The organism is Chryseobacterium scophthalmum (assembly GCF_900143185.1).
GTDB classification, from domain to species: Bacteria; Bacteroidota; Bacteroidia; order Flavobacteriales; family Weeksellaceae; genus Chryseobacterium; species Chryseobacterium scophthalmum.
The window spans coordinates 1,556,332-1,787,017 of the sequence record NZ_FSRQ01000001.1 but is presented as its reverse complement, the minus strand read 5'-3'; the positions used below and the strand labels follow the sequence as shown (position 1 = coordinate 1,787,017).

Below are 230,686 nucleotides of genomic sequence, written 5' to 3'. Positions count from 1 at the left end.
ATTGACAAATTCACTTACGAAAATGAAAGAGGTTTTATCCCTTTTGATACGGAAGTTGTTTTTTATACAATCATTTGGAGCGTGAAGGAAAGTATGTACAAAATTCATCACTCCAAACATTGGTCGCTGAAAAAGCATTATGAAGTAAGACCTTTTGAATTAAAACATCTGCATCACATTAAATGTAGAGTTCATGATGATCAGATTTCAGACGAGCTCAAAGCAAGAGTGGAATTTTTTGACGAATATTGTTTTACGATTGTGGAAGAGTAGAATTTTCTTCGTTTCTGTACTTTTCAATTACTTTTCGCTGTTCCTTAGCAACATCATAAATCAATTCCAAAACATCGTGGATATTTTTCAGTTCAGTTAAATGAGAAATTTTATTAGGATCTCTTGTGTCGAAATGTTCATTTTCGAGAAGTTCAGTTTTTCTTTTGTGAAGCATATTTTCAATAGAAGAATCTTCAGGTTCAAGGCGACTGTCCATTCTTAAGCTTTCGGTGATCTTGTCTCCATTAAGTATCGCCGAAACCTGATTCATTTCAGATTCTATTTTTTTGCTCCAGCTTTCAGAGTCTATTTCGGGATATTCCTGATCACTTTTGGCATATTGAGATAATGAAGCTGTATACGCTGTAATCAAGTGTGAAGTTGCTACAAATTGATGGACTACTTCGAGTTTTTTCTGCTGATTTTTTGGATCAGAAATCATTCTCTGGAAATTATCCGAAAGATTGGCTAAAGAAATGATGGCGTTTTTACGTTTTACTTTATAGTCTTCTACATTAAAACCATCATTCAAAAACTTAGACATTACGCTGTGAAAATAGGTGAGATTAGATTCTGCAGATTTTTTCATTAAATCTAAATTCTGCGTATGTTCCCAAACAGGAAGTACAATATACGAAACCACAAAAGCGATAATTCCGGCGATAAAAGTATCTACAATTCGGTCTTTAAAAATAACATTTACATTTCCCGGATTTAAGAAATTAAAACTCATAAAAACATAAATCGTCATAAACAAAACCGCCCAGAAATATCTTCCTTTTAATAAACTGAAACATAAAATCATGCTCAACAAAAGAATAGCAAAAAGCACAGCATTAATGTGGATAAAGTACAATAAACCATAAGCAATCACCGCTCCTGCAACTGTTCCGTAGAAACGCAGAAGATTTCTCTGTTTGGTAATAGAGTAAGCCGGTTTTAAAATAGCAACAATGGTAATTAAAATCCAATAAGTATGACCAATTTCTACAAACGGAAGCAAAGAAACCAAATATCCCAACAAAAGTGCAACCGTAATTCTTATCGCATGACGAAAATGTGATGAGGTAAGAGAAATATTGCTTTTTAAAACTTTAAAATTAATTTTCTCTTCTTTAGGCATAAATTTCTTTAAATCTAAACCTGTAGAAAGACTTTTTGCAAGTTTTACGTTCTGAGAAAAAACCTTGTAAATCTCACTGATCTCTTTGGTGATTTCATTGATACGCATCATAATCTGGCGTAGAATCATGAAATTTTCCAAATTCTCGGGAGTCATTTCCTTATTTCTCAATTCGAAATAATGTACATTAAGCTCATGAAAGCGTACTTCAAGATTGAAAATTGGTCTTGCTCGTGTGCTGCTTTGTAAAGAGATACCGATGTTGGCAATTTCTTCGGAAAGGATATTTAAATAATCATGGATTTTAACTAAAATTTCGGTGTCTTCAAAACTTTCCTGAAGCTTTTTGTAATCGCTTTCAGAGGTCATCAGTTTCTCGTGAAGGTCCATTGAATTCAGAAACATCAGCATCAATAATCGGCTTATTGTTGTGGATTCATTTACGATGGTTCTTGTTTTAAAAACAGTTTCGCGGGTTTCTTCCTGAAGATTTTTAATGCCGATCTGCTTTGTAATAACTTGCAAACTGAGCTTATCGAAATCAGGATTTTTCTGGTAATAATTTGCTTTAATTTTAAGGAATTCTGCAAGCTGAAGATAATTTTCACCAATCATCTGACTTGCCAGTTTATACGGCTGAATTGTAGTAACAATAAGGAAAATCAACAAAAACCAGATACATCCGGCTGCAAAAATCAGTAAACTTTTCAGAATATTGGCGCCGGTTAAATGACCATCAATAAAGATGGCTAAAACGACTAAGGCTAAAGAACCTACAGCCGCTAATCTCTGTCCGTAAACTCCGATTAATGAGAAAAACATTCCGAAAACAATCACTTCCAGAAGAACAAGCGGAATAATTCCTTTCACCAGACTCGCAATTGACGCAACAACTACAAAGCAGAAAATAGCAAAAGTCAATGAATTTCTACGTCTGATAAATGGCCCCGGCTGATCTGTTAATGCAACAAAGCTGGTTCCCAAAGGAAAAAGAAAATATTCTTTGAGCAAACCGAAGTAGGAGAGAACTAAACACGGAATCACCGTCGCCAATGTAATTCTTATGGAAGAATATACATATTGGCTGGTTACGATTTTTTTGAGCTCCGAAGAATAGTTCATATTACAAAAATAAGAGTTAAATGTGAATTGGCAGGTTTACTTCGTACGTGAATTGTGAATTTTTATTTAAATATTTTATTAAAGCACACATAAAATGACAGCAAAGTACTGAAACAAAAAAAGCCTCATAAAAATGAGGCTTTTCAAAACTTTTTATATTCGTTTTTTAATAATCCACATTTGAAGTTTCATCACCAATGTTCCAAGTTAAACCGAAACGAATAGTGTTATCTAATGCTGTATTGATTTTAGACATATTGATCAAATAAGATACATCAAGACCGAAAGAACGGTATTTTAAACCAATACCTGCAGTTGCAAATTGTCTTGCTCCCTGCTCTTCGCTTTCGTGGAAATAACCTCCTCTTACAGCAAATGCATTGTCATAAGAATATTCTAATGCACCACTATACATAATTGAATTGGTATTTTTGAAAGATTTTCCGATACCTGCCATTACTCCAACGTTAGGAACCTGATAAATTGGCTGTCTTGTATTAGGATCCATACCTACATATTCTGATCCAGGAACCAAGATTTTAGATCCTTCTACAGAAAGACCTACTTTGTTCATGTCATCAAGATACATATCGTAACCTACACCAATCCTAGCCATTGTAGGAAGATAAGATCTAGAAGCCTCATCGCCTGTATAATCTAATTTCGGACCTAAGTTTGTAATCGAGAAACCTCCATTTATTTTACCATCCATATTTCCGAAGCTAGAAAACTTTGGAGATGTATAGTAACCTGAAACGTCTACCGCAAAAGTATTTGCCGGCTTCAGTGTAGTATCTGTGTTGAATCCTCCAGATAAATCTGAACGAATGAATCTACCTGTAACCGCCATAGAGTAAGAATCTGATAATTTCAAAGCATACGCAACGTCGATTGACATTTCGTTTGGTTTTGAAACCCCATTAGATGTTACTGTATTGTCTACACCAAGCTCAGTAAGTTCTACTTCCCCCATATTGAAGTAATAGATACTTGCAGAAATAGTAGATCTTTCTTCCTGACCTAAAAATTTATGGAAAGCACCGTACAATAAAAATACATCATTGGTTAATTTTCCCATATATGGAGTATAGTTCAAACCTACAGAAGAACTAGTTCTGCTAAAAGGATATTTTGCTGCATTCCAGAATTGCGAGAACGCATCAGGTGAAGTTACCACACCCTGATCTCCCATACCTCCTGATCTTGCATCTGGTGCGATTCTAAGGAATGGAGCTCCGGTTAATACAGGTCTTACCTGACTCAAATCTTGCGCGTAGCTTAAAAAACCAGCACTCAAACCAATCCCTAAAAGCAGTTTAGTAGTTAAATTCATATGTTGTCTTTTATATATTATCAGTTTTTTATTGATATTGTTGATTAATTATTTATTTACTTCAAAAGTACCATTTTTTCTACAGCCGTAGCACTTCCTTTGCATTTTTCTTGATTTTGACTTTTTGCAAATATCTTAAAAATATACGTACCTTTTGCAACTGTGTCACCAAAATCGTCTTTTCCGTCCCATTCAATTGCCTGACGTGGCGTTCTAAAGCCCTGTAGGAAAGGTTCTGCGACTACAACATTTGTTAAAGTTCTTACTAATTTTCCTGTAATTGTATAAATTTGAACGTTTACATCTAAAATATCATCACAATTATGTTCAAATTGAACGTATGTTTTATTGGTAAAAGGGTTTGGCCAGTTCAACGGTCTGTTAATGATTAAGTGTTGATCAGCTTCATCTTTAACTTCAAAGTTTAACGTTTCAGTTGTCGAATTATTGTTAATGTCCCAAACTTTAAATGTTAATTGATGTTGACCTAACGCCAAGTTTCTGAAAGGGTAGGTTACATTTCCTTTTTGATAGTCTGCCAAAGCAGGATTAATACACCCGTTTCCTTCACCTGAAGAGAAGAAATCATTTAAAACAATTGTGTTAATAATTTGACCGTCTAAATATACAGTAATATCGTGACCAACACCTGAACCTGTAGAATTTATTCCGGTATCATCATTCAGACATGCTAAAAGCATAGGATTCTGATCTGTGATTCCTCCATTTGCAAAATTAGTGTTGTTCATGTACAGTTTTATTTTTGGAGGTTCATTATCATTAATTCCGTTAGGATTAATATCTCCTACCTGTACAGGCTGGTTATTGAATACATCAATTGATTTATTATCTGCATACCCTAAGATTCTACCTTCTCCCACAGCGTAATTAATATCTTTAGGAACATAAAATTCTACAGTGAAAACTCCGTTTACTGCAGTTCCGGAAGCTTTTACAATAGCACTTCCTTCTTCTTTATAATTTAAAACAGGAGTCATCCCACCATCATTGTTAAGGGTCGTTTTATTTATTTTTTTATCGAAAATATTGATAACCACTCTACCATTGAAACTGGTATCTACAACACCACTTGCATTATTAATATGCCCCTTTACTTTTACAAAATCTAAACCTCTGATTAATCCTGGAACAGGAGTTTCGATCTGGTCGATTGCTAAACGTCTTACTGGTCTGCTCAATTTCATGGCAGGATCTCCGAGTAAATTTACCTTAAGATGATCAGCATGAGGTCCTTTAATATTTTTAGCAATTAAATGTATATCTCCAAGTGTTTTAAAGTCATCATTATTAAGATCAAACATTTCATGGGTTAGAATATCTGTAAATTCGATACCGTAGCCTACTCCTAAAGCTCGGCTAGAGGTAATCATTGTTGCAGGTCCACCTTGTTTTAATTTCATAAACTGTTCTCCTGCAGAGAAAGTTGACGGCTCATCCCAAAGTGTAAATTCACAGGTAATGGTTGATACAAAAGGAAAACGGCTGTAAACATTCGTGAAATTATTAGAATTCTGAATTTCAGTTGTTGTTAAAACTCTTTCCTGAGCCCATCCGTTGATACCACCATGACCGAAATAGAATAAATATAAACTGTTTCCGATATCGTTAGAAATTGCCTGATTTACCTGTGGATATCTTTGTCCTCCTGCAGTACTTTGCGCTTGAAAACCATCTAAGTAGAGTTTTCTTACATTGTATTCTTTTAATAAATTGCTTGCAGGGATTTCAAAGATATCTTTAAGAACGTTATCCACAATATTGTGGAAAGGTTGACCGCCGTCTCTGTCATCATCAACTACGAAATCTAATTTCATTTTCCACTCTCCAAAAGGAGTAGATTGTCCTGATAATGAATTATAGTAAGCCAGTGTTTTATCTATCATGTTAGCTGCTTCGGTGGGATTAGCAGCCGGAATTCTACCTACAGGCAAATCAGGAAGATTATGTGTTATTTCCGGAGCTGTTTGTGGTTTTGTCATTACAATATAATCATCTGTAACGAATGAGCTTATAAAGTCTGAAGATGATTCGCCCTGATAACTTGAAACAACATTCGTGTTACCCGAAATTCTGTTTTTATAATCATATGATGTATCGCCTAACAAAAATACATATTTAAGGCTTCCTAATGGCGTATTAAGTTTAGTTACAAAATCTCTTATCGCAGTAAGATCTCTGCTTCCGCTGCCGAATTCATTGTAAATCTTATCGGTGTCTACAATTTGAACACTAAAATTATTTTTAGTCTGATGATAGTTGGCAATTCTTTGCGCTTGTCCCATCATTTGAGGCGTTGTGATGATTAAATAATCTACATTTTGCAAAGCTGAAAGATTTTGATTGGCAATTCTTCCCACAAATTGAGGTGAAAAGGTTGCATCAGCTCTGAAAGCGACAAATTCATTATTGAAATTGGGGTCAGAAGTGGCGTATCCGAAATTAAAATTTCCACTTCCAATAGCTTTGTTTACTCTTCTGTTGGCATTTGTAATATCAGTTACATCCCAGACCTGTTCCAGATTTCCTGTATTAGAAATACTAAAACCGTAATTCGTATTAGTGCCGCTTGCCAAAGAAAAATCTCTGAAATTCATCTGGGTTCCGTTGAATTTTAAATCTTCTTTGTATTGTACTTCGGCATAATCCAAATAAAAAGCCCCATTTGGATTGGTTGAAATATTGGGTGCATAATTAATTGTAAGTTGGTTTCCTGAAAGATTAGTTATGGTACCACTATAATTAATAGGGAAATAATCATAAACATAATTAGGATCGTTTGGAGGAACGGCTTTAGGTGTAGAGTTTTGAGTGTTGATATTAAAAGTAATAGAGTTTTGCTGAGCTCTCCATCCTACAACCTGAGTTCTGTAACGTATAACGTCAGTTCCCTGAATAGCCGAACCTAAGTTGAAAGTTACTGCTTTATCAGTTGAAAAGCCTTGATCTTCTACCCAAATTCTTCCTACTTTCATTAAATTCTTCTGGTCATTATTTACAACCTGATAATTATCAAATCTAGAAATAAGAGCTGTTACCGGAAGATTTGCATCAACATTTTGTACCCTCTTTCCTGCTCCTTTATCAAAATTAATATAATAATAAGAAAAGTCTTCGTAGATATTTTTTACGTTTTCACTTCTATCATTCAGCCTTGTATCGGTTCTTTTAAAACCATTTCCGTTTGCTTGATTATAAAGATTGTATCCATTTGGTCCCTGAGCGTAAAAAAGTGCATAATCACCATCATTCCAAACATTATCATCTTCACCCACTACCTGAATGGCATTTTCCTGTAAAGCACTGTATTTTACATCCTGGTTGAATTCAGGAAGCATTACACCACCATTTCCGTAGATTCTAAAATTTTTCGGATTGATATTGGCAGGATTCATTCCGTTATCTCTCAAAAACTGAGTGGTTATTTTGAATACTCCCGATTTATCAACTTTAATTTTATAAAAACTACCGCTGGATAAAGGGTTTTGAGTAGACCCTACTTTACCAGCCACTAAAGGGGCAGATGAATTGCTTTCAGAAATATCAAAAGAAGACAATCTTAAGATTCTTCCTTTAACATTTTTAAACAATCCTACCTGTATGCTTGCGTATCGTTCGCCTTTAGAATAATAATAATCGATATTTGAAATGTCAAAATCCTGAATAAGATCTTTATTCAATTCAAACAAATCTGTAGAAGAAATAGATTCCCAAATAAGATTAGAAACACGAAACTGTTTTTCACCTGCTTTTTGCTTATTTATGATGAAAATATTATTTTGGCTGTACGAAAAACCTTCGTTTTTGAAATTTGGAAGATTCTTTTTAGTCTCACCATAATCTTGAATTTTTGCTCCGTCCCAATTAATGGGCACTCTTTGAGCCCAAGAGGTTGATACCAAAGCAAATACAAGTAAAAGAGTGATTTTTAGTCTCATGTTGATGTTTGAAATTTCTAAATTACAAAATAAATGAAAATTTTATAATTAATATGTGATACCATAAAATTAATTTGTTAAGATTTTTCAAAAAAATCAAATCTTTATTTGATTTATTGAATAATTTATTTTTTCTTTGTACTTTGAATAATATTTATATCGACTATGAAAAAACTAAAGTTGTTTTCATTAATAGCATTGAGTTCTACACTTGCATTAACTAGCTGTGGTGGTTCTGGAACTTCCGGAGGCGGGGGTACCAAAAAATTTGTCAGTAAGACAGGTTGGAAACCAAACGAAAAACAGGGTTGGTTTTTTGCAGGAAAGCAACAGAAGCAAAAAGGTTGGCCGGGAATGGTATATGTTGAAGGAGGAACTTTTACAATGGGATTAGTGAAAGATGATGTAATGCACGATTGGAATAACTCGCCTCGCAGAATGCAGGTTAGTTCGTTCTTTATCGGTGAAACTGAGATTACTAACTACGAATACCGCGAATACCTTACATGGTTGAAGTATGTATTCCCTCCAAGTGATCCTAGTTATAAAGAAATATACAACGGTGCTTTACCGGATACTTTGTTATGGGATAATAAATTATCTAGAAATGATCTTAATGAAACTTATTTCAGAGATCAAAACTATGATTATTATCCGGTAGTAGGAGTTTCTTGGACTCAAGCAAACAGATATTGCGAGTGGTTGACAGACAGAGCAAATGAAAAAGCTTTGATGCAAGCAGGTATTATTGCAAAAGATTTGTACATCAACGAATCTAATAACCAAGGTGGAACTGCATTCAATATGGATAAATTCAAATCGAATGATCCGGAAATGCAAGGGTACATCAATCAGCAAAGAATGAATCAAAGAACTGGTATGAAAACTACCAATCAAAGAATTCAGGCTGCAAACGGAGCTCCTAATGCTGCGATGGTTACCAAATTCAGACTTCCTTCAGAAGTTGAATGGGAATTTGCTGCTCTTGGTATGGAAAAAAACAGAGAGTACAACAATTACTTAGAGAAAAAACCTCAGGTAGACCTTCTTAGAGGTACCAAAGGTAAAAATAGAGGAATGATCCTTGAAAACTTCAAGCAAGGAAGAGGAGATTACTCAGGACCTGCTGGATGGAAAAATGATGGTGCTGCTCAAACAGCAGATGTAAGACAATTCCCTTCAAACAACATCGGTATCTATGGTATGTTTGGAAACGTTGCAGAATGGACGGCAGATGTGTACAGACCAATCATTGATGAATCTGGAAGTGACTTCAACTATTACAGAGGAAATATGCCTCAAGCTATCGTAAGAAACGGTGACGGAACTTACAAAATGGTAGAAGAAGGTAACATGAAATATGATACTTTAGCTGACGGAAGATTAGTTTACAAAAACTTGCCTGGTCAGTTTGAAAGAGAAACTATTGCAGATTACAGAAACTACAGAGATGGTGACAAACAGTCTTCATTAGATTACAGAAACGCAAACGATTCTGCTACATCTTTCAATATGTATAATGCTCCTGTTAAGAAGTTTATTGTTGATGCAAATGGTAAAGTAGTATTACAAAAAGATACTAAAGACAGAACATCAGCGGTTTCTAACGACGTTAGAGTTGTAAAAGGTGGTTCTTGGCAAGATTCAGCATATTGGTTGGATCCGGGACAAAGAAGATACAAAAATCAGTCATCTGGTTATGGTTGGATCGGTTTCCGTGTTGCACAAGATGCTAGAGTAAACGACAAATCTAGAACGAGAAGATAATATTTATCAAAATACTTAAAAAAAACCTCCCATATTTTCGGGAGGTTTTTTTATTTTTGAACCATGAAATCGCTTTACCAAAATCGATGCAGATTTAGCGATTACACACAAAAAAAAACATATATTTTCACATGAATACAGAACAGTTTTATCCTATTTTTTTAAGCGCAAAAAAAGTAACTATTGACAGCAGAAAAATAGAAGAGAATGATATTTTCTTTGCGTTTTCGGGAGATAATTTTGATGCGGCAACATTAGCTCAAAAAGCTATTGATTTGGGTGCTTTAGCTGTTATTGTTGAAAATAAAGAATTTGAAAATTCGGAGAAAAATATTTTTTATGTTTCTTCAACCTTAGAATTTTTACAAGAATTGTCTATCCATCATAGAAATCAATTGAATATTCCCATTATTGGTCTTACCGGAAGTAATGGTAAAACTACTACAAAGGAAATTATTCATGCCGTCCTTTCAGAAAAATATAATGTGCAGTACACTTTCGGAAATTTAAATAATCACATTGGTGTTCCGTTGAGTATTCTTTCTATTAAACCGGAACATGAAATGGCTGTAATCGAAATGGGAGCCAATCATCAGAAAGAAATAGGGTTGCTTTGTACTATTGCCCGTCCTAATTACGGATACATAACTAATTTCGGAAAAGCACATCTAGAAGGTTTCGGAGGATTTGAAGGCGTTATAAAAGGGAAGTCTGAATTGTATGATTATCTTAAAAATGCAGATCAAACCGTTTTAATTAATGAAAATGATCCTATTCAGGTTGAGAAAACTCAAAATTATGCACCAAAAATAACCTTTGGAAAATCAGATTCTGATTATTATTTTGAGGCTTTTTCTGAAAATAATTTTGTCGGGTTACAATATCAAGATCAAAAAGCTTTATCAAAACTGACAGGAGAGTACAATTTTACCAATCTTTGTGCTGCTGCAAGTTTAGGTCTGTATTTTGGGATAGGTTTTAATAAAATACAATCTGCTATAGAATCTTACACTCCAACGAATATGCGATCTCAGGTGGTGAAAAAAGATCATAAAACTCTGGTTTTAGATACCTACAATGCAAACCCGAGTTCAATGTCTGCTTCTCTACATAATTTTGTCACTTTTGAAGGCTCAAAAACAATCGTTATCGGCGATATGTTGGAATTAGGAGATGAAAGCGAAAAAGAACATCAGAATATTCTTAATTTAGCTCAGGAGTTAGGTTTCAACGAAATTATCACTGTTGGAAAACAATTTAAAAACGTCAACAAAAATTCTGCGGCTTTTGAAAGTACAGATGAATTAATTCAATATTTAAAAGGCAACAAAATTCAGTCAGAAAATATTCTGCTTAAAGCTTCAAGAGGTATTTCTTTAGAAAAAGCAATCGATTTTATTTAGATTTTGTATCCCAAAATTCATTAATAATCAATTTTATATTTTGAAACGTGTTTGGAAAAACTTCATTCTCAATCTGAGTGGTGTTTTTCCAGGCAACTTCTGTAATTCCTTCTTCTAACTGGGGTTTTGAGGTATCTTCACCGTCAAAAAACATTTCAAACCAATGGGTGTGTTTCAAAACACGGTCGCCGTTTCTTTCAATATAAATATGATAGGTTGTATTGATAAAATCTCTGAGTTCTACATTTTGTAAATTGGTTTCTTCCTCAATTTCTCTTATTGCAGATTCTTCACGAGATTCACCTTTTTCCATTTTGCCTTTCGGAAGATCCCATTTTCCTAATCTTCTGATGAAAAGTGTATCTCCGTTTGGCTTATTTACAATTCCTCCTGCAGCCTCAATAATTCTGAAAAGTTTTCTAAATTCTTTCCAGATCTCATCAATCTGTTCGCCGTACACATTAAGCTCGGAAGTCGATGTGTTCTGCAAAAGATCAAGGGCAATTTCTAAAGTTGTGAAACTTTCGTAATTTAAGACTTTCTCTAAGTTTTCAGGGTTCTTAGATATCAATAATTTTTTTTCGTTCACAAAAACTTTATACATTTGTAGTAATTTAAATACAAAAATAAAAAATGAATTTAGAAGGACGAAAAATTATTGTCAATAAATCATCTAAAGATTTATCTGAGTTGCTGAAATCTCCTGAAAATTATAAAGAATTTATGCCGGATGGTCTTCAAAAGTTTGAAACCAGAGAAGATGGCTTTAAATTCGGACTTCAAGGAATGCCTGAAATTGCACTCAAAATAGATGAAGTTACAGATGAAAAAGCTGTTTTGAAATCGGCTAGCTCAAGCTTAGATTTTGCTCTTACAGCAACTTTGAAACCTTTGAACGAAAATCAGACTGAAGTACAGATGCTTTTTGAAGGAAAATTTAATCCTTTTATCAAAATGATGGTTGAGAAACCGCTTCAGAATTTCATTAATACTTTGACTGATAAAATCGAAGCTTATAAATAAAACGAAAACCTTCAGAAATGAAGGTTTTTTTTATGCGATAATTCCGGAACTGTGGTTATGTGAACTTCCTGTTGCCGAAGCAAGAACGTTGGTTTCATTATTCAATCTGAGAACGCCCATAAAAGCAAAGATTAAAGCTTCTTTAAAATCAATAATCTGTTTTTCGGGAATAATGATTTCTGTATTCGTTTTGCTTTTTATTTTTTCGATCAGAAATTGATTATAAGTTCCGCCTCCTGTAAAAAGTACTTTATTAAACTGATGAATATTGAAGATTTTAGAAATTTGTTCAGCAGCGTGTTCTGTAAAAGTCGCTAAAACATCTAAATTTTCAATCCCTGAAAACAAGGGGAATACATTTGCATTGCACCATTCAATTCCCAAGGATTTTGGATGAGACAGCGCATAAAACTCCAATGAATTTAATTGTTCTAATAATTGAGGATTAATATTTCCTTTTCTCGATAAATCGCCGTTTTCATCGTAATCTTGACCAAACTCCTGAACTAATTTATTTAAAAGAATATTTACCGGAGCAATATCGAAAGCGATTCTTTCTTCATTGATTTTAAATGAAATATTCGAAAATCCACCTAAGTTAAGGCATGCATTGTAATCCGAAAACAATAACTCATCACCAATCGGAACCAAAGGCGCTCCGTTTCCGCCCAGTAAAACATCCTGAGATCGGAAATCGTAAATAACAGGAATTGGAGTTTGTGATTTTATAGCTCTTCCGTCACCAATCTGAAGGGTAAATTTTCTTTGAGGTTGATGAAAAACAGTATGACCATGAGACGCAATCAAATCAATATCTGAAAGCTGGTTTTTCGTAATGAAATCTTTGGTAATTTCACCTAAATAAAATCCGTATTCTGAATGTAAGGCTAATAAATCCTGTGAAGATAAATAAATAGAATTTCTAAGCTGCTCCTCTAAAACTTTAGGGTAAGGAATCGTTTCAGCTTTGATGATTTCAAATTTCCAATAAGAATTCTCTTTCCAAAATTTTGCAAAGCAAATATCTAAACCATCTAAACTGGTTCCCGACATTAATCCTATTGCTTTATAAACAGTCACTGGTTAAGGTCTTGGTTGTGCAATTTTAGCCTTGCTTACATCAAGATCTCCAGAATTGTTGAAAAATTTATATTCTGAGAAATCGTCTTTAGCGGTCATTCCGTTTGCATGCACAAGAGTTGAACCATCTTCCATAGTTGCGTAAACCGTGTCTCTTGTGTAGATTCTGTTTTTTTTCTGATCCCAAAAAACACTTTGTGTAGCAAATCTTTGTCCATCGCTGGTAAGAATTCTTACATCGCCTCTTGCTTCGTAGAATTTTTTGTAATCGTACATTTTTGCATATTTTGCAGTAATGTTGCCAGGTTTTTTAGGATTTTTTTTATCAAAAAACTCTATTTTCATTCCTTTTTTGGCAACAGTATAAGGACTGTCGATCAACTCGTATTTTTCAATAATCGGAGCCGTTGCTTTTAGGGTAATAAAACCAGAATCTCTCTGTATAATTTTTGCATTGTGAATAATCTGCGATGGGAAGTTTTTTTCGTTGCCACCTTTTGGCTTGGTAAGGTCTTCTTCGCAGGATGTGAATATAAAAAATATAGCACAACTAAAAAGGTATGCTATATTTTTAAAATTTATGTTTGAAATAAAATTCATTCTTAGTTGTAAAGCTGTTTTCTAAACCATCTGTCAGCAAAATTGAAACCAACTTTCAGGTTAACAAAATTCTGATTAATCAGATTGTTTTTAAGCGTTCCTCTTTTTCCTAATTCTACACCAATTTCAAGACCACTCATTCTTGTGATACTGCTATTTTTGAATGGTAGCATTACTCCTCCTGATATACCAAATTTATTAATGCTGTTTCCGGCAATTTCAAGACTTCCTTTTTCATAGAAAGCTCCATAACGGTAAACAACTCTTGAGAAGTAACTTCTAAAGTTGTTATAGTTTGGTAAATACCAACCTCCGGCAGAAACTCTGTAAGAATCCTGATAATCAAAAGTATTACCGAAATAGCTGATAGATTCTCCTTTTTTATAATCAATCTGTCCTGAAAGGAACCAATGGTTTTCACTTCCGTATCCTACACCTATTGAAGCCTGAAGTGGAAGTAAATTGTTTGAATTGGTATTTTTTTGATCAATAATTGTTTCTCCCGCTTTTGTATCAACATCACTGTAATAATAAGTACTGTTAATATAATTGGTGTTCATATTACTTGTATTACCAAATGTAGCAGTTGCCCCAATGGTCAGTTTACGATCGGTACTTGTATTTATACTTTGATAACTTGTACCTAATGTAAAGTTGAAATTTTTAATGCTGTTTTTGGTTTCGTAACCATTTATTAATTCAGCATTAGAATTTGAAAATTCGTTTAAATCATAAAGATTACCAAAATAATAATTAGCTCTTGCTCCTACAGCAAATTGAGAATTGATTTTATAAGATAGGGCTAACTGAGCGGTATTTAAAGTTCCGCTACCCTTGAATATATTTCGATTGATTGCTCCATCAATTGTTTCATCATGTACTACCTCATAGCTTTTAGAACTATACGGTTGGTAAAGGAATCCCATTTTTATTTTTGATGAAATAGGAAAAGCGATAGATATATTAGATAAATACGTAGAATGTTTGGTAGACTTCGTATTATTATAATCAGTTTTAAAATAATTGTTTTCGTTAGTAGCTTCAAGCTTAATACTTGTTAACTCAAAATTACTGTTATTAGCAGGGTTTCCGAAGTTAAAATTACTGCTGAAATCACTTATAAAAGCAGTTGAGATCCCTCCCATAGAGGAAGTTTCAATCGTATTATCATATTTTACATCACCAATTCCGTAAGTTGCATAAGGTGAGTTGCTCAAACTTTGCGCGTTAAGGAAGTACCCCACTGAAATGAATGATAGTACAAAAATTTTTTTCATTCTATATTTTTAAAATAATGCGCAAATATCTTAAATATTAATGAATTGTAAAAATTTACTGAGGTTAAAGTTTGTTAAGGGTGAATTTGTAATGAATTGTCAATGAAAAATTAGCTTTACTGTCAATTTTTTAAAGACATTAAAATTAACTATTTACTTGCGAAGCAAAATTAGCACTTGACTCGTTACCCTTTTCAAAAATTCTTATCTTTGAAACATGAATTGGGAAAACATCGCCGGACAAGAAAATCTTAAAAAACTTCTTCAAGACAGCATCACCGAAAACCGAGTAAGCCACGCCCAGCTTTTCATAGGAAAAGAAGGCTACGGAACGATGCCTTTGGTTTTAGCGTATGCAAAAGAAATATTAAAAGGTGAAAATGAGCATGCTGCATCAAAAGTAGAACATCTTAATCACTTAGATTTACACTTCAGCTTTCCTGTTTTTACCGATAACAGAAACTCATTAAGCAAAAATAAATTTGAGGAATTCAGAGAAATGATCTTAGATTTTCCTTACGCGAGTTTTGACGATTGGACTGCCGTTCTGGAATCTGAAAATAAACAATTTTTTATTTCTGCAGATGAAATAGATGAGCAAAATCAAAAATTTTCTTTAAAAAGTTTTGAAGGCGGAACTAAAATTCTCATCGTTTGGCGTGCTGATAAAATGAATACAGCGGCATCCAACAAGTTTCTTAAATTTTTGGAAGAACCGCCAGCAAAAACAATTATTCTTTTAACGGCAGAAAGCAGTGACGATATTTTACCAACGATTTTATCAAGAACGCAGCTGATTGAAGTTCCAAGAATCAATGATGAAGATTTGGAAGTTTATTTAAAAAATAAATTTAATATTTCAGATGAAAAAGGGAAGGAGGTTGTGCATCAGTCACAAGGAAATCTCAATGATGCCGTAAAATTTCTAAGTTCACAAGATAAAAATCCGGAGTTTGAAAAGCTATTTGTACAGTGGGTTCGTGATGCATTTATGGTAAAAAAGAAACCGGAATATCTTAAAAACATCATTATTTGGGCAAAAGAAATTGCAGGCTGGAACAGAGAAAAGCAAAAAAACTTTCTCAACTATGCCTCAGAAATTTTCAGATTGGCTTTATTGCAAAATTATCAGTCTGAAGAATTGGTGTACAAAAAGATTGATGCCAATGGTTTCAACTGGGCTGGTTTTTCAAAATACATCAGTGGTGCAAATATTATTAATATTTTAGAAGAAATAAATACTGCCGATTTACATCTTACAAGAAACGGTAATCCTAAAATTGTATGGACAGATTTGGGAATTAAATTATCAAGATATATTCACAAGAGTTAATAAATTCTGGCTGTCTAGATAAATATTAAAAAAGAATTATCGTTGAAGATTGTTTTTAAACTCTAAATATTCCTTTTCCATAAAATCGGGATTGCTCAGCTGAACACGCATAGATTCTATATTTTTTACTGTAGACTGCAATGCCGTTGTAAACCATGGAAATTCCTGACTTAAAGAAGTGAGTTTGGCAAGCGCACGCAAACCTGTGTTTTCAGATTCAGATAATTTTACTGCATGTTCGTAACGAAAGACAGGGCAATAATAATATTCCTCTGCAACATAATCCCACATCTCAAGATCTGCATCGGCGTTAATAAGATAAGCCATTGCAAATACTGACGAATCGAGATAATTTTCTGAAAAAATAAAACAATCGAATATATTTTGTGATTCATTTTGTTTCATTTTCTTTTCCAAAACATCACCAATAATCTGATGGCTTTTTTCTCTTTTTACGGTGTCTTTAGATAAATGAAGTACACTTGCGTATTCTACTTTTGCCAAATCATTGCCGGGAAACTTTTCGTAGGCTTTTTCTGCGTAAGACAATGCTGAATCATTATCCAGTAAAACTCTGTAAAGTTTAGAGACAGCCACCAATTCTTCTACAGACAACTTATCTTTTCCTTCAACCTTTTTCCTGAAATAATTCAATGATTTTGTAGCATATCTGTCTTTCGTATATCGTTCTATTATTTGCCAGTCTTCCAGTTTTTCAAGTTGAGAATTATCCCAAAATTCATAGAGCACAGACATTCTGTCCCATTTAGACTGAATTTTTGCCCACTCAGAAAATATCTGAGAATAAGCAACGTGTGGCGGAATACTTTTTCCGTTTTGATCTTCGATGCCTAAACTTATATCTGAAGAAGGATCTGAATGATATCTTTTATAAGCTTCTACAATTTCCAGATCGAATTTTGCTCCGGATTCTGAAATTTTAACAGATTGATCTTCTGCGGGAGGATTGATTTTCTCCGTCTGTTTTTTTCTGCCGAAAAGAAAACTGAAAAAGCCCATAAAAATTGATTTTAAGTAAATATAAAATTAATTGGAAATATATAAAGAATTAAAAATAAATTAAAAAATCAATCAATCGTTTGATTTTAACAAAAAAGCGTTGTACATTTGCACCCGAAAATTACTAAAGATGATTTCAAAAGAAGAAAATATATTATTCGCTGCAGAAAAACTATTTGCGGAAAATGGTTTTCAGGGAACTTCTACAAGAGAGATTTCTAAAGCTGCCAATGTAAATATTTCAATGATTTCTTATTATTTCGGTTCTAAAGAAAAGCTTTATGAGAAATTGGTGGAGTACAGGATGAATGAAGGACAGTTTTTTTCTAAAGATATTTTAGAAAGAACAGATATTAATGAATGGGAAAAGATTGAAAGAATTGTTGATCAGTTTGCTGGCAGAGTAAGGCATCACAAATGCTTTTACAGAATTATGCAGAGAGAGCAGCTTCATACAGAAAATCCTCAGATTGTGGAATTTTTAAAGGAAACTAAAATGAGTTTCATTTCCATGTATTCCAAAATTCTGGAAAGCGGAATTCAGAAAGGAATTTTCACCAAAAACCCTCCCATTTATTTATTACATTCTACCGTAAGCGGAACGTTGTTTTACGCATCAAATGCCAAAGGTATGTATAAAGAATTTCTTAATAATACTGAAGATGAGGAAGCTTTTGAGGAAAAATATTATTCAGAACTCAAGAAACATATAAAACATATTTTAAAAGACCTTTTAGGTTATGAAGAGAATAAATAACTCAGCTATTGTACTGTCCCTTTTCGTAGGAATGATGTACACCAATGCTCAGGAGAAAAAACAGTTAAGTCTTGATGAGGCGGTACAGTTGGGAATCCAGAACAGTAAAAGTTTAAAAATAGATGCTGCCAAAATAGAAGAAGCTACAGCCGATCTTTTGGAAGCAAAAAACAGACAGCTTCCGGAATTGAAAGTTTCGGGGAGTTATATGTATCTTCCGATAAAACCGAACATCGATCTGAAACTTCCAGGAGTTTCTGCAGCAGGAGGACCGGAAGTTCATCAGGTTGCCTATGGTTCGGCAAATCTTAGCGTTCCTATTTACAGCGGTGGAAGAATAAAATACGGAATTCAGTCTGCAAAATATTTGGTGGAAGCATCAAAACTGAGCACTGAAAATGATAAAATTGCCATTGCATATAATGTAGCTCAGGCTTATAATAACTTATTTAAAGCCAACCAATCGATTAAAGTTTTAGAAGAAAATCTTACGGCTTCTCAAAAAAGAGACGAAACTTTTCTTAAGCTTGAAAACAACGGAGTGATTGCAAGAAATGACCGTTTGAAAGCAAATCTTCAGACTTCAAATATAGAACTGCAGTTATTAGAAGCTAAAAACAATTACAACATTGCCAATATCAATATGGATTTGCTTCTTGGTCTTCCGGAAACTACGGAGATTGAGGTGGATAAAAACTATGTTGATGAATCTGATGATGTAAAACCTGTTAGTTTTTATCTGAATGAAGCGAGAGAAAACCGTAAAGATCTTCAAGCTTTAGATCAGCAAAGAAAAGCCGCAGAATTGGGAACGAAATCTGCAAAAGCAGAAAATCTTCCTTCTATTGCATTTACAGGAGGTTATGTTGCTGCAGATATTCCGAAATTTTTAACGATTTATAATGCCGTGAATGTTGGAGTAGGAATTTCTTACAATCTATCAAACCTTTGGAAAGAAAATTCAGCTTTGAAGCAGTCTAAAGCTAGAGAAATGCAATTGTCTGCAACCAACGAACTGTTGAACGATAATATTAAATTAGATGTCAACAGAGAATATCAGAATTCAGATTATTCTAAAAAAAGAATTACAGTTTTCGAAAAAGCAGCGGTACAAGCTAACGAAAACTACAGAATTACAAAAAACAAATATGATAACGGTCTTGCAACCATGACAGAATTATTGGATGCAGATGCGGCTCAGATTGCTGCCAATGTTGGCGTTATCAATGCAAAAGCAGATGCTGCATTAGCGTATAGAAAACTATTGCAGACTACAGGAACTTTAACAATCAAATAAAAACAGACAATATCCAAAATGGAAAATAACAATAATCAAGTAACTGAACCGAAAAAGAAAAAAAGTTTAGTTTTTCCGATCATTTTAGCCGTAGTAGTAATCGGGGGCGGAATTTTCGGTTACAGATCTTACACTTACGGTCAGTTTCACGAAGAAACGGATGATGCTCAAATCGCTTCTAATATGAACCCTGTAATTTCTAAAATCTCAGGATATGTAGCAGAAGTAAAAGTAAAAGACAACCAGTTTGTAAAAAAAGGTGATACACTCGTTATTTTAGATAATAAAGATCAGAAAATGGCTTTAGAGCAAGCTCAGGCAGCTTTGTCAACCGCAAAAAGCAATATTTCATCTGCTCAGTCTTCTACCAATGCAACTTCAAAAAATATTAGCAGCTCACAAGCAGCTGTAGCAACAGCAAATGCACAAATTGAAGCGGCAAAAGTAAACGTTTGGAAAACAGCTCAGGATTTAAAAAGATATTCAGTTCTTGTAAAAGATCATTCAATTACAGAACAGCAGTACGAACAGGCTTTAGCAGCAAAGCAGTCTGCAGATAAACAATTGCAGGTTTTAGTAGATACAAGAAACCAGATTGCACAACAAACAGGAATTGCTTCTTCACAAACAGAAGCAAGCTCTCAACAGATTTCAGTTGCCGGTTCGGTAGCGAAACAGAGAGAAGTTGATGTAGAAAGTGCAAAATTAAATCTTTCTTATACGGTTATCGTAGCTCCGGAAGATGGTTTTGTCGGGAAAGTTCCTATTCAGGCAGGTCAGTTTTTACAGGCAGGTGCACAATTATTTAGCTTGGTTAAAAATGATCAGAAATGGGTAATTGCCAATTTTAAAGAAACTCAGGTTGCCAAAATGGTTGAAGGACAAAAAGTGAAAATAGAAATTGATGCTTTTCCTGATACAGAATTTGACGGTGTAGTAAGCTCATTTTCTCCGGCAACAGGATCTACATTCTCTATTTTGCCTCCGGATAATGCAAGCGGAAACTTTGTAAAAGTTGTACAGAGACTTCCTATAAAAATCGATTTTGTAAAACTTGATCCAAACATTGCAAAAAGATTAAGAACAGGGATGAATGTGAAAGCAGAAGTTTCTTTAAAATAATATTGAAAAAGTTAGTTAAGTGAATTGTCAATTTTGCGGAAGCAAATCAATTGTAAATGGAAATGTAGCTGAAGATTGATAACAATGTTGATGGCGTATTGGCAATTCATTTTTTATAAAAAAGTATATAAGTGAATTGTCAGTTTTGCTGAGGCGAGTCAATTGCGAATGTTGAGGAATTAGATGCAGGAAGATTGATAAAGGTTTTGACGATGATTGATGACAGATTTAAAATGAAGTAGTAAAGTTGACCATGAAGTTGATTAACTATTGACAATTCACTTTTTATAATTCTTAAAGATGAGGAATAATGATTTTAAACTTTAGAAATGTTTTATTCTCAAGCTAAATTTTAACCTCAACCTTCTTTAAAACACATAAAAAAATCAATGCAAGATTCATTAGTAGAATATGGAGCCCGAAGAGTAATCATTACGATTACAGCGATTCTTTGTGCTTTGCTAGAAATTGTGGATTCCACGATTGTAAATGTTGCCCTCAACGAAATGAAGGGAAACATGGGTGCCACACTTTCTGAAGTGGGTTGGGTAATCACAGCATATGCTATTGGTAACGTTATTGTTGTACCTATGACGAGCTGGCTTTCGCAGCAGTTCGGAAGAAGAAATTATTTTGCAGCATCCATTATTATATTTACCATATTTTCATTTCTATGTGGAAATGCCGAAAATATTTGGGAGTTGGTGTTCTTCAGATTATGTCAGGGAATTGGCGGTGGAGCGTTGCTCGTAACTTCGCAAACGATTATTACCGAATCTTATCCGGTTGAAAAACGTAGCATGGCGCAGGCAATTTACGGTTTGGGAGTAATTATTGGTCCTACTTTGGGTCCACCATTGGGAGGTTATATCGTTGATAATTACAGTTGGCCATATATTTTTTACATCAATATTCCAATTGGTATTGCAGCAACATTAATGACTTTACAGTTTGTGAAAAGCCCGAAATTTTCTGAGAAAAGAAAAGCTTCAGATGTCGACTGGCTCGGAATTGCTTTACTGGCATTAACCGTAGGATCTTTACAGTTCATTCTGGAAAGAGGTCATGAAGAAGACTGGTTTGAAAGCGGAATGATTGTAACATTTACGACTACTGCAGTTTTAGGATTTGTATTATTCCTCTGGCGAGAGCTCACCTTTAAATATCCGATTGTGGAACTCCGAGTTTTAAAGAACGGAAATCTGAGGATCGGAACCGTGATGTCCTTCGTTTTAGGATTCGGTTTATATGGTTCAACGTTTATTGTTCCTTTATATACGCAGAGTATTTTGGGTTGGACGGCGCTTCAGTCAGGAGCATTAATGATTCCGGCGGCGCTAACAACAGCTTTCATGATGCCGATCATCGGAAGATTGCTTTCAAAAGGTGCAAAACAGCAGATCTTGGTTTCCTTGGGATTATTTATCTTCTTTGTTTACAGTTTCTGGGGGTACAAAATTCTGACACCAGATACGAGTAAAGAAGCCTTTTTCTGGATGCTGATCGTACGAGGAATGGGACTTGGTTTATTGTTTATTCCAATTACATCTTTGTCATTAAGTACATTAAAAGGTCAGGAAATTGGACAGGGAGCGGCTTTTACAGGAATGATGAGACAGCTTGGTGGTTCTTTTGGGATTGCAGCCATCACCACATTTATAGCGAACGCCAGTCAGAAATACAGGTTGAATTTAATATCCCATCTCGACAGTGACAGCTTTGATGTTCAGCAGAGATTGGCAGCTTTAAAAGCTAATTTTATCGCTAAAGGAATGACTCCTGATGCAGCTATGAATGCCGCTTACAAAGTTTTAGATATGACCGTCACCAAACAGGCAACCGTTTTATCTTACATGGATGTTTTCCTTTATCTTGGTGTAGCGTTCTTGATATGTATTCCGTTTATTCTATTTATCAGAGAACGGAAAAGCAAAGAAAAAATAGATTTGAGTGAAGCAATGCACTAAAATATAAACTAAAAACCTCTGAAATTTTCAGAGGTTTTTTTTATTCCAAGATCATATTCTGCTGTACCGCAATATGCACAAGCTCAGCCGAATTTTTAGCACTAAACTTCTGAAGTAAATTTTTACGGTGGGTATCAACAGTTAATGGGCTTAAAAAAAGTTCGTCTGCAATCTCATTGCTTGTTTTTCCTTTTGCTAAAAACTGCAGGATCTGTTTCTCGCGTTTTGTTAAGCGTGGAGTAGTGGTCAATTCCTGCGGCGAAGGTTTACTGATGATGTTTTTGGTTTCGTTACAGAAGACAATATTTCCGGAAAGGGCGCCGTGAAAACATTCCATTAATTCTTCCAAAGAAACATTTTTCAATAAATAACCGCTGGCTCCGTTTTGTATACACTGCATGATAATGCTCCTTTCGGAACGGTTACTGAACATAATGACGGAGGTATTCGGAGATATTTTTTTGATTTCTTCACATAGCTGAATTCCGCTGATGTCGGGTAAAGAAATATCGAGCAGAATAATATCTACTTCATTAGATTTAATAAACTGAATGACTTCACCACCGTTTGTAAACGTTTTTGCAATGTGAAAAAAAGGCTTGTCAGATAACATGATTTTCAACCCTTCAATAACGATAGGATGGTCATCTACAATGACGATGTTGATTTTATGAGATTGCATGGGTGTTGAGTTCTATATTAATTGCCGTTCCTTCATCATCGGAATTGATCTCCATTTTACCTTTTAAATAATCCACGCGGGTTTTGAGATTATGAAGTCCCATACTTTTTGTTGGTGAAGAATCTTGTGAAAAACCTTTGCCATCATCTTCAATTGTAATTAAAAATACTTCCTCAGATTGAGAGCATTGTAGCAATATGTTTTCTGCTTCAGAATGTTTCACGGCATTGGCCAGAATTTCCTGTACGATCCTGAATATATTGATCTGTACCGCCAAAGGAAAATTGGTGTTAATATCAATAGACTGAAAGTCAATATGCAAATCTTTTCTGGTGTAAAATTCAGACAAATCTTTTAAAGCGGTTTCTAAACCAAATTTTAAAAGAGATTCGGGCATCAGATTTCTTGCAATATTTCTAAGCTCGGTCACCGAATGATCCAGTTGATTTAAAATTCCGTTGAAGTTTTGTTTTTTTTCTGGTTCTAAATTTTGTGAAGCCCAAGCTGAAAAATTTATTTTCACTCCGGCAAGCATTCCTCCAAGTCCGTCATGAAGGTCTTTTCCCACTCTTTCTCTTTCTTTTTCTTCACCTTCCAGAATTGCTTTTGTTATTTTTAATTCTTCCTGTTGCGCGATTTCTTTCAGCTTCTGAGAATGGTTGATTTCTTTTTCTTTGGCTAATTTTTTAGTGTAGAAATAAATGGAAATAATTAAAATAAGAAGGAATAGTGATGCAAAAACCAATAGCCATAAATATTGGTTTTTCTTGTTGATCTCCAGTTCTTTTTGTGCTTTTTCAGTGTTGAGATTGGCGATTTCTTTTTGCTTTTCTGCAGTTCTAAATTTTGTTTCCAGTGTATTGAGTTCCAGCTTTACATTTTCAGAATTTAAGCTGTCATTTAATTTTGAATATTTCTTTTCCCAGATCAAAGCTTCTTTCAGATTGCCCATTTGTTCATTAAGGCTTGAAAGCTGGTTGTAAAAAGCTTTTCTGTTGTTGGCATCAATAATGAGTGTCTTTTCGGATAAGATATTTTCTAGAACGTTTTTCGCTTCATTCAGTTTATTCTGCTTCCTTAAAATATCATATTTATTCATATAAAACATCTGAGTTAACAGATTTTGGTTAGATCTTTTAGCATAAACCAAACCTTTTTCAATCATTGGAAGTGCTTCTTCATTTTTCTGTTTAGTAATAAAATAAAGTGTCTTTCCATAATAGAAAGAAGCATTGGAAGAAGATTCCGGATAAGGCTGAATAAGTTTTTCGGCTTTGTCTAAATATTTTTTGGCTTCATCACCTTTTGCCTGGTAACAGAAATTACTTGCTGTGTTGAGGTAAGCAAAAAACAATTCTGGAGAATGTGGCGCATTTTTTTCTAATATTTTAATCGCTTTTGTATTGTATTCAAAGGCTTTTGCAAACTCGGCATTATACGTAAGAATGATGGCAAGCTGAGAATAGAATTGACCTAAAGTTTTATGATGCTTGTATTTTTCAATCTGCGGAATGCTTTTTTCAACCAAAATTTTTACCAAAAAAGGGTAACCTTCTTTGTTTTTCTGGGTAACGCCATAGTTGTACCACGATGAAGCGATGTAGAAATCGGCTTCTTCAGTTTTAATTTTAGAAAATTCCTGTATGGCTTTTTGAAATGAGACTGCTGCTTTTTCTTTGTTGCTTTCTAAAAAATGCCAACCTTCATAATAATGATATTTTGCTGTATTTAAAGGTGTTTTCTCACTTAAAGCTTTCCCTTTTTCTAAATAGCTTTTACTTAAAAGAGAATCTGTATTTCTGTAAAAGTTTGATAATAAGAAATATGAATTCGCTTTGGCGTTGTTGTCAATTTTGCTGTTTACAACAGTTTTCAGACTGTCTGAATAGCTTTTCTCATTCAGCGGAATGAGTTGCTGAGATTGTACATAAGTAGATAAAAATATACAAATGGTGATGAGGTGATTCTTCATTATATCAATTTCATTATTGAAAATAAAACTCCACAATTTAGTGAAAAATTAAGAACTGAAAAATACCTAAAATTAGGTAGAATATTTTCCTTAATTCTAAGGATTGATTGCCTTTTCAGACAGTCATAGCTTTGCAGGTACTAAATCAGAAAGATTACAAATTAAAATTAACAGTAATATTTAACAAGAGAAATTATGAAAAAAATGAAATTGAAAAACGTATTGAAAGGCTCATTTGTAATGGTGATGGCAGCGTTGGTTTTTGGCTTTGTAACATCGTGCAGCAATGATGACGACGACAATATTCCTGGAACCAACAAAACACATAAAGTAGTTTTCAAAGCAGAAGCATCTGCAGGAAGTAATATTGAGATCGCTGTTTACGGAATCGATGGAAATCCTACCACTGCAACCAGCTTAAGCGGAACAACATGGTCAAGCCCGGAAATCACTACTGAAGCCGGGGCAATGAGCGCAAATGTTGCAATAAATGCAGTAGGAGCGAGTACTTCTTCTACTTTGAAGGTTCAGATCTGGGTAGATGGTGAACTTAAAAAAGAAGGAACTTCAAGCGGGCAGTATTTATCTGCTTCAGCAAGTCATACATTCTAATATAAACTAATGATGAAAAAAAAGTCCGGTTCAGTTTTGAGCCGGACTTTTTTTGATGGAACAAATCGTATTCTTTCATAGCCATTAATGAAAATAGTTTTAGAAAAAGCAAAACTGAAAAATATCTAAAATAGGGTAGGATATTTTTTTTAAATTTGAGGATTGACAGTATTTTTAGTCTATCATATCTTTGCGGATGCTTAAATCAAGAGATTCCGAATACTATTAACAAAAATAATTTATGAAAAAAATAAAATTGAATCAGGTATTTAAAGGATTATTTGTCGCTGTAATCACGGTAATGGTTTTGAGTTTTGTTGAATCTTGTCGCAAAGATAATGATGATGCTTCTGAAGATATTAAGACACAAAAAGTAGTCTTCAAGGCAGAAGGTTCATCCGGAGTTAATATCAGTAAAGCTGTTTACGGAATCGACGGCAATCCTATTACTGTTACTGGTTTGAGCGGAACAACATGGACGAGCCCGGAACTCACTGCAGAAGGCGTAGTTTATAATACCAATGTTGTGGTAAATGCAACAGGAGTGGATGCGGCGTCTACTTTGAAAGTTCAGATTTGGGTAGATGGTCAGCTTAAAAAAGAAAGTGTTTCGAGCGGAATGACTTTATCAGCTTCAACAAGTTATACATTTTAAAAAATCATCCACTTTTATAAAAAAAATAATCCGACTCAAAAACTGAGTCGGATTATTTTTTATGTTTTCAAGATTAAATCACTTTTACAATAAAGTAACTTTTCTTTCCTTTTTGTAATAATAAGAATTTACCGTCAATCAAATCAGTTTCGTTTGCGGTATAAACTTCGTTTACCTTTTCTTTGTTTACAGAAATTGAGTTTCCTTTTAATTCTCTTGTTGCTTCACTTTTAGATTTCAGGAAACCTGATTTTTCTGAAAGTAAATCAACAATGTTAATTCCTAAAACATCCGCTTTAGCGACTTCTTTCTGAGGAACTCCGTCAAAAATTTCTAAGAAAATTTCTTCATCAAGACTTACCAGATCTTCTGCAGTAGATTTTCCAAACAGAATTTCTGAAGCTTTCAAAGCTCTTTCGTATTCTTCTCTTCCATGCACCCAAACCGTAACTTCTTCAGCTAATCTCTTTTGAAGTTTTCTTTCATGTGGAGCTGTTTTGTGCTCTTCAACTAAAGCTTCAATTTCTTCTCTTCCTAAAAAGGTATAGAATTTAATGAATCTTTCAGCATCATCATCAGTTGCATTCAACCAAAACTGGTAAAATTTATAAGGTGAAGTTTTCTTTTTGTCTAACCAATAATTTTCTCCGCTTTCAGATTTTCCAAATTTAGAACCGTCAGCTTTTGTAATCAAAGGAACAGTCAATGCAAATGCTTCTCCCTGTGCTTTTCTACGGATTAATTCTGTACCTGTAGTGATATTTCCCCATTGGTCAGAACCTCCCATCTGAAGTTTTACACCATTATTCTGATATAAATGAAGGAAATCATATCCTTGAATCAATTGATAAGTAAACTCTGTAAAACTCATTCCGTCAACACCAGCTTCCCCTGAAAGTCTTTTCTTTACAGAATCTTTTGCCATCATGTAGTTGACCGTGATGTTTTTTCCAACATTTTTAGCAAAATCAAGGAAAGAAATATTTTTCATCCAGTCGTAATTGTTGACCAATTCTGCTTTGTTGGTTTCATTTCCATCAAAATTTAAAAATCTTGAAAGTTGGTTTTGCAAACAGTCAACATAATGTAAAAGGGTTGATTCATCCAAAAGATTTCTCTCTGCAGATTTACCTGAAGGGTCACCAATCATTCCTGTTGCGCCACCTACCAAAGCGATAGGTTTGTGACCATGCTGCTGAAAATGAGCCAGAATTTTAATCTGAATAAGACTTCCGATATGTAAAGAATCTGCGGTAGGATCAAAACCGATATAGGCAGTTGTCATTTCCTTATTCAGTTGTTCATCTGTTCCGGGCATCATATCGGCAAAAAGACCGCGCCATTTCAGTTCTTCAATAAAAGAGTTCATTATTTTTTTCAGTTTAAAATTTAATACGCAAAGATAAGAAAATCACTTGAGTTTCGGGTTTCGAGTTTCGGTTCAATGTTTCGAGTTTCGAGTTTAAAGATTCAAGATTGCTGTTAAAGCTTTTTGAGCTCTGTTTTCAAAGTTGTAAACTTCCAACACCCATCATCCCACTTCCAGCTCATATTGTTTCATTAGCAAAATTCAATTATATTTGTTAATAATGAAAGACGAGCAATTATTTCCTCTCATCCAAAAAGCAAAGGAAAAAGACCAGAAAGCACAAACTAAACTGATCAATGTTTTTTGGTTAGATGTTTTTTCTTTTGTGATGAAGAAAGTGCATGACGAAAATGATGCGGATGAAATTACGGTAAATGTTTTTTCAAAAGTTTTATCGAAACTCGATCTATATGATCCTCATTTTCAGTTTAAAACCTGGATTCTGACGATCGCTCAAAATACAATTATTGATTTCTGGCGTAGAAAAAGCCGTGAAAATCAAGATCCTACCGAAAATCTGGATGAAGTAAAAAATCATTATGCAAAATCTCCGGAAGAACTGATGATTTCTGATGAAGAACAAAAGAAAATCATCAAAACTATCGAATCTTTAGACGTTAATTATCAGGATATTATCAGATTAAGATTCTTTGAAGAAAAAAGCATCAAAGAAATCGCTGAAGAACTGGGGATTTCTGTTGCTAATACGAAAGTTCGTGTAATGAGAGCGAAAAAAGTTTTAGCTGAGCTGTTGAAAAATAATGAGTTTGAGGATAATTAATGAGCCTTGTCAAGGTTCAAAACCTTGACAAGGCTTTTCCGAAAAATGTTTACAAATAAACATCTTCCTTCGTTTTAGGAAGAATAATTTTTCTTTGCTTCTCTTGATTTCTGTTTTGAAGATTAATTTTCATTCCTTTTTTAATGAAAATCTCGCTTTTAGATTTTCCGTATTCTTTAGTATTTACAACTTCTTTATTAAAAATTAGTTTTCCGGTTGAAAGATTAAAATCTACGGTAGTCCAATATTCTTCTGGTTTTCCGCCTTCTGAAGAAAATCCTATTAATTCAAAATGTCCGTTTTGAAATCTGTATTTATCTGTGCCTCCCCATTTCCAGCTGCTTCCTCCATAATGAGTGATGTTTAAAATACCTTTTTCAATGGTTGTGCTCATATAAGGATCACCCATCATTCCACCATCTTTACTTCTTAAAATTGCCTTTTGGGATTTTTCTAATATTGTCCATTTATTATTGATTTTCTTCAAAATCTGAATTTCTCGAATGTCTCCATAATCATTGTTAGTTGCAATATCATAAACAATTACTTTCTCCGGAACTTTATCTCCATCCAAATCTCCGTCAACAGTTTCATTAACGGTTGAGCCTTTTGGTTGAAATTCTTTTTGAGCAAAACAAAATGTACTGAAAATAATGGATAGAAAGCAAACTGTAGTCTTCATAACAAATATTGAATCTTAAAATTACAAAATTATCTGTTTCATCAATGTCTGTCTTTGATTGTTTCGATAAAAAAATCACTAACTTTGAACCTCAATTTGAGAGATAAATGGAGAATTTAGTTCAAGATACTACCGTTCAAAAACCAAAATGGATTCGTGTAAAACTTCCTACCGGAAAGAATTACAGAGAATTGAGAACTTTGGTTGATAAATATAAATTAAATACAATTTGCCAAAGTGGAAGCTGCCCAAATATGGGTGAATGTTGGGGAGAAGGAACGGCAACTTTCATGATTTTAGGAAATATCTGTACAAGAAGTTGTGGATTTTGTGGTGTAAAAACCGGAAAACCAATGGATGTAAACTGGGATGAACCTGAAAAAGTGGCTCGTTCAATTAAATTAATGAAGATCAAACACGCTGTTTTAACTTCTGTTGACCGTGACGATTTGAAAGATATGGGTTCTATTCTTTGGGGTGAAACTGTAAATGCAGTAAGAAGAATTTCTCCTGGAACAACGATGGAGACTTTGATTCCGGATTTCCAGGGCCTTACAAAACACTTAGACAGATTGGTAGATGTTGCTCCTGAAGTAATTTCTCACAATATGGAAACGGTAAAACGTTTGACAAGAGAAGTGAGAATTCAGGCGAAATATGAAAGAAGTCTTGAAGTTTTAAGATATTTAAAAGAAGCAGGACAAAATAGAACAAAAACCGGATTGATGCTTGGTTTAGGTGAAGAAAAAGATGAGGTATTCCAAACCATTGAAGATATTAGAAATGCCAATGTAGATGTTATTACAATGGGACAATATTTACAGCCGACCAAAAAACATCTTCCAGTAAAGAAATTTATCACTCCTGAAGAGTTTGATGAATTCGGGGATTTTGCAAGAAGCTTAGGATTCAGACACGTTGAAAGTTCGCCTTTGGTGAGAAGTTCCTACCACGCAGAAAAACATATTCATTAAAAATATAAATCGCTTCATTTTTTGAGGCGATTTTTTTGATTCAAAGATTGGTTAAGTTGATTTAATTATAGTTCTGATATAAAATTTATATCAACCCTTTCAACATTTTCTTTCCAATTATAGTTACTTTTGTGCTTTTAAAAGAAGCAATGAAAAAATTGCTTTAAATAATTATTGATTAATGATGTTTGATAAAAGAATTTTGCCTTTGGCAATCGGTGGTTTGGCAATCGGAACTACAGAATTTACGATTATGGGATTGCTTCCCGATATTGCAAAAACACTTCAGATTACCATTCCGCAAGCTGGTCATTTAATTGCAGCGTATGCTTTGGGAGTTGTAATTGGAGCACCCATTTTGATTGGGTATTCCGTAAAATTTCCACCCAAAAAAGTATTGCTTGCTTTAATGGTGATTTTCACAATTTTTAATGCCTTATCTGCTATTGCGCCTGATTATAATTCGATGTTGATTATCAGATTTATGTCTGGCTTACCACACGGTGCATTCTTCGGAGTAGGAACTGTGGTTGCATCAAGAATGGCAGGAAAAGGAAAAGAGGCATTGTATATTTCATTAATGTTTACCGGATTAACGGTTGCCAATTTGGCGATGGTTCCTTTGGTAACTTACATCGGACATGAATTTCACTGGCGTTGGTATTTTGCAATTGTTGCTGTGATTGGGATTGCCACTTTATTAGCTTTAAAACTTTGGCTTCCTGCAATGGAAAAAAAGAAGGACAGTCATTTCTTGGAAGAATTAAAATTTTTGAAAGGGAAACAATCGTGGCTGGTTTTAATGATTACGGCAATCGGTTTTGGTGGATTGTTCACTTGGTTTAGCTACATCACACCTTTAATGACGGTGGTTTCAAAAATTGAAAGCGGTTATATGGCTTATGTGATGATTCTTGCAGGTGCAGGAATGGTTGTTGGAAATTTGGCAGGAGGTTTTCTTTCAGACAGATTGGGTCCGGAAAAAACGTGTTCATTGTTATTGTTTTTAATGATGACTTCATTGGCAGGAGTGTTTTTCCTTTCTCAATATCAAAGTATTTCGTTGGTTTTGACCTTTATTTGCGGAGCTTTATCGATGTCGATTGCGGCGCCGATTAATATCATGATGATGAAGGCTGCTCCAAAAAGTGAAATGATGGCCGCTGCTTTTATGCAGGCCGCATTTAATATTGCAAATGCAATGGGTGCTTTCTTAGGTGGAATTCCCTTGGAACACGGTTTATCTTACAATTATCCTTCGCTTGTAGGAGTCGGGATGACGGTGATTGGGTTAATTATTAGTATTGTTTATTTTTATCTGTACCGTTCATCAGATGGAGAAGAAAAAGAAATAGCGGTAGAATGTGCTACCTGTGACCAATAAAAAAAGAGAAGCAATTGCTTCTCTTTTTTGTTAATTATTTATGAACTTCGTTCCCGTTTTGACACCAATACAAAGCGTTGTAGAGATTTTCTTTTGGAAAAGATTTAAATTCTCCCGGCATTAGAACACTAAAAATATCAGTGAAATTCTGCACTCCTTCTTCATCTGTTACAATGGCTGCTCTGTTCCATTTGGTAATATTTTTTATACCTAAAAGTGCATCCTGAAGCCAGGCTCCCATCGTAAAATTGCTTAAATCGGTATCCAGATAAAGGAGGTAATTTAATTCATCAAATTGTTCTACTTTATTTTTCACGTAAGGAATGACAAGATTCTCAAAATCTTCTCTGGTTACTTCACCAGTTGCATTGAAAGCTGCTACATTTTCCGGAGCATCATTAAGTATTGTTATCATAATTTATATTTTAAATGGTTTTGGTGATTTTATTTTATCAATAATTAAACCATAATTAATGAATAGGTACATTTAAGGCTCAATTATTGCTGAGATTTTGAAAATAAAACTATGGACTTGAAATCTAACGAACCTTTCTGGCTTTTAAAAAATGGTTTAATATCTTCTTATCCTTCCCTGAAATCTGATGAAGAATGTGATGTTCTTGTGATTGGTGGCGGAATTACAGGAAGTCTTATTGCCCATCAAATGATAAAAGACGGATATCAAACCATTTTAATTGATAAACGTGAAATCTGCAATGGAAGCACTTCAGCGACAACCTCGATGTTGCAGTATGAAATTGATACTCCGCTTTACGAATTGATTGAAATGATTGGCGAAAAAGGTGCGGTAGAAAGTTACAAAGCTTGTTCAAAATCTATAGATGACCTGGAAAAACTGACAAAAGAAATAAAAGCCCGATCTGGTTTTAAGAGAAAGCAGTCTTTATATTTTGCGTCGAAAAAGAAAGATGCGATTTGGCTGGAAAAGGAATATGAAGCCCGAAGAAAAGCCGGATTTGATGTGACGTGGCTCGGAATTGAAGATATTGAAGAAAAATTCGGATTTCAAAATACGTACGGTGGAATTTTATCTAAACAAGGTGCAAGTATTGATGCGTTTAAATTTGCTCATGAATTGCTGAGGTTTAATGTCAATAAAGGCTTAAAAGTTTTTGATAAAACAGAAATGAAATCGGTGAAATATTTACGAGATCATAATTTAGCATTAACCACTGATGGTTTTAATATTAAAGCTAAAAAAATCATTTATTGTGTAGGTTATGAAAGCTCAACAATGATAAAAGAACATTTCGTAGATCTTAAAAGTACATTTGCCATAGTTTCTGAAATTGACAATGATAAATTTAAAAATATAGAACACACTCTTGTTTGGAATACCGATGATCCTTATATTTATATGCGATCTACAGACGACGAAAGACTACTAATCGGTGGTGGAGACGAAGATTTTTCTAATCCCGAAAAACGCGACTCTTTACTAAATAAAAAAGAAAAAGAAATTCTGAAAAATCTAAAAAGAATAAAACCCGATTACCATTTTTACACCGATTTTGTATGGGCCGGAACTTTTGGTGAAACGAAAGACGGACTTCCATACATCGGCGTTCATGAAGGTTTCAAAAACTCGTATTTCGTTTTAGGATTTGGTGGAAACGGAATTACTTTTTCTGTCACCGGAATGGAAATGGCTTCCGCTTTTATGAAAAATGAAACGCATCAACTTTCTGAATATTTTAAATTTGGAAGATAATTTTGAAGCTAATTTTTCTGAAAAAATTTTGGGGTTCGGCGAAGCCGAACCCCAAAACAAAATAAACAATACTAACATTCACATCACTGTTTCACGGAACTGGTGTTTGAGACCAGTTCTTTTGCTGCTTTTAAAAACCGAATAAAAAACTTAATATTTTTGTTGATAGGATCTTATCCTATCCTTTACTAAGTCGTCCCTTTGGGACTTCCGGACATCAATTAATTTTTCAAAAAAATAAACCTCGAATCTCGTATCCCGGAACCCGAAACCCGAACCCCAAAACTAAAAACTATATCCGTTCTTTTTTGCCAATTCCACAATAGATCTTTCAATCGCTTTTCCTAGATCATCGCCTTCAGAACTTCCTCGTTTTTTGGTTTCAATATCAATGAATTCCTGTCTTTTTCTTGCGAGAACTTCAATTTCTTTTTGAATTTTATCTCGGTCTGCAGATTTTTGAGCAACAATTTTTTTGATTTCATCTTTACTTTTTCCTTTTAATTCAGAAGGTAATTCGTCTTCTTTTATTGATGAAATGTAGCTTTTGTCTTTTTCAACTTTATCCACCAAATCCCAATGATCGTTTTTGTAAGCGTTTTTCTTCGATTTACTTACGGCTCTTTCAACGGCATTCGAAGCAGATTGCATCTCTGCATTTGAATCTTGGGTCGTTTGCTTATTTTTCATTTCAGAACCGCGACTTCCGTAAGAAATATAAGTGTCGTTTAGCTTGGAATTGTATTGTGAAATTTTCACATCATAAGGCGTCTCAATATAAATCACTTTTTGGTCGCTGTCGATATTAAAATATTTTCCGTCTCCTAAGCTCGCTCCATTTTGCCAATGAGATTGAATGCCTTCTTCACGGCTTCCGCAGAAAATCGTATTCGTGTAAATGTTTTTGGTTTTAGCTTTAGAAATAACATCTTTATAACTAATTTTTCCTTGGTCAAAAGGTTCATTTCCGGCAATGTAGATCAGTTTCATGCTTTTCTCGTTTCCGTCCCATTTTAAATTGGCAGATGCATCACGAATGACCGCTCCGCAATATTCATTTCCGCCATTGGTTCTTAAAGCAAAAAGTTTTTCCGAAACTAAATCTAAATCTTGCGTCAACGGAGTTACTTGTCTGATGTAATTTTCATCTTTTAAACCATCATTTCCGTATTCATAAAGAGCAATTTCCACTTGTGGCGCTTGTCCGTTGTATTTTAAAGTCGTCAACGTATTGACGATATTCCAAAGTCTTGACTTTGCCTGATCGATTAATCCATCCATACTGTTGGAAGTATCCAAAAGCAAAGCAACTTGAATTTTATTATCTTTTGAAACCGAAATTTGTGGCTGATTTGAAATGTTACTTTCTACAATTTCTCTCTCGTTGGCTTTGCTGCTGCAACGGTTATCTGAAATTTTTCCTGCACTCAAAAAAGCGAATACGCTTGCTGTTACTGTTAAAACTTTTAATGTGTTCATATTGTATGTTTTTAATGATTTTTTATTTTGTTACGAGTTACGAGATACGGGATGCGAGATGCGAGAAAACAACTTACTTTTTTCGGGTTTCTGGGTTTAATTATTTGAGACATGAACATCGAGTCTCAAATTGTTTAACCCGTACCTAAAACCTCGAATAATAAATCACGTATCTCGTAACTCGAATCTCGAAACTATCTACTGTAATACTGAATCTGCATTTCCTTCGGATATTTTACTTCATAAGAGAAATTGATTTTTTCTGAAGCTCCGCTGTTGATCTTTCTGTTCCAAAGAATGCTTCCTGTTTTAGTATCAAAATCTCCGTCGCCGATGTTTAAAGTTTTCACTGTGATTTTCTGATTTTCACTTAATGGAATTTGGTCTAAAACCTCCAGTTCAATATTTTCTTTCGTGTTGTTTCTAATGGATATTTCGTAAGCTTCTGTTTCGAATTTATTGGAGTTGAAAGATTTTTGAGCGGTTTTATCTTCAAGTTTGATGCGTTTTACCACAATTCTTTCATCAACACCAAGAGAAATCGGGAATTCATCTTTTACATAATTGCTTGTAATATTGGTTTTTCCGATATAATTATCTTCAAAATAAATATTTGCTTCTCCAGAAATAAGATTTAAATTTTGCCAGTTTTTTACAAAAGCCATTAAGAAAACCTGATTGTTCAGTTTCGGAACCGTATGATATTTGTAATTAGCCTCGACATTTTTCTTATCTAAAATCACATATTGTTCTTTTTCCTGACTTACGATGGTTTGATTATAATTCAATTCATACAGAATGTTCATCTGATTATCCGAAACTGTCGCAACAGGAATCTGACTTGGTGCAGCAACTTCCGCTCGCATTTGATAAGAATTCGACATTTCTGCTTTCGCTTTTTGCATATAACCTACTTTTGCATCCTCATTATTGTAAGCCGTATATTCTGCGACGTAAAGTGGTGATAGAATTGGCCTGTTTTGGTTGTAAGAAGGTCTGTAAGTGGACACGAAAAGTTTCACATTGTTCCAGTCTTGTCCGGTTTTCTGGTAGATTTTTCCTTTGTAGACAATTTCTAAAGGTTTTTTCGTAGACAAAGCTCTCAAATCATAAGATGGAACCCAACCTGCATTGGAAACGATATAACTTAGTCCAAGATTCAGATTCATTTCATTTTCGGCAAGAATTTCAAGAATTAATTCTTTTCTGTTTTGTGTCTTATGAGTCTGTTCTTCAGAAAATTGCTTGTTGATTTTGGCAATATTTTCATCAAGCGTAGATTTTTGTTCAGTCAGAAGAAAAGCCTGATTATCGATTTCCAGCATTCTTTTTCTGTAAAATTCAGTCAGTTTTATCAACTGTTCTTGCGGAGTCGATTTATCGTTGGTTGAAACTTTAAGATTGTCATTAATGATATTTTGTTCGCCCGTCAGATTTTTAATTTGAATATTCAATAAATTGACGTGTCTCTGAATTTTTTTTCTTTCATCATCCAGTTTTTTTTCGCCATCGGTCAGTTCGTCATTTTTAAGATAATTGCTTTGCGGAGTGATTGATAAAAGGGTAGTGTTTTTCTCAAGATTGATTTTGTAAGTATTTTCATCTAAATCATTCGGAAGGTTAATAATTTTCACAGTATTTCTTCCTTTTTGAAGAGTAACGTTTGTGCTTCCGAAAACTTTCGCGCCCTGTAAAAATACAGTTGCTTGTTTTACGTCGATTTCTTTTTTAATTTCCTGAGATTTAAAAAACGAAACCATCAAAATGAGTATTAAAATAGAGTGTCGCATTGTTTATTGTTTTAAAGTTCTACAGTAAAATTACTTTGATTAAACACCGAAAATCTGAAGACTTGGTGAATTAAGGTTTTCACTTGGTGGAAGTTTTTAAGCGAAAAAAAGACAGCCATTTCTGACTGCCTCTTAAAAAACTAAAGAATTTCGTATTTTGTTTTAATGCTGTATTTCAGCTTGAAATTTTCGATGTTGTCGAACGAATAATCGATACTTTGGTCGGCTGCTTCCAACTGTACATTCGCCATTTTGCTTCTGTAAGCAACAGGAAGAATAGAATCACTCATATAATCTTCAATTTCTACAATCTCAATTGCATCTCCTGTCTTTTTGTTGATGCTTCCCAAGAGATAATCAGCTTTTTCTTTCGCCGCTTTTAGTGCATTGATTTTAACCGTTTTTCTGAAATCTGCAATTTTTGTGTTTTTAATTTCTGCAATATTCAGATTGCTTACCCATTTCTGGTTTAAATCTTCGAAAAGCTTACTCACATTGGTTTTCGCATTTACTTTAAATTGAAAACTCTTGTTAAACTTCGTTGTTTTCGAATATAAATTCTGGTACATCGATTTGAATTTGATGTCTTCATTTTTTACACCGTTGTTTTTCAGTGTTTCAAATAAAAGTTTTTCGCTGTCTGCTAATTGATTTTTGTTATCGGCTTTTATACCGATGCTAAAGATGATCTCATCCGGTTCTACTTCCATTTCGGCAACTCCCGTTACTTCAATTGCATTTTTCTTTACTTCCTGCGCATTCATCAAACTTCCTGCTGCAAAAATTCCTACTAATAAAAGGTGTTTCAGTTTCATAATGTATGTATTTATTATTTTAAAATTTCTTGTTTTAAATTTCTAAAGTAAAATTACCACGATTTGAAACTGAAATTTTGAAGACTTGGTGAACTGAAGTTTTCACTTGGTGAAAGAAAGGTCAATCAACCAAAAAATGAAATCTATCCTGCAATACATTCATTTTTTTGTATTGAATAGGTTTAGCATGAATCATTTGATGATTAAAAGAAAAAATAATAGAACCGTCTTTATTTTTTACAAATAAATGTTTGGAAATGCAATGTTGTTCATTTTGAAGGATAATTTGATGATCAAAAGAAATATCATAATGAAAAGAAGTCATCTTTTCCGAAGATCTTTCCATGAAAATCAGATATTGGTCTTTATGAAAAAATAAATATTGATAAGGACTTTCGGAAGAAGTTACTTGATAAGCTCCCGTTAAATTGAATGAATTATCTCTATTTTCTGCATCAAAATCATTATTGAAATATGGTATTCCGATTTTTATAAATGCAGTTCCTAAAATAAGAATCTTAAAAAAGGTTTTATACGGAAGAAATAAAGTTTGGTCAAAATAAGTTTTTTTCGGTAGACTAATGATTTTTAGAATAAGTTCCCATCCGCTTTTTCTGACCAAAAACAAGCTCATTAAAAGTAAAATCAGTGAAAATAATTTTACAGAAATATCAAAACTGATATTGATGATTAATATCTGACTAAAACTAATGATTGCCAATAATAATCCCAAAAATCGGGTACGCTTGAATAACAACAAAGCTCCTGTAAAAAGTTCAATTGAACCAATGATGATGTTATAAATTTTAGATGCTCCAATCGTACTCCAGAATAAAATATCTTTGTCTAAATTTCCGAATCTTGTAAACAAAATATTCGGTTCAGGTGCGGGAAATTGAGCTTTAAAAATTTTATCAACCCCGTATTTTATCAATATAACAGAAATGTAAATTACACAAACATATTCTGTTATTAATAAGAAATGTTTCGTCCATTTTTTCTTGATAAGAGAACTGAATATTATTGATGTAAAAAATAAAATGATAATTAACACCAACATCGAATAACTATCTGAGCTGTAATCTATTCTGCTATTCTTTTTATTGAATAAAAATTCTAAAATAAAACCAGTAAGATCACTAAAAATAAAATCCGTAATTTTTAACTGGAAATCGTTTAAAAAACTCAACGGAAAAAATAGAATAAACTGCAGAAAAAAAACACCGCAAAAAACAGGAGCTTGTCTAAAAAATATTGATTTAAATTTCACAGAAATGCTTTTAACGATTTTTTCTATAAATAAAAACAGACGCAAACACAGCGATACTTAATACAAGCAAATACATGATTTCTTCTTTTGACTTGAAAGATTTTATCTCAGCCGTTTTGATAACTTTTTTAGACGTAATTGGTTTGTATTCTTTAGTTTTCTTGTCATATTTTAGAAAAACGGTGCTGTCAATATCATTTTGAAAGTTGTAATCTCTTTTTAATTCTTTTTTTACAGCTTCTATATTTTCTTGGGAAAAAACGGGATGATTGTAAACGGTATCTCTTCCCGGTTTCCACTTTTCTGGATTTGCATTTCCTCTGATTTTACAGTAGTTTGAGGTAACAATAACGCTTTTTTTATCATCAATGATAATCACGCTATCTAATTTTGAATTGGTTACATATCTTTGCGGTGCAACTCCAAGATTAGAATAATTGGTATTGTAACTGTCTTCCACAATACTTTTTTCAAAATATTCTATGTTGCCACTGTGGCTTTTGTAGGATATTAATTTGGTCTGAGAAAAAACCTGGCAACTTGAAAATACCAAAGCAAAATGAACTAAATAGGATAAATTTTTCATGAGAATTAAGTTTAAATTATATCACAAACTTATTGGTCTTTTCAAAGCAGTTTGAAACCAACTTGGTGAACTGAGCTTTTCACTTGGTAAAAATTATCTGTTTTTCTTGAAGTCATACTTTACGTTCAGATTTACCATATATTGAATTCCTATTTCAGGGTTTTCATTATTAATGACTTTATCATAGCCTGAATATTTTATGCCTTCATAATAGAATGTTTTACCTTTTCTTTCCAACTTTTTGATGTAGTAATCATTGTTGTAATTTCCTCTTACGACATCAAAATCAGAGCTTTCATAGGCGGTGTATTGTTGATATTGGGTTTCTGGAAATACATAAGAGAAATTAGAATTGGCAATCGGATTTCCGATGAGCTCGTGCTTGAATTTCCCTAAATAGTCATCTTTCTTTCTGTTGATAATTGCGTAAGCTTCTTTGAGTAAATTTTGATGAATTTGCTCGATATTGGTGTTGATATAATCAATTTTGATGATGTCGTAGATTTGAAAATCAGAAGCCTCATAGATTATTTTTTCAATTTTTGAATGATCATTAGTATTGATGATGATATTTTTCTTGATTTCAAATCCTTTAATTTTTTGACTTACCAGTTTTTGATTAGGTTCAATATCAAAATCATACACTTTGGTTTGCGAAATAAAATCTACATACACCTCTTCTTTTTTTATTCCCAATGAACTCAGCCTTTTTAAGAAATTTGCAATTCGTAAGTTGATATTTTCGATAGCCTTTTTGGGAGATTCTGCTTCTTCGTTTAATCCTAAAGCGATTTTAAATTGATCTGCTTTTTGATTAAGCAAAATACTTGCGGTAACTGTGAGTGTAGAATCAGTTGCATAAAAATGTTTAGATTCAGGATAAAAGGTTGATGTTTTGTTATAAGAATTTACATCTCGTTAAACCTGATTTCCGGACATCTGAGCTTTTACAGAAATAGAAAAAATTAATAATGAAAGTAAGGCTAAAACTGATGCTTTGCTTAAGTTTAAATGGTTTTTCATAATGATTAAGTTTAAATTAGATCACAAACTTAATCGTCTTTTCAAAGCAGTTTAAAACCAACTTGGTGAATGCAGATTTTCACTTGGTAAGCACAAAAAAAAGACAACTCCAAAAGAATTGCCTTTAATTTTTTTATAAAGAAAAAGGATTAGGGTAAAAAATAAACTTTGATAATTTTATCATCTTTAATTTCATAAATCGCTGTAGCTTCTACTTTTTGCCCTTTTCTCATCCCTGAAACACTTTCCTGATCGATTACAAAATTACCGTTTACAATTCTGTTTTTAATTTCACAGTGGAGTTCGGGCAGTCTTTTAAACATTTCGGTGTAGCTTGTTCTCATTGCTTCTTTACCTTTGCTGATAAGTTTGTTTGGAAATGTATATAATTCTGCATCTTCCGAATAAGGCTCCAGGAAAGCATCAATGTTTCTTGCGTTATATCCGTTTACCTGTTTCTGAACCAACATTTCCGGAGTTTCTTTAATGGCTTTTTCAGAATCTATAGCTTCTCCGTTTTTGAAAACAAGATTTACTTCAGTAAGATGCTCAATATTTTCCACCGGATTTGAATTTAATAAAACCAAATCAGCAATTTTACCTGTAGAAACACTTCCTGAAATATTTTCTTTATTGAAAATTTTAGCCGGATTAATTGTTGCTGACTGTAAAACCTGCCAATTGCTCATACCGCTTTTTTTCATGGCATCAAGTTCAGAAATAAAAGAAGTTGCATGTTGAGTTCCGATATTTCCGGCATCTGTTCCCGCTGCAATAGTTATGCCTCCGTCGGATAATTTTTTCAAATTAATACTTCGTATGGAATCTTTTTTTGAAATATAAACATCCATTTGTGGCAGATTAAATCTTGTTTTCAATTTTTTTACAATTGCGGAATCAGAAGAACCCGACAAATGTTTTAAATCTTGAATAGAACCAATTGCTTCAGGATTAGAATTATTAAGCTCGAAAGTATTGTAATTGTTTTTTTGACCGTAAGTTTTGTAATAATTTCCAGCAACGGTTAAAGTAGGATTTAAAATAACTTTTTTTGATTTTAATAATTTCACAAAGCTATCCGGAACGATTTCATCTTCAATATTATGTACAAGAAAATCTGCTCCGTTTTCTACTGCAATCTGTGCTGTAATTCTTTCTGTAGCATGTATTGCGACTTTCAGATTATTTTTATGAGCTTCATCAATGGCGCTTTTTACAACAGCTTCATATTTTCGTGCATTCGCTTCCATATCTTTTTTGTCACCACCTACAATGTACCATATTTTTATAAAATCAGGTTTGTAGGGAAGTTGCTCCTGAACCATTTTCTTGGCATCTTCTGCCGTTAAAACCAACTTGAAAGGTTCGTCTTTGCCACGATTTTTAAAAACTTCAGGTTCATAGGTTGTCAATAAAGGTCCTGTCATATAAACCGTGGGTAAATTTGCTTTTCTAAGTGAATTTTTTTGAGATAAAAAGTTATACGTTGCTCCCACGTCAATTACAGAAGTGATTCCCAATTTTAAATAGCGATTCAGAAAATCTTCCATATTTTGATGAACCCAAGAAATTTCCTTTTCGTACGGCATCTTATTTCTTAAATCTAAAGCATCCGGTCTTGTATATAAACCTCCACTTTGGAAAAAATGCACATGAGAATCTGTCATCCCTGGAATTAGGAATTTACCTTCACCATTAATGGTTTTAGCATTATTAGGAATTTTTATTTTCTTTGAAGGTTTAATTTCTGAGATGATTTCCTTCGTAAGAACAACCGTTTGATTCGGGATGAGTTTTTGGTTGATAACATCTACAACGGTAACGTTATGAATATAAGTTTGCGAATAAAGATTGGTGATTATAAAACATAACAGAAAGATGATAGAAATTTTCTTTTTCATTTATTTCATGATTAATTTAGATTTCAAAGATAAAAAAAGCAATCTTTAGAACAGGATTAAATTTTTTGCTTCAAACTTGGTCAATCTTGCTTTTCACTTGGTGAATAGTTTTTGGTAAACTATATATATGTATATCTTTGTTTTATGAAAATGTTTCGGTTTTTTATACTCTTTTTATTTATGATTTTTGGGAATATCCTGTATTCTCAAAGCACTAATAATGTATGGAAAGAAGTTGAAGCTGAAAGTGAAAAACTGAAAAAAGCCGTTGATACCAAAAACGAATCTGCAGAAGCCGACTCTTATTACAATATCGGCGAAACATTTTTTAATGATAGAAATTTTTCTAAAAGTGAAGAATATTTTCTAAAATCTAAAAATCTCTACGAAAAGCTGAATGACAAGCAAAATCTCGAAAAAGTAATCCGAAAACTGGCGCAGTCTCAGGAAAATCAGAATAAGCTAAAATCTGCGCAAAGCAATTACCAAAAAGCTTCAAAAATTGGATATTCTAAATCAAAAAGAAGTTTGAATGCGAATGATGCTTCAAGACTTTCTTCTCCGGCGCCAGAAAATAAAGCTGAAGCTATTCAGAATAATATTCAGATCAGCGAAAAAGAAAATAATAAACAAGATCTTGCCGCAAGTTACAGCCAAATGGCAGATGTAAATATTGAAAATAAAAATATTCCGAAAGCCGAAGAAAACCTGAATACAGCTTACCAAATTTCGAAAGAACAGGCGCCGCAACAGGCTTTGGCGATCAATCAGAAATTGACCAATTTTTATGTAGATAATAAAGATTTTGATAAAGCGATAGAAGCTAAAAGATCAGTTTTAAAAGAAAATTTCGTTAAAGAAAATTCTCAGAAAAAAGTAGAGCAAATTCAGGAACTCGCAGAAATTTACATCAAAAAAAATGATCCAAAGGAAGCAATTGTTTTACTGAAAAATGCTTATGATATTGCTTTGCAGAAAGGTCACACTCTTGAAGCGCAAAAAAGCGTAAAAAAACTCGACAGTCTTTATAATATTTCAGAAAATACAGATGCTTCGATACAGCTTTACCGTGATTTTCTCGGAAAATTGCCTGATTTGGTTTCCAAAGACAGAAGTTTGGTTGATAATAAAATCCTTGAAGATACTGAACAAAAAATTTCTCAACTTTTGCAGGAAAAGAAACTCAAAGACGAGTTGATTCGTAAGAAAAACATTTTCAATTATAGTTTAATTGGTGTGCTGGTTCTACTGACAGGTTTAATAATTTTCATTTTCAGAACCTTGAAAAAAGTTCAGATCAAAAACAAAAAAATTGCGTTGCAATCGTTGCGTCGTGAGATGAATCCGCATTTTATTTTCAACAGTTTAAATTCTGTCAATCATTTTATTGCAACTAATAATGAACTGGAAGCCAATCAATATTTAACCAAATTTTCAAAATTAATGCGTGGCGTAATGGAAAATTCAAGTGAAGATTTCATACCGTTTCAGCAGGAATTAGATTTGCTCCAGAATTATCTGGCTTTAGAAAAAACACGTTTTTCTGATAAATTCGATTACGAAATTGAAGTTGATGAAAGCTTAAATACCCAAAGTCTGAAAGTTCCCGGAATGTTGATACAGCCATTTTTGGAAAATGCGGTTTGGCACGGCTTAAGATACCGGACTGAAAAGGGCTTTTTAAGTTTAAAATTTGAAAAAAATAACGATTCACTTAATATTTTCATTGAGGATAACGGCATCGGAATTGAAGAAAGTAAAAAACAAAAAACCGAACATCAAAAAAGCAGAAAAGGTCGCGGTATGAAAAATACTTTGGAAAGAATTGCTTTATTAAATGATTTGTATAAACAAAATATTGAGTGTAAAATCACCGATAAAAAAGAAGAGCCAGGTGTTTTTGTTGAAATTTCATTCAAATTAATAAACAGCTAACTTCAACTTAATCTTAACCTAAAAAGATGAAAATAAAATCTGTAATCGTTGACGACGAAAAAATTGCAAGAGAAGTTCTGAGAAATTATCTCACAAAATACTGCCCGCAAATTGAGATCTTAGGAGAGGCTGAAAATATCAAAGAAGCTGTTCCTTTGATTTCAGAAATGCAACCGCAACTCGTTTTTTTGGATGTTGAAATGCCTTTCGGAAATGCTTTTGATGTTTTGGAAGCCACCAAAGAATTCTCTTACGAAACCATTTTTATCACGGCTTTTTCGCAATATTCTCTGCAGGCTTTAAACAAATCTGCGAGTTATTATATTTTAAAACCCATCGATATTCAGGAATTGATCTTGGCAGTGAATAAAGTCGCAGAAAGTATTGAAAAGAAAGACGAATTAAACCGAAACAAAATCCTCCTGGAAAATTTAAAATTAAAACCAGAAAAACAACAACTGATCCTCCCGACATTACAAGGTTTCGATGTCGTAAAAACGGAAGATATTGTAAGACTTCAGGCTGATGGAAATTTTACGCAGGTCTATCTTACAGATGGTTCAAAGAAGATGGTTTGCAGATTTTTGAAGCATTTTGATGACTTGCTTGAAAATCCTTTCGTAAGAGTTCACCGATCGCATATTATCAATACCCATTTTGTAAAATCTTACCATAAAAGCGGAACGGCAACTTTATCAGACAATTCCGAAATTGAAGTTTCTGGTAGCTTTAAAGACCAGTTTTTAAAAGTTTTCTCTTAAAATTTTTAAAATCGAAATTTGTTTAAACCATTAAGAAGATTTTAGGAGTTAAGTTTTATTAAGAAAAAATCAGATAGATTTTTAATAAGGATCACTTCTCAAAGTAAAGCTCAACTTAAATATTCTCAACTTCTTAGTAAATCTAAATGGTTAAAAGAGAATTATTCAAGGATGAATTTTTTTTAAAATTAAATGTTATCATCCAAATGTTTAAATCTAATTAAGGCATCATTTTTGAATTTTTACAGCAATAAAATATTTCAACATGAAAACCTTACACAAAATAGCCATTCCCGTTTCTTTAGGTATCATCGGTTTTTTAATATTCAATTCCTGTTCGGTCGGTATTCCCAAAGGCGCAACAGCCATCAAAAACTTTAATTCAGAAAAATATCTTGGTAGATGGTACGAAATTGCCCGTTTCGACTATAAATTCGAGAAAAATATGGATAATGTAACAGCTAATTATTCACTCAATCCTGACGGAACAATCAAAGTACAAAACAGAGGCTACGATTACATAAAAAAAGAATGGAAAGAATCAATTGGAGAGGCAAGATTCGTGAATGATCAATCTGAAGCGAGACTGAAAGTTTCCTTTTTTAAACCGATTTGGGCGGGTTATAACGTGATTGATATTGATGATGATTATCAAAATGCTCTCGTCGTAGGAAACAGCACAAAATACATCTGGATTTTATCCCGAAACAAAGAAATTCCAAACAGTATCAAAGAAAGATTCTTAGTAAAAGCCCAGAAATTAGGTTATAATACTGATAATTTAATTTGGGTAAAACACAATTAGTCATTGCGAGAAACGAAGCGACGAAGCAATCTCAAAATAATTTAACATTCAGTTTGTCACTCTGACGAAGAAAGAATCTCTACATAAAAAAAGATTCTTCACTCCATTTCATTGCGTTCAGAACGACAAACTGAATTATTTAGTTTAAGCTTTTATACTCTTTCCATTCCTGAAAACGATGATCGATAATCTGCTTCATCATGTCATAATTTTCGTAGGTATCTTCAATATGATAAAAAGTTTCGTATTCAAAATCATTTTCTTCGGCTACAGTATCAAAAATATTGATATAATCTGTAGCAAATGAACTGAATTTATCGGCAAAATCGGTTTCGTCAGCATAATAATCTTTGGCAAAACTATTTCCTAAATCATTCAAATCATATTCAGAAAATTTTCCATCCATAGATTCGATGACAAAGTCTGCTCCTGTGATTTCTCTTCTTTTTAATTTTTCGATTTCTTCTCCAACATCTTCTTTAAATTCTTCCGAAACCAAATCATTATTAATACACCAGTTCAAGAACATTCCGGTGTGTGTAGCGCTGTTTTTTTCAGGAATTCCTTCCGGAAAATCTCCTCCATAATGCCACGAAGCATCATCATATTTAGTCATAATCTTTATTATAGTTTCAGACAGTTTAAACCAAAGATATAAAAAATCATTTTCTTTTGTTCACTACAGAGATTTTCACGTCATTTGTATGGAATTTATTCAAAATTAAACACATGCAAAACGCAGTTCTTATCACCATTGGTGACGAAATTCTTTCAGGAAATACAGTTGATACCAATTCAAATTTTATTGCTACCGAACTTAAAAATATAGGCATAAAGGTTTCTCAGATCATTACCATTTCAGACGAAATAGAAACCATAAAAAGTACATTGAAGTCGGCTTTTGAAATGGGAGATTTGGTGATTACTACAGGAGGTTTGGGACCAACAAGAGATGATAAAACCAAAAAAGCTTTGGCCGAATTTTTTGATGATGAAATTGCTTTGGATGAAGCTACTTTTGAACATCTTAAAGCTTATATGGAAAGACGTGGTCGCATAGAAATTTTAGAAAGAAATCGTGAACAGGCTTTTGTGCCTACAAAATCTACGGTTTTTCAAAATCATTTCGGAACAGCACCTTGTATGATGATGCAACAAAACGGAAAACTTTCTTTCAGTTTACCAGGCGTTCCGTACGAAGTAAAACCTTTGATAAAAGACCAGATCATTCCTTATTTAAAAGAAAAATTTAATCTTAATTATATTTCTACAAGAATCGTTTCTGTAGTCGGAATTCCCGAAAGTATTTTGGCAGACCAAATTGAAGAATGGGAACTTGCTTTACCGAAAAATCTTGCTTTATCTTATCTTCCTGTCGGAACGAGGGTGAAACTGAGATTAACTGCTACAGGAACTGATGAAAATGTGTTGCAAGTTCAGCTTGAAGACGAAATTCAAAAATTATTTCCGATTATCGGAGAAAATATCATCGCAACTTCTGAAGATAAAATTGAGAAAATTTTAGGTGAAATTTTAAGCGAAAAAAAATTAACCATTTCGACTGCTGAAAGTTGTACGGGCGGAGAATTGGCTCTTTTGATCACTTCAAATCCGGGAAGCTCTAAATATTTTATTGGTGGAGTCGTAGCCTACGCAACGCAGAAAAAAACAGATATTCTTGGCGTTTCAGAAGGGATTATTGAACGTTTTACGGTTGTAAGCGAAGAAGTTGCACGCGAAATGGCAGAAGGGTGCCAAAATTTATTTAAAACTGATATTTCTCTTTCTACAACGGGTGTTGCAGGACCCGGAAAAGGTGAAGATGGAAAAGAGGTAGGATTGGTTTATTACACGATAAAAGTGAAAAATGAATCTCAAACTTTTAAATTGTATATGCCTCATTTAGACAGACAAGATTTTATTTATTTTGTCTCTCAGAAAATTATTCAGGATTTGGTGGGGATTTTAATTGCTCAATAAAATCCAATTCACAAAATAAATTAACTTTACCGTAACAAAATTTAAATTAAATATACATATTGTGTAAATTATTATTACAATGAAAAAATTAACACTTTCTTTGTTTTTATTAGCTGGAGTTTGTTCACAAAATACATTGAACGCTCAGACTAAATCTACCAAAACAATTACTACTGATAAAGGTTTAGACATCAGTTTGATGGATAAATCTGTTCGTCCGCAAGATGATTTTTACAATTACGTGAGCGGAACTTGGATGAAAACTGCAAAAATTCCTTCTGATAAACCAACATGGGGAAGTTTCAACAAATTGGCAGATGATACCGACAACAATTCAATGACCATCTTAAATTCTCTTCTTAAAGATAAATTTGCAGAGGGAAGTGAAGGTAAAAAAATCCAGGATTTGTACGCAACGTACATGAATATGAATAAGAGAAATGCAGACGGAATCAAGCCTATTCAGGAAAACATCGACAAAATTGATGCGATCAAGAATCTTGCTGATCTTCAGAATTATTTAATTTCAGTTACAAAAGACGGAGAAAATAATTTCTACGGATGGGGTGTTTATTCAGACTTGAAAGATTCTAATATGAATGCAGTTTACCTTGGTGATGCTTCATTAGGAATGGGTAGAGATTACTATCAAAAAGTAGATGCTAAAAACACAGAAGCTCTTGCGGAATATCAGAAGTATGTAGCTTCAATGCTGAAAGAATTAGGTTACAAAAATGCTGATGCTGCTGCAAAAGGAATTGTGGACTACGAAAAAAGCATTGCAAAACATTTGTTAACGAATGAGCAAAGCCGTGATAATACGCTTCAGTATAACCCTAAAACAATGGCTGAACTGAAGGCTTTGGTTAAAAATGTAGATATTCCTGCTTATCTTAAAAAAGTTGGAGTAAATACAGACAGAGTAATCATCGGTGAATTAGGATATTACAAAAACTTTGATCAACTGGTAAATGCTAAAACGCTTCCTGTGATCAAAGATTATTTGAAATTCCACATGATCAGCGGAAGTGCTTCTTATTTAAGTGAAAAATTAGGAGATGCAAAATTTGCTTTCTATGGTAAATATTTAAGAGGTCAGCAAGAGCAGAGAGCTTTAAACAAAAGAGGTTATGAGTTAATCAACGGTTCTTTGGGTGAAGCTTTCGGTAAATTATATGTTGAAAAATATTTCCCGGCTGAAGCAAAAGCTCAGATGGTTGAGTTGATCGATTACTTAAAGAAAAGTTTTGCAGTTCACATCAATGGTTTAACGTGGATGTCTGCTACAACTAAGGAAAAAGCAATGACTAAATTGAACAAATTTACAGTGAAAGTTGCTTATCCTGATACATGGAAAGATTATTCTAAATTGAATATCGTTCCTGAATCTAAAGGTGGAAATCTATACGCAAACCTTCAGAATATTTCTGAATGGCAGTACAATAAAGATTTAGCAAAAATCGGAAAACCAGTTGATAAAACAGAATGGGGAATGACTCCACAAACTGTAAATGCATATTACAATCCGGTATATAACGAAATCGTTTTCCCTGCTGCGATTCTTCAGCCACCATTCTTCAATCCTCAAGCGGATGCTGCGGTAAATTTTGGTGGAATCGGTGCGGTTATCGGTCATGAAATGAGCCACGGATTTGATGATTCAGGTGCACAGTTTGATGCAGAAGGTAATTTAGTTGACTGGTGGACTCCGGAAGACAAAGCAAACTTCGAAAAAGCAACTAAAGCTTTAGCTTCTCAATATGACAAATACGAGCCTGTAAAAGGAACTTTTGTAAACGGTACGTTCACGAACGGTGAAAACATTGCAGATTTAGGTGGTGTAAACATTGCTTACGATGCATTGCAAATGTATTTAAAAGATAAAGGAAACCCTGGATCAATCAGTGGTTATACTCAAGATCAAAGATTCTTCTTAAGCTGGGCAACCGTTTGGAGAACTTTATCAAGTGAGAAATATATGGTAAACCAAGTAAAAACAGATCCGCACTCTCCTGGATATTTCAGAAGTTTCGGTCCGTTAACAAACGTTGATGCTTTCTACAAAGCATTTGATGTAAAACCTGGTGATAAATTATACAAAAAACCAGAAGACAGAATTAAAATCTGGTAATCAGTATTTAAAATATTCAAAACCGTTCAGAAATGAGCGGTTTTTTTATTCAATAGGAACGGGCTTTAGCCCGTTTTCTAAATGGAATTTTCAAATGGCTTTAGCCAAAACCTTATATTTTCCAGTTGAATTTCAGGAATATATAAGAAACTCACAAAATTTATTTAACATATATTCCTATATTTGATCAAACTGTTTTACACATCAAAATTATTTTAATGAAAAAGCTAAATATTGCAGTACTTGCGTTTTCCGGTATTGTATTCTTAAACTCTTGTGGAACTACCAAAAATACCACTGCGACCGCAGAAAAAACTCCCACAAATATTGTTGTTGAGAATTCTTCACTCACCATTTATCCTGAAAATGGAATTAATTTATCTTATATGGATAAAACGGTTCGTCCGCAGGATGATTTCTTCAGTTATGTAAACGGAAATTGGGTGAAAGAAACTCAGATTCCTTCTGATAAAGCAAGTTGGGGATCTTTCAATGCGTTGAGAGAAAATGTAGATGATGCTTCTTTAGGTATTTTAAATAAAATTTTAACCGAGAAATATGCAGAAGGTTCTGAAGGACAAAAAATCCAGAATCTGTATGCATCTTTTATGGATGTTGAAAAAAGAAATGCCGCAGGAATTGCTCCCATCAAATCTGATTTAGCTAAAATTGATGCGATTAAAAATTTAAATGATCTTCAGAAATATCTTTTAGAGGCAACCAAATTGGGAGATAACTCTTTCTATGGTTGGAGAGTAAGCGCAGATATGAAAAATTCTAAAATGAATGCAGTTTATCTTGGCGGTCCGGATCTTGGTTTAGGAAGAGATTATTATCAAAAAGTAAATGAAGCCAACACAAAAACTTTAGCTGAATATCAAAATTATGTAGCTAAATTGTTTGTTGTTTTAGGATATAAAAACTCTGATGCTGCTGCAAAAAATGTAGTTGATTTTGAAAAGCAACTGGCTAATTATTTATTGACTTTAGAGCAAAACAGAGATGCCAATTTAAGATACAATCCTAAAAATGTTACTGAGCTTTCCGGTTTGGTAAAAAATGTAAATCTTGCTCAATATCTGAAAGATGCAGGAGTAAATACGGATAAAGTGATCGTTGGTGAACTGAAATATTACCAAAATATGGATCAGTTTATTAATCAGAAAAACCTTCCGTTGTTGAAAGATTATCTGAAATATCATGTCATCAATGGCAATGCAAGTAATTTGGGAGATAATTTAGATAACATCCGTTTCGATTTTTACTCTAAATATCTTCAGGGACAAAAAGAGCAAAGAGCGATGGACAAAAGAGGTTTGGCGCTTGTAAACGGAGTTTTGGGTGAAGCTTTTGGTAAACTGTATGTTGACAAATATTTTACTCCGGAATCTAAACAGCAGATGGAAATGTACATCGATTACATTTTAAAATCATTCAAAAAACATATCAATGATATGGATTGGATGTCGCCGGAAACTAAAGTAAAAGCTCAGGAAAAGCTGTCAAAATTCACAGTAAAAATCGCTTATCCGGATCAGTGGAAAGATTATTCTAAATTAAAAGTAGAATCTCTGGCTCAAGGCGCAACTTTATATTCAAACTTACAGAATGTTTCGGCTTGGCAATACCAAAAAAGCTTAGAAAAAGTAGGGAAACCTGTTGATAAAACGGAATGGGGAATGTCTCCACAAACCGTAAATGCATATTACAGCGGTTCAAATAACGAAATTGTTTTCCCAGCTGCAATTCTACAGCCACCTTTCTACAATCCAAAAGCTGATGCTGCGGTAAATTTCGGTGGGATTGGAGCGGTAATCGGTCATGAAATTTCTCATGGTTTCGATGACAGTGGTTCAAGATTCGATGGCGACGGAAACTTAAATAACTGGTGGACTGATCAGGATCGTAAGAATTTCGATGCAAAAGTGGGACAATTAGCGGCTCAATACAACGCTTACGAACCTGTAAAAGGAAGTTTTGTAAACGGAAAATTTACAAGCGGTGAAAATATTGGTGATTTAGGCGGAGTAGCAGTTGCGTATGATGCACTTCAAATGTATTTAAAAGATAAAGGAAATGTTGGTTTGATTAGCGGATTTAATCAGGATCAGAGATTTTTCATGAGCTGGGCTACAGTTTGGAGAACGAAATCTACCGATCAGTATATGATGAATCAGGTGAAAACAGATCCGCATTCACCGGGATATTTCAGAGCTTTCGGACCGTTGGTAAATCAGGATTCTTTCATGAAAGCATTCGATATTAAACCAGGGGATAAATTATATAAAGCTCCTGCTGAAAGAATTAAAATCTGGTAATTTTACGACAATAATATACTGTTAAAACGCATCATTTTGGTGCGTTTTTTTATTTGTTTTTCCTAGATTAGTGACACCAAAACATATTAATAATCATTCAATTATCATCGGTAATTTGATTTATTTTAATAAAAATCTTCACAAAATTTTGTATGTTACAGTTTTTTTATAAATTTAAGCAATGGATTGGTCAAAAGTTTGCTAATCCAAAACCAAAATCAACAATCTCAAAATAATAATAATATGGCAATGTTTAATTATGGTGTTGGCGGAAACGAAGTCAAGGTCGACGCTAATGAAGCTATTCAGGAAATTCAGGAGAACAAATCTCTTATCGTAAGCCAGCTTACAACCGACGAATCTTATGTTCCCGAAATTGTTACAGGATTAAAAACCGTAGATGATGTTTTCAGACACTTTCAACCTTCTGTCGCCGTACAACACGAAACAGAGGAAGGAAGCGTAGTAGAAGAAGAATTCCGTTTTCAGAATCTTGCAGACTTTACTCCCAAAAATCTTGTTCAGAAATCAGATTATCTTCAGCAGCTCAGCATGGAGCAGGAGCAGTACAATAAAATCGTACGTCAGCTGAAAACCAATAAGATTCTTCGCAATATGTTGGAAAATGAGCAGACCAGAGCTGCTTTTATTGAAGCATTGAAAGATGTCGCACAAGAACTTGAAAAATAATTTAAAGTACCTACACAAATATTATGGATAGTAAATTACAGGCTGCAGAAGGCCAACAGCATAGTCAACAGCAGCAGGCTGGAAGACCGAAAGGAAATCCGCTTGAAGAATTAAATAAAATCGGAGGTTTTGGCTTTATAGAATCTGTCGTAGACGGGATTGCCAATATGAACCCGACCAGAAAAGCAAGAAAAGAAATTTTCCTGAATGATGGTAATAAAAATGATGAAAGAAAAGAACTTCTACAGAAAATCAATCTGTGGGTAGAGCTTTTAAACAGCAACGATTCTGCTGAAAAAATGGCAGATATCTGCAAAAATAAAGCACAAGCAGCAGATCAGAATTTAAAATTAAATCTTAAAAATTCTCTCGATGCTGTTCGTCAGCTGGAAACTTCTTACAGAACAGTTGCTCAGTTTTATAAAAATACAGAATTAGACAAAGTAGATAATGTAAGCATTGTAAATGCAACGCTAGAGCAGGTTTCAGATTTAGATAACCCGTTATTTATTGATGCTATTTCTGAAGAATTTAAAAACTATTATGATCGTTTAGATTTAAGAGATAACTATTCTATTTTGGCAATTCCGGGGTATTTAGGATCTAATAAAGTAATTGAAAAATGGGCGAAAATCTGTAACGAAAACAAAGTAATGATGGTTACCGATTTTGCCAACCTTGATAAACCGGATGATGTGGTAGATTTATTCCACTCTGCAAACCTTACAGGTGGCGAATTGCACAGAAGTAATGTTATTATGACTTGTAACTGGTTAGTTGGTCGTGGTAGAGCAGAAGAAGTGGGTGAAGAAGAAAACGTGGAACTTCCACCTTCAACTTCATTGGCTGGAAAAATTCACAAAACATTAATGTCACAAGTTGCTGCCGGTAAAAAACACGGTAATATCAACGAAGTAGACGCTGTAAAATTTGAATTAAAGAAAAGTGAAATTTCTCAGCTAGAAAAAATGGGGCTTGTTCCTATGGTAAACGAGTACGGAAAAATCATGGCATTCTCTGCAAAAACATTGTTTACAGGAGATAATATTGGTCTTCAGACGTATTCTGTAGTTCGTGTATTCGATTATGTAACTAAAGTTTTACTGGATTTCTTAAACAGAAGAGCCTTCGAAAACTGGAATGCAAAAAACGAAGACGATTTGAGAAAGCAGATTGTAAGTTTCTTAGACGGTATCAAGGGAGCTGATAAATTAATCGAAAAGTTCAAAATTGTTCGTTTCGAGCAGGATAAAGTGAATAAAGACAGAGTTTGGCTAGATATCAGACTGACTCCTTATTTCCCGACAAAAAGTTTTGTGATCAAACTTGACGGTCACAAAGGTGATGACGGTAACGAGTGGGATGCAGAATATATCCAGGATTAATCTTCCTAATATTTAATATAAAAACCGGTGCGTCAAAAACATCGGTTTTTTATTTCTAATTATTTTAAAAACGGTTTAATGAAAAATTTCACGTTTTACATTTTGTTCGCTTTTCTGTTGTTTTCTGTTTTAAGCTGTGAAAAAGAATATCAGCGGCCTCGAAAATATGAGATTGATCTTTTTAAAAACGAAAAAAAAGACAGCAATCAGGCTTATGTAATGTCTGAAGACGAAGCTTACGGAATCAGCGATATGGTCGTGGCAAGTTCAGATATTTCTGTTACCGACAGTTCTTCAGGTCGAGGTAAGGCAATTTATATTTACAGCATCAATTCGGGAGATTTATTATTCAGCAAAAGAGATTCTGTAATTTCGTATCCGTATCGGTTTCTTTCAAATCAGAGATTAAATCTTAAAAAAGAAAAAAATGATTCGGTGTATGTTTTTTTAGAAAAGCTTAAAGGGTATAAATCTATTGCAGAGATGAAACAAATCAAATATCAATGGTTAAAAGGAGCACCTGTTTATCTTCTTGATAACGCAAAAAAATAATTTTATCTTTGCCTCATTAAATGAATTGGTTTTTTGGAAAAGAATAAAAAGAACTCAGACTTTCTTCACATCGGGAACAAGCTGTTGAAGTGGTATGATAAAAATGCGAGAGATTTGCCGTTCAGAAAAACCAAAGATCCTTATAAAATCTGGATTTGTGAGATTGTTTTTCAGCAAACCAGAATTGCTCAGGGTTTAAATCATTACAATAATTTCATCGAAAGATTTCCCGACGTGAAAACTTTGGCAGAATCTCCTGAAGATGAGGTTTTATTATATTGGAAAGGTTTGGGATATTATTCCCGTGCCATCAATATTCATAAAGCGTCGCAACAAATTATTCACGATTACAATGGAATTTTTCCTTCCGATTATGAAGAAATTTTAAAACTAAAAGGAATTGGAAAATATACTGCTGCAGCCGTTTCCAGTATTTGTTTCGGTGGAAAAATACCTGCAGTTGACGGAAATTTCTACCGAGTTTTAAGTAGAATTTTTGCCGATGATTTTGATATTTCCAATTCGAGAGCTTTCAATTATTTTTCAGAATTATCAGCTTTGATTATGCCTGCAAATGTGGGTGATTTTAATCAGGCAATGATGGATTTAGGTTCGGAAATCTGCAAACCAAAAAATCCTTTATGTGGAGAATGTCCTGTCAATAATGATTGCTTGGCTTTTTCATTAAATAAAATCTCAGAATTTCCTGTTAAAACTAAGAAAGTAAAAGCACAGGATTTACAATTACAATATTATTTTGTTCACCGAAACGGACAGTTTTTAATTCAGCAAAGAAAAGACGATTTTATCTGGAAAAAACTATTTGAATTTCCACCAACAATTTCTGATGATTTAAATCCATTTATTAAAAGTGTAAAAACCATCAATCATAAGCTTACCCACAAAAATTTAAGCATAGAAATTTTTAATGTTGAAGTTGATTCTGAAACAGCTTGGGAAAGTTTTATTGCTCAAAACAATTACATTGTAACCGATGTTGAAGCTTCTCACGAAAGATCATTTCCAAAACCTTTGGAAAATTATATTCAACATTACGATGTAGCGTATAAAATTCTATAATTAAAGTTTAGTTTGTCATTATCTATTAATTTAAAAAAGAGATTCTTCACTATGCTTTGCTTCTTTCAGAATGACAAAAATACCTACTTTATTAACTTTGCTAAGTGAAACGCTTTTGTGAACGAAAAATATGCAGTAAATGATGAAAAAAAAATCTTTGCGGACTTTGCGTTAAAAAAATCTTCTCCAACAAATTTCAAAACTCATTGAAATGCTGAAATTTGTCTCCCAAAATCTAAATCTAATTTGTATTTTTGCAAAATGATTAAAAAAGTCATTTTTATTTTTGTTTCGATGCTGATTATATCGTGCGGAAAAGAGAGTACTCCCAAACCTTACGGCGAGTTGAGATTAGAATATCCTGCACCAAAATATCATAAATTTGAGCCTAATTGTCTGTATTCTTTTGAAGCTTCAGATTATGCCAAAATTTATGATGCAAAGAAACCTTGTTGGTATTATCTGAACTATCCTAAAATGAAGGCGAAGATTTTCCTGACGTATTACCCAATCAACAACGATTTTGCTCAACAGATTATGGAAACCGAAAAAATGGTTTACAAACATACTGTGAAAGCAAGTTCTATCGATACAAAATCTTTTGAATATCCTGAGAAAAAAGTCTACGGAAATTTTTATGAGTTGAAAGGTCAGGCTGCATCTAATCTGCAGTTTTATGCAACCGACAGTACAAAACATTTCGTGACGGGATATTTATACTTCAATTCTAGACCAAAACCAGATTCTTTAGCTCCTGCAATTGATTATATCAAAAAAGATATGATGCATTTGCTGGATACTTTTGAATGGAAAAAATAAATTTTAAAATATAAAAAATACATATGACATCGGTAGATTGCATATGACAATTAAAAATAAAATAAAAAATACATATGAAACTTTTAGTCGTAGGAAGCGTGGCATTTGATGCAATTGAGACGCCGTTTGGGAAAACAGATAAAATTTTAGGTGGAGCAGCTACTTATATCGGGATTACATCTTCTATTTTAGGAGTGAAATCTGGAATTGTATCTGTAGTTGGAGGAGATTTCCCACAAGAATACCTTGATAAATTTACCAATAGAGACGTAAATATTGAAGGAATTGAAATTGTAAAAGAAGGGAAAACGTTTTTCTGGGCAGGAAAATATCATAATGATTTAAATACAAGAGACACTTTAGCGACTGAAGTAAATGTTTTGGAAAACTTTGATCCAAAAATTCCAGATTCTATGCAGGATGCAGAAATTTTGTTATTAGGAAATCTTCACCCTGGAGTTCAGCTTTCAGTACTTGAAAAAATGAATCAGCGTCCTAAATTGGTTATTTTAGATACAATGAATTTCTGGATGGATTCTGCAATGGATATTCTGAAAGATATGATTGCTAAAACTGACGTAATCAGTATTAACGATGAAGAAGCAAGACAGCTTTCAGGAGAATACTCTTTAGTAAAAGCAGCTAAAAAGATCCATACAATGGGACCTGAGTATGTAATTATCAAAAAAGGAGAGCACGGTGCTTTGCTTTTCCACGATAATAAAGTATTCGCAATTCCTGCGCTTCCATTGGAAGAAGTTTTCGATCCGACTGGAGCGGGTGATACTTTCGCAGGTGGTTTTGCAGCGTATCTTGCTAAAAAAAGTAAATTCGATTTCGAAACAATGAAGTCTGCATTAATTGTAGGTTCTGCAATGGCATCTTTCACGGTAGAAAAATTCGGAACTGAAAGAATTGAGGAGGTAAACGAAGCTGATATTTCTAAGAGATTGGAGCAATTTAAAGAATTGACAACTTTTAATGTCGAATTGCAATAAATCATCTCTTTTTAAGAAATATTTATAATAAAAAATTGAGTGCAATTCATTAAGAATTCTAAATTTGCAACTTGTTTAAAATAGTATAATGATAAATAAACTAAAAATCACTTTCCTTTTGGGAGTTTTCACGATGTTGTTCTCTGGAAACATCAACGCTCAGCTAAAGAAAGGACAGTTGGTAGACGGTATTGCGGCAGTAATTGGTGATGAGATCGTTTTGGAATCTGATGTTGAAGAGCAGATGAATTACGGAAAACAACAGGGTGCCTCAACAACCGACAGATGTGAGTTTTTGGAAAACTTAATCAATAATAAACTTCTGGTTTACGAAGCAAAAAGAGATACCTTGATTGATAACCGTTCTGCGGCAATTAAAGAAGGAGCAAATGCAAAGTACAACCAATTGCTTTCTCAATTTCCAGACGAAAAGTCTATGTTGGCTGCTTATAAGTTCAGAAACCAATTTGAGATGAAAAATGCCATCGAAAAAATTGATACCGATCAATATTACGGGCAGGCAAAATATGGAAGAATTACAGAAAAAGCCGATGTTACTCCAAATGAAGTAACCGATTTTTTCAATTTGTATAAATCTCAGCTTCCCGAAATAAAAGATGAGGTTTCTCTTTCTCAGATTATGATGTATCCTAAATTGACGGAAGCTCATAAAGAGGAATTGATTAATAAACTTAAAAAAATCAAAGCTGATATTGTAGGTGGAGAAAGTTTTGAGAGTCAGGCAAGAATTTATTCTGAAGATCAGGGAACAGCTCCAAATGGAGGTTTGATGAAAAATATCTTTAAAGGACAAATGGTAAAGCCTTTCGAAGCTGCAGCATTAAACCTACAGGAAGGTGAAATTTCAGATCCTATTGAATCTGAATTCGGATACCATGTTATTCAGTTGGTGAAAAAGTCTGGTAAAGCTTATGACGCAAGACATATTCTTTTAATGGCAACTCCTACAGAGGCTGAAATTACTACAGCAAAACAAAAACTTGACAGTATTAGAGGTTTAATCTTGGCTGAGAAAATAAGCTTTAAAGATGCTACATTTAAATTTTCAGATGATAAAAGAACGAAATTCAATGCTGGAGTTATTACCGGAGGAGATGGTTCTAGTAAAATCGAAAGAGAAAGTGTTCCGGGAGTGATTAGCTATGAACTTGCCGGTCTTAACAAAAGTGATATTACCACTGCTTTTGATGATGAAGACGAAAGAAAAAGAAAAGTGGTAAAGATTATTAAAGTGGAAGATGTTATTCCTTCACACCAGATCACTCTTGAAACAGATTACGACAGAATCAAACAGATGGCTCTTAACAAGAAAAAAAGTGAAATGATCGAGAAGTTTGTTAATTCAAAACTTCCAACCACATTTATTTCTATAGACGGGCGATATGATAATTGTGATTTTAAAGGGAACTGGAAAAAAGAATCTCTTAAAAAATAATAAAAAAACCTTCAGAACTTTCTGGAGGTTTTTTTATGAAAATATATCTTAGATGTATCATAGAATCTATGTTTTTAGTATTTTTACCTTATGAGTAATTTTATAGATTTCAATTCCGCTAAAAAGCTTCATGAAATGAACGAAAATAAAAACAGAGTCACAGAACTTTTCAATATTCAATATCCCATAATTCAGGCCGGTATGATTTGGCATTCAGGTTGGAGGCTGGCTTCGGCGGTTTCAAACTGTGGCGGACTGGGCTTAATTGGTTCAGCAAGTATGTATCCCGATATTTTACGCGAAAATATTCAGAAATGCAAGAAAGCTACCGATAAACCTTTTGGCGTAAATGTCGCTTTGCTTTACCCCAATTTAGAAGAAATCATCAATATTATTTTGGAAGAAGGCGTGAAAATAGTTTTCACTTCTGCTGGAAGCCCTAAAACGTACACCGAAACTCTTCAAAAGGAAGGTTTAAAAGTAGCTCACGTAGTTTCTTCAACCAAGTTTGCGGTTAAGTGTGAAGAAGCTGGAGTTGATGCCATTGTCGCAGAAGGCTTTGAAGCAGGAGGTCACAACGGAAGAGATGAAACAACGACTTTTTGTTTAATCCCAAATGTGAAAAAACATATTTCTAAACCATTAATTGCAGCAGGTGGAATTGCTTTGGGTTCTCAAATGAAAGCTGCCATGATTTTAGGAGCAGACGGAGTTCAGATCGGAAGCCGTTTTGCAGCAACACGAGAAGCAAGTGCTCATGAAAACTGGAAAAAGAAAATTACGGAACTGAATGAAGGTGATACGCTTCTTACGTTAAAAGAATTGGCACCTGTAAGAATGGTTAAAAACAAATTCTTTAATGAGCTGGAAGAAATATACAATGTAGGACGAAATGCAGAAGCTTTGGTCGCTTCTTTAGGCAGAGCAAGGGCTAAAAAAGGAATGTTTGAAGGTGATATGGAAGAAGGCGAATTGGAAATTGGTCAGGTTTCAGCTTTAATTGATGAAGTTCTTCCTGTGGAAACGGTTTTTGCCAACCTTTTAAAAGAATTTAATGAAACAAAAAATCCTAGTTTATAAATAATGATTGAAGAGGTAATTGATGTAAAGGGGAAAAACTTATTTATAAAATTTAATAATTCATTCGAAAATAAACCCACCATCATTTTTTTACATGACTCTTTAGGTTCAGTTCAGCTTTGGAGGGATTTTCCTGAAAAATTAGCAGAAGCGACCCAATGTAATGTTTTAGTATATGATCGTTTAGGATATGGAAAATCTTTTCCGATGACTACCCATGAAAGGGAAAATAATTACATGGAACAGGAAGCAGATGTATTGAATGATTTGCTTTCTGAATTGAATATTAATGATTCCATTCTTTTCGGGCACAGCGATGGTGGAACAATTGCTCTAATTGCCGCATCAAAATATCCTGAAAAAGTAAAAGCTGTAATCTGTGAAGCCGGACATATATTTGTTGAAGATATAACGGTAAAAGGAGTGGAAGAAGCATTAAATGCTTACAACACCACAAACCTACCTCAACGTCTGGAAAAATATCATGGTGACAAAGTAGAAATGATTGTGAAAGCATGGACTGAAATTTGGCTTAACGACAAGTTCAGAAGCTGGAATATTGAGTATTTATTGAAAAATATAATAAGTCCGCTATTATTTATTCAGGGAGAAAATGATGAATATGGAACTCTAAACCAAGTTGAAAAAACAGTTTCGCAGGTTAAAGGAACTGCCGATAAATTTATTATTCCTAATGTTGGACATACGCCACACAAAGAATCTCCGGAAATAGTTTTAAATAAATCAATTGAATTTATAAATTCTGTAATGAATTAATTCGCTAAAAAAATTCCCCTCCTTTGGAGGGGTGGCGAAAATTCAAAGAATTTTTGACGGGGTGGTTAAAAAACGTCACCAAAATATATATATATATTATCAATAGTGTCAATATGAGCGGGCTTTAGCCCGCTTAATTTTTAAACAAAAGTTTTTAAACAAAATCTATAAACCTTTCAATTCAAATTCTAAATTTTCTCTCGCCTGAGTTTCATATTTATTCCTAAAAAATTCAGTTTTAAAAATACTTTCCAGCTCTAAAAAATGTTGCAAAACCTTTTTTCTTCCCGGCTTATAAAGAAAATCCGGATAAATAGAATATTCTTTTCTAATCTGTTTTGTATATTCTGAATAAGCTTCACTGCTTTTTCCAAGAACTGATAAATCGGCATCTAAAAGAAAATTGGTGTCTTCATTTTCAGATTTTTGATGAGATTTTGTAGCTAAAATATGCTCGTAAACTTGTTGTAAATCCTCATTATTCAGACCTAAGATTTCAAGTCTTTCTTTTGCAATATCTGCACTTTTTTCTTCGTTCAATTTCGAAGTCGCATCATAAATTACATCATGATAAAAAATCGAAAATGAAATAGTATTGAAATTTTTGATTTTATCTTTTACATACTCAATTTCTTCAAACAGAGTTTCTAAATGTTGAAGATTATGATAATGCCTGCTTTTTCCTGAATATTTTTTCTCTATTTCAAACCAAAATTTTTCAATTAGAATTTTATCTTTAGTAAAATTCAGACAAAGCGATTCAAATCTATCTTTTAAAATCATATGATCAGGTTTAATTAAATAAAAAAAGGAACTTAAAAAGTTCCTTCTGTTTGTTATAAACTTGCTTTCAAATCAGCCCAGCCTCCGCCGTTGTAGCCGTCTTTTAAACCTTGAGAATTAAGATATTCTAAAGCTTTTCCGCTTCTGTTTCCACTTCTGCAGAACAAAACAACAGGCTTTTCGATAGATAAGATTTCTTCTTTTCTGTCTTCAACTTCTCCTAAAGGAATATTGGTTGCTCCTTCTATATTTCCGTCCATTTCAAGCTCCATTGGCTCACGAACGTCGATTAATGCATAATTTCCTGATTGTAATACATCTGCTAATGACATAATGTTTAAAATTTTTGAGTTAAAATTACAATTTAGATGAATGAAGATTTTCAACTATCCAAACTCCAACAAATTTATAAAATAATCTTAGTTTTGCAATGCGAAATCTATGAATTCAACTGCTGAAAAATATTCTCAATTAATAAAATCTAAAGCTAAAAGTTTTGGGTTTCAGAATTGTGGAATTTCCAAAGCTGATTTCCTGGAAGAAGATGCACGTCATTTGGAAAAATGGCTTAAAAATAACTTCCATGGCGAAATGAAATACATGGAAAATCATTTCGATAAAAGATTAGATCCAAGATTGTTAGTAGAAGGTTCCAAATCGGTGATTTCGCTTTCTTACAACTATTTTCCTGAAGAGAAAATTTCTGCATTAGAGAATTTTAAAATTTCAAAATATGCGTATGCTGAAGATTATCACGAAGTGGTAAAAGAAATTCTGCGCGATATGATTTCTGAATTGCGGGAAGAAATCGGAGATTTTGGTTTCCGTGTTTTCGTAGATTCAGCTCCGGTTTTGGAAAGAAGTTGGGCAAAAAAATCAGGAATTGGCTGGGTTGGGAAAAATGCCAACTTAATAACCAAACAAAGTGGATCGTTTTATTTTTTAGCTGAAATTATTTGTGATTTAGATTTGATTCCGGATCATGAAACAACAGATCATTGTGGAAGCTGCAGAAAATGTATTGATGCTTGTCCGACAGATGCGATTGTTTCGGAGAAAATTGTTGATGGAAGTAAGTGTATTTCATATGCAACTATCGAATTAAAAACTGAAATTCCAGATTACTTTAAAGATAAAATGGAAGACTGGATGTTTGGTTGCGACATTTGTCAGGATGTTTGTCCGTGGAATCGTTTTTCGGCGCCGAATCTTCAGGCTAAATTTAAACCTAATGATGCTTTAAAAAATTTCAAAAAAGGAGAATGGAAAGAATTAACTCAGGAAATATTCTCCGAAATATTCAGGAGATCACCTGTGAAGCGTACAAAATTTGCCGGTTTAAAAAGAAATATTGAGTTTTTGAATCAGTCTTCAAAAGAATTATAGTAAAATATAAAGGTGAAAAAACCTGTTCGGAAATTGTACTCTCCAAAAATAATGAGGTTATTGTATCATTCCTTAAAACTTCAGTTTTAAAGAAATAAAAGATTTTGATTCATAAAAGTTTAAAAAGTCCTTTCTACAAAAGAAAAATTGACTTTCAAAAAGAGAATGTCTTTAAGAAAATCAACGTTTTTTCTGGGTTCTTTTAGGAGCTGTTTTTACTCTTACTTTAAATCTTTTTTGGGATTTCGTGTTTTTAAGCATATTTGTGAATGTTTGTTAGTTAAATTTAATTAATTTTTGAATTAAAATAAATACTTTTAGAAAAAATTTAGATTAAATTTTATTAAACTCCAATATCTATAAACATGAATGTGAAAATTATACTGATCTATTTCCTGAAAACTCTCGGTTTCATCCTCGGAATCGTGGTTCTGTACGCAATTCTTGGTTATTTGCTTCCTTTTATCGAGGTTTCGGCAAAAGATGATGGCGAGCAAAAAGAAATTCCAATTTACATTTATACCAACGGTGTTCATACCGATATTGTAATGCCTGTGAAAAATGAAATGCATGATTGGAGCGCAAAAATCCCGTTTGCAAATACAACCTCGAAAAAATCGGATTACAATTATGTAGGAATCGGGTGGGGCGACAAAGGTTTTTATCTGGATACACCAACCTGGGCAGACCTGAAATTTTCTACAGCCGTGAAAGCTGCATTTTGGATGAGCGAATCTGCAATGCACACTTCGTTCTACCATACGATGACCGAAGCTTCTGATTGTAAAAAAATAATGATCAGTAAAAAACAGTACACAGAATTAGTGAAATTTATCGATGCCAAATTTGACAGAGATGCAAACGGAAATTATATATTAATTCCTACGAAAGCTGTTTACAGTGATAATGATGCGTTTTATGATGCGAAAGGAAGTTATAGCTTTCTAAATACATGCAATACTTGGGCAAATGATGCATTAAAAGCTGCAGGACAAAAGGCAGCGTGGTGGACTCCAACAGATTATGGTATTTTCTTACATTATAAATAGATCTTGTGAAAATTTTTTATTTAATTTTCTTAGGTATCATTTTTTCGTCTTGTCAAAATGAATCTAAAAAGGTTGCCGACAATACTGTTTCTGAAAATGAAAAAACCAGTGAAATTATAAAACCTGAATTAGATTTAATCAAAACAAACAAGAAAGCGGAAGAAGCTCTCGCATTTTGCAAAAGCAAAAAAATGAATACTAATTTCTGTATTTTGATTGATATGAGTCTGCATTCCGGATTGAACCGTTTTATAATCTGGGATTTTAAGGGACAAAAAATTTTAAATAAATATTTGGTAGGTCATGGCTGTGGAAACAATAATTGGAGCAGCGATGAATCAAAAGAAAATCCCGAATTCAGTAACGAAGACGGAAGTCATCTTTCGGCTTTGGGGAAATATAAATTAGGAGAAAGAGGAAGAAGTGACTGGGGAATTCATGTAAAATATTTGATGCACGGTTTAGAAGAAACAAATAACAATGCGCTGAAAAGATTCATTGTTTTTCATTCCTGGGAATTGATGAGCGATGAAGAAATTTATCCAAAAGGTTCTCCGGAAGGATGGGGTTGTCCTACGATTTCCAATAATGCGATGAAAGAATTAGACCCGATTATTCAAAACTCTGAAAAACCTTTGCTGATGTGGATTTATAATGAATGATTTATAGTTTCTTTAAATCTAATTTATAAATGAACGACGGAAGATTGAAAGGTTCTGAAACCGTATCTTTTACAAAAACGAATTTTTGATCTTTAAAATACTGAATTTCTGAATCGTTTTCTCTAATATTAATCCAAATACTGTCAGCAAATTGAATTGCAGATCTTACCTTTTTCCAAAGAGAAAGTCTCACTTCTGGCAAATCATATTCCTGAAGAATAGAAAATTCTTTAATAGCCGTCATTTTTTGATTTTCACTAGCTTCTGGGTAAGAAAATCCGGTTTGAAAAAAGCAATATCCTACAGGTTGTTGATCGGCAAAAACCATAATTAATTGATTGGAAAAATCATTTAAAACATTGATCGTTTTTCTATGATCAAAATCTTCTTTAATATAATTTTCTATAATTTCTGATGCAACAATTTCTTGATATGAGTTTCTAATAAAAGCTTTTTTAACATCGAAAAATTCATCAACTCCCTGGTCTGAACCTACGACAAATTTTGAAACGATCTCCATTCTTATTTTTTTTCAAAGCTAAGCTATTTGAGAATGATAATATCGGTACAGTTTTAAGCTAATAAAACGGTACAGTTTGAGATTTTGTAAATTTGTTCGGAACAGATTGATTATTAAATATGCAGAATTTTAAATACCAGAAATTTACTTCGGTCATCGAGGAACAGATTAAAAGTGGAGCTCTTACTTTGGGCGATCGGTTACCTTCTGTAAGGGAAATTAAAGAAAAATATCAACTGAGCATTACTTCCGTGCAAAATGGTTATGATTATCTTGTTATGAAAGGTTGGGTTGAAAATCGACCTCGCTCAGGATTTTTTGTTACGATAAAAGCAAATGAAAATATTCCTGAAGATTTACCAAAACTTTCACCGACTATACGAAATTCGGAGTTTGATGAAAAGGTAAAACTCACTTCAAAGTCAGGTAAGTCTTTTGAAAAAATTTCATTTAATACTGCTGCACCGACAGATTTACTTGTTCCTCAAAAATTGATCTTAAGAAAAATGCAGGAAGTAATTCGGAAAAAAGGAGCATTAATTCTCAGATATTATCCTGTAAACGGTTCAGAAATTTTAAGAAATCAAATTGCTTCACGAGCGACAAAATTTGGCTGTAAAATAAATTCAGAACAGCTAATTATTACAGATGGTGCATTGCAGGCGCTTTATATTGCGTTGGCTTCAGTAACTCAACCTGCTGATGTGGTTGCTGTAGAAAGTCCGTGTGTTTTCTCTGTTTTGGAGGTAATTTCAAATTTAAAACTGAAGATAATTGAAATTCCAGTTCATTATAAAAACGGTTTTGATATAGATTATCTAAAAGATGCTGTAACTGAAAATAATATTCGTGCTGTTGTTGTAACCCCAAATTTTCATAATCCCACAGGAATTTTAATATCAGACGAAACAAAGAAAGAACTTGTTTCGATTGCGGAAAATAATGAGATTCCGATTATTGAAAATGATATTTATGGTGACATTTATTTTGATGGAGAAAGACCTTCAACAATTGGTAATTTTGATAAAGAGGGTTGGGTAATGACCTATTCATCATTTTCAAAAACTTTAGCACCAGGAATTCGTCTGGGATGGCTGAATACGGGTCGGTTTTTTGAGCAGGCTGAAAGAATAAAGTTTTCTTTGGGAAGGTCTGTAGCGCCTATTTTTCAGGAATTAATGATACAATTGTTAAACGAAAATTCTTATGACCGACATCTTCGTTTTTTTCGAAAACAATTAGAAATTCAATGCGTAGAACTTCTTAATGCATTACGATTATACTTTCCAAAAGAATGTTATTTTCACAGACCTCAAGGCGGTTACAGCATTTGGGGAAGACTTCCTAAAGACATAAATATGCCAGATTTCTATAAATTTTGTGAAAATCAAAAAATCGCTTTTACACCCGGAGATACATTTTCGTACACTGATGCATACAGCCATCATTTCAGAATTATATTCGCCGATAGAATCACTCCTGAAAGTATTCTGAGACTGAAAATAATTGGAGAAAAAGTACAAAGTATTTTAGATAAATAATTAAATGAAAATCTGTAAAATCATAAATTAGTTTTATAAAATAGTCTTCCTTTTTTTTACTGTTTGTCTTTACAATAGTCGAAAACGTACTGTTTTGCGAGCGCAAATCGTAAACATTATTTAATTTATGCGTAAAATTCCTGTAATCTAATCAGGTTACTTTTGCGATTAAAACTGTGAGATATTATCTTTTACTGCTTATTCCATGTGCTTTCATTTTTTCTGTGATGTCTTTTAACTCTGTTGATCAGGGCATAAAAAATGACAATAAATTTATAAACAGAGGTTTACGTGATTTTAAAATTGAGTTAGAATACTTAAAAAATGATGTAGATCTTTATTCACAAGAAAAAATTTCTTTAGAAAAACTTCAACAGACCTTAAAGAAGACAAGAAATTCCTTTAAAGAAGTAGAATTTTTCGTTGCTTATTATTATCCTGAATTTACCAAAACCCATCTTAATGCAGCACCGCTTTTTCATATAGAAGCTGCCGGAACTTCCGCTTACACTTTGCCTCCGGAAGGTTTACAGGTTTTAGACGAACTTATTTTTTCTGACGAGGCCAATGAGCAAAAAGAAGAAATAAGTACAATTACCAATTTTCTGTACAACAGTTACGCAAACTTTTATTTAAGTGCTTTGAATAATGGGTTGAGCTCAGGAAATAATAAAACATTGCCTTTGCGAATAGAACTTATTAGAATTTACAGTTTGGGGGTGACAGGTTTTGATACTCCGGGTTCGCTTAATATTTCAGAGGAAGCGGCTCATGCCTTAAAGGGAATGAGTGAATACATCAATGATGAGGCTTATTTTAGAAATTTTAAAACAGAAAAAGCCAATTTACTTATTCAAAAAGCGATTGTTTATCTTAGAAAGAATACCGATTTTGAGTCGTTCGACAGAATACAATTTTACAAAGAATTTGTTCAGCCTTTATATGCAGAATTGGGCAGTTGGGATGGAAATCCTGATGATTTGAAGAATTTTTCGGGCTGGAATGTTTCAAATAAAGATTTTTTTAAGGCAGATTTTTTTGATCCATATTTTTATACAATTTTAAAACCTTCTGAAGATTCTGAAGATTTGAAAAAATTGGGTGAAAAGATCTTCTATGACCAAAGTTTCAGTGCGAATGAAGTGATGAGTTGCGCAAGTTGTCACCTGCCAGAAAATGCGTACACCGATTTAAAACAGAAATCGGCAAGTAATGTAGAAGGAAAAACGGTTTTAAGAAATTCTCCTTCTTTGTATAATGCAGTTTTTGCGAAAAGGTTTTTTTATGATATGAGAGCTTTTTATCTTGAGCAACAGGCGGAACATGTAATTTATAATCAGGATGAATTTAATACTGATTATCAAAAAATTGTACAAAAACTGAATGGCAATAAAGAGTATAAAAAAGAATTCAAAAAAGTTTTTAAAGACGGAAAGATCAATAAACAGAATTTTTCGAAAGCGCTAAGTTCTTTTGTGGCATCTTTATATTCGTTTGAAAGTGATTTTGACCGTTTTATGAGAAATGAAAAAGAAATTTCTGGAGATGCTAAAAAGGGATATAATCTATTCATGGGGAAAGCCAATTGTGCGACTTGTCATTTTGCGCCGCATTTTTCAGGTCTCGTACCACCTTTCTTTAATGAAAATGAATCTGAAGTTTTAGGAGTGACCAAACTGCCAATTTCCAATTTGCCTATAGAACTCGATGGAGACAGAGGAAGAATAAATTCTAATGTGAAAAAAGAAAATTCGTGGATCTATGAAAATTCATTCAAAACCATGACCGTGAGAAACATAGCCTTAACAAAACCTTACTTTCACAACGGAGCTTTTAATACACTTGAAGAAGTGATCGAATTTTATAATGAAGGAGGTGGCGAAGGTTTAGGATTGCCAATGAAAAATCAAACGCTTTCTGCAGATAAACTTGATCTGACGGAAATTGAAAAAAAGCAAATCATCAGTTTTCTAAATACTTTAACAGATATCAGCAAGGCTAAGAAATTAGTGAAATAAAGCTTCTGTTTCACATGAATTTTAAATTTAATAATAAGTTAAAATTCGTAACATTTACTTTCAGTTATCTTAATATTCATCGGGGTTTAATTAAAGATAGCGTAACGCAATGCCGAAGCAAAAAAAATAGTTTTGCATGGTAAATGAAATTTTAATAAAAGTGAAAAGAAAACTACTTAGTATCGCAGCTTTGGCATTGATGACGACATCGATGATCCAGGCACAGACTACGATTTTTGCATTGCAAAGTGCATGGAAGTACAACGACGCAGATGTTGCATTGCCTGCAACCTGGAAAAGTTCCAATTATGATGTTTCAAACTGGGCGGTAGGAAACGGACCATTAGGTTACGGTGATCCTGTTACTACTTCTTTTATTTCCGGCGTAGATACCGCTTATCTTATTAAAGATTTCACGGTAAATTTGGCTGATCTTACCAACACGATGGAGTTTGGCGTGAGAAGAGATGACGGAATCATTGTTTACTTGAACGGTGAAGAAGTAATAAGAGATAATATGCCTGCTGGAGCTATTTCTCATGGTACTTTCTCGAGTACAACGATTGACGGAGCTGCAGAAACAGCGATTAATTTATTTTCTATTCCGAAAAATAAATTTGTACAGGGAACCAACAGAATTTCAATTGAATTGCACAATAGAAGCGCTTCAAGTTCAGATTTAACAATAGATGCATATCTTAAAACAACTGCAACTGTCACTCCACCGATTTCTAACTGTACAGGAACACACATCAGCTGTTTTACTTCAATTGTTCCGACTACGCAGACTGCAAAATTAATTATCCCTGCTGAACACAAATATCAGTTAATCTTAAAAGAAGGGGATAATTATACAGAAGGTGGCGGATTGGTTGGTGGTCTTAATGACTTTACCGCTTATGTTGCTAAAAATAATAGCAGTACCGACGGATATCTTTCTGTAAACCATGAAACTAACCCAGGAGGTGTTACCATGGCAGAAGTTAATTATAATACATCAACTAAACTTTGGCAGTTGACAAAATCAAGAGCGGTGAGCTTTTCAGCACCGAGCCTTGTGCAAACTATCAGAAACTGTTCGGGAGGTGTTACGCCTTGGGGAACAGTGGTGACAGCTGAAGAATCTGTTACTTCAAATGATCTTAATGCTGATGGATACAAAGATTATGGCTGGTTGGTAGAAATTGATCCTGCAACAGCACAAGTAATGTCTCATAACCAAGCGGGAACTAAAGACAAGCTTTGGCAGATGGGAATTATGAATCATGAGAATGTGGTTGTAAACAATGCGGGAACTACTGCTTATTATGGTGAAGACGGCGGAACTCATATGGTTTACAAATATGTGATGGATACTCCAAACAATTTGGCTTCAGGAAATTTGTATGTTTTGAAACTTGATCAGGGATTAAGCGGCGGAAATCCGGTTGCTACTACAGGACAGTGGATTCAGATTCCAAATAAACTTCAGGCAGATCAAAATAATACAGCTGCTTTGGCTTTGTCATTGGGTGGTACTTCGTTTAATGGAGTAGAAGATGTTGAGATAAGTCCACTTGACGGTAAAATTTACTTTACGGCAAAAGGATTAGACAAAGTGTACAGAATGACAGACAACGGAATGACGCTTTCAAACGTAGAAACTTTCGTTGGAGGTGCATCAACTACTTATTCATTCAACACTGCTCAAGGAGTAAAAACTGAAGCTTGGGGAGACGGAAACGATAACCTTACTTTTGATGAACTTGGAAACCTTTGGGTACTTCAGGATGGTGGTAAAAACTACATTTGGGTGATTGGTCCAGATCACACACAGGCAAATCCTAATGTGAGATTATTTGCATCAATGCCTGCAGGATCAGAACCTACTGGTCTTACTTTCACACCGGACAAGAAATTTGGATTCTTCTCAATTCAGCATCCGAATTCTACGATTTCTACTGATGTAGATGCTACAGGAAATACGATAGATTACAGAGGAAAATCAGCTACGATTGTAGTTGCCTTACAACAGTTTTTAGGAACTACGGGAAGTTTGGGTACTGTAGAAGTTGTTAATGAAAATGATGTGACGGTTGCTCCGAATCCTACTTCAGGAATTGTAAAAATCAATTCTCCAAAAGCACTGAAAAATCTTGAAATTACTGCGTACAGCATTGACGGAAAAGTTGTGTATAAAAAGAAAATGACTGGTTCTACAACAAGTTTAGATTTAGATTTCACAAGTGAGCTTCAGGCATCAAGAGTTTTAATATTAAATATTGAAGCAGACGGATTCCAGAAAACAACTAAGATTCTTAAAAAATAGTTTTAATACTTTATAACGGTCGTCGGAGTTTTTTTCGGCGACCTTTTTTTTGTTTATGAAAAAATATATTTGCCTTTTGTCGTTTTTGTGTATCGCTAATATCAATGCACAGATCGATCCTGTGAAATATCCTACCTACACAGATATTGAAGCTGCTTTGAAGTCTGATAAAACTGTTTACAGCTTAAGTTTCAGAGATAAAGGTTTGTTTAATCTACCGCCCGATATCAGGAAAATGAATTCTGTTTTTTTTCTGAATATGATGGGAAACAATTTTGAGAAATTAGACGAAGCACTTTTTTCACTTTCACAACTTCAGATTCTTAATATTAATGAAAACAGCATCAAATATATTCCGGATGAAATCAGCAAGCTTAAAAAACTGACTACATTTTCTATGAATCTTAACCAGTTGACGGAGCTTAATCCTGAGTTTGCCAAGCTTCAAAACCTTAAAGTGGTACATCTCGATGCCAATAACCTCAGCGTTTTTCCAAAGGCTCTGACGGAAATTTCCGGACTTGAAGAAATCAACTTACATAGCAACCAGATCAGTATGGTTTCTGATGTTGATAAAATAAAAAAACTTAAGTTTCTGAATCTTTCGTCGAATCAGATTAACGATCTTAATGAAACCGAATTTCCCAAAAAGCTCAAATATCTTGAGTTACAAAAAAATATGTTGCTTACAGTCTCAAAAAACATTCTGACTTTAAAAAATCTTGAATTTTTGAATGTAGGAGAGAATAAAATATCTGAGATTTCGCCTCAAATAAAACATTTAAAGAATATTGTCAGTCTTAATTTGGCGAATAATCAGCTAAAATCATTACCGAAAGAAATCACTGATTTAAAAAACTTAAAAACACTTATTCTTACGGGCAATCCTATGAGTACAACTCAAGTTGAAGATTTGAGGAAACAAATGCCGAATACTCAGATTTATTTTTAATTGTGTTCAAAAACATTTTTTCTAATAATTTAGATTGAATAATAATTAATTCCATCGTTTTAATAGTCTAAATATTTTGAATTTATGCATTTTTGCTAAAAAAGTCAGTTTTGTAAGTCTAAAAAATGTATAAATTGTAAAAAATAATAATTATGAAAATTAAACTTTTGGGAATCCTTTTTTTAACAGTTACAGTATTTTCGATGTTATCCTCTTGTCGAAAGGTGGAAGAGGATGTCGTAGACTGTCTTAGTGAATCTATATTGACATCATTGCACGCTCATGTTTCCGGAAGCAATCCAAAACAAGTTGAGTTTAACGTAAGTCATTCAGGTGAAAATCAAATAACATCCATCGTTTGGACTTTTGGAGATGGTACTACAACAACCACATCAAATACAACTGTTACGCATCTCTATAATGCAGCAGGTAGCTACGAAGTTAAAGCAGAAGTAAGTATTAACAACGGGAAATGTACTGTTTCACCTAAAAAATCTGTGGATATTCAGTAATTTTTTAATGAATATTTTTGAAGAATTTTAAATCTTTTGGATTCTTCAATTTTTAATTACCCTAAAAAAATAAAAACCTCTGAAAAATATTTCAGAGGTTTTTTGTACCCAGGACCGGGATCGAACCGGTACTCCTAAGAACTGGTGTTTGAGACCAGCGCGTCTACCAATTCCGCCACCTGGGCTTGATGTTTACTTCAAACGATATTGTTTGTTTCAAATTGGTGTGCAAATATAGGAACTTTTTTCAATGTTCAAAAGCTTTTTAAAGAAAAATTTTAAAAATTTATTTCCAAACCATCGTAGGTAAGGTGTATTCCGTCGGGAAGTAGCTTATCTTCAATATTATGCAATCCAAAATGGTGACTGATGTGGGTTAAAAATAATTTTTTAGGTTTTAGCTCATTATATAAATTAATAACATCTGCTAATACAAAATGGGCAGGATGAGGATCAAATTTTCGGATACAGTTTAAAATAAGTACATCTAAATCTTGTAGTTTTTCCTTTTCTGAATCAGAAATAAAGTTAGCATCAGTAATATAGGCGAGTTTTTTAAACTTATATCCTAAAATAGAAATTTTATAATGCGTTACTTCGATAGGAGTAATTTCTGTATCTAAAACAGTAAACTTTTCGTGAGTGATTTCGTGTAAATCAAAAGCGGGCGCTCCGGGATAGCGAATGTCTGCAAAAGCATAAGGAAATCGGTTTTTAACTTCCTGTCCAACTCTTGAGAGACAATAAATGGGCATATTTTTACCGCTTTTAAAAATCAAAGGACGCATATCATCCAAACCAATCACGTGATCATTATGCTCATGGGTAAGAAGCGTAATGTCGATGTGATTTTCTTTGTTGATAAGCATTTGCTGCCGAAAATCGGGTCCGCAATCGATCAATATTTTCCTGTTTTCATCGGTGGTAATCATCGCTGAAGCCCGGAAACGGGTGTCTTTTGGATTTTGAGAAGTACATACCTCACAAGTGCAGCCTATAACGGGGACACCTTGGGAAGTTCCGGTTCCTAAAAATTTCAACTTCATTTTCTTTTGAGGTTGTTTTAATTTTGGTAAATTTACGAAAAATTTAATGTCCTAATGTATCAGAAATTAACTCCTAAACAAAAAGCATTAACAATTAATCTAGATCCTACTATTTATGGTACTTTCGCAGAAATTGGAGCAGGGCAGGAAACTGTACGACACTTTTTTAGAGCAGGGGGGGCTTCCGGTACAATTGCTAAGGCAATGTCGGCTTACGACAAAGATTTTAGTGATGCCATCTACGGAAAAGAAGTAAAAAACAGGTATGTTACTCAAAACAGACTTAGGAAAATGCTTCGCTATGAAGTTTCGCTAATTGAAGAAAGAATTTCCAGGGATACTAATCCCGGAAGAAAATATTTTTCTTATGCCAATACAGTAACGACTATCAATTTCGATAAAACCGTAAAAGGTCACGGTTGGGTTGGAATTCGTTTTCAGGTGAAAGAAAATGAAGATTACAACGAGATTGTAATTCACGTAAAATTCAAAGAAAATGATGCTACTTTGCAGCAGGAAACACTTGGTAATCTTGGGGTAAATCTTATTTACGGAGCATATAATTATTACGACAATCCAAGAAGGTTGATAGAATCTCTTTATGATGAGGTTTCTACAGACAATCTTGAGATTGATATGATCGATTTCAGTGGTCCGGCTTTTGCTTATGTTGACAACAGACTGATGTCTTTGCAGCTGGTAAAAAATAATATGACCGATGCGGTAATCTTCAATTCTGAAGGAAATAATATGCTTCCTGCAGATATTTTGTACAAGAAAAACATTTTTGCGGTAAGAGGAAGTTTCAGACCGGTGACAAAAGTAAATATAGATATGCTTCGAAACGGAATGGATATGTTCCTGAAAGATGCAATCTGTACACAGGAAGAAACAGAAATTCTTATTGAAATTACCATTTCAAACCTTCGTGCAGACGGAGATATTGATGAAAGAGATTTTCTTGATCGTGTAGATGTTTTGGGTAAATTGGGATATACCGTTATTATTTCAAACTTCTCAGAATATTACAGACTGATCGATTATTTCTCACATTATACCAATGGTGATATTGGCGTAACGATGGGGGTAAATAATATGTTGATGGTTTTTGACGAGAAATATTATAAAGATCTTTCAGGAGGTATTTTGGAAGCTTTTGGTAAATTTTTCAGAAACGGAATGAGAGTTTATCTGTATCCGTACAAAGATCCTGAAACTCACGAATTATTGGATTCTTCAAACCTAAAAGTAGAAGAAAATCTAAAAGAATTGTACAAATATTTCAAACACAACAACCGTATTGTAGATATTACCAACTATAATCCTGAGTTTTTGGAAATATATTCAAGAGAAATTCTAAGAAAAATCGCATGCAATATCAGCGGTTGGGAAAACCAGCTTCCGGATGGCGTTGCAGAAATGATAAAAGAAAGAGGAATGTTTGGATTTAAAAACGAGCTTTCTCTGAAACAATTTTCATAAAAAATATTACAATGTCTGAATTAAAAAAAAGACTTTCGTCTATTCTTGAAAGTCCAAAGCATAATACTGATGAGAAGCTTCAAAAAGTTTGTCATTTATTAGACCAGGAAATATCTTATTTCAACTGGACTGGTTTTTACTTTAAAAACGGGGATAAAGATGAACTGAAATTAGGCCCTTATGTAGGAGCTGAAACCGATCATACGATTATTCCTTACGGAAAAGGTATTTGCGGACAGGTGGCTGTTTCCAACGAAACATTTATTGTTCCCGATGTACATTTGCAGGATAATTATCTGAGCTGTTCGATTGATACAAAAGCTGAAATAGTAGTTCCTATTTTTAAAAATGGGGAAAATATTGGTCAGATTGATATCGATTCTCATACGATTGATCCTTTTACAAAAGAAGATTTAGAGCTGTTAGAATGGCTTTGTAATGAAGTTTCAAAGATTTTATAATCTTATATCTCAATATAAAATATAAGCTCCGATTTTTGTCGGAGTTTTTTTGTGGATAAAAAATATCAATAGAAACGAGCTCTTGCCAAAAATATAAAATACAATCTTATGTGTTTGAGTTATCAATAGGAACGGGCTTTAGCCCGTTTAATAATAAAAAAAATCATTTGGCTTTAGCCAAAACTTAAATAACAACTGAGCTCGGAATATAAGCAATTGAGTAAAATCTTTTAAAACGCAAAGATTTTATTTTTAAGCTTATTATTTTAAGTAGCAAAGAATAGCGACAAAGTCACTGATGAAGCTTGAATAAAGTGCGTGCTTCATAAAAATCAATTTATTGATTCTCATCTTTGCTCCTTAAAATAAGATCTGCAAAATCAAGCTTTGCGTTAAATAGCATTTTATGTTTAATTTGAATTCACATTAGATATTAAATTCAGCAATCAATTCTTTAAAATAATTCTCGCACTTCGCAATATGTGTTCCGTACCACGAAAAAGCTTCACCATCCACAATCATAATTTTTTTATCAGGATAAACCTTTTTTAGTTCGGCAATATGTTTTTCTTTAAAAGGAAAAGGCTCGGAAGACAACATGATAAAATCTGCTTCGGCTAAATCTTCTGTCTTTATTTCTGGATAACGGGTTTGATTTTTAAATATATTTTCAAAACCAATTTCACTTAAAATATGATGAATAAAAGTATCTGAACCTACCGTCATATAAGGATTATTCCAAATAAGATAAGCAACTTTTATTGTTGAATTTATTTTGGTTTGATTGAGAATTTCGTAGATTTTTAGATTAAAAGCTTGTGCTCTTTCTTCTTTATTAAATAGTAATCCTAAATTTTTCAGCAAGTAATAATTATCTTCAACCGTTTCTGTATTGTAAACAATTACTTTGAAATCCTTCATTAAAATTTCAACCTGTTCTTTAACGTTTTCTTCTTTATTGGCTAAAATTAAATCAGGTTTAAGACTTTTAATTTTCTCTATATTAAGGTTTTTTGTCCCGCCGATAATTTCTACATTTTTTACTTTTTCTGAGGGATGAATGCAGAATTTTGTTCTTCCGACAATTTCATTTTCTGTTAAACCTAAATCAAATAAAGCTTCTGTAATAGAAGGAACTAAAGATACAACTCTCATAAAATTTCAGACTTTGCCTAAAATTACAAAAGTTTTCCGGTTAAGAAAAGCCCGGCAACCGAGAAGTAAATAATTAATCCGGTAACATCTACCAAAGTAGCAACAAACGGAGCAGAAGAAGTTGCTGGATCGAGTTTTAGTTTTTTAAGAATAAAAGGAACCATAGAACCCGAAAGTGTTCCCCACAAAACGATCATTACTAAAGAAACTCCAACGCTCAAGCCTACAAAAGCCCAATGAATTCCGTAATCGAAAAAACCGACTTTATGCCAAATCATTATTCTAAGAAAACCTATGATACCTAAGATTCCTCCCAATAAAAGTCCGGTGAAAATTTCTTTTTTCATTACATACCACCAGTCTTTTAAACCGATTTCTTGTAACGCCATTGCACGAATAATCAGAGTTGCAGCCTGAGAACCAGAATTTCCTCCACTGGAAATAATTAACGGAACAAATAATGCCAAAACAACGGCTTTCTGAATTTCATCTTCAAAGAAACCCATCGCAGAAGCGGTCAGCATTTCAGAGAAAAATAAAATAACCAACCACATTCCTCTTTTTTTGATCATTTCGATCAGAGAAGTTTGGGTATAAGGTAAATCTAACGCTTCAAGTCCCCCGAATTTTTGAATATCTTCGGTGTTTTGTGATTCAATTTGATCCAAAATATCGTCAATCGTTACAATTCCAACCAAAACTCCGGCTTCGGTAATAATGGGAAGTGCAGTTCTGTCATATTTTTCAAAATATGTAACGGCGTCTTCTTTGGATGTTGTTGTTTTAATGGCAACAAATTGATTATCTGTAAGTTCTGAGACTAAGGTGTCTTCTTCCACCAACAATAAACTTCCTAAAGCTAAATCGTCAATAAGGTGATTTCTTTCATCAACTACATACAGATGATTGATGGTTTCTACCCGTTTACCAACTTTTTTTATTTGCTGAAGACATCTTTTTACCGTCCATTCTTTTCGGATCTGAATGTAATAAGGAGTCATCAGACGCGCAATAGAATCAGAATTGTAACCAAGAAGTTTCAGGGCAATTCTTCTTTCCTGTGGATTAAGATGATTGATAGAATATTTGATCAGTTCATCCGGAAAATCCTCAAAAAGAGCCGTTCTGTCATCGGGAGTCATCGCATTCAGAATTTCTGAAACATCATCACTTCCAATGCTTCGAATGGTTTCCTCCTGAAAATCAGGGTCTAAGTGCGAAAAAACATCGGCTTTGTACTGCTTCGGAACCTTCAAAAAAGCGAGTAGCCTTTCATCAGCGGGAAGTTCGCTGAGTCTTTCGGCAATATCGGCTGGATTAAATTTAAGTTCGTGTGTAGAATTCAAAACCTGAAATTTTTGATATGCAAAAATAACTCAAATTTTTAGAATGAGAGAATGATGTATAAAATTTAAGGTTTATTTAAAGTTTAGAAACCGGCTTCTGCAGAAGGTTTTATCTTTCTTAATTCCTTAAGAATGTTTTTCATGGCGCCATTGGTTCCTATTTTTATGGAATTTTCAGTAGAGCCTAAAAGACGCATGTTTTTTCGGTAAGTATCGTATTCTGAAGAGGTAATTAGATTTCCTTCTGCATCAAAAAGCTTCATGCTTACGACAACTTGGTTAGAGAAAACGTATTTTCCTAATCCTACTTTGAAATATTTTACTTTAGGAACAATCACAAAATCGGCATCGTTGTTTTTGCTGTATTCGGTGATGGTTTTAGAATCGATGCTGTCAAAAGAAACCTGAACTTCAGATCTTAGCATTTTGTTTTTACGGAAAGCGCTGATGTTATCCGAAACTGCACTGAAGAATGCGAGATTGGTAGGTTCTTTTATTTCTTCAATATCGGGTTCTACTTCAGGATTGAAGTATAAAACTTTCTTTGTTTTATCATAATCCGAGGTTTTCTGCGCTTTTACAGAAGAAACACTGAGGATAAACACAGAAGAAATAAGCGTATAAAATAAAAAATTCTTCATCTTTTTGTCGGCTGTAAAATTACTGTCTTTTAATGGGATGGCATAATTTTTTTAAGAATTTGTTAACATATTTTTCTATCAATTTTAATATATGGAATCAATAATGTCTCCAAAGTCTGATGGTTTCCTTAAATATTTATTAAAAAGTACTGATAATGTATTATTTATAAATAATATGGAGATTTTTAATGAGCGTTTTGTTTCTAATTTTAATTAGTGTTTTGGTGATTAAAAAAATAGTCGTAATTTTGCACCCGTTACATAATAATCATTAAACAATATTGGAATGTACTTAACAACAGAAAAAAAAGCAGAAATTTTCGCAAAGCACGGTAAATCTGCACAAGACACAGGAACAGCTGAAGGACAAGTAGCTCTTTTCACGTTCAGAATTAACCACTTATCTCAGCACTTGAAGGCAAATCGTCACGATTTCAATACTGAAAGATCTTTGGTAAAATTAGTAGGTAAGAGAAAAAGCTTATTGGATTATCTTAAGAAAAAAGATATTACAAGATACAGAGCGATTATCGCTGAACTAGGATTAAGAAAATAATCTATCCGGTTTCCAAAATAAAGAAGCAACTTCGAAAGAGGTTGCTTCTTTTATTTAATATGAAAATCTAAAGTTTTTTTAAAAATAAATTTTAGTTTACAATGAAAGAATTATTTTTTTACGATCAATTTAAGTGATTCATTATATTCAATTCCATTTACTTTTACAATACAGACTCCATTTGAGATAGATTTTGTGGAAACAGATTTGGTGCTATTGGTATTTACACCAGATTCATTATATACTAATCTTCCTGTCATATCATATATTTCTATATTCACTTTCTCTGTGGTTTGTTTAGGAAAACGAATGAAAAACTCGTTACCCGCAGGATTAGGAAATATTGCTAATTTTTCTTTAGCGGAAACTTCATTAGTTGCTAAACTATTGCACTCGGCAGGGATGTCGAAATTTTCTGTCTGGTCATTGATATTATTGTATAAACCAGAAGTAGCATTGATACCTAATCCTCTTTTGGCAAATGTTTTCCAGATCATACATTTATCGGCTCCTCCTGTAGTAGCCATATCGGCAGCCAAAATAGCATTCCTTGCATCAACAAATGAAGGATTACATTGTTGCAATTTCAAACCATCCATGACGATTTGTAAAACTTTTGCACTTCCGCTGTTTGGGTTGGTCGTAACATCAGAAGCATATCCATATTTAGCAACATATTCCCAGTTTAAATCCCAAAGCATCGTTCCCCAGACAAATCCAATGTCGTGAACCAAAGTTACTTTACCAAGTAGACCGTCTCTTTCCATTCCATTGGTGTCACCATAGGTGTAATCATTGATAGCGAAGTCAGGAGAATATTTTACTAATCTAATTCCTTTTCCTGTTGTTGATTCATCTAAGACATATGATCCCATTCCTCTTGGTACAGAAGCATTATTTCCTGGCTTGTTGGTAAGCATCAATGCAAAAAAATCAGACCAACCTTCTCCCATTTGTTCTTTCGATACAGAAGTTATTAGGCAATCATCACTCCCATCAGTTCCTGTAAGTCTTGTGCTTACTCCGTGTCCAAATTCGTGAGTGATAACTCCATTGTCCAAAGTACTGTCAAGAGTTATGTCTCCTCTTTTCATTGTGATATTTACAGTAGCATTGGTTGCCAATTGAGACTTTATAAATTCTCCTTCTGCATTGGTAATCAAAATTGCAGGTATATCGATTTGTGCAGCATACTCTCTCATAAGTTCCAAGTTGTCACCATTTGCAGGATCGTTGTATATTACTGCTGCAATTGCTCCGGCATCTTTAGCATTTCTGAGTGGTGTTGCATATTGGCAATTGCTTCTCTCAATTAACGCAATTTTTCCATTAAGTGACCCTGCAGCCATTGGAGTACAGCCATTCAATATTGGAGAAATCATAATGTCACTGGTTACACCTATTTCTGTGAGTGATCTTCCAAACCCTGCTGTTCTTCCTGCTGATGGTTTTCTGTTGACAGCATTGGTCGGACTATTGTATTTTACCATCTTGTTGTTTTGCCACAGATGAGTCTTTATTACCGGGCTAAACCCGTCATAAAAAGGCATATAGGTAGCATTATTAATTCCGGTATCACTTTGAATATATATCCTTATAGCATCATCTATTCCATCTGGTGCACCGGTTATAAAATGAGCTTGCTGGAAATTTTTGGAAGTTTCTGTGAAACCAAAAAGATAAAATGTATCATGCAGCTTATTGGCAAGATAAAATACATTGGTAAGAGCTGGAAGTACATTTTGTTTTGGTAATAATGTAGGATCAAACGGAAAATCAAAATTTCTGGAAGCACCTCCATCTGCATAAACATCCACACCGTCTGAATTAAAGAAAAAAGGATAAACTACATCTGCATTGTTCCCTTTGGTAATGGTATGACGATCTACTCCATCATAATGCCATCCTTCCGGAGAAACAGATAAAATCCAGGGATTTGTTTCTATTGTTCTCTGTCCAAAACTTGGCGCCTCAAGAGGGAGGGCAAATACTTTATAAGATGCATTATCTGGAGCCAATAAAGGAGCGGTTTGTTTACTTTTCTGATTATTGTGAATCAATGCATTGGGAGCTGTAACTTCTGTTACAACAGAACTTTTTTCATGATGCATTGACTCATCATGAGTATCGATTTCAGTATCGAAGTTACATGAGAGTGTACTGTTTCGTATGTCGATGATTTCTCCTGTATCTGCATTTACAAGTGCATTCCACGAGTTTGATTTCTTTATCTCCGGAACCAAAAAATTATAAGCAAGCTTCAAATTTCCGTCATCATTCACATAACATAATTGATATATGGCGTTGTTATCAATGTCAGCTTTTTGAGAAGAAATACTCGAACGATCTACAATTTTCCTTTTTTTGATTTCTGGATTTTCCAATTCATCTGCAATTTTCCCCAGTGCTGATTCTGCTGTAATCGAAGGAGAGCTTTTGGAAGTATAATTGTAGTTTTTAACAAAGTTTTCAGTTAAATATACAATCTTGCCGTTCTTTACTAAGACTGATCCGGAAAAAGCATATATAGGAATTCCTTTATAAGTTTGTTGGAATTTCACCACAGTTCCTTTTAGTGACTTCGAATCGTCAACCATATTAATACGGAAATCTGTGAGGTCTCGTTTTTTAAATTCTTTAGTATTACTCTTAGAAAAATAATCTTTTATAAGGCGCACATTATCTTGTGCAGCAGTTGGTATAATAAAACCGACTAACATTATTGAAATTATAATTTTTCTCATTTTCTCATTTTTTTTGTTTTTATTCAAGTAAAGCTAAAAACAATTACTGCAATAAAAAGGTGACCAATGTCACAGAGGCAGTTTATTTTTAGGTGTGTAAATCTTAAATGGATTTAAAATTCTAATTTTTTCAGAATACAAAAAGTATTTTAAGATTAACTTAAAATTGATTTTGGAAAATAAAAAAGCGGAAATTTTTGCGAAGAACAGTAAATTCTGTACAAAACACAGAAATAATTGAAGGACAAGTAGCTCTTTTGATGTTCAGAATTAACCACCTATTTTATACTCTAATTTTTAAAATCCTAAAAATTGAGCACTAAAATTTATAAATCTTTAAAGAAATCGTTTAAATTTGCTGTTTTTAAAATTTAAACTACAGATTTGAAACATTTTTATCTCTATTTCTTTCTTTTAATATCGGCTTTTTACAATTCTCAGAAATTAGATACCATTTCCAGATCAAATTTGCAGGGTTCTGTAAGTATGCAGTTCGGGAAATTTCTGGGAACCAATGATTATCTCAAAGAACTTAAACATAGAGAATTTATCGGGGTTTCTGCAGAGCTTACCACACAAACAGATGGAAGCCAGGAATGGCACAGAAGATTTGGGAAACCTTATTACGGTGGAGGGATTATAGCTTTTGATTACCTTAAAAACAGTGAAATGGGAAAACCTTTTGCTGTTTACGGAACTTTTGGAGGAGTTATTAAAGAAACACCTACTCATTCCTGGAATTACGAGACAAGCGGTGGCTTCGCTTTCAACTGGACACCTTTTAATCAAGAAAAAGGGTACCTTAATCAGACTTTTGGTTCATCGGTGAGTATTTATATTAATTTAGGAGCTAACTATAAATATTATTTGGGAAAACATTTTGACTTAGGTTTAGGCTTAAATTTTAATCATTTTTCAAACGGAGCTTTGAAACTTCCGAATAAAGGAATGAATACTTTTTCTCCAAAACTTTCCCTTACTTATCATTTTGATGAAAGACAATTTGCTCCACATGATTCTTTGTCGGCATTTGATAAATATTCTACATTAGATGTAAATGTTTTTGGAGGCGTAAGGCATTCTATTTTTTATGGAGTAGATCCCGGTTTTCAGGAATCTGATGTTGATTTGATAGATAAATTTAGAGGTAAATATTACCAGAACTGGGGAATAGAAACGGTTTATCACAGACAGGTTACTTATAAATCTTCTCTCGGATTAGGAATTGGTGTAATGTATGACGAAGATTATAATCATAAATTTTATCAGGATGAAAATGGGGTCATTCAAAGCACAAAAAGATTTCAACGTGATCAGGTTTTGTTGAATATTTTCCCTTCTTACCGACTTTCAATTTCAAAATTTGCCATTCAGATCCAACCCGGATTTTATATATTTAAAAAAGAAATTGACCGACGTTATGATAAAACTATTTTTTATCAAAGAGTTGGGTTCCAATACACAGTCGGAAAGAATTTGTTGATAGGAATAGGTTTGAGATCATTTAAATTTCATAAAGCAGATTACATTGAATGGAGGCTGGGTTACAGAATTTTTAATAAAAAAAATCCGCAATTATTTTAAATGGAACGTTTGAAATTTAGCCCTGATAAGTTTCGCCATTCTATTTAAAACAAAAACACTAAATTTGCATCACATTTAGACGAAAATATCAATAATTAAAGTGCTCAATACGGAGCGCAACACAAAACAATTTATGAGTATACCTCAAGCAATTACAGAGTTGATTACTCTTGCAGACGGCAGAGAAATCACATTAGAAACAGGGAAACTGGCAAAACAAGCTGACGGATCTGTAGTAGTAAAAATGGGCGGAACAATGCTTTTAGCAACCGTAGTAGCAAGCAAAGAAGCTAAAGACGGTGTAGATTTCCTACCATTAACAGTTGATTACAGAGAAAAATTCTACGCTGGTGGAAAAATCCCTGGAAACTTTTTCAGAAGAGAAGCTAGACCTTCAGATCAGGAAATCCTGAAGATGCGTTTGGTAGACAGAGTTCTTAGACCATTATTCCCGGAAGATTTCCACGCAGAAGTTCAGGTAATGATTTCATTGATTTCTTATGACGGAGAATCTATTCCTGATGATTTAGCAGGTCTTGCAGCTTCTGCAGCGATCGCTATTACAGATATTCCTTTCAACGGGCCAATGTCTGAAGTAAGAGTAGTAAGGATCAACGGAGAACTTTCTATCAACCCTAAATTCGAAGATCTTAAATTGGCTGACCTTGATATCATGGTTGGAGCAACTAAAGATTCTATCGTAATGGTAGAAGGTGAGATGAAAGAAATTTCTGAAGCAGAAATGCTTGAAGCAATTAACTTCGCTCATGTTGAAATTAAAAAACAAGTTGAAGCTCAGGAAAGATTAGCTGAAAAAGTAGGTAGATCATTCCCTAAAAGAGAATACAGCCACGAAAATCACGATGAAGCAATTCGTGAAAAAGTGTGGAAAGAAACTTATGATAAAGTATACGAAGTAGCAAAAACTCCTTCTAGCAAAGAAGAAAGAGGTGAGAAATTCAAAGCTGTTTTAGCTGAATTCTTAGCTCAGTATGTAGAAGACGCTGAAGAATTAGAAAGAGTAACTCCTTTCGCAAAAGTATACTACCACGATGTAGAAAAAGAGGCGATGCGTCAGATGATTATCAATGACAAAATCCGTCTTGATGGTCGTGATCCTGAAACAATCCGTCCAATCTGGTCTGAAATCGATTATTTACCTGGAGCACACGGTTCTGCAATTTTCACAAGAGGTGAAACTCAATCTTTAACAGCTGTAACTTTAGGTTCGGTAAAAGATGCGAACATGGTAGACAGCGTAATGGTAAATTATGACGAAAGATTCTTCTTACATTATAACTTCCCTCCATTCTCAACTGGTGAGGCTCGTCCTTTAAGAGGAACTTCAAGAAGAGAAGTTGGTCACGGAAACTTAGCTCAAAGAGCTTTGGCAAATATGATCCCTGAAGAAAACCCTTACACTATCCGTATCGTTTCTGATATTTTAGAATCAAACGGTTCGTCTTCTATGGCAACTGTTTGTGCAGGAACCTTGGCTTTGATGGATGCAGGTATTCAAATTACAAAACCAGTTTCTGGTATTGCAATGGGATTGGTAACTGACGTAAAAACTGGAAAATTCACTGTACTTTCTGATATCTTAGGAGACGAAGATCACTTAGGTGATATGGACTTTAAAGTAACAGGAACTGCAGACGGAATCACTGCTTGTCAGATGGATATCAAAATTCAGGGACTTTCTATGGATATTATGGAGAAAGCGCTTCTACAGGCTAGAAACGGAAGACTTCATATCCTTGATAAATTAAATGAAACTATTTCTGCACCAAGAGAAGACGTGAAACCTCACGCTCCTAAAATGGTAATGATGGAAATCTCTAAAGATTTCATCGGTGCTGTAATCGGACCTGGTGGAAAAATCATTCAGCAAATGCAGAAAGATACCGACACTGTTATTGCAATTGAAGAAGTTGGCGAGATCGGAAGAATCGAAATTTCTGGTGTTAGCAGAGAGAAAATCAACGAGGCAATTGCAAGAATCAACGAAATTACTTTTGTACCTGTTGTAGGTGAAGTTTATCAAGGTAAAGTAGTGAAAGTAATGGATTTTGGAGCTTTCGTAGCGATTGCTAAAGGAACTGAAGGATTACTTCACATCTCTGAAATCGAATGGGCTCGTCTTGATAAAGTTCCTTACAAAGAAGGTGATGAAGTTGAGGTGAAATTTATGGGTTACGATGACCGTAAGAAAATGAAACTTTCTAGAAAAGTTTTGTTGCCAAGACCACCAAGACCTGAACAAAAACCAAGAGAAGAAGGACAGGGAAGACCAGAAGGACACAACAGACCTGAAAGACCTGCAAGACCGGAAGGAAAAGTAAACCCAGAAGGAAGAGACCAACCGGGAGAGCACAAGCCTTTGAACGAAGCTTAAGATTATTATAATCGATTATATTAAAACCACCGAATTTTTCGGTGGTTTTGTTTTATGTCATTGGGAGGAACGAAGTGACGAAGCAATCTAAACTTGATAATGTAATCTTATATATGATTGCATTGTTGCTATCAATAACTGATCTAGCTTGGGCGAGCGTTAAGCACTTGCAAGTAATAATAATATTTATGGAATTGAGATAGAACTCCTACGGAGTTCTGCTACTTCGTGATTTATTTTTCTACACAGATATTGCTCCTCCGGAGCATTAAGGCATGTCGGATAAATTTTTTTAGAGGCAAGAATGGTATTTTATATTATATCAATAGTATTTCATAAAGCAAGAATATAGTTTGCAGACGTAAAAATATAACTCGCAGACGGAAGAATATAAATTACAGACGAAAGAATATAACTTGATGATGCAAAAATATAAACCAATATCACTAAAATATAAAGTCAAATCGTGCCAATATAAAATGATATTGCAAAAAAATAAAGTTACATCGTAAGAATGTAACTTTAGATGGAAAGAATATTGAAATGGATCTCCGTTTTTAATCCTAGCGCTGAATCCAGCAGTCGTGTTGTCATTCTGTAAGAATCTCAATACACTAAAAACAGGGTAGTTTAAATCCCTATGAAATGGTAAACAAGCTGTTACCTATTGACTTCTTAACAATTACGGATATTCTTATCCTTATTGTTGATGATCTTATTCTTATATCGCTTTAGAAGAAGTAAATATTATTTTTGCTTCTTAAATGTAATGGGGGAAATCGTTGCATATTCGGGTGAAGTGGCTCCGTAAAGGCTTTTGACGTATTTTTTTACGTTTTGAGCGATGGAGTAGAGCCCTGTTTCTTCTGCGTATAAGATCTGGTCTCTTTCGATGAGCTTGATGTTGAGCTCGGCTTCGGTTTGGTCTACGAATTGGGTAGCGTTGATCAATGAATCTTTGTAACTGCTGAGAGTGGTTAATTTCAATTCGTCTTCATCCGGATCGTAATTGGGAATGGTTGCCAATAGCTGCAAAAGGATCCCGAAATTTTCTGCTTGCTGGGTGAATGACTGTCGGGAGTTAGAAATTGAGTTGTGGGTTGATGGTTGTTCGTCGTCAGTTTTTGCAGAAACTGATCTTTTCTTACGACTACTTTGAATAGAGCGGTTTAAGGATTTTGCCTGATCTAATGTTCCAGTCATTAATCCCAAAATTTCTAAGCGATTGATAATTCTGGTGAGGATAGGCTTTAGGTTTTCGAAAGCGGTCTGGCGCAGTGCGATAGCGTTTTTGTTGGCATTTCGTTTGTCTTCTACCTCGACCAATTTTGCATTAGCTGTAGCGTACAATCCCTGAAGATCAGCAACCGTAAGATTGGGTACCGGTGGATTGTAAAGCGTATAAACGGAAACTTGCTGTGAAAGTTTTTGTAGGTTAGCCACATTGCGGGCGTGCCCTACTTCAGATGTTGAAGGCATAATCATTTGTGTTTAAATTGTTTATTCAAATTTAAAAATTATTTTGAATTGAAGTGAGTTTTTTGGATGAAATATTTTGAGGATGAGGGGATTATGTTAAGTCTGAGGATAGAAAACCCTAGCGAGAGGTTAGGGTTTTTGGGGATTGTTGGGGGTAGTTTGGGGTAGTGTCGAGTTTGGAGTGTAAATCTGTGCTTTCGGTTTTTACTTACTTCTTAAAAGTTCGTCTATAATATCTTTTTTAAATTTAGAAAAAGGTCTTTTATGATAATCTTCTTCATTGATTTCTATACCAAATACCATTCTGTATGCTTCCTCTTTGGACATAGAGAATTCATTAAAAGTTTTATTTAACAAAATATTTAAGTAGTTTTTTGAATACTTATATCGTAAATCAAGTAAGTCTTTTAATTCTCTACCCGATTGAGTTCTATAAATCTCGTCAGTTTTGTTAAATTTAATTGTATTTTTAGTTTTGGTACATTCAGTTTTTGTAATTGCTATATAAGTATTTAATGTTTCATAAAAATAACTAAAAATAAATGCACTTTCCTTATCTCCTAAATAAGGATGCTGAATATTGTCTAAAGCCTTTTGCCATCCTCCATCAGGTGAGTTATTGTGCTTTAAGTGATTACAAGAATGACAACTAGGTATCAAATTGTAGAAGCTCAATGCTAAAATGTAAAATTCGAACTTTGGAAACCAATGATCTAATTCTGCTCTTGCTCGTTCTTTCGTTATTTGTGTGGTATAGTTTCTGTTGCAGTAAATGCAAGTATCAATTCCTAATTTTTCAAGAAATTCTTTATTGTTAAAATTTAAATAACCTGTTTGTATAAAAAAACTTTTAATATTACTCTTTTCTGATTTTGATAAGTATAATTTTGAAAACTCGTTATGGATCTGAAGTAATACTTTAGGTTTACCAGATATGATTTCTTCACTATAGTGGCTTAGAAATTTAAGAAAACAATTAGGTAAATATACTTTGTTATTATCTCGTGTAATAAATTTTTGATCAATAATTTCATTAAATCTTTTGCTTACATAATTAAAATGAAAACTAATTGCTTCTTCTGAGGGATTAATTTTAAGCATTATAAATTAAATTTAATTTTTAAATAATCTATTTCTTTTTGAGCTAATTCTTTTTGAAAATCTTTGTTATCTTTTAATTCATCAATCATTTCGGCTAATTTCATTCTTAAAACAGGTTCGTCTATTATTTCGATAATTTGTTTATGATAGGAAAAATCTCTATTATTTAAATTATAAGGATTTTGAGATTTATTATCTTTCTTAAGTCTTTCAAGATTTATCCACTTTATAGTTGCTTCAATTTTACTCTTGGCATAATCGCCCATTAAACCATCATTAATGAAAAAACTATCAGCTAACAAATCTGTAATATTTGCGCCAAAAGAGTTCTTATTTTCAAAAGGTTGTGGAACTGATAATTGAGTTTTTTTACCATTTCTTTCTTTTACTTCTGTTTTCAAAAACAAAATATTTTGTTTTGGGATATCAGATAAAATAAAGGGAGAATGGGTTACGAAAAGAATATTTATTGCTTCAATATTTGGAATATGTAATTTATTGATTCCATTCAAAAGATTATTAATGTATTGGCGTTGCATTTCTGGATGTGCGTATAATTCTATCTCATCAAGAATTAAGTTTATATATGGGTATTTGTATTCAAACTTATTATTAAAAGTAGAATTTAGATTGATTAAATGATATAGAATTGAATTTGTTCCAAATATTTGTTGCTTTTCTCCTGAACTTAACATTGAAAATTTATTACCTACATCATCATTAAATATAAAATCAATTTCAAAAATTGATGGTGGAAGTAAACTAATAACATCTATTGAATATTTATCTGCTCTATTGTTGATTATTTTAGAATAATCAGAAAATATAAAGCTCTTTTGATCTTCTTTAAGATTATCTTTATTAAAATAATTATATATCATATCACTACCTTCTATTTTATTGATAACAATAAAATTTATTGCTTGTCTTATTTTATATGTGATATGACTATTATCAGTAGAAAGCTTGTTTAAAAGAGTGGTTATAATGTCAATATTTTCACCACGTATTTTAAATTCATTTTCAATAATTCCATAATCTGAATAAATAATATAGTTGCGGATAATTTTTCTTAGTTTTCTAAAAATATAATTGATACAAGCACTATCTAGTTCATTTATTGAAAATGTAGATTTTTTTATTTTTTTTTGATCTACTAAATTCTCATTTGCATTGAAGAAATCAATTAGTGAGTCTATGAACTTAGTTTCAACTTCAATATCTGAGAAAAGCTTATTATCTATTTCCTGTTCATTGATTGAAATCATTAAATCGGTAATATATGCGTTTGGGGTAAGTTGCCGTAAACTTTCATTAATTAAAGTATTTGCCATTAATCTATCTCTTACCAAATTATTTTCACTATTTATATCTATTTTTCCATGTTCACGATAAGGATTTATAACGATAGGAGTTTGATAACCGTCATTTTTATGAAAAAGTCGTTCTATCCAATCCCCAACTTCTTCCGAATTTAAACCATAAAGGGAATAGTTTACAATAAGATTATAAAAGAGTTTTGAAATAGTTTTTATTTCTCCATTTAGATATTCCTGGTCCTCATTATGTTTTAGATCTTTAAAAAGAACATTATTAAATTTATTTTCTTTAAATTCAAAGAAATCAAACTTGAAGTCTTCGCTCTTGTCTTTCTTTTTAATTAAGAAATAAACATCATTAATTTCAAAATAGATTTCTAAATACAGATTCTCTATATAATATAAAATATTAGTATCAAAAACATATTTCCATTTTGCCAAAGATTTAATTAATTCTTGATCATTATCTTCTACAGCCTTATTATGTATTTTATCAAAGTAATTTATTTTTTCTTTTTTGTAAAAATTGTAATCACTTTCATTTTTAAAAGGAGTTTTGTAATCTTTTAAATTGAAGTATTGATCCTCTAAATCTATAGCTACATCAGAAAAATCTATGATTTTAATAATTCCTTCGGAAACTGCAAGATTATAAAAAGAAGCATAAAGTAGATCTACAATACTGCTCTTTCCACTACCATTTTTACCAACTATTGCTGAAATATTAATTTCTGTTTTTCCTTGATTATAAAGATTTTCAGGAACAGTTTGTTTTAACTTTTCAATATTGATAACATCTTTAGTCTGATCATTATCCTCATAATGAAAAATGTAATCATTGTAAAATTGATAAGTTTGATTTGGAATTAGGTTTTTTAAAAAAATTGTATTGCAGCTATCGAGGGGTCTTATAGCAAGTAATTTGAAACTCATGGTTTTTGTTTTTTCCAAATATATGATTTCTACATAAAAAAAAGATTACGGAAAACCGTAACCTTATAATTAAACAATTTTGATTCCTGCGTAATAACAAAGAGAAGGTTTGAAAATTAGAGATTGCTTCGTCACTTCGTTCCTCGCAATGACAGTTATTATTTTCTCACAATAATTTACCCATTCCCAATTCTCTGCTTCAAATCATCTGCACCACCGGTTTTTCTTGGCTGTCCGTTTTTGGATGAACCAAAATTGTAGGTATAAGAAAGTGTTGCAACACGGGTTTCTCGGCGAACCACAAAATTTTCGATGTAATTGGAGTAGACATTTCTTGCTTCAGGATTGCTGGTGAAGAAAATATCGTTAAATGAAAACTTCAGAGTACTGTTGTTTTTAAATTTCTTCTGAGCACCGATATTAAGATACCAGTTCGGTTTCAGATCCATATAAGCATAAACTTCTCTTGCTCTGTAATTTCCTGTAAGCTCGGCTGTAAAGCCGTTTCCAAGCTTAAAAGAGTTGATGCTGTTGACATTGAAAGTAAAATTTCCCTGATTTTTAATATAGGTTTCAGCAATATTTCCGGTGTAGCTTCCGTAATAGAAATTGGCGCTGTTGTTCATATCCCACCATTTTGTCACTTTTATAGGTGCAATAAGGTACAATCCTAAATAAGATGCCGAACTTAAATTATCATTGGTCTGCACCACCACAATATTGCCGTTTTCTACAGTTGGTTTCAGAACATCGGTGATATTATCAGACGTTTTGCTATAACTAAATGTTGCAAAATATTTGTTTTGTAAGCTGTACGTCAATTCATAATTCATTGTTGTTTGTGGGTTCAGATCAGGATTTCCGGCTTTGTAAGTTGTTGGATCGAGATAAAATTTAAAAGGATTCAACTGATTGTAGCTTGGTCTTGTAATTCTTCGGCTGAAATTCAGTTCAATGTTATTTTTTTCACTCAAATCATAAGAAAAAACAGCACTAGGAAATAATTGGGTATAATTCTTTTTGTTAACCTGATTGGTTGTTATCTGATTTCCGGTAACGTTGGTATTTTCTGCTCTTAAGCCAAATATTGCACTGAATTTATCCCATTTTTTAGAAACATTTCCATATAAAGCATTGATGTTTTCTTCGTAAATAAAATGATTGGTCTTGTTCTGATCAATAATTGAAACTCCCGAAGTAGCATCAAAAAACTGCATATCGTTATCTGCTTTTACAAAGCTGGTTTTAATTCCGGTTTCTATTTTCCAGTTGTTTTTTAAGCTTTTAGATAGATCAGATTTTAAAGAATAAATATTCAGAGCTCCGTTGATGTCACCTTTTAAAATATCAAAACTATTAAGATTTCCGTTGATGGCGTAGTTTCTCGTATCAAAATTCTGGAGCGAAGTATTTGAATAATTGATATAATCGAAATCGGTGGTCAGTTCAGAACCCAAAGAATCAATCTTATATTTATGATTAAGGTTAAAAGAAATATTTTTCCAGTGATCTTTTGATCTGTTTTGTGAGGTGAAAGTACTTTCTGGAAGTTGATTACTGCCTAAAACCAAACTCGAATTATCACCTCTCGGATCAAACCTGTTGCTTACAAAACCAGCCGAAAAACCAATGATGTTTTTATCATTCAGATAATAATCCATTCCGGCTTTTGCGATATGATTTCTGAAATTAAATTTCAAATAATTATCCTGCAGATAAGCTTTTTCAAAGTTTCCGCTGTCATTGTAAAAGTTTCTGTCTAAAACCAGATGATTGTAAAATTCTCTATAGGCAAAACCATAATTCGCAAAAATATTCACTTTTTTATTGCGGTGATTGATGCTGAAATTATTATTGTTTTTAATATATTTTCCGGTTCCCAAAGAAGTGGAAAGACTTCCGTTCGTACCTTTTCGCTGATCTTTTTTAAGCTTAATATTGATGATTGAAGTTCCCGCAGCGTCGTATTTTGCTGATGGATTGGTAATAAATTCTACTTTTTCTACGCTCGAAGAGGGAATTCCTCGAAGATAATTGGCAAGATCAGTTCCGGTCATCGGAGTATTTTTACCGTCGATCTGAATGAGAAGATTTCCTTTTCCACGCAGACTGATGTTGTCGCTTCCGTCAATATTTACGCCTGGAGCTTTTTCCAGCACTTCAAAAGCGGAAGTTCCTGTTGCTGCGATGCTGTTTTCTACGTTCAGGATCATTTTCCCGTCTTGTCGCTCGATATAAGGTTTTGCTTTGGTAATCGTAACGGCTTCAATCGTTTTTTCGTTTAAATGAATAATGGGAAGGTTGGTGTTTTCTTTTACCGAAATTAGGTCAGATTTATACGCTTCAGAACCGCTTTTGTTGATCTGTACAATATAGTTTCCATCGATAAGATCATTGAAAGTAAATTTTCCGTTTTGATCTGCAATTTCTGTTTTTACCAGTTTGTTCTCAGAATTGAATAAATTAATTTCAACCTGATTTACTTTGCCTGAATCGATACTTCCTGAGAGAGAATGACTTTGAGAAGCAATAGTTTGTGCCGAGATTTTAAGGCTGAAAAGAGACATCAGCCAAACAAAAATAAATAGAATTATTCGTAGCATGGTGTTTTATTTTTTGGTGTTAATTGTGTTTTGTGAAATTTTTAATAATGCATTGTTCATGATTTGCAGTTCTTCTTTGGAAACTCCTTCCAAAGCTATTTTTCTGTTTTGCTCTACTATTTTCTGAACTTCTTTAATGATTTTCAGACCTGTGTCTGTTACTTCAAGGTTGGTTTTCCTTCGGTCTTTGCTGTGAACTGTTCGGATTATATATTCCGATTTTACCAATAAATCGATTATTCTTGTTACCGATGCATTGTCTTTAAAAACCAGATCTCCAAGTTCATTCTGAGTGATTCCGGGGTTTTCGAGAATTGCTTTTATGATTAGCCATTGGTCGACTGTTATGGTAAATCCATGAAGTTTAAGCTGTCTTTGAGCATAATTTCTGTATGCTCTGATTGCTTTATCGATATTGTAAAATATAATTGAATCTAATTTTTCCATAATGAATTGTTTTAATAATGACTTATCAATTATTGACATATCAATTAATTTGTTGCTGGATTTATTTATTTGTTACAACCTGAAAGAAATATTTTATGAATATCCTTTTTAATAATTATACTTCGTTGAACAGAAAGTCATGCAACGGATTTTAAAATCTGATTGTTTTCAAGTTATACAAAGGCATTTTACATATTTTTGAAAGACAATATTCAAAATGTATAACGAGTTTAATTATTATTTTCTTAGCAAAAATATTTTACCGCAAAAGGTGCAAAAGAAATAATTAAAAGATAGAAGTTCAAAAGTTTACAAAATGTAAAAGAAACTGAGTTATCAATTTTCTTTATAAACTTTTGAATTATTTAAGGATTGTAAAATCTACTTGAATCTTTTATTGGCGAAAAAAATGTCATGTACGAAGCAGTATTTTAATGAAGAAAAAAGGACTTTATAAATTATTGAATATGAAAAAGTTAGATTTAGCATAAATCCCAATAATATTTATCGTATATTTGCAAAAGCAATTAATAGAAAGGTTTTCAAGCTTTTGTTTCAGGCAAAGTTTAAAACATTTATTTTTCTCTCAGTTTTCACATTTCAGATGCCTCAATTTATTCCTCAGAAAATACTTGTGTCGGCAATCTTTTATTATTACTGAAAAACTATAATACCTTTCTGATTTAATCGGGAAAAGTATTTGGTTATAATAAGATAGATTTCAAAAAGAAGTTTTATCTTTAACAATCAGCACGTAACAAATAAATTTTATACAATATATGGCGGATTCTTTCTCAAAAAAAGAAAATTTCAAGAAAAAAGTTCAGAAAGCAAAAGAAAAAGCTCAGAAAAGAGAAGAGCGTAAAACAGTCAACAACAAAGGTAAAGGTCTTGATGACATGATCATGTATGTTGATGCAAATGGTCAGTTGACTTCTACACCACCTGACAACAGCAATGTTGAAGAGTTTGATATCAACAACATCCAATTGGGTGCAGCTCCTATTGAAGCTGAAGAATTGGTAAAAACAGGAATTGTAACATTTTTCAGTGAAAAAGGTTATGGTTTTATTACAGAAGACGGTTCTAAAGAAAATGTTTTCTTCCACAGTAATAACTGTATGGAACCTATCAAAAAAGGAAATAAAGTATCTTTCGAAAAAGAGAAATCTCCGAAAGGTTTTGTTGCCGTAGAAATCAGAATGGTTAAATAATCATTCGTTTTTGGTATTGAAACCCGATAGATCATATCATATAAAAGGCTCCGATTTGGAGCCTTTTTTGTTTTTAATTACAGTATAAGGAATTTCTTATCTCCACTAAAATTTTGGTTGTTTTTTCCAGATCCGGTGTGTCCGGAAGATTAGACTTTGAATGATGATGTTCGATTGATTTAATCAGTACTTCAGCTTTATTCATTACATTTTCATACGACCAGTTTCCGGCTTTGATGTCTAACAATTCGTCTCGGTTTTCCACTTTAATTTGTAAAGAACCGGTTTTGAAAATCTGTTCACAAGACTGCAATAACCGAATGGTGTGCATCATATTTTTGCTGTCGTAGTTTTGTCCATGATTTTGATTGACATTATAACGGTCTTCGTTCCTTTCTGAAACCCACTTCCAATAGTCGCGGTAATCTTTGCAATAGGTAGAGTAGGCGTCGAGATTACAAAACATAAACGCCAAAGATTCTTCACCTTTCGGAATTGATGAAACGGAAACCTGATTGGCTTCTTCATTCTGAATAATTCCTTTGTAGTTTAAATCTCCCGATTCATCATAGAAAAGCGCAAACATTCCTTTGGTATTGTCGATGTTGACTAATCCACATTTTTCTTGAATTAAACCACTTTTTTGCAACCATTTTTTCAACGGTAGAGAGCTGTTATTTTCTAAAATATAACAGAAATCAAGAATCGATTTTCTTTCTTTATCAATCGGATTAAGGATTTTTTTATTGAGACCTTTTGCTTTTTTGATTTGTGAGATCGCATATCCAGCAAAAGTATCTTTGCATAATTTGGAAAGAAAATCTTCAGGTTTCAGTAAATTCATCAACGGGTTTTTATGTTGAATACAATCTTCCGGACTTGCCAAGATTTCCAGAATATTCGGATTGTTTTTTTGCAATAATTCTACAAATCTTCCAATCTCATAATAGGTAATATCATTCGTCTCATTAGAAATCTGCGGAATATAATTTAAGCCAAAAAAATCATCTTTCGGTAAATAATACACTCCCCGAATATCTGTATCTGAGTTTTCCGTTGCGAGTCCGAAAGAGCGGCTTCCGGAGATGGATTGGAAGAGGATGAGGTTGCGGGATTTTAAGTCTTGGATGGTCATTTAGAATCCATATTTTTCTTCACGTTTTTTGAATGCTTCTTTACCTCCTTCGACTATTTCGGCGATATGTTCTCTAATTCCCATACTTTTTAATAGGTCTTTACAATCTTTATCATTAAATGAATCTTCTAAAGCACCATTTATATAATCAAACTTATATGGACTATCGCTATCACTATCATTCTGACCATTTTGGTTGGCAACAATAATATTTTCGGCATCTGCATTTACTACAATATTTGGATTATGAGTTACTAAAATAATTTGTCTCTCTCTTTTTCTTAACTTTAAATATTCAACTAATTCTTTGGAAACAGAACGATTATCTAAATTGTCTTCTGGTTGATCTATTAGTATGGGGCCATTATCTTTGCTAAGTTTGATTATTAATTTTAATAGTACAAAGCTAGCTTTACCTGTTGACATTTTATGGATATCATCATTGTCTGATTTTACATCCCAATGATCAAAAAAATAATCTGTCAATACTTTTTTACAAGCATCTCTTTCTGTATTATTACCCTTTAATATACCTGGATTATCTTCAATTTTCTCAAATAGATTTTTTAAATCATTTTTTATATAATTAAAATCAATTTCTGAAAGAGCAGATTTTACATTATTATCCCTTTCATATTGATATAAATACTTACAATTTTCATTATTAAATTTCTTTTGATTAATAATAGATTCAACCATTTCTCTGAATTTAGGGAAATTATATTTAATAGAGCCTATAATATCAATCTTATCATCCTCATTTTCGATAGAAGATATTCTTGGTTCTAATTCTTCTAAAACCTTTATATAAAGTTTAAAATTTTTCTCCAACTCATCAAAAATTTTCTGTTTTTGTACTTTAAGGTTAGCGATGTTATCATCAATTTCTTTTCTGAATTGGTGGATTTCACTTAGTTTTTTCTGATCTTCAGAAATACTCTTTTGAATAGATTCAATTTGCTTTTGATTAGCAAATTTTTCAGTAAAAGGTTTTAATTTATTCTCTATATCAATCTGTTCTTGTTTAATTTTCAACAAATTTATTTTAAATATATTTTCTTGAATAAATTTTCCTTCTTCATTTTTATTTATTTCATTTTCTATATTATTAACATTGTTGAGAGCATCTTCTATAAAATTGTATTTAGGCAAGAAAGTAGTTTTAATAGTATCAACTTCTAATGAATCATTTAAAATACGTTTACGATTTACAAATTCGTTAAGAAATCTTTTTACTTCATCATTGAAATTTTTAATTTTATCAGAATCAGAATTTATTTTGCTCTCTTCAATTTTTAGTAAATTTATTCTTTCATTTAATTTATTATATTCTTGAGATTCATCAGGCGTAAAACTAGCACTTAATTGCTTTAGTTTATCTTTATTAGAAGCTACTCCTTCTTCAAGAGCTTTAGTAGCTCCTCTCGTTAATAATTCTTCTTCTTTCTTTTTAATAGCTTCTTTTAACGAAAAATAATAGTCTACGTCTTGCTCTCTTTGTCGATCATTTCTCATCGCATTCTCAACAAAATCATTATACTTTTTTCTAAAGTCAGGTTCTTCTAATATTAAATCTCTTATTAACTTTTTTAGAGTATTCCCACTCTTTCTACTTTTATCCACCAGATTAGATAGATGATTTTGAGGGATATATTTTATACTAGGTAAAATACTGGATTGATTAGATCTATCTACAATTAATTGTTCACTACCAGAGAATAATTTTACTTTGAAATTAAAGCCATTATCCCCCTCAGAAAGATCATACAAATCCTTAAATTTATTATCGTCTGAGTCTTTATATTTTAGGATATTATTTTTCAATAAATCTTCATCAGCATTATTCAATAAGACTTCTGCATTTAAGGTTCTGGCAATTTTATATAGCAGTATTGATTTCCCCGATGATTTTCCTCCGATAATGACATTTAAATTTTTATTAAATTTTATAATTTCTGGTGTAAATTTATTATCTGATGATTGGAAACTTACTTCTCCAATCATTAGGTTATCTAATTTTTCAGATTCAGGTTCAGCTATTTGAATTTTTATTCTTTCACTAGGTTCGTATATGATTTGTTTTAAACCTTCAAATGTTGGTTCAGCTTTTATCCAAGTAAATTTTTTACCTATACTATCAAGACTGTGGGCGTCGCTATTTTGTAAAAGTGGTCTTTTATAAGCCATCCAAAACTTCGCATCTTCATCAATGTTCTTTGGATTATCAGTAGAATGGATAAGAATATCAGCATGTTTCGTTAATTTTTCATAATTTGTACTAGTTCGGGCATTACCCTTTCCCCTAGATAAAAAACCAATTAAGTATTTTCCTCGTAAACCAATGGATTCTTCTTCTAAGCATTCTTTCAACTTATCAAAATTAATTACAGCATTTTCGAAATCTGATTTTTCATTTAAATCTATACATTTTTTATCATTTCCACTAATATTTACATTCATATTATGTAGAAACTTCTCTATGTTTTCTTTTTCGACACTGTTAGAAAATATAATATGCAAATCGAGACAGTCGTCTTCTTTATTTTGATAATCTAATCTAATTTCAAGATTCAAAAATGTTGTTATTCCTTCTTTTTCAAGCTTATCCTTTAGTTCAAACTCTCTGTTGTCAAATTTAAAGTAATTTGTTATTCCAATGCAGGAGATATTTTCATTCTTTATTTTTTCAATAAATTCGCTTTCTTCACATTTATATCTATTTAAAAATGTGTAAGGTGTGTGAACATGTAAATCCCATTTTCTCCACTCTGAACCTCTGTTAACTGCCATAGTTTTTAGTTTTTTCTAATATATTAATATTTAGTATAATTCTCCAACAAACAAATATATTCCTAATCCATAAAAAAAGATTACGGCTTCCCGTAACCTTTATCTACGTCAATATCTCCCTAAAAACCTTCTCCATTTCCACCTTATCCGTATTTCCACCTTTCAAACTTTTGGCTCTTTCCTCATTATCTAATATCACTTTTTCCAAAAACTCAAACAATTCCCAATCATTCGGATGGTAATAAGATTCTCCTTTGGTAGCTTTTAAGGCAACAAGATTTTCTATTTTGGTTCTTGTAAAATCATCCACTAAAACTAACAATTCACTGAATAAAACAGGAGGAACAGTTCCTTTTTCTAATATCCATTTTCCGGTCAAAGCAGTTCGAAGACAGTAGAAATAAGATTTCAGTTTTATTTCATCGGCTCTGCAGGCTTCCAGATATTTCTTGCTCATGCTCAGATAATGGTAAGAAACCGCTATTGGTGAAAAAGCAGAATCTGCTAAAGGTTTAAATAAGTCGTGAAATTTTTCATTTTTCACATAAACGATAGGAGAGTAGAACCAACTCAATAAAGCTGCATTCGATTTTAATAAGAGATGAAAGGTCTTTCTCAAATCCCATCCGGAACCATCCAAATCATCTTCGGTCATAAATTCTATCGTTTCATCTTTATCCCACGGTGAAAGATACCAATCTTTTTCGTGGCGGTATATAAAGCGTATATCATAATCGCTGTCTGGAGAAGCAAAACCCCAGGCTCGGCTTCCAGATTCTACTGCAAGAAGTATTTCTATGTTTCTTTTTACCTCTATTTCTTTTAATTTATCTAGTATTTTTGGTGTCATTGTTTTAATTTATATTGCAAAGTAAAAAGGGAGGTGCGCAATGTTTTTGCGTTGTGGTTTTGGGTTTAGTGTCGGAGGGTTTGAGATTTTTTATATTCAAAATATAATTGAGGTTGTTGGTAAATCGCAAAGACGCAAAATTATTTCGAAGCTTTATGTTTCAAGGCGCAAAAATTTTATCTGTGATAAAATTGAGTTGCGAAAACCTTAAAACGAAACATAATTTGCTAGAAATCTTTGATTTTCTTGCGTCTTAAAAGCAATAGTATAATTTAAAGTCTTTGCGCCTTTGCGATTTTCCAACTTTACTATTTTGTTTCAAGACAAAAGAAAATTAAATATCTGTTTAACAAATAGATTTTAGTAATTTGCAAAAACATACAATACATCAATGTTAGCAGACGAATTACAACACAAAATTGATTTCAAAACAAAACCTTTAGGAGCATTAGGATTTTTAGAAAATCTGGCTCATAAAATCGGTATGGTTCAGCAAACCACTTCACCAAAACTAATAAAACCTCACATGGTTGTTTTCGCAGCCGATCATGGAATTGCAACTGCAGGAGTGAGCGCTTACCCGCAGGAAGTTACTTATCAAATGGTAATGAACTTTTTAGGTGGCGGTGCAGCAATTAATGTATTTTGTAAGCAAAATAATATTGACATAAAAATTGTAGATGCGGGAGTGAATTTTGATTTTCCTGAAGGATTAAATTTAATTCATAAAAAGGTTAGAAAGTCAAGCAGAAATATATTGGATGAACCTGCTATGACGAGTGAAGAATACCAACAGGCTTTGGAAAACGGAAAATCTGTGGTTAAAGAAATTGCAGAAACGGGTTCTAATGTCATCGGTTTTGGTGAAATGGGAATTGGAAATACGTCGGCTTCTTCATTGATGATGAGTCAGTTATTTGATATTCCGATTGAAAATTGCGTTGGAAGAGGAACGGGTTTAAATGATAGTCAGCTACAGAATAAAATTGATATTCTTTCAAAAGCAATAGAAAAATATCCTCATTTAAAAACTGCAGATGAAATTGCTCAAACTTTCGGAGGACTCGAAATTGCCGAAATGATTGGAGCGATGCAGGAAGCGTACCACCAAAATATGTTGATTTTAATTGACGGATTTATCGCAACGGTTGCCATTTCTGTTTTGTTTAAAAAGAATTCTGAGATTTTAAATAACTGTATTTTCTGCCATGTGAGCGACGAATTTGCGCATATCAAATTATTGGAATTATTAAATCAAAAAGCTTTGTTGAATCTCAATTTGCGAGTAGGCGAGGGAACAGGTTGCGCATTGGCTTATCCTATTATTCAAAGTGCCGTTAATTTTCTAAATGAAATGTCGAGTTTTGAAGATGCTAATGTTTCAAATAAAGAATAAATGAAAGCTGTAAAGAATGAACTGATTTATTTTGCAACGGCGCTGATGTTTTTTACAAGAATTCCGGTTCCTTTTAAAATTCCGTATTCCAATGAAATTATGAACCAGTCTCAAAAGTATTTTGCCTGGGTTGGATTGTTGGTTGGGTTGATTAACGCGGTTGTTTTATATGGCTCTTTTCAGCTTTTCAATTTAGAAATTGCCATTGTTTTAATGATGAGCGTAAGTGTTTTGTTGACCGGGGCTTTCCATGAAGACGGGTTTACCGATGTGTGTGACAGTTTTGGTGGTGGTTATGGCAAGGAAAAAATCATGACCATTATGAAAGACAGTCGTGTCGGAGCTTATGGTGCGATTGGAATTATTTTGTTGTTTGCTCTAAAATTTCTCAGCATTAAAGAATTGGAAAGTTTAGATGTAATGAAAACTTTAACCATCATTATTTTTGCCCATACTTCAAGCCGGTTTATCGCCGGAACAATGATTTATACGCATCAATATGTGACAGATATTGATGTGAGCAAATCAAAACCTTTGGCGAATAAAGCATTAGACGGAAAGTCTTTAGCCATTAGTTTTATGGCTGTTTTATTGGCTTTTTCTTTAATTCCCGATTGGCGATTGATTTTTGCTTTGCTTTTTGCGTATACCGGAAAAATATATTTGGGTTGGTATTTCAAAAAACACATTGGAGGATATACAGGTGATTGTTTGGGAACGGTGCAGCAGGTTTGTGAAGTTTTATTTTACTTAGGAACAATTATCGTATGGAAATTCATCTGATTCGTCATACTGCCGTGGAAAATCCGGATAATCTGTGTTATGGATTTGCCGAAATATCTTTGTGTAAAAATTATGTTGAAGATTTTAAATCGATTCAAATTGATTCCGATTTTGATTTGATTATTTCGAGTCCGTCTCAACGTTGTCAATCATTGGCAAAACATTTTCAGTTTCATTATCAAACTGATGAAAGAATTAAAGAAATGAATTTCGGAGACTGGGAAATGAAAAAATGGACAGAAATTCCGAAAGAAGAAATTAATCTTTGGTATGACGATTTTATCAATGTAAAAGCAACAAACGGTGAAAATTTATTAGAAATGCAAACCCGTGTTTCTGAGTTTTGGAATGAATTGATTTTAAAAGAAAGTAATAACAAAATTTTGCTCATCACTCATGCCGGAGTCATTCGATTAATAATTCAGTCTATTCTCAAATTCCCTTTGGATAATATGTTTAATCTTCAGATTGATTATGGAAAAAGAACTGTAATTGATGTGAAAAGTGGTTTGATTTCAATTAAGAATATTAATATATAATTCTCTTACAGATTAGTTTGATTTCGCAAATAATTACATTTATAAAATCTGCTTAATTTTCTAAATCTGCGAGAAAATAAAAATTAAATTCTAAGGTTCGGTTCTTTGGTGAAACGCAAAGACGCAAAGTTTTTTAATTCATTCTGTTTTTAAGGCGCAAAGATTTTATCGAAGATAAAATTCTCTTTGTATAAATAACTTTGAATTCTTAACGTAACGATTTTGTTTCTTCTGTATTAAGACAAAAGGAAAATAATGATTTAAAAAAAGCAATCATTTCAAGATTTTTCACTCAAAATGACAGCTAAAATATTATTTGAAAATTTTGGTAAAACTATCTTTTTCCAAGGTTTCTAAAGAGAAATCAAAGTCTGCTTCTTCTTTTTCTGAAGTGATGATTGCGCCCAGTTTTTCTATTAAATGATTAAAAGAAATTGATTCATACCATTGCTGATACAACGCATTCGTCGCCATTGCAGAAACTTCAGAAGTTCCTGAAACATGAGAGTTTCCTGCTCCGAAATTTAATAAGACGAAACATTGTTTTCCATCTTTTGGAAGTAGCATACCTAAAATCGTTTGTTTCTGAACCGAGTTACACTTAGCTTCCGCAAAGAGATTGTTAGGATTCATCATATAATCATAGGAAATATCATCTCCTTTTCCTATAACGATTTTATAACCACAATTAGAATCTCCGGAGAAAACACTATTCATTACAAGCGTTGGAGTATTTAAATATTTGTTGGCATAAAGATATTCTACAGCACCATTTGGAGCAGAAGTCATATCTCCGGAATACATCAATTGTCCGTTATCTTGATTATAGGCTGCATTCCACCCGATTTTTCCGGCGATATTCAATCCGGAAAGGTCAAGGTCATTGGCTCCCCAAGCATCTTCCCAGTAAATTCCGACAGCCAGTCTTTCTCCATAAAATCTCGTTCCGGTCGGAATATTTCCAACAACCATTTTCTCAGAGGTAGGTAAACCAAATGCTACATCTTTAGGGAAATAGAATTTCTTTTCAGAAAGATTATATTTTGATTTTAAGTAATTTAAGATAAAATCATAGTTTAATTCATTCACAGAAGTAGCAGTTCCTTTTTTTGTCCAAGATTTTCCGTTTCTGATTCTGTAGACAAAAATATTCTGGCCATACATTCTAGAATAACAAGCCGATAAAGCTTTAAACAAAGCAAAAGGTGTGGCATTTTCTAACCAATTTAAATCGCTGTTTTCCAACAGAATATTAGTAGCATTGTTTAATGGATTTGAAATTAACGGTTGATGGTAAACTTTTGACAGTTTTGAAATTTTATTAATCGTTTTCGGCGCTCTGTTTTTATAAGCTAAAAACAAAGGCTTGAATCGGTTAAAGATCTCCGCCATTTTTTCCAATCCGAAGTTTTCAAACAGATAAGTTGGATTAAATTTACTTTTCTTGATATCATCTATTAAGTCATTGCTTTTAATTAAAAGCGTTGTTCTGGTTGTTTTATAAATTACATAACGGAAAAATTCAACGGAATTTTCGGGATAAATATCGTATCGGTCGGCAATTTTTATCACCGCTTCTTTGTTTCGGATATTTTCTTTTCCTGTGAAATCATACTCCAGTTCGGTATGCAAAATATAAAGCAGGTCATCAATTGTTTCCTCTTTCAAAGCAATACCTGATCTCAAAAGAGAAAGACATTTTTCCTGCATTTCTTCTTGAGTATAGGCTTTAATTACTTTAAAAGTTAGCTTCAAATCAGGAACATTCAACACTTCTTTAGGGATATAAATTTCATTTTGAAAATCACTTCCATATGTTGAAATATAATGATTGATTTGTTCGATCAATAATTCAATTCTAGAGCTTTCTTTAATTTTCTGCCACGATTTATGAAAGGTTTTGTTTAAATCATTTCCATTTAGTTTTTCTTTTGAATAATAAGAAATAATTTCTTTTTTAGCCCAAAATGCATCAGACTCAATGATAAAACCGGTATCTGAAATAAATGGTTTTTCATTAGATTTTTTTGCCAATACGGCGTTGAATAATTTTAATGTTTTCATTGTTTTTAATTTTAAAAAAATAAGTGAGGAGTATGTTCTTTTAAGTGAAATATATAGGAACTCCTTTTACCTATAGTTTTATAAAAGGCGGGGAGTAATTATCCAAATATAGGAACTCCCTTTGCCTCGTAATTTGTAAAAAGGCGGAAAGTAAATGTGGGAAATCAATAGGAACTTTCTTTGCCTTAAATTTTGTGAAAAATGAAAATGATTAATTGTTGAATATAAACATTTTCAATATTTTGAGGAACAGGCAGGGCTCGAACCTGCGACCAACAACCTTAATTCATAGGAACTTTATTTGCCGTAAGCGAAAAGTAATCCTGTTGCTCTACCATCTGAGCTACTGTTCCCACCATTATGAAATTTTAAAAAAATTAAGCTTTTCTAAACTTTTTTTTCTTTTTCCAAGGCGCATTTTTCTGTACATCTCCCGCCATAATACATCCGTAAGGCATCACTTCATCCAATACTTCACACAATCCGTATTCTTCAATCTGAGCTCTCACGTTTTTTGCACTTTTATAAGCACTCGGTAATTCAGAAATATCAATATCATTGGTGAAAAATCTGATATCCAAACCTTTTGTTTCTTCTTCAAAAATTTCTTCAATCGTTTTATGGGCCAGAGATTTTTTATGCTGCGTTCTGCTGAAATTTCTTCCTGCTCCGTGTGGTGCAAATCCAAGATTTCTGTCGTTCGTTTTTCCCTGAACAATCAAAACCGGTTCCGACATGTTCAGCGGAATCAATCTCGGACCTGTAATATCCGGCAAAAATTTATCATCCAGTGGAGTGGCTCCTTTTGCGTGGTAAAATAAATCTCCGTCTCTGAACACAAAATTATGTTCGTTCCAATATCTGTTTTGTCTTTCAATATTTAGCTTTTCTAAAGTCGCGTTATGAATCGATTCGTGGTTTTCTTTCGTCCAGTTTCTTATCAATTGCAAAGCTTCCCAATATTGCTTCCCTTCTTCGGTTTCATACGGAATCCATGCATTTTCTCTCAAAGTTTCTGGCGAAATTTCCTGTCTGAATCTATTCGCGACTTTCATTCCTTTATCATACAACATTGCTCCAGGAGCTCTCGACCCGTGATGAGTCACTAACATTGTATTTCCTGTGTTTTTAGAAGCTCCAACAAATAAAAAATGGTTTCCATCGCCTTGAGTTCCCATATGAGAACGGGCAATGCTGATTAATTTTTCATCATTCAAAAACTCATTTTCTCTGAAAGCATCCATCAATTCCTGAGACATTTCCATTTGCTCACCTCTCGGTCTTCCTCCATATCCGAAATGGGTGATAGAATGAGCAGCATCTAAAACTTCTTTAGGACTTGCTTTTCCAAAATCGGTTAACATAACGGAACAGCAAATATCTGCGCTATGAAATCCGGGATGAATCGCATTTTTTGCAACAACAACTCCGCCAACCGGAATATGTCCTTCCGATCCTGTCGGACAAGCATCGGGCATAATGGCGCCTTCAATCAACGTTGGCGTTTTCATCAAAACTTTCATCGTGTTGATTACTTTTTCTACGTTATCATTTTCACTTTCATGTTCCGCTTTGATGTTGATGATGAAATCTTTCGGTTCCGCATGCAACGGAATAGGTTCCGGAGATTTGAATTGCTGCAAATATTCAGAGATTTGATTTTCATCCAATTTATTTTCGTTGATATATTCTAATGCTTCTGCAAACCATTTTCCTGGTCTGTATCCTAAAGCGATCAATTCATTTCCTGTAATCGTATTCATATTTTTGTTTTTTATTTGACTTTGTCTAACCACTTTGTTAGGTTTGGGCAGCTTTTTCCGCCTTCCACTCCCGCTTTTTTACTTCACTTCGTTTCGTAAAAAGAGCTCCGTTCAAGTCGGGCTGCGAAAGATTAGACTTTTTATTACTACTTTGTCATTTTGTTGATGCAAAATAAAAACATAAGTGTGCAATCTTTTTGCGTAGATCAATTTATTTTAATTATTTTTGAAAAAATTAATTGTAAATCTGGAGTCAGAAATAATTTGTTTCTAAGAAAAGCCACAAGGTGGCAAACTGATATAGAAAAATAAAGATAATGATGTATTAAGCTTTGTAGGAGCGGTCTGTAAAAATCTATCGACAGAAAAAGATAGCATTCCTACGGAATGCCCAATGGTGTCCTTTTAAATTTCTACACAGATATTGCTCCGATGGAGCAGATTTTATGATTAAAAATTAACTTATTCAGAAATATTAAAAATAAAAATATGTTATTCGAACAATTAGAAAAATCAGCGGAGGAAATTCAATTTAAAGATGTTATTGCATTTATTGATGAACATTACGACTTTACTCCAACTAAATTTACCAACGGAAATACTGTAAATGAAGCCAATCAAAACAACGGTTCGTGCAAAGTTTTCAGTTTTGCGAAACTAAATGACCTCTCAAAAGAAGAAACATTAAATCTCTTCGGAGAATTTTACAGAAAAGATGTTTTGCAGAACCCTGAAGGAACAGATCATCAAAACATCAGAAATTTTATGGAATTCGGTTGGGACGGGATTTCTTTTGAAGGAAAAGCTTTGGTGAGAAAATAGATTTGTTTATTCATATAGTTTGTCATTCCGTAGGAATCTCTGCAAAATTTTTATAAGTAGTTGCTTAGATTCCTACGGAATGACAAATTGGATGTTCATTTTAAACCACCCCGTCAAAAATTCTACGAATTTTCGCCACCCCTCCAAAGGAGGGGAATTCATCCTGCTTTAGTCTTAATCTAAACCTCAACCTATTTTATGTCATCTAACAAAAACGCTTTAATTCGCTACAAAACTTTAGATAAATGTTTGAAGAATAAGTACAAAAAATACACTTTGGAAGATTTGATCGACGAATGCTCCGAAGCGCTTTTTGAATTTGAAGGCAAAGAATCTTTCGTCAGCAAACGTACGGTACAACTCGATTTGCAGAATATGCGAAGCGAAAAGTTTGGTTATGAAGCGCCAATTGAAGTTTTTGAAAAAAAATATTACCGTTACAGCGACCCAGATTACAGTATTCATCAGATTTCAGTGAACGAAAATGACCTAAAAGCGATGAATAATGCGATACAGATCTTAAAGCAGTTCAAAGATTTTTCGATGTTCAAGGAAATGAATGGTGTGATTCAGAAGTTGGAAGATTCTATCCATTCTACCAGCCAAAAATCGATTATTCATTTAGATAAAAATGAACAGTTGAAAGGTTTGGAGCATATTGATGTTTTGTATGAAAATATTTTAAATAAAAAGGTTTTAAAGATTTGTTATAAAAGTTTTAAGGCAAGAGAAGAGAATATTCTGACGGTTCATCCCCAATTACTGAAAGAATATAACAATCGTTGGTTTTTGATTTGTTGGCACAAAAAAGCAATCTACAATTTGGCTTTAGACCGAATGATAACCATTGAAACAGACCATGAAACGGAATATATCGATAAAGATTTTGATGCAGACCGCTATTTCGGGGAAGTGATTGGAGCAACCGTTTCAGAAACCCAGCGACCTCAAAATGTTGTGTTTTTTGTTAATTCAGAACACGCGCCTTACGTAAAAACCAAGCCATTTCATCATTCTCAGGAAATTATTAAAGAAGATGAAAGCGGAACGACTTTTAAAATTTGCGTACAGCTGAACTTTGAACTGGAGCGAATGATTTTGGGAATGGGAGAGTTTTTAACGGTTTTAGGTCCGAGAAAACTGAAACAGAGAATTGCTAAAAGTATTAGAATTGCTCACTCAAATTATAATGCTCAAAATACAACAAATGAAGAGTCATAATTCTATTTAATTAAAAACTTGGCTTGAAAGTTGTAATTTAATTTCGAAAATAAAATTATTATGAAATCCAGAATATTAAAAGCTGTCGTAGCGCTTGTTGTGCCAATTGTTATAGACTTTATCATTAAAAAAGTTACCGAGAAACTCGATAAAAACAAAGAAGCAAAAGATGTGAAATCAATTCCTTCGCCTCACTAGAAAATATAGACCTTCCTAATTTGGGAAGGTTTTTATTTTTCAATCCATTCTCTGAAATCAGCTGTCTGACTTTGGCTTGTGATAAGTGGATTTTCCAAACCTTTCATTTCTAAAGCTAAAGCGTTTTTCGAATAGCGCTCCATTTTTATAATATTTTTTTTATTGACAAGTTCGCTACGGTTGATCTTGAAAAATTCGTTAGGATTTAGGTGTGATTCTATTTCTTTAAGCACGGTTTGATTGAGTAAATGTTTTTTACCGGAATCATCAAACGCAAAAATAACTCCTTCTTCAGCTTTAAAAAATGTGATATGTTCAGTTTCTAAAAAATAAATTCCTTTATTGCTGATTACACTGAATCGTTCTTTGAAACTTTTAGGTTGAATCTCTTTTTGAATCTGGCTGATTTTCAATAAAATTTCATCAGAAGCATGAGATTTATTTAAGACTGAAAACTTATTCCATGCTTTTTGAAAACGCTCTAAAGTAAAAGGTTTCAGAAGATATTCAATTCCATTTGTTTCAAAAGCATTCATCCAAAATTGGTCATAAGCGGTCGTGAAAATAATCGGACAGGAAATTTTCACCTGATCATAAATTTCAAACGCATTTCCGTCTAGCAATTCAATATCTGAAATAATAAGATCAACAGATTTTTCTGTTTTTAAAAAATCTATAGCCTGTTCAACATTATCAATTTCTGCAATGATTTCTGTAGTTTCTTTTAATTCATCAATAAATCTGATGAGTTTTTTTCTTGCGGGAATTTCATCTTCAATAATGACTATTCTTATCATATTTTTTTAATTATAGGTAAGGTTACGGAAAATTGATCGTTTGTATTTTGAATTTTTATCTGATTTTCGGTCAGTAAAAAATACTGTTCGTTGAGGTTTTTCAATGCTTTTCCTGATGGAGATTTTGTGTTTCTCTTTTGAATTATATTATTTGAAACATTAAGATCTTCATCAATGCTGATGGTGATAAAAATAGGTTTTGTTTCTGTTCCCAAATTATGTTGAATGGCATTTTCTAATAATAACTGAAGACTTAACGGAACTATAAAACCTTGCGATTGATTATTTTTTATTTCCAATTGATAAGATTTTCCGTATTTGTGCTGAATCAGTTTGAAATATTTTTTAACAAAAGCTAATTCTTCATCAATTTCTACCAATCTTTTATCCGAAACCTGCAAAACATAGCGGTAAATATCTGCAAATTCATTGAGGAAATCTGAAGCTTGTGTTTTATCTTCTTCAATAAGCTGGTCGAGAATATTCAGATTGTTAAATAAAAAATGGGGATTGAGTTGGTTTTTAAGCTGATTGATCTTGGTCTCGGAAAGCATTTCATTAAAAGCTACAATCTGTTTCTGATTTTTCTGATTTTTTTGGTAATAATAAAAAGCAAGAAAAAAACTTCCGTAAATAAAAGCATTCAAAAAATCTGAAATAGCATTGTTGAGAAATGTTTGTGCATTAAAATTCCTTTCAAAAGTATTAAAAATAAAAGCGATAATAAGTTTGAAAATAGTAAGTATCACTAAATACAGAAGAAGGGAAGTTCCAAAAATTTTAAAAATTTCTTTAAAATTGAAATTGTCTGATTTTTGCCAATACATCATCAGAAAACGCATAATCAGAAAGAGAATACCGGCGTTTACAAAATACAAAACGGGAGCTTCCGGTGTGAAAGTGTACCAGTTGATCTCTCTTTCTGTCTGAAAACGGATTTCTATGGTTTGCACATAAGAAAATAGAAAAATAAAGAGTAAAAAGTATTTGTTCTGCTGTATTTCGGTTAAAATTTTCTTCATGATTTTGTTACAACAAAATAGTTCTATAAAAATACAGAACTATTTATAAAGTTTATAATTGAAAATGTGTTTACGGTTTATTTTGGTGAATCTTCGGGAAATGAAGCAGTAATATTTCCTTTATCATCATAAAAATCGAGCTTTGCTTTGTTTTCTTTGTCTACATAAAACATGGCTTTAGGCAATCCTTTTGCATCAAAAAGAAAAAGGCCATCTCTTTGTCCGCGAGATTTTCCAAGCATAATTCTTGGTGTTCCTTGTCCGAAATTTTTAGTTCTTTGAGATTCATTTTTAGAACGATCGTTGAATGTAAGACTGCTTCCTACAAACCTTTCATTGCCTTTCTGGTAATCTTCAGATAACAATTGCATGATTTGATCACCGTCATATTGATCATGCGTAAATGAAAGTCCTGAAGAGTGACCATCTGCGTTTTTCTTACCGTCATAGATAAATCCACCACATTCCAGACCTTCTTCGTTGAAGAACAACATTCCGGAACGTTTTTTACGCTTTTCGTTGGTGTAAACACCGTTGATTTTTATTTTTCCGTTTGGAAAACGATCTACATTGGTAATTACCATTTTTACAGTACCATCTTTTTCTACGATATTAATTCTTTCCACATCGATTTCTGAAAACTTTTGGTTTCCATTACTTTTAAAAGCCGAATTAACTAAAAAGAAAATTACAATGGTCATCGAAAAGGCGAAAGTTCTTAAAAATATAAGCTCTCTGTTGATACGTTTTTCTGTCATAATTATTGATTTTATGGCGTAAAAGTATCATGATTACTTGATTTAAATCAAAAACTATTTTTTGAACTAAGGAAATAAAGCGATGAACTAAGAATAATATAAGATGAGTGAATTTTTAGCTTAATTAAATAAAATCATAAATGCCGTTCTTCCAACCCAACACTTTTGACGAATCTGCATTCAGCCAATTTTTAAGAACTGTAGCGTAAACTTTCCGGAAATCTTCGGTGTAAATTAAGTCTCCTTCATTAAGATTTTGTAAATCGGGAAGGGCATTCAGAATTCCTTTCTTTTTTAATCCGCCGCTGATAAAAAACATTTGGTTTGCCGTGCCGTGATCGGTTCCTTTGCTTGCATTTTGGGCAACACGTCTTCCGAATTCTGAAAAAGTCATGAGTAAAATGTCATTAAACAATCCGTTCGATTTCATATCGGCAACAAACGATTTTACGGCATCATTGATCTCTCTAAACAGTTTTTGCTGTCTTTCGTTTTGATTGACGTGCGTATCAAAACTTCCGATAGAAAGATAATAAACTTGCGTGTTGATATCAGATTTAATCAATGAAGCCACCGTTTTAAAGTCTTTTCCCAATTTAGAATTCGGATATTCCTGAGTCGATTTTTTTGCTTTGCTTTTTTCAAAAATATAATCAGCGTTATTGATCGTAGAGCCTAAAGTTTTGTATAAATAAGAAACGGTTTCGTCATCGTGATGATGGTCATTATTGTACAATGATTTAAAATATTTTTCCTGACTGGTTTGATAAAGTTTTTTGGGATCTTTAAACGCAAAAGCTTTGTTGTTTTCTCCTTTTAAAGCCAGACTCAGCATGTCATCAACTTCCAAAGCCTGCGTTGGATGTTCGCATTTATAACATTCTTCATCCAGAAATCTTCCGAGCCATCCTGTTTCCAGAAACTCATCGCTTTTACTTGCAGAATGCCAAATATCCATGCTTCTGAAATGCGATTTATCAGGATTCGGATAACCTACATTATTCATTAGGGAAAGTTCGCCGCTGTCAAACAGTTCTTTAAAATAAGATAGCGAAGGATTGATTCCCGTTTCATCATTTAAAGCTAATGAATCTGTAATCGCAATCGTATTTCTTTCTTTAAAATAAATATCATTTTTGGTCGGAATAATCGTGTTTAAACCATCATTACCACCTGTAAATTGTAAAACGATCAATATCTTCTGACTTGGATTCAATGCATTATCTAAAGTCATCGACTGCAAAAAATTCGGAACCAATAAGGAAGCCGTTGCCAATGAACTTATCTTTAAAAATTCTCTTCTCTTTATAATCATAAATTTAGGTTTTAGGTTAAAGATATTAGGTTACAGAGGACAAATTTTAGTTAAAATCTGCAGCCTGCGACCTTAAAACTACATTAACTGATATTCCGGTGTAGACATCAGATTGATCACATTCATTTTAATACTTTTATCTGAAAACTGATTCACAATATCCATATCCAACGATTCTGAATTGACGATCAGATAATCTTCTGCTTTTTTCTGCGTTAAAGCCTGGTCTACTTTCGTCCAGTCGATAATTATATTAGGGTTTTTGAAACTTTTATTTAAAGCTTCCCGTGATTTCATTCCCATTTCCATATCATCATCTTCTTTTGCTGAATATTCCATAGGGCGCAAACCCGACCAGATTTGCGGAATCTGAAGTCTTAACATTAAAGTAGAACTGTCAATCCAGGATTTTCCATTCGGCCAACCTGCAACATTGGGTGGATAAAGTAGCATTTGACCTAAAAGCTTTTGATAAACTGTAATGTTTTCTGGATTTTGGATATTCATCGGAAGGATTCTCATCATTCCGGCAAATAATTCTGTGGGAGATTTTATGCGGTTGCCAATGTTTTTTTTGTCATAAAACCATGAGCTTGAAAAAATTTCAGACATCAGTTTTTTGATGTCATATCCGGATTGGTAAAAGTCTTCGCTTAGATTTTTAATCCTGTTGGAATCGGGCTTTTCGTTGACAAAAAAGGTATAGATTTTTGTTGTAATAAACTCTGCAGTAGATTTTTGCTCTAAAATGATATTTAAAATATCGTCTCCGGTAAAGTTTCCGGTTTTTCCAAGAAAAGTTTTTGTGTCGGTGTCGTGAAGTTTTTTTCTTTCATTAAAATTTCCTTCTTTATCATAACCCCATCCTGTAAAAGCTCTTGCAGCTTCCCGAATATCTTTTTCGGTATAATTTCCACGACCCATTGTAAATAACTCCATCACTTCACGGGCGAAATTTTCGTTGGGATGATCTTTTTTATTCTGTTGATTATTTAAAAAACTAAGCATTGCAGGAGAGCGGCTCACTTCAAACAGTAAATCTTTAAAATTCCCCATAGATTTTTCCCGAATTGTATTCAAAAGCTGTTGATTGAATTTCGGATTATTGATTCTCGTGGCAAAATGTCCGTGCCAGAAAAAAGCCATTTTTTCCCGTAATTGTTCTTTGCTATCGGTCATTTTTTTTAGAAAGTTAAGGTTCAGTTCGTTGTTTTGCTTCTGATTTATTTTTTGAATTTCTCTTTTCTGTTCGGCTGTCGCTTTTGGGTCTGTGTATTCAATGGGTTCAATGTCGGGAGTTTCATAAACAATAGGAGAGAAGGTTTCTTCATTAAACACTTCTTTCAAAATCGTTTTGATGTTTTTAGTTTTCAAATCATTTACCTGCTCAATTTCAGGTCCGAAACCAGCACGCCAAAGAAGATGTTTGTTATTGATAAATGAAGTAGCCATAATCCTGATTTTGTTTTTTGATGATGAAATAAAGATGAGGTTAAACAGTATAAACAAATATTAATGTTGATTTATTGTTTGCCTTCATGTAAAGTTAAACAACTATTTAAATATTTGTAATTTTAAATAGTTGATTTTCATTATTTTATGAAATGTTTAGGCTTTCGTGTTAAGAAGTGTGAATTATTTTGGCATGATTTTTACATCTGCCCTTGTAGTAAAATTTAAAAAAATCAGAGTTATGAAAATGTTTAAACAAACCATTTTAGCAGCTGGAATTTTAACAGCCGGTTTAGTAAGTGCGCAAAGTGCTCAGATGAATAATATGATCAAAGTAGGAGCAACTGCAGGTATTGCTGTTCCTTCAGATAACGTTTCTGCTGCAGTAGGTGTAGATGTAGCGTATCAAAATCTTATCACTCCAGGTTTTGGTTTAGGTATCGCAACGGGTTATACTCATTATTTTGGAAAAGATAACAACGGATATAATAATAACGATGTTGGGGTAATTCCTGTAGCAGCTCTTTTCAGAGTGTATCCTAAACAGACAGGATTTTATTTCGGAGCCGATTTAGGATATGGATTTTTAGTAGGTGATGAGAAAGTTGCAACCAATTCTACAGTAAACAGACCAGATGGTGGTTTTTATCTTAAACCGGAAATCGGATATCACAACAGAGACTGGAATTTCTATGTACAATACCAAAAAGTTTTTGCAGGAAGCAACGGAGATATCGCATCACCAGCTTCTCAGGACTATAATGTGGGAAGCATCGGAGCCGGATTTTCGTACAATATTCCTTTAGGAAAATAAATACAAAAATATAATCAGTTATCAACCAAACCTTTTCGAGTTTTTGAAAAGGTTTTTTGTTCCCATACAAAAAATACCAAAACAATTATTATATTTGATAAAATTTGCGATTATGAATTTAAATCCAAAATTTCCTCTCTATTTACCGGGAGTTAAAAATACCAATAATGATAATATTTCTATTATCGGAGCTAATTTGAGAGAAGACGTAACTACGATTGCGTACTATATTTCAGGAAATTCCGGGATAGAACTTAAATTTAAAAATAATTATCCTACCAAAGAATATGCATCTTTTTCAGATGTTCTTTCGAAGTTTATTCAGGATTCTCAGCTTGAAAATGTTCAGCGACTTGGGATTTCGGTTCCGGGACCTGTAATAGATGGTAAAAGTCATCCTGCACGTTTGAAAAACTGGAGTTTAGATGTAGAAGAATATCGCAGCAAATTTGGTTTTGAGAAAGTAGATATGCTGAATGACCAGGAAGCTTCTGCTTATGGAATTGGTCTTTTGGATGATTCTGATTTGGATGCAATCTACACAAGCGGTCATCTTGAAAAAGGAAATGTTGCTATTCTTGCACCCGGAAACGGTTTGGGAGAAGCAGGATATTTTTTTGACGGAAAATATTTAAGACCTTTTGCAACGGAAGGAGGGCATTCAGAGTTTTCACCAAGAACCAATGTTGAGGTAGAATTTTATCAGTTTTTAAATAATATCTACGGAATTGTAAGCTGGGAAAATGTACTTTCAAAAACAGGTTTATTTAATATCTACCGATTTTTGAGAGATGTAAAAAGGCATCCTGAACCGGAATGGCTTTCTGAGCGTTTGGCAAATGGAAACTTTACAGAAGAAATCTACAAAGCAGCAATGCATGAAGATGCGTTGATTTGTAGAATTGCTTTAGACACGTTCCTGGAGTTTTTGGCAAGAGAAGCCAACAACCTTACTTTAAAGTTGAAAGCTACAGGTGGATTGCTGATTGCAGGAGATATTCCGCAGATCATAAGAGAATATATCGACAAAGATAAATTCTATGAGAAATTCAAGATCAGTGATAAGATGGAAGATATGTTGAAGAACATTCCTATTTATGTAGTTAATACAGAAAGTACAAGTATTAATGGTGCGGCACTTTACACCGCCTATTTTACAGAATAAATATAAGCTCCGAAGAAATTCGGAGTTTTTTTATGCCTGATTTTATTCATGTCAAAAAAGATTTTTATTGATGTACATCAAGATGGATTATTAAATAAGATAATTAAATTTGCAGCGTTAATAAACATTTAAAAATTTACAATGAAAAAAATATTCTTATTAGCAGTTTTAGCTAGTGGATTAGCTTTCGGGCAGGCAAAAAAAGTAGTAAGCTCTGATGTTCACTGGTGGGGATATAAAGTTGCTAAATCTCAGGCAAGTTCTCACGACGGTACCATTACTGTAAAATCTGGAAATATCGTAATGAAAGGAAACGAAATCACAGGGGGTTCTTTTGTTTTAGATATGAATTCTATCAACGCAACGGATGTTTCAGGAGAAATGCAAGGGAAATTAAACGGTCACCTTAAAAACGGAGATTTCTTTGAAATTGAAAAATTCCCCACTGCGGCTTTCAAAATTACTTCAGTAAAGAAAAACAACGATAAAATGTACAACCGTACAGTTACAGGTGATCTTACAGTAAAAGGTAAAACAAACCCGGTTTCTTTCCCTGCAAACGTTACAGTGAAAGACGGAATAGTTACTTTAACTTCAAATAAATTCTCTTTCGACAGACAAAAATTTGATGTAGCTTACAAATCTTCAATGAAAGATGTTTTTGTGAAAGATGAGATAGAAATGACCGTTAAGGTGAGCGCGAAATAATTTATTCAAAAAAATATTATTAAAAGTGTAGAAGTTCTACACTTTTTTTTATTTTTGTTGAATTGTAAATAAAATATAATGAAAAGATTACTATTGTTTGTTATGATGTGTGCAAGCATATCATTAGTTTTTGCTCAGAAAAAAGGAGATAAGGTTTCGAAAGTGATAACATCCGAGATCAAATGGTGGGGACATAAAGTGGTAAAAACTAAAGCTTCGTCTCACTACGGAAGTCTAAAACTGAAAAGTGGTAAGTTTAATTTCGATAAAACGGTTTTGGTAGACGGTGAGTTTGTAATCGATATGAGAAGTCTTGTTGTTGCAGATGTTTCTGGTGACGATCAGGTGAAATTGACCAACGAATTGAAAGGAACCAATTTCTTTGAAGTTAAAAAATTCCCTACAGCGAAGTTTCACTTAAAGAAAATCATCCCTCTTGCAAACAGCGAGTACAATTCTACGATTGTAGGTGATATTACGATCAAGAATATCAGAAAAACAATTTCTTTCCCTGCAAACGCACACATTACGCAGTTTACAGTAGAAATTGAGTCTTCAAAATTCTCTTTAAACAGAAAAGATTTCAAAATTGTTTACCAGAATTCTTTGAAAGATTATTTCATCAAAGACGAAATGGATATTCAGTTTAAGCTTTCTACTCAAAAAGTTGATAACGAAAGACCTTTATAAGGTTAAATTTATAATAAAATACAAAGGACTGCTTTTAGATAAGCGGTCCTTTTTTTATTTTAGCTAATCAATTACTCAATAATTGTTTAAATTAAAAAGAATCAGGTGAAAATATATGTAATAAGTGGTCTTGGCGCCGATTTTAAAGTTTTGGAACGTTTGCAGTTTCCAAAAGAGCATGAAGTGGTTTTTATCGATTGGCTGATTCCTGAAAATGATGAATCTTTTAGTTCTTATGTTGCAAGAATGGGTGATAAGATCGATACTTCCGAACCTTTTTATCTTTTGGGATATTCTTTTGGCGGAATCATGGTTCAGGAAATTAATATTTTAAAAGCTGCAGAAAAAGTGGTGATCTTAGGAAGTATTAAATCTGATAAGGAAAAATCGAGGTTGATAAAAATGGGGGAGCTTACGAAAATCCCTAAATATCTTCCTGTGAATCTTTTCAATCCCAAGACTTTAGAAACTTATTCTGTTTTCAGAAAGTTCTTTGATCCTAAAAATCCTAAGGTTAATCAGTATTTTAGAGTTACCGATCCGTATTATCTGAAATGGTCTATTCAACGTATTTCAGAATGGAAATTTGAGCAGAAAAATAATGTCATTCAAATTATGGGCGATCGTGATATTGTTTTTCCACTAAAAAACTCAAAACCAGATTATGTTATTAAAGGGGGAACTCATCTTTTTCCGGCAACGAAATACAAAGAAGTTTCATTGCTTTTGAATAAAATTTTCATTTAATTTTAAAAATGCTATTAATTTATAGGGGTTATTGTTTTATATATGTGTTTTTATAAAATTTATTTTTAATTTTGACGGGGGTTAAAAATTGAAATATATAAAATTACTATTTGGTAATTTGAAAAGCACTAAAAAAATAAAAAGCTCTTATGAAAGTTGGTTTAAAATGGAAAGTTTCATTTGTTGTTATTTGCATTGTTGCAATCGGTGGTTTATTCTTCAGACCAGATGTAGATATTCCCAACACTGGAAATTTTCTGAGTGAAAAAGAAATTGTAGGTTCAGATGTAGCCTGGATTCTTGCTGCAGCAGGTTTGGTTTTGCTGATGACTCCCGGTTTATCATTTTTCTATGGCGGAATGGTCGGTAAGAAAAATGTAATTTCTACGATGTTGCAAAGCTTTATTGCTTTGGGAGTAATTTCTATTTTATGGACCGTCGTGGGTTTTTCCCTTTCTTTTGGCGAATCTATCGGTTTTGAAATCGACGGTGTTCATTACGGAATTATAGGAAATCCTTTTACCTATCCGTTTTTCAATCATGTAAGTATTTATCCTCACAAAACGATGGCTTCAACCATTCCGTTTATTTTGTTTGCGCTTTTTCAGATGAAATTTGCGGTAATTACTCCAGCTTTAATTACAGGATCGTTTGCTGAAAGGGTTCGATTTATTTCGTATTTGGTTTTTATGGTTTTGTTCAGTCTTTTTATTTATACACCACTTTGCCACATGGTTTGGCATCCGGAAGGTCTTTTAAATAAATTTTTCGGAGTTAAAGATTTCGCAGGCGGAACGGTAGTTCACATGAGTGCCGGTTTTGCGGCTTTGGCGGGAGCGATTGTTTTAGGAAGAAGAAAAAATCCTCATCAAGAACCGTCAAATATTCCTTATGTTATTCTAGGGACAGGAATGTTGTGGTTTGGATGGTTTGGTTTTAATGCGGGTTCTGCTTTAAGCGCCAATGCAACAGCGGCAATCGCTTTTGGAACTACAACCATAGCCTCGGCTTCAGCAATGATAACCTGGATTTTTTTCGACAGAATTAATGGGCGAAAAGTTTCTGCTTTGGGAGCTTGCATTGGTGCGGTTGTCGGTTTAGTGGCAATTACTCCGGGTTGTGGTTTTGTTTCGATTCAGGAAAGTATTTTTATCGGTTTTATTTCTGCAATTGTTTCTAATTTAATGGTCAATTGGAAAGCTTTAAAAAAGATTGACGATACGCTCGATGTTTTTGCCTGTCATGGAGTAGGAGGAATTATGGGAATGATTCTTACGGCTATTTTTGCTCACGGTGAAAACGCTAGTCTTCTTCACGGAGGATTCGGGATTTTTGCACATCACATGATGGCGCTTATTTTGGTTTCTCTTTTTGCATTTTTCGGGTCGATGCTTTTGTATAAAATTACTGATAGAATCATTACGTTAAGAGTAAAGGAAGATTCGGAAGAGCAAGGACTTGATATTTCTCAACATAGCGAAAGTTTAAAATGGTAGAAGTGATTTTATTTTTCTCTCGCAGATTTGGCAGATAACGCAGATTTTTTTGATATTTAATCTACTAAACCCGTTTGATTAGTGAGAGTTAGATGACTGATAAAATAAGATTGAAAATTGATTTTCTGATAAATTTTAATCAAATATATGTAAAGTGGCACTTTGTAGGAGTGTCACTTTTATTCAGAACTATTCTTTACAAAGATACCGCTCCTACGGAGCGGCGCCCTGACTTAACATAATGCTCAATATTGTTTTCATTCTAAGGTATTTTCAATGTATATTTGCTTTTCATGAAATTGGAATTTAATTTATGGAATCAATATCGGTTTTTGAAATTATTAAAGTAGGAATAGGTCCATCAAGTTCGCATACAATGGGACCGTGGAATGCAGCTTCGGCATTTATCAGAATCATAAAAAGAGAAAGATCAATTGCTGAGGTAAAAGAAGTTTTTCTTGAATTTTTTGGCTCATTAGCGAAAACGGGAATCGGTCACGGAACCGATACTGCTGGAATGTTGGGTTTGAATGGTGAAGATTTTAAAACCATCGATACTACAAAGATTGATAAGATTGTAGATACCATTAAAGAAACTCAAATCATTAATTTGGGTGGAGAAAAAGAAATTCCATTTGTTTACGGACATCATTTGGTTTTAAATATGTCTCAGACTCTTGATTATCATCCCAACGGAATGATTTTTAAAGCCATTTTTGAAGATGGAACCGAGCTTGTACAGGATTTTTATTCTGTAGGTGGAGGTTTTATTATGAGTCAGGAGAAAAACTCAATCGAGAAACAATGTGTTCGTACCATCTATCCTTGTCATCACGGTTCTGATATCATAAAATATTGTGAAAAATTAGGTTTCAACAAAATTTCAGATTTAATTTTAATTAATGAAGAAAGCTGGAGAACGCAGGAAGAAACAAGAAAAGAAGCACTTTATATTTGGGAACAGATCAAAGAATGTATCTATAAAGGCGTTAATAAAGAAGGTATTTTGCCGGGCGGACTGAATGTTACCCGTCGTGCTGCCGGAATCAACAGAAAACTTTTAGGCGATAAAATTTATAAAAATAAAGATGAGTGGTTTCAGCAGGTTGTAGATGCTGAAGAAAATTTCACCAATATCAATAAATGGATTGCGTGTTTTGCTTTAGCGGTAAATGAAGAGAATGCAAGCTTTGGAAGAATTATCACAGCGCCAACGAATGGAGCGAGTGGGGTAATTCCGGCAGTTTTAATGTATGCTCAGGCTTTTACAGATGCGGTAAGTGAAGATGATATTGCAAGATTTATTTTGGTTGCAGGGGAAATCGGAACTTTATTCAAGAAAAATGCGACCATTTCTGCAGCAATGGGCGGTTGTCAGGCAGAAATCGGAGTTTCTTCGGCAATGGCTGCAGCAGGTTTAACGGAAATTCTCGGGGGAACTGTCGGTCAGGTTTTAATGGCCGCAGAGATTGCAATGGAACATCATTTAGGTTTAACTTGTGACCCGATTAAAGGTTTGGTTCAGATTCCGTGTATCGAAAGAAATACGATGGGCGCAATCAAGGCGATTACTGCAGCAAATATTGCTTTAGAAAGTGATCCTACAAAAGCCAAAGTAACTTTGGATGAGGTTATTCAGACGATGTGGGAAACTGCTTTATCAATGAATGATCGATTTAAAGAAACATCAGAAGGAGGTTTGGCGATTGCGGTAAATGTTCCGGAGTGTTAAAATAAAAAATAAGCAGCTTATTATAAAAACGTGCGCACCTTTTAATCAAAAGATGCGCACGTTTTCGTTAAAAGATACGGAGGTTTTCAATGAAACGTCCGTATCTTTTTTATAATAAATTTTTTAGTACATGATGAAAAATATTTTACCACAAAAGAATCAAAAGAAATGATTGAAAAAAATAGAAATTCAAAAGTTTACAAAATGTAAAAATCTGATTTGTCAATGGTTTTGTAAGCTTTTGATTAATTAAAAGCTAGTAAAATCTTTTGATTCTTTTGCGGTTAAAAAGAAAATGTCATATACTAAGAATAAATTTACTTCTTATCAAAAACAAGGTTATTACCGTTTTGAATAAGATTTAATTGTTTCTTTTCCGGAGCAAAAGCGATTTCTACACCGATATTATCATTTTTAAATTTGTCTCCTTCGGAGTATTCTAACGGAAATGAAGGCTGATCTGCTAACTGAGCAAAAAGATTCTCATCTTTTATGAAGATTTTAAAATCTACTTTAAGATCTTTAGAATAATAAGTTCCTTCATATTTTTGTAGTTCTTTTTCAGAGACTTTTTTTAGTTCTGTAAACTTTGGATATTCATATTCCTGGTCGTAAACAAGATTGATGATTCCTAAAAATATTTTTCCGTGCGCTAATTTTTCACCGTTAATAATGGTTGATATTGAATACTTTTCGGTCGGGCTGTAAGAAATAAGTGAATGAGTTCCTGCTGTGTCACCACCATGTCCGAAAGAAACTTTATTATAAAAAGGAACCGCCATTACACCTAACCCAAATGGTTTTCCTGATTTAGGAAGCATCTTATCCAATGTTTCTTTTTTTACAAATTTGTGATCAAATAAAGCATTAATGAATAAATTCATATCGTAGGTTGTAGATGTAATATCACCCAAACCGATGCAGTTACGGAAATCAAAATCCTCTACTTCTGTCCATTTCCCGGTTGTGTTTTCATACGATTTGAAGATGTTTTTTTGATTGTCTAAAACCGAAAACGTATTCTTCATATTGGCTTTACTCGTAATATTTTCTTTCAGTAAAACATGGTATGGTTTCTTAGCAACTTTCTCTAAAATTCTGCTTAAAAGATAGTATCCTGAATTTGAATATCTCTCTTTTTCTCCGGGCTGAAATTCTACACCATGTTTTTTGATAGTGTCTAAAATAGCTTTGTCACCTACTGTTTTTCCGAACAACCACGGTCCTGCATAATCACCCAAACCACTTGTATGGTTCATTAGGTTTTCTAAAGTTATTTTATTGGCATTAGGAATTTCTGGATAATATTTTGAAAGCTTTTCATCTAATTTTAGTTTTCCTTTTTCTTCCAGTTGCATCAGCATAACAGCAGTAACTAATTTACTGATAGAACCAATCTGATAACCTGTATTCTTGTCCCATTTTACATTAGATAATAGGTCTTGACCGAAACTTTTTTGGTAAATCTCTTTTCCATTTTGGAAAATAGTAATGCTTCCGATTCCCTGTTTATTTTGGCTGATGTAATTTAAAAAATCATCAATTTTCGCTGTGTTGATTCCATTTTTACTGATTCCTTTTATTTTTTCATCTTTCGGGTTGGGCTTTTCTTTTCCATCATTTTTATAAAGACTAAGAGGGAAAGATCTTGAATTTTGGGTAAAAGTTCCTTCAAAATGATCTGTTTTATATTGCCCTTTGTAGGATGCATTCAAAGCTTTCATTTCAAAAACTAATTCGCTGTTTAAGAATTCGGTTTTATCAACATTGATAATTTGATCGCCTTGTTTGGGGCTTTTTGCGGTAGAAACGTAGATATTGTTTTCTTTTTTTACATCAAGAACTAATGGAAGTATCATTCCTCCAAGATCAAGCTCTCCTTTCCAAGAACCTGTTATTTCTTGGGCGTAAAAAGTCTGTGCTAATAAAATCAGCACTAATAGTAGTTTGGTTTTCATGTTTTTAAATTTTTAGATTAAAATATAACCTGGCTTACAATTGTGATTACGAGTGATACAAATGCAAATAGCACAATGTGTTGCCATTTTTTGATATTGGTTGCGGTTTTAAAGCCATTGTAGTAAAGTACAATACTGTAAACAAGAAGAATTAAACTGACAAATCCCCAAACTGTCACCATCGCCATATCTCCAACCGGGATGCTTTGTGGAGTGTTGATGTTTTCAGAAAGATTGTCTACTGCTTTTTTATAAAATGGTAATCCGTTCACGGGAATCATTACCATTAACGGTATTTGAGAAATGAATACGGTGTTTAAAATATCAATAAATCTTGTTTTACCATTTAGGATCTTAGCTAAAATAAAAAGAATAACAACTGCTAAAATATAACTTAAACTGTTGATTTTTAATATGTCCCAAATTCCTTGGCCTTCATCTAGGTTTGAATAATGAAAAATACTGTCGTTGGCAAAATCTACATAATAACAAATAAAAATATTGAGCCCAAAAACGAGTATTCCGGCAATCAAAAGTTTCTTTTCGTCAAACTTCAAAAAAGGATTAAAAATAGTTTTCCAGTTCATAGATAGATTATTTTTTTAGTTGATCAATTTTTTGAATAAGATCGTCCATTTTATTTCTCATGGTTGGGTAAGAAAGTTCTGCCTGTTTCGCCATTTCTTTAATGCTTCCGCTGGAAAGAAAAAAGTTTAAGATAAAATCCTGTTCGTCTCTGTTGAGTTTTAAAAAAACGGGAAGTTCATAATCGCCGTTTACATTGGTTCCACAATCGGGGCATTTCATCTGGCTTACATTGAGTGTATGATCACAACTCGGACAAATTATAGGAAGTTTCATTGACTTTTGTTTTTACAAATGTAATATTATTTTTAATAAAGTTAAAAAATATTTTAATAAAGTTAAAATTTGATTTTGGTTTAAAACTAAAAAAACTTCCTGATTAGAAAGTTTATATTGCTTGAAAGTCTTTATTTATCGAGAATTCCGCGGATTTTATTCGCGTTACTGATTAATTCTTCCAAATATTCAAAATTATCTTTTTCTAAAGCAGATTTGAATTTTCTGAGCTGAGAGATATGTTCATTCAAAACATCGAGCACATTTTCTTTGTTTTGTTTAAAAATCGGAACCCACATTTCAGGATGAGATTTTGCCAGACGAACAGTGCTCGAGAAACCTGAACTTGCCAACTGAAAAATAGTGTCTTCTTCTTTTTCTTTCTCTAAAACCGTGTTAGCTAAAGCATAAGAAGTAATATGTGAAATATGCGAAATATACGCAGTATGAATGTCATGATCTTCCGCATTCATGTAAATTAAATGCATGTCAAGACTTTTCACGATGTTTTCTACCAATTCTAAAGCGTCTTCTGCAGATTCTTCACGATTACAGATTACTCCTGCTTTTCCTGAAAAACTTTCAGCAATTGCCGATTTCGGACCGTGGTTTTCGGTTCCCCACATTGGGTGAAAGGCTACAAATCTTGATCTTTTTGGATGGTTTTTTACAGCATTTACAATTCCTGATTTTGTAGAACCCACATCCATCACCGTTTGCTGATCCGAAATTAGGTCTAAAACCTCAGGAAGAATTTTCCTCGCTGAATCTACAGGAATGGCAATAATAACCAAATCTGAGTTTTGAATTCCAGTTTTTAAATCTGCTTTTTCATTAATGATATTCAAAGTTAAAGCTTCATCAAGATTTTCAGTATTGTTGTCGATCCCATAAATGAAATCTGCTGTTTTTTTCTGTTTTAATTTTAGGGCAATCGATCCGCCGATCAATCCTACACCAATGATACTTATTTTCATTTGTTTAAATTTTAAAAATAAAAAACCTCGCCAAAGGACGAGGTTTTAGTTATATATACAAGAAATCCTTATCCCAGATCTGAGTTAATAATTCCGTAATAATATGTCTTGTTTGTATTCACATGGCAAATTTAATAATTTTTTTCGAAAGCATGTTTGCTAAAAAAGTATTTTCTTATGACTTAGGAAGCTGTAGCGTTAAGAAAAATAAAATTTATTCCGTTAAAAAATTCCCACTGTTTGAGTACGACCCAAGTATTGAGCTGAAGAATAATCTTGAATTCGTATGAGTTTTGAGAATTTTAGGAATGAATTTTATTTTTTAGCGGAAGATTCCAGTCTTGAACTTTTGGTACTTTTACTTCAAGGTAAAAGTAAATTATCAAAAAAATATTAATTGAAAAAAATGAACTTGACTACTCTTGATTAGTCTTTATTTTTGACCGCTCATCCCGATTTCATATATTTGTTCATTATTCAAAATATGGAGGCAACACAAGATAAAAGGCTTTTTCTCATCGATGCGTATGCGATGATTTTCAGAGGATATTATGCATTGATCAGAAGTCCGAGAATTACAAGTACAGGAATTGATACATCTGCAATTTTTGGTTTTACGAATTCTTTGATCGAATTAATTAGAAGAGAAAAACCGACTCATTTAGCGGTTGTTTTTGATGTCGGTCAGGCAAGTGTAAGAACCGATGATTTTGCAGAATACAAAGCCAACCGAAGTGAAACTCCAGAAGCGATAAAAATTGCAGTTCCTTATATTCACAGAATTTTAGAGGCGATGCACATTCCTTATTTGGGAGTAGAAGGGTATGAAGCTGATGATGTTATCGGAACGATTGCATGCAAAGCAGAAAAAGAAGGGTATACTACATTTATGGTAACTCCTGATAAAGATTTTGCCCAATTGGTGACCGATAAAATTAAAATGTATAAACCATCATCAAAAGGTGGCGAAATAGAAATTTTAGGTGTCGAAGAAGTCAATGCAAAATACGGAATCAAAGATCCTAAACAGGTAATCGATTACTTGGCAATGATGGGGGATGCGGTAGATAATATTCCCGGATTAGATGGTGTTGGTGAAAAAACAGCTATGAAATTCTTACAAGAATTTGGGAGCATTGAAAATCTTTTAGCCAATACAGATCAACTGAAAGGTAAAATTAAAGAAAAGATTGAAGCTTCTGCAGAGCGAGGTATTTTATCTAAAAAATTAGCAACCATTATTTGCGATGCACCTGTAGAATTCCATCAGGAACAATACGATCTCGAAACTCCGGATTTTGAAAAAGTAAAAATTGTTTTTGATGAAATAGAATTTACAAGATTATATGAAAACCTGTATCGTGCTTTTGCTCCTGCACAAACTGGTTTGGTAACCGGTGATGTTCAGAAAAACGAAAGCAAAGAATCTCAGGCAGAAACGCCACAACAAAAAGTAGCTAAAAATGTTGGGCAACTCGATCTTTTTGCAACCTATGAAGAGCTCGATCAGGCAACTTCCACAAAATCTACGATTACAGACAACGACCATTTGTACCAGTTTGTAGACAATCCGAAAGCGCAGAAAATTTTAGTTCAAAACTTATTACAACAAAAAGCAGTTTGTTTCGATACAGAAACGACTTCTTTAAATGAGCTAGAAGCTGAATTGGTTGGAATGAGCTTTTCTTACAAAAAAGGTTTGGCGTATTACATTCCGCTTTCTGAAGATCAGGGCGAAGTTTTGCAAACGTTAGAAATTTTCAGACCTTTCTTTGAAAAGGAAGATTTGGTAAAGATTGCTCATAATCTGAAATACGATTATAAAGTTCTTCAACAATATAATGTTACGGTGAAAGGTGCAATGTTCGACACAATGATCGCCCATTACCTTTTAAATCCGGACGGAAGACATGGGATGGATTATCTTTCTGAAGTTTATTTGAATTATAAACCCGTTTCTATTGAAACTATTATTGGTAAAAAAGGTAAAAATCAGGGGAGCTTCAGAGACGCAGATTTGCGTACGCAGACCGATTACGCCGCTGAAGATGCAGATATTACTTTTCAGTTATATGAATTGTTTGCGCCACAATTAAAGAAAGAAAATTTAGAAGAACTTTTCTTCAATATCGAAATGCCTTTAATGGAAGTTTTAGCTAAAATGGAATTGGCTGGAATTTCTTTAGATGAAAAATGGCTGGCTCAGGAAAGTATTGATCTTGAAAATGATTTAAGACAACTAGAAGCTAAAATATTTGAAATTTCGGGTGAAGAATTTAATATGAATTCACCGAGACAATTGGGAGAAGTTTTATTTGAAAAAATGCAGCTCGACCCGAAAGCTAAAAAAACAAAAACCGGACAATACGCAACTTCGGAAGATATTTTGCAAAAACTGGCTTCAAAACACGAAATTATTCAGCATATTTTAGAATACAGAACCTATCAGAAATTAAAATCAACTTATGTAGATGCTTTGCCGTCGCAAATTGATAAAGACGATAATCGTGTTCATACCAATTTCTCACAAACTACGGCTGCAACTGGTCGTTTGGCAAGTGTAAATCCGAATTTACAGAATATTCCGATCCGTACGTTGAGAGGTCAGCAAATTCGTGGAGCGTTTGTTTCGGGAGAAGGAAAGAAAATTATTTCTGCCGATTATTCTCAGATCGAATTGCGTCTGATTGCCGAAATTTCCGGTGAAGATAATATGATAAAAGCATTCCAGGATGGTGAAGATATTCACGCTTCTACGGCAGCTAAATTATTTAAAATTCCATTGGAAGAAGTTTCAAAAACGCAGAGAAGTCAGGCAAAAACCGTCAATTTTGGAATTTTATACGGTCAGGGAGCTTTTGCTTTAGCTGAACAAACTGGATTATCGAGATCAGAAGCCAAGCAAATGATAGAGGCGTATTACGAAACCTACCCGAAATTGAAAGAATACATGGCGGAGCAAGTGAAAAGAGCTCGTGATATTGGTTATGTAGAAACGATTTTGGGAAGAAAACGTCATTTAAAAGATATCAATTCAGGGAATTTTGTAGTAAGAGGTCATGCTGAAAGAAACGCTGTGAATGCTCCGGTTCAGGGAAGCGCAGCCGATGTTGTAAAAATGGCGATGATCAAAATTGATAAAGAATTGGTAGCTCAAAATCTTCAGACCAAAATGCTTCTTCAGGTACATGACGAATTGTTGTTTGAGGCACCAATCGAAGAAGTTGAAGCTGCTACAAAACTGATCAAAAAAGAAATGGAAAGCGCTATTGAAACGCAGGTGCCTTTATTGGTGGAGGTTGGAGTAGGGAAGAACTGGTTGGAAGCGCATTAACATGGGAATTAATATGACCAAGCATTTTATACAACTATTTTGTGTACTTTCTTTCTGTTTTGCTACTGCGCAGGAAAATATATATTTTGATGAAAATTGGAAAGAAACCAGTAAGGAAAATGCTAGTTTTTACAGAACCGTAAAAAGTAATAAGGGTTTATTTGAAATAAACGATTACTATATTAATGGCAATATTCAGTTTAAAGGATTTGCTTCCAATAATGTTGAACCGTTTATCTACAACGGATTGTTAACATGGTACTATATAAACGGAGGAATTGAAAGTAAGGTTAACTTTAAAGACGGAATTCAAAATGGGCTTTATGAAAAGTTTTATACTAATGGTAAATTAGATAATACGGTGATGTATCTCAATGGTAAAAGAGATGGATTGTATAGAGAATATTATGATTCTGGCGAACTTCAGGGAAAAATGACTTATGTTAATGGTAAAAAAGAAGGTAGATCTATAGAATATTATAAAGACGGAAAGGAAAAATTTGTTCGTAATTTTAAGAATGACTCTTTAGATGGGAAATTCTCGGCTTATTGGGAAAATGGAAATCTTAAAGCTGATGGATTTTATGTGAATGGTGTTTTTCAAAATAAGTATACAGAATATTTTGAAGATGGAAAAGTAGCCGCAACAAGTAATATTATTAACGGAAAAATGGATGGAGAATATCTGATCTATTTTGATGATGGTAAACTTAAAACTCTCATTACCAATAAGAATGGAGTTATGAATGGTAAATATGAAGTTTATAACAGAAGTGGAAATCTTTTTAATAAAGGAAATGCCATGAACGGTTATCAGGAAGGTGAATGCTTCGATTATTACTACGAAGGTGAGCTGAGAAAAAAATATTTCATAAAGAATAAAAATGTTGACGGCAAATATTATGAATATTTCCGTGATAAAAAGATCTCAACTGAAGGAGAATTTAAAGATGGCAAAGCATTAAAATACAATTCAATTTCTTTGAGAAAAGAAAACGGAAAAACAGTTTCAGCAGAAATGACCCTCAAAGATGGTGTGGAAAACTGGAAATTTTATAATGATAAAATTTTAGTGGTAGAAGCATTTTATAAGGATGGATTTAAATCGGGTCTGTGGAAAATTTATTCAAAAAAAACAGGTAAACTTCTACAGACGAGAGATCATAAAAACAATCAAAAGGATGGTGAGCAGTATCTTCAAACCACAAGGATTGAAAATTTTGATCCTTTTCTGTTTCTGTCAGATAGGTTTATGCTGAAGCAATCTATTTTAGATATTAATTCAAACGACGTCCTGATTAATACTATAAATGATGAAGATGTAAATGTTTTGATATCCTCATTGTAGAATTAATTTGAAAATGAAAATGATAGTATCATGTGATACTATCATTTTTAATATTCAAACTCAATTCCTCCAACATAAGTTAAAGAAAAATCATCATTTTCCATAGATTTTGGTGTTGGAATTTGTCCTTGGCTTACAAAAACCAATGAGTTGATATCAAATTTAAGATTCATCTCATTCAATCTGTTGTATAGAACGGGAAGCCACTGGTCAGCAAAAGAATATTCAGAAAAATGCTGAATACTTTGCTCAAAACCGTATTCCATTAAATCCTGATCAAACCAGATGGTGTCTTGTGATTCTGCAAATTTTGAAATATAAGTGTCATCAGATTCTTCTTCGATGTAGTAATTCTCATCTTCCTCTACAAACTGGAAAAAATCTTCTTCCGTTCTGAAATTTCCTACCCAAAAATCTAAAACCTGTGTATTCATAGTATTTATTCAAAGCTCAAAGGTAAGAATATAGTTTTTGTATTCAAAAATAATTTGATTTGTGTTATCTCAAATTTCACTTTCAATAGAAGATAAGTAAAGTTCTAAATCAGATATTTGTTCAGCAATCTCATCAGAATATTCGATTAACCAGAGGATAATTTCCCTATCATCCGAATCTCTTGCTGCATTAATTATTATATCGTCTTGGGTAGTAAGATTGAAATAAATTTGTTTAATACTATTAGTTTGATGAAGTTCATATTTGATTTTTTCTAAATCAGGGCAAGCTTTAAATTGTGTAACTTCATTAAAAAAAATAATGAGAGAATCTAAATGATTATCGAAAATCCAAAAATTAAATTTATTCATGAAAAATAATTTTTAAACCCTCAAAACACCTCTAAAAGCTCTCGCTGCATAATAAGACTCGGCTCCGTTGTGATAGACAAAAACCGTATTGTAGCGACGGTCACAAAATAAAGCGCCTCCTAATTCTCTGATGTCTTTAGGAGTTTTGATCCAGCTTGAAGTTTTCAGATCAAATTTTCCTAACGTTTGTAAATAACGGTAGTGCTCTTCAGAAAGTAGTTCTACACCCATTTCTTTGGCAGCTGTGATGACATCATTTTGTGGCTTATGTTCTTTTCTGCCATCCAAAGCTTCACGGTCGTAGCAAAAGCTTCTTCTGCCTTTTGGACTTTCAGCTGAACAGTCGAAGAAAATATATTCATCAGTTTTTTCATCATAATCTACAATATCGGGTTCTCCACCTGAGTTTTCCATCTGATAAAGTGACCACAATTTTGATGGATTTGAATTTAATTTCGCCTCAATTTTTGTCCACTCCAGATTTTCATGACGGCTTTTGTTTTTCTCAAAACGTTGTTGCAGAATATCAAGAAGTTCTATGGTTTCTTTTTCGGATAATTGTTTTTTTTGTGGCATTTTCTTAAGTTTTTTTAGGTTTAAAGCTAGGGAAACTCGATCAGTTTGTCATTTGGTAAATCATATTCATAGATTATATCAGTTTCAGGATCAATATAAAGCCATTGAAAAGGGCTTACTTTATGCTCAAATTCTACATAAATTCCCAAGACATAATAATCTTTCTCATTCTTCTTTTGCTTTTCAACAGAATATCCGAGTTGCTCTTTATTTTTGAGAGAAATTTTTATCAAATCTTTCTTTGAATTGGCAATGTAATATTCTGCAAGTTTATATAAATGATCTAGATAAGTACTGGAAATTTCATTTTCTTTTGAGTAATGATACTTGATGGGTTGATTATATTCTTTTCTGAATTTTGAAACTTTTCCGTCTTTGATTTTTTTTGCTGAAACAATCCATTCTGCATTTTGAGGAGTTCCTCCGTCTCCGGCGATGTAGATCGAATCATTTTTATATTCAATGGCAATTAAGTCACCTCTCAGAAAACTGCGGTCGTTATTTTGATCATTGATATAGCTGATTTCTTCCTTTCCTTTTTTACCGTTGAGCTGCGAATAATCAAAATCGTCATTATAGGAAATAAATTCGATGGTGTCTCGTTGTAAAGAATCTTTTTCTACGGCAATTTGCTGAATTTCTTTTTTTCGTACCGCCTTTTTATCTTTATTTTTTTCCGGACCGGGACTGCACGAAATACAATAGATTAAGAGTGAAAACGCAACAATTTTCTTCATATTATTTTGACTTGGATCTCAAAAATAATAAAATTTTTTATGTACATGACATTTTTTTTAACCGCAAAAGAATCAAAAGAAATGATTAAAAACAGGAATTCAAAAGTTTACAAAATGTAAAAATCTTAGTTATTAATGGTTTTGTAAGCTTTTGATACACTTAAGTCTAGTAAAATCTTTTGACTCTTTTGCGGTAAAATATTTTTTATCATGTACTCAATAACATTTAACTTAATCTGATTTGACAATTTCAAGATATCCTTTTTCCATTTTCACTTTCTGAAATAGTTTTTTCTAATCGTGAAATCTGCGTTTTCTCTTGTTTGGCACTCATAATCCAGTGAATCATTACCTTTTTGTAAGAAGGAGCTTGTTTTTCAAAAAAATCCCACGCTTTTTTATTGGCTTTAAACTGTTTTTCGTATTCTGATGTAAGTTTTGCAGGTTCTTTTTCGTGAGAATAAATCCCGGATTTTTCTTCTTTTCTAAGCTTGAATGCTGCCAAACCAGCTTCCTTCATCAACCCTGCTTTGGTAAGCTCTTCTATTTTTTTAATATTCACAACGCTCCAAATACTTGTCGGTTTTCTTGGTGTAAAACGGATGCTGTAACTTTCTTCATCAATCGATCTTCTTACGCCGTCAATCCAGCCAAAACACAAAGCCTGATCTACAGATTCAGACCATGTTATTGATGGCTTTTTGGTTCCGACTTTATAGAAACCGACCAGTAATTCTTGTTCGATTTTATGGTTTTTATCGAGCCAGTTTCTGAAATCTTGGGGTGTTGGAAAGAAGGTTGCAGACATTTATTGAATTTAAAATTTAGATAAAATTTTTCTACAGGTTATAATCTTTAATTTTTTCTCCCAATCGATTTTCGAGGTACTCATTTCCTCCACTAAGTTCGTTGAGAATAGTTAAAGCTTCTTCTTTATATTTTTTGATTTTTTCTACTGACCAAAAATGTGGAGGACGCTGTAAATTGGTAATTCTGTCTGCCAATTTTACAGCCCATACTTCTTTAGATTGTTGTTTGATTCTTTGTAGGCTGTCCATCATTTTGTCTTCTTTTGGAAGATTGTTTTTTTTAGTTAAAGCTAGAACACCTATTGCAACTGTTTTCCCAAATTCATTTTCAAGTTCATCAAAAGTAACTTCGGTATCTTCCAAAATATCATGTAATAAAGAAACTTGAATTGCGAGCTCAATATTGAAGTTTTTTGTTTTCTCAGCCGCAATAAAAATCTCCATTGCGACATTACTGAGATGAACAATATATGGAAGATTGGTTCCTGGAATTGTCTGATTAGAGTCAGTGTGTTTTTGAGCTGCGAATTTTATCGTTCTTTGATAGATATCCTGAATATTCATAATTTTTTTCTTGTTTTAATTACTTGGAATCATCTGAATTCATTTCATGGTAATAAAGAGATGAAAAATAGATTATTTTTTTCTAAAAACGTAATTATTTCAAAGGATATTTTATCGCTTTATTAAGCTCAATAGGATTATTATTTTGGCGGATATATTCCTGCTCTTCTCGGATTAAAGGTACTAATTCTTCAGGTTTACTATAACGTTTTCCTCCGTCTTCATAGCTTTTTATTGTTCCGTTTTTCATTTCTGCTCTTATTTCCTGCAAAGGATCATTATAATATTCAAGAGATTTTTTCAGATATATTTTCTCGCTTATCGGAAGTGGTTTGTTTCCATAGCGAACTTCCAAAAAGTTTGATGTATCGTATGTCTTTTCTAATTTTTTACTTTTAATAAGACTAAAACTATATTGGTTGTGATCGTCTTCCAACAAAACGATGAGACCCGGTAATCCTGTGAATTTATAAGGACCTTCTGAAAGCGGGATATCTTTTGTAAACCAAGCCGTCCATTTTCTGCCACCAAAATTTGTAGTTGCTTGCTGAAGATTAAAGTGCAAATATTTTTTAGTTTTATCAGACAATTTCCATTGTATCAAATCTTCGGTAGGATAAGAATAAAGCTGATCGTCTATAAAAGTGTAATTGATGTTTTTATTTGAATTTTTCTTTCTGGTTATAGGAATTTGACTTGTCCAGTTCGTAAGCTGGGAATGATTTGCTTTATTGATGGAATCTTTTTCCAAAAAAGTATTATCATAATATTTTGTTTCATTAGGATTAACATCCAAAACCATAAAAACTTTCTGATGTTCAGTTTGGGTAGAGTCTTCTTTAAACTTTACCTCGTAGAAAAAGCGGTTGGTTTGTGCAGTACTCAGACTGAAAAATAATACAAGTAGAAATAAGCAACTTTTCATATCAATTTACAATTAAGTTTCTAAGATAATAATTTTCCCCATAATAGGATTTAAATTTGTTTTTTATGTTTAAATATTGGTTTGTATACCTGTATTAAGAATTAAAAAATAATAATTTTTAAATTGAAATTATCGTTATTAAATTAAATGATTTCTCAGCAGATTAGATTTTTAAAGTTTATACAAATCATAATCATAGATTTAATATAATCAATTGTGGTAGCTCTTATTTTTTGATTGCGTAAATTTGTAAGATGTTCTAAAATTTTAGAGCTTGTAAAATGAAAATATGACTGACAAAAAGTACGCAGAAACTCATCATACCGACAAAAATAACTACGATTATATTACCATTACCAACGACGAAAATAAAGTAAGAATTTATACACTCAAAAATGGTTTAAAAGTTTTTCTTGCCCAAAATTTCGATGCACCGAGAATACAGACTTTTATTCCGGTGAGAACGGGAAGTAACAATGATCCTTCTGATAATACCGGTTTGGCGCATTATTTAGAGCATATGATGTTTAAAGGAACATCAAAAATTGGAACTCATAACTGGGAAAAAGAAAAGGTTTTAATTGAAAAGATCTCAGATCTATACGAAGAACATAAAGCTGAACAAAATCCTGAGCTGAAAAAAGAAATTTATAAAAAGATCGACGAAATTTCTCAGGAAGCAAGTCAATATGCGATTGCCAATGAATATGATAAGGCGATTTCTTCTTTAGGAGCAAGCGGAACCAATGCACATACCTGGTTTGACGAAACAGTTTACAAAAATAATATTCCCAATAATGAGCTTGAAAAATGGCTTAAAGTGGAGAAAGAACGTTTTTCGGAAATTGTTTTGAGACTTTTCCACACCGAACTGGAATCTGTTTATGAAGAATTCAACCGCGCACAGGATAACGATTCCCGATTGGTGAATTATGAATTGATGGATGCGCTTTTCCCGACTCATCAAAACGGACAACAAACCACTTTAGGAAATCCGGAACATCTGAAAAATCCTTCTATGAAGGCGATTCATAAATATTTTGATGAATATTATGTTCCCAATAATTATGCAATCGTTTTGGTTGGAGATTTAGATTTCGAAAAAACTGTTGTGTTAGTTGACGAATATTTTGGTCAAATTCCGTACAAAGAATTGCCAAAGAAAGATTTAATTATAGAAAAACCACTGACTGGAATTGTTGAAAGAACGGTAAAAAGCCCGACAACACCAAGGCTTCAGTTAGCCTGGAGAACCGACAGTTACGGAACCAAAGAAGCGATGCTTGCCGATATTACAGCTAATATTTTGAGCAACAGGGGAGAAGCAGGTTTGCTGGATCTGAATATCAATCAGACTCAAAAAATGCTTTGGGCTCAAGCGTATTCTTTAGGTTTAAAACAGTACGGATATTTTTCTTTGGTTGCGGTTCCTAAAGAAAATCAGACTTTATCTGAAGCTAAAGAAATGATGTTGGAGCAGATCGAGTTATTGAAAAAAGGAGATTTTCCAGATTGGATGCTTCCTGCCATCATCAATGATTTTAAACTGCAAAGATTAAAAGGTCTTGAAACTGCAGAAGGTCTTGCTACAAACCTTTATGACACGTACATTAAAGGTAGAACCTGGGAAGAAGAACTGAGCGAGATGGATGAATATGCTTCTTTTACAAAACAGGATATTATCGATTTTGCGAATGCATTTTTCAAAGATAATTATGTGATCATCAACAAAGAAAAAGGGATTAATGACCAGCTTTTAAGAGTTGATAATCCGGGAATTACACCGATTAAAATCAATCGTGAAGCACAGTCAGAGTTTTTGAAAGAAATTTTAGCCGATAAAACGGAAGATATTCAGCCTGAATTTATTAATTATCAGGAAGAAATTAAAACCGATTCAGTTCAGGGTAAAAAAATAAGTTTCGTTAAAAACAAATACAACGAAATTGCTCAGGTGCATTTTATTTTTCCTTTCGGAAGTGATCATTATAGAGATTTGGCTATTTCTACGCAGGTTTTACAGTATTTGGGAACAGAAAAATTTTCACCAGAAGATTTAAAGAAAGAATTCTTCAAAATCGGAATCAGCAATGATTTTAAAACACATTCAGATCAGCTTACCATTTCTTTAAGCGGATTAGAATCTAATCTCGAAAAAGGGATTTCATTATTGCAGCACTGGATGTATAACGCAAAACCTGATCAGGAAATTTACAATCAGTTTGTAGAAACCATTCTTGAGAACCGTGAAGCAATAAAAAAAGATAAGAACCGCATCATGACGGCGTTGACAACTTATACAAAACTTGGAGAAAATTCAAGATTTTTAGATGTCATTTCAAAAGATGAGCTTGAAGGGGCAAAAGTGGAAGAGTTTACCGACCGCATGAAAAATCTGTTTAGTTTCCCGTACCAGATTTTCTTTTATGGAAAAGATTTTGAAGGCTTTAAAAATTATATTCCAAATTATATTTCGAGTGAAGATTTTACGGTTTCCGAACCAAGAAAATATCCCGAACAGGAAACTTCAGGAAAAGTGTATTTCACCAATTACGATATGGTTCAGATGGAAATGAGTAAGATTGGGAAAAGCAACAACGTAAATCCTGAAAATTTTGGAAAGATCAACGTTTTCAATGAATATTTCGGTCGTGGTTTATCATCAATTGTATTCCAGGAAATTCGCGAAAGCAAGAGTTTAGCTTATTCTGCGTATGTTTCTTATTCGCCAAATTCAGAGCTGAATCATCCTGATTATATTACGACATACATCGGAACTCAGCCTGATAAATTACAGATCGCTGTTGATACAATGATGGATTTGATGGATAAGTTGCCCGAAGTTCCGGTTCAGTTTGAGAATGCTAAAAATTCTGCTTTAAAACAGATCGCATCAACCAGAATTACAAGAACGAATATTTTCTTTAATACGTTGAGGTTGAAAAAACTGGGGATTGACTATGATTTCAGAAAAGATATTTACAATCAAATTGAAAGTTTAAATTTTGAAGAAATTAAGCAGTTTTATCAGACTGAAATAAAACCGATCCAGTTCAATACAGCGATTATCGGGAAAAAAGAAAACCTGAATTTGGAAGCGGTAGAGCAAATGGGAACTTTTGAAGAAGTTGGTTTAAAAGAAATTTTTGGATATTAAAAAATATTCTAAAAAGATAAAACTAAAACAGGCTGTTTCAATAATATGAAACAGCTTGTTTTTTGTTGTGAAAAATTTTCAGATTACATAGAAATTTCCACATAGTTTCCCTCGGGATCCAGAACAACGCTTTCGTAATAACCATCACCGGTGGTTCGAGGTTCGCTTTCGATGGTATAATTATCTGCACGCAATCTTTCTGTTAAATCATTTACAGCTTCTTTACTCCCGACGGAAATAGCGAAATGAGCAATTCCTTTCATAAATCCTCTTTTATCAGGCTCTTGAACGATATCTTGTCTATTCATTAATTCAATTCGTGTTTTATCTTCGCCAAAGTCTAAAAAATAAGACGTAAAACCTTTCTTGGAATTAGTATATTTTTCGTTTGACGTTACATTAAAATAGTTCAGATAGAACTCACGCATTTTCTCTAGATCGTCTACCCAAATAGCTAAATGGTCAATTTTCATACGTTTATATTTTAAAATTTAATTGATTTATATTGATAAGAAAGTATAATAATTAAGATTCCGAAAGAGGATGCGGCTAATAATGCAATTCTAAGATCTGTTATTTCTGAAAGCAAACCAATTAACGGTGGCCCGATCATAAAACCCAGAAAACTGATGGAAGAAACTGCTGTAATAGCGATGCTTGCAGACATTGTCTTTAATCTTCCTGCTGCACTGTAACAGATGGGAACGATAGAAGAAACACCTAATCCTATCAACAGAAAGCCGAAAGTTGAGATAATTAATCCCGGTGCAATCGTAGCTAATAATAATCCTGATGTGATTAATATTCCGCAAAACCTTAAGACAACGGAAGCCTGATAACGGTTTACAAATCGATCGGCAACAAAACGTCCAAATGTCATTGCACCCATACTTGCGATGTATCCCATTCTTACGAAAGTTTCGTCAGGTTTTATAATTGTGGAGAAATAAACACTGCTCCAATCGAACATTGTTCCTTCGCAGAACATACTTCCAAATCCTATCAATCCTAAAATAATAATTGCTGAATCTAGTTTGAATGCTTTTTTAGACGTTTTAGCATCTGAATTTTCTTTAATATCCTGAGCTAATAAACCACGACTGAATATAATGATTCCAATAACTCCGAGGATCAAAATAATAATTAAATGAGTGAAAATAGAAAATTTTGTTTCTGCAAAAACAGCACCTAATATTCCGCCTGTTAATCCACCAAGACTCCATAATCCGTGAAAAGAAGACATGATGTTTCGCTTGTACAGCGCTTCTAAACTGACAGCTTGTGTGTTTACAGCAATATTGGCCATATTCGAAGTGATACCGAAGAGAAATAATACTAAAAACAATTGAATAAAACTATTTGCTTGAGGAATAAATGTGAGTGCAATCGCATATAAAGTCATTGCAATTATCAGAATAATTCTGCTTCCGAATTTGTTGACCAAATAACCGGAAACTACCATCATCATAAGTTGTCCTAAAGGCATCGCAAATAATACCTGACCCAATTGACCGTCGTTTAAATTAAGGGAAGATTTGATATCTGGAATTCTGCTTGCCCAACTGGCAAATATCAATCCCATGATAAAATAAAAATAAAAAATACTGAGACGTATTTGCGGTAATTTCTGTTGAGCCATGTTTGTTTTTAAAATTATGCTGCAAAGCTAGTGACAGATTAACGAAAGCAAAATGACGAACGTCATTTTCGTGTTGATTCGATTAAAATTAATAATTTTAAACCCTGATTTTTTTATAATGAATGTAATTAAAGCCCTCCTCGAAAAATATAATGTGCCACTTTCTGAGGAATTAATGTTGAAGTTTGAATCGATATTGATACGAAAGGAGTATCAAAAGGATGAAATAATTTTAGAAGAAGGTACAATCAGCCGTTATCTCTATATTGTAGAAAAAGGGTTGGTTCGTCAGTTTTATTATAAAGATGGGCGAGATATTACAGAACATTTTTCCTGTGAAGGCAATATTGCAACCTGCCTCGAAAGTGTATTTTTACAACAACCTACCCGTTTGTTGATTGAAGCTTTGGAGCCGTCTACATTATTTCTTCTGGATTACGATAAATGGAAAAAACTTTGTGATGAATTTCCTGAAATGAATCAGTTATACAGAGCTGCAATAGAATACATGCTTATTGTTTCTCAACAAAAAGCAGATTCCTGGCGTTTTGAAAACTCAAGAGAACGGTATGACAGGTTTTGTAAAGAACTTCCTTCTGTTTCCAGACGTGCTTCTGTAGCGCACATTGCTTCTTATCTGTTGATGTCACCCGAAACTTTAAGCCGTGTAAGAGCGGGAGTTTTGTAATGTAAAATTGTTTAAATTTTTATTTAACCGCAAAAGTGGCAAAAGATTTAAATCTTTCTGTTTAAAGTTGAGAAAAGCACACAAAACCTTTAAAAATCTTTGATTTTTTATTCTTTTGAGCTTGATTATCTAATAATAACTTTATAATTGTCTTTGTATCTTTTGTGGTTAAATTTAAAATTAGTTTAAAGAGACTTAATATAAAACGAAAACCCTTGAAATTGCTTCAAGGGTTTTATATTGAATTTTATCTTTTAGATTTAGATAAAACAAGTATTATTTTACAACTTTCATCTCGTCAATCAGCCATTTTGAATCGGCAAATTTATCGATAATGAAAAGAATATATTTTGTGTCAACCATGATGTTTCTGCTGAAACGTGGGTCGTAATTGATGTCACTCATTGTTCCTTCCCACTGTCTGTCGAAATTCAATCCAACAAGATTTCCGTGTGCATCCAAAGCCGGACTTCCGGAATTTCCACCTGTTGTATGGTTGGTTGCTGTAAATCCTACAGGAACATCACCACTTTTATCTTTGTAGTTTCCGTAATCTTTTTTGTTGTAAAGATCGATCAGCTTTTGAGGAACATCAAATTCATAATCTCCAGGAATGTATTTTTCCATAACTCCTGCCAAATGCGTTTGGTAATCATAAGTTACCGCATCTTTTGGAGTAGATCCTTTTACTTTTCCGTAAGTTACACGAAGCGTAGAATTGGCATCAGGGAAGAATTTTCTATCTTTATCTGTAGCCATTTGCTGTGCCATATATTTTTTCTGCAACGCATCAATCTTAGTTTGTAAACTTGTAAATTGCGGATCTGCAGTTTTCATATAAGTATCTTTAATACTCATAAATAACTGATAAACGGCATCTTTTTTAATCGTTTTAATCAACTTATCCTGATTAGAAAATGCTTTTTCAATATCTCCGTTAAGAGCAGCACCATTCACCTGGCTTCTTCCCGTGATGACAGAGTTTTTTGATAATTCTTCAAAACCTGTGATGTTTTGAGCTTCATTTTTATATTTATCAAAACCAGCCGGTAAAAACTGTGCATCGGTTTTGTTAGCGTACAATGCCAAAAGTTTAGCAGTAACTTTAGAATCAAGTTCAGCGCTGTAATCTTTGTAGAAAGAAGTCAGTTTGTTTTTAAAAGCAGCTGTTCCTTTTTCATCCATTCTTCCCGCTTCCACAGAAGTAATGTAGTTTGAATACATATTTGCCAAAGCAAACGTTTCTGCATTTCTTACAACTTCACTGTAGTAAGCATTGTTTAAAGCATAAGGAGCCTGGTCGTTATACAATTTATTCAATTGGTCTAAAGTCGCTTTTACTTCATGATTTTTAGCAACCAAAGAACCTTCGTACATTACTTTCTTCTGTACTGCATTAGATTTTTTCAAACCTTCCACTTCACCGATCCATTTTTTCCAGTAGTTGGCTACAGAGGCAAATTTAGAAGCATATTTAATTCTTGTAGCATCATCACTACGCATTTTTTCGTCTAAAGTTTTCAGAGCAACGTCACGCACGGCAATTCTTGCAGGATCAATCTCTTTCATGATTTTTTCTACTGCAATCGCAGGAAGATATTCTGTAGTTCTTCCCGGAAATCCGAATACAAATGTGAAATCATTCTCTGCCTTATCTTTTATAGAAACCGGAAGATAATGTTTCGGAACGTAAGGAACGTTGTCTTTAGAATATTCTGCAGGCTTGTTGTTTTTATCAGCATAAATTCTGAACATTGAGAAATCTCCCGTATGTCTCGGCCAAACCCAGTTGTCTGTATCGCTTCCGAATTTTCCGATGCTTTGAGGAGGTGCACCAACCAGACGTACGTCTTTGTAAGTTTCGATCACGTAAGCGTAAAATTTATTGCCGTAATACATTGGTTTCACAGAAATAGACTGATAGTTTTCTATTTTCTGAGAATTTTTGTAAATCTCAATATTTTTAGCTATTTGTTTTGCAAGTTCCGGCTCCTGAAGATTATCGGTGTCTTCTAAAATCTGAGCAGAAACATCTTTAATATCAACAATAAAATCAACTGTCACTCCCGGATTTGGAAGTTCTGTACTCATATTTTTTGCCCAAAAACCGTTAGAAAGCAGGTCGTTTTGAACAGTAGAATGAGCCTGAATTTGCCCGTAACCACAGTGATGATTGGTAAGTAATAATCCTTTTGGTGAAATGATTTCGGCTGTACAACCGCCATTGAACTGCACTACAGCATCTTTGATACTTGGTTTTTGTGTATTAAAAATATCTTTTGCAGAAATTTTCATCCCAAGATCTTTCATTTCCTTTTCATTGAGTTCCGTAGGAATCCACATTCCGCCGTATTGCTGAGCAATTCCCCAAGAGAAACTGAAGAACGCAGAAGCAATAAGAATATTACGTTTTATCATTATTTAAAAATTTTGTCTAAAATACGCATTTTAATTTTTTTAAGAAAAGAAAAACCCTTCCTAAAAATAAAATTTAGGAAGGGTCTTTCGGATTATTTTTTTTAGTTAAATATTTTTTCGAATCATATTCGGAAAAAACTTTTCAATATATATAGTCTTCATGTTTTTCGAGTTTTGAAAACAAAAAAAACATCGTTTGTGTTTTGCTTTCGTTTGCAAAATAAATCAAAAAATATTGAATAAAAAATGAACATAGGTTCATAAAAGTTGTTTTCTGATACGGCTTAAAGCTTGTGGAGTTATTCCGATGTAAGATGCAATATGTTTCAAAGGAATTTCTCTTATAAAATGCGGATATGCCTTTAACAAATTATTGTAACGTTCTTCTGCACTGTGCATGAGTAATGAAATTTCACGCTGAGTTTTTCGTACATATAGATTTTCGGCAGAAATTCTTCCCAAATAATTTCCGACTTTACTTCTTTCGTAAAGCTCCTGAAGATCATCAAAATGAATTCTGTACATCACGGTTTCCTGTACCGTTTCTACGTTATAAGCACAAGGATTTCTAGTAATAAAAGAATCGTAAGCGCTACAGAACATATTTTCTGAAATCAAAGAAAATGTAATTTCTTTTGACGGCTCGGTAGGATGTACTTTATTCACAAAAAAACGGATAATTCCCTTATCAATAAAATACAGATAATCTTCTACAGTTCCTTCCCTTAAAATCATTGTTTTTTTTGGTAAAACAATCTTCTCAAATTTGTTGACGTGATACAAAGCTTCTTCGTGAGAAAGGCCTTCTATACTATTGTAAATATTCAGCAGTTTTTCCATGAAATCCTTATGGATATTAGTTTTTCGTATTGTAAAAGTAATATTTAATTTTCGTTAAACCTTAGTTTTACCCGAAGTTAAATAGTGATACTTTATAGCTTTGAATTTTGAAAAACGCTGTAAAAATAAATTGAATTAAAAATATAAATCAGGATTAGAATTTACATGAAAAAATCAGGCAGAAGATCTCTTTGTTTGTTTAAATTTTTAGGGTGTGAATTATTCAATAAAATTTGATTTTTTAATTGAAATTTTGGGATTTAAGAATAGCTTTAAAACTGAAAAGAATCAATTTTCTCATCATTCATCATCATCTGAATCAAATTTTCATGATGATTGTTTTTTCCGGTAAGAAGCCATGTTGTATTGGATGACCCTTTTGAAAACTGCTGTTTTACGACGACAAATTTTAAATGATTCGTTTTAAAAAGTTCTTCACAATAATCAAGATTTTCTCTGTTGGAAACTGCAATTTTATATTCCCGGATTTTGTGGGTATGATCAATATACGTTTGAAAATAAGTGAGTGAACTCAAAATTAACAAAACCAAAACAGTTCCTAAAAGTGATAAATAAACATATCCTGCACCGACTGCCATTCCGATGGATGCAGTTGCCCAAATTGTTGTAGCAGTAGTAATTCCGTCGATTTTATTGTCGCCTTTAAAAATAACTCCCGCTCCCAAAAAACCGATCCCGGTAATAATGTTTGCAGCCAATCGATCGGGATTTGATACCCCGATTTTAATAGAAAGAATGGTGAAAAGGCAAGACCCGAAACAAACCAATATAAAAGTTCTTAGTCCTGCAGATTTGTTTCTGTATTCTCTTTCTGCGCCGATGCAAAGACCGAGAAATACGGAAATGAAAATCAAAAGCAATTCGTTTTGAATGGAGTGGTCTCTTAGAAAGTCCATTTTTTATAGTTTAATGAAATAAAATTACAATAAAATATCAAACAAAAAGACTGCCTAAAAGACAGTCTTTAATGAGTATTTTTTTAAAATTAATTCTTAATAAATTTATGTACTGTCGTCTTATCTTTTGAGAATAATTTAATAATGTAGTTACCTTTTGAAAGTTCAGAAACATGTATAGAATTACCTTTTAAAGAAGTAGAGATCAAAATTCTTCCGTTTACATCGTAGATCTCAGCTTTTACAATTTGATTTTTCGATTGGATGTTTAAAACATCTTTCACCGGATTCGGATAAATACTAAGTTCAGTTTTATCATTGCTGATTTCTGAAGTACTTAATACGTTCTGAACCGTAGTGGTATAAGTGTTTGTAATAATCGGATGATTGTAATCAAAGTAAATTTTTGCCAAATTGCTGAAACTGTCGCCTAATGCTAAATTGGATTTTGTTTTGATTTTAAATGAAATATACCCGTCATTTGTAGCATTATCAAAAGGAAGTTGAATGTTTTCAAAAATAAATTCTACAACATTTCCTGTAATTCTCGTTACGAAATTGTGACTTGCATTAAGTGCAACCAAACTAGATACATCGTATTTTGAAATATCAATTTCATCTTTTACAACAATGTTTTGAGCATTTGCTGTTCCGGTATTTTCAAAACGAATTAAATAATGTACGTAATCTCCAACTTTTGCTTGAGTAATTGCAGTTCCCTCCAAACATGTTTTGTCGTTTGGATCAAAAGAATTTACAACGGTTTGATTTAATGTAAATGTGTTATCCGTAGGAGTTTCATCAGTCGTTCCGTTAATTTGTGCAGTATAATGAACAACATCCCCGCCGTTTAATGCAGGAGTTTGTGTAGGAGTATTTAAATTAAAAGTTAATGTAATTTCTTTAGTCTCAAATGGAAGAAGATTGGTGAAATTCCAGTTTAAAACTCCGGTAGTTTGTGAATTTGGAGAAAGTGTAGCGTTCACAAAATTCATCAGATTATCATTATAGTTAAATACTAAAGTTCCAGATTGCGTTGTTGTTCCTATATTCTTATAGACAATTTTGTACTTAGCATCAAAACCTGGTGAAGCTGGAGTTATTGGTAGGATTACAACTTCAAGATCATTGTGATTTCCGTTTGCTGTTAGGCAGAAATTTTGGGTTAAAGGACTTGTTTGTGCAGGGAAATTTGCGATAAAACTCGTTGGAGAGATATTAAAGTAAGATGGATTTTCCAGAATAGGAGTGATGGTATGAGAACCCGTATTTACCGGAATTGAATAATTTCCTGAAAGATTTGCAATAACACTTCCAAAATTGCTTCCATTGGTAATGTTGAATTTTTGGTAAGATTTATTCAAGTCGTTTGCATCACAACCATTATTGTTGCTGTCAAATTTAGTGTTTCCTTGTACTGTATAAAAAGTTCCCCCAGGAGTAAATGTGCAATATGAAGTAATTTGATAATTTGAATAAAGAGTAGCACTGCTATTAACTAAATTTTGAAATATTGCCAGCTCATCAGTATCACAGCAAACCACTAAACTCGGATTGTTGTAAATAGAACTTATATTAGTTTGCTGTATTTTACCATTTTTTATATTAAGAAAGCTCATTCCATTTCCATTTGAACTTAGATTTTCAAATAATGGATTTTGTGAAAGATCCAATGTGCTGATATTATTATCGGAACAGTTTAATCTGTATAAGAGCGGATAATTTGAAAGATTCAAACTTGTTAATAAGTTATTGTCACAAATAAGTGTTGTCAGCTGTGGGCATCCTGTCGCTGTTAAATTTGTCACATCATTAAGACCAAAATCTAAAACACGAAGATTAGACTGGTTTTGAATATTGATATTTGATAAATTGTTGTTTCTAATCTGTATAATTTCCATATTAGAATTTGTAAAATCAATATTTGAAAGTAACGAATTATTTTGCACCGAAAAGTTAAAAACATTTTGTAGGTTAGAAGCATTTAATGTTACAAGTTGACTGTTATCAATACCTAATTCATAAATCATTGGACAATTGGTAATATTTAAACTTGTCAGAGGAATACCTCCTAAAGATAAAAATTTTAAATATGGTCTGTTTTGTAAATCTAATGATGTAATCCCTATTGAATATAAACGAACATCTTTTAAAAGATTGCAATTAGTAATATTAAGAGAATTTAATTGATTATTTCCACCAATTTTTAATTCACTCAAATTCAAATTAGAATTTAGATTTATAGATGTCATATTATTACCAGATATATCTAGACTTTCTAAATTTGAAAAAGATTCTATACCAGTAAGATTTGATAATCCTCCTCCATATAACCTTAATTTGCCAACTTGTTGAGCTTCAGACACCTCTATTTCGCCATTATTATTTGTGTCAATCTTAATATTAAAATTTCCTGAACTTGTACTGGCAATACTGTTTGTTACATCTGCTGCAAGGAGTGTCGCCTTAAAATTCGCATCAGGGATATTTACAATCTGCGCATTAAATAAAGAAAATATAAAAAGGAGGAAGAAAAAGTATTTTTTTTTCATGAAATTTGGTTTTTAAATGTCAAATATAATAAAAACTATGTGGATTTTGAAAATCTGGGTTAATAATTACTGAAAGAAAAAGCTTTGGTGAAAGTGAGAGAAGTCTTAAACTTCTAAGAAAAAAAAGACTGCCTAAAAAAACAGTCTTTATTTAATTTTTAAATGAATTAGATTATTTCTCAATCAGATCCAAAAACTGCTGTTCATCAAGAATTGTGATCGTACCAATGTCTTGGGCTTTCTTCAGTTTGCTTCCTGCTTTTTCACCAACAACCAAATAATTCAGGTTTTTAGAAACTGCAGAAATGTTTTTTCCGTTGTGCTTTTCTACCATTTCTTCAGCTGATTCTCTGGTGAAAAGTGAGAGTTTTCCTGTAAATAAGAAAGTTTTTCCTTCCAAAGCATTCGATAAAACTTCGTTCGTATTTTCACCTTTTTCCAACTGTACGCCGTAAGATTTTAATCTTTCAAGCATTAAAACGTTTTCAGAATTATTAAAGAAATCAACAATACTTACAGCGATTTTCATCCCGATATCTTCTACCTGACACAATTCTTCTGCAGTTGCATTTTTTAAATCGTCAATCGTGTTGAAGTTTTTGACTAATTTTTTAGCAACAGTTTCTCCGATATGCTTAATTCCGATTCCGTATAAAACTTTTTCAAAAGCAATCTCTTTTGATCTTTCAATTCCGGTGATGATATTTTGCGCCGATTTTTCAGCCATTCTTTCCAATGGAAGAAGCTGTTCTTTTGTTAAAGCATAAAAATCTGCAGGATTTTCAACCAGTTTTTCTTTGTAAAGCTGTTCGATGGTCTCACTTCCCAAATTATCGATATTCAAAGCCTTTCTAGAAACATAATGAATCATTCTTCCCACGACTTGAGGCGGACAATGTAAATCGTTCGGACAAAAATGAATGGCCTGATCTTCTACTTTTACAAGCTCAGTTCCACATTCTGGGCAATTTTTGATATATTCAATTTCTTTGCTTTCAGATGTTCTTTTTTCTGTATTTACACCAACAATTTTAGGAATAATTTCGCCACCTTTTTCTACAAAAACAAAATCTTTTTCGTGAAGATCCAATTTTTTGATGATGTCTTCATTATGAAGAGAAGCTCTTTTTACAATAGTTCCGGCCAATAAAACAGGTTTTAAGTTGGCAACAGGAGTAATGGCTCCGGTTCTTCCGACTTGATAAGAAACACTTTGTAATTCGGTTTCTACTTTCTCGGCTTTAAATTTATAAGCCATTGCCCAACGTGGAGATTTTGCGGTGTAACCAAGCTGTCTTTGTTGTTTTATTGAGTTGACTTTTAGAACAATTCCGTCAATTTCAAAAGGAAGATTATGTCTTTCTGTGTCCCAGAAATTAATAAACTCTTTAATTTCATCTAAATTTTTGCAGAGTTTTGCCTGATCTGATATTTTAAATCCCCAGTTTTTTGCCTGATGAAGCAATTCCCAATGCGTTTCGGCAGGAATTTCGTCCGAAACAAATTGGTAAAGAACCGATGAAAGTCTGCGTTTTCTCACTTCACCGCTATCCTGCATTTTCAAGCTTCCACTGGCTGTGTTTCTTGGGTTCATAAACGGGTCTAAACCTTCTTCTTCACGCAGTTTGTTTATTTTGTCGAAATTTTTTCGGGTTAAATAAATTTCGCCACGCATAAAAAACCTTTCAGGAAAATCTCCGTTTAGCTTCAACGGAATATCTGAAATTGTTCGCACATTGGCTGTGATTTCGTCTCCCTGAAAACCGTCACCACGAGTTACCGCTTGTGATAATTTTCCGTTTTCATAAAGAATAGAAATTGAAGCACCGTCATATTTGAGCTCGGCAACAAATTCTACAGGTTCATCAATGGTTTTAATGATTCGTTTTTCCCAGTCTTCCAAATCATCAAAGTCGTAAGAATTATCCAAAGAATACATTCTAAACTGATGTTGAATGGTTGGGAATATTTTTGTGACACCACCTCCAACACGAATTGTAGGAGAGTTGTCATCATGGAATTCCGGATATTGCGCTTCCAGATCCTGAAGTTCTTTTAATAATAAATCAAACTCAAAATCTGAAATACTGGGTTCATCCAACAGATAATAATTTTCATTATGCTGATGAAGTTCTTTACGGAGTTGCTCTATTTTATGCTGAATGTTTTCGGACATGGGTTTTCTATCTTTTCAACAAAAATAATGTAAATAATAGTTTAAAAAAATACCACTATTAATTATTCTGAGAAAATTAAAACTTTGTAATCTATTCTAACGAAGTGATAGTCTATCGAATAATGTTATCGTTTACACTTATTTAACATAATATTTCAATTTAATTAAAAAAATGTTAAAACACCCTTAAACAGCTGGCTTACAAAGTCACTATACCTTTGTCCCCAATTAATCTATTATATGAAAAAAGCAAAGATTTTATTGGGACTTCTGTTTTTGGGAGTAGGAACTATTGCCTATGCACAAACAACACAAGCTTCTATTGTGGGGAAAATTACAGGTAAGAAGGTTCAGGAAAAGGTGAAAGTTACCATCGTGAATGAGTCTACCGGTTTTCGTACAGTAACAGAAACTAATTCTAAAGGGGAGTATATTTTTAAAGAAATACCTTTAGGAGGACCTTATACGGTAATCGTAAATGAGGAGAAAAAGGAAGGCTACAATGTGAATTTTGGTGATCAGGTGACTGTGAATCTTGATTTGGATGAAGGTGAAAAAACGATTGAAGAAGTAGTGATCAATGGAAATCTTAAAAATAAAATAGGAAACTTAGGAGCAGCAACTGCCATTTCAGCGAAGAATATAGGAATTTTACCCGTAAACGGAAGAAATTTCACCAGTCTTACAGATTTGTCTCCTTTAAGCGGTAAAAACGGAAACTTATCTGGTCAGTTAGGTTCTTCTACCAACTTTACTATTGATGGAATGACGGCGAAAAACCCAACTTCTGCAGGATCTACAACCAGCCGAAGCGGTGCGCCTTTTTCTATATCGATTGAAGCGTTAAGAGAATTTAAAATCACAACCAACCAGTACGATGTTACCTTGGGTAGAAGTGGAGGTGGAACGGTGAGTGCGGTTACAAAATCAGGTACCAATAAATTTTCAGGAAGTGCTTGGGAATATTTGAGAACCAACTGGCTTTCGAGTCCGTATGATATTCGTGGAAACAAGAGAGATGTTGATTTTTCTACTTCTCAGTTCGGGTTTTCATTGGGTGGACCGATTATTAAAAATAAGCTACATTTTTTCGCAGCTTGGGATCATCAGTTAGATTCTAGACCTTTGCAGATTGCAGATATCAAATCGCGTGAAGATGAGTTGAGATTAAATACTACAACAGCGACACTTAATAAATTCCTTGATATTGCAAGAGCAAAATACGGTGTTGGAAATTCTCCACAATTTGGAAGTTTTGATAAAGTAAGGAATTCTGATGCCGCATTTTTACGTTTAGACTGGCAGATTAATGATAAAAACTTATTGACATTAAGAAACAATTTTACTTACGATCTCAATAAAAACGGATTAGGAGACAATACAGCGATTAATGCATTTGAGTCTTATGGAACCGATAAAAACATGGATAACAGTTTGTTGTTAACTTTAAGATCAAACTTAAAGCCTAATATAACGAACGAATTGAAAGTGCAGCATTTATATACTTTCCAGGACAGTTATCAAAGTGACCAGTTGGGACATGCTGTTCCGAGAGCGATCGTAGAAAATATAATCACTAATATTGACGGAAACAAGGCGACAAATATTCAGATCGGAGGTCACCGTTTTGCGCAGGAAAGCTTCAAAAATAATGTGATCCAGATTGTAGATAACTTGTACTACAATACCGATAAGATTAAATATACTTTTGGGGTAGATTTCATGTACACAAAAGCAAGATCTGTGTACGGAAGCGAGGTCAACGGAAGATTCCATTTCAGAGAAAATCCTACGGTAAACGGTGGCGATAACCTATTTAATTTTAATAATCTTATTTCTAACAGATTTTACAGAGAAGTTCCTTTGGTAGAAGATCCTTCTGTGAAGTCGAGTATTTGGAATGCAGGTATTTACGGTCAGATTCAGACGAAAGTTGCAAAAGGATTAGATTTTATGGCTGGTTTAAGGCTTGATTACGGTGGTTATCCGAAAGCTCAGTTTAATCAGAAATTATTTGACGAAATGGGAATCCGAACTGATAATCAGATTAAATCATTTGTTATTCAGCCAAGATTTCAGTTTGAGTGGAATGTGAATGAAGGAAATAAAGATTTCTTAAAATTCGGAGCTGGAATTTTCTCTTCAGACATCAACAATTATATGGTAATCAATAATTTGGTGTTTGATGGTAATCATTTAGCAACGGTTGATGTTAACCCTTCACAAATTGGTCTTACTCCGGATTTCAACAGCTACAGAAACGATTACAATACCGTTCCTACATTATCTCAATATCAGCTTCCGACCATTAATTATACAGGGGAAGATGCGAAAATTCCGATTGTTTACAAAGCAAATATCTCGTATACGCATTTCTTCAATGAAAGATTCAGAGCCGGAGTTGCGGGTTATATGGCTTTAGGTAGAAACAATTATTTCTATTATGACAGAAATATGAGAAAAGACCCTTTTTTCACATTAGATGCCGAAGGTGGAAGAGGTGTTTTTGTCCCAGTTGGTACAATAGCCGCAAATGGTGTAATGGATTGGAAAAACAGTAGAATTAACAATAACTTCGGAAGAGTTCTTGAATTGGTAAGTGATGGTAAAGTGAATCAATTCTCTTTTGTAGTTGATACAAGTTACCGTTACTGGAAAGACGGAGAAATTACCGCAAGTTACACTTGGTCAGATATTAAAGATAATACTTCTTACAACGGAAACGTAGCGAATTCTGCAACATTGTCAACATTGGTAGAAAGTGATCCCAGAAATCTGAGAATGACTTATTCTGACAACCAGTTCAGAAACAAAGTAGTTTTATATGGAAACTCACCTACAATTGCAGGATTTACTTTAGGAATCAGATATTCAGGAATTGGAGGAACACGTTTCTCTGTAACTTCGGGAGGGAATATTAATGGAGACTTTGTTGATACTAATGATTTAGCATACATTTTCCCTCAATTGACGCAATCTTTGATTGATGATCCTGAAGTTGGGAAAGCTTTAAAAAATTACATCACAGATTACAATAACCAAATTGCAGAAAGAAACGGCGGAAAGAACGGATTCTACGGAGTTTGGGATGTACGTGTAGCGAAAAAAATTAAGTTTGAAAAAATTGGAGCTTTTGAACTTTCTGTTGATATTTTCAACTTGGCCAATTTACTTAACAGAGAATGGGGGGTAAACAAATCTTATGGAAATATGTCTTTGTATAGAATAAACAAATTCGACCCGGTTACAAAACAGTTTGAATATGCTAAAAATACCAGCGGTTTAGCACCTTTATCAGGGAACCCTTATCAGATCCAGATCGGAGCAAAATATTCATTCTAAAAAATAAGTACTAATTTTATCTAAAAGTCTGAAAAGGCTTTTAGATTTTTTAATGATCAATCGATATTATGAAAAAGTTTATCTTAGGGTTTGCAGTTTTAACGACAGTTTTTATGAATGCACAAACCCAAATTATTGCGCACAGAGGTTATTTTCAGACGCAGCCTCCAACAACGGAAAATTCTATTACAGCATTACAAAATGCTCAAAAATTAAAGATTTACGGATCTGAGTTTGATGTAAGGATGTCTAAAGACGGCGTTTTGGTCATTAACCACGACGAACATCACGGTAAAATGGAAATTTCTGAAACCGATTTCAAAGAACTGGCAAAACTGAAACTTTCAAACGGTGAAAAATATCCGACTCTAAAAGATTATTTGAAATCGGGTAAAAAAGACAAGGCTTTAAAGCTTATTGTAGAAATAAAACCAGCAAAAACTGAAGCTTTAGAAAACGAAATGGTTGAAAAAACCGTTAAGATGATTAAAGAAATGAAGCTTGAATCTCAATGTGAATATATTTCATTTAGCTTAAATATCTGCAAGCAGATCAAAAAAATAGCTCTCGATTTTAAAGTTCAGTATTTGAGAGGTGAACTTTCTCCACAACAGATCAAAGACGAAGGTTTAGACGGATTAGATTATCACTATTCAGTATTTCAGAAAAACCCGACATGGATTTCTGAAGCCAATGCTTTAGGATTAATCACCAATTCCTGGACGGTAAATGACATTGAAATTTATAATGAATTGAAAAAACAAGGAGTAAAATTTGTTACTACCAATATTCCGGATCAGTTGAAGAATAAATAAGGTTCTAGAAACCTCTTCTAAAATATAAAATCTGTCTCTTTCGGGGCAGATTTTTTTTGTTTAAATGAGTTCACTTTTTGCTCCGTAAGAGCAAAACCTTTGTAGTAAAATTGCGTCAACAATCTTAAGCTCCGGAGGAGCGACACCCTAATTTTTAAATTTCAATTCATAAAATTGAATATAAACATACAGCTATTGAATTTAAACCTACCTACTGTCAACTAAATCCTATCAACATTTTTTTATTTACTCAGGAAAAGACAATAAAGTTATGCTAAAATAACTCACTTTTTGTATTAAAAATGATTCATTCTTTTAATGCGCTGTGAGCTAGAAGATTATACATTATCGTTAATCATAAATTAATATGACGTTTAGAAATTGTTTAAAATATGTTAAAACCGTATTAAAGCTATGCTCGTCATAGCTTTCTAATTTTGCGCAAACAAAAAAGTGTATGCGTAAAGAGACTCAAAAATTACTTCTTTTATCTGTGTTAGGATTAGTGAGCGTCAATATGGCAGCTCAGCAGCAGGTGAAGAAAGACACAATCAAAAATATCGATGAAGTTGTAGTAACCGCTCTGGGTATCAAAAGACAAGATAAATCCTTAGGTTATGTAGCCGAGAAAGTAGATGCTGAGGTTTTTGAAAACATTCAGAACAACAACTGGGCTCAAGGTCTTGAAGGCCGTGTTGCCGGTTTGAAAATTCAGACTGCAGGAGCGGGACCTCTTGGTTCTGCGAGAATTACACTTAGAGGAGAAAAAACATTTGGTTTGGGTGGAAATTATGCATTGATTGTTGTAGATGGTGTTCCTTTGAGTAATTCCACAACCGGTACCGGAACTGCAGCGTATGGTGCAGGAACGGGCGGGGATTTACCAGTAGATTTAGGTGATGGTCTTAATAGTATTAATCCAGATGATATTGAGTCGGTAACGGTTTTGAAAGGTGCTTCTGCGGCAGCATTGTATGGATCGAGAGCAGCTAATGGAGCCTTGATGATTACTACAAAGTCAGGGAAAAGTAAAAACGGTAAACTTACTGTTTCTTTTAATTCTACTTTAAGCTATGATTCTGTTTTAAAATGGCCGGATTATCAGTACCAGTATGGACAGGGAACTTTAGCTAAAAACACAGCAGGAGAATTTTTCTATTCTTACGGTGCATCTGCAGACGGTGTAAGTACAGGTGGAACGAGTAGTGCTTTCGGGCCAAAGTTCAACGGACAGTCTTACTTTCAATATGATCCTAATCTTTTAGGGCAAAGTGCAGAAAGACAATTATGGAGACCATATGAAGATAATATTAAGGGTTTTTGGGAGACAGGTGTAACTTCTTCTAATAATGTTTCTGTAGAAAGCAGCACAGATAAAACAAATTTTAGAGCCTCGTTAACTTACTTGGATAACAAATGGATGATGCCGAATACAGGTTTTAACCGTTTTAATGGTGCAATTTCATTAGATCATAAAGTAACAGATAAATTCAGAATTTCAACAAAATTCAACTACGCCAATACAAAAAGTGATAATCTTCCTGCAACGGGATACAACAATCAGTCGATTTCTTATTTCATGATTTTCCAGAATCCGAATGTTGATTTGGCTTGGTATAAACCAATCTGGAAACCGGGGCAAGAAGAAGTAGATCAGATTCATCCATTCAGTTCTTTTATTGATAATCCTTATTTAATAGCTTACAAAATGTTGAATGGGGTAGAAAAGAAATTAATTACCGGAAATATTTCTGCTACTTATGATTTCAACAAAAATTTCAGTTTGATGTTAAGGTCAGGAATCGAAATGCTTGATGAAGAAAGAACAACGAAGAGACCTTACAGTTCTGCCAATTACCTGAAAGGTTTCTACAGAGAGCAGTATATTAAGAATAATGAGTTTAATAATGATTTATTATTTACATTCAAAAAAGATTATGGCAAATTTAATGTTAGCGCAAATGCAGGAGGAAGTATTCGTTACAACCAATATGTAATGACCGATTTCCGTGCCGAAGGCTTAAAAGTTGTAGGAGACTATAGTCTTAATAACGCTATAGCACTTATTACAAAAGTTCCTAAACCCAACGATCAGCAAATGAACAGTGTGTATGGTTTAGTAAGTGCTAATTATGATAATTTAATATTCTTAGATGTTACAGCAAGAAATGACTGGAGCAGTACATTAAATAAAGATAATAGATCATTTTTTTATCCTTCAGTAAGTTCAAGTTTTATTCTTTCAGATATATTTAAATTATCAAGTTCGAATTTTAATTACTGGAAATTAAGAGCTTCTTGGGCACAGGTTGGTCTTGGAGGTTCACCTTATCAAATCGATAAATATTATACTCCAAGTGACTTTGTAGGGTCAGTGTTAACTCCAAGTACATATGTAACACCAAACATAAGACCTCAGGAAAACACCAATATCGAAGCTGGGATGGATCTTTCCGCTTTAAAAAATAGATTAAGCTACAATTTCACATTGTATCAAAATACAACAGTTGATGAAATATTAGGAGTTTCTACACCTGTAGAATCGGGATATACAACTCGTATCATTAATGCAGGAGAAATCAGAAACAGAGGTATTGAAATGAGTTTAAATGCAATTCCGGTAAAATCTAAAAACTTTAGCTGGAATGTTTCTGCAAACTGGTCTATGAATAGAAATAAAGTAATATCACTTCCTGAAGAATATACAGGTGATAATTATTACACAATTTCTACAGTAGCCGGAGTTTTATATTACAACGCAGTTGTTGGCGGTTCTTTGGGAGATCTTTATGGATTTAAATTAGTAAGAAACGTTGATGGACAAGTAGTTTATGATGCAACTACAGGACTTCCTTCAAGACCTGATCGAGTAGAAAAAGTAGGAAATGCTTTCCCGAAATGGAGAGCTGGTTTTCAAAATGATTTTAAAATTAAAAACTGGCAGATCAGTTTCTCATTTGATGGTCAGTATGGCGGAATGGCATATTCTCAAACTCATCACAAAATGTCTGAGCAAGGTAAGCTTGAGAATACTTTGATGGGAAGAGATAATCCTAGCGGAACGATTGTAGGACAAGGTGTTGTTTTAAATCCTGATGGAACTTACAGTCCGAATACAAAAGCAGTTGGTTTAGCCGCATATTACGGTGATTACTACAGAAGAGCCAATATTGAAACCAATACTTTCGACACTTCTTTCATCAAATTGAGAGATGCAAGAATTGCTTATTCATTTTCAAAAGATGTAATCGCTCCTTTAAAACTTACTGAACTTACTTTAGCAGTTTTTGGTAAAAACCTTTGGATGTGGACAAAGTTCCCAATGTTTGATCCTGAAGTTGCTGCTCTTAATGACTCTACAATTACTCCGGGTGCTGAAATTGGTCAGCTTCCAACGGCAAGAACTGTCGGTTTTCAAGTTAATTTAAAATTCTAAGATCAACCCATGAAAAAAATATTTTTATCTACCGCAATTGCTCTTTCAGTTTTTAGTATGAATTCTTGCGAAAGAAGCTTTGAAGAGATCAATACAGATACAAGCAAAATAAAACAGCCTTCTGTAGGAAGTTTTCTGGTTCCGATTCAGTACGAAATGGGATCTTACGGATACAACAGAGCCGATGATTTTACATTCGATATCATGCAGGTTGCTCTGGATTTTCCTAATGAAGGAAATACAGTAAGTCGTTATTATTTAACCGAAAGTACCGGAAACGGATATTGGAATACAAGCTACAAATGGCTGAAACAGGTAAAAGAGCTGAATGAAGCTGCAAAAAAAGAAAACAATAATAATTATTTGGCAATTTCTAAAGTTCTGAATGCATGGATTATGGCGAATCTTACCGATGCATTTGGCGATGTTCCGATGACGGAAGCTTTAAGGCTTGAAGAAAATATCATGAGACCAAAATATGATAAGCAGAAAGACATCTACTTATTTCTTTTGGATGATCTGAAAGCAGCAAATACACTTTTTGATACCACAAAAACTTTAAGCGAAGGCGATCTTTTCTTTCAGGCAAATGCAAGTACAGCCGGAATCATAAAATGGAAAAAATTCTGTAATTCTCTTTCGTTAAGACTATTAACAAGAATTTTAAATAAGAATGGCGAAGTAAATGTACATGCAAGAATCAACGAGATTGTAAATAATCCTACAGTTTATCCGATCTTTCAAAGTAATGCAGATGGAGCTACTTTAGATATTTCAGGAGTTGCACCACTAATGCCGCCAATTGCAAGACCGCAGGATTTTACTGCATATAGAGCTTCAGGAGGATTTTTCACTCAGACTTTGGTAGACAATAATGACCCAAGATTAAGTCTGTTTTTTACTCAGGCTAAAAGTCTTCCGCCTGCAAATGCAAATATTGGCTACAAAGGAGTTCCTTCTGGATACGCATTGGGATCTACATTCGATTATCAACCTTCAAATTTAAATCAGAATTTAGCAAAAGCTCCGTTGAAAATTTTAGTAATGCCTTATGCGGAACTTCAGTTTATTCTTTCTGAATTGGCTTTAAAAGGAATTATTCCGGGAAGTGCACAAACGTTCTACGAAAGTGGTGTGAAAGCAACTCTTGAACAATGGGGAGCAACAATGCCTGCAAACTATTTTGCCAATCCTAAAGTAGCTTACAACGGAACTTTAGAAAGAATTATGCTTCAGAAATATGTGGGATTATTCTTTGTAGATCATCAACAGTGGTACGAGCAGAGAAGAACTGGGTTTCCTGTATTACCAAACAACGGAGGCTTGATGAATAACGCAAAAATGCCTCAGAGAATGCCTTATCCAACGGTTACAAAAGTTCAGAATTATGAAAATTATGTAACGGCTTCTCAAAATATGGGTGGTGACAATATCAATACAAAAATGTGGTGGAATCAGTAATCTTTTAAAAATATTAAAAATGAAATTTAAATTAATTATACCGTCTTTAGTTATTTCAGCGATGGCATTTTCTCAGGCATCGGTTTCAGGATATGTTTTTGAAGACATCAATAAAAACCAGAAGAAAGAAAAACGTGAAAAAGGAATTGAAAATGTTGCAGTTTCAAACGGAGCACAGGTTGTTTTAACCGATAAAAACGGAAGATACAGCTTGCCGATTACAGAAGGTCAGACGGTTTTTGTCATTAAACCATCGGGTTATATGGTAGCTTTAAATCAAAATAATTTACCGCAATATTATTATCAATATAAGCCTAAAGGTTCACCTGCGGATTTTAAGTATAAAGGAACTGCACCTACAGGAGAACTTCCTAAAGAATTAAATTTTGCTTTACATAAACAAAACGAAAGCAAAAACTTTGATATTTTGGTTTTCGGAGATCCTCAACCTTACACAGAAAAGCAGCTGGATTATTTCAAAAGAGCAATCGTTAACGAAGTAAAATCAACCAAGAAAAATGCAGTTTTCGGGATCAGTCTTGGAGATTTGGTAGGCGATGATCTGAGTCTTCAGAAACCTTATGCCGATGTGATGAAAGAAGTCGGTTTGCCTTGGTACAACGTGATGGGAAATCATGATATGAATTATGATGCGAAAGAAGATCAGCTTTCAGATGAAACTTTTGAGGCTAATTTTGGTCCTGCAAATTACTCTTTCAACTACGGAAATGTACATTTTATCGTACTTGACGATATTCTTTACCCTGATCCGAGAGATGGAAAAGGATATTGGGGTGGTTTCAGAGAAGATCAGATTCAGTTTATCGAAAATGATTTAAAACTGGTCGATAAAAACAAACTGATCGTCGTTTCTTTTCACATTCCTTTAGATCATAATAATGAAGATAATTTTAGAAATGCAGATCGTCAGAAATTGTTTGATGCGCTTTCTCCATTTGCAAATGCATTGATGTTGTCAGCTCATACGCATATTCAGCAACAGATTTTTTACGGAAAAGCTCAAGGTTGGGAAGGAACAAAAGATCTTCACGAATATAATGTAGGAACTACTTGCGGAGATTGGTGGTCTGGAACTTCAGATGAAATCGGTTTGCCGACTTCTACCATGAGAGATGGTACTGCAAAAGGATATTCTTTCATCAGTTTTAATGATAATCAGTACAAAGTAAAGTACAAAACGGCAGGAAAACCTGAAGATTATCAAATTCAATTGTATGTTCCGAAAGTGATTCCTCATCCATCGAAAACTTCGGCTAAAATTTTGGCAAACTTCTTTATGGGAAGCAAAAAAGATAAAGTGCAGTACAGAATTGACGGCGGAAAATGGGAAGAAATGGAATACAACGAAACCATCGATCCCAACTTTGCAAACTCGGTTTTTAAATGGGATGCTACAGATAAAATATTTCCAGGAAGAAGACCTTCAAATCCGGAACAGTCAAAACATATCTGGACTGGAGGATTTGGAAATAAATTAACTCTTGGAAAACACAAAGTTGAGGTGAAAGCGCTCGATATGTACGGAAATGAATTTTTGGCATCAGAAGAATTTGAGGTTCAAAATTCAATTCTTATTCCTTAGAATCAGTTTTTACTTTTTATATATTACTTTCAGAAACCAGCTTATTCGTAAGTTGGTTTTGTTTTGATATAGAATTTCCTGATGATTAATTTTTATTAAATCAAAAATATAAACACTTGTTTGAAAAAATGGTTTCGTAAATTTGCACCAATAAAATTTAAATAATGAATCTAAAGGGAAAAAACGCCATCATTACCGGTGGTGGAAGAGGTCTCGGAAAAGCAATCGCTTTAATTCTTGCGAATGAAGGAGTGAATATAGGAATCACAGGAAGAAACGAAGAAAACCTTAAAATGACTGTGGACGAAATCCAGAGATTGGGTGTAAATACAGCGTATGCAGTTTTTAGTATCGATAATGAAATTCATGTGAAAGCAGGAATAGAATCTATTGTTGAGCAATTAGGCGGAGTAGATATTTTAATCAACAATGCTGGAATCGGAGATTTCGGTTCTATTGAAGAGATGCCTTCAGAAACTTGGGAGCAGGTAATCAAAACCAATCTTTTCGGAGTGTATTATGCAGCAAAAGCTGTTTATCCATATTTAAAAGAAAAAGGTGAAGGTGATATTGTGAATGTAGCTTCTACAGCAGGTTTGAAAGGCGGACCAAATATGTCGGCTTATGCAGCTTCAAAAGCAGCCGTCGTTTCTTTATCTCAATCAATGATGGCAGAATGGAGAAAGCAAAACATTCGTGTAATTACTTTAACGCCAAGTACAATTGCTTCAGATATGTCTATCCAAGGTGGTTTAACAGACGGAAATCCTGATAAAGTTCTTCAGCCTGAAGATTTTGCAGAATGGGTAAGAGATATTTTGAAAATGAACAGACGTGCTTTGATCGCGAATGGCTCTATTTTCTCTACAAATCCTTAATTTAGAAGTTAGAAACTAGATAGTAGAAGTTAGTATTAGAAATGCTAAAATTCCCCTTCCTTGAAGAGGTAGATTTTTGTGAAAACAAAAAGACTGGTAGCTATAAATAATAACAACTTCTACATTAAGATAATAAAATCAATAGGAGCGGGCTTTAGCCCGCTTTTGCTTTGACAGGATACATGGCTTTAGCCAAAATATATTTTCTTTCAATTATAATCTTCATGGGTAAATCTCATCATCTTTAAACTTTTAAATACTTATTTTTGCAACAAATTACTCACATGCAAAATTATTTAGAATTCGATTTCAAGATCTCTCCACTTCAGCCTTGGAACGAAATATTAATGGCCGAGCTTATCGAAATAGGTTTCGACAGTTTCACAGAAGAAATTCATGGTATTTTAGGATATATTCAGAAAGAGCTTTTCAAAGAAGAAGAGCTGAAAGCATTGCCACTTTTTCAAAATGAAGAAGTGAAAATAGAATATACTTTCACCGAAATGCCAAATATTAACTGGAATGAAGAGTGGGAAAAGAATTTTGAACCGATTAATATCGATGATAAAGTATTGATCAGAGCAGAATTTCATGAATCTGTAGAAGGAATGCACGAAATTATCATTCAGCCTAAAATGTCTTTCGGAACAGGTCATCACCCAACAACGCATTTGATGATCCAGCAAATGATGGATATCGATTTTAAAGACAAGAAAGTTTTGGATATGGGTTGCGGAACTTCAGTTTTGGCGATTTACGCAAAACAAATCGGAGCCGGAGATACAAAAGCCATTGATATTGATGAATGGTCAGTTGAAAATTCAAAAGAAAATGCTGTAAGAAACGGTGTGGAATTGGATATAGAATTGGGAACTGCAGATAATTTAGGAAAAGAAAATTACGATATTATTTTAGCGAATATCAACAGAAATATTTTGATCTCAGATATTCCAACTTACGTTTCTGTATTAAATGAAGGTGGGAAATTATTACTTTCAGGTTTGTGTTTCTTCGATGTTGATGATATTTTGGAAGTTTGTAAAGAAAATAATTTAGAACTGAAAAAGAAATTACAGCGTGAAGAATGGGTAAGCTTATTGCTTGAAAAGTAAAATCTGTTATTATAATATTTTAATTTCAAGCTTAACCTCAACTTCAATCTAATTAATATGAAATCATTCATCACCGTTTTATTTTTATGCATTATTCAGTTTTTCTCAGCACAGGAAGAAGATTACGAATATGCAAACGGAGTTTTCCATTTTGAAGAAAATAAAACGCAGAAAATTTTTACCGATTTTACGAGAATCAGGCAGTCACCAAATGTGAATGCCCAAATTTTGGATTCCTTACAAACGAATCAGCAGATTTTGATCCTTAAACAAGATGAAACGATTTTGAAATTAGGCGAAAGAAGAGCCAATTGGTACAAAATATCTTACCAGAAAGGTGATAAAACATCAGAAGGCTACGTTTGGGGCGGAAATCTTTGTGTAGGTTACAGAACTAAAAACGGATATGATTTTCTTTTTGGTTTAACGAAAACCATTAATAAAAAAGACAAGGAATATCCTGAGATTGTGATCAAGCAAAATATTGCTGCCATTAAAATGGTTGAAGGAAATACATTGATTGATGAGGTTTCTTTCGATACCGGTTCAGCCGAAAGTCTGAGTTACGGAACGTTCAATATTGAGAGCAATCATAAGCTGAAAAATGTAGAATTTACTTTAAAAGCCATGGTTTCTGGTGAAGCTTGTGGAATTGCAAGTTATGACCAATATGTTTTGGTGAAAGATAAAAAAATGATTGCGCTTCCTCAATTGATGAACGTAGGTGATGCAGATGTTTATTACCACAGCGAACAATTTGTTTTTCCTAATGATAAAGGCGGAATTCCTGATGCTTTTATTTTTAAAATGGAAGAGATGGAAAAAGATGAGAAAGAGCGTGAAAAGAAGAAAAACGCCTCAAAAACCTATCTCTGGAATGGTGATTCTTATCGATTGAAATAATCTTAATTATAAATTTGAAAACCACTGTATTTTGCAGTGGTTTTTATTTTATCTAAACTGAATATTTGAGTACATGACAAAAAATAATATTTAATTTTAACCGCAAAAGCTACAAAAGAAATGATTGAAAAAGGAAAATTTCAAAAGAATGCAAAAGGTACAGTATCAATTTAGTATTAATTTTGCTAACTTTTGAATCACTTTTACCATCAAAAAATCTTTTGTTTCTTTTGCGGTTAAAAAATAGCATGTACTAAAATTGAAAATATAAAAAAGGTCCCAAGTCTGCTTTTCTTTTCTGAAAAGCCACTGAGACCAATATTTCTAAAAATGTTCAAGACCATTGGCTCCTAAAGCCATGTAAAGATTAATTCTCTCGATGCGTTGTTGCAGGTCGAGGTCGATGATGTTCATCTCTTTTTTTATAAGGTCTCTCTGCTTTTGGAGTAATATAAAACTATTATTGCTGCCGATTTTTATTTGTTTTTTCGTTAAATCAACATTCCTTTCCAGTGAAGAAATTGCCTGTTTCTGAAAAACATTTTGCTTTTCAATAGAACTGAGATTAGCTAATGCAGATTCTACTTCATTATAGGCCAAAAGCACTGATTTTGCATATTCTTCTATCACTTGTTTTTGCTTTGAAGTTTTTACTTCAACATTCTTTTTCAGTTTTCCTCCGTTGAAAATTGGGGTTGTCAATCCGCCGCCAACTTTTATCAAAGGATTGGAAAAAAGATTGCTGATAGCCCCTACATTGGTTTCTGCCGCACCAAAAGCTGCACTGATGTTGATGGAAGGCAATCTTGCCGCTTTTGCTTCCTGAACTTCATAAAAACTGGCTTCTATCTGAAATTGTTGCGCCATAATATCAGACCTTTTTTCTAAAAGACTTAAAGGGAAATTGATTGGAATTTCTTGTTTTAAAGCTGAAAACTCTGCATTAACTTTCAATAAACCTTCCGGATATCTTCCGCAAAGCATTTCTAAACTTCTTCGAGATTGTGAATTGGCATTTTTTACTTTTTCAAGATAAGAATTCAGCAAAATAATTTCACTTTCGATGTTGGATAGATCAATTTCATTGGCAGTTCCGACCTTATTTTGAACCAGATAAATCTTTTTCAAATCTTCGGTCATACCAATATACTGACTGATTTTTTGCTCTTGATATTGCCCTGCAATATTTAGATAGTAAGCTTTGGCTATCATTGCAGCAACCGATTGTTTCAACATTTTTTGTTGAAATGCCGCCGAATAAAATTGACTTACGCTCACCATTTCAGCCGATTTATTTTTTCCCCAAAGGTCGAGTTCCCAATTGGCTTTTAATTGTAAATTTCCAATGTGAGTTCCGCTTACAAGATTGTTGCTGGTATTTGCCAACGCATTTACACTTGGGTAAAGGTTACTTCCTGCAATATCCATCGACAATTCTATTTGATTCAGCTTTTCTTTAGAGATAATGATATCTGCGTTGTGGGCAAGTCCTTCCTTTACCAAAACTTCAAGCTCGGTTGTAATAAGCTCATTCATCCATTGATAAGAAAAATCGGGGTTGTCTGTTTCTTTATCTTGAATCCATTTATCAGGGATTTCGATGTTTGCCTTTATTTCACTGGTGTTTTTTAAAGCTTCTATTTTTTCAGGTGTTGCATTTTTATAGCCAATACAAGAGGTTAAAGTTAGTAACAGAACGCTTACAATACTTATTTTCTTTACCATTTTAATGAAGTTTTAGAATTAAGTAATTGACTTTACTGTTCACTCTCACCATCACTTTTCTGATTAAATGTAAAGGTTTAATGTTGTCAGAATAAATAACTGCTGTACCTCGCGCACCGACTGTTAATGGTTTTTCTTTTTCATCTAAAACAAATTTTGCAATCAATTTTCCGTCTGTTTCGGGCAATTGTCTTGCGGTATCCGGAATTCCTGCTGTTGTTCCGTTGCCACCAAACATTCCTCCTGCATTATTCATAATACCCTGGCTTGTTGCATCGATTACATATTCCAGTTTTGCTTTTACCACTTTTCCGGGTGAGGTTTTTAAAGCAAGTTCTACTTCATCGCCATTTTTTACGGCTTCCAATTCATTTTGAGAAAAGAATGCAATGATAGACTGCTGTTTTTGAATTAAAACAAAAGCAGATTTAAACGGTGCGATGATTGCTCCTTCGTTCAGCTGTACGTTGGGTATAAAGCCGTCTGTTGGCGCTAAAACAACAGTTTGAGAAAGATTCCATTTTGCTTGTTCTAATTTGGCTTTGATTTCCGAAAGTGAAGCGTTTTCTCCCTTGTAATTAGAGTTGTATTTGGTTTCTAAAGATGATTTCTGAGCCTGTGCTGCACTGATTCTTGATTGCAGATCCTGTGAAGTTGACATTGCCTGTTCCAAATCAAATTTATTGGCTGCACCTGCATTTACCAATTCCTGATATTGCTTTATTCTCTTGTTGCTTAAATCCAATTGAGATTGTAAACTCAAAATATTTTTACGAGAAGCATCAATATCTGAATTGTAAGATGAAACGGTAGATTTCATATTGCTCAATTGCGCTTCCAAAGATTTTATTTCTTGCTGATAAGGCAAAGGGTCAATAGTGAATAACGTATCTCCTTTTTTAACTTCCTGATTGGTTTTTACATATACCTTTTTTACTCTCCCTAAAGTTTGAGTCGTAATATCTACGCTTCGGTTACCTACTTTTACATCCGATGTAATAGGGCAGAAGTAATTCAGACTCAAAATAAGAGCAATAGACCCGAAAATTGGTAAGGAATAGACAACAACCTGCGTATTGAAATTCCAAGGAATTAATTTTAATTTTTTAATGAGAAGCCAGCAAATTCCGGCATATATTCCGATGAGTAATTCTAACATAATTTTTATTCTTAATGATTTTGTGTTTCTTTTGAAAGCGATTGGTTTTCTTCAATTAAAATTTCTTCTTTTCCGTTTGAAGAATCTAAATTTTCTGAATCTGAAGAAGGTGTTTTTTCTTTTTTGTAATCGTAGTTTGCCCATATTAAAGCAACCGGCCAAAGAAGACCGCCAAATACCAGTGAAAGCAAGCACATGCTTTTGATGGCGTTTAATTGTGGATGGTTTTTCTTTTCCGCCACTTTTTCAGGATAAATATGAACTTTCCAAAAAAGAAATATTCCGGCAAATGGTAAAATAAGCATGATAAGCCAAGATGCTGTATCTGCGATAGTATCTTCTAAAGTTCCTGTGGAAGCATACGATAGGCCGCAACACAGGAATACACACAGTATTGTAAGTAATTTTTGCATAGTAAAATAATTTGGGATAAAAATCCCGGCATATCAGTTAAGATAATACCGAGAATCATAAAGCATGATAAAAAACTAATTTTTAGTTCCGTATTCTTCGCGAAGTACACTGCGTAAGAAATCGGCATTTTCATGATAAGTGGTGATTTGCTGTGGACTTAAAATCTGGTCAAAAGCTTTATCGGCTTTCTTCAATGCTTTGTGTAGTTTGCGTTGAGCAGTGTTTTTACCTTTATTGTTATTTGCAGAAAAGTAGATATCTAGATCTTTTCTTACGTTTTCAACCACTTTCTGATTAATGTTGAAAATTGGTGTCAACTGGTCGTTGCTTAAATCTAGCATACGTGCCATAACCATTGTTCTGAAAGTAGCGGCTCTGGCGATTTTATTTTCCTGAAAAAGCTGGAACTGTGCAGGCGAAAGAATTTCCTGTAAGGCAAGGTTTCTTTCTTTTAAAATTTTTGCAAAACTTTCGAAATTTTCTTTCTGTGAAGAATTTTGAGCAAAACTTTTTTGGTCTAAATTTTCTACCGCAGCAGCAGCTTGTACATTGATTTGATAAATCTGTTGTGCCTGTAACGGGGTCATATTAAGAAATGACATTTCCTTAGTAATGTAAGTGCCAATTTTTTCTACTGGTTGAGTTTGGGCATTTACGGAGTTACTTGCTAACAGCATGAATAAGCTTACTGTAGCTATTCTTAGAATTTTTTTGTTCATTGTTTTTTTTGTTTTAAATCATACTTTTTGTACAATCGACTGTAATACAGGTTTTTGTACAGTGCAAAATTAAAACGAAGAAACTCTGAAAAACTATTCTTAAGTTATTTTTTCGGTGGCGGTTTTTTTTGTATGCGGGCTGTTAATCTGGATAAAGAATTGGGTGTAATTCCTAAAAAATTGGCAATATACTTACGGTTTGCATTCCTTGTAATGTAAGGACGATTTTTTAAGAAAACTTCATAGCGAGCGCTCGGAGAATCGCTGCACAATTGCTCTGTACGATTGCGTAAAGTACCGATGATCACTTTTAGAGATTTAATGTAAAATTGAAAAATGCCTTTATGCTGAAAAGCCAGTTCCTCGAACTGATCTTTTGGGAACAACAATAATTGAGTATCCACAAGCGCTTCAATCGTGTATTTTGTCTGCTTTTGGTCGTCATAATATTCCGGAATTCCGGCTATAATAGCGTGTTCTTTTTCTGAGGTAAAAAAAACATTATTTTCGGTACCATCATCCGAATCAAAATACCAACGCAATAAGCCAGTTGTAAGTACAAAAACATGGTCAAATAAATCGCCTGACTCAACCAATTTTGTTTTTTTTGAAAGAAATAGTGGTTTGCCAATTTTAGATAGGGCGTCACGCTCTTCATCGTTAAGCGGATGAAGGTAGTCTAAATTTTTTAATAGTTCCGACGGTGTTGCCATCTTTTTAAAGGTCTTAAATCAGAATATTAAAAATAAAGAAAAAAATTGATAAAGAAAAAAATGCTATTGCTATTTAGTTGAATATTTGTTGAAAGATTTTCGAAGAAACGATGTGGTAAAATATAGAGAGGTCATTAAAACAAAAAAACTCACAATGAAAATTGTGAGTTTTAAGTGAGCGCGTCAGGATTCGAACCTGAGACCGTCCCGATTAAGTCGGGATGCTTTATCCATTTGAATTTTTAATTAATTCAGAAATTTTAATTTTACTTTTCCACGATTTAATTTGTAACTCTCTTTTGTATGCAGAGCTTTTATCAGGGAATTCTTCAAAATAGACAATAATCCAGTCTTTGACTTTTGAAGTATGTCCTTTATGATTTGAAAGGTGTTTCCTCAATCTTTCCTGTAAGTCTTCACAAGAACTTGAACTTCCGACATAATACTTGTCAAGAGATTTAGAATAAAGTATGTAACAAAAACACATGGAACTAAAGTAAACAAAAAAACTCACAATAGAAATTGTGAGTTTTAAGTGAGCGCGAAAGGATTCGAACCTTTGACTGTCCCGATTAAATCGGGATGCTCTATCCAGCTGAATTTTTAATTAATTCAGAAATTTTAATTTTACTTTTCCACGATTTGATTTGTAACTCTCTTTTGTATGCAGAGCTTTTATCAGGGAATTCTTATAATCCAGTCTTTGATTTTTGAAGTATATCCTTTATGGTTTGAAAGATGCTTTCTTAGTCTTTCCTGTAAGTCTTCACATGAACTTCCAATATAATATTTGTCTAAAGATTTAGAGTAAAGTATGTAACAAAAACACATGAAACTAATTTACACAAAAAAACTCACAATTTTCATTGTGAGTTTTGTGTGAGCGCGTCAGGATTCGAACCTGAGACCGTCTGCTTAGAAGGCAGATGCTCTATCCAGCTGAGCTACGCACCCATTTGCAATTTTTAAGAAATTACTGAAAACTTTAAGTGAGTGTTTTCATCTTTGACCGTTCCGAAAATCGGAATGCTCTAAACTACGCTACACACTTATTAAATAGTTTTGAGAAAACTATTAAAACAGTCGGGGCGGCAGGATTCGAACCTGCGACCTCCTGGTCCCAAACCAGGCGCGATGACCGGACTACGCTACGCCCCGATTAAAGGTCATCTTTTAACAAGAATTACCTTGTTTTTTCTGGGTGCAAAGATAGGACATTTTTTCACAATTCAAAATTAAATATGTAATAATTTTTTGTGAATATTAAGTTTTTATTTTTTAATTACTCTTACGATGTTAATAATCATTGACTTATCTGGAAATAAAAAATTGAAAATAATTTTACAATTTCTCTTTAATAATAGGAGAGTTGCTCATTGTAAATTAGAAATTGAGAAAATAGAATTATGTTTTTTAGAACAAAATTAAGTTTGGTAATCTCACTAATGTTTAAAGTTCATGCAGTAGTCATGTCGTTTCAGATTAATATTATGGCAAATTTATATAAAATAACCAAGCTAATTTTGTAATATCAATTTTATAAAGCATTATGAGAAATAAAATAAGAAGGGATTTTTCTTACATCCTGTTGATAATAAATGTATTGGTTTTGGTTTTAGTATCCAGTAATTTGCGTTCTCCTATTACTTCTGTAGGTCCGGTTCTGAATCAAATTAGCAATTCGCTTCATTTAAATAATTTACAAAGCAGTATGCTTACCTCAATTCCGCTTCTGATGTTTGCAAGCTGTTCTGTTTTGGTGAGCAAGTTTTCACACCGTTTCAGCATCAACAGATTTTTATTATACGCATTGATTATTTTAAGTTTCGGGCTTTTTATGCGGGTATTTGGCTCAGTTTGGACTTTATTTACAGGGTCGATATTTATTGGCTTGGGAGTTTGTATCGGAAATGTCATTACACCTGGTTATATTAAAAATAATTTTCCGAAACAGATAGGCTTGATGACAGGTGTTTTTGCTGTTTCTATGAATCTTACCGCAGCTTTGGCTTCAGGATGCAGTGTAAGTCTTGGTGAATGGACAGGTTACGGATGGCGAGGTTCTTTAGGGATTTGGCTCGTAATTGCATTATTGGCATTATTTGTTGTGGTCTTAGAATTATTATTGAATAAATCCAAATCAAAACAAATAGGAAATTCGCTTGTTAAATCTGATTTTAATATGTTTAAATCTAAACAGGCTTGGAATATCAGTATTTTTATGGGACTTCAATCTTTAGTGTATTATTCATTAATCTCGTGGTTACCGGCAGTTCTTGGCGATTATGGAATGCAGGGAAACGAACCAGGCTGGATTTTATTTATCATACAGATTTCGATGATTCCAATCACTTTTGTAGGGCCAATTATTGCAAATAAAATGAAAGATCAAAAAGCGATGATTGTTTTTATTTTCATATTAATGTTAGCAAGTGTTTTGATGTTTGCGTGGCTGAAATCAGAATGGATTTATGTAACCGCAGTATTATTGGGTTTATCAAATGGTCTTTCATTTAGTTTATCGATTTTATTTTTCTCTTTACGAACAAAATCCAGTGCTAATGCGATTAAAATTTCAGGAATGGCACAATCTGTAGGGTATTTGATAGCAGCTTTCGGACCAGCTGTTTTTGGTAAATTACACGATTTTGATTCCTCCTGGAAGTTGTCGTTTTACTTTTTAGGACTTTCGATTACAACAATGTTTTATTTTGGAATGAAAGCTGCAAGAAGAAAATTTGTAGAAGATTAAATGATAAATTTTACAGCTGAAAAAAATGGGGAATTTTTCCAATATTTTTGCTAAATAATATTTGGTGAATTATTTTAGAAAAAATGATTTAGAAAAATATAAAAAGTTCATTAAAACACAAAACTCACAATTTCTATTGTGAGTTTTGTGTGAGCGCGAAAGGATTCAAACCTGAGACCGTCCCGATTAAATCGGGATGCTTCATCCATTTGAATATTTGTCGAAAGATTTTAGAAGAAACTATGTGGTAAAATATAATAAGGTCATTAAAACAAAAAAACTCACAATAAAAATTGTGAGTTTTAAGTGAGCGCGTCAGGATTCGAACCTGAGACCGTCTGCTTAGAAGGCAGATGCTCTATCCAGCTGAGCTACGCACCCATTGAATAGTTTTGAGAAAACTATTAAAACAGTCGTCCTGTCGGGACAATTTTCGAACCATTTTTTAAATGATTTGAAAAAATTAGCTCTTTCTCAAGATCTATAAAAATATCACGACAATTATATTTTAAAGGCTTTCTTTTATACAGAGAGCCTTGTCTCTATTCTTTTTTTGTGGTGCAAATGTAGTATTATTTAATAATAGCATGCAAACTTATTCTTATTTTTTTAATTTAAAAAAAGCAGTAAAGCCCAAAGCGGCTAATAAAGAATAGTTTACAAGAGTGAGAACTCTACCGGTAACGATTTAGTAATGGTGCTTACTGCACTCGCTTTCATTTGATTACCTTGTAAATCATTAATGCAAATCTACTAAATAATTGGGTAAGGTATATTATTACTTTACCCTTTTTTGCTCCCTATCCTTAAATAAAAATTCCCCCATAGGGGGTAATCTGTGATATTGGTTTCATTATTATTTCCAAATTTTGGCATGTTAACAATAGTTCCAGCTCTGAATAAATAGTGAGAACCTCTAAAAGACTATGCTATGGAAATCGTATTGAATAAAATATTAACGCAAATTCAGTATCAAGAAGATAAACTTTCTTCTCAAATGATGCAGATGCCGGAAGAGGCTTACCAAATGACTTTATTTCTAAAGGAGATGCTATGTGAAATAAAATTTCAAATCTTACGGGATGGGTTTGCAAATGAGCAACAAGAGATTGATTTTTTCAAGAACATTAAACCAAACATCTTAGGGAAGCTTATTTACTATAACAAAGTCTTCCGCATCGAAACAACCTGCCCCGTGAGCAATGGCAAAATACATCAAAGCTATTATGAAAATCTATTAAAAACTCTCAAATCAGAATATAAAGAAAGTATTTGCAATGAAGATTTTTACAGGTATTATCGTGCTGGCAGAACAGACCGTGACCACATTTATTTCAGGCTCGGACAAATCAACTATCATGATGGTTTAAAGAGTGCTGTATTTGAAATTGATCTCAGCTTTTCAACATATTTTGATAACAAGATAGCCCATATTGTGGCGAATGAGCTACTTTATACCTATGTGCTTACTAAAATCAATCCCGAAGAAAATCCCGATACAGTTTTGCAGAATTTGGATGCTAACAAGGATATTTCGTGGACAAATTCTCAAAATGCACTTATCGAACTGATATACGCCCTATATGCTTCAAATTCTATTGCCCACGGAAAAGTTGGCATCCGAAAATTAGCTTTGATTTTTCAGGTGTTATTCCGAACTCCCTTAAACGATATACATCACTCTTTCCACCGAATGAAAACCCGAAGTGGCTCCCGAACGGCATTTTTAGACCAGCTTAAAGCTTCATTAGAGGAATACATGGATAAAGACCTTTAACTACATCAACAGAGCAGTTTACAAGCAGTACACAAAATGTACTGCTATTTCTTTGCCCATATCTGCCAATTGGCAAACAGTACCAAAACGCTAATCCAGAATATCTCAAATGCTTCAAAACTCTTATTAGACAAGTGTTTTCTGAGATTGTGAAAATTTTCAAAAAATCGTCAAACCAATGGGTAAAGGTTGGCAGACAAACACTACCACCTTTCACAATTTTGCATAGTGAACTTTAAATACTGTGCAATGAAAATAATAACTATTGAAGAGGAAGCATGGCAACAGCTCAACAGCCGTATCAGCGCCATTGCAGACTATCTAAAAAGACAGGAAGACAAAAGTTATGATGACCTGTGGCTTAATAACCACGAGATATGCCAATACCTGCACATCAGCGAGAAAACCTTATGGCGAATGCGAACCAGAGGTGAGATAGCTTATTCAAAAATGTATGGTCAGTATTTCTACACCATTGGAGCAATTAAGGATTTGCTTAATACCAATGCCATACAGAGTAGTGAGGAGTATGTGCAAGAGCTTATGGTAAAAGGTAAAAGTTATATCGAAAAAGGCAGAAAGCTAAAGGCAGATAAAAAACAGGTATGAACCCTTAAAAGTATTGTCCTATGAATATTGACAGAATGGAATTTTTGGCTTGGATGGATCGGCTGATGGGTCGCCTCGATATGTTGGGTGACAATATAGACGAGTTGCAAAAGAAACGCAATAGTATAGACGGTGAAGAGCTGCTCGATAATCAGGATTTACTTCAAATGCTGAAAATTAGCAATCGTTCCCTGCAACGGTATCGCTCCATTGGGAAACTTCCTTATTACACAATAAGCGGAAAACTGTATTATAAGTTGTCCGATGTGCATCAGTTTATCCGGGAAAGTTTTAATCCTCCTACAACTAAACTGAACGCCAGTAAGTGACAAACACTGCCTTTGAATGCCAATTAGTGCAATGCAGTGAACACTTACTTTACTTTCAACATCGAATTTTAAAATTTTTCAGATTATGAGCGAAGAAACCACAAACAAACAGGATATGCCCGAACAGCTTTCGGACATATTGCTGGTGCTGGATAAAGAAAAAATGAAAATCCAAGCCGTAAAAAGCATCGACGAAAACGGGAAAATGGAAACCGTTGATCCTACAAAGAAAAACCAAAACCAATTTATGCGTATAGATAAAAGTGGTGATTTCTTTTCCAACTTCTTTTCCAATTTTTTCAGCCAGTTAAAGAACCCTACAAACTTCACTTTCTTCAAAGTGCCAGCACCTGTTGCTGTTGAAAAAGCACAAGAAATGCAAAAACAAGTGGATAAGCCAACTCCAGAAGGTGAAAAAGTGATGGAAGAACACGAAGTAAAAGCACAACCATCACAGGATAAAAAACAAGAAAATAAAAATGATATGGCAACAACACAAACAACAACATCGGAAACCAGCGAATACCGCTACAAACCAGAACAGATTGATTGGGACACTATGACCAATCTTGGATTAAGCAAAGAATACCTTGAAAAAAGAAACCTACTTGACCCTTTATTGAAAGGTTATAAAACCAATGAGCTCGTACCGATTGGTGTTAACCTCGGTGGTACTATCCTCCGAACGGATGCCCGCTTGTCTTTACAGCAAGCAGAAGACGGGAAAGTTGTCGTGGCAATACACGGGATAAAAAAAGAACCTAATCTGCATTTTGAATTTTTCGGACATAAGTTTACGGATGAGGACAAGAAAAACCTGCTCGAAACGGGCAATATGGGGCGTGTGGTTAATCTGGTTAATTCAAAAACAGGCGACCTAATGCCGTCCATTATCAGTATAGATAGGTTGACAAACGATGTAATTGCATTACGAACGGATTTCATAAAAATTCCCGATGAAATTAAGGGCGTAAAACTGAATGATGTACAAAAACAGACTTTAATGGAGGGTAATCCGCTAAAGTTAGAGGGTATGATTTCCACGAAAGGAACAGAATTTTCAGCAACGGTACAGTTCAATGCAGACAAACGTTATGTGGAGTTTCTTTTTGACCGTAATAATTCCAATAGACAAACGCAAAGCAATGGACAGAACAGTCAACGAACCAACCAGCAAAGTCAGCCGCAGGAAGCTCCAAAAACATTCAGAGGTAAAGAATTGACTGATGAGCAACATAAGGATTTTAAAGCTGGTCAAACCGTTTACATTGACGGATTGAAAGATAAAAAAGGGCAACCGTATCAAGGTTATATCACTTTCAATGCAGAAACTGGAAAAACGAACTTCCAATTTCCAAGCCAGGTTAAGGCACAGGTAAAACCTACCGAAGCTCATAAAACGCAAACTGCCGTTAATTCGGAAGGCAAGACCAACGAAGCAACCAAAAACATCAACGAGCCTTTGAAGTCGGGGCAACAAAACCCAAAAAACAAACAGCAGCAGGAACAACAGGAAAAGCCCAAAGCTCCTACAAAGTCCAAAGGCGTAAAAAGGTAATCAATTATGAAAACAATTATTGCAGAAAAACCAAGTGTAGCAAGAGAAATAGCTGGACTTGTGGGTGCATCTGATAAAAAGGACGGCTACCTTACAGGTAACGGCTATTTTGTTACGTGGGCATTCGGACATCTTATAGGATTGGGAATGCCCGAAGATTATGGGATCTCGGGATTTGATAAAGCATCCCTACCCATATTACCCAACCCGTTTTTATTAACCGTTCGCAAGGTTAAAAAAGATAAAGGCTATACCGCTGATACAGGAGCATTAAAGCAACTGAAAGTTATCGAACAGCTTTTTAATCGTAGTCACAGCATTATTGTCGCTACCGATGCAGGACGTGAGGGCGAACTGATATTTCGCTATATCTACGAATACCTCAAATGCAACAAACCTTTTGAACGTCTTTGGATAAGCTCACTTACCGAAAAGGCAATAAAGCAAGGTTTTGATAACCTGAAAGACGGGACAGCATTTGACGGCTTGTATCAGGCGGCACAAGGCAGAAGTCGTGCCGATTGGCTCGTAGGTATCAATGCTACACAGGCACTTTCCATAGCCGTCGACAATGGCATCTATTCGCTTGGAAGAGTACAGACACCAACACTGGCCTTGATATGCAAACGCTATTTGGAAAACAAAAATTTCTCGATAATGAAATATTGGCAGATACAGCTATTACATAATAAGGATCTAATAGACTTTAAAAGTCTTTCCAAATCTAAATGGGAAGACCAAAAACTCGCCGATGATACGCTGAAAACCATTCAGCGAAGCGAAACTGCAACAGTTATATCGGTCGAAACCAAAAGCGTTACAGAACAACCGCCTTTATTGTTCGACCTGACTGGCTTGCAAAAGGAAGCCAACAAAAAGCTGAACCTTTCTGCCGAAGAAACTCTCAATATTGCTCAAAGTCTTTACGAAAAGAAGTTTATCACTTATCCACGTACTGGAAGCAAATACATTCCTGAAGATATGTGGGCAGAAATTCCCAAACTAGTGAGGGCTTTACAGGACAGGGAAACCTGTAAACAAGGCGTGTCAAAAATGAAATGGGGGCGTTTCAGTAAACGTATTGTGAACGATTTACGTGTTACCGATCACCACGGATTATTAATTACAGACAAAATCCCGTCAGCACTGAACGCAAAGGAAAATGCTGTTTACGATATGATTGCGTTTCGATTGCTGGAAGCCCTTTCACAAGCTTGTATCAAAGAGATAACTGATGTGGCTTTACAAGTATTGCATTATGATTTTATCGTAAAAGGTAGTAAAGTTACGGAAGCTGGTTGGCGTTCGATTAAGGGAAGTTTTACGGACGATGATACCGAACCTATACAAGATTTGCCTGAACTGAAAAAGGGTAATAAACTCAAAATAAAAGAAGCCTCTGTTTTGGAAAAGAAAACCAAACCACCTGTGCTTTATACCGAAGCAGGGCTTTTGTCGGCTATGGAAAGCGCAGGAAAGGAAATCGAAAATGAAGACGAACGGAAAGCCCTGCAAAATATAGGTATCGGTACTCCGGCTACCAGAGCTGCAATAATCGAAACATTGTTTACTCGTAACTATATCCAACGAGAAAAGAAATCTTTAATCCCCACCGAAAAGGGATTACAGGTATATGAGTTGGTCAAAGACCGAAAAATTGCGGACGTTGCAATGACTGCCGAATGGGAACTCACATTGCAGAAAATCGAAGATAACGAAGCCGATGCAGGAACATTTCAAAGCGAAATGGAAGCTTTCGCTTCATCTATTACCAATGAATTGCTGCAAACTTCCATTGCCCAAAACAACCTGCCTAAATTGGTTTGTCCAAAATGCAAAAGCCAGCAACTCATTATCCGTGATAAAATCGTGAAATGTCCCGATGAAGTTTGTGGCTGGGTACAGTTTCGCAATGTGTGCGGCGTACAAATAGGCATAGTAGATATTGAAAGCCTAGTCAGTAAAGGAAAAACTTCACTCATCAAAGGAATGAAAAGCAAAGCAGGAAAAAAATTCGATGCTTATATCGTGTTGAATGAGGATTGCAAAACCTCTTTTGAATTTGAAAAAACAAAAGTTACAAGAAGTAATGGAAAATAGACCTGCCATTAGCCTAATGGAAATTAAGAACCTGATTTATACCATACGTGGCAAGCAAGTGATGTTGGATAGCGACCTTGCTTCATTATACCAAGTGGAAACAAAAAACCTCAACAAAGCTGTAAAGAGAAACATTGAGCGATTTCCTGTCTCTTTTTGCTTTCAACTGACCGAAGAGGAAGTTGAAAACTTGAGGTTCCAAATTGGAACCTCAAGTTTAAATTACGGCGGAAGGCGTTATTTGCCTCATGTTTTTACTGAACAAGGGGTCGCAATGGCTTCCGCTATACTCCGTTCAGATATAGCAGTTAAAGTCAGTGTTGAAATTATGGAAGCCTTTGTGGAAATGCGTAGAATGCTTATCAGCAATGCCGCTTTGTTTCATCGTTTGGATAGTATTGAATTGAAGCAACTGGAAGCCGACCAAAAATTTGAAGAAATTTTTAAGGCTATGGAAAGCGACAAGCTCCACAGCGAAAAAGGCATTTTCTACAATGGGCAGATTTTTGATGCCTATACCTTTGTTTCTGATATTATTCGCAATGCCAAAAGTTCTATTATCCTGCTTGATAATTATGTGGATGATACGGTACTAACCATATTAGGCAAGCGAAACAGCAGTGTAACCGCTACTATCTACACCAAAAGCATCAGCAGTCAATTACGGTTAGACTTACAACGCTACAATAGCCAATATCCTCCAGTAGATATTAAGCTTTTTTCCGATGCCCACGACCGTTTTTTGATTATTGATAATTCAGAACTCTACCACATCGGGGCGTCACTCAAAGATCTAGGCAAGAAATGGTTTGCTTTTTCGAGGATGGATATTGAAGTCGGTAGGATGCTTAGGTTACTTGAAAACATTTAATAGTATTAAATCAATTAATGCATCTCAAAAGCTACATTAGTACCTAATCTTTCAGCCCATTGTTGTAGTAATTTATATGCTATATTTTGTACTATTGGAAGTTTGCTAATTACGTTTTCTACATATTGTACATCTACTGTTACCCCACCGTGTGCAATCTTATTTCTAATATCGTTATTGTCATTAACCCATCTATCATCTCCATTTATATATTCCCAGTCTGCACATTCACCCCAAAGCGTAATAAAGCAATCCCATATTTTGTTTATTATTCCTTGCCTAGTTCTCTCATTGTCATTGCAATAACCGTCTGCAACAACACTTATTGCATTCCAAAATGCTAAAAACTTGTCAAAAGGGTCATCAGTGTATAAGCCCTTTCGATACCAACTGAATGCTCTTAATAACTTATTTTGGTTGAGATTTAAGTCACGGGCAACTCTAAAACAGAGCATAAACTCTTCACGATTTATTACAGCCCTAACATTGTTGCCATTTTCAATTTGCCGATATTCATTTAAACTAACATTGAGTGGTGAATTTGTTCTAAGTGATAAAATATCCAGCATTTTTCCTATAAAAAGTAATGCTACTTTGTAGGCTCTGTCTTGGTCTGCTGTATATACAGTAGAAGAAATCAAAAAACCTTGTTTATGGGGTCTTATAGAAATATCACTACGAAAAACATTACCTAAGTCAAGTTCCTTTTCGGTACTAAAATCTATCGCTCTTTTTACAGCAACTTGCCCATAAACTAATAATTCAACGTTATATATTCTCATTACTCTTTGTTAGTTGATGTTGTTCTTGTAAAATGATTGTATCCAAAAATGGTAGTATCTTACTAAAGGGTTTTACAAATACTGATTTAGTACCCTCATTTATTGAGCATAATACACCTACACATTTGCCATCTTGATTTATAACTGGAGAGCCACTTAATCCTGCCCAATTTTCATAATCAGAAATCTCTTTATCAGTATTTAATAAGAGATAGTCCCCATAAGAATTTATGTACTTAAGGTTATTTTTAAATGTAATATCACGATGAAGAAATAGTCCTTTAAAGTTAGGTTTAATCTTTCCATATATAAAATATGTATCTTTTCCAGACGGTTCAACAATATGTTCTTCGAGAAATTCAAACTTTTGTTGATTTTGAGAAACAATAAGATTTTCATCTTGGTCTGGTATATTTTCATCTGTAAAAAATGGAGCTTCAAACTTCTCTCTGTCTACCATACTTATTGCTACATCAACTAATTGAATATTTAAATTATTTTTAGAAATATCGAAACTCTCCATATAATAAAACCCACCTACTGGGGTAATTATCGTTGAAAAGTTATTTCTGTCACTTATATTGTTGAATATCCCAACATAATTATCAACACCAGTTCTCTCATTAATTTGATGGTCTTCAATATGAATATTATGGTCTGCTGTAATGAAAAATAATTTGTCTTTGAAATTCATAAAGAACCCTGAACCAAATGCTAAAGGATTACTTTGAAATGTGGGTTCTTTTGAAATAACTATTTGATAGGTTGTTTTAACCAATATCTCTGTAAGCGAAAATTCCCGTTCTATTAAATTATTTATTTAGTAAAAATAGAAAATTATTCTAATCTAACCTCTATACACTAGCCAAATCCCACCTCTCAAAGCCAAACCCTGCCACTTCTACAAACGTCTTTCTTTCCTTCTCTAATTTTAGGGTTTTAAGTAAAATCATAAACAAAAATAGTATGGATACACAGCAAAAAGATCTATCGTATTTCAGGTTACGACTGCAAGAATTATTAAACACGAGCTTCCCCGAAAAAGCAAACGACCAAAAATTTATTGAGCAACGTTCATCGTGGGCTGCCAATGCCTATGAAGGTGCTTTTCAGGCAGGAAACACTATTGAGCAATGTGAGCAATATGCAAACTACATTCTTTTTGAAAATCTGCACTTCTCCAAATTCGACACCATTTTTCAGGTGATATGCAATGAATTCGATACCATAATGGCAGACGAGGAACTGCGACCGTTTGCCTTGAAAATGTTCTCAGTTTGTGAGCCTGTTTTTTCCAGCTATGAACTAACTGATGATTTTGCATACGGTTATGAGTTTGATCTACTCTATACCGAAATAACCGGAACCATCGCAATATGGATTGAGGAGAATGGGCTTCAGTAAAAAGCAACATCTCCAACAGAACATTGATGCCCTGCGAATTGCTTTTAAACTAGAAAAGGAGAACCGAAAAGCCACCGTAGGTGAAAGACTGCTAATGATGCAATACAGCGGATTTGGCGGTCTTAAGTTCGTGCTGAACCCCGTAGAAAACGAAATAGACATCAATCATTGGAGAAAAACAGAACACGACCTTTTTTCATTCACACAGAAACTCCACCAACTACTCAAAGAAAATTCCGAAGACGAAAAGCAATACCGCAGGTATGTGGATAGTATGAAAAGTTCCGTACTGACGGCTTTTTATACACCTCCAAAGATCATAGATGCCATTTCATCCGCTTTGCGAGATAATGGTCTGCACATTGATAAATTCCTCGAACCATCGGCAGGTATTGGCTCATTTATACAGTCTTTTTCTGAAAATCAAAATGCCAGTATTACGGCTTTTGAAAAAGATTTGCTGACAGGCAAGATTTTAAAACAGCTTTATCCCGAAAGCAATATTCGTGTAAGTGGTTTTGAGGAAATTGCCGAAAAGGAACAAAATAGCTATGATGTGATCGCCAGCAATATACCGTTTGGCGATACTTCGGTATTTGACCTTTCCTATTCCCGAAGCAAGGACAGTTCAAAAGTGCAGGCTTCCCGAAGTATTCATAACTATTTTTTTTTGAAAGGAAATGATATGCTCCGTGAGGGCGGTTTACAGGTTTTTATCACCTCGCAAGGCGTTTTAAACAGCCCAAAGAATGAACCGATACGCAGGGCATTAATGGAGAACAACAATTTAGTATCGGTTGTCCGATTGCCCAACAATCTGTTTACGGAATATGCAGGTACAGAGGTCGGAAGCGACTTGATTATCCTACAAAAGAATACGGCTAAACAAAGCCTGACCGAAGTTGAGATACTATTTTGTCAAAGCAAGCAAACGGAATACAATACACCTGGCAATGCTTTCTTTCAGGACAGCACAAGAATTGTGCATACCGACTGGAAATTAGATACAGATCCTTATGGACAACCAGCCCTAATCTATACACATAAAGGCGGCGTTGAGGGAATTGCCAATGATCTCAAACAAGTGCTTTTCAAAGATTTTGACGAGCACTTGAATTTGAATTTATACAGAGGCAAACAAAACAATGAGCCTGTTATACCAACACCAAACGTTACACCTCCGATTATCGAACCTGTAACCATTCAACAAAAATCACAACCAATACCCACATCTGTAATTCATCGGGAAAGCCCAAAGGAATTAAAGCAATTAAGCATTTTTGACCTGTTTGAAAGTGTTGACGAACCTGTAATGGTTGCTGCTCCACCAAAAAGAACGACACAGTCCCAAAGGCAAAGCATTAAAACAAACCGCCGTACAATGGGTTGTCAGCCTGACCTGTTCAGTAGTAGTGCAATACAGCAACCCTATACGCCTCCTATTACCAATAGAGCTATCAATGGAAATACATCAGTCAATGGCAAAAAACAGGAAGCTATCGGCGACCTGTTTTCGGGTATCAACGGAAACGGACAAGCTGAAAAGCGAAGCATAACTAACATTGTTCCCGAACCCGCTCTGTATAGTGGCAAACTGCAACCGTTTCACCGCAACGATTGTCTTGTGGTGGATAAAGGTTGGGTTGGTCATCTGCAAAATGTAGATACGGCAGACAGTAAGGCAGTTTTCCATCCCCTACAATTATCATCCTTACAAAAAGCAAGAGCCGAAGCTTATATCGGGGTGCGTGATGTTTATCAAGAACTTTACACTAAAGAAGCAAAGTTTCAAACTGAATACAAAGAAGAAAGGGGAAAACTTAACCGCCTTTACGATGCCTTTGTCAAAAGGTATGGAAGCCTCAACAGTGCAGATAATATCAAACTCATCAAAACAGACAGTTCCGGTAAGGAAATCCCTTATTTGGAGCGTGTTGTTGGTGGTGTGGTACACAAAGCGGATATATTCAGTCGACCTGTTAGTTTTTCTACGGTAAGCATTGCAACGGACAATCCCGAAGAAGCGTTAGCAGCTTCATTAAACAAATACGGCAACGTGGATTTGAGCTATATGTCTGAAATCAGCGGTATGAGCAATGATGTGCTAAAAGAAGCCTTATATGGTCGTATTTACTATAATCCTCTGCAAAAGGAATATGAAATATCCGAACGCTGGATTGCAGGAAACGTAGTTGAGAAAGCCCAAGACATAAGAACCTACATTGGAAATAATCCCGATGATACCGATGCCAAAGCAAGCCTTACCATTTTGGAAGAAGCTCGTCCAAGACGTATCGAATTTGAGGAACTGGATTTTAACCTCGGCGAACGTTGGATACCCACAGGCATTTATGCCCGATTTGCTTCGCACTTATTCGATGCAGATGTACTCATTCATTATTCTGAAAGCTCTGATGACTTCTCGGTAAAATGTCATCAAGGTAATATGCACATTTGGGAAAAATATGCCGTCAAAACCGAAAACAGGACATTTGACGGTATTGCCCTGCTTAAACATGCCCTTGTCAATACCACGCCTGACATTACCAAAAAAGTAAAAATAGGCGACCAAGAAGTAAAAGTACGGGATATGGAAGCCATACAAATGGCAAATACTAAGATTGACGAAATCCGTACCGCATTTACAGAATGGTTACACGCACAAAGCGATGAGTTCAAAACAAGGCTGACCGATCAATATAATGATACGTTTAACTGTTTCGTTCGACCGAACTATAACGGAACGCATCAGGACTTTCCGGGCTTAGATCGTAAGGCACTCTGTATTGAAGATTTGTATTCAAGCCAAAAGGACACCGTTTGGATGATAAAGCTGAACAATGGTGCTATCTGTGACCACGAAGTAGGTGCAGGAAAAACACTCGTAATGTGTACAGCGGCACAAGAAATGAAGCGTTTAGGATTAGTCCATAAGCCGATGATTATTGGGCTGAAAAGTAATGTTCACGAAATTGCCGAAGCATACCGCACTGCCTATCCACACGCAAAAATATTGTTTCCAGGTAAGGAAGATTTTACGCCTCAAAAGCGTTTGCGGATTTTCGGCGATATTAAAAACAACGAATGGGATTGCGTAATCCTCACACACGACCAATTCGGAATGATACCACAATCGTCCGAAATTCAAAAAGATATACTAGAAATAGAATTGGACAGCGTAGAACGTAACCTCGATGCCCTGCAATCACAAGGCAAAGAAGTTACCAGAGGAATGCTTGCTGGAGTAATCAAACGCAAAGAAAATCTCGTAGTGAAGCTCAAAACCCTGCAACATGATATTGAGAACCGCAAAGATGATGTGGTGGATTTCAAGATGATGGGCATTGACCATTTGTTTGTTGACGAAAGCCACCAATTCAAAAACCTAATGTTTAACACAAGACATACAAGGGTTGCCGGATTGGGTAATGTAGACGGAAGTCAAAAGGCATTAAACTTACTCTTTGCTATCCGTACCATTCAGGAGCGCACTAATGCGGATATGGGAGCAACCTTTCTTTCGGGTACGACTATCAGCAATTCATTAACGGAACTGTACCTGCTGTTTAAATACCTGCGACCACGAGCAATGGAAAAACAAGGTATTCATTCTTTTGATGCGTGGGCAGCTATCTACGCAAGGAAAACAACCGACTATGAATTCTCAGTTGCCAATAATATTGTAGCGAAAGAACGGTTCCGTTACTTTATCAAAGTACCAGAACTGGCACAGTTCTACTCAGAAATTACAGATTACCGAACGGCAAAAGATATAGGTATTGACCGTCCAAATAAGAACGAGGTTCTATATAATATACCACCTACGCCAGACCAATCAGTATTTATCCAAAAATTGATGGATTTTGCCAAAACTGGAAATGCAGAACTGTTGGGCAGACCTCCGTTAAGTCAAAGTGAGGAAAAAGCAAAAATGCTCATCGCTACAGATTATGCTCGTAAGATGTCGCTGGATATGCGTATGGTTAGCGGTAAGTATGATGACCATCCCGATAGCAAAGCTTCACACTGTGCAGCAAACATTGCCAAGTATTACAACCAATACAATGCACAAAAAGGAACACAGTTTGTTTTCTCCGATTTGGGAACCTACAAGCCAGGCGAATGGAATGTGTACTCCGAAATTAAACGCAAGCTTGTGGAAGACCACGGCATACCCACACACGAAGTCCGTTTTATACAGGAAGCGAAAAATGATAAGCAACGCAGGGAGCTTATCAAGGGTATGAACGAGGGGAAAATCCGTGTGCTATTCGGTTCAACAAGTATGTTGGGTACAGGCGTAAATGCACAAAAAAGAGCTGTTGCCGTTCATCATCTTGATACTCCATGGCGACCAAGCGACCTTGCCCAACGTGACGGCAGGGCTGTCCGAAAAGGCAATGAAATTGCCAAGTTCTTTGCTGATAACAAAGTAGATGTAGTCATCTATGCTGTAGAAAAATCACTGGACAGCTATAAGTTTAACTTGCTGTATAACAAGCAACTTTTTATAGACCAATTAAAAAACAACAACCTCGGCAAACGAACCATTGATGAGGGCAGTATGGACGAAAAATCGGGAATGAATTTTTCAGAATATGTGGCAATCTTATCAGGAAATACAGATCTGTTAGATAAAGCCAAGTTAGAAAAACAGATTGCAGGGTTGGAAAGTGAAAAACAAGCGTTCAACCGTTCTAAATCCAGTGCCAAATACAAACTGCAAGATTTTACGGAATTGCTGGATAGTACACAATCACGTTTAAACCGAATGAGCCTTGATTGGGAAAACTTACAGCAACGCATACAAAAACGTTCGGATGGCGCAATCATAAATCTTGTGCTATTGGACGGCTTACCTCCCAATGCAGATGTAAAACAAATTGGTGCAAAGCTCAACCTGCTTGCGGACAAAGCTCGTACCGGAGGACAGTATGAAGAAATAGGCAGCTTGTATGGTTTTACACTCTTGGTTAAAACGGAAATAACCGAAAAAGAGGGGGTGGATATTCGGGCAAACCGTTTCTTGGTTCAGGGCGATGGCAATATAAAATACACCTACAATAACGGATTAATGGCAAAAGATCCCGAAACGGCATCAATGAATTTTTTGAGGGCTTTGGAAAAACTGCCGAGCTTTGTAAAACAGGAACAAGAGAAAATTGCTGAAATTCAAAAAGACCTGCCTATACTTCAAGAAGTGGTTAACAGTACTTGGTCTAAGGAAAGTCGATTAAGCGAACTTAAAACGGATTTGGCAGCCGTAGAACGAAAGATACAGCTTTCAATAGAGCCTGTAAAACAAAGCGAAGAACCTGCTGAGCAGGTAGAAAAACGGAAAGAAGCCCCAGACTTTTCAGAAAGTAATGTACGAACTAAAAGCATTTATGTACCTCGTGGCGTACTGTAATGATGTTGTTTATTGTTCTTCCATTTTCTTTATCAGTGCTTCACACAGGCTATCAAGAAATTTTGTTCGATTTATCTTGCGGGCTTTCAATTCCATAAACGTGTGGTAAAAATCGCCTAACTCAATATTAAAAGTATCTTCAAAAATTTTGGCAATCAATTTTATATCTGTATTCCCATTGTTAAATACACCATGGGAATACAGTGCATAAATAAGCTCTGTGAGTGCTGTTTTGCTTCCTGTCCAATTGAGTGAAGAAGTGTCGGGTATCTTAGTAAGATTACTATTTAACTGACCTTCAAGATAAACTTGTATGAGGTCATTAGCAATTATTTTAGCAACTTTATAATCGTGTGAAGTAGAAAAACGATGGTCAGCTTCAAAATAAAAAGTGTCCAACCACAGCCTTATGTCGTGTTTTCCCCGCACAAAAAATTTCTCATCAATGAAAGAATTATTGCTGCGATAATACTTGTAAAAATCAAGGTTGTTATCAAAGAATTTTTTGAGCTTGTTTATTTCTTTGTTCAGAAATTTTTTAACCTGTTTTTCTCCATAAGGTTTTTTTGTTTCGATTTTATAAACAGCATTATAGTAAATGAGCTTTGAAACAATAACAGGTTTCTGATATTTGAAAAAATAGATTTCTGCCTCCATATCTTTAAAGTCGTTTTTTAGTACAAACTCCTTTAAATCTGAAAGGCTTTTAATGATAAGCTGTATAATCGCTTCAATCCTTTTTATAGGGTTGTCAATCTCAATCTCCTGTTCCTGAATTGCAGTTTCCAATTTACGATATGTCTCATTGTAAAATTTATCCATACGCTTCATTTTGAAATTCATGATAGTACCTTGCACCGTCACCGCAAGAATATACATTCGGGTTGGATATACTCTGCATATACTCATTCACGGCTATTCCATTATTTTTAAAAGAAACATTCACCTTTTCTAAACCCATATCATCTATATCTGCGGTTCTTCCAGCAGCATGTACCACAAGAGAAGTAGCGAAGTTTAATTCATTTCCTCCCTGCACAGCATGAACTACAAAGTGATTATTTTCTTTGACTATGCTTATTGCCTCAGTGTTTAATTTAATCTGAATGACTAGTTTAACCATGTCAGCATCAAATTTTCCCAAGGGCATCTCCCCCCTGTGAAGAATAACTACTTTCACCCCAAAACGCGAAACAATATGTGCAAATTCAAAAGTTATATAACCACCCCCGATAAACAAAATGTCTTCTAGTAATTCTTTCAGTTCTAAAAAAGCGGTGCTATCGATGAGGAAATTTTCTCTAGGTATATTGATACTCCGTGGTTTGGCTCCGTTTGCAATAACAAACTTTTTTGCTTGTAAAATATTTTCGTTTATTTGAATGGTATTTTTAGAAACGAATTTTGCTTTGCCGTGATACATTCCAACGTCTGCTCTTTTTAATCCGACTTCAGTTTCAGATATTTTTGGTTCTGTAAAACTCTTTTTAAACCGCATCAAATCTTTCAATGAAGATGTGGTAGAAGTTGTGATGCCTTTTCCCTCCAATTGTTTATTGAGCGTCAATACATGCACTAGGCCGACCAAAACTTTTTCAGGGTCACACCCTCTCAAAGCGCAAGTGCCTCCATAGGGTTGGTAATCAATGATAGCAGTTTTTTTATCTGCTGCTGCACAACGCTTGGCTACGTTACTTCCCGAACCTGTGCCTATCACTATTACATCAAATTTTTCCATTTCAAATACTTCAATTTTTTAAAATATTTTCGCAAAATAATAACAAAGATCCTTTTTGGCTTTATCAAGTGGCACAACAGCTCAGTTTTGCCACATCTTTCCCAAAAGTAATTGCAGCCAATTTGATGCCTTCCCCTAAAGTCAAATAAGGATAAAAGCTTTCTGCTAATTCTTTTACGGTTATTCCATATTTGATTGCCATACTCAATTGTTGAATAAGTTCTCCGCCTTCGGGTGCTACTATTCTTGCTCCGATTAGTTTGTCGGTCTCGGTGTTGCGAATAAGCTTTATAAAACCTCTTGTGTCATTTGCTGCAATGGCTCTCGGCACGTCTTTCAATTCTATTTTAGAAACTTCAAACGGAATATTTTGCAGTTCAGCTTGTGCTTCGTCCAAGCCTGCACCTGCTACTTGCGGGTCAGTAAATACTACCCAAGGTAAAGAAGAGTAATCTGCTTTATTTTCACTTCCTGAAAAAGCATTTTCTACGGCAATTTTTCCTTCAAAAGCGGCTGTGTAAACAAAAGCGGGTGTGTTGGTAACATCGCCCACAGCATAAATATTAGGTAAATTTGTTTCCATTTTTTCGTTTACCAAAATGTGTCCTGTTTTATCAAGTTCCAAACCAATATTTTGCAATCCTAATTTTTGTATATTGGGTGTTGTGCCAGATGCCACTACAATTTTTCCTTTTTCTATAATTTGTGTAAAAGAACCGTCAGGGCATTTACAATGGATAATAGTTTCATTTCCTTTTTTATCAAATTTTACTGCTCTAAAATTTGGCAGGATTTCTATACCTTCGTTACGCATTTGTGTTTCCAAGGCTTCGCTGATGTCAGGAGTTTGTGTTCTTAAAACTCTATCTGTAAATTCGATAATACGCACTTTTACACCCAAACGATTATATGCCATAGCTAATTCCAAACCGATGTACCCTGCTCCCATAATAGTGATGCTTTCGGGTTTTTCTTCTAAATCAAAAAGCGAGACATTGGTCAGGTAGCCAATTTCATTCAATCCTTCAATGTTTGGGATATTGGTAGTCGCACCAGTGGCAATGATGAATTTCAAAGCTGTATATTCTGTTTTACTATCCACAACAATTGTTTTGTTGTCTTTAAACTCTGCCCAACCTGTTACCATTTTCAGGTTTTCAAAATCGCTTACCACATCCATATATTTTTTTTCTTGAAGTGTGGCAACCAATTTTTTCTTGTCTTTGATAACCTGTGCAAAATCAATATCAACTCCTTTTGGTTTAATACCTGTAAAGTTGGAATGTGTGGAGTGATAAGCAGTTTCTCCAGCACGGATTAAATTTTTAGATGGTACACAACCTACATTTACGCAAGTTCCTCCGAAATCTAATCCGCCGTTTACCATCAAGGTTGATAGTCCTAAACTTTCGGCTTTGATAGCTGCTGAAAATGCAGCCGAACCACCACCAATAATGATTAAATCAAAATGGCTGCTATTTTGTAAAGAACTATCTTTTTGTGTAGCGCAACAATCCTCTTTTTTGATTTCGCTTTTTACTTTGTAGTTTTTTGTTTCGTTGATTGTATTTACAATTTCTTCTTTACTTGTTTTTGAAGGATCAAACGAACATTCGCAACTGCCACTTTGATAACTTACTTTGGCTTCTGTTACACCTTCATTTTTTAAAAGCATTTTTTCAATGCCTGTTGCACAATGGTCGCAGGTCATGCCCGAAATTTCAAGTAATAGTTTTTCTTCAGTAACAGCTTTGCCATTTTTATGTTCGGCTCCGTTACCTATTATATTTTTTATGAAATTCATTTTTAATTAAATTTTACTTAGATTATTTTTTTGAACAGCATCCTTTCTTTTCACAGTTTTTATCGGATGAATTTCCCTTTTAACAACAGCTTTTCGACTTGCTTTTATCTTTTTCTGTTGGTCTTAAACCCATGCCAATCGCTTCTTTCAATGCCGTCATTTCTGATTCGTTCAGGTATTTTTGCCCTATGGAAAGCAAATCTCCCTCTATCTGCTTTTCAATATCATTTTCCACTTTCTGCTCGTTATTGTTAATGGCTGAACCATAATTTTTGGTGAAACGATTTTTAAATGCCTGGATAAATTCCGTTTTAAGGTTTTCAGCTTTTTCTTTGCTTAACGGGGTTTTGGCATTTACACGGCTAATCAGGCGATCTGCAATAATGCCGGCTTCTTCCATACTGAGTTTGTCAACATCGGTATTTCGATACCAGTTTTGTTTATTGGCAAAATCAGCCATCAATGTTTTTTCTTCCTCACCGGAAACGGCAGTTACATTTAATTTATTTTCCGTGAAAACCGCATTTGCAACAGATGTGCGCAAGTCTGGTGTCGTATTTTCTTTCCATACTAATGCAATCACTGTACCTGTTCGGTTCAGCCAGGCTTCAGTCACTACGTCGCTTTTATTTTCCAAACTAAGCAGCACAGGTTTGGCTTTGCTGCCACAACCAATTTGAGGTGCTGCGGCACATACCAAAGGAGCTTTATAAAAGCTGATGTTACTTTTAGTATTCGGGGCTTCTTTTGCTGAGAGAAGGGCACCTGCTACAATTAACTTTTTCATTTTTTATTAGTTTTATTATTTTTATTATTTTTAGAAAATGGTTTTAACATTATCAACGCTACCAACAGCGCACCACAACAAATAAGATGAAGCCACATAAGTTTTTACAGGATTGACTATTTGATTTTACGCCTTTGTATTGGGCTTAATAACTTCAATGGCTTTAATCAGTTCTTCGGGTTTGGTTTTGGCGGCATCATACTTTACTATGGCAACTCTTTTCACAGTTTTTATCGGATGAATTTTCCTTTTAACAACAGCTTTTCGACTTGCTTTTATCTTTTTCTGTTGGTCTTAAACCCATGCCAATCGCTTCTTTCAATGCCGTCATTTCTGATTCGTTCAGGTATTTTTGCCCTATGGAAAGCAAATCTCCCTCTATCTGCTTTTCAATATCATTTTCCACTTTCTGCTCGTTATTGTTAATGGCTGAACCATAATTTTTGGTGAAACGATTTTTAAATGCCTGGATAAATTCCGTTTTAAGGTTTTCAGCTTTTTCTTTGCTTAACGGGGTTTTGGCATTTACACGGCTAATCAGGCGATCTGCAATAATGCCGGCTTCTTCCATACTGAGTTTGTCAACATCGGTATTTCGATACCAGTTTTGTTTATTGGCAAAATCAGCCATCAATGTTTTTTCTTCCTCACCGGAAACGGCAGTTACATTCAATTTATTTTCCGTGAAAACCGCATTTGCAACAGATGTGCGCAAGTCTGGTGTCGTATTTTCTTTCCATACTACTGCAATCACTGTACCTGTTCGGTTCAGCCAGGCTTCAGTCACTACGTCGCTTTTATTTTCCAAACTAAGCAGCACAGGTTTGGCTTTGCTGCCACAACCAATTTGAGGTGCTGCGGGACATACCAAAGGAGTTTTATAAAAGCTGATGTTACTTTCAGTATTCGGGGCTTCTTTATTGCCAGAAACGAAAGAGTAAATGACGATTGCTACTAAGAGAAGGGCACCTGCTACAATTAATTTTTTCATTTTTTTTTATTTTTATTATTTTTTTATTTTTATTATTTTTAGAAAATGGTTTTAACATTATCAACGCTACCAACAGCACACACCACAACAAATAAGATGAAGCCACATAAGTTTTTCCAGACTTTATTGACTATTTGAGTTTACACCTTTGTATTGTGCTTAATAACTTCAGCTTGGTATCCTGCTTCCTCAATGGCTTTAATCAGTTCTTCGGGTTTGGTTTTGGCGACATCATACTTTATTATGGCGACATCACCCGGATACTCAACTGATTGTTCTATAACACCATTTACATTTTTCAGAGCTTTTGATACATGGTTTGCGCATCCGGCACAGGTCATTCCTGTAATTTTTAACTTAACAGTTTTACTATTTCTCTGATTATTGTTTTCAGTAATTGCTTTTTTGTTTGATGAAGCAGCACAACATTGTGCATTTGTTTGAAAGGATAGTAGTATAAATCCAATGATTGAGATTAAAAAATATTTTTTCATTATGCTTTTTTTATAAATGATTAAAAAAAATTGCACCCATTTGGGTCGCAAATGTATCCTGCTATCCGTGTGCTTAATTTTCTAAAGTTGCTGCTTCGCCAGAAACTTTGTAACCTGTAGCATCAATAGACTTGATAATTGCTTCCTTGTTAGTTTTACTGTTATCAAATTTTACATCAGCAGTTCCATTAGTACTGTTAGCAGAAACACTTACAATTCCTGGTAATTCATTCACTGCGTGTTTTACATGTTCTTCGCAACTTGCGCAAGTCATTCCACTTACATTAAATTTTACTTCTTGTATGTTATCAGAAGAAATTACAACTATTTCTTTGTCTGCTTTCGGATAGAAAATATGTCCATAATAAGGGAAAGCCATCATCAGAAATGCAAATACTGTTACAATTCCTAAAAACTTTTTAGTTTGCATAAAAGGCGGTTTCTCATCTTCTTCACAAGCACATTCTATTTCTTCGGCAGTGCGTGGTTTGAGTTTTTGATACCAAGCAAAACCCAATACTAAAACGGTAATACCAAGTAAATACGGTCTTACAGGTTCTAACCACGAAAAGGATGACACAATTCCTCCTGCACCTGATATCAGGGCTAAAACTGGTGTAATGCAACAAAGTGATGCTGCAATGGCTGATAAGATACTTGCTCCCGCAAGTTTTCCTGATTTTGATTTTTTATTCATGCAAGTTCTTTTTTTGATTTATTGTTAATAATGATTTTGAAAAAAGGATGTAGTAGTCTTAGATGTTCTGCTTTAAGAGAATAAAAAATTGTTTGTCCTGAACGTCTGGCTTCTATTACATCGCCATCTTTCATTTTTCTTAAATGTTGAGAAATTGCTGGCACGCTCATACCCATAATATCAGCAAGGTCGCAAGGGCAAAGTTCGTCTTCTTCTTCAAGTAGGAACATGATTTTAAGTCTTACTTCATTGCCAGCCAATGCTAACAAACTACTTAATTGGTTAAAAGCTTGAGCATTGGACTGCAGTTTTTCTCTGCATTGTTCTATTTGAGTTTGGTCAGCAAATATTCTAATACACGATTTTGTTTTTCCCATATCTTTTTAATTATTGATTGAATAACGCAGCAAATATACAAATAGTTTTCTTATTTAAGCAAATGCTTAAAAGAAATATGATTAATTTACCCTCTTTAGCATTTAATTATAATACTGTTACCAGGAAGCTATTCTTATGAGTGTGTTATTCTGTCCATTTGGTTATTTTTTAACATTATTTTGAATAACACCCAAGTTTACGGGCAAACTAAATCTTTGGAAGTTTATTGTCCGACGCCAAAGTAGTTTCTATTCTTTATTGATAAAATAGGCTGTCATATAACCATTTACGTTTACTAAAATCATCCGGCTAAGGCTTACAGCCTAAAAAGCTTTCTGTTTCGGCATTATACAGTTCAAAAAGCAAAGGTCAGCTAAGAAGGAGGCAATCAAATTTTACTTATTTGTACTATTATGTGTGTTCGTAACATCCATAATAGTACAATCTTCTCACTAGAGTATTAGTATCTTCATTATTACATCAGATGCTGCAAATCAGGGTCATTCTTAATGCGCTCTATTTCACTTTCTATAATATGAAGAATATCTAATTTTATATGCTTGTAATTACTTTCAATTTTCTGCTTCATCTTATCCTCGCCGTGTTCATTTACAAAAGACAAGATTTGCGGTATTTGCTGATAAGCTTTTGTTTCGGCAGCTACCTTTTCATTATCCACTACTATTTCAGCGTGAAATATCTTTTGCTCGATACGTTCATCAAAATTATCCGATACTGAGCCTACAAACATTCCCTGTGTTAAGGTTGAAATCTTTGAAGCCGGAATAAGGCTATCTAATTGGGTGGAAACAGAAGTTGAAGTATCATTTCTGTTGATCGATATGCTCTGACGTTTCTGCAGTACTTTCCCGAAACGTTCCGAAAGGCTTTTTGCTGTTTCTCCAACCACCTGACCACTGAAAATATTACCAACAGTATTCTGAATAACTTTGGCTTCTTTGTCCCCGTAATCCCTTATCAATTGAGAGAAATCCTGAAAACCCAAACAAACTGCAACTTTATTACTTCTTGCTGTTGCAATCAGGTTATCCAGCCCTCTGAAATAAATTGTAGGTAACTCATCTATAATAACGGAACTTTTTAATTGCCCTTTCTTATTTATCAATTTTACAATCCTCGAATTGTACAAGCCCAAAGCTGCGGAATAAATATTTTGCCTGTCAGGATTATTGCCTACGCACAAAATTTTCGGTTCTTTCGGGTTATTGATGTCGAGCGTAAAATCATCGCCTGTCATTACCCAGTATAATTGCGGACTAATCATTCTTGATAGCGGAATTTTTGCTGATGCTATTTGTCCTTGTAATTGGTCTTGTGCACCGCTTTGCCACGCATCCATAAAGGGCGATAGATAGTTTTCTAAATCGGGGTATGAGGTTAAAATAGTGAACACGTCCGAATACTTTTTATTCAGTAATTCAATGGCGTGTGGGAATGTACAATACTTGCCATTTTCGTAGATTTTCAGATACCAAATAATAGCAGCCAAAAGAATGATTGGGCTTTCTACGAAAAAATCCCCTTGCTTTTGTATCCACGACCTGTTGAGGTTTAGCATTATGGTATATGCTGCTTCGTAAGCATCTGAAATGTCCGTCATAAAGTCGGGATTGAGTGGATTACAACGGTGGCTCTTGCGTGGATCGTCAAAGTTAATGACGTAAAATTTCGGCTGAACTTTGTACTTATCCCGATGCTTTAGTAAATGATTGTAGGCAATGGTTGAAAGATCGTCAAACTTGAAATCGTAGATGTACATACTAAAGCCTTTTTCTATCTGTTGCTTGATGTAATTGTTTACGATCGCATATGATTTTCCAGAACCCGGAGTACCCAATACGATTGATGCCCTGAAAGGATTTACAATGTTTATCCAACCGTTGTTCCATTTTCCTTTGTAGTAAAACTTAGTGGGTAAGTTAACAGAATATTCATTTTCCATCAGCTTTGTTTCTTGCTGAAAGCTCTCGTTCTCATTATTAAAAACATCATCCATCAAGTTAGTACGGAGCAATCGGCTCATCCATACACCTGCCATAAGAAAGGCGATATATCCTAATGAGATAGTAAGAATATACAGAAATGTGCCTACTGCTGGAGATAGCTTTAACAACAGTGTATTTAAAAAGAACAGAACAAAACCAATACTCAAAGCCACGTAAATTTTAGGCCAGGTTATCCTTTCATTCTTTACGCCTTTTGTTCCTAAACAACTCAAAGCCAACAAAACCAAAGCGAATACTTTGGTATATAAGCTATGTGAAAACAAACCCGCTGTTCTGTCGAAATTGCCTAATATCTTATTGATTACTTCCAATGTCCAGCCACGTTCTAAAAAGAAACCGTAACAGAACCAATAAAGGTGCATCAACACCAAAAGAATACTGACTGCCCGCATAAAAGCCATTATTTTGGCAAGTCCTCTTAAATCGTCTTCTCCCTGCATTATCTTAAGTTTTAATGTTCGGGCGTGAATTTAAAGGCGATATAGTATGGCTTTAAGAATGTGGCAGTCAATGGCGTTCTGTGGCAGTGTTTGGCTAAATATTACTTCTGACCTCTTTGTCGTTTTCTTTTCTTCTTCATCTTATTAGCAAAGTTCTGCTCTTCATGATCTTCGCCCTGGGCTTCGGGCAGTAAACCGCCCAATGCTTCAATTAAACCGTCTTCGTGTTTGCCCGTGGTTAAGAAGTCGAACAAATGATGTGGTTCTTCCATAGGAAGATCTGTATCATTTGATGTGGATATTTTTGGTTGTGATATGATAGGCTCTTTAATATCTGGTTTGATGTTATTGTTCCAATAATCATTAAAAATATTGGCAGAAAGCTCTTTTCCTAAGCGTGAACCGTTCCAAACCACTTTGGAATTGTGGTCTATAAAAGTTATCCCATATATACGTCCGGTATCATTCCGGCGTACTACTACGTTAATGCCCTGTTTCCTTAACTGCTTTTTAAAAGCCTGCTCATCACTTGTAGTGTGCAAAGCAATCGTAATGGCAGATTTTAGTGTCTGTTTTGTTGGGGTATCTTTCAAAGCGATTTTACATTTTACAAAATGCAATTCCAAAGCTGGAAGTCCTGCGCTCTTTCCGAATAACGAAGCCTTGAATGGATGTCCAACTCTTTCGCCTTTTTCATTTAGTGGAATATATAATAGGCCTTGTTGCATTTTTCCTTGCAATTCGCCCTCAATTTTTTCGGTTGTAATATTGAACAGGGAAAGCAAGGCATTGTATTCGCCTAATGTTTGATATTGGTAGTAATTTGGCAGGTGACGAATAACCGAAGCAATTTGACTTTTTACATCTCCAGCTTGGTAATTCACTGGATGGAAAACCTTATCATTCTGATTACGCTTTTTTTCTGTAGCAGGTATCAAGTTGTATTTTTTTTCTAGCTCACGGCATACATTCATAGACCGAATTTTCTCGAATTTGTCCGAAATCTTTTTACCCTGCTCATCCACGCAAACCGATACAATGTGTATGTGGCTGCGGTCAATATCAGTATGTTTGAACACTATAAAAGGCTGTTCACCATATCCCATTTCCTTCATATATAGTTCTGCCATTTCCCTAAACTTATCATCGCTTACTTTGTCATTCGGGTCGGGATTGAGTGAAATATGCAATGTGTGTTTCTCGGTATTGCGGTTCGCTATCAGGTAAGGAGCAAAAGACTGGGCTAATTGGGCAACGGAATAATGACCGCTTGCGGTTTCAATCATCTTATTAGCAAACAAAATTCGCCCATTTTCATTCTCCACTTTAAGCTGATTGTATGCCAATGCGCCGTATAAATTTGCGCTTCTTCCGATTTTTGCTATCATTTCTACCGCTATTTTTTCAGGTGTTTGGCTTCAAATTCCTCGGTTAGCTGAATAATTTTTTGACATAACATCGCCATTTCAGCCGTTTGTTTTTCCAGTTTATAAAGAAACGCTGCGGCTTTTTTCTCGGAAAAATTCTTGTACAATAGCTTCACAACCTGATTGTAGTTTACTCCGATGGAACGGAACTGACTGTGAAAAGAGGTCAGCCGCATATAAAAATCAACCGTTCCTTTGTCAATCTGAATGGTCTTTATCATTTTATTGAAGATGCAAGACGTTATAAAATGTGCTTTTACTTGCATACCTGATTTATCAAAAAGGGCAAGAAAGCGAGCGTGTTCCTGCTCGTTAAAGGAAATCGTGTACCGAATGGTCGCCGGGTCTTCTTTGGGGCGGCGTCCAGTCTTTTTCAATTGCTTTTTGTTGTTTTCATTCATCACTAATCCATTTTAAAATCCATACAAAACCCTGACTTCGGAAGGTGTTTTCTGTCCCCTGCTAAGGGCAAGTTGTTTTGAGCATCGGAAATCATTCCGAGATGCTCAAAACACAACTTGCCGTGTTCAGTTGAACACAAAAATCCGCCCTTCGGGACGGATTAAATGTAACAGGGAAAAACGGCTCGATGCCGTTCTGCTTAGTGTCCATTTTGTCAAGATGCTTTTGCATAAATCCGTTAATAAAAATCATTTTACAAAGTAAAGCCCTGCCCGTAAGAGTATTGCAATGCAATACCCGGACAAACTCTGCCCTTGAGTGCCAAACACTGCCACACTTCCAAACTCGAATAAATCAATCGCTTTATTTGCCTTATAGTTTTAAGGCAGGTAGTAAAAAATGTAGTTAGACAAAGAAGAAAATAAGATTTACATAAATGCTGTTGGCAATAAAAGCATAAGGTTTTAAAAGCATAAAAGCGGTAAAGCATTTTGTTTTCTGCACGGTTTACAACCAGCCAAAACATACACCTGACAAGGCTGTAAGGAAAGCAAAAAACGATACAGGAATATTCCAAAAAAGCAATACAGGAATATGGAAAAAAGGGAATATACCAATACACCAATATTCAGATCTATAAAACAGGCAAAGTGCATAACAATAAATTTTTAAATAATGGAAACAAAGAAGAAAACCTTAAAAATCAGCTTCTCCACCCAAAAAGGCGGTGTGGGAAAATCTACGATGACCACCTTATTGGCGAGTGTGCTTCACTACCGCTTAGGTTTTAATGTGCTTGTATTTGATTGTGACTTTCCACAACACAGTCTGACCAATATGCGTGAACGGGATAAAAAGACCATAATGCAGAATGACTACCATAAAAAAGTGGCAATGAAGCAATTCCAAACTATTAACAAAAAGGCATACCCGATTATCAAAAGCAAAGCTGAAAATGCTTTGGAAATGGCATCGGAATACGTAAGCCAATCGGCAGTTGCGCCTGATATTATTTTCTTTGACCTGCCGGGAACCGCAAATACCAAAGGGGTATTGACAACCTTGAAAATGATGGATTTTATCTTTTCGCCCATTACCGCCGACCGCTTGGTAGTGGAAAGCACATTGGGCTTCACAAAAGCCTTTCTTGAACTTCCGAAAAACATTGAGGGTAACGATCAACAAGAACTGTGGTTGTTTTGGAACCAGGTGGACGGCAGGGAAAAGACAAGTTTATACGAGGCATATCAAAGTGTCATTAAAACACTCAACCTACCCATAATGGAAACCAGGATAATGGACAGCAAGCGTTTCCGAAAGGAAACGGATGATACAGAAAGTTATGTGTTCAGGTCAAGCCTGCTACCTGCCGAACCTCAGTTGATGAAAGCAACGAAAATGGATTTGTTCGTTGAGGAATTTTTAAAAATTACTCATCTATAAAAGCGATAAACCATGGGTACAGATAAAAATGATTTTAAAAAGCCTGATGTTGATGAGGATTATCTGATGAACATTATCAGTGGCGATGAGCCTGTTACTCCACACCAGAAAAACCAGCAACAGGAAGAACCAAAGGAAATCAAGCCTAAAGCCAAAGAAAAAGCCCGAAGCAGTTCGTCTAAAAAAGCGGATTACGAGGAAACGTTTCTGGTCAACCGGTTTCCGTCTGGTCGTAGTGGTAAGGTAGTTTACATACGTCCCGAATACCACGAGAGATTGCTCCGCATTGTGCAATTAACGAGAGAAGAAAAAACAACACTCTACTCGTACATCGATAATATTCTTGAACATCACTTCAGAGAGTTTGGGGATGATATTACCGATTATTTCAATGAACGTTTTAAACCCATTTTATAATGAAGAAAAATAATAAAAAAAGGAATGTTGTTGCAGACAATGGTATTCCCGAAGTAATGAGAAATCAAGCTCAAAACAGCTATGAACAGGCATTTCTGCAAATGGATATTGAGCAGAAAAGAGGCAGTAAAAGCATATACCTAAGTCCTGAATATCACGAACGACTAACACGAATAGTTCAAATCATTGGCAACGATAAGATACCCTTGTTTGCCTATCTCAATAACATCCTCGAACATCATTTTAACGTGTATGAGGATGCCATTACAAAGGAGTTCAAAGAAAAATACAAAGGACTGTTTTAAAAATTAGAGGTTATGGAAATAATTATTGTGATATGCCTGCTGATAGTCATCGCCCTGCTTTTACAGGACAAGATTGTCATTAAAAAAAGGTCGGAACAAAAACGAAAACAGGAAAAAGTCAATCCGAACCTGCCCGATATTATGGGACAGCCGAAGCCAGTAAGAAGCCACTCCCTGCCAAACACTGCCAATGAAAGCCAAATTGAGGAACAGGAGATAAACCCTGATAATTTAGACATAGAATACGACGAGAATGAAAACGTCGGAATTCAAATTCCGCAGGAAGAGCTGGACGAAGTTTTCAGAAATATACCTAATTTGGAGGAAGATGAAGAAGAATGGAACAGGTACGGAATATCCGGTGGCGATAACAGTCTTGCCCAAGGGGTTACCTTTGAAGAACTAAGCTCCGTAGGTGCATTGCTCCAAAAAGAGAATTTGGAACAATCACAAAAGAAAGCAGCGGTAGATATAGTTCAAAGATTACAGGGAACTGAATTATTCAGCCTGTTGGAAAATTCCATTGAGGGTGCATCCCGAAAAATTGCCGAGCTTTTGGATAGCACACTTTCAACTGAAACGGAAGCCGGTTCTTCCACTTTGCGGAAAAGTGATTTGAGTGATTTTGACATAAGGGAGTTTGTATGAACAAACTCCCTTTTTCATTTTTGATGTGAGCATTATACAAATTACTATTGCTTCTGATGCTAAATATAACTCCAACGTCTATCAAGCAAATTTATGCTGTGTTCTTTTAACCTTCCAATCTTCAACTATTATTTCAGATTCAAATTCTGAGAAAACATTTTTTGGCTCACTGTGATACCAATGGTTGATAGACTTTGTCACTCCATAAATACCCATTTTTTTAAAAATGGCATCTTGGACTAATTGATTAAATGTTTTCATGTCAACAATTGGAATATTATTTTTGATTGGAATAGGAACGGGCAATGGTTTATGCGTAATGATTAATCCCGATACAGTAAAATCTTGAATACTAATTAACTCAACTTTTGAGAGTTGATTGAGATTATCTATATACTTTTGAACTTGGTTAATAGCTTTTTCTAGTTCCTTTATCTTATATTCAACTTCTGATCCTGAGATAGGACCAATAAAATGCTTATAATCTGCAACCAATAAGAATTTCCTAGTTGGGTCAATTAAAATAATATCTGGACAAATTCGCTGACCATTATTTTTTAGAGTTTTTTCCAAATAGCAAACAATATTTGGTAGTTGCTTTACTTTTCTGCCAATTAGATCAAGGTTAGTCTTTTCAATGGAATTTATTAATTTGTCGTAAACTCTCTTTTTTTCTCCTTTATTCAAAGCACCAAGCATCATTCGAGATGGTTCAACCTGAACAAATAAATTGGGTAAAATGTAGTATTCGCCCTGGGAATAAATAAATGGTTGTATCGTGACACTGGTATGAAAACTTGATGGATTAAAAGTGAGGTCTTTGATTATTGAACTAACTAGCTCAACATTCAGTCCTGTTATCTGGCACATAAGTTTTTTAAATTTGTCCGCACTCATTGAAAGAGGGTTAGAGCCGTATGACAAATTATTTTCTCCCATTCCTGAATCTAAATATCCTTCAATCCATCGTATGAAATAAAAACTCAGAAAACTTAATGCAAAGAATTGTCGCAACTGTTGAAGATTGTATCCTTCAAAATCCGTAGTTTCTTCCAGTTCAGGAAATAGCACTTCTTTCATTTTTGAATACAATAGAGGATATGACATAGATAATCTTCCTTTCTTCCAATCTATATGATTGGCTATAGGAGGTTTTTTAAAATCTATACTTTTAATCCATTCTGAAAACTCTTGCTCCATGACACTATGTGGATAACTCTCATAAATTAAAGCCATCCTAGATGCGTACAAAACTTGCAAGTCGAATATTTTACTGTAATCGAAAAATTCTGGATTAATAAAAGTAATTTCTCGATTTACTACATCAACAGTTGCTTTTTTTATTTTGCGTGACCAAGTGACAAACTCCTGAGCTATCATATGATATCCTGCACCCCAACCAAGAAAATCGGCTGCCATCTCGTGAAGCTGTTGATAAGTTTCAGTGGTAATATTTTTTAAATTTGAGCCATCTCTATTGACTATCCATCTTATACAATGCCCCATTCCATGCAACATATTGTTTAGAAAAATAGAGAAGTTGATATCGTTGTGTCCCTGACGAATTAAATTATCTCTATGTCGCTCAGTATCTCCGTATACTTGCAGGATATAAGGAATTACAATATTGTCAGAATATTGGAAAAAGGGATATTTCTCATGGGATTTATCTAGGACTTCCTTTTCAAAGTTCCTTATTATTTGATTATCATCCATTAAATAGTCTAGTACGAATTGTTTTAAAATTCTTCGTTCTGCTTGATTGCTTCTAAAATCTTTTTTAAGAAATCTTTCTTTCCTATTTTTTTTTCTAATGACCCATCAGATCCTTTGATGCTATATTCTTTATTTCTAGTACGAGAAGCACTTATCCATTCGGTTTCAGAATGGATATCATTTAGTATGGTTTTTAATTCCTCAAAACTTAAAGTCACTACACCATCTTTACCACATACCAAGAGAACAAAGATATTACGTAACTGCTCCTGCATTTGAAGTATTTCATCTTGATGTTTTTTTTGAAAACTAAAGCGCCAAGGACTCATCCTTTTAGTAGAATACTTAATATAAATTCCTATATTGTCATTTATAACATAGGAGGCATTACTTGGACTTGGGTATAATTTAACGGAAATGCCATCAGATATACTATGAATCAATTTAGAAAATACTACACCATGATAAAATTCAAATTCTTTTATCATTTCTTAGTAGTTTTTAAAAAACGAATATTACCTTCATATTTATAAAAAATACGGGCTTTACCATCTTCATTATATAATATATTAATATGATGTATAGCATCAGGATATTTTGACAATTCAAGCTCCCTATTACCTATAAAGCCTCTAGAACGCATGATAGTAGCCTTATCTACTTCACCTTCTTTATCAGTATATCCTGCAATGCTTTTGGGTTCGTGAATTGCAATTGATTTGTTTCCTGAAGGCAAGAAGGTTTCTATATAACTTATAAGATATGTTGGCAAACTATCATTTCCTAATAGTCCCGATATCATTTTGAGCTTTGCAATAGGGGCTTCTTTTTTATCAAGTATGACTTGTAATTTATCCTCATCAAAGTCAAATAGACCAAAGCTCATTTCACCTCTATCAACTACTACATTTGCTTTATCTATACTTGCACTAGCTACCGCAATCACTCTTTCCCCATCTAACCAGACAGGAGTTGTTTTATTTTGTTTTCTTGATTCGAGAGACAGACGATGAAATATGAAGCACTTCTGCCAATCAAGATATAGTGACTTAGGTATTATTAATTCAAAATATTTAAGATAATTCTCTCTTGACCCAAACATTCTGGCTCTTTGAATATACGTGTCTTGTTGTAATTTATGCTTTACATCTCTGGTAAAAAACATAGAAAGCAAATTGTTAAATGTTACTCCTCTTGAAACTATGTTTCCTCCAATTACGATTGTAAAAGGAGCTGTCGGATCGGTTGCAGTCCTATTGTCAGCAGCATTAACCTCCTTATCGCTATTCATCACAACTATATTATTACGATCACAAGCTTCTAAAACATATTGCGTAATATTATCTTCATAACCTGAATAGCGGGATTTGGCAATTTCCCAGATTCTTTTATAATATACCTCGTGGTTTGAATTTTTTTCGTCTTTTAATGCTTCAAATATTTTTACTATTTGCTTATAATCTACCGAATGGTCTGCCTTTTTTCCACTAGTATGTACTAAAAAACTGTAATTGAGTTCAGGTGTGTTAATTTCACTATTTAAATAACCAACATTGACCATAAAACAAAATAAAGCCTCTCGTAAAAATTTAGGATCATCTCCTGTATCAGGAAGGAATGTCAAACGGTAGGGTAGATTATCTGTTGAAACAGGAAAAAAAATATCTTGCCCCGTATAATTTGAATGAGAAGGAAAATCAATCCAGTGTTCGTTTTGATTTTGGTGTGTGCGATTCAAGTCCAGTCTAGCTGGAGTTGCTGTTACGCCGATATAAATGCCTTTGTCTCCTATTAACTTACCAGTCAATTCATTTATTTTGCTGGCTTCATTCTTGTTAATTTTTGAATTGGGAGTAGCATAATCTGCCTCATCATCAATTACAACACAATTGTCAACACCATTAAGTTTCTGTATAAGTTTCTGTAAATCACTGGAATTTTTCTTGCAAAAAATAACCCATTGCTGTTCTCCAATTTTTACTTCAGGTGACAAAATCTCACTGAATTTTTTAGGTGATGGTGATAAGCCAGAACGTTGAAACCGTTCTAAATTTTGACCTAACAGTTGCACGCTATCATTTAGAAGAGCGACAATAATTTTGAATCCTTCATCCAGTAATTTTGCAGTTAGTGCAATCATCATTTCTGTTTTACCACTTTGAGGTTCCCCATAGATAATGAATGACTTCTGATCAGCTTTGATATTAGTTATTGCATTTTCAATAACAGATTTGATTCTTGACGTTTCTTGACCATTCGCCGTAAGTTTCGCTAACCTGCGATCATAACGATTATTGTGAGTGGTTTGCTTTTTAAGATTCTTTAGATTAAACATAAGTATAGCGTTTATATGGTTTAAATATTTGCTGAAAACTATTTTAAGTTATACAGCCTTAAACTTTGTGGAATCGCGGGTACACCAACTCTTCCAACATATGATAAGTACCTTTGTCTCAATTGCTGGATATAAGGAGAATTTATTTTTATTTTTCGATTTTGAACGTTTTCATGAAGATATTTTGCTTTCACTAACTTTAACGAAAATCTAAAATCTATGAGTGCAGTTGAACGAGTATCATCATCAAAAGGAAAAATGGGTAACAAATGAACGGCAGATATTTCTTGATTATATGCTCTCTTAATTTCATCTTCTGTTTTACAGAATGAATTAATGGTGTCAAAACTTTTTGAGGTAAAACAAAGTAATTCAATAAATTCATTTTTGCTTATAAGCTTCATCATGTCACATTCTGGGGAAATAATTACTCCAAAACAATCTTCCGCCAGCTTATAAATGTCGCCGGTCATAACTGAATCTGTATCTAAAGTTTGAGTATAATACAATTTGGAATAAAGACCTGTGATCGAACTAGTCGTTGGTGTTTCTTTGAAATTTTCCACAGAATAAGTTTTTATAGCTTCTCTTAAAATTTTGTCTTGAATTAATCTTTCTGATAAAATGTTTTGGAATAGATTAATAACTTCGATCGATGGCTCAAATTCTACAGAAGTAGGAACTCCAGTTTGTTTATCAAATTTTCTAACTGAGCTATAATACAGTTCTTTTATCCAAAATTTATCTGAAGATTCTAATTCTGAAAAAATCTTTTGAGCAGATTTATTTATTGATTGACTCCAAACAAATGGTACATTTAAGTGTCTATTGTCGTTTTCAAAATCTTGAATGCCTTTTAAAATCTTAGCATATTCCTTATCGGATTCACCTATATCTCCTTTTTTGTTAAAAAATATTTTGTTTGGATATAATTGTTGTAACTCAGCTTGTATTTCCTGTCCAATATCTTCTTGTGAGTATACATACACTAAAGAATATAGTCTTTGACTTCTTAAAAATTCATGAGGATCATCATCAGGTATCTGTAATCCTTCAATATCATCCTCATCTGTAGTCCGTTTAAAATTCCAATCAAGAATCAAAGCTTTATAAGTAGAGATAGAAACTACAGTTTTTTCAAGTGTTATTAGATTGTTGATTGGCAATACAGAATAACTACTTTCATTATTAAATTTCTGAAATAAAGCATTTTCAATCCTTCCTGCTTCGAAAATATGATCGTCTGCAAATAGTATAACTCCTTCCATACTAAAATTCCTGATTAAATTTGATGATAAAATTGGCTCCTGATAAGAGTTTGTCTTTCTCTTGTTCAAGCACAAATATTTCCCCATTAATCCGGAGAAGAATCTCTTTAACGATGTATAATCCCAAACCACGCCCATCTGATTTTAAAGAGAAAAATTCATCAAAAACAAAAGGAGCTGCATCTTCTCTAATTCCAGAGCCACTATCTGATATAATCAATGCGTTTTCTCTGGTGTTTAACTTTAATATTATTTCTTTCTCTTAGTTTCATTTCTATTGACCCAGTAAATGGCATTATCTAATAGGTTTATAAGAATTTGAAGTACAAGACCTGTGTTTGTCTTTACTTTAATGTCATTATCCTTAATAATCTTTACATCAATTTTTCCATTTAGATCTCTTCTAAAATATTTTAAAACTTTTTCTATACTTTCATAAATACTAATATCTTGAATGGCTTTACGTTGATTTTTAAACAGAGGCTGAATAACCTGCATTTCATCATATACGAAATTCAGGTTTTCATCTAATTCAATTAGTAATTCAATTAGTTCTTCATTACGGTAATTAGACTTTTGAGCCTTTACTTTGAAATCCCTGATATTTCCACGCATCTTAGACAATATTGTCAGAGCATCATGAGAGGCTTTTTCTACAGCCATCCCTAACCCTGCCAAGTCTTCCACGGTAAGCATCCGTTCTTTGATAAGGTTATTATGATTCTCTACAGTCTTAAGAAAGCTATTTGCCTTTTCTAAAACTTCCCTATCATTTATTTTTTCGAGGCTATTTTTTAGACTATTAAAAGATTTTGATACCACATCATTAGATTCCCTGTATGTTCTCTTCTTGATCTCTAATTTTTGCTTATCAATTTTACTTTCAATATTTAATATTTCTGTAACAGCAGTAACTAGATTTTGAAAGTCGTCCAAAGCACCATCTACATTCATAATCCCCTGACGATTAGAAGCGTCTTTTAGTTTTGGATTGTCTTTTTGACTTATATATACAAATCCAGTAAGGTCATTATAACTAATAAACTGACCTGCTCTTACAGTTGATCGTAATTTATCCAAATTTAACCAGTCTATACCTTTTTCACCATAAGGATATACTCTAACACCATCTCTCAAAACAAAAACAAAATTGTCCTTTACAAAAGATTTAATAGCGGGAGTAATAAGTAATTTATCAGGCTTATTTAAATCAAATGCATAAAATGAAAACTTAAATTCACCACAAGAAAGCCCTTTGCTATTCTTAAATCCTTTTTTAATTGCATACAAATCATACCCATTCCTATCAAGCTCCTCTATATCAAATAAATTTATAGTTTTTTGAATAGCCCTTTGAGGGGCTTTTGATTCATATTCAAAAGATAAAATACCTTTCTCTGAAACCGTCCCAATCATTTTATATTGAGCTCTTTCAATAACATCTTTAAATGTTGTAGCATCTTCGGAACTATATATATCATCATCTTTATAAATCTCAATATCAAAATCCTGCTTAAAATCAATACCTAACTTTTTAGCATTTTCGTCTACAGGAGGAATTAATCTTTGTATCGATTTATACAATTCTTCAAAATCAGATTCTTTCCAATGTTCTCTTAAATGAGATATTCTGATTAAAGTTCCTTTCTCTTTTTTAATTACTTCAGGAGTGTGGTTTTCATACCAAGTATTATCAACCTGCTCTAATAGCTTGAAATCTATATTTGTTGGCTGATTAAATAAATCTACTTTTTCGGGATTAAACTCGGTAAAATCCATTTCAAGCTTAACCTCATTATGATCTTTCGATTTGGTAAACAGCTCAATTTTTTCCCCAAGTTTGTGAATAGCAAATCTCCCAATACCTTTTTCTCCCTGTATAATTCTTCCTTTTTTTGTTTCGTTTTGTTTACGAACCTTTTTCTCATATTTGCTCGGAGTTGCAGGTCTGAGCCAGACTTTTTCAATAATTTCCAACGTCATTCCATCTCCATCATCCTCTATCTCAATATATGGTTGTTCATTTTCAGGTAAATAACCTAATCCATAATTTTTCAAATTAAAGAAACGAACCTGAACATTTTCGGCATCAGCATCATAACTATTTTTTACAACCTCAATAACAGCTACTTTCTTATCGGTAATCAGTTGATCACCAATAATATTCATAAGCCTTGCATAAGGCTTAAATGGTTGGCTATATTTTTTTCTTTCTGACATAGTTTATTGTGAAAAGGCATTAATATAAATATCTCTAAACTCACTGGGAACGTCAGTAGCAAAAGTTTGATTTAATGCGTTTAATATTTTTTCAGGAGGCACTTGTAAACTCACTATATTGTCATGCGATAAACTAATGTAATTGGGCACAAGTCGTTCAAGACTTTGAACTAAAGACTTCAAGTCATCTATCGAATGCTTTTTTAATTCAGCATTGCTCATTCTTAAGGCACTTAAAAATGCAGGTTCTGTATCGGATTTAATAAGGGTAAATGCTTCTTCTAATAATTCTTTAATCGGCCCTCGACTTACTTCTCTATTCTTAATTTCATCAATCCATGCCTTGGTTTCAATAACTGTATGACAATTTTCAAAAAAATCTCGAAGTTGTTTTAATCCAATTTGTTTTGGGCTAGATACCAATACAAGTACCATAAGGTCTTGAGCTCTTATTAGATTTATTTTATGTTTTTTAGCTTCTGTATTTACTGCTGACCTCGGATCATCTGCACCTTCATAATCAATCGCAACAACACAGGCGTAATTTGAATTATAATTATCTCTGTGCCTGTCAACACCTGAGATATGAGCCGTAGTTGCTTTTATCTTGTTTTTGAGAGTGCTTTTAGCATCAAATGTTACCGAATAATTATCGGCAGAATTCAAAGGGCCTAAATAAGCAACTGCTTTTCCATCTGGTTTCCCAGGTCCTCCAATAGAAGTAGATTCGTATCCAAGTGTATTAAAAGCTTGTGTTACTGATTTTTCTAATCCACTAGAATCTCCTAAAGAAGCTTGCAATAATGAAGCTACAAAAGGAGCATTTGGCTTGTCACTAAATGTCAGCTCCCTTAATATTGCATCTCTTTTAAACATTATTTCCCTAACTTCATCTTGTTTAATAGCACTATCAAGTAAAAAACATTCTGTTAGAATTTCAGTTAATGCAATCAATTGAAACGGTAGAGGGGATTTTACCTCATCTAAGAAATTAGCGAAAAAAGGATGCATCAGATTAATTTTTGCAAAACCTGTTATTAGTTCAAGTTTTGCAATTGGATCTTCTGGATTTAATGCTACCCATTCTACTTGTTGGATTATCCCTCTGTCAGTGGTTAAGTCGGATTCTAACTTTAGGATTAATTCGTTTTTTTCTTCTTCGGTTAAATTATTAGGTATTTCAGTTAGTACCAAATCGCTTAATTCTCCATCAAGAAATTTTTTGGCAGCAACAATTAGTGGTCTTCTTGATAAACTTGCAGATGCATAGGCAATTTTATGAGAAGCCCTATTCTTTTTTTCTTCATCCTCAACTGTGGAAAAATACCATTCCCTGACAGCATTGAATTTTCTTTTTATATATTCTCGCAAATCTTCTAATGCAGCTGATGATTTAATAGATTCTCTTGTGGATGTAATATAATCGTCCAGTTCATCAGCATTTACCATGATTCTTACACGGTTAAAAACACCATGAGAAAGTGCTTCCATTCCAATTAAAGGGTCATCTATATTCACCAAGCGTCCTCGAACTGTAAGAAAGATTCCGTTGCTTCTGCCTAAATCAGCAGATTTCCCAGTTAGCAAAGAATCACGATACAAATCAATTTGTCCAGTAATATTTTTTAGGTTCGGCAAATGAACACAAGGTTTTTCTTTATATGTTCCTGTTTCATATTTGAATTTAGTAGCAACTTCATCATCCTTTCCAAAAATCCATGTTTTCCAAGGTTCAATATTATCTTTGCTAGATTGTAATTCTGTACCATTGAAGAATAAATTAAAATTAGGGTTTAAAGGTAACGCACTACTTAAAACCCATTTTAATCTACCATCTTTTATTTCAGCGGACTTGGGCTTAAGGTCTGATAATATTGCAAATGTCCAAGTATCTTCACATCCATCTCCCCATAATTTGAACGTAATCAAGTCCTGATTTCCTTTTTTAATCAAAGGAGACAATATGGTTTTAACTTCGTCTAATGTCAATTCTTTTTCATCAAGAGATATTGTTTCTGTTGAATCTTTATTGATGGTTGAGTAATTCATCATCACTGCATAATACCTTCCATCAGTAGCTTTGCAAATCAGCGTTAGTTTACTTGTTAAAATATATGTAGCCAATTTGCCAATGCCAAATTTCCCTATTGGTAAGCGTTCTTGATTTTCATTTTCTCTTTTAGTCGAAGAGCCTATTTTCCAAAATTGCTTTAACCCTTCTTTATCCATTGACATACCATTGTCTGCTACCCATAGGATTGAATCAGACAGGGTTTTGTCAAGAGGAACATATACAGACACTTTTGTAGCTCCAGCATCATAAGAATTGCTGACAAGTTCTTCAAAAGCCTTGTTTGGGCTTGAATAAAGTCCCGCTGAAAACAGCTCAATAATTTTATAACTTATTTCAACAGGTATTTGATCGATTATAGTTCCAACATTTTCGATATTCATTCTGCACCTTTTTTTGCAATTATTATGTATTCTTCAGGATAAACCTCTTTACTATTTTTATTTGATAGCGTAGTGAACTTTCCCGAAACATTATCTCTAATTGTCGGTATCAATTTGTGCGGAATAGATCTTTTGATCACTTCATCTATTTCAAAACCACTACTCTCAAGCATTTCTACAAAAATTTCTGCTGAATTAATCTTCACGTTCTTATACGTTGTATTACCAATAACAATAAATGCTTTGCCTCCCACTTTTAGTATTCTGAACATTTCATTTGACACTGCTGCCATATCCGAAAAATAATTCGACATTTCTTTCGCCGTTCTTAAATGCTTTTCTGAAATTTTATTGACGGTTTGATTAGCTAAGTCCGAGACAGTCTCTACAACTTCACCGTATGAGTAGAATGTTCCTATAAACTGTTTTCTGAATTCCAAAAGGCTTTCTACATATTCAAACCAATAGCCCGTTAGCTGGTGTAAATCCGCATATTCATATGATGTTACGTAAGGCGGTGAAGTAATCACTGCATTTACAGACTCTGAATCTATACCCGTTGCTCTTGCATCCTCTAAATAAATATTACACTCAGTATCTAGAAAATTCAAACTGGCTAGTTCTTTATAAAATTCAGCATTTTTCCTAAGCATGGATTTTATCTGTCTTTTAAAAGCTGTAAAGGGGTCTGCTGGAATTTTATTAGGATCAATTTGGGGTTTTGTGCTTGACTGTAACCATTTTGAACAGTTCTTAAGTATATTAGATAAAGCCACCAAGAAAAAATCTTTAATTCTTTGATCCTCCTGAAGATTCAAAATCACCCCATAAAGAAAAGCAATTTTACCTTTATTCTCAGGAAAGAACCAATAATCAATTCGTTCATGTGTAGCAACATTAATATAGTCTTCCAAATTAAAATCATCAAACTTTTCTAGAATCAAGCTGTATGTTTCATTAAGTTTTGCAGGACCTATTGGATTTGTCTTAACGCTGGTAATCAGTTGTGCAACTGGATTTATATCAACTCCAACCGATTTTCTACCATGGATTTTTGCTTCTACTAACGTGGTTCCACATCCTGCAAAGACATCCGCAACTGTGTCACCAACCTCTGTATGTTCTTCAATAATTTTCTTTACAATATTTGGAAGGAATTTCGCGGGATACCTATGATATCCGTGAGTCCAATTTTCGACAGAGCGTACATTTTTAAATGTCCATTCTGGACTAACTGGAATATTATCAAAACTGATATTTTGCACCTTAGAGTTCATAATTAATTTTTAGTAGAGTTGATTAACTCTTTAACATCAATGTTTAAAAGTTGCGCGATTTCAACGAATGTATCCATTGAAGGCTGTATTTCATTAGTACACCATCTTGATATTGTGCTTTCGCTTCTTCCAAGTTGATTAGCCAACCATTTGTTTGTTTTGGATTTTTCAGCCAAAACAGCTTTTAACCTATTGATTTTCATTTGATGCTAATTAGTCCGCATTATATGCAAATTTAAAGTAAATATTTTTTATATCAAAACAGAATAAGAAGCTGATATTCAATTATTTCACATCCTTCCATAAATCCCATATAATTGTTTATTGTTGCTAGGCTTTCAAGAATAATAATATTAGTTCAGTGCCACTCACCGCCAAACAATTCCTCTGACTGCCACTTTGTTATCACGCCTTAATTTCTGAAACACCTTTGTCCCGAAAGCTCGCAAAGTGCGGGCAAACGGTAACAAATTAATGTGTTTCAATTATGAAAAAACAGAGAAAAAAAGTTTTGCTGGCAGCCGTGGCAATGCTCTCAGGTTATGGTGCATTCGCACAAGGAAATGGTACAGCAGGTATCAACGAAGCTACCCAAATGGTAACAAGCTATTTCGATCCCGCCACACAGCTCATCTACGCCATTGGTGCAGTCGTAGGACTAATCGGAGGTGTGAAAGTGTACAACAAATTCAGTAGTGGAGATCCCGATACGAGCAAAACTGCGGCTTCGTGGTTTGGTGCGTGTATTTTCTTAATCGTTGCAGCTACTATCCTGCGTTCATTCTTCCTTTAATCCTCTGCCTTATGAATTACAATATCAACAAAGGCATTGGAAGAACGGTGGAATTTAAAGGGTTGAAGGCGCAATACCTGTTCATCTTCGCTGGCGGACTTCTCGGTACGCTTATCCTGGTGATGATACTGTATATGGCAGGTGTAAACTCTTACATCTGCCTGTTCCTCGGAGCAGGCGGTGCTTCACTTATCGTATGGCAGACCTTTTCACTGAACAGGAAATACGGCGAACACGGATTGATGAAAATAGCAGCCAATAAAAGGCATCCCCGCTATATCATCTGCCGCAAGCCTGTACACCGCTATTTAAAATTCACTCCTAAACAGAATGCCGTATGAGAAATGTATCGAAGACCACCACACTGGAAAGCAAGTTTCCTTTATTGGCAGTAGAAAACAACTGCATCCTTTCCAAAGATGCAGACATTACCGCCTGTTTTGAAGTGCGTTTGCCGGAACTGTTCACAGTAGCCTCAGCGGAATATGAAGCGATACATTCTGCTTGGCACAAGGCTATCAAGACGTTGCCAGATTTTACGGTAATCCACAAACAAGATTGGTATATCAAGGAAAGCTATGCTCCCGATTTGACTAAGGACGACCAGAGTTTTTTGGCTAAATCGTATCAACGCCATTTCAACGAACGTCCATTTCTAAATCACTACTGTTACCTGTTCCTCACCAAGACGACTAAAGAGCGTATGCGTATGCAGAGCAACTTTAGCTCACTCTGCAAAGGTTCGCTTATCCCCAAAGAAATAAGGGATAAGGAAGCGATACACCGCTTTATGGAGGCCGTGGCTCAGTTTGAGCGTATCGTTAATGATAGCGGTTTTGTAAGCCTGCGACGTCTGACTGAGGAAGACATTATCGGTACGGACGAAAAACAGGGATTGTTGGAACAGTACCTTACGCTATCGAGAGATGCCGGAACACCGATGCAGGATATCGCACTCGGAGCGGAAGAAGTACGTATCGGGAATAAAAGATTGTCTTTGCACACCTTGTCTGATACAGACGACTTGCCAGGAACGGTGTCGGCAGATACCCGTTTTGAAAAACTGTCTACCGACCGTAGCGACTGCCGTTTGTCTTTTGCTGCACCTGTTGGGTTATTGCTGAGCTGTAACCACATTTACAACCAATACTTGTTTTTGGATAATAGCGAAGCCAATCTCCAGAAGTTTGAAAAATCAGCAAGAAATATGCACTCGCTAGCTCGATATAGTCGTGCCAACCAGATCAACAAAGAGTGGATAGAAAAGTACCTGAACGAAGCCCATAGCTTCGGGCTGTCCTCAATTCGTGCACACTTCAACATCATGGCCTGGTCTGAAGATCCTGCGGAACTGAAACAGTTAAAGAATGATTGCGGTAGTGCCTTGGCATTAATGGAATGCAAGCCTCGCCATAACACCACGGATGTGGCTACTTTGTATTGGGCAGGAATGCCTGGCAATGCGGGCGATTTTCCGAGTGAGGAAAGTTTTTACACCTTCATTGAGCCTGGCTTGTGCTTCTTTACCGAAGAAACCAATTACCACAATTCGCCTTCGCCGTTCGGTATCAAGATGGCTGACAGGCTTACAGGAAAACCAATTCATCTGGATATTTCCGATCTACCGATGAAACGTGGTATCATCACGAACCGGAACAAGTTTATACTTGGTCCGTCGGGTTCGGGCAAATCGTTCTTCACCAATCATATGGTAAGGCAGTACTATGAGCAAAGCGCACATGTCCTGCTCGTTGATACAGGTAATTCGTATCAGGGACTATGCGAACTCATTAAAGGAAAAACCAAAGGCGAAGACGGTGTTTACTTCACATATACCGAAGACAACCCGATTGCTTTTAACCCTTTCTATACCGATGATGGCGTGTTCGACATTGAAAAACGGGAAAGTGTCAAGACTTTGATACTGACACTTTGGAAACGTGATGATGAACCGCCAACCCGCTCTGAAGAGGTTGCCCTTTCAAATGCTGTTTCAGGATATATTGAACGGATAAAATCAGATGATGTTTACCCATCTTTCAACGGTTTTTATGAGTATGTGCAGGGAGATTACCGCAAGGTACTCGAAGAAAAACAGGTCAGGGAAAAAGACTTTGATATTGCCAATTTCCTTAACGTACTCGAACCCTATTACAAAGGTGGTGAGTATGATTATCTGCTCAACTCCAACAAGCAGTTAGACCTTCTTTCCAAACGCTTCATTGTGTTTGAAATCGATGCCATAAAAGACCACAAAATTCTTTTTCCCATAGTCACGATCATCATTATGGAGGTGTTTATCAACAAGATGCGGAGACTAAAAGGTATCCGAAAACTCATACTAATTGAAGAGGCTTGGAAAGCCATTGCGAAGGAAGGTATGGCGGAATACATCAAGTATTTATTCAAGACTGTGCGTAAGTTTTTCGGGGAAGCCATTGTGGTAACACAAGAGGTTGACGACATCATCCAATCGCCCATTGTGAAAGAAAGTATCATCAACAATAGCGATTGCAAAATCCTCTTAGACCAACGCAAGTATATGAACAAGTTCGATGATATACAGGCGATGTTGGGACTAACCGACAAAGAGAAAGGACAGGTACTTTCCATCAATATGAATAACGATCCCTCACGGCTTTACAAGGAAGTTTGGATTGGTTTGGGTGGTACACACTCGGCAGTCTATGCCACCGAAGTTAGTCTGGAGGAATATCTCGCATACACCACAGAAGAAACCGAAAAGATGGAAGTGATGCAGCTTGCTTCCGAACTCGACGGTAACGTAGAACTCGCCATCAAGCATATCGCTATGGAAAGGCGTGATAAAACAAATCAATAGTCATTAACAATTTAAAATTCAAGAAAAATGAAAAAAGTCCTTTTTATGGTGTGTATGGCACTAATGCTTGCCGTAGCACCGTCCGCAAAAGCCCAATTTGTGGTTACCGATCCCACAAATCTGGCATCTGGTATTCTCAACAGTGCGAATGAAATCGTACAGACCTCATCCACAGTATCCAATGTTATTAAAAATTTTAAGGAGGTGGAAAAGGTCTATAAGCAGGGAAAAGAATATTACGATAAGCTACAAGCTGTAAATAATCTCGTAAAGGATGCCCGTAAGGTGCAGCAAACAGTACTGCTTGTTGGTGACGTGTCTGAAATGTATGTACAGAATTTCGGTAAGATGATGAACGACCCAAATTTTTCCGCACAGGAATTGGCAGCTATTGCCAACGGATATTCGGCATTGCTGAACGAAAGTACCGAACTGCTGAAAGAACTCAAACAGATTGTGACCTCATCAAGCCTTTCGCTGAATGACAAAGAGCGTATGGATATTATTGACCGTGTGTACAAAGAGGTAAAGGAATACCACAGTCTTGTACGCTATTACACTAATAAGAACATTTCTGTAAGTTTTTTAAGAGCAAAAAAACAAAACAATACCAAAAGAGTGCTTGACCTCTACGGAACTCCAAATCAAAAATACTGGTAGTTATGGAATTTAATAATCTTCATGAAGTCCTACGCTCATTATATGATGAGATGATGCCTCTGTCCGCTGATATGGCGGCAGTGGCTAAAGGCGTAGCAGGCTTGGGGGCTTTGTTTTATGTTGCCATAAAAGTATGGCAGGCATTGAGCAGAGCGGAGCCTATTGATATGTACCCTTTGCTTCGTCCGTTTGCCTTGGGACTTTGTATTATGTTTTTCCCAACTATCGTATTGGGAACAATCAATGCCGTATTAAGTCCTGTAGTACAGGGCACTCACGCCATTCTCGAAGACCAGGTGCTTGACCTTAATGATTTGCAGGCAAAAAAAGATTTGCTGGAAAGAGAAGCGATGTTGCGAAATCCTGAAACTGCTTACCTCGTAAGCGATGAGGAGTTTGACAAAAAACTCGAAGAATTGGGTTGGTCGCCATCTGATTTGGTAACCATGTCGGGTATGTATATGGAGCGTGGTATGTACAGTATGGAACAGTCTGTAAAGAACTGGTTTCGTAATCTGTTGGAGGTACTTTTTCAGGCATCAGCTTTAGTTATTGATACTATACGGACATTTTTTCTAATAGTACTGTCCATACTTGGGCCAATAGCTTTTGCCATAAGCGTTTGGGATGGTTTTCAGTCCACGCTCACGCAATGGCTGACCCGATACGTCAGCGTTTACCTGTGGCTTCCTATAGCTGACCTGTTCAGTTCTATGCTTGCCAAAATACAATCCCTCATTATAGAAAAGATATAGCAATGCTTGCTGACCCCACCTACATACCTGATACGGGCAATACTGTATACATCATTTTTATGATAATAGGTATTGTGGGCTACTTCACAATTCCAACGGTAGCAGGTTGGGTAATACAGGCAGGTGGTGTAGGAAACTTTACCCGAAATGTGAACCAAGCGGCAATGAAAACCGGAAACATTGCAGGAGCCGGAGCTGGCTCAACAGTTGGAAACATCGGTGGCAAGCTAATGAATAAATAAACAATTAATCATTTAGAAAAATGGAATTTAAAACGCTAAGAAATATAGAAAACAGCTTTAGGCAGCTCCGTTTGTATGCCATTGTGTTTGCCGTTCTCTGCATTGGCGTCGTAGGATATGCCGTATGGCAATCCTACCGCTTTGCAGAAGAACAACGTCAGAAAGTCTATGTATTGGACAACGGCAAATCCCTGATGCTTGCCTTATCGCAGGATGCAAGTATCAACCGTCCCGTGGAAGCAAGGGAACACGTCAGACGTTTTCATGAACTGTTCTTTACCCTTGCACCCGACAAGAACGCTATCGAAAGCAATATGAGCAGGGCATTCAATCTTGCCGATAAAAGTGCCTTTGATTATTACAAAGACTTATCGGAAAAGGGTTATTACAGCCGTATCATTTCAGGGAACGTACAGCAACGTGTAGAGGTGGACAGTGTTGTGTGCAACTTCGACACTTATCCTTATGCGGTGCGAACCTATGCAAAACAATTCATCATCCGTTCGAGCAATGTGACCAGGCGTAACCTGATCACTTCCTGCTATCTCGTAAACTCCGTTCGCTCTGACAACAATCCGCAAGGATTTAACATCGAAAAATTTGCGGTGTTGGAAAATAAGGATATCGAAGTTATCGAACGCTAAAAACAATCTTATGGAAGCATTATCAGATTTAAACACGTTCGCAAAAATCCTTACAGAAAAAGGTATAACGGCTACTTCCATACGCAGGTGCGTATGCCGGAAAGCTAAAGGACAGCATCAGCGACTATCTCGAAAACTGTCAAAAAGGTGCAGACAGTTTGCCTAAACAGGACTTGTTGCTGACGGGGTATCTACAATGGTCGGAGAAGACAAACCACGTGTTGAATGAACCATGTGGGTAAAATACCTGAACGGCAAATTCTCTCTCGATAAAATGGAGGTGGCCAGAAAAGACGGCTTCGGGCAATTGCTCAAAAAATCGGAGCTGACGGGTCTGTCCATAATATCTGCACCCAAAGCGTTGGAGGCAGTTGCAATGGTCAATGAAGAGCAGAAGCAAAATGCAGGGAAAAGCCCTAAACGTTTCAAGCTGTAACAACACAAATAGTAAGGCTATGAAAAAATTAAGAGCAAATATGGACAGGTACTTTGACAAACTGGATGAACGCTGGCGTGGATTGCCTTTACGTAAGCAACACCAATATACGCTGTATTTCTTTTTGGGTTATCTGCTGCTCACCGCAGGGGTCATTTGCAAAGTGTGGTATGATACGGCAAAGTCGGGTAACGATATGGTCATCGAGCATATCGAAAACCCTGTCCTCAAAAAGAGTGAAAGTCCTGCAAGGTTGCAGGACACAATATCAACAATTCTAAAAAATCAGATTTATGAAAGAAAATGAGAACAAAAAATCGGTTGTTCGGGTAACGGAAGGTAGCCCGAAAGAAACCGCTGATGTGCTCCAGGAAAGCACACAGAATAAAGTCGAAAAGCTCAAAAAACCGCTCATATTCGCATTGATGGGCGTTGTATTCTTAGGCTGTATGTACTTGATATTTAAACCGTCTCCCGACAAAAAGGAAATCGAAAATATCGGGCTGAACGATGCCGTTCCACAGGCTACCGGAGCGGGAATGCCTGAAGACAAGGGCAAAGCGTATGAGCAGGAAATGCTGGAACGCAAGGACCAGGAAAAACGCAATGCCCTGACAACACTTTCGGATTATTGGAATACAGACGACAAAGAGGGTTCAACAGATGAGATACCCGAAGATGACGAAAGTAACAATTATGGCACTGGCAGAAATTCAGGGAGAAACGGTAATCAGGCATTAAACAGTTACCGCAATGCACAAAGTACATTGGGTTCATTTTATCAGGACGATAATTCGGAAACAACGGAACTCCGCAAGCAACTGAACGAATTAAAAGAACAGTTAGCGGATAAAGATGTACCTAAATCTACAACCGTTGATGACCAGCTTACCCTAATGGAGAAATCCTACCAGATGGCGGCAAAGTATCTGCCAACGGGTACAGCTTCAACAGAAGCTACACCTGCTAAGGAGGCAGGTACGGCTATGTCGGCTTCCAACCAAAAAGAGCATTTTGTAGCGTTTACAGCTGCGAGGAAAAACACTGTATCTGCCTTGTACCGTGAGCCTACCGACAGTGCATTTTTAGCCGATTGGAGCCAAACAAAAAACCGTGGCTTTTACACAGCCGGTTCCATTGAACAAGTTGTACAACCGAAAAACAGTATCAAAGCCTGTGTTCACGAAACGCAGACGGTTATAGGAGAAACTGGCGTACGCTTGCGATTGTTAGAGCCTGCCCAGACGCCTCAGCGTACCATTCCCAAGGGAACGATTGTAACCGCTAATGCTAAATTTCAGAACGGACGCTTACAGCTAAAAATTACTTCCATAGAATTGGAGGGCAATATCATTCCTGTAGATATAACCATTTACGATCTGGACGGACAACAAGGCTTGTACGTGCCATATTCACCCGAAATGAATGCCCTTACGGAAATGGCAGGCAATATGAGCCAGCAATCGGGAACAAGTCTGATGCTCACGCAGAGTGCCGGACAACAGGTTGCTGCTGATTTAAGCCGTGGCGTTGTACAGGGCATTTCTGGCTATTTCGCTAAAAAAGTAAGAACACCGAAAGTTACCCTGAAAGCAGGGCATCAGGTATTTCTCTTAGCTAAAAAATAATGTTGAATTCAAATAAATAGAACAATGAAAAATCATTTAAAAACCTTTTGGGCATTTGCCCTGATACTCGGCTTTGCCGTACAGTCTTTTGCACAGGATACGATAAGAACTAAACTCGAATTAGGTAAAATAGAACCTTATAAAATGGAGGTTACCTATGATAAGACTTCGCACCTGATTTTCCCGACCGCCATCCGCTACGTGGATTTGGGTAGCGAATACCTGATTGCGGGAAAAGCGGAAGATGCTGAAAACGTGTTGCGCGTAAAAGCATCAGTAAGGGATTTCCAGGCTGAAACCAATTTTTCTGTTATCACGAATGATGGAAGTTTTTACAGTTTTAATGTGTATTACAGTTCGTACCCAGAGGCAATGAGCTATGATCTGCTCTCGATGCAAAAGGCAGTTGATAAAGCCAATGGTAACGATGTGCTTTTTGAAGAATTGGGCAATAATTCTCCATCATTGGCAGGCTTGCTTTTGGAAACCATTTACAAGAAAGACAAACGCATTGTAAAGCATATTGGGGCGAAGAGTTTCGGTATTCAGTTTATCCTGAAAGGCATTTATATCCACAACGGTAAATACTATTTCCATACGGAATTGAGAAACCGTACCAATGTACCTTTCCAGATTGATTTTGTGAATTTCAAGGTGGTAGATAAGAAAGTGGCAAAACGTACCGTCGTACAAGAACGCCCGATGATACCGCTTCGTACTTACAAACCATTGGACGGTATTAACGGAAAATCAACCGAACAAAACGTGTTCCTGTTAGACCAATTTACCATTGCCGATGACAAGGTACTGCTGATTGAGATTTTCGAGAAGAACGGTGGCAGGCATCAAACGCTCCAAATAGAAAATTCCGATTTAATCAAGGCTCGTTTGATTAACGATATGCACCTTAAATTTTAATAACCCTTTAAAGTAATTAGCATGAAAAAGTATATCTATACCGTAATGCTCGTTTTAGTAGGCATCACGGTTGCACAGGCACAACGGATGTTGCCTAAGCAAAAAGGATTGGAAGTAAATGTTGGTGTACTATCCGATGATAAAATCGGTAATGATTATTACATCAATATCGGAATGACCGTGAACGGCAAAAACGGCAATTACCAACTTTGGGCATTGGAATACACCCACCAATACCAAGACTACAAAGACCTACGCATACCACAGGAAACCTATACAGCCGAAGGTGGTTACAGTTTCTTCCTGCTGGGCGATGCCCGTAAGAACATCACACTGAATGCTGGGATAACAGGCGTATTGGGGTATGAAACCATTAACCGTGGCGAAGCGATGTTGTATGACGGAGCAAAGATTTTGAATGAAGACAACTTCATCTATGGAGCTGGCGGAAGGCTCACGTTTGAAATGTACTTATCCGACCGTTTTGTATTAGTCCTGCATGGGCGTACAAAAGTTCTTTGGGGAACTGATATGAAACAGTTCCGACCTTCCGCAGGTGTGGGATTAAGGTTTAACTTTTAAAACGTAAAACGATGATAGCAATATTTAATAAATTTAGAATAGGATTACTGCCGATTTATGTACTCTTGGCAATCCTCACAGCTTCGGTTTCTTTGGTATCTTGTAGCAAAGATGATGACCTCGAAATACAGAACGATTTTCCTTTTGAGGTAAACGTGATGCCGGTACCCAAAGATGTTGCCAATGGACAGACAGTAGAAATAAGGATAACGATACAGCGAACAGGGAATTACAGCAACACGCAGTACCATCTACGCTATTTCCAATTTGACGGAACGGGAACGCTACGGTATTATGATGAACCACCGTATCTGCCAAACGATTTGTACTCGTTACCAACGGAACAATTCAGGCTATATTACACTTCAACATCTGCCGTATCACAATCTTTTGAGGTTTGGATTTCGGACAGCTTCGGGAACGAAAAGCAATTGAGCTTTCAGTTTAACAGTAGTGATTAAGTGCAACTTAAACGAAGATAAAAACCGACCTGTAAAGTCGGTTTTTTGCTTTTCGGCTTTCGACGTAGGATGATTTTGTTTAATTTTACTTGATTTATAATTTCAATGGGTATGGATGCGGTTACTTCTCAATTGGTACTGGGTATTATTCCTCTTGTTATAGGAATAGGGCTTATCTATTGGATAAGACGTAGAAAATTTTACAGGCGAAATGCCGTGGGTGCGGAAGGTTTTTCGAGTTTTGAAGCCTCTGTATTTATCCGTTTTATAGAACGTGTTGGCAAGTGGATTGCCTATGCCTTAATTATTATCGGTATTCTTTTCATTTGGTCGTATTCGCAAATGAAAAAAGATAGAGAGAAAAAACAGCAGGAAGTAAAAACGGAACAGCCTGCCCCACGCTGATACATATTCTTACAATAATATTTAAAACAAAATCGGATAGCCCAAAAGGTTATCCGATTTTTCGTATGTGGCAAAAGTAAACTGCCAAATACTGCCTCTCAAAGCCAATCAATACCACATTTCCCAACCCTGTAATAAGCCTTAGTAAATTCGACTTCCACAGAAAAATCAAGCAAACAATGGAAGTTATCGCAATACAAAAGTCTGCATTGGACGGGATGAAGAATGAGCTAAGGGAACTTTTGGAAATGACCGAAAAAGCCACGAGAAAATACATGCCTATTTTCAAAGAGGAGAAATGGCTTGATAACCAGGAAGTATGTTTAATGATGAACACTACCAAACGGACTTTGCAGACTTATAAGAACAAAGGCTTATTGCCTTATTCCAAACTGAACCGCAAGAATTATTATAAACACTCGGATGTGCAGGCTTTGCTCGAAGCAGGTCAGCCGTACAATACCAATACCAATGGATTTATTCACGAATGACAATGAAGAAATCATTATTCATCAAGATATGATTTCTCAGTTAAGAAGCCATATCGAAGAAATCTTGAAAAACTACCGTCCTGTAATGAACGGAGAGATTTACCTGTCGGGCGAAGATTTGTGCAGACTACTACACATTAGCAAAAGGACTTTACAGCAATATAGAGATGATAAAATTCTTCCGTATGTACAAGTGGGTGGCAAGATAATTTATAAGGAAAGTGATATAATGACTGTATTGGAAAAAAATTACTGTAGTAATAACACGGATACACAATAACCAAAGTCAGTCCAGATTATGTTTTCTTATAAGAACGAGTTTAGTATCTTTGCTATTGAAAATATAGAAAATCTTAAAGTGTTTTTGCTTTAAGTCCCACATTGAAAACTGGTAATTTTTAGACAACGGGACGATAAGGAAGAACGCTCATGCCATAGGCGTGGGCGCTCGCTTATTCGTTGTCGGGTATACCAGTACCTCAATGTGCGTTAAGTGTAGTTGCCTGCGCTTCTTTTTTTGTGCAGGACTACATCAACTTAAAAAAGTATGATGATATGGAAACTGGTACCGCACAACAAAAAAAATCACTCGCCTTTATTAATGATAGAAGTCCGATTTTGGATTTAATCTGCAACGAGTTCACTGCTTCAGGCATTGAAGTAATATTTCGGTCTGAAACGATAGAAGATGGATTACATCAATTGTCAATATTAAATACACTACCTAACATTTGTATAATCGACCTTGATTTCTACGAAAAAAAGATAATAGCAAAACTTCAAAAATTGAGAACGGAATATTCCTCTGTAAAGCTAATTGCTCATAGTGATATTGATGACGAGAAAGTCTGTAAAGCTCTCTTGGAAATTGGTTTTTCGAGCTGTCTACTTATTGGTAGCGTTACGGATGATTTTAAAAAAACCATTGACAATGCTGTCAATGGCTGAAATATTTTTTTACATTGATAGTAGCAAATTGCTGTGAGTAAAAAGTCAAGATATACAACGTGATAGTTCTGTAAGTATTCTCTCTAATCTGTTATTCCCTTAAAAATAAGTTTGATAAAACCTTCTATATTAGTTTCTTCCGAAACCCATATTTCTGAATTGACATTAAACCTTATATTCTGATCTTCAATATTGACCGAAATCCCATCTTTTCCACTATTGAGATCACTTTTCCTTATTTCGACTTCATTATAATCAGGATAAATATTATTTATCCTGTAACCTATATTACTTATTACCTTGGCGTGTTGCCTTAGGTATTCAACATCGGGGTCAGCACCATTAAGAGGAACTACTACCAATGCGTAATTATCTTTTTCTTCTGTTGCTTTTTGTGCTTGTAAAGGAGTCATAGCCGCATATTCTCTTCCTGTAGCTTTCAGTTCTATCAACCAGTCATTGATTTTGAAACCTTCACGTTCACCGTTTGCATTGACAAGATCAGATGATTCCTCAGTGAGTATATAATCACTACCGAAAGGTCTTCTATCTATATTTAGGGAAGCTCCTTTTGACCGCAGATCATCTATGTACTCCTTGAAAAGTATTTCGATCAATTTGCCTATAGACTGGTTTCTGCCAATTAATTTCCTCTCATTTAGCCTTCTTTCATATTCTTTCTTTATTCCTGGATCATTAAAAATCTCCTGAACCAATTCAGGATCTGCATCACTTGTAATCATATTTGTAATGGCTTTATCCCAGCTTAAACGGAGTTCATCGGAAGGAAGCGTGTTGCGTATTAGATCAGATACACCCACGCCCAATTTATTCAGAAAGCTCTGCTGTCTGGCACCACGTATGGTCTTTATCAATCCATCATCATTTTTTAGGAGTTCGGAGAGATTCTTTGAGGAAGGAGTTTCACTTACAAACTTTGCTTCGCTTCCTTCACTTTGTGTCTTTACATTAATCCAGTTTAGACCGCGTGCTCGGTATACCCAAAGGCTTTGCCTTAAATAGATAGGGTTTTCTAATCCTTCCAGCGTAATTTTTTGTTTATCTTCATCAAACAGTCCATCTTTATCTACTGCTTCTGTCAGCATAAATTTAAGTCGTTCTAGACTTGACTTCTGCGTCGTGTTACGACCATAGATATGCCCATCAGAGGTAGTTAGATATGCGAAATCTGAAAAAGACACTTCAAATTTGTATTTAAGCTGTCCGTCCGCATCTCGCAATAAATTCAGATCATTTTCATGTACTAGAAGATGCTCTAACAACTTAACCGTTGCATTCTCAGTTTTTATGACTATTGGAGTCAAATGTACAAACCCATTGTTGTTTAGATAAGCATAATCTTCTGTTTCTAAAAAAATATTATATACCTCATTTAGACAATCTTTATCCCTGACGAGATTAGCGTACAATGGAAATTCGGCTTCAAAGTAAACTTTGGGAGTCAACAAAAGATGATCTGTCTTTGGGAAATGGTCATATCCAAAACTTTCCTCATTCTTCTTATTTGCTCCTGTCAGTACTTTAAGGTCTTTAATAATATCTTTATGTCCTTTTACGATAAGCCATTTCAGTAATCTTGCACTTGCTTCTTGGTTTTTTATATTTACTAATGCTGTTTCGGTTAAATCATTTAATTCTGATTTCAGCTCAGATATCGCATTCTGAATCGAGAACCGTTCCACACTACTAATGCTGAATTCAATAATGTGTCTCGAAAATAATCGTTCCCCAAAATTAAGTTCAATTAGATCCGAAATAGCAACAAGTTCGTCATCTTTGGATATATCCCAACTAATACCTTCGGCTTTTCTGAAATTATCTTTTTGGTTTAATGATATCCTGTTACCTAGTGGAAACTGTCCCTTTATTTTAACGACCAAAGAATAAAATCGGTTCAACCATACGTGACCTTGGATATTCAAGGAATCATCAAGTTCAGAAAGAGATTCTTTTTCTTCAATTGTCTCAATAAGTTCATTAATACCCCAGACAAAATCCAGATCATAGGTACTCTCTACATTCTGCTTGATGATTGCAATTTTTTCAGCTACCTTAATCCAGTTAAAAAGTTCTATGTGTAATGGAATTCGAAGATATTTAATTTCTGAAAGAAGGTTCCATAGCTCTGAAGTATATTCTTTTTTATCAGTGAACGATATTGTCAGATCACTCAGTCTGCTGTATTTTTCATCTGCACCATTATAATGAATAAACTCTTCAGACGCCAAAAGCTCTATAGCCTTTTCCTTAACATCCGTGAACCATTTGTGATCTATCCACTTAAGGTCTTTTGAAAGATCAAAGCTGAATAACTCATACAGACCTTTTATGTTTTTGCTTTTGAACAGATTAGCAAAGGAGAGCATACTTTTGGTTAATGCTTTGTTTATGATTTCTTTATTGGAAGACTCACTTCCTTCCTCAGATACCTTTTTAAGGTAAATACCATCTCTTTCAACACGTGGGTCAAAATTTGTCGAATTGATAATAATAGGTATTCCTATTTCCTCAGTTCCAATCAGTGGGAATGTGTAATACAATCGGGGGTAATTGGGTGTCAGCGGAAAAATAAATTCTTTATCTTCCTGTAACTGTGTAATGATACAGGCTTCAAAGTTGTTATCTTTTTGAATGTATGCTTTTAAACTAACACATTCTATATTATCCACAACAGTATTGATTTGCCATTCTGCAATTCCCACTTCCTCATGTGTATCGAGTAGAATTTTTGAAAAAGTTTTGGTAGTTCCGTTCTCAGTTACTGTAACAGATTCTATCTGTTCATTAAAAAGTTGTGTTATTGGAATAAGCTCGTCAAGGCAGAGAAGACCTATCTTTGCTGTTTCCTTTCCTTTTGAATCTAACTCATAAGTGAATAATGTTTGAAATTCTCCCTTGTCGAGATAACTTTCTTCTCGGATTGAATTGTCGAACTCTTCATTTGAATCTAATTGTAACCGATAAAAATGATCGTTATCTGTAGCATCACGATTTAACAGAAAACTAAAACAACCCTGATTTTCAGTAAGCTTTCCAATGATATGTACCCTTTTTGAAAGTAGATACGTAGTCATAAAACCTGTACCAAATCTTCCAGTTTTACCTTCTTTATTGTTTTTTGATGATCCTTGTATAATTAGACTCAGAATATCGTCAAGTTCAAATGGATTTCCAGTATGCGAAAAGGAAATCTGTTTGTCGGTTATCTCTATCTTGACTCTAATACTTTGATTTTCCTCAATAGAATCTTTTGCATTTTGAAGTAGTTCCCAAAACCAGCGTTTTTCATATTCTTCTCTTTCTTCTTCTCTTGCTTGGATATCTCTATATACACTATCCGCATGTCTGATTTCTGCAATTTCTTTGCGCCTTTGTTGTACAAATTCTTTTTCAATCATTTATAATCTATACTAAGTTTGACTATTAATTTATTTAAGAATAGTCAATAGCTCTTTAGATGAATTCGAGCTCATTAACTATTATCAAATTTAATAAAAATAAAGCCTTGACTTACAAAAAGCCATCACTAACCAAGCGAGATTCTTTTGCTTCTTTTCTTTGGTCGCTGTGTGGAAAGAAATGAAGTCAGCTAAAATAACGAAAGGGATACCAAATATCCCAGCAAAGATTTCGCAATCTGTTTGATAAAATGTAAAGAGTGGAATTTGTGAAACGGTACATTTTAGCAAAGTGATTGTACCTTTTGAACGCAAAAATGCGTTTCCGACCGCAGGAAGGAATTGCATTTTTGCCGCCCGATTTTGGCTGTCAGGCGACTTTTAAGGGTTGGGTCTGGAAGTTCTTCAAATTAAGAAAAAAGCCCCTGTTTTCGGTCATTCCATAGCGGAACATAGACCATAATAAGGAACAACCCATTTGAGCCAATGTAGCATTGATATACAAGTCCTGTTTTTCCAATGCTTCGGCTAAACTGCAACTTGGCGTGTCGTCTGTTTGTTCGGACTGTTTCAGCAGTTCGCCAAATTCATCCGTAACCATTGGCAGGCTTGCCACCGTTTCGTATTTCTCAGAGTTGGGTTGTTTAATCTCTCCGATTGTAGATAGTATCACTTGTCCTGTTTGTTGGCTGTTGCCAAAGTCTAACCAATACTTTGGTTCGTCACGGTTGGCTCTGCGTTTGCTCATCGCTTTGAGCATTTCGGCAATATCAAATCGTGCCTGTACGTTATCCACGCAAGTAATGTAAATCGTTGCCTTTGCATTTTCGGGCAGACCACCGAAATTATTACGTTCAAATTTTTGGGTTTCTGCTTTCCAATTCGTACCCATAAAACGATTGACACGGTTTATCAAGGCTACGGATTTGTACAATCCTGTTTCACTCAGTGCAAATCGCTGTCTTCCTAAATTTGCTTCGGTTATAACATCATCATCCCACAAACGCACCTGCAACCCTGGGTGTTCCAATTCTGTTAGGCTGTGGCTCATTTCCATTAAAGCAGTTAAGACCTTTGAACCTGTGCCACCCGCACCAATCAAATTGACGTCAATCGGGTTGGTCGGACTTATCAGATAGTTGTCCGTAAAATGAACGGCTGTTTTTACTGTTTCCATTACAATAGATTTTTAAGGGTTTTATTATTCGGTTTCAATACTTCTTTTGGAAAGGGTTTGTCTGTGTTTACAAGGTCTTTCCATACGGTAACACAATTGCCTTTTATGGGATTATGTTTACCTAACAAGTGGCTGAAATAGGAATTGAAAAAATAGTATTCCCAAGCCTGTATAAATTCTTCCACCGAAGCGGATTTTTTAATTTCAATGCTCACCGTTCCCATACAGACTTTGCCGTCTTCGTAAATATTGAAATATGGTGTATGATACAGTTTTGTCTTTTCTGTGGGTCTTCTGTCGCTTGTTAGGGCAAACACGCTTAATCCATTTTTACTGGCTTTCCAAAGCATTGGCGGTACTTGTGCTATTCCGTTGGGGATTTGCAGACTATCGACAAAATACAACTGCCTTTGCTGTGCTTTTGTGTACCAAATTACCGCACCTTTATCCGCATTCGGATTGATGTGCAGAATGTTGGTCGGCAAAATTCCGTTCGACTTCAAAAAGGCTTTGTTCTTCTCCTGTTCGGTGTTCAATGCCTTTGCCAATACATTGGCTTCCTTTACGGTCAATGGGTGGGCGTTGATAGGGTTACCGTTTTTGTCCATATCAAAATGCTCAACATAAACATCGGTATTGCTTCCTTTGGTTTCATAGAATACCAAAGCCGATTTAGGGTTGTACAATGTGCCAAAGTCTTTTGTTATGTCGTTTGTAGCTTCCATAGTTCCAATTTTAAAAGGTGTGTAAAATGTCCCTTAATCTGTGCAGTAGTTCAAATAATCGGTTTTCAAAACAAAGGTTGTTGGCGGTTATATCCCTACCGTCAAACTGTTTTTGGATAATAGGTTCTTCGATTTGTCCGTATTCCTGTATTTCATTGTTTACCGATTCTATGAGCGTTTCATTGAGCCAGCCTTTGTGGTCTGCGTAAAAGGATATGTATTTTTCCATTCCTATAATGTTCTCCATATCTTCTTCCAATGCTTCTCCGTTAGGTTTAGCGTTGCGGAATACGTTTTCATTCGGATAGGTCTGATAAAGGGCAAAGGCTTCTTTTGCTACGTTCAAACATTCTTTATCAATATCGTCTTTGGCTTTAAAGCTGTTGACACGCTGTTCAAATACGGTCAGATTGATGCGGTTATAAATCCGCTGTTCCATATAATCCCCGATGTATTCGGCTTGCTTTATCTCTGCAAGATAAACGGCTGTTTCATCTGTATAATCGTCCTGTTCAACCCAGTCATTCATCATTTCATACATCCAATACAGATAGCTTGCTTCTTGTCTGTAGTACGGAATGTCAGCTATGTGGTACAGATAAGCACAAACGGACAATAGCAAATGGGCGTTTCTTTTCCGCTTACGGTTGTGCAACATTCGGTATAAGGAAGCAATGGGAATATAAAACAATGTTGAGCCTGTATTATAGCGTTCCTCACTTACGAAATAGGTTTTCTTAATGTCCTGTACCAAACGGATTTCTTCCCAATCCAAAACCTTTTGGTTTAGTTTTTCTTGTATATCCGAGATAGCCAATGCCATATTGTAGGGATAAGGAAACTGTTGTGTTTGCTTCGGTTCAATTTGGTAATGCTCTCCCAATTTGGAAAGGGACTGAAAAAAATCCCTTTCCATCTTCGATTTCCTGCAAGCCTGTACAGTTTTGGTTTCTTTCAGTTTAGGCAGAAACGTACTCTTTAGAAAACCATCGGCAACATTGCTGTCGGTACAGACTTGCGTTTGTCTTTCCGCATTTCGTTTGCATCCTTTGGCTTTTGCATCCAATTGGCGAACTCGTTCAGCTGTCGGTGCAATTGCCGTTGTCGTTGCTGTTCGGGTATTGTGATAGTTCCCGATAGGATATGTTTGTGCATAATTCATTGCTTTAAATATTTGGTTAACCTTTCGTTCCCATTACGCTCTCAAATTTGTACTCTACTGCATCGTCTTTGATTTGCGGTGCAGATACTTTTGCCGTTGTGAGTATCGGGTACATATTGGCGTAAAAATTCATTACGGCTTCCACGCTCCAACGTGGTTCGGGGTCGGTCAGTCTGATGTCCTGTCCTTTATCTTTGAGTATAAAAACTCGTTCTAATTGTGTTGCTAATAACATAACTTTTCGATTTTGGGATTAACGCTTTATTCTTCTTCGTCCGTTTCATCAATGGGATAATCTTCGCTAACCTCTTCCACTTTTGTCGGTTCGGTTTGCGGTTCTTCCATCGCTCCGAAAAGGCTCGGTGTGGCGAACTTGTTTGACAATTCCGTTTTGCATTTTCGGATTTCGTCCGCTTTTTCGGGAAACTCGGTTATGTCGGGAACTTTCATCCACGCTTCACGGAATTTGCCCTCTTTCTCCAATTCGTCAGCCTTTGCCATTCCGTCTTTAAACTTCTTGTCTTTGGCTTCTTTTTCCTTTTTGGCTTTCTCGGTCTTTTCTTTTTCCATTGCCGATTGCTGTTTGACAATTTCCATTTGTTTTAGGAATTTTTCCATATCCACCATTACACCCGAAACGGTTTCTATAGGCTTAGTTATTTGTTCAAAAAATCCCTCGTCAAACTCTTGGGGCGTGGCGTTAAATGTCAATGGTGGTATAAGGTTTTTGGCATTATCTCCGCATTGCTCGTTGTTGACCAAGACCGATACGATAAGGTTATTTTCTGCTCCTTTGGAAATGTTCAGTTGCAATACTCCCGTAAAATCCAACTGTGCTATTTGATTGAAAAAGTTAGTGTTCATCGTTTTGAAATTTTAATAGGCTACCACCGATTAAGACGGTAGCCTGTTGTTATCTAATTAAGTTTTAGGATTTCTGAACCATCTAAGGCAAAACCGCTACACAGTTCAAATGCTTTCTGTGATTTGAGTTGGGCAGTTCCACCCAATACAATGCTCTGCAATTTGGCTTCATCGTTCTTGTAATTTCTTACGTTTTGATAGTAGCCTGTAACGGCGTTGTACGCTCCGAACAATGTGCCTTTCGTGGTTTCCATCTGTTGTGTATCGCTTATCATAGCGTAGGCAAAGGCATCTTCTACGGTATTTTTAAACACGGTGGAAATTTCATCTTCCGCACCTTTTTTGATAAGGTCAAGCGTTTCCTTGTTCGGACAAAGTGCCAATTGGATTAGCTTTCGTATCTCTTGGTCTGATACTTTTACCTTTGTCCATTCGTTGAAAATACCCTCTAATTGGTTGCTCAAAGTATTGGCAAGTCCCATAATCTTATGGGCGTTCTCAATACGCTGTTTTGCTCCCGAAGTATGTTTGATACGCACTACATTGGTCATATTGCGTAGCGAAGCATTCAGCGTATTTTGGCATACAATCCTCACAGGGGTAAATGCAGCTGTGATGCTTCCGCTACCATCGTGCGAAGTGGTCAGGAAAATATATTTTTCCGTTACATCATCGCCATTGCCTACACGGATATAGTCAGGCAGTTTGGCTGTGATAAAAATACGTTCTCCGTTGCCCAATGCTCCTGCAGTTTCGTATAGAATACCCTCGCCACTGCTTACAATCGCATCAAAGAAATTAAAGGCTTCGCGGTTTTGTACGATATGGTAATCCTTCCCGACTACACCCAATACAGCATTGTTATCGGTGCGTATGTTGGCGAAATAGTTGGGCACTGCCAATTCGTTACTGCCTATCTCTATACCGTTTGCGGTTTCGATTATGCCCGAACCTTTGGTAAATAAAGGGGATTTTACTACTTCGTAATCTAACCCTGCGTGTTTGATAGCTTCCTCGCTCGTTGGGTATTGCTCCACAATTTGCCCCAAACCGTGCCACGCTTTTTGCTGTACGCTAAAAAATGAATAACGTCCTGTTCTCTCGTTGAAATTGATATTATGTGCCATTTTGATAAGATTTTGATGTTAAAAAATGATTGAATACTCGTTGTTAAAATGGTAGGTCGTCCTCTGTGCCTTTTCCTGCTGTGTTGTTAGTTCCTGTTTGTGCAATAGCCTGTACGGTTTCTGATTTTTTGCCACCGCCGTGCAATTTGATGTTTGAGGTATGGAAATTCAGCCCTGCGTGTGCTTCTCCGTCATTTCCTGTCCACGCCCTTGCACTTACCCTGCCTGTGAGTTCCACCAAAGTACCCTTGGTGAGTATCTTGGCCACGTTCGGACTTATCCAGTATGAGCAGTCGAAATAGGTTGTCTGCTCTATGCGTTCGCCCTGCTTGTTACGGTAGCTGTCATTAGTCGCTACTGAAAAGTTTACTACTTGTTTTTCCTGTGACGTTGTGCGTACTTCCGCATCCCTTGTCAATCTTCCTGTAATGTTCATGATTTCTACTTTTTTGCGTTATGAAATTTGTTCTTATTTGATTTTTTTAGATTTATTCGGCAATGAGAGGAGGTGCTGAAGTTTCGTTTCACTTTTTCCATTTCCAATGCTATATTTTTCCATTACTG

Annotated in this window: 196 protein-coding genes, 5 tRNA genes and 2 pseudogenes (1 of these 203 cut by a window edge); 98 read left to right on the top strand and 105 right to left on the bottom strand. The window is 34.4% G+C overall.

The features are described 5' to 3' along the window. On the top strand, positions 1–273 hold the final stretch of the coding sequence (locus BUR17_RS08000) for a 4'-phosphopantetheinyl transferase family protein (protein ID WP_074229777.1). Its footprint begins 342 nt before the window's first position; 273 of the gene's 615 nt are visible here — the last part of the coding sequence; the start codon falls outside the window, past its left edge; it ends in the stop codon at positions 271–273. Here the strand turns inward: BUR17_RS08000 and BUR17_RS07995 are convergent. The 3 genes from BUR17_RS07995 to porU all read right to left on the bottom strand — a co-directional run bounded on the left by BUR17_RS07995 (position 254) and on the right by porU (position 7,807). After that, positions 254–2,518, bottom strand: a complete 2,265-nt coding sequence (locus tag BUR17_RS07995; RefSeq protein ID WP_074229776.1) for an FUSC family protein — start codon at positions 2,516–2,518, stop codon at positions 254–256. The two genes, BUR17_RS08000 and BUR17_RS07995, sit on opposite strands and share 20 nt — an antisense overlap. A 166-nt stretch (positions 2,519–2,684) precedes the next feature. Continuing rightward, positions 2,685–3,851 (bottom strand): type IX secretion system outer membrane channel protein PorV, encoded by a 1,167-nt coding sequence (porV, locus tag BUR17_RS07990; protein ID WP_074229775.1) that lies wholly within the window; start codon positions 3,849–3,851, stop codon positions 2,685–2,687. Between the two features lie 56 nt (positions 3,852–3,907). Then, complete coding sequence (gene porU / locus BUR17_RS07985; RefSeq protein ID WP_074229774.1) at positions 3,908–7,807, bottom strand: type IX secretion system sortase PorU; 3,900 nt, start codon at positions 7,805–7,807, stop codon at positions 3,908–3,910. Between the two features lie 165 nt (positions 7,808–7,972). Between porU and gldJ the strand changes: the two genes are divergently transcribed. Together gldJ and BUR17_RS07975 are read left to right on the top strand one after the other, a co-directional pair. Further along, entirely contained in the window at positions 7,973–9,574 is a 1,602-nt protein-coding gene (gene gldJ, locus BUR17_RS07980; protein WP_074229773.1) for a gliding motility lipoprotein GldJ, read from the top strand. 131 nt (positions 9,575–9,705) lie between these two features. Then, a complete protein-coding gene (locus BUR17_RS07975) occupies positions 9,706–10,977 on the top strand; it encodes a UDP-N-acetylmuramoyl-tripeptide--D-alanyl-D-alanine ligase (RefSeq protein ID WP_074229772.1) in 1,272 nt (423 codons plus the stop codon). Here the strand turns inward: BUR17_RS07975 and BUR17_RS07970 are convergent. Next, positions 10,970–11,581 (bottom strand): NUDIX hydrolase, encoded by a 612-nt coding sequence (locus BUR17_RS07970; protein WP_074229771.1) that lies wholly within the window; start codon positions 11,579–11,581, stop codon positions 10,970–10,972. The genes BUR17_RS07975 and BUR17_RS07970 overlap by 8 nt on opposite strands. 29 nt (positions 11,582–11,610) lie before the next feature. On the opposite strand from BUR17_RS07970, the gene BUR17_RS07965 reads away from it, so the two are divergent. Then, entirely contained in the window at positions 11,611–12,000 is a 390-nt protein-coding gene (locus BUR17_RS07965; RefSeq protein ID WP_034674362.1) for a hypothetical protein, read from the top strand. A gap of 30 nt (positions 12,001–12,030) precedes the next feature. Here the strand turns inward: BUR17_RS07965 and BUR17_RS07960 are convergent, their stop codons facing one another. The 3 genes from BUR17_RS07960 to BUR17_RS07950 are packed head-to-tail and all read right to left on the bottom strand — an operon-like array spanning position 12,031 to position 14,957. Next, entirely contained in the window at positions 12,031–13,080 is a 1,050-nt protein-coding gene (locus BUR17_RS07960; RefSeq protein WP_074229770.1) for an anhydro-N-acetylmuramic acid kinase, read from the bottom strand. Between the two features lie 3 nt (positions 13,081–13,083). Further along, positions 13,084–13,680: an LPS export ABC transporter periplasmic protein LptC gene (lptC, locus tag BUR17_RS07955; RefSeq protein ID WP_074229769.1), complete on the bottom strand. Its 597-nt coding sequence runs from the start codon at positions 13,678–13,680 to the stop codon at positions 13,084–13,086. A gap of 2 nt (positions 13,681–13,682) precedes the next feature. Then, positions 13,683–14,957 carry a hypothetical protein gene (locus tag BUR17_RS07950; RefSeq protein ID WP_074229768.1) on the bottom strand — a complete coding sequence of 425 codons (1,275 nt, stop codon included), beginning with the start codon at positions 14,955–14,957 and terminating at the stop codon, positions 13,683–13,685. Positions 14,958–15,174: 217 nt separating this feature from the next. Here BUR17_RS07950 and BUR17_RS07945 point away from each other — a divergent pair, with 217 nt between their 5' ends. After that, complete coding sequence (locus BUR17_RS07945; protein WP_074229767.1) at positions 15,175–16,290, top strand: DNA polymerase III subunit; 1,116 nt, start codon at positions 15,175–15,177, stop codon at positions 16,288–16,290. Positions 16,291–16,326: 36 nt separating this feature from the next. Here BUR17_RS07945 and BUR17_RS07940 read toward each other — a convergent pair whose 3' ends face one another. Continuing rightward, positions 16,327–17,310, bottom strand: a complete 984-nt coding sequence (locus BUR17_RS07940) for a hypothetical protein (protein ID WP_074229766.1) — start codon at positions 17,308–17,310, stop codon at positions 16,327–16,329. A gap of 130 nt (positions 17,311–17,440) precedes the next feature. Between BUR17_RS07940 and BUR17_RS07935 the strand changes: the two genes are divergently transcribed. From BUR17_RS07935 to BUR17_RS07920, 4 genes are all read left to right on the top strand, one after another. Beyond that, complete coding sequence (locus BUR17_RS07935) at positions 17,441–18,067, top strand: TetR/AcrR family transcriptional regulator (protein ID WP_074229765.1); 627 nt, start codon at positions 17,441–17,443, stop codon at positions 18,065–18,067. Further along, positions 18,051–19,364, top strand: coding sequence for a TolC family protein (locus tag BUR17_RS07930; protein ID WP_074229764.1), 1,314 nt, complete (start codon positions 18,051–18,053; stop codon positions 19,362–19,364). Before BUR17_RS07935 ends, BUR17_RS07930 begins: the two co-directional genes overlap by 17 nt. Before the next feature lie 18 nt (positions 19,365–19,382). Then, positions 19,383–20,486: an HlyD family secretion protein gene (locus BUR17_RS07925; protein WP_074229763.1), complete on the top strand. Its 1,104-nt coding sequence runs from the start codon at positions 19,383–19,385 to the stop codon at positions 20,484–20,486. 389 nt (positions 20,487–20,875) lie between these two features. Beyond that, on the top strand, positions 20,876–22,453 hold the full coding sequence (locus tag BUR17_RS07920; RefSeq protein ID WP_074229762.1) for a DHA2 family efflux MFS transporter permease subunit: 1,578 nt from the start codon (positions 20,876–20,878) through the stop codon (positions 22,451–22,453). A gap of 40 nt (positions 22,454–22,493) precedes the next feature. Here the strand turns inward: BUR17_RS07920 and BUR17_RS07915 are convergent, their stop codons facing one another. After that, positions 22,494–23,135, bottom strand: coding sequence for a response regulator transcription factor (locus tag BUR17_RS07915; RefSeq protein WP_074229761.1), 642 nt, complete (start codon positions 23,133–23,135; stop codon positions 22,494–22,496). Then, on the bottom strand, positions 23,122–25,107 hold the full coding sequence (locus BUR17_RS07910) for a tetratricopeptide repeat-containing sensor histidine kinase (protein ID WP_074229760.1): 1,986 nt from the start codon (positions 25,105–25,107) through the stop codon (positions 23,122–23,124). Before BUR17_RS07910 ends, BUR17_RS07915 begins: the two co-directional genes overlap by 14 nt. A gap of 195 nt (positions 25,108–25,302) precedes the next feature. Between BUR17_RS07910 and BUR17_RS07905 the strand changes: the two genes are divergently transcribed. Together BUR17_RS07905 and BUR17_RS07900 are read left to right on the top strand one after the other, a co-directional pair. After that, positions 25,303–25,719, top strand: a complete 417-nt coding sequence (locus BUR17_RS07905) for an MmpS family transport accessory protein (RefSeq protein ID WP_074229759.1) — start codon at positions 25,303–25,305, stop codon at positions 25,717–25,719. 241 nt (positions 25,720–25,960) lie between these two features. Beyond that, on the top strand, positions 25,961–26,374 hold the full coding sequence (locus BUR17_RS07900) for a hypothetical protein (protein ID WP_074229758.1): 414 nt from the start codon (positions 25,961–25,963) through the stop codon (positions 26,372–26,374). A gap of 73 nt (positions 26,375–26,447) precedes the next feature. Here BUR17_RS07900 and tyrS read toward each other — a convergent pair whose 3' ends face one another. Continuing rightward, positions 26,448–27,743: a tyrosine--tRNA ligase gene (tyrS, locus tag BUR17_RS07895; protein ID WP_074229757.1), complete on the bottom strand. Its 1,296-nt coding sequence runs from the start codon at positions 27,741–27,743 to the stop codon at positions 26,448–26,450. A 220-nt stretch (positions 27,744–27,963) separates the two neighbouring features. Between tyrS and BUR17_RS07890 the strand changes: the two genes are divergently transcribed. Further along, complete coding sequence (locus BUR17_RS07890) at positions 27,964–28,524, top strand: RNA polymerase sigma factor (protein WP_074229756.1); 561 nt, start codon at positions 27,964–27,966, stop codon at positions 28,522–28,524. 49 nt (positions 28,525–28,573) lie between these two features. Here BUR17_RS07890 and BUR17_RS07885 read toward each other — a convergent pair whose 3' ends face one another. After that, a complete protein-coding gene (locus tag BUR17_RS07885; protein ID WP_074229755.1) occupies positions 28,574–29,206 on the bottom strand; it encodes a hypothetical protein in 633 nt (210 codons plus the stop codon). 107 nt (positions 29,207–29,313) lie between these two features. Between BUR17_RS07885 and lipA the strand changes: the two genes are divergently transcribed. Together lipA and BUR17_RS07875 are read left to right on the top strand one after the other, a co-directional pair. After that, the gene (lipA, locus tag BUR17_RS07880) at positions 29,314–30,180 is read left to right on the top strand and encodes a lipoyl synthase (protein WP_066676133.1); all 867 of its coding nucleotides are present in this window, start codon (positions 29,314–29,316) and stop codon (positions 30,178–30,180) included. Between the two features lie 181 nt (positions 30,181–30,361). Further along, positions 30,362–31,564, top strand: a complete 1,203-nt coding sequence (locus BUR17_RS07875; protein WP_074229754.1) for an MFS transporter — start codon at positions 30,362–30,364, stop codon at positions 31,562–31,564. Between the two features lie 34 nt (positions 31,565–31,598). On the opposite strand, the gene BUR17_RS07870 is transcribed toward BUR17_RS07875, so the two are convergent. After that, a complete protein-coding gene (locus BUR17_RS07870; protein WP_074229753.1) occupies positions 31,599–31,979 on the bottom strand; it encodes a SpoIIAA family protein in 381 nt (126 codons plus the stop codon). A gap of 111 nt (positions 31,980–32,090) precedes the next feature. On the opposite strand from BUR17_RS07870, the gene BUR17_RS07865 reads away from it, so the two are divergent. Continuing rightward, positions 32,091–33,296, top strand: a complete 1,206-nt coding sequence (locus BUR17_RS07865; protein ID WP_074229752.1) for an NAD(P)/FAD-dependent oxidoreductase — start codon at positions 32,091–32,093, stop codon at positions 33,294–33,296. 285 nt (positions 33,297–33,581) lie between these two features. Here BUR17_RS07865 and BUR17_RS07860 read toward each other — a convergent pair whose 3' ends face one another. The 7 genes and pseudogenes from BUR17_RS07860 to BUR17_RS07830 form a co-directional block, all read right to left on the bottom strand. Beyond that, the gene (locus tag BUR17_RS07860) at positions 33,582–34,775 is read right to left on the bottom strand and encodes a vWA domain-containing protein (protein ID WP_074229751.1); all 1,194 of its coding nucleotides are present in this window, start codon (positions 34,773–34,775) and stop codon (positions 33,582–33,584) included. A 194-nt stretch (positions 34,776–34,969) separates the two neighbouring features. Beyond that, positions 34,970–36,565, bottom strand: coding sequence for a DUF4139 domain-containing protein (locus BUR17_RS07855; RefSeq protein ID WP_084550462.1), 1,596 nt, complete (start codon positions 36,563–36,565; stop codon positions 34,970–34,972). Between the two features lie 140 nt (positions 36,566–36,705). Beyond that, the gene (locus BUR17_RS07850; protein WP_074229749.1) at positions 36,706–37,380 is read right to left on the bottom strand and encodes an SIMPL domain-containing protein; all 675 of its coding nucleotides are present in this window, start codon (positions 37,378–37,380) and stop codon (positions 36,706–36,708) included. Positions 37,381–37,501: 121 nt separating this feature from the next. After that, on the bottom strand, positions 37,502–38,314 hold the full coding sequence (locus BUR17_RS07845) for a hypothetical protein (protein WP_143747543.1): 813 nt from the start codon (positions 38,312–38,314) through the stop codon (positions 37,502–37,504). 346 nt (positions 38,315–38,660) lie between these two features. Beyond that, complete coding sequence (locus tag BUR17_RS07840) at positions 38,661–39,236, bottom strand: hypothetical protein (RefSeq protein WP_074229747.1); 576 nt, start codon at positions 39,234–39,236, stop codon at positions 38,661–38,663. 93 nt (positions 39,237–39,329) lie between these two features. After that, a pseudogene (locus BUR17_RS07835) lies at positions 39,330–40,067 on the bottom strand (SIMPL domain-containing protein); the annotation flags it as partial. A 341-nt stretch (positions 40,068–40,408) separates the two neighbouring features. Continuing rightward, positions 40,409–42,160 (bottom strand): amidohydrolase family protein, encoded by a 1,752-nt coding sequence (locus tag BUR17_RS07830; protein WP_074229745.1) that lies wholly within the window; start codon positions 42,158–42,160, stop codon positions 40,409–40,411. Between the two features lie 180 nt (positions 42,161–42,340). On the opposite strand from BUR17_RS07830, the gene BUR17_RS07825 reads away from it, so the two are divergent. From BUR17_RS07825 to BUR17_RS07815, 3 genes are all read left to right on the top strand, one after another. Next, positions 42,341–44,095 (top strand): histidine kinase, encoded by a 1,755-nt coding sequence (locus BUR17_RS07825; RefSeq protein WP_228418633.1) that lies wholly within the window; start codon positions 42,341–42,343, stop codon positions 44,093–44,095. Between the two features lie 26 nt (positions 44,096–44,121). Then, the gene (locus tag BUR17_RS07820; RefSeq protein WP_074229743.1) at positions 44,122–44,856 is read left to right on the top strand and encodes a LytR/AlgR family response regulator transcription factor; all 735 of its coding nucleotides are present in this window, start codon (positions 44,122–44,124) and stop codon (positions 44,854–44,856) included. Positions 44,857–45,121: 265 nt separating this feature from the next. Continuing rightward, on the top strand, positions 45,122–45,661 hold the full coding sequence (locus BUR17_RS07815; protein ID WP_074229742.1) for a lipocalin family protein: 540 nt from the start codon (positions 45,122–45,124) through the stop codon (positions 45,659–45,661). A gap of 139 nt (positions 45,662–45,800) precedes the next feature. On the opposite strand, the gene BUR17_RS07810 is transcribed toward BUR17_RS07815, so the two are convergent. Beyond that, positions 45,801–46,277 (bottom strand): DUF7832 domain-containing protein, encoded by a 477-nt coding sequence (locus BUR17_RS07810; RefSeq protein WP_074229741.1) that lies wholly within the window; start codon positions 46,275–46,277, stop codon positions 45,801–45,803. A gap of 113 nt (positions 46,278–46,390) precedes the next feature. Here BUR17_RS07810 and BUR17_RS07805 point away from each other — a divergent pair, with 113 nt between their 5' ends. From BUR17_RS07805 to BUR17_RS07750, 12 genes are all read left to right on the top strand, one after another. Then, positions 46,391–47,641 carry a CinA family nicotinamide mononucleotide deamidase-related protein gene (locus BUR17_RS07805; RefSeq protein ID WP_074229740.1) on the top strand — a complete coding sequence of 417 codons (1,251 nt, stop codon included), beginning with the start codon at positions 46,391–46,393 and terminating at the stop codon, positions 47,639–47,641. Positions 47,642–47,720: 79 nt separating this feature from the next. Beyond that, positions 47,721–49,772: a M13 family metallopeptidase gene (locus tag BUR17_RS07800; protein WP_074229739.1), complete on the top strand. Its 2,052-nt coding sequence runs from the start codon at positions 47,721–47,723 to the stop codon at positions 49,770–49,772. A gap of 218 nt (positions 49,773–49,990) precedes the next feature. Next, on the top strand, positions 49,991–52,090 hold the full coding sequence (locus BUR17_RS07795; RefSeq protein WP_074229738.1) for a M13 family metallopeptidase: 2,100 nt from the start codon (positions 49,991–49,993) through the stop codon (positions 52,088–52,090). Positions 52,091–52,333: 243 nt separating this feature from the next. Beyond that, positions 52,334–52,780, top strand: a complete 447-nt coding sequence (locus BUR17_RS07790) for a type VI secretion system contractile sheath small subunit (protein WP_074230261.1) — start codon at positions 52,334–52,336, stop codon at positions 52,778–52,780. A 23-nt stretch (positions 52,781–52,803) separates the two neighbouring features. Beyond that, a complete protein-coding gene (locus tag BUR17_RS07785) occupies positions 52,804–54,165 on the top strand; it encodes a DUF5458 family protein (RefSeq protein ID WP_074229737.1) in 1,362 nt (453 codons plus the stop codon). Positions 54,166–54,243: 78 nt separating this feature from the next. Then, complete coding sequence (locus BUR17_RS07780) at positions 54,244–54,717, top strand: hypothetical protein (RefSeq protein ID WP_074229736.1); 474 nt, start codon at positions 54,244–54,246, stop codon at positions 54,715–54,717. Positions 54,718–54,750: 33 nt separating this feature from the next. Further along, complete coding sequence (mutY, locus tag BUR17_RS07775) at positions 54,751–55,797, top strand: A/G-specific adenine glycosylase (protein ID WP_074229735.1); 1,047 nt, start codon at positions 54,751–54,753, stop codon at positions 55,795–55,797. A 261-nt stretch (positions 55,798–56,058) separates the two neighbouring features. Continuing rightward, on the top strand, positions 56,059–56,616 hold the full coding sequence (gene gldD / locus BUR17_RS07770; RefSeq protein ID WP_074229734.1) for a gliding motility lipoprotein GldD: 558 nt from the start codon (positions 56,059–56,061) through the stop codon (positions 56,614–56,616). 74 nt (positions 56,617–56,690) lie between these two features. Beyond that, positions 56,691–57,614 (top strand): PfkB family carbohydrate kinase, encoded by a 924-nt coding sequence (locus tag BUR17_RS07765; RefSeq protein WP_074229733.1) that lies wholly within the window; start codon positions 56,691–56,693, stop codon positions 57,612–57,614. A gap of 88 nt (positions 57,615–57,702) precedes the next feature. After that, positions 57,703–59,070, top strand: a complete 1,368-nt coding sequence (locus BUR17_RS07760) for a peptidylprolyl isomerase (protein ID WP_074229732.1) — start codon at positions 57,703–57,705, stop codon at positions 59,068–59,070. A 90-nt stretch (positions 59,071–59,160) separates the two neighbouring features. Then, a complete protein-coding gene (locus tag BUR17_RS07755) occupies positions 59,161–60,150 on the top strand; it encodes an NAD(P)H-dependent flavin oxidoreductase (protein WP_228418631.1) in 990 nt (329 codons plus the stop codon). Between the two features lie 3 nt (positions 60,151–60,153). Then, positions 60,154–60,927 (top strand): alpha/beta fold hydrolase, encoded by a 774-nt coding sequence (locus tag BUR17_RS07750; RefSeq protein WP_074229731.1) that lies wholly within the window; start codon positions 60,154–60,156, stop codon positions 60,925–60,927. 165 nt (positions 60,928–61,092) lie between these two features. Here BUR17_RS07750 and BUR17_RS07745 read toward each other — a convergent pair whose 3' ends face one another. Together BUR17_RS07745 and BUR17_RS07740 are read right to left on the bottom strand one after the other, a co-directional pair. Then, positions 61,093–61,710, bottom strand: a complete 618-nt coding sequence (locus BUR17_RS07745) for an HD domain-containing protein (RefSeq protein WP_074229730.1) — start codon at positions 61,708–61,710, stop codon at positions 61,093–61,095. Positions 61,711–61,763: 53 nt separating this feature from the next. Further along, a complete protein-coding gene (locus BUR17_RS07740; RefSeq protein WP_074229729.1) occupies positions 61,764–62,042 on the bottom strand; it encodes a rhodanese-like domain-containing protein in 279 nt (92 codons plus the stop codon). A gap of 109 nt (positions 62,043–62,151) precedes the next feature. Between BUR17_RS07740 and queG the strand changes: the two genes are divergently transcribed. From queG to BUR17_RS07725, 3 genes are all read left to right on the top strand, one after another. Beyond that, positions 62,152–63,096, top strand: coding sequence for a tRNA epoxyqueuosine(34) reductase QueG (gene queG, locus BUR17_RS07735; protein WP_074229728.1), 945 nt, complete (start codon positions 62,152–62,154; stop codon positions 63,094–63,096). Positions 63,097–63,461: 365 nt separating this feature from the next. After that, positions 63,462–64,145, top strand: coding sequence for a TIGR02117 family protein (locus BUR17_RS07730; protein ID WP_074229727.1), 684 nt, complete (start codon positions 63,462–63,464; stop codon positions 64,143–64,145). Positions 64,146–64,150: 5 nt separating this feature from the next. Continuing rightward, positions 64,151–64,807 carry a murein L,D-transpeptidase catalytic domain-containing protein gene (locus BUR17_RS07725; RefSeq protein ID WP_228418629.1) on the top strand — a complete coding sequence of 219 codons (657 nt, stop codon included), beginning with the start codon at positions 64,151–64,153 and terminating at the stop codon, positions 64,805–64,807. A gap of 1 nt (position 64,808) precedes the next feature. Here BUR17_RS07725 and BUR17_RS07720 read toward each other — a convergent pair whose 3' ends face one another. Further along, positions 64,809–65,327: a hypothetical protein gene (locus BUR17_RS07720; protein WP_074229725.1), complete on the bottom strand. Its 519-nt coding sequence runs from the start codon at positions 65,325–65,327 to the stop codon at positions 64,809–64,811. A 119-nt stretch (positions 65,328–65,446) separates the two neighbouring features. On the opposite strand from BUR17_RS07720, the gene BUR17_RS07715 reads away from it, so the two are divergent. The 5 genes from BUR17_RS07715 (at position 65,447) to BUR17_RS07695 (ending at position 72,658) form a co-directional block, all read left to right on the top strand. Then, positions 65,447–66,868: an aminotransferase-like domain-containing protein gene (locus BUR17_RS07715; RefSeq protein ID WP_074229724.1), complete on the top strand. Its 1,422-nt coding sequence runs from the start codon at positions 65,447–65,449 to the stop codon at positions 66,866–66,868. A gap of 227 nt (positions 66,869–67,095) precedes the next feature. Continuing rightward, a complete protein-coding gene (locus BUR17_RS07710; protein ID WP_143747542.1) occupies positions 67,096–68,886 on the top strand; it encodes a cytochrome-c peroxidase in 1,791 nt (596 codons plus the stop codon). Positions 68,887–69,046: 160 nt separating this feature from the next. After that, a complete protein-coding gene (locus BUR17_RS07705) occupies positions 69,047–71,194 on the top strand; it encodes an alkaline phosphatase PhoX (protein ID WP_074230259.1) in 2,148 nt (715 codons plus the stop codon). Positions 71,195–71,249: 55 nt separating this feature from the next. After that, complete coding sequence (locus tag BUR17_RS07700) at positions 71,250–72,146, top strand: leucine-rich repeat domain-containing protein (RefSeq protein WP_074229722.1); 897 nt, start codon at positions 71,250–71,252, stop codon at positions 72,144–72,146. A gap of 152 nt (positions 72,147–72,298) precedes the next feature. Beyond that, the gene (locus tag BUR17_RS07695) at positions 72,299–72,658 is read left to right on the top strand and encodes a PKD domain-containing protein (protein ID WP_074229721.1); all 360 of its coding nucleotides are present in this window, start codon (positions 72,299–72,301) and stop codon (positions 72,656–72,658) included. Positions 72,659–72,763: 105 nt separating this feature from the next. Here the strand turns inward: BUR17_RS07695 and BUR17_RS07690 are convergent. Both BUR17_RS07690 and BUR17_RS07685 read right to left on the bottom strand, forming a co-directional pair. Then, positions 72,764–72,843, bottom strand: a tRNA-Leu gene (locus tag BUR17_RS07690). Between the two features lie 93 nt (positions 72,844–72,936). Continuing rightward, entirely contained in the window at positions 72,937–73,704 is a 768-nt protein-coding gene (locus tag BUR17_RS07685) for an MBL fold metallo-hydrolase (protein ID WP_074229720.1), read from the bottom strand. Positions 73,705–73,758: 54 nt separating this feature from the next. Here BUR17_RS07685 and BUR17_RS07680 point away from each other — a divergent pair, with 54 nt between their 5' ends. Further along, positions 73,759–75,186 (top strand): nicotinate-nucleotide adenylyltransferase, encoded by a 1,428-nt coding sequence (locus BUR17_RS07680; protein ID WP_074229719.1) that lies wholly within the window; start codon positions 73,759–73,761, stop codon positions 75,184–75,186. 11 nt (positions 75,187–75,197) lie between these two features. Continuing rightward, a complete protein-coding gene (locus tag BUR17_RS07675; protein WP_074229718.1) occupies positions 75,198–75,647 on the top strand; it encodes a GAF domain-containing protein in 450 nt (149 codons plus the stop codon). 426 nt (positions 75,648–76,073) lie between these two features. Here BUR17_RS07675 and BUR17_RS07670 read toward each other — a convergent pair whose 3' ends face one another. The 3 genes from BUR17_RS07670 to BUR17_RS07660 all read right to left on the bottom strand — a co-directional run bounded on the left by BUR17_RS07670 (position 76,074) and on the right by BUR17_RS07660 (position 78,789). Then, positions 76,074–76,802, bottom strand: coding sequence for an ABC transporter substrate-binding protein (locus tag BUR17_RS07670; protein WP_074229717.1), 729 nt, complete (start codon positions 76,800–76,802; stop codon positions 76,074–76,076). A gap of 23 nt (positions 76,803–76,825) precedes the next feature. Beyond that, entirely contained in the window at positions 76,826–78,148 is a 1,323-nt protein-coding gene (gene mgtE / locus BUR17_RS07665; protein WP_074229716.1) for a magnesium transporter, read from the bottom strand. An 83-nt stretch (positions 78,149–78,231) separates the two neighbouring features. Then, complete coding sequence (locus tag BUR17_RS07660) at positions 78,232–78,789, bottom strand: pyruvate decarboxylase (protein WP_074229715.1); 558 nt, start codon at positions 78,787–78,789, stop codon at positions 78,232–78,234. 286 nt (positions 78,790–79,075) lie between these two features. Between BUR17_RS07660 and rpsO the strand changes: the two genes are divergently transcribed. Continuing rightward, the gene (rpsO, locus tag BUR17_RS07655; protein ID WP_027386233.1) at positions 79,076–79,345 is read left to right on the top strand and encodes a 30S ribosomal protein S15; all 270 of its coding nucleotides are present in this window, start codon (positions 79,076–79,078) and stop codon (positions 79,343–79,345) included. 110 nt (positions 79,346–79,455) lie between these two features. Here rpsO and BUR17_RS07650 read toward each other — a convergent pair whose 3' ends face one another. After that, positions 79,456–82,089: a T9SS-dependent M36 family metallopeptidase gene (locus BUR17_RS07650; protein ID WP_074230258.1), complete on the bottom strand. Its 2,634-nt coding sequence runs from the start codon at positions 82,087–82,089 to the stop codon at positions 79,456–79,458. A gap of 384 nt (positions 82,090–82,473) precedes the next feature. On the opposite strand from BUR17_RS07650, the gene BUR17_RS07645 reads away from it, so the two are divergent. Further along, complete coding sequence (locus BUR17_RS07645; RefSeq protein ID WP_074229714.1) at positions 82,474–83,673, top strand: acyloxyacyl hydrolase; 1,200 nt, start codon at positions 82,474–82,476, stop codon at positions 83,671–83,673. A gap of 133 nt (positions 83,674–83,806) precedes the next feature. Continuing rightward, a complete protein-coding gene (locus BUR17_RS07640) occupies positions 83,807–86,068 on the top strand; it encodes a polyribonucleotide nucleotidyltransferase (protein ID WP_074230257.1) in 2,262 nt (753 codons plus the stop codon). A gap of 747 nt (positions 86,069–86,815) precedes the next feature. On the opposite strand, the gene BUR17_RS07635 is transcribed toward BUR17_RS07640, so the two are convergent. The 5 genes from BUR17_RS07635 to BUR17_RS07615 form a co-directional block, all read right to left on the bottom strand. After that, complete coding sequence (locus tag BUR17_RS07635) at positions 86,816–87,547, bottom strand: hypothetical protein (protein WP_074229713.1); 732 nt, start codon at positions 87,545–87,547, stop codon at positions 86,816–86,818. 204 nt (positions 87,548–87,751) lie between these two features. After that, positions 87,752–88,648 carry a hypothetical protein gene (locus BUR17_RS07630; protein WP_074229712.1) on the bottom strand — a complete coding sequence of 299 codons (897 nt, stop codon included), beginning with the start codon at positions 88,646–88,648 and terminating at the stop codon, positions 87,752–87,754. Then, a complete protein-coding gene (locus BUR17_RS07625; protein WP_143747541.1) occupies positions 88,648–90,900 on the bottom strand; it encodes an AAA family ATPase in 2,253 nt (750 codons plus the stop codon). The genes BUR17_RS07630 and BUR17_RS07625 overlap by 1 nt, the downstream gene beginning before the upstream one ends. A 176-nt stretch (positions 90,901–91,076) precedes the next feature. After that, positions 91,077–93,503, bottom strand: coding sequence for a TonB-dependent receptor (locus BUR17_RS07620; RefSeq protein WP_084550453.1), 2,427 nt, complete (start codon positions 93,501–93,503; stop codon positions 91,077–91,079). Between the two features lie 6 nt (positions 93,504–93,509). Next, entirely contained in the window at positions 93,510–93,950 is a 441-nt protein-coding gene (locus BUR17_RS07615) for a MarR family winged helix-turn-helix transcriptional regulator (RefSeq protein ID WP_074229709.1), read from the bottom strand. A gap of 779 nt (positions 93,951–94,729) precedes the next feature. Between BUR17_RS07615 and BUR17_RS07610 the strand changes: the two genes are divergently transcribed. Next, positions 94,730–95,164, top strand: a complete 435-nt coding sequence (locus BUR17_RS07610; RefSeq protein ID WP_066680898.1) for a cold-shock protein — start codon at positions 94,730–94,732, stop codon at positions 95,162–95,164. Between the two features lie 73 nt (positions 95,165–95,237). Here BUR17_RS07610 and BUR17_RS07605 read toward each other — a convergent pair whose 3' ends face one another. The 3 genes from BUR17_RS07605 to BUR17_RS07595 form a co-directional block, all read right to left on the bottom strand. Continuing rightward, positions 95,238–96,299: a nucleotidyltransferase domain-containing protein gene (locus tag BUR17_RS07605; RefSeq protein ID WP_074229708.1), complete on the bottom strand. Its 1,062-nt coding sequence runs from the start codon at positions 96,297–96,299 to the stop codon at positions 95,238–95,240. Then, entirely contained in the window at positions 96,300–99,089 is a 2,790-nt protein-coding gene (locus tag BUR17_RS07600) for a TrlF family AAA-like ATPase (protein WP_074229707.1), read from the bottom strand. Positions 99,090–99,192: 103 nt separating this feature from the next. After that, complete coding sequence (locus tag BUR17_RS07595; RefSeq protein WP_074229706.1) at positions 99,193–99,939, bottom strand: nucleotidyltransferase domain-containing protein; 747 nt, start codon at positions 99,937–99,939, stop codon at positions 99,193–99,195. A 391-nt stretch (positions 99,940–100,330) separates the two neighbouring features. Between BUR17_RS07595 and cobT the strand changes: the two genes are divergently transcribed. From cobT to cobC, 3 genes are read left to right on the top strand one after another with little or no spacing between them, the layout of a single operon-like run. Next, positions 100,331–101,335: a nicotinate-nucleotide--dimethylbenzimidazole phosphoribosyltransferase gene (cobT, locus tag BUR17_RS07590; protein ID WP_074229705.1), complete on the top strand. Its 1,005-nt coding sequence runs from the start codon at positions 100,331–100,333 to the stop codon at positions 101,333–101,335. Continuing rightward, positions 101,336–102,118: an adenosylcobinamide-GDP ribazoletransferase gene (locus BUR17_RS07585; RefSeq protein WP_074229704.1), complete on the top strand. Its 783-nt coding sequence runs from the start codon at positions 101,336–101,338 to the stop codon at positions 102,116–102,118. Further along, positions 102,103–102,657: an alpha-ribazole phosphatase family protein gene (cobC, locus tag BUR17_RS07580; RefSeq protein WP_074229703.1), complete on the top strand. Its 555-nt coding sequence runs from the start codon at positions 102,103–102,105 to the stop codon at positions 102,655–102,657. The genes BUR17_RS07585 and cobC overlap by 16 nt, the downstream gene beginning before the upstream one ends. A gap of 312 nt (positions 102,658–102,969) precedes the next feature. Here cobC and BUR17_RS07575 read toward each other — a convergent pair whose 3' ends face one another. From BUR17_RS07575 to BUR17_RS21220, 3 genes are all read right to left on the bottom strand, one after another. After that, positions 102,970–104,721: a hypothetical protein gene (locus tag BUR17_RS07575; RefSeq protein WP_074229702.1), complete on the bottom strand. Its 1,752-nt coding sequence runs from the start codon at positions 104,719–104,721 to the stop codon at positions 102,970–102,972. Between the two features lie 245 nt (positions 104,722–104,966). Further along, positions 104,967–105,074: transfer RNA gene (locus tag BUR17_RS20755), tRNA-OTHER, on the bottom strand. Between the two features lie 24 nt (positions 105,075–105,098). Beyond that, positions 105,099–105,899, bottom strand: a complete 801-nt coding sequence (locus BUR17_RS21220; protein ID WP_378086542.1) for an RtcB family protein — start codon at positions 105,897–105,899, stop codon at positions 105,099–105,101. Between the two features lie 1,074 nt (positions 105,900–106,973). Between BUR17_RS21220 and BUR17_RS07565 the strand changes: the two genes are divergently transcribed. The 3 genes from BUR17_RS07565 (at position 106,974) to BUR17_RS20855 (ending at position 108,725) form a co-directional block, all read left to right on the top strand. Next, positions 106,974–107,306, top strand: a complete 333-nt coding sequence (locus BUR17_RS07565) for a HopJ type III effector protein (protein WP_074229700.1) — start codon at positions 106,974–106,976, stop codon at positions 107,304–107,306. Positions 107,307–107,504: 198 nt separating this feature from the next. Then, on the top strand, positions 107,505–108,527 hold the full coding sequence (locus BUR17_RS07560; RefSeq protein WP_074229699.1) for a helix-turn-helix transcriptional regulator: 1,023 nt from the start codon (positions 107,505–107,507) through the stop codon (positions 108,525–108,527). A 60-nt stretch (positions 108,528–108,587) separates the two neighbouring features. Beyond that, entirely contained in the window at positions 108,588–108,725 is a 138-nt protein-coding gene (locus tag BUR17_RS20855) for a hypothetical protein (protein WP_167594293.1), read from the top strand. Between the two features lie 32 nt (positions 108,726–108,757). On the opposite strand, the gene BUR17_RS07555 is transcribed toward BUR17_RS20855, so the two are convergent. The 5 genes from BUR17_RS07555 to BUR17_RS07535 form a co-directional block, all read right to left on the bottom strand. Next, positions 108,758–109,522, bottom strand: a complete 765-nt coding sequence (locus BUR17_RS07555) for a LytR/AlgR family response regulator transcription factor (protein WP_074229698.1) — start codon at positions 109,520–109,522, stop codon at positions 108,758–108,760. Next, on the bottom strand, positions 109,519–110,544 hold the full coding sequence (locus BUR17_RS07550; RefSeq protein ID WP_074229697.1) for a sensor histidine kinase: 1,026 nt from the start codon (positions 110,542–110,544) through the stop codon (positions 109,519–109,521). The genes BUR17_RS07555 and BUR17_RS07550 overlap by 4 nt, the downstream gene beginning before the upstream one ends. Before the next feature lie 77 nt (positions 110,545–110,621). Continuing rightward, a complete protein-coding gene (locus BUR17_RS07545) occupies positions 110,622–111,302 on the bottom strand; it encodes a hypothetical protein (RefSeq protein ID WP_074229696.1) in 681 nt (226 codons plus the stop codon). A gap of 124 nt (positions 111,303–111,426) precedes the next feature. After that, the gene (locus BUR17_RS07540) at positions 111,427–112,617 is read right to left on the bottom strand and encodes a DUF1501 domain-containing protein (RefSeq protein WP_074229695.1); all 1,191 of its coding nucleotides are present in this window, start codon (positions 112,615–112,617) and stop codon (positions 111,427–111,429) included. A gap of 78 nt (positions 112,618–112,695) precedes the next feature. Next, a complete protein-coding gene (locus tag BUR17_RS07535; RefSeq protein ID WP_074229694.1) occupies positions 112,696–114,069 on the bottom strand; it encodes a DUF1800 domain-containing protein in 1,374 nt (457 codons plus the stop codon). Between the two features lie 241 nt (positions 114,070–114,310). On the opposite strand from BUR17_RS07535, the gene BUR17_RS07530 reads away from it, so the two are divergent. The 7 genes from BUR17_RS07530 to BUR17_RS07500 all read left to right on the top strand — a co-directional run bounded on the left by BUR17_RS07530 (position 114,311) and on the right by BUR17_RS07500 (position 121,421). Further along, positions 114,311–114,883, top strand: coding sequence for a hypothetical protein (locus BUR17_RS07530; protein WP_074230256.1), 573 nt, complete (start codon positions 114,311–114,313; stop codon positions 114,881–114,883). A gap of 112 nt (positions 114,884–114,995) precedes the next feature. Then, the gene (locus BUR17_RS07525) at positions 114,996–116,048 is read left to right on the top strand and encodes a glucokinase (RefSeq protein WP_074229693.1); all 1,053 of its coding nucleotides are present in this window, start codon (positions 114,996–114,998) and stop codon (positions 116,046–116,048) included. Between the two features lie 141 nt (positions 116,049–116,189). Then, complete coding sequence (locus BUR17_RS07520; RefSeq protein WP_074229692.1) at positions 116,190–116,756, top strand: YceI family protein; 567 nt, start codon at positions 116,190–116,192, stop codon at positions 116,754–116,756. 78 nt (positions 116,757–116,834) lie between these two features. Beyond that, positions 116,835–117,446: a YceI family protein gene (locus BUR17_RS07515; protein ID WP_074229691.1), complete on the top strand. Its 612-nt coding sequence runs from the start codon at positions 116,835–116,837 to the stop codon at positions 117,444–117,446. 105 nt (positions 117,447–117,551) lie between these two features. After that, positions 117,552–118,193 (top strand): alpha/beta hydrolase family protein, encoded by a 642-nt coding sequence (locus BUR17_RS07510; protein ID WP_074229690.1) that lies wholly within the window; start codon positions 117,552–117,554, stop codon positions 118,191–118,193. Between the two features lie 149 nt (positions 118,194–118,342). Then, positions 118,343–119,689: an ammonium transporter gene (locus BUR17_RS07505; RefSeq protein ID WP_074229689.1), complete on the top strand. Its 1,347-nt coding sequence runs from the start codon at positions 118,343–118,345 to the stop codon at positions 119,687–119,689. 313 nt (positions 119,690–120,002) lie between these two features. Further along, positions 120,003–121,421, top strand: coding sequence for an L-serine ammonia-lyase (locus BUR17_RS07500; protein WP_074229688.1), 1,419 nt, complete (start codon positions 120,003–120,005; stop codon positions 121,419–121,421). A 317-nt stretch (positions 121,422–121,738) separates the two neighbouring features. Here the strand turns inward: BUR17_RS07500 and BUR17_RS07495 are convergent, their stop codons facing one another. From BUR17_RS07495 to BUR17_RS07480, 4 genes are all read right to left on the bottom strand, one after another. Continuing rightward, positions 121,739–123,379: a serine hydrolase domain-containing protein gene (locus tag BUR17_RS07495; RefSeq protein WP_074229687.1), complete on the bottom strand. Its 1,641-nt coding sequence runs from the start codon at positions 123,377–123,379 to the stop codon at positions 121,739–121,741. Between the two features lie 17 nt (positions 123,380–123,396). After that, on the bottom strand, positions 123,397–123,966 hold the full coding sequence (locus tag BUR17_RS07490) for a YIP1 family protein (RefSeq protein WP_074229686.1): 570 nt from the start codon (positions 123,964–123,966) through the stop codon (positions 123,397–123,399). Between the two features lie 7 nt (positions 123,967–123,973). Continuing rightward, a complete protein-coding gene (locus BUR17_RS07485; RefSeq protein WP_065720434.1) occupies positions 123,974–124,240 on the bottom strand; it encodes a DUF2089 family protein in 267 nt (88 codons plus the stop codon). A gap of 131 nt (positions 124,241–124,371) precedes the next feature. After that, positions 124,372–125,217 (bottom strand): prephenate dehydrogenase, encoded by an 846-nt coding sequence (locus tag BUR17_RS07480; RefSeq protein WP_074229685.1) that lies wholly within the window; start codon positions 125,215–125,217, stop codon positions 124,372–124,374. Positions 125,218–125,701: 484 nt separating this feature from the next. Between BUR17_RS07480 and polA the strand changes: the two genes are divergently transcribed. Together polA and BUR17_RS07470 are read left to right on the top strand one after the other, a co-directional pair. Then, positions 125,702–128,551, top strand: coding sequence for a DNA polymerase I (polA, locus tag BUR17_RS07475; protein ID WP_074229684.1), 2,850 nt, complete (start codon positions 125,702–125,704; stop codon positions 128,549–128,551). 1 nt (position 128,552) lies between these two features. Continuing rightward, positions 128,553–129,899: a toxin-antitoxin system YwqK family antitoxin gene (locus tag BUR17_RS07470; RefSeq protein ID WP_074229683.1), complete on the top strand. Its 1,347-nt coding sequence runs from the start codon at positions 128,553–128,555 to the stop codon at positions 129,897–129,899. A gap of 47 nt (positions 129,900–129,946) precedes the next feature. On the opposite strand, the gene BUR17_RS07465 is transcribed toward BUR17_RS07470, so the two are convergent. The 7 genes from BUR17_RS07465 to BUR17_RS07435 form a co-directional block, all read right to left on the bottom strand. Further along, entirely contained in the window at positions 129,947–130,333 is a 387-nt protein-coding gene (locus BUR17_RS07465; protein ID WP_074229682.1) for an immunity 22 family protein, read from the bottom strand. Positions 130,334–130,402: 69 nt separating this feature from the next. Continuing rightward, positions 130,403–130,705: a hypothetical protein gene (locus BUR17_RS07460; RefSeq protein ID WP_074229681.1), complete on the bottom strand. Its 303-nt coding sequence runs from the start codon at positions 130,703–130,705 to the stop codon at positions 130,403–130,405. A 12-nt stretch (positions 130,706–130,717) separates the two neighbouring features. After that, complete coding sequence (locus tag BUR17_RS07455; RefSeq protein ID WP_074229680.1) at positions 130,718–131,281, bottom strand: DUF4256 domain-containing protein; 564 nt, start codon at positions 131,279–131,281, stop codon at positions 130,718–130,720. Between the two features lie 26 nt (positions 131,282–131,307). Continuing rightward, on the bottom strand, positions 131,308–132,018 hold the full coding sequence (locus BUR17_RS07450; RefSeq protein WP_074229679.1) for a hypothetical protein: 711 nt from the start codon (positions 132,016–132,018) through the stop codon (positions 131,308–131,310). A 250-nt stretch (positions 132,019–132,268) separates the two neighbouring features. Continuing rightward, on the bottom strand, positions 132,269–132,826 hold the full coding sequence (locus tag BUR17_RS07445) for a YdeI/OmpD-associated family protein (RefSeq protein ID WP_074229678.1): 558 nt from the start codon (positions 132,824–132,826) through the stop codon (positions 132,269–132,271). Positions 132,827–132,857: 31 nt separating this feature from the next. After that, positions 132,858–133,391: an HD domain-containing protein gene (locus BUR17_RS07440; protein ID WP_074229677.1), complete on the bottom strand. Its 534-nt coding sequence runs from the start codon at positions 133,389–133,391 to the stop codon at positions 132,858–132,860. A 94-nt stretch (positions 133,392–133,485) separates the two neighbouring features. Then, the gene (locus BUR17_RS07435) at positions 133,486–134,316 is read right to left on the bottom strand and encodes a GLPGLI family protein (protein ID WP_074229676.1); all 831 of its coding nucleotides are present in this window, start codon (positions 134,314–134,316) and stop codon (positions 133,486–133,488) included. Between the two features lie 289 nt (positions 134,317–134,605). Here BUR17_RS07435 and BUR17_RS07430 point away from each other — a divergent pair, with 289 nt between their 5' ends. Continuing rightward, positions 134,606–137,473, top strand: a complete 2,868-nt coding sequence (locus BUR17_RS07430) for a M16 family metallopeptidase (protein ID WP_074229675.1) — start codon at positions 134,606–134,608, stop codon at positions 137,471–137,473. A gap of 83 nt (positions 137,474–137,556) precedes the next feature. On the opposite strand, the gene BUR17_RS07425 is transcribed toward BUR17_RS07430, so the two are convergent. Together BUR17_RS07425 and BUR17_RS07420 are read right to left on the bottom strand one after the other, a co-directional pair. Beyond that, the gene (locus tag BUR17_RS07425; RefSeq protein WP_074229674.1) at positions 137,557–137,946 is read right to left on the bottom strand and encodes a VOC family protein; all 390 of its coding nucleotides are present in this window, start codon (positions 137,944–137,946) and stop codon (positions 137,557–137,559) included. Between the two features lie 11 nt (positions 137,947–137,957). Continuing rightward, the gene (locus BUR17_RS07420; RefSeq protein ID WP_074229673.1) at positions 137,958–139,112 is read right to left on the bottom strand and encodes an MFS transporter; all 1,155 of its coding nucleotides are present in this window, start codon (positions 139,110–139,112) and stop codon (positions 137,958–137,960) included. Positions 139,113–139,230: 118 nt separating this feature from the next. On the opposite strand from BUR17_RS07420, the gene BUR17_RS07415 reads away from it, so the two are divergent. Then, positions 139,231–139,800 (top strand): Crp/Fnr family transcriptional regulator, encoded by a 570-nt coding sequence (locus BUR17_RS07415; RefSeq protein WP_074229672.1) that lies wholly within the window; start codon positions 139,231–139,233, stop codon positions 139,798–139,800. 276 nt (positions 139,801–140,076) lie between these two features. Here BUR17_RS07415 and BUR17_RS07410 read toward each other — a convergent pair whose 3' ends face one another. The 5 genes from BUR17_RS07410 to ligA all read right to left on the bottom strand — a co-directional run bounded on the left by BUR17_RS07410 (position 140,077) and on the right by ligA (position 148,703). After that, positions 140,077–142,218 (bottom strand): S46 family peptidase, encoded by a 2,142-nt coding sequence (locus BUR17_RS07410; protein ID WP_074229671.1) that lies wholly within the window; start codon positions 142,216–142,218, stop codon positions 140,077–140,079. Positions 142,219–142,476: 258 nt separating this feature from the next. Further along, positions 142,477–143,058, bottom strand: a complete 582-nt coding sequence (locus tag BUR17_RS07405) for a Crp/Fnr family transcriptional regulator (RefSeq protein ID WP_074229670.1) — start codon at positions 143,056–143,058, stop codon at positions 142,477–142,479. 272 nt (positions 143,059–143,330) lie between these two features. Further along, positions 143,331–143,975 carry an MgtC/SapB family protein gene (locus tag BUR17_RS07400; protein WP_084550447.1) on the bottom strand — a complete coding sequence of 215 codons (645 nt, stop codon included), beginning with the start codon at positions 143,973–143,975 and terminating at the stop codon, positions 143,331–143,333. 89 nt (positions 143,976–144,064) lie between these two features. Further along, entirely contained in the window at positions 144,065–146,527 is a 2,463-nt protein-coding gene (locus tag BUR17_RS07395) for a DUF7619 domain-containing protein (RefSeq protein ID WP_074229669.1), read from the bottom strand. A gap of 172 nt (positions 146,528–146,699) precedes the next feature. Continuing rightward, positions 146,700–148,703, bottom strand: a complete 2,004-nt coding sequence (gene ligA / locus BUR17_RS07390) for an NAD-dependent DNA ligase LigA (RefSeq protein WP_074229668.1) — start codon at positions 148,701–148,703, stop codon at positions 146,700–146,702. 240 nt (positions 148,704–148,943) lie between these two features. On the opposite strand from ligA, the gene BUR17_RS07385 reads away from it, so the two are divergent. The 8 genes from BUR17_RS07385 to BUR17_RS07350 all read left to right on the top strand — a co-directional run bounded on the left by BUR17_RS07385 (position 148,944) and on the right by BUR17_RS07350 (position 162,253). After that, positions 148,944–152,045 (top strand): TonB-dependent receptor, encoded by a 3,102-nt coding sequence (locus tag BUR17_RS07385; RefSeq protein ID WP_074229667.1) that lies wholly within the window; start codon positions 148,944–148,946, stop codon positions 152,043–152,045. Positions 152,046–152,113: 68 nt separating this feature from the next. Beyond that, on the top strand, positions 152,114–152,860 hold the full coding sequence (locus BUR17_RS07380) for a glycerophosphodiester phosphodiesterase family protein (protein ID WP_074229666.1): 747 nt from the start codon (positions 152,114–152,116) through the stop codon (positions 152,858–152,860). Between the two features lie 457 nt (positions 152,861–153,317). Continuing rightward, positions 153,318–156,296: a SusC/RagA family TonB-linked outer membrane protein gene (locus tag BUR17_RS07375; protein WP_074229665.1), complete on the top strand. Its 2,979-nt coding sequence runs from the start codon at positions 153,318–153,320 to the stop codon at positions 156,294–156,296. A gap of 9 nt (positions 156,297–156,305) precedes the next feature. After that, entirely contained in the window at positions 156,306–157,757 is a 1,452-nt protein-coding gene (locus BUR17_RS07370) for a SusD/RagB family nutrient-binding outer membrane lipoprotein (RefSeq protein WP_074229664.1), read from the top strand. A 19-nt stretch (positions 157,758–157,776) separates the two neighbouring features. Next, complete coding sequence (locus tag BUR17_RS07365) at positions 157,777–159,360, top strand: calcineurin-like phosphoesterase C-terminal domain-containing protein (RefSeq protein ID WP_074229663.1); 1,584 nt, start codon at positions 157,777–157,779, stop codon at positions 159,358–159,360. A 164-nt stretch (positions 159,361–159,524) separates the two neighbouring features. Beyond that, positions 159,525–160,238, top strand: coding sequence for a 3-ketoacyl-ACP reductase (locus tag BUR17_RS07360; RefSeq protein WP_074229662.1), 714 nt, complete (start codon positions 159,525–159,527; stop codon positions 160,236–160,238). A 284-nt stretch (positions 160,239–160,522) separates the two neighbouring features. Continuing rightward, positions 160,523–161,350, top strand: coding sequence for a 50S ribosomal protein L11 methyltransferase (gene prmA / locus BUR17_RS07355; protein ID WP_074229661.1), 828 nt, complete (start codon positions 160,523–160,525; stop codon positions 161,348–161,350). Between the two features lie 57 nt (positions 161,351–161,407). Continuing rightward, entirely contained in the window at positions 161,408–162,253 is an 846-nt protein-coding gene (locus BUR17_RS07350; protein WP_074229660.1) for an SH3 domain-containing protein, read from the top strand. 324 nt (positions 162,254–162,577) lie between these two features. Here the strand turns inward: BUR17_RS07350 and BUR17_RS07345 are convergent, their stop codons facing one another. From BUR17_RS07345 to BUR17_RS07305, 9 genes are all read right to left on the bottom strand, one after another. Further along, entirely contained in the window at positions 162,578–163,978 is a 1,401-nt protein-coding gene (locus BUR17_RS07345; RefSeq protein ID WP_074229659.1) for a TolC family protein, read from the bottom strand. 1 nt (position 163,979) lies between these two features. After that, a complete protein-coding gene (locus tag BUR17_RS07340; protein WP_074229658.1) occupies positions 163,980–165,137 on the bottom strand; it encodes an HlyD family secretion protein in 1,158 nt (385 codons plus the stop codon). A gap of 11 nt (positions 165,138–165,148) precedes the next feature. Beyond that, positions 165,149–165,550, bottom strand: coding sequence for a DUF3302 domain-containing protein (locus tag BUR17_RS07335; protein ID WP_084550444.1), 402 nt, complete (start codon positions 165,548–165,550; stop codon positions 165,149–165,151). Positions 165,551–165,625: 75 nt separating this feature from the next. Continuing rightward, entirely contained in the window at positions 165,626–166,270 is a 645-nt protein-coding gene (locus BUR17_RS07330) for a hypothetical protein (protein WP_074229657.1), read from the bottom strand. A gap of 104 nt (positions 166,271–166,374) precedes the next feature. After that, the gene (locus BUR17_RS07325; protein ID WP_074229656.1) at positions 166,375–166,983 is read right to left on the bottom strand and encodes a Crp/Fnr family transcriptional regulator; all 609 of its coding nucleotides are present in this window, start codon (positions 166,981–166,983) and stop codon (positions 166,375–166,377) included. Between the two features lie 226 nt (positions 166,984–167,209). Then, positions 167,210–167,470 carry a GIY-YIG nuclease family protein gene (locus BUR17_RS07320; protein ID WP_074229655.1) on the bottom strand — a complete coding sequence of 87 codons (261 nt, stop codon included), beginning with the start codon at positions 167,468–167,470 and terminating at the stop codon, positions 167,210–167,212. A gap of 191 nt (positions 167,471–167,661) precedes the next feature. Further along, positions 167,662–167,814 (bottom strand): GIY-YIG nuclease family protein, encoded by a 153-nt coding sequence (locus BUR17_RS20975; protein ID WP_228418627.1) that lies wholly within the window; start codon positions 167,812–167,814, stop codon positions 167,662–167,664. Positions 167,815–167,863: 49 nt separating this feature from the next. Further along, positions 167,864–167,937 (bottom strand) — tRNA-Arg (locus BUR17_RS07310). Positions 167,938–168,066: 129 nt separating this feature from the next. Beyond that, positions 168,067–168,141, bottom strand: a tRNA-Pro gene (locus BUR17_RS07305). Between the two features lie 391 nt (positions 168,142–168,532). Between BUR17_RS07305 and BUR17_RS07300 the strand changes: the two genes are divergently transcribed. Continuing rightward, positions 168,533–169,735: a CynX/NimT family MFS transporter gene (locus tag BUR17_RS07300; RefSeq protein ID WP_074229654.1), complete on the top strand. Its 1,203-nt coding sequence runs from the start codon at positions 168,533–168,535 to the stop codon at positions 169,733–169,735. Between the two features lie 307 nt (positions 169,736–170,042). On the opposite strand, the gene BUR17_RS07295 is transcribed toward BUR17_RS07300, so the two are convergent. Next, positions 170,043–170,116, bottom strand: a tRNA-Arg gene (locus tag BUR17_RS07295). Positions 170,117–170,666: 550 nt separating this feature from the next. Between BUR17_RS07295 and BUR17_RS07290 the strand changes: the two genes are divergently transcribed. The 6 genes from BUR17_RS07290 (at position 170,667) to BUR17_RS07265 (ending at position 176,979) form a co-directional block, all read left to right on the top strand. Further along, entirely contained in the window at positions 170,667–171,512 is an 846-nt protein-coding gene (locus BUR17_RS07290; protein ID WP_074229653.1) for an RteC domain-containing protein, read from the top strand. A gap of 249 nt (positions 171,513–171,761) precedes the next feature. Next, positions 171,762–172,121, top strand: a complete 360-nt coding sequence (locus BUR17_RS07285) for a helix-turn-helix domain-containing protein (RefSeq protein ID WP_074229652.1) — start codon at positions 171,762–171,764, stop codon at positions 172,119–172,121. A 20-nt stretch (positions 172,122–172,141) separates the two neighbouring features. After that, entirely contained in the window at positions 172,142–172,450 is a 309-nt protein-coding gene (locus BUR17_RS07280) for a helix-turn-helix domain-containing protein (protein ID WP_045497647.1), read from the top strand. 85 nt (positions 172,451–172,535) lie between these two features. Continuing rightward, positions 172,536–174,008: a DUF3945 domain-containing protein gene (locus BUR17_RS07275; protein WP_074229651.1), complete on the top strand. Its 1,473-nt coding sequence runs from the start codon at positions 172,536–172,538 to the stop codon at positions 174,006–174,008. 6 nt (positions 174,009–174,014) lie between these two features. Then, positions 174,015–176,108 (top strand): type IA DNA topoisomerase, encoded by a 2,094-nt coding sequence (locus BUR17_RS07270; protein WP_074229650.1) that lies wholly within the window; start codon positions 174,015–174,017, stop codon positions 176,106–176,108. After that, positions 176,098–176,979 (top strand): ORF6N domain-containing protein, encoded by an 882-nt coding sequence (locus tag BUR17_RS07265; protein WP_074230254.1) that lies wholly within the window; start codon positions 176,098–176,100, stop codon positions 176,977–176,979. The genes BUR17_RS07270 and BUR17_RS07265 overlap by 11 nt, the downstream gene beginning before the upstream one ends. Positions 176,980–176,993: 14 nt before the next feature. Here the strand turns inward: BUR17_RS07265 and BUR17_RS07260 are convergent, their stop codons facing one another. After that, entirely contained in the window at positions 176,994–177,761 is a 768-nt protein-coding gene (locus BUR17_RS07260; protein WP_074229649.1) for a methylamine utilization protein MauJ, read from the bottom strand. Next, positions 177,748–178,539: a hypothetical protein gene (locus tag BUR17_RS07255; protein WP_074229648.1), complete on the bottom strand. Its 792-nt coding sequence runs from the start codon at positions 178,537–178,539 to the stop codon at positions 177,748–177,750. Before BUR17_RS07255 ends, BUR17_RS07260 begins: the two co-directional genes overlap by 14 nt. A gap of 188 nt (positions 178,540–178,727) precedes the next feature. Between BUR17_RS07255 and BUR17_RS07250 the strand changes: the two genes are divergently transcribed. Beyond that, positions 178,728–179,165, top strand: a complete 438-nt coding sequence (locus BUR17_RS07250) for a DUF1896 domain-containing protein (protein ID WP_074229647.1) — start codon at positions 178,728–178,730, stop codon at positions 179,163–179,165. After that, a complete protein-coding gene (locus BUR17_RS07245; RefSeq protein ID WP_074229646.1) occupies positions 179,152–184,575 on the top strand; it encodes an N-6 DNA methylase in 5,424 nt (1,807 codons plus the stop codon). Before BUR17_RS07250 ends, BUR17_RS07245 begins: the two co-directional genes overlap by 14 nt. A 9-nt stretch (positions 184,576–184,584) precedes the next feature. On the opposite strand, the gene BUR17_RS07240 is transcribed toward BUR17_RS07245, so the two are convergent. The 11 genes from BUR17_RS07240 to mobA form a co-directional block, all read right to left on the bottom strand. Beyond that, a complete protein-coding gene (locus BUR17_RS07240; protein WP_074230253.1) occupies positions 184,585–185,397 on the bottom strand; it encodes an RteC domain-containing protein in 813 nt (270 codons plus the stop codon). Then, positions 185,390–186,313 carry an FAD-dependent oxidoreductase gene (locus BUR17_RS07235; protein ID WP_074229645.1) on the bottom strand — a complete coding sequence of 308 codons (924 nt, stop codon included), beginning with the start codon at positions 186,311–186,313 and terminating at the stop codon, positions 185,390–185,392. The genes BUR17_RS07240 and BUR17_RS07235 overlap by 8 nt, the downstream gene beginning before the upstream one ends. Before the next feature lie 64 nt (positions 186,314–186,377). After that, positions 186,378–188,117 carry a mercury(II) reductase gene (gene merA / locus BUR17_RS07230; protein ID WP_074229644.1) on the bottom strand — a complete coding sequence of 580 codons (1,740 nt, stop codon included), beginning with the start codon at positions 188,115–188,117 and terminating at the stop codon, positions 186,378–186,380. A gap of 79 nt (positions 188,118–188,196) precedes the next feature. Further along, on the bottom strand, positions 188,197–188,904 hold the full coding sequence (locus BUR17_RS07225; RefSeq protein WP_074229643.1) for a hypothetical protein: 708 nt from the start codon (positions 188,902–188,904) through the stop codon (positions 188,197–188,199). A gap of 250 nt (positions 188,905–189,154) precedes the next feature. Further along, complete coding sequence (locus BUR17_RS07220; RefSeq protein ID WP_074229642.1) at positions 189,155–189,895, bottom strand: hypothetical protein; 741 nt, start codon at positions 189,893–189,895, stop codon at positions 189,155–189,157. Positions 189,896–190,035: 140 nt separating this feature from the next. After that, entirely contained in the window at positions 190,036–190,389 is a 354-nt protein-coding gene (locus tag BUR17_RS07215) for a heavy-metal-associated domain-containing protein (RefSeq protein WP_074229641.1), read from the bottom strand. A gap of 73 nt (positions 190,390–190,462) precedes the next feature. After that, positions 190,463–191,086: a mercuric transport protein MerTP gene (gene merTP, locus BUR17_RS07210; RefSeq protein ID WP_074229640.1), complete on the bottom strand. Its 624-nt coding sequence runs from the start codon at positions 191,084–191,086 to the stop codon at positions 190,463–190,465. Beyond that, positions 191,083–191,463, bottom strand: coding sequence for an ArsR/SmtB family transcription factor (locus BUR17_RS07205; RefSeq protein ID WP_074229639.1), 381 nt, complete (start codon positions 191,461–191,463; stop codon positions 191,083–191,085). The genes merTP and BUR17_RS07205 overlap by 4 nt, the downstream gene beginning before the upstream one ends. A gap of 476 nt (positions 191,464–191,939) precedes the next feature. Further along, entirely contained in the window at positions 191,940–193,931 is a 1,992-nt protein-coding gene (mobC, locus tag BUR17_RS07200) for a conjugal transfer protein MobC (protein WP_074229638.1), read from the bottom strand. 101 nt (positions 193,932–194,032) lie between these two features. Then, on the bottom strand, positions 194,033–195,319 hold the full coding sequence (gene mobB, locus BUR17_RS07195; protein ID WP_074229637.1) for a conjugal transfer protein MobB: 1,287 nt from the start codon (positions 195,317–195,319) through the stop codon (positions 194,033–194,035). An 8-nt stretch (positions 195,320–195,327) separates the two neighbouring features. Further along, complete coding sequence (mobA, locus tag BUR17_RS07190; protein WP_074229636.1) at positions 195,328–195,759, bottom strand: conjugal transfer protein MobA; 432 nt, start codon at positions 195,757–195,759, stop codon at positions 195,328–195,330. Positions 195,760–196,435: 676 nt separating this feature from the next. Here mobA and BUR17_RS07185 point away from each other — a divergent pair. The 4 genes from BUR17_RS07185 to BUR17_RS07170 all read left to right on the top strand — a co-directional run bounded on the left by BUR17_RS07185 (position 196,436) and on the right by BUR17_RS07170 (position 198,573). Continuing rightward, a complete protein-coding gene (locus BUR17_RS07185) occupies positions 196,436–197,203 on the top strand; it encodes a ParA family protein (protein ID WP_074229635.1) in 768 nt (255 codons plus the stop codon). Between the two features lie 12 nt (positions 197,204–197,215). Continuing rightward, positions 197,216–197,620: a DUF3408 domain-containing protein gene (locus BUR17_RS07180; RefSeq protein WP_074229634.1), complete on the top strand. Its 405-nt coding sequence runs from the start codon at positions 197,216–197,218 to the stop codon at positions 197,618–197,620. Continuing rightward, complete coding sequence (locus BUR17_RS07175; RefSeq protein WP_074229633.1) at positions 197,620–197,925, top strand: DUF3408 domain-containing protein; 306 nt, start codon at positions 197,620–197,622, stop codon at positions 197,923–197,925. Before BUR17_RS07180 ends, BUR17_RS07175 begins: the two co-directional genes overlap by 1 nt. Positions 197,926–198,066: 141 nt before the next feature. Beyond that, entirely contained in the window at positions 198,067–198,573 is a 507-nt protein-coding gene (locus BUR17_RS07170) for a conjugal transfer protein TraD (protein WP_446681833.1), read from the top strand. 81 nt (positions 198,574–198,654) lie between these two features. On the opposite strand, the gene BUR17_RS07165 is transcribed toward BUR17_RS07170, so the two are convergent. From BUR17_RS07165 to BUR17_RS07125, 9 genes are read right to left on the bottom strand one after another with little or no spacing between them, the layout of a single operon-like run. Then, the gene (locus tag BUR17_RS07165; protein WP_074229631.1) at positions 198,655–200,289 is read right to left on the bottom strand and encodes a hypothetical protein; all 1,635 of its coding nucleotides are present in this window, start codon (positions 200,287–200,289) and stop codon (positions 198,655–198,657) included. Between the two features lie 23 nt (positions 200,290–200,312). Next, positions 200,313–200,777 (bottom strand): hypothetical protein, encoded by a 465-nt coding sequence (locus BUR17_RS07160; RefSeq protein WP_074229630.1) that lies wholly within the window; start codon positions 200,775–200,777, stop codon positions 200,313–200,315. Beyond that, the gene (locus BUR17_RS07155) at positions 200,774–202,624 is read right to left on the bottom strand and encodes a Z1 domain-containing protein (protein ID WP_074229629.1); all 1,851 of its coding nucleotides are present in this window, start codon (positions 202,622–202,624) and stop codon (positions 200,774–200,776) included. The genes BUR17_RS07160 and BUR17_RS07155 overlap by 4 nt, the downstream gene beginning before the upstream one ends. Before the next feature lie 38 nt (positions 202,625–202,662). Beyond that, positions 202,663–203,892, bottom strand: coding sequence for a hypothetical protein (locus BUR17_RS07150; RefSeq protein WP_074229628.1), 1,230 nt, complete (start codon positions 203,890–203,892; stop codon positions 202,663–202,665). A 1-nt stretch (position 203,893) separates the two neighbouring features. Beyond that, the gene (locus tag BUR17_RS07145) at positions 203,894–204,142 is read right to left on the bottom strand and encodes an ATP-binding protein (RefSeq protein WP_228418673.1); all 249 of its coding nucleotides are present in this window, start codon (positions 204,140–204,142) and stop codon (positions 203,894–203,896) included. Continuing rightward, a complete protein-coding gene (locus BUR17_RS07140; protein WP_074229626.1) occupies positions 204,142–206,112 on the bottom strand; it encodes an ATP-binding protein in 1,971 nt (656 codons plus the stop codon). Before BUR17_RS07140 ends, BUR17_RS07145 begins: the two co-directional genes overlap by 1 nt. Before the next feature lie 3 nt (positions 206,113–206,115). Next, positions 206,116–208,566: an ATP-binding protein gene (locus tag BUR17_RS07135; RefSeq protein ID WP_074229625.1), complete on the bottom strand. Its 2,451-nt coding sequence runs from the start codon at positions 208,564–208,566 to the stop codon at positions 206,116–206,118. Then, entirely contained in the window at positions 208,563–209,843 is a 1,281-nt protein-coding gene (locus BUR17_RS07130) for a DNA methyltransferase (RefSeq protein ID WP_074229624.1), read from the bottom strand. Before BUR17_RS07130 ends, BUR17_RS07135 begins: the two co-directional genes overlap by 4 nt. Before the next feature lie 2 nt (positions 209,844–209,845). Continuing rightward, a complete protein-coding gene (locus BUR17_RS07125) occupies positions 209,846–210,046 on the bottom strand; it encodes a helix-turn-helix transcriptional regulator (protein WP_074229623.1) in 201 nt (66 codons plus the stop codon). A 284-nt stretch (positions 210,047–210,330) separates the two neighbouring features. On the opposite strand from BUR17_RS07125, the gene BUR17_RS07120 reads away from it, so the two are divergent. The 16 genes and pseudogenes from BUR17_RS07120 (at position 210,331) to BUR17_RS07045 (ending at position 221,648) form a co-directional block, all read left to right on the top strand. Then, positions 210,331–210,636: a DUF4134 domain-containing protein gene (locus BUR17_RS07120; RefSeq protein WP_074229622.1), complete on the top strand. Its 306-nt coding sequence runs from the start codon at positions 210,331–210,333 to the stop codon at positions 210,634–210,636. 11 nt (positions 210,637–210,647) lie between these two features. Further along, a complete protein-coding gene (locus tag BUR17_RS07115) occupies positions 210,648–210,977 on the top strand; it encodes a DUF4133 domain-containing protein (RefSeq protein WP_002978492.1) in 330 nt (109 codons plus the stop codon). Next, on the top strand, positions 210,974–213,478 hold the full coding sequence (locus BUR17_RS07110; RefSeq protein ID WP_074229621.1) for a TraG family conjugative transposon ATPase: 2,505 nt from the start codon (positions 210,974–210,976) through the stop codon (positions 213,476–213,478). The genes BUR17_RS07115 and BUR17_RS07110 overlap by 4 nt, the downstream gene beginning before the upstream one ends. 27 nt (positions 213,479–213,505) lie before the next feature. Beyond that, the gene (locus BUR17_RS07105; RefSeq protein WP_074229620.1) at positions 213,506–214,138 is read left to right on the top strand and encodes a DUF4141 domain-containing protein; all 633 of its coding nucleotides are present in this window, start codon (positions 213,506–213,508) and stop codon (positions 214,136–214,138) included. A gap of 2 nt (positions 214,139–214,140) precedes the next feature. Next, a pseudogene (gene traJ, locus BUR17_RS07100) lies at positions 214,141–215,135 on the top strand (conjugative transposon protein TraJ). 20 nt (positions 215,136–215,155) lie between these two features. Continuing rightward, positions 215,156–215,779 (top strand): conjugative transposon protein TraK, encoded by a 624-nt coding sequence (traK, locus tag BUR17_RS07095; protein WP_074229619.1) that lies wholly within the window; start codon positions 215,156–215,158, stop codon positions 215,777–215,779. Between the two features lie 232 nt (positions 215,780–216,011). Continuing rightward, complete coding sequence (locus tag BUR17_RS20970; RefSeq protein WP_228418625.1) at positions 216,012–216,215, top strand: hypothetical protein; 204 nt, start codon at positions 216,012–216,014, stop codon at positions 216,213–216,215. A 19-nt stretch (positions 216,216–216,234) separates the two neighbouring features. After that, entirely contained in the window at positions 216,235–216,522 is a 288-nt protein-coding gene (locus tag BUR17_RS07085; protein WP_074229618.1) for a nitrogen regulatory IIA protein, read from the top strand. After that, positions 216,509–217,843 (top strand): conjugative transposon protein TraM, encoded by a 1,335-nt coding sequence (gene traM / locus BUR17_RS07080; RefSeq protein ID WP_074229617.1) that lies wholly within the window; start codon positions 216,509–216,511, stop codon positions 217,841–217,843. Before BUR17_RS07085 ends, traM begins: the two co-directional genes overlap by 14 nt. 24 nt (positions 217,844–217,867) lie before the next feature. After that, complete coding sequence (gene traN / locus BUR17_RS07075) at positions 217,868–218,761, top strand: conjugative transposon protein TraN (protein ID WP_074229616.1); 894 nt, start codon at positions 217,868–217,870, stop codon at positions 218,759–218,761. Between the two features lie 21 nt (positions 218,762–218,782). Continuing rightward, on the top strand, positions 218,783–219,343 hold the full coding sequence (locus tag BUR17_RS07070) for a conjugal transfer protein TraO (protein WP_074229615.1): 561 nt from the start codon (positions 218,783–218,785) through the stop codon (positions 219,341–219,343). 11 nt (positions 219,344–219,354) lie between these two features. Beyond that, positions 219,355–219,804, top strand: a complete 450-nt coding sequence (locus tag BUR17_RS07065; RefSeq protein WP_074229614.1) for a DUF3872 domain-containing protein — start codon at positions 219,355–219,357, stop codon at positions 219,802–219,804. Between the two features lie 111 nt (positions 219,805–219,915). Then, a complete protein-coding gene (locus BUR17_RS07060; protein WP_074230252.1) occupies positions 219,916–220,209 on the top strand; it encodes a molybdenum ABC transporter permease in 294 nt (97 codons plus the stop codon). 179 nt (positions 220,210–220,388) lie between these two features. After that, positions 220,389–220,700, top strand: coding sequence for a helix-turn-helix domain-containing protein (locus BUR17_RS07055; protein ID WP_074229613.1), 312 nt, complete (start codon positions 220,389–220,391; stop codon positions 220,698–220,700). Beyond that, on the top strand, positions 220,681–220,980 hold the full coding sequence (locus BUR17_RS07050; protein WP_074229612.1) for a helix-turn-helix domain-containing protein: 300 nt from the start codon (positions 220,681–220,683) through the stop codon (positions 220,978–220,980). Before BUR17_RS07055 ends, BUR17_RS07050 begins: the two co-directional genes overlap by 20 nt. Positions 220,981–221,255: 275 nt before the next feature. Further along, entirely contained in the window at positions 221,256–221,648 is a 393-nt protein-coding gene (locus BUR17_RS07045) for a response regulator transcription factor (protein WP_074229611.1), read from the top strand. A gap of 83 nt (positions 221,649–221,731) precedes the next feature. Here BUR17_RS07045 and BUR17_RS07040 read toward each other — a convergent pair whose 3' ends face one another. From BUR17_RS07040 to BUR17_RS07000, 9 genes are all read right to left on the bottom strand, one after another. Next, entirely contained in the window at positions 221,732–225,067 is a 3,336-nt protein-coding gene (locus tag BUR17_RS07040) for a sacsin N-terminal ATP-binding-like domain-containing protein (RefSeq protein ID WP_074229610.1), read from the bottom strand. A gap of 90 nt (positions 225,068–225,157) precedes the next feature. Further along, on the bottom strand, positions 225,158–225,415 hold the full coding sequence (locus tag BUR17_RS07035; protein WP_074229609.1) for a hypothetical protein: 258 nt from the start codon (positions 225,413–225,415) through the stop codon (positions 225,158–225,160). Positions 225,416–225,437: 22 nt separating this feature from the next. After that, entirely contained in the window at positions 225,438–226,244 is an 807-nt protein-coding gene (locus tag BUR17_RS07030) for a PRTRC system ThiF family protein (RefSeq protein ID WP_074229608.1), read from the bottom strand. Then, positions 226,244–226,969, bottom strand: a complete 726-nt coding sequence (locus BUR17_RS07025; RefSeq protein WP_074229607.1) for a PRTRC system protein B — start codon at positions 226,967–226,969, stop codon at positions 226,244–226,246. The genes BUR17_RS07030 and BUR17_RS07025 overlap by 1 nt, the downstream gene beginning before the upstream one ends. 10 nt (positions 226,970–226,979) lie before the next feature. Continuing rightward, a complete protein-coding gene (locus BUR17_RS07020; RefSeq protein ID WP_074229606.1) occupies positions 226,980–228,131 on the bottom strand; it encodes a hypothetical protein in 1,152 nt (383 codons plus the stop codon). A 16-nt stretch (positions 228,132–228,147) separates the two neighbouring features. Then, positions 228,148–228,366: a PRTRC system protein C gene (locus BUR17_RS07015; protein ID WP_037438461.1), complete on the bottom strand. Its 219-nt coding sequence runs from the start codon at positions 228,364–228,366 to the stop codon at positions 228,148–228,150. A 26-nt stretch (positions 228,367–228,392) separates the two neighbouring features. Next, positions 228,393–228,995 carry a PRTRC system protein E gene (locus BUR17_RS07010; protein ID WP_074229605.1) on the bottom strand — a complete coding sequence of 201 codons (603 nt, stop codon included), beginning with the start codon at positions 228,993–228,995 and terminating at the stop codon, positions 228,393–228,395. A gap of 53 nt (positions 228,996–229,048) precedes the next feature. Next, complete coding sequence (locus BUR17_RS07005; RefSeq protein WP_074229604.1) at positions 229,049–230,122, bottom strand: DUF932 domain-containing protein; 1,074 nt, start codon at positions 230,120–230,122, stop codon at positions 229,049–229,051. 43 nt (positions 230,123–230,165) lie between these two features. Continuing rightward, entirely contained in the window at positions 230,166–230,558 is a 393-nt protein-coding gene (locus BUR17_RS07000) for a single-stranded DNA-binding protein (RefSeq protein WP_074229603.1), read from the bottom strand. Positions 230,559–230,686 lie beyond the last annotated feature (128 nt).

Bases quoted from the DNA above. Each gene is read 5' to 3' on its own strand.
- BUR17_RS07995 (WP_074229776.1), bottom strand. From the start codon at position 2,518: ATGAACTATTCTTCGGAGCTCAAAAAAATCGTAACCAGCCAATATGTA.
- porV (WP_074229775.1), bottom strand. From the start codon at position 3,851: ATGAATTTAACTACTAAACTGCTTTTAGGGATTGGTTTGAGTGCTGGT.
- porU (WP_074229774.1), bottom strand. From the start codon at position 7,807: ATGAGACTAAAAATCACTCTTTTACTTGTATTTGCTTTGGTATCAACC.
- gldJ (WP_074229773.1), top strand. From the start codon at position 7,973: ATGAAAAAACTAAAGTTGTTTTCATTAATAGCATTGAGTTCTACACTT.
- BUR17_RS07975 (WP_074229772.1), top strand. From the start codon at position 9,706: ATGAATACAGAACAGTTTTATCCTATTTTTTTAAGCGCAAAAAAAGTA.
- BUR17_RS07970 (WP_074229771.1), bottom strand. From the start codon at position 11,581: ATGTATAAAGTTTTTGTGAACGAAAAAAAATTATTGATATCTAAGAAC.
- BUR17_RS07965 (WP_034674362.1), top strand. From the start codon at position 11,611: ATGAATTTAGAAGGACGAAAAATTATTGTCAATAAATCATCTAAAGAT.
- lptC (WP_074229769.1), bottom strand. From the start codon at position 13,680: ATGAATTTTATTTCAAACATAAATTTTAAAAATATAGCATACCTTTTT.
- BUR17_RS07950 (WP_074229768.1), bottom strand. From the start codon at position 14,957: ATGAAAAAAATTTTTGTACTATCATTCATTTCAGTGGGGTACTTCCTT.
- BUR17_RS07945 (WP_074229767.1), top strand. From the start codon at position 15,175: ATGAATTGGGAAAACATCGCCGGACAAGAAAATCTTAAAAAACTTCTT.
- BUR17_RS07940 (WP_074229766.1), bottom strand. From the start codon at position 17,310: ATGGGCTTTTTCAGTTTTCTTTTCGGCAGAAAAAAACAGACGGAGAAA.
- BUR17_RS07935 (WP_074229765.1), top strand. From the start codon at position 17,441: ATGATTTCAAAAGAAGAAAATATATTATTCGCTGCAGAAAAACTATTT.
- BUR17_RS07930 (WP_074229764.1), top strand. From the start codon at position 18,051: ATGAAGAGAATAAATAACTCAGCTATTGTACTGTCCCTTTTCGTAGGA.
- BUR17_RS07925 (WP_074229763.1), top strand. From the start codon at position 19,383: ATGGAAAATAACAATAATCAAGTAACTGAACCGAAAAAGAAAAAAAGT.
- BUR17_RS07920 (WP_074229762.1), top strand. From the start codon at position 20,876: ATGCAAGATTCATTAGTAGAATATGGAGCCCGAAGAGTAATCATTACG.
- BUR17_RS07915 (WP_074229761.1), bottom strand. From the start codon at position 23,135: ATGCAATCTCATAAAATCAACATCGTCATTGTAGATGACCATCCTATC.
- BUR17_RS07910 (WP_074229760.1), bottom strand. From the start codon at position 25,107: ATGAAGAATCACCTCATCACCATTTGTATATTTTTATCTACTTATGTA.
- BUR17_RS07905 (WP_074229759.1), top strand. From the start codon at position 25,303: ATGAAAAAAATGAAATTGAAAAACGTATTGAAAGGCTCATTTGTAATG.
- BUR17_RS07900 (WP_074229758.1), top strand. From the start codon at position 25,961: ATGAAAAAAATAAAATTGAATCAGGTATTTAAAGGATTATTTGTCGCT.
- tyrS (WP_074229757.1), bottom strand. From the start codon at position 27,743: ATGAACTCTTTTATTGAAGAACTGAAATGGCGCGGTCTTTTTGCCGAT.
- BUR17_RS07890 (WP_074229756.1), top strand. From the start codon at position 27,964: ATGAAAGACGAGCAATTATTTCCTCTCATCCAAAAAGCAAAGGAAAAA.
- BUR17_RS07885 (WP_074229755.1), bottom strand. From the start codon at position 29,206: ATGAAGACTACAGTTTGCTTTCTATCCATTATTTTCAGTACATTTTGT.
- lipA (WP_066676133.1), top strand. From the start codon at position 29,314: ATGGAGAATTTAGTTCAAGATACTACCGTTCAAAAACCAAAATGGATT.
- BUR17_RS07875 (WP_074229754.1), top strand. From the start codon at position 30,362: ATGATGTTTGATAAAAGAATTTTGCCTTTGGCAATCGGTGGTTTGGCA.
- BUR17_RS07870 (WP_074229753.1), bottom strand. From the start codon at position 31,979: ATGATAACAATACTTAATGATGCTCCGGAAAATGTAGCAGCTTTCAAT.
- BUR17_RS07865 (WP_074229752.1), top strand. From the start codon at position 32,091: ATGGACTTGAAATCTAACGAACCTTTCTGGCTTTTAAAAAATGGTTTA.
- BUR17_RS07860 (WP_074229751.1), bottom strand. From the start codon at position 34,775: ATGAACACATTAAAAGTTTTAACAGTAACAGCAAGCGTATTCGCTTTT.
- BUR17_RS07855 (WP_084550462.1), bottom strand. From the start codon at position 36,565: ATGCGACACTCTATTTTAATACTCATTTTGATGGTTTCGTTTTTTAAA.
- BUR17_RS07850 (WP_074229749.1), bottom strand. From the start codon at position 37,380: ATGAAACTGAAACACCTTTTATTAGTAGGAATTTTTGCAGCAGGAAGT.
- BUR17_RS07840 (WP_074229747.1), bottom strand. From the start codon at position 39,236: ATGAAAAATTTATCCTATTTAGTTCATTTTGCTTTGGTATTTTCAAGT.
- BUR17_RS07830 (WP_074229745.1), bottom strand. From the start codon at position 42,160: ATGAAAAAGAAAATTTCTATCATCTTTCTGTTATGTTTTATAATCACC.
- BUR17_RS07825 (WP_228418633.1), top strand. From the start codon at position 42,341: ATGATTTTTGGGAATATCCTGTATTCTCAAAGCACTAATAATGTATGG.
- BUR17_RS07820 (WP_074229743.1), top strand. From the start codon at position 44,122: ATGAAAATAAAATCTGTAATCGTTGACGACGAAAAAATTGCAAGAGAA.
- BUR17_RS07815 (WP_074229742.1), top strand. From the start codon at position 45,122: ATGAAAACCTTACACAAAATAGCCATTCCCGTTTCTTTAGGTATCATC.
- BUR17_RS07810 (WP_074229741.1), bottom strand. From the start codon at position 46,277: ATGACTAAATATGATGATGCTTCGTGGCATTATGGAGGAGATTTTCCG.
- BUR17_RS07805 (WP_074229740.1), top strand. From the start codon at position 46,391: ATGCAAAACGCAGTTCTTATCACCATTGGTGACGAAATTCTTTCAGGA.
- BUR17_RS07800 (WP_074229739.1), top strand. From the start codon at position 47,721: ATGAAAAAATTAACACTTTCTTTGTTTTTATTAGCTGGAGTTTGTTCA.
- BUR17_RS07795 (WP_074229738.1), top strand. From the start codon at position 49,991: ATGAAAAAGCTAAATATTGCAGTACTTGCGTTTTCCGGTATTGTATTC.
- BUR17_RS07790 (WP_074230261.1), top strand. From the start codon at position 52,334: ATGGCAATGTTTAATTATGGTGTTGGCGGAAACGAAGTCAAGGTCGAC.
- BUR17_RS07785 (WP_074229737.1), top strand. From the start codon at position 52,804: ATGGATAGTAAATTACAGGCTGCAGAAGGCCAACAGCATAGTCAACAG.
- BUR17_RS07780 (WP_074229736.1), top strand. From the start codon at position 54,244: ATGAAAAATTTCACGTTTTACATTTTGTTCGCTTTTCTGTTGTTTTCT.
- gldD (WP_074229734.1), top strand. From the start codon at position 56,059: ATGATTAAAAAAGTCATTTTTATTTTTGTTTCGATGCTGATTATATCG.
- BUR17_RS07765 (WP_074229733.1), top strand. From the start codon at position 56,691: ATGAAACTTTTAGTCGTAGGAAGCGTGGCATTTGATGCAATTGAGACG.
- BUR17_RS07760 (WP_074229732.1), top strand. From the start codon at position 57,703: ATGATAAATAAACTAAAAATCACTTTCCTTTTGGGAGTTTTCACGATG.
- BUR17_RS07755 (WP_228418631.1), top strand. From the start codon at position 59,161: ATGAGTAATTTTATAGATTTCAATTCCGCTAAAAAGCTTCATGAAATG.
- BUR17_RS07750 (WP_074229731.1), top strand. From the start codon at position 60,154: ATGATTGAAGAGGTAATTGATGTAAAGGGGAAAAACTTATTTATAAAA.
- BUR17_RS07745 (WP_074229730.1), bottom strand. From the start codon at position 61,710: ATGATTTTAAAAGATAGATTTGAATCGCTTTGTCTGAATTTTACTAAA.
- BUR17_RS07740 (WP_074229729.1), bottom strand. From the start codon at position 62,042: ATGTCATTAGCAGATGTATTACAATCAGGAAATTATGCATTAATCGAC.
- queG (WP_074229728.1), top strand. From the start codon at position 62,152: ATGAATTCAACTGCTGAAAAATATTCTCAATTAATAAAATCTAAAGCT.
- BUR17_RS07730 (WP_074229727.1), top strand. From the start codon at position 63,462: ATGAATGTGAAAATTATACTGATCTATTTCCTGAAAACTCTCGGTTTC.
- BUR17_RS07720 (WP_074229725.1), bottom strand. From the start codon at position 65,327: ATGGAGATCGTTTCAAAATTTGTCGTAGGTTCAGACCAGGGAGTTGAT.
- BUR17_RS07715 (WP_074229724.1), top strand. From the start codon at position 65,447: ATGCAGAATTTTAAATACCAGAAATTTACTTCGGTCATCGAGGAACAG.
- BUR17_RS07710 (WP_143747542.1), top strand. From the start codon at position 67,096: ATGTCTTTTAACTCTGTTGATCAGGGCATAAAAAATGACAATAAATTT.
- BUR17_RS07700 (WP_074229722.1), top strand. From the start codon at position 71,250: ATGAAAAAATATATTTGCCTTTTGTCGTTTTTGTGTATCGCTAATATC.
- BUR17_RS07695 (WP_074229721.1), top strand. From the start codon at position 72,299: ATGAAAATTAAACTTTTGGGAATCCTTTTTTTAACAGTTACAGTATTT.
- BUR17_RS07685 (WP_074229720.1), bottom strand. From the start codon at position 73,704: ATGAAGTTGAAATTTTTAGGAACCGGAACTTCCCAAGGTGTCCCCGTT.
- BUR17_RS07680 (WP_074229719.1), top strand. From the start codon at position 73,759: ATGTATCAGAAATTAACTCCTAAACAAAAAGCATTAACAATTAATCTA.
- BUR17_RS07675 (WP_074229718.1), top strand. From the start codon at position 75,198: ATGTCTGAATTAAAAAAAAGACTTTCGTCTATTCTTGAAAGTCCAAAG.
- BUR17_RS07670 (WP_074229717.1), bottom strand. From the start codon at position 76,802: ATGAGAGTTGTATCTTTAGTTCCTTCTATTACAGAAGCTTTATTTGAT.
- BUR17_RS07660 (WP_074229715.1), bottom strand. From the start codon at position 78,789: ATGAAGAATTTTTTATTTTATACGCTTATTTCTTCTGTGTTTATCCTC.
- rpsO (WP_027386233.1), top strand. From the start codon at position 79,076: ATGTACTTAACAACAGAAAAAAAAGCAGAAATTTTCGCAAAGCACGGT.
- BUR17_RS07650 (WP_074230258.1), bottom strand. From the start codon at position 82,089: ATGAGAAAAATTATAATTTCAATAATGTTAGTCGGTTTTATTATACCA.
- BUR17_RS07640 (WP_074230257.1), top strand. From the start codon at position 83,807: ATGAGTATACCTCAAGCAATTACAGAGTTGATTACTCTTGCAGACGGC.
- BUR17_RS07635 (WP_074229713.1), bottom strand. From the start codon at position 87,547: ATGCCTTCAACATCTGAAGTAGGGCACGCCCGCAATGTGGCTAACCTA.
- BUR17_RS07630 (WP_074229712.1), bottom strand. From the start codon at position 88,648: ATGCTTAAAATTAATCCCTCAGAAGAAGCAATTAGTTTTCATTTTAAT.
- BUR17_RS07625 (WP_143747541.1), bottom strand. From the start codon at position 90,900: ATGAGTTTCAAATTACTTGCTATAAGACCCCTCGATAGCTGCAATACA.
- BUR17_RS07620 (WP_084550453.1), bottom strand. From the start codon at position 93,503: ATGCTACGAATAATTCTATTTATTTTTGTTTGGCTGATGTCTCTTTTC.
- BUR17_RS07615 (WP_074229709.1), bottom strand. From the start codon at position 93,950: ATGGAAAAATTAGATTCAATTATATTTTACAATATCGATAAAGCAATC.
- BUR17_RS07610 (WP_066680898.1), top strand. From the start codon at position 94,730: ATGGCGGATTCTTTCTCAAAAAAAGAAAATTTCAAGAAAAAAGTTCAG.
- BUR17_RS07605 (WP_074229708.1), bottom strand. From the start codon at position 96,299: ATGACCATCCAAGACTTAAAATCCCGCAACCTCATCCTCTTCCAATCC.
- BUR17_RS07600 (WP_074229707.1), bottom strand. From the start codon at position 99,089: ATGGCAGTTAACAGAGGTTCAGAGTGGAGAAAATGGGATTTACATGTT.
- BUR17_RS07595 (WP_074229706.1), bottom strand. From the start codon at position 99,939: ATGACACCAAAAATACTAGATAAATTAAAAGAAATAGAGGTAAAAAGA.
- cobT (WP_074229705.1), top strand. From the start codon at position 100,331: ATGTTAGCAGACGAATTACAACACAAAATTGATTTCAAAACAAAACCT.
- BUR17_RS07585 (WP_074229704.1), top strand. From the start codon at position 101,336: ATGAAAGCTGTAAAGAATGAACTGATTTATTTTGCAACGGCGCTGATG.
- cobC (WP_074229703.1), top strand. From the start codon at position 102,103: ATGGAAATTCATCTGATTCGTCATACTGCCGTGGAAAATCCGGATAAT.
- BUR17_RS07575 (WP_074229702.1), bottom strand. From the start codon at position 104,721: ATGAAAACATTAAAATTATTCAACGCCGTATTGGCAAAAAAATCTAAT.
- BUR17_RS21220 (WP_378086542.1), bottom strand. From the start codon at position 105,899: ATGGGAACTCAAGGCGATGGAAACCATTTTTTATTTGTTGGAGCTTCT.
- BUR17_RS07565 (WP_074229700.1), top strand. From the start codon at position 106,974: ATGTTATTCGAACAATTAGAAAAATCAGCGGAGGAAATTCAATTTAAA.
- BUR17_RS07560 (WP_074229699.1), top strand. From the start codon at position 107,505: ATGTCATCTAACAAAAACGCTTTAATTCGCTACAAAACTTTAGATAAA.
- BUR17_RS20855 (WP_167594293.1), top strand. From the start codon at position 108,588: ATGAAATCCAGAATATTAAAAGCTGTCGTAGCGCTTGTTGTGCCAATT.
- BUR17_RS07555 (WP_074229698.1), bottom strand. From the start codon at position 109,522: ATGATAAGAATAGTCATTATTGAAGATGAAATTCCCGCAAGAAAAAAA.
- BUR17_RS07550 (WP_074229697.1), bottom strand. From the start codon at position 110,544: ATGAAGAAAATTTTAACCGAAATACAGCAGAACAAATACTTTTTACTC.
- BUR17_RS07545 (WP_074229696.1), bottom strand. From the start codon at position 111,302: ATGACAGAAAAACGTATCAACAGAGAGCTTATATTTTTAAGAACTTTC.
- BUR17_RS07540 (WP_074229695.1), bottom strand. From the start codon at position 112,617: ATGATTATAAAGAGAAGAGAATTTTTAAAGATAAGTTCATTGGCAACG.
- BUR17_RS07535 (WP_074229694.1), bottom strand. From the start codon at position 114,069: ATGGCTACTTCATTTATCAATAACAAACATCTTCTTTGGCGTGCTGGT.
- BUR17_RS07530 (WP_074230256.1), top strand. From the start codon at position 114,311: ATGAAAATGTTTAAACAAACCATTTTAGCAGCTGGAATTTTAACAGCC.
- BUR17_RS07525 (WP_074229693.1), top strand. From the start codon at position 114,996: ATGAATTTAAATCCAAAATTTCCTCTCTATTTACCGGGAGTTAAAAAT.
- BUR17_RS07520 (WP_074229692.1), top strand. From the start codon at position 116,190: ATGAAAAAAATATTCTTATTAGCAGTTTTAGCTAGTGGATTAGCTTTC.
- BUR17_RS07515 (WP_074229691.1), top strand. From the start codon at position 116,835: ATGAAAAGATTACTATTGTTTGTTATGATGTGTGCAAGCATATCATTA.
- BUR17_RS07505 (WP_074229689.1), top strand. From the start codon at position 118,343: ATGAAAGTTGGTTTAAAATGGAAAGTTTCATTTGTTGTTATTTGCATT.
- BUR17_RS07500 (WP_074229688.1), top strand. From the start codon at position 120,003: ATGGAATCAATATCGGTTTTTGAAATTATTAAAGTAGGAATAGGTCCA.
- BUR17_RS07495 (WP_074229687.1), bottom strand. From the start codon at position 123,379: ATGAAAACCAAACTACTATTAGTGCTGATTTTATTAGCACAGACTTTT.
- BUR17_RS07490 (WP_074229686.1), bottom strand. From the start codon at position 123,966: ATGAACTGGAAAACTATTTTTAATCCTTTTTTGAAGTTTGACGAAAAG.
- BUR17_RS07485 (WP_065720434.1), bottom strand. From the start codon at position 124,240: ATGAAACTTCCTATAATTTGTCCGAGTTGTGATCATACACTCAATGTA.
- BUR17_RS07480 (WP_074229685.1), bottom strand. From the start codon at position 125,217: ATGAAAATAAGTATCATTGGTGTAGGATTGATCGGCGGATCGATTGCC.
- polA (WP_074229684.1), top strand. From the start codon at position 125,702: ATGGAGGCAACACAAGATAAAAGGCTTTTTCTCATCGATGCGTATGCG.
- BUR17_RS07470 (WP_074229683.1), top strand. From the start codon at position 128,553: ATGGGAATTAATATGACCAAGCATTTTATACAACTATTTTGTGTACTT.
- BUR17_RS07465 (WP_074229682.1), bottom strand. From the start codon at position 130,333: ATGAATACACAGGTTTTAGATTTTTGGGTAGGAAATTTCAGAACGGAA.
- BUR17_RS07460 (WP_074229681.1), bottom strand. From the start codon at position 130,705: ATGAATAAATTTAATTTTTGGATTTTCGATAATCATTTAGATTCTCTC.
- BUR17_RS07455 (WP_074229680.1), bottom strand. From the start codon at position 131,281: ATGCCACAAAAAAAACAATTATCCGAAAAAGAAACCATAGAACTTCTT.
- BUR17_RS07450 (WP_074229679.1), bottom strand. From the start codon at position 132,018: ATGAAGAAAATTGTTGCGTTTTCACTCTTAATCTATTGTATTTCGTGC.
- BUR17_RS07445 (WP_074229678.1), bottom strand. From the start codon at position 132,826: ATGTCTGCAACCTTCTTTCCAACACCCCAAGATTTCAGAAACTGGCTC.
- BUR17_RS07440 (WP_074229677.1), bottom strand. From the start codon at position 133,391: ATGAATATTCAGGATATCTATCAAAGAACGATAAAATTCGCAGCTCAA.
- BUR17_RS07435 (WP_074229676.1), bottom strand. From the start codon at position 134,316: ATGAAAAGTTGCTTATTTCTACTTGTATTATTTTTCAGTCTGAGTACT.
- BUR17_RS07430 (WP_074229675.1), top strand. From the start codon at position 134,606: ATGACTGACAAAAAGTACGCAGAAACTCATCATACCGACAAAAATAAC.
- BUR17_RS07425 (WP_074229674.1), bottom strand. From the start codon at position 137,946: ATGAAAATTGACCATTTAGCTATTTGGGTAGACGATCTAGAGAAAATG.
- BUR17_RS07420 (WP_074229673.1), bottom strand. From the start codon at position 139,112: ATGGCTCAACAGAAATTACCGCAAATACGTCTCAGTATTTTTTATTTT.
- BUR17_RS07415 (WP_074229672.1), top strand. From the start codon at position 139,231: ATGAATGTAATTAAAGCCCTCCTCGAAAAATATAATGTGCCACTTTCT.
- BUR17_RS07410 (WP_074229671.1), bottom strand. From the start codon at position 142,218: ATGATAAAACGTAATATTCTTATTGCTTCTGCGTTCTTCAGTTTCTCT.
- BUR17_RS07405 (WP_074229670.1), bottom strand. From the start codon at position 143,058: ATGGAAAAACTGCTGAATATTTACAATAGTATAGAAGGCCTTTCTCAC.
- BUR17_RS07400 (WP_084550447.1), bottom strand. From the start codon at position 143,975: ATGGACTTTCTAAGAGACCACTCCATTCAAAACGAATTGCTTTTGATT.
- BUR17_RS07395 (WP_074229669.1), bottom strand. From the start codon at position 146,527: ATGAAAAAAAAATACTTTTTCTTCCTCCTTTTTATATTTTCTTTATTT.
- ligA (WP_074229668.1), bottom strand. From the start codon at position 148,703: ATGTCCGAAAACATTCAGCATAAAATAGAGCAACTCCGTAAAGAACTT.
- BUR17_RS07385 (WP_074229667.1), top strand. From the start codon at position 148,944: ATGAAAAAAGCAAAGATTTTATTGGGACTTCTGTTTTTGGGAGTAGGA.
- BUR17_RS07380 (WP_074229666.1), top strand. From the start codon at position 152,114: ATGAAAAAGTTTATCTTAGGGTTTGCAGTTTTAACGACAGTTTTTATG.
- BUR17_RS07375 (WP_074229665.1), top strand. From the start codon at position 153,318: ATGCGTAAAGAGACTCAAAAATTACTTCTTTTATCTGTGTTAGGATTA.
- BUR17_RS07370 (WP_074229664.1), top strand. From the start codon at position 156,306: ATGAAAAAAATATTTTTATCTACCGCAATTGCTCTTTCAGTTTTTAGT.
- BUR17_RS07365 (WP_074229663.1), top strand. From the start codon at position 157,777: ATGAAATTTAAATTAATTATACCGTCTTTAGTTATTTCAGCGATGGCA.
- BUR17_RS07360 (WP_074229662.1), top strand. From the start codon at position 159,525: ATGAATCTAAAGGGAAAAAACGCCATCATTACCGGTGGTGGAAGAGGT.
- prmA (WP_074229661.1), top strand. From the start codon at position 160,523: ATGCAAAATTATTTAGAATTCGATTTCAAGATCTCTCCACTTCAGCCT.
- BUR17_RS07350 (WP_074229660.1), top strand. From the start codon at position 161,408: ATGAAATCATTCATCACCGTTTTATTTTTATGCATTATTCAGTTTTTC.
- BUR17_RS07345 (WP_074229659.1), bottom strand. From the start codon at position 163,978: ATGGTAAAGAAAATAAGTATTGTAAGCGTTCTGTTACTAACTTTAACC.
- BUR17_RS07340 (WP_074229658.1), bottom strand. From the start codon at position 165,137: ATGTTAGAATTACTCATCGGAATATATGCCGGAATTTGCTGGCTTCTC.
- BUR17_RS07335 (WP_084550444.1), bottom strand. From the start codon at position 165,550: ATGCAAAAATTACTTACAATACTGTGTGTATTCCTGTGTTGCGGCCTA.
- BUR17_RS07330 (WP_074229657.1), bottom strand. From the start codon at position 166,270: ATGAACAAAAAAATTCTAAGAATAGCTACAGTAAGCTTATTCATGCTG.
- BUR17_RS07325 (WP_074229656.1), bottom strand. From the start codon at position 166,983: ATGGCAACACCGTCGGAACTATTAAAAAATTTAGACTACCTTCATCCG.
- BUR17_RS07320 (WP_074229655.1), bottom strand. From the start codon at position 167,470: ATGTGTTTTTGTTACATACTTTATTCTAAATCTCTTGACAAGTATTAT.
- BUR17_RS20975 (WP_228418627.1), bottom strand. From the start codon at position 167,814: ATGTGTTTTTGTTACATACTTTACTCTAAATCTTTAGACAAATATTAT.
- BUR17_RS07300 (WP_074229654.1), top strand. From the start codon at position 168,533: ATGAGAAATAAAATAAGAAGGGATTTTTCTTACATCCTGTTGATAATA.
- BUR17_RS07290 (WP_074229653.1), top strand. From the start codon at position 170,667: ATGGAAATCGTATTGAATAAAATATTAACGCAAATTCAGTATCAAGAA.
- BUR17_RS07285 (WP_074229652.1), top strand. From the start codon at position 171,762: ATGAAAATAATAACTATTGAAGAGGAAGCATGGCAACAGCTCAACAGC.
- BUR17_RS07280 (WP_045497647.1), top strand. From the start codon at position 172,142: ATGAATATTGACAGAATGGAATTTTTGGCTTGGATGGATCGGCTGATG.
- BUR17_RS07275 (WP_074229651.1), top strand. From the start codon at position 172,536: ATGAGCGAAGAAACCACAAACAAACAGGATATGCCCGAACAGCTTTCG.
- BUR17_RS07270 (WP_074229650.1), top strand. From the start codon at position 174,015: ATGAAAACAATTATTGCAGAAAAACCAAGTGTAGCAAGAGAAATAGCT.
- BUR17_RS07265 (WP_074230254.1), top strand. From the start codon at position 176,098: ATGGAAAATAGACCTGCCATTAGCCTAATGGAAATTAAGAACCTGATT.
- BUR17_RS07260 (WP_074229649.1), bottom strand. From the start codon at position 177,761: ATGAGAATATATAACGTTGAATTATTAGTTTATGGGCAAGTTGCTGTA.
- BUR17_RS07250 (WP_074229647.1), top strand. From the start codon at position 178,728: ATGGATACACAGCAAAAAGATCTATCGTATTTCAGGTTACGACTGCAA.
- BUR17_RS07245 (WP_074229646.1), top strand. From the start codon at position 179,152: ATGGGCTTCAGTAAAAAGCAACATCTCCAACAGAACATTGATGCCCTG.
- BUR17_RS07240 (WP_074230253.1), bottom strand. From the start codon at position 185,397: ATGGATAAATTTTACAATGAGACATATCGTAAATTGGAAACTGCAATT.
- BUR17_RS07235 (WP_074229645.1), bottom strand. From the start codon at position 186,313: ATGGAAAAATTTGATGTAATAGTGATAGGCACAGGTTCGGGAAGTAAC.
- merA (WP_074229644.1), bottom strand. From the start codon at position 188,117: ATGAATTTCATAAAAAATATAATAGGTAACGGAGCCGAACATAAAAAT.
- BUR17_RS07225 (WP_074229643.1), bottom strand. From the start codon at position 188,904: ATGAAAAAGTTAATTGTAGCAGGTGCCCTTCTCTCAGCAAAAGAAGCC.
- BUR17_RS07220 (WP_074229642.1), bottom strand. From the start codon at position 189,895: ATGAAAAAATTAATTGTAGCAGGTGCCCTTCTCTTAGTAGCAATCGTC.
- BUR17_RS07215 (WP_074229641.1), bottom strand. From the start codon at position 190,389: ATGAAAAAATATTTTTTAATCTCAATCATTGGATTTATACTACTATCC.
- merTP (WP_074229640.1), bottom strand. From the start codon at position 191,086: ATGAATAAAAAATCAAAATCAGGAAAACTTGCGGGAGCAAGTATCTTA.
- BUR17_RS07205 (WP_074229639.1), bottom strand. From the start codon at position 191,463: ATGGGAAAAACAAAATCGTGTATTAGAATATTTGCTGACCAAACTCAA.
- mobC (WP_074229638.1), bottom strand. From the start codon at position 193,931: ATGCAGGGAGAAGACGATTTAAGAGGACTTGCCAAAATAATGGCTTTT.
- mobB (WP_074229637.1), bottom strand. From the start codon at position 195,319: ATGATAGCAAAAATCGGAAGAAGCGCAAATTTATACGGCGCATTGGCA.
- mobA (WP_074229636.1), bottom strand. From the start codon at position 195,759: ATGAATGAAAACAACAAAAAGCAATTGAAAAAGACTGGACGCCGCCCC.
- BUR17_RS07185 (WP_074229635.1), top strand. From the start codon at position 196,436: ATGGAAACAAAGAAGAAAACCTTAAAAATCAGCTTCTCCACCCAAAAA.
- BUR17_RS07180 (WP_074229634.1), top strand. From the start codon at position 197,216: ATGGGTACAGATAAAAATGATTTTAAAAAGCCTGATGTTGATGAGGAT.
- BUR17_RS07175 (WP_074229633.1), top strand. From the start codon at position 197,620: ATGAAGAAAAATAATAAAAAAAGGAATGTTGTTGCAGACAATGGTATT.
- BUR17_RS07170 (WP_446681833.1), top strand. From the start codon at position 198,067: ATGGGACAGCCGAAGCCAGTAAGAAGCCACTCCCTGCCAAACACTGCC.
- BUR17_RS07165 (WP_074229631.1), bottom strand. From the start codon at position 200,289: ATGGATGATAATCAAATAATAAGGAACTTTGAAAAGGAAGTCCTAGAT.
- BUR17_RS07160 (WP_074229630.1), bottom strand. From the start codon at position 200,777: ATGATAAAAGAATTTGAATTTTATCATGGTGTAGTATTTTCTAAATTG.
- BUR17_RS07155 (WP_074229629.1), bottom strand. From the start codon at position 202,624: ATGTTTAATCTAAAGAATCTTAAAAAGCAAACCACTCACAATAATCGT.
- BUR17_RS07150 (WP_074229628.1), bottom strand. From the start codon at position 203,892: ATGGAAGGAGTTATACTATTTGCAGACGATCATATTTTCGAAGCAGGA.
- BUR17_RS07140 (WP_074229626.1), bottom strand. From the start codon at position 206,112: ATGTCAGAAAGAAAAAAATATAGCCAACCATTTAAGCCTTATGCAAGG.
- BUR17_RS07135 (WP_074229625.1), bottom strand. From the start codon at position 208,566: ATGAATATCGAAAATGTTGGAACTATAATCGATCAAATACCTGTTGAA.
- BUR17_RS07130 (WP_074229624.1), bottom strand. From the start codon at position 209,843: ATGAACTCTAAGGTGCAAAATATCAGTTTTGATAATATTCCAGTTAGT.
- BUR17_RS07125 (WP_074229623.1), bottom strand. From the start codon at position 210,046: ATGAAAATCAATAGGTTAAAAGCTGTTTTGGCTGAAAAATCCAAAACA.
- BUR17_RS07120 (WP_074229622.1), top strand. From the start codon at position 210,331: ATGAAAAAACAGAGAAAAAAAGTTTTGCTGGCAGCCGTGGCAATGCTC.
- BUR17_RS07115 (WP_002978492.1), top strand. From the start codon at position 210,648: ATGAATTACAATATCAACAAAGGCATTGGAAGAACGGTGGAATTTAAA.
- BUR17_RS07110 (WP_074229621.1), top strand. From the start codon at position 210,974: ATGAGAAATGTATCGAAGACCACCACACTGGAAAGCAAGTTTCCTTTA.
- BUR17_RS07105 (WP_074229620.1), top strand. From the start codon at position 213,506: ATGAAAAAAGTCCTTTTTATGGTGTGTATGGCACTAATGCTTGCCGTA.
- traK (WP_074229619.1), top strand. From the start codon at position 215,156: ATGGAATTTAAAACGCTAAGAAATATAGAAAACAGCTTTAGGCAGCTC.
- BUR17_RS20970 (WP_228418625.1), top strand. From the start codon at position 216,012: ATGTGGGTAAAATACCTGAACGGCAAATTCTCTCTCGATAAAATGGAG.
- BUR17_RS07085 (WP_074229618.1), top strand. From the start codon at position 216,235: ATGAAAAAATTAAGAGCAAATATGGACAGGTACTTTGACAAACTGGAT.
- traM (WP_074229617.1), top strand. From the start codon at position 216,509: ATGAAAGAAAATGAGAACAAAAAATCGGTTGTTCGGGTAACGGAAGGT.
- traN (WP_074229616.1), top strand. From the start codon at position 217,868: ATGAAAAATCATTTAAAAACCTTTTGGGCATTTGCCCTGATACTCGGC.
- BUR17_RS07070 (WP_074229615.1), top strand. From the start codon at position 218,783: ATGAAAAAGTATATCTATACCGTAATGCTCGTTTTAGTAGGCATCACG.
- BUR17_RS07065 (WP_074229614.1), top strand. From the start codon at position 219,355: ATGATAGCAATATTTAATAAATTTAGAATAGGATTACTGCCGATTTAT.
- BUR17_RS07060 (WP_074230252.1), top strand. From the start codon at position 219,916: ATGGATGCGGTTACTTCTCAATTGGTACTGGGTATTATTCCTCTTGTT.
- BUR17_RS07055 (WP_074229613.1), top strand. From the start codon at position 220,389: ATGGAAGTTATCGCAATACAAAAGTCTGCATTGGACGGGATGAAGAAT.
- BUR17_RS07050 (WP_074229612.1), top strand. From the start codon at position 220,681: ATGGATTTATTCACGAATGACAATGAAGAAATCATTATTCATCAAGAT.
- BUR17_RS07045 (WP_074229611.1), top strand. From the start codon at position 221,256: ATGGAAACTGGTACCGCACAACAAAAAAAATCACTCGCCTTTATTAAT.
- BUR17_RS07040 (WP_074229610.1), bottom strand. From the start codon at position 225,067: ATGATTGAAAAAGAATTTGTACAACAAAGGCGCAAAGAAATTGCAGAA.
- BUR17_RS07035 (WP_074229609.1), bottom strand. From the start codon at position 225,415: ATGCAATTCCTTCCTGCGGTCGGAAACGCATTTTTGCGTTCAAAAGGT.
- BUR17_RS07030 (WP_074229608.1), bottom strand. From the start codon at position 226,244: ATGGAAACAGTAAAAACAGCCGTTCATTTTACGGACAACTATCTGATA.
- BUR17_RS07025 (WP_074229607.1), bottom strand. From the start codon at position 226,969: ATGGAAGCTACAAACGACATAACAAAAGACTTTGGCACATTGTACAAC.
- BUR17_RS07020 (WP_074229606.1), bottom strand. From the start codon at position 228,131: ATGAATTATGCACAAACATATCCTATCGGGAACTATCACAATACCCGA.
- BUR17_RS07015 (WP_037438461.1), bottom strand. From the start codon at position 228,366: ATGTTATTAGCAACACAATTAGAACGAGTTTTTATACTCAAAGATAAA.
- BUR17_RS07010 (WP_074229605.1), bottom strand. From the start codon at position 228,995: ATGAACACTAACTTTTTCAATCAAATAGCACAGTTGGATTTTACGGGA.
- BUR17_RS07005 (WP_074229604.1), bottom strand. From the start codon at position 230,122: ATGGCACATAATATCAATTTCAACGAGAGAACAGGACGTTATTCATTT.
- BUR17_RS07000 (WP_074229603.1), bottom strand. From the start codon at position 230,558: ATGAACATTACAGGAAGATTGACAAGGGATGCGGAAGTACGCACAACG.